General features: G+C 39.2%; 183 protein-coding genes and 2 tRNA genes (2 of these 185 cut by a window edge). 90 read left to right on the plus strand and 95 right to left on the minus strand.

What is annotated here, in order from left to right:
• The 4 genes from ACFE6N_RS03740 to ACFE6N_RS03755 form a co-directional block, all read right to left on the minus strand.
• Window positions 1-55, minus strand: partial view of an ABC transporter permease gene (locus tag ACFE6N_RS03740; RefSeq protein ID WP_378933969.1) — the beginning only. Its footprint begins 1,391 nt before the window's first position; the window shows 55 of its 1,446 coding nt (coding positions 1-55); its start codon is at window positions 53-55; its stop codon lies beyond the left edge, outside the window.
• On the minus strand, window positions 55-2,562 hold the full coding sequence (locus ACFE6N_RS03745; protein WP_378933971.1) for a TonB-dependent siderophore receptor: 2,508 nt from the start codon (window positions 2,560-2,562) through the stop codon (window positions 55-57). Before ACFE6N_RS03745 ends, ACFE6N_RS03740 begins: the two co-directional genes overlap by 1 nt.
• Window positions 2,563-2,575: 13 nt before the next feature.
• Window positions 2,576-3,271, minus strand: coding sequence for an ABC transporter ATP-binding protein (locus tag ACFE6N_RS03750; RefSeq protein WP_378933973.1), 696 nt, complete (start codon window positions 3,269-3,271; stop codon window positions 2,576-2,578).
• Between the two features lie 93 nt (window positions 3,272-3,364).
• The gene (locus tag ACFE6N_RS03755; RefSeq protein ID WP_378933975.1) at window positions 3,365-3,724 is read right to left on the minus strand and encodes a hypothetical protein; all 360 of its coding nucleotides are present in this window, start codon (window positions 3,722-3,724) and stop codon (window positions 3,365-3,367) included.
• Between the two features lie 1,732 nt (window positions 3,725-5,456).
• Here ACFE6N_RS03755 and ACFE6N_RS03760 point away from each other — a divergent pair.
• The 4 genes from ACFE6N_RS03760 (at window position 5,457) to ACFE6N_RS03775 (ending at window position 12,464) form a co-directional block, all read left to right on the plus strand.
• The gene (locus ACFE6N_RS03760; RefSeq protein WP_378933977.1) at window positions 5,457-7,061 is read left to right on the plus strand and encodes a tetratricopeptide repeat protein; all 1,605 of its coding nucleotides are present in this window, start codon (window positions 5,457-5,459) and stop codon (window positions 7,059-7,061) included.
• Between the two features lie 261 nt (window positions 7,062-7,322).
• Complete coding sequence (locus ACFE6N_RS03765; protein WP_378933979.1) at window positions 7,323-10,100, plus strand: TonB-dependent receptor domain-containing protein; 2,778 nt, start codon at window positions 7,323-7,325, stop codon at window positions 10,098-10,100.
• Between the two features lie 22 nt (window positions 10,101-10,122).
• On the plus strand, window positions 10,123-11,382 hold the full coding sequence (locus ACFE6N_RS03770; protein WP_378933981.1) for a right-handed parallel beta-helix repeat-containing protein: 1,260 nt from the start codon (window positions 10,123-10,125) through the stop codon (window positions 11,380-11,382).
• 2 nt (window positions 11,383-11,384) lie between these two features.
• Window positions 11,385-12,464 (plus strand): phytase, encoded by a 1,080-nt coding sequence (locus tag ACFE6N_RS03775; protein WP_378933983.1) that lies wholly within the window; start codon window positions 11,385-11,387, stop codon window positions 12,462-12,464.
• 260 nt (window positions 12,465-12,724) lie between these two features.
• Here the strand turns inward: ACFE6N_RS03775 and ACFE6N_RS03780 are convergent, their stop codons facing one another.
• Window positions 12,725-12,898: a hypothetical protein gene (locus ACFE6N_RS03780; RefSeq protein WP_378933985.1), complete on the minus strand. Its 174-nt coding sequence runs from the start codon at window positions 12,896-12,898 to the stop codon at window positions 12,725-12,727.
• A gap of 279 nt (window positions 12,899-13,177) precedes the next feature.
• Between ACFE6N_RS03780 and ACFE6N_RS03785 the strand changes: the two genes are divergently transcribed.
• Window positions 13,178-13,906 carry a M15 family metallopeptidase gene (locus ACFE6N_RS03785; RefSeq protein ID WP_378933987.1) on the plus strand — a complete coding sequence of 243 codons (729 nt, stop codon included), beginning with the start codon at window positions 13,178-13,180 and terminating at the stop codon, window positions 13,904-13,906.
• A 63-nt stretch (window positions 13,907-13,969) separates the two neighbouring features.
• On the opposite strand, the gene ACFE6N_RS03790 is transcribed toward ACFE6N_RS03785, so the two are convergent.
• Window positions 13,970-14,866, minus strand: coding sequence for a helix-turn-helix domain-containing protein (locus ACFE6N_RS03790; RefSeq protein ID WP_378933989.1), 897 nt, complete (start codon window positions 14,864-14,866; stop codon window positions 13,970-13,972).
• A 541-nt stretch (window positions 14,867-15,407) separates the two neighbouring features.
• Here ACFE6N_RS03790 and spt point away from each other — a divergent pair.
• The 10 genes from spt (at window position 15,408) to ACFE6N_RS03840 (ending at window position 26,659) form a co-directional block, all read left to right on the plus strand.
• Window positions 15,408-16,613 (plus strand): serine palmitoyltransferase, encoded by a 1,206-nt coding sequence (gene spt / locus ACFE6N_RS03795; protein ID WP_378933991.1) that lies wholly within the window; start codon window positions 15,408-15,410, stop codon window positions 16,611-16,613.
• Complete coding sequence (locus tag ACFE6N_RS03800; RefSeq protein WP_378933993.1) at window positions 16,610-17,731, plus strand: hypothetical protein; 1,122 nt, start codon at window positions 16,610-16,612, stop codon at window positions 17,729-17,731. The genes spt and ACFE6N_RS03800 overlap by 4 nt, the downstream gene beginning before the upstream one ends.
• Window positions 17,728-18,717 carry an NAD-dependent epimerase/dehydratase family protein gene (locus ACFE6N_RS03805; RefSeq protein WP_378933995.1) on the plus strand — a complete coding sequence of 330 codons (990 nt, stop codon included), beginning with the start codon at window positions 17,728-17,730 and terminating at the stop codon, window positions 18,715-18,717. The genes ACFE6N_RS03800 and ACFE6N_RS03805 overlap by 4 nt, the downstream gene beginning before the upstream one ends.
• Window positions 18,718-18,735: 18 nt before the next feature.
• Window positions 18,736-20,061 (plus strand): inositol-3-phosphate synthase, encoded by a 1,326-nt coding sequence (locus ACFE6N_RS03810; protein ID WP_378933997.1) that lies wholly within the window; start codon window positions 18,736-18,738, stop codon window positions 20,059-20,061.
• Window positions 20,061-20,516, plus strand: coding sequence for a phosphatidylglycerophosphatase A (locus ACFE6N_RS03815; RefSeq protein WP_244950758.1), 456 nt, complete (start codon window positions 20,061-20,063; stop codon window positions 20,514-20,516). The genes ACFE6N_RS03810 and ACFE6N_RS03815 overlap by 1 nt, the downstream gene beginning before the upstream one ends.
• Before the next feature lie 5 nt (window positions 20,517-20,521).
• Complete coding sequence (locus ACFE6N_RS03820; protein ID WP_378933999.1) at window positions 20,522-20,896, plus strand: GtrA family protein; 375 nt, start codon at window positions 20,522-20,524, stop codon at window positions 20,894-20,896.
• Window positions 20,897-23,440: a DUF5686 family protein gene (locus tag ACFE6N_RS03825; protein ID WP_378934001.1), complete on the plus strand. Its 2,544-nt coding sequence runs from the start codon at window positions 20,897-20,899 to the stop codon at window positions 23,438-23,440.
• 8 nt (window positions 23,441-23,448) lie between these two features.
• Window positions 23,449-24,738, plus strand: coding sequence for a DUF4833 domain-containing protein (locus ACFE6N_RS03830; RefSeq protein WP_378934003.1), 1,290 nt, complete (start codon window positions 23,449-23,451; stop codon window positions 24,736-24,738).
• A gap of 357 nt (window positions 24,739-25,095) precedes the next feature.
• Window positions 25,096-25,716 carry a sterol desaturase family protein gene (locus ACFE6N_RS03835; RefSeq protein WP_090985125.1) on the plus strand — a complete coding sequence of 207 codons (621 nt, stop codon included), beginning with the start codon at window positions 25,096-25,098 and terminating at the stop codon, window positions 25,714-25,716.
• A gap of 1 nt (window position 25,717) precedes the next feature.
• A complete protein-coding gene (locus tag ACFE6N_RS03840; protein WP_378934006.1) occupies window positions 25,718-26,659 on the plus strand; it encodes a phosphatase PAP2 family protein in 942 nt (313 codons plus the stop codon).
• Between the two features lie 19 nt (window positions 26,660-26,678).
• On the opposite strand, the gene ACFE6N_RS03845 is transcribed toward ACFE6N_RS03840, so the two are convergent.
• From ACFE6N_RS03845 to ACFE6N_RS03865, 5 genes are all read right to left on the minus strand, one after another.
• Window positions 26,679-27,368 (minus strand): hypothetical protein, encoded by a 690-nt coding sequence (locus tag ACFE6N_RS03845; protein WP_378934008.1) that lies wholly within the window; start codon window positions 27,366-27,368, stop codon window positions 26,679-26,681.
• 275 nt (window positions 27,369-27,643) lie between these two features.
• Complete coding sequence (locus ACFE6N_RS03850) at window positions 27,644-28,930, minus strand: alkaline phosphatase family protein (RefSeq protein ID WP_378934010.1); 1,287 nt, start codon at window positions 28,928-28,930, stop codon at window positions 27,644-27,646.
• A complete protein-coding gene (locus ACFE6N_RS03855; RefSeq protein ID WP_378934012.1) occupies window positions 28,890-29,816 on the minus strand; it encodes a metallophosphoesterase family protein in 927 nt (308 codons plus the stop codon). Before ACFE6N_RS03855 ends, ACFE6N_RS03850 begins: the two co-directional genes overlap by 41 nt.
• Window positions 29,816-31,606: a RagB/SusD family nutrient uptake outer membrane protein gene (locus ACFE6N_RS03860; protein ID WP_378934014.1), complete on the minus strand. Its 1,791-nt coding sequence runs from the start codon at window positions 31,604-31,606 to the stop codon at window positions 29,816-29,818. The genes ACFE6N_RS03855 and ACFE6N_RS03860 overlap by 1 nt, the downstream gene beginning before the upstream one ends.
• 33 nt (window positions 31,607-31,639) lie before the next feature.
• Window positions 31,640-34,867, minus strand: coding sequence for a SusC/RagA family TonB-linked outer membrane protein (locus ACFE6N_RS03865; RefSeq protein ID WP_378934016.1), 3,228 nt, complete (start codon window positions 34,865-34,867; stop codon window positions 31,640-31,642).
• Window positions 34,868-35,059: 192 nt separating this feature from the next.
• On the opposite strand from ACFE6N_RS03865, the gene ACFE6N_RS03870 reads away from it, so the two are divergent.
• On the plus strand, window positions 35,060-35,683 hold the full coding sequence (locus ACFE6N_RS03870) for a TetR family transcriptional regulator (protein ID WP_378934018.1): 624 nt from the start codon (window positions 35,060-35,062) through the stop codon (window positions 35,681-35,683).
• Here the strand turns inward: ACFE6N_RS03870 and ACFE6N_RS03875 are convergent.
• The 7 genes from ACFE6N_RS03875 to ACFE6N_RS03905 all read right to left on the minus strand — a co-directional run bounded on the left by ACFE6N_RS03875 (window position 35,655) and on the right by ACFE6N_RS03905 (window position 45,972).
• On the minus strand, window positions 35,655-35,912 hold the full coding sequence (locus tag ACFE6N_RS03875; protein WP_378934020.1) for a CBU_0592 family membrane protein: 258 nt from the start codon (window positions 35,910-35,912) through the stop codon (window positions 35,655-35,657). The genes ACFE6N_RS03870 and ACFE6N_RS03875 overlap by 29 nt on opposite strands.
• Window positions 35,913-36,123: 211 nt before the next feature.
• Window positions 36,124-37,206: a hypothetical protein gene (locus tag ACFE6N_RS03880; RefSeq protein ID WP_378934022.1), complete on the minus strand. Its 1,083-nt coding sequence runs from the start codon at window positions 37,204-37,206 to the stop codon at window positions 36,124-36,126.
• Between the two features lie 91 nt (window positions 37,207-37,297).
• Window positions 37,298-38,599, minus strand: coding sequence for a hypothetical protein (locus ACFE6N_RS03885; RefSeq protein WP_378934024.1), 1,302 nt, complete (start codon window positions 38,597-38,599; stop codon window positions 37,298-37,300).
• A 384-nt stretch (window positions 38,600-38,983) separates the two neighbouring features.
• Window positions 38,984-42,229 (minus strand): TonB-dependent receptor domain-containing protein, encoded by a 3,246-nt coding sequence (locus ACFE6N_RS03890; RefSeq protein WP_378934026.1) that lies wholly within the window; start codon window positions 42,227-42,229, stop codon window positions 38,984-38,986.
• Between the two features lie 168 nt (window positions 42,230-42,397).
• Window positions 42,398-43,420 (minus strand): FecR family protein, encoded by a 1,023-nt coding sequence (locus tag ACFE6N_RS03895; protein ID WP_378934028.1) that lies wholly within the window; start codon window positions 43,418-43,420, stop codon window positions 42,398-42,400.
• Between the two features lie 480 nt (window positions 43,421-43,900).
• Window positions 43,901-44,491: an RNA polymerase sigma factor gene (locus ACFE6N_RS03900; RefSeq protein ID WP_378934030.1), complete on the minus strand. Its 591-nt coding sequence runs from the start codon at window positions 44,489-44,491 to the stop codon at window positions 43,901-43,903.
• A 71-nt stretch (window positions 44,492-44,562) separates the two neighbouring features.
• Window positions 44,563-45,972 carry a S41 family peptidase gene (locus ACFE6N_RS03905; RefSeq protein WP_378934032.1) on the minus strand — a complete coding sequence of 470 codons (1,410 nt, stop codon included), beginning with the start codon at window positions 45,970-45,972 and terminating at the stop codon, window positions 44,563-44,565.
• 190 nt (window positions 45,973-46,162) lie between these two features.
• On the opposite strand from ACFE6N_RS03905, the gene ACFE6N_RS03910 reads away from it, so the two are divergent.
• On the plus strand, window positions 46,163-46,399 hold the full coding sequence (locus ACFE6N_RS03910; protein ID WP_378934034.1) for a hypothetical protein: 237 nt from the start codon (window positions 46,163-46,165) through the stop codon (window positions 46,397-46,399).
• 111 nt (window positions 46,400-46,510) lie between these two features.
• On the opposite strand, the gene ACFE6N_RS03915 is transcribed toward ACFE6N_RS03910, so the two are convergent.
• Window positions 46,511-47,233: a class I SAM-dependent methyltransferase gene (locus ACFE6N_RS03915; protein ID WP_378934036.1), complete on the minus strand. Its 723-nt coding sequence runs from the start codon at window positions 47,231-47,233 to the stop codon at window positions 46,511-46,513.
• Window positions 47,234-47,324: 91 nt separating this feature from the next.
• Here ACFE6N_RS03915 and ACFE6N_RS03920 point away from each other — a divergent pair, with 91 nt between their 5' ends.
• Complete coding sequence (locus tag ACFE6N_RS03920; RefSeq protein WP_378934038.1) at window positions 47,325-48,209, plus strand: LysR family transcriptional regulator; 885 nt, start codon at window positions 47,325-47,327, stop codon at window positions 48,207-48,209.
• 230 nt (window positions 48,210-48,439) lie between these two features.
• Here ACFE6N_RS03920 and ACFE6N_RS03925 read toward each other — a convergent pair whose 3' ends face one another.
• From ACFE6N_RS03925 to ACFE6N_RS03960, 8 genes are all read right to left on the minus strand, one after another.
• On the minus strand, window positions 48,440-49,588 hold the full coding sequence (locus tag ACFE6N_RS03925; protein WP_378934040.1) for a redoxin domain-containing protein: 1,149 nt from the start codon (window positions 49,586-49,588) through the stop codon (window positions 48,440-48,442).
• Window positions 49,589-49,612: 24 nt separating this feature from the next.
• The gene (locus tag ACFE6N_RS03930; RefSeq protein ID WP_378934042.1) at window positions 49,613-50,062 is read right to left on the minus strand and encodes a protein-disulfide reductase DsbD domain-containing protein; all 450 of its coding nucleotides are present in this window, start codon (window positions 50,060-50,062) and stop codon (window positions 49,613-49,615) included.
• A gap of 7 nt (window positions 50,063-50,069) precedes the next feature.
• Window positions 50,070-51,317: a TlpA family protein disulfide reductase gene (locus ACFE6N_RS03935; protein WP_378934044.1), complete on the minus strand. Its 1,248-nt coding sequence runs from the start codon at window positions 51,315-51,317 to the stop codon at window positions 50,070-50,072.
• 60 nt (window positions 51,318-51,377) lie between these two features.
• Window positions 51,378-52,838 carry a RagB/SusD family nutrient uptake outer membrane protein gene (locus ACFE6N_RS03940; RefSeq protein ID WP_378934046.1) on the minus strand — a complete coding sequence of 487 codons (1,461 nt, stop codon included), beginning with the start codon at window positions 52,836-52,838 and terminating at the stop codon, window positions 51,378-51,380.
• A 15-nt stretch (window positions 52,839-52,853) separates the two neighbouring features.
• Window positions 52,854-56,378: a SusC/RagA family TonB-linked outer membrane protein gene (locus ACFE6N_RS03945; RefSeq protein ID WP_378934048.1), complete on the minus strand. Its 3,525-nt coding sequence runs from the start codon at window positions 56,376-56,378 to the stop codon at window positions 52,854-52,856.
• Between the two features lie 257 nt (window positions 56,379-56,635).
• Entirely contained in the window at window positions 56,636-57,781 is a 1,146-nt protein-coding gene (locus tag ACFE6N_RS03950; RefSeq protein WP_378934050.1) for a FecR family protein, read from the minus strand.
• A 102-nt stretch (window positions 57,782-57,883) separates the two neighbouring features.
• Complete coding sequence (locus ACFE6N_RS03955; RefSeq protein WP_378934052.1) at window positions 57,884-58,462, minus strand: RNA polymerase sigma factor; 579 nt, start codon at window positions 58,460-58,462, stop codon at window positions 57,884-57,886.
• Window positions 58,463-58,709: 247 nt separating this feature from the next.
• Window positions 58,710-60,257 carry a cryptochrome/photolyase family protein gene (locus ACFE6N_RS03960; RefSeq protein ID WP_378934054.1) on the minus strand — a complete coding sequence of 516 codons (1,548 nt, stop codon included), beginning with the start codon at window positions 60,255-60,257 and terminating at the stop codon, window positions 58,710-58,712.
• Window positions 60,258-61,121: 864 nt separating this feature from the next.
• Between ACFE6N_RS03960 and ACFE6N_RS03965 the strand changes: the two genes are divergently transcribed.
• From ACFE6N_RS03965 to ACFE6N_RS03975, 3 genes are read left to right on the plus strand one after another with little or no spacing between them, the layout of a single operon-like run.
• Window positions 61,122-62,513 carry a TolC family protein gene (locus tag ACFE6N_RS03965; protein ID WP_378934056.1) on the plus strand — a complete coding sequence of 464 codons (1,392 nt, stop codon included), beginning with the start codon at window positions 61,122-61,124 and terminating at the stop codon, window positions 62,511-62,513.
• Window positions 62,514-62,520: 7 nt separating this feature from the next.
• A complete protein-coding gene (locus ACFE6N_RS03970) occupies window positions 62,521-65,742 on the plus strand; it encodes an efflux RND transporter permease subunit (RefSeq protein WP_378934058.1) in 3,222 nt (1,073 codons plus the stop codon).
• 13 nt (window positions 65,743-65,755) lie between these two features.
• On the plus strand, window positions 65,756-66,835 hold the full coding sequence (locus ACFE6N_RS03975) for an efflux RND transporter periplasmic adaptor subunit (protein WP_145860640.1): 1,080 nt from the start codon (window positions 65,756-65,758) through the stop codon (window positions 66,833-66,835).
• 136 nt (window positions 66,836-66,971) lie between these two features.
• On the opposite strand, the gene ACFE6N_RS03980 is transcribed toward ACFE6N_RS03975, so the two are convergent.
• The 3 genes from ACFE6N_RS03980 to ACFE6N_RS03990 form a co-directional block, all read right to left on the minus strand.
• Window positions 66,972-67,355, minus strand: a complete 384-nt coding sequence (locus ACFE6N_RS03980; RefSeq protein ID WP_378934060.1) for a YidH family protein — start codon at window positions 67,353-67,355, stop codon at window positions 66,972-66,974.
• Between the two features lie 226 nt (window positions 67,356-67,581).
• Window positions 67,582-67,653 (minus strand) — tRNA-Arg (locus ACFE6N_RS03985).
• 222 nt (window positions 67,654-67,875) lie between these two features.
• Window positions 67,876-68,616 (minus strand): LytR/AlgR family response regulator transcription factor, encoded by a 741-nt coding sequence (locus ACFE6N_RS03990; RefSeq protein WP_378934062.1) that lies wholly within the window; start codon window positions 68,614-68,616, stop codon window positions 67,876-67,878.
• Between the two features lie 384 nt (window positions 68,617-69,000).
• Here ACFE6N_RS03990 and mgtE point away from each other — a divergent pair, with 384 nt between their 5' ends.
• Together mgtE and ACFE6N_RS04000 are read left to right on the plus strand one after the other, a co-directional pair.
• On the plus strand, window positions 69,001-70,377 hold the full coding sequence (mgtE, locus tag ACFE6N_RS03995) for a magnesium transporter (protein WP_378934063.1): 1,377 nt from the start codon (window positions 69,001-69,003) through the stop codon (window positions 70,375-70,377).
• A gap of 9 nt (window positions 70,378-70,386) precedes the next feature.
• Window positions 70,387-71,001 (plus strand): HAD hydrolase-like protein, encoded by a 615-nt coding sequence (locus ACFE6N_RS04000; protein WP_378934065.1) that lies wholly within the window; start codon window positions 70,387-70,389, stop codon window positions 70,999-71,001.
• Between the two features lie 518 nt (window positions 71,002-71,519).
• Here ACFE6N_RS04000 and ychF read toward each other — a convergent pair.
• Window positions 71,520-72,620, minus strand: coding sequence for a redox-regulated ATPase YchF (gene ychF / locus ACFE6N_RS04005; protein ID WP_378934067.1), 1,101 nt, complete (start codon window positions 72,618-72,620; stop codon window positions 71,520-71,522).
• Window positions 72,621-72,915: 295 nt separating this feature from the next.
• Here ychF and ACFE6N_RS04010 point away from each other — a divergent pair, with 295 nt between their 5' ends.
• Window positions 72,916-73,380, plus strand: a complete 465-nt coding sequence (locus ACFE6N_RS04010) for a hypothetical protein (RefSeq protein WP_378934069.1) — start codon at window positions 72,916-72,918, stop codon at window positions 73,378-73,380.
• Window positions 73,381-73,448: 68 nt separating this feature from the next.
• On the opposite strand, the gene ACFE6N_RS04015 is transcribed toward ACFE6N_RS04010, so the two are convergent.
• Entirely contained in the window at window positions 73,449-73,772 is a 324-nt protein-coding gene (locus tag ACFE6N_RS04015; RefSeq protein WP_090987565.1) for a DUF3276 family protein, read from the minus strand.
• Between the two features lie 79 nt (window positions 73,773-73,851).
• On the minus strand, window positions 73,852-75,642 hold the full coding sequence (locus ACFE6N_RS04020; protein WP_378934476.1) for an ABC transporter ATP-binding protein: 1,791 nt from the start codon (window positions 75,640-75,642) through the stop codon (window positions 73,852-73,854).
• 910 nt (window positions 75,643-76,552) lie between these two features.
• Here ACFE6N_RS04020 and ACFE6N_RS04025 point away from each other — a divergent pair.
• From ACFE6N_RS04025 to ACFE6N_RS04060, 8 genes are all read left to right on the plus strand, one after another.
• On the plus strand, window positions 76,553-77,641 hold the full coding sequence (locus ACFE6N_RS04025; protein ID WP_378934071.1) for a Glu/Leu/Phe/Val dehydrogenase: 1,089 nt from the start codon (window positions 76,553-76,555) through the stop codon (window positions 77,639-77,641).
• A 50-nt stretch (window positions 77,642-77,691) separates the two neighbouring features.
• A complete protein-coding gene (gene nusB / locus ACFE6N_RS04030) occupies window positions 77,692-78,642 on the plus strand; it encodes a transcription antitermination factor NusB (protein WP_378934073.1) in 951 nt (316 codons plus the stop codon).
• Between the two features lie 2 nt (window positions 78,643-78,644).
• Window positions 78,645-79,103: a DUF1573 domain-containing protein gene (locus ACFE6N_RS04035; protein WP_378934075.1), complete on the plus strand. Its 459-nt coding sequence runs from the start codon at window positions 78,645-78,647 to the stop codon at window positions 79,101-79,103.
• A gap of 63 nt (window positions 79,104-79,166) precedes the next feature.
• Window positions 79,167-79,484, plus strand: coding sequence for a preprotein translocase subunit YajC (gene yajC, locus ACFE6N_RS04040; RefSeq protein WP_378934077.1), 318 nt, complete (start codon window positions 79,167-79,169; stop codon window positions 79,482-79,484).
• Window positions 79,485-79,605: 121 nt separating this feature from the next.
• Entirely contained in the window at window positions 79,606-80,553 is a 948-nt protein-coding gene (locus ACFE6N_RS04045) for a YbbR-like domain-containing protein (RefSeq protein WP_244950762.1), read from the plus strand.
• Window positions 80,553-81,170 carry a dephospho-CoA kinase gene (gene coaE, locus ACFE6N_RS04050; RefSeq protein WP_378934079.1) on the plus strand — a complete coding sequence of 206 codons (618 nt, stop codon included), beginning with the start codon at window positions 80,553-80,555 and terminating at the stop codon, window positions 81,168-81,170. Before ACFE6N_RS04045 ends, coaE begins: the two co-directional genes overlap by 1 nt.
• A gap of 44 nt (window positions 81,171-81,214) precedes the next feature.
• A complete protein-coding gene (locus ACFE6N_RS04055; protein WP_378934081.1) occupies window positions 81,215-82,156 on the plus strand; it encodes an exonuclease in 942 nt (313 codons plus the stop codon).
• 92 nt (window positions 82,157-82,248) lie between these two features.
• Window positions 82,249-82,392 (plus strand): DUF5522 domain-containing protein, encoded by a 144-nt coding sequence (locus tag ACFE6N_RS04060; RefSeq protein WP_293741492.1) that lies wholly within the window; start codon window positions 82,249-82,251, stop codon window positions 82,390-82,392.
• Window positions 82,393-82,466: 74 nt separating this feature from the next.
• On the opposite strand, the gene ACFE6N_RS04065 is transcribed toward ACFE6N_RS04060, so the two are convergent.
• From ACFE6N_RS04065 to ACFE6N_RS04080, 4 genes are all read right to left on the minus strand, one after another.
• Window positions 82,467-83,060 (minus strand): Uma2 family endonuclease, encoded by a 594-nt coding sequence (locus ACFE6N_RS04065; protein ID WP_378934083.1) that lies wholly within the window; start codon window positions 83,058-83,060, stop codon window positions 82,467-82,469.
• A 148-nt stretch (window positions 83,061-83,208) separates the two neighbouring features.
• Window positions 83,209-83,925, minus strand: a complete 717-nt coding sequence (locus ACFE6N_RS04070; RefSeq protein ID WP_378934085.1) for a ZIP family metal transporter — start codon at window positions 83,923-83,925, stop codon at window positions 83,209-83,211.
• Window positions 83,926-83,928: 3 nt separating this feature from the next.
• Window positions 83,929-84,492, minus strand: coding sequence for a phosphatase PAP2 family protein (locus tag ACFE6N_RS04075; RefSeq protein ID WP_378934087.1), 564 nt, complete (start codon window positions 84,490-84,492; stop codon window positions 83,929-83,931).
• Window positions 84,489-85,220: a class I SAM-dependent methyltransferase gene (locus ACFE6N_RS04080; RefSeq protein ID WP_378934089.1), complete on the minus strand. Its 732-nt coding sequence runs from the start codon at window positions 85,218-85,220 to the stop codon at window positions 84,489-84,491. Before ACFE6N_RS04080 ends, ACFE6N_RS04075 begins: the two co-directional genes overlap by 4 nt.
• 331 nt (window positions 85,221-85,551) lie before the next feature.
• Here ACFE6N_RS04080 and glmM point away from each other — a divergent pair, with 331 nt between their 5' ends.
• Together glmM and ACFE6N_RS04090 are read left to right on the plus strand one after the other, a co-directional pair.
• Window positions 85,552-86,937 (plus strand): phosphoglucosamine mutase, encoded by a 1,386-nt coding sequence (gene glmM, locus ACFE6N_RS04085; protein WP_378934091.1) that lies wholly within the window; start codon window positions 85,552-85,554, stop codon window positions 86,935-86,937.
• A gap of 130 nt (window positions 86,938-87,067) precedes the next feature.
• Complete coding sequence (locus tag ACFE6N_RS04090) at window positions 87,068-88,216, plus strand: cysteine desulfurase family protein (protein ID WP_378934093.1); 1,149 nt, start codon at window positions 87,068-87,070, stop codon at window positions 88,214-88,216.
• A 112-nt stretch (window positions 88,217-88,328) separates the two neighbouring features.
• Here ACFE6N_RS04090 and ACFE6N_RS04095 read toward each other — a convergent pair whose 3' ends face one another.
• On the minus strand, window positions 88,329-88,889 hold the full coding sequence (locus tag ACFE6N_RS04095; protein ID WP_378934095.1) for a transposase: 561 nt from the start codon (window positions 88,887-88,889) through the stop codon (window positions 88,329-88,331).
• Between the two features lie 973 nt (window positions 88,890-89,862).
• On the opposite strand from ACFE6N_RS04095, the gene ACFE6N_RS04100 reads away from it, so the two are divergent.
• The 4 genes from ACFE6N_RS04100 to ACFE6N_RS04115 all read left to right on the plus strand — a co-directional run bounded on the left by ACFE6N_RS04100 (window position 89,863) and on the right by ACFE6N_RS04115 (window position 93,737).
• Window positions 89,863-90,066 (plus strand): hypothetical protein, encoded by a 204-nt coding sequence (locus tag ACFE6N_RS04100; RefSeq protein ID WP_378934097.1) that lies wholly within the window; start codon window positions 89,863-89,865, stop codon window positions 90,064-90,066.
• Between the two features lie 74 nt (window positions 90,067-90,140).
• Window positions 90,141-91,040, plus strand: a complete 900-nt coding sequence (locus ACFE6N_RS04105; protein WP_378934099.1) for an MBL fold metallo-hydrolase — start codon at window positions 90,141-90,143, stop codon at window positions 91,038-91,040.
• Between the two features lie 290 nt (window positions 91,041-91,330).
• Window positions 91,331-92,665, plus strand: a complete 1,335-nt coding sequence (locus ACFE6N_RS04110; RefSeq protein WP_378934101.1) for a cytochrome ubiquinol oxidase subunit I — start codon at window positions 91,331-91,333, stop codon at window positions 92,663-92,665.
• Window positions 92,666-92,732: 67 nt separating this feature from the next.
• The gene (locus ACFE6N_RS04115; protein ID WP_378934103.1) at window positions 92,733-93,737 is read left to right on the plus strand and encodes a cytochrome d ubiquinol oxidase subunit II; all 1,005 of its coding nucleotides are present in this window, start codon (window positions 92,733-92,735) and stop codon (window positions 93,735-93,737) included.
• A gap of 125 nt (window positions 93,738-93,862) precedes the next feature.
• Here ACFE6N_RS04115 and ACFE6N_RS04120 read toward each other — a convergent pair whose 3' ends face one another.
• From ACFE6N_RS04120 to accD, 3 genes are all read right to left on the minus strand, one after another.
• Window positions 93,863-95,077: a hypothetical protein gene (locus ACFE6N_RS04120; RefSeq protein WP_378934105.1), complete on the minus strand. Its 1,215-nt coding sequence runs from the start codon at window positions 95,075-95,077 to the stop codon at window positions 93,863-93,865.
• Between the two features lie 121 nt (window positions 95,078-95,198).
• On the minus strand, window positions 95,199-96,746 hold the full coding sequence (locus tag ACFE6N_RS04125; protein ID WP_378934107.1) for a M20/M25/M40 family metallo-hydrolase: 1,548 nt from the start codon (window positions 96,744-96,746) through the stop codon (window positions 95,199-95,201).
• Window positions 96,747-97,210: 464 nt separating this feature from the next.
• Complete coding sequence (gene accD / locus ACFE6N_RS04130; protein ID WP_090987525.1) at window positions 97,211-98,056, minus strand: acetyl-CoA carboxylase, carboxyltransferase subunit beta; 846 nt, start codon at window positions 98,054-98,056, stop codon at window positions 97,211-97,213.
• Between the two features lie 358 nt (window positions 98,057-98,414).
• On the opposite strand from accD, the gene fbaA reads away from it, so the two are divergent.
• From fbaA to ACFE6N_RS04150, 4 genes are all read left to right on the plus strand, one after another.
• Window positions 98,415-99,494, plus strand: a complete 1,080-nt coding sequence (fbaA, locus tag ACFE6N_RS04135; protein WP_378934109.1) for a class II fructose-bisphosphate aldolase — start codon at window positions 98,415-98,417, stop codon at window positions 99,492-99,494.
• A 136-nt stretch (window positions 99,495-99,630) separates the two neighbouring features.
• Complete coding sequence (locus tag ACFE6N_RS04140) at window positions 99,631-100,137, plus strand: low affinity iron permease family protein (RefSeq protein ID WP_378934111.1); 507 nt, start codon at window positions 99,631-99,633, stop codon at window positions 100,135-100,137.
• A complete protein-coding gene (locus ACFE6N_RS04145) occupies window positions 100,112-100,534 on the plus strand; it encodes a GNAT family N-acetyltransferase (protein WP_378934113.1) in 423 nt (140 codons plus the stop codon). Before ACFE6N_RS04140 ends, ACFE6N_RS04145 begins: the two co-directional genes overlap by 26 nt.
• Window positions 100,535-100,621: 87 nt before the next feature.
• Window positions 100,622-100,918 carry a GIY-YIG nuclease family protein gene (locus ACFE6N_RS04150; RefSeq protein ID WP_378934114.1) on the plus strand — a complete coding sequence of 99 codons (297 nt, stop codon included), beginning with the start codon at window positions 100,622-100,624 and terminating at the stop codon, window positions 100,916-100,918.
• 164 nt (window positions 100,919-101,082) lie between these two features.
• On the opposite strand, the gene ACFE6N_RS04155 is transcribed toward ACFE6N_RS04150, so the two are convergent.
• From ACFE6N_RS04155 to ACFE6N_RS04175, 5 genes are all read right to left on the minus strand, one after another.
• A complete protein-coding gene (locus ACFE6N_RS04155) occupies window positions 101,083-101,943 on the minus strand; it encodes a hydroxymethylglutaryl-CoA lyase (protein WP_378934116.1) in 861 nt (286 codons plus the stop codon).
• Window positions 101,944-102,026: 83 nt separating this feature from the next.
• A complete protein-coding gene (locus ACFE6N_RS04160) occupies window positions 102,027-103,361 on the minus strand; it encodes an NAD(P)/FAD-dependent oxidoreductase (RefSeq protein WP_378934118.1) in 1,335 nt (444 codons plus the stop codon).
• A 467-nt stretch (window positions 103,362-103,828) separates the two neighbouring features.
• A complete protein-coding gene (secDF, locus tag ACFE6N_RS04165) occupies window positions 103,829-106,810 on the minus strand; it encodes a protein translocase subunit SecDF (RefSeq protein ID WP_378934120.1) in 2,982 nt (993 codons plus the stop codon).
• Window positions 106,811-107,316: 506 nt separating this feature from the next.
• A complete protein-coding gene (locus ACFE6N_RS04170) occupies window positions 107,317-107,820 on the minus strand; it encodes a dihydrofolate reductase (RefSeq protein ID WP_378934122.1) in 504 nt (167 codons plus the stop codon).
• A gap of 166 nt (window positions 107,821-107,986) precedes the next feature.
• Window positions 107,987-108,781, minus strand: coding sequence for a thymidylate synthase (locus ACFE6N_RS04175; RefSeq protein WP_378934124.1), 795 nt, complete (start codon window positions 108,779-108,781; stop codon window positions 107,987-107,989).
• Between the two features lie 221 nt (window positions 108,782-109,002).
• Here ACFE6N_RS04175 and ispE point away from each other — a divergent pair, with 221 nt between their 5' ends.
• The 3 genes from ispE (at window position 109,003) to ACFE6N_RS04190 (ending at window position 111,566) form a co-directional block, all read left to right on the plus strand.
• Window positions 109,003-109,806 carry a 4-(cytidine 5'-diphospho)-2-C-methyl-D-erythritol kinase gene (gene ispE / locus ACFE6N_RS04180; RefSeq protein ID WP_378934478.1) on the plus strand — a complete coding sequence of 268 codons (804 nt, stop codon included), beginning with the start codon at window positions 109,003-109,005 and terminating at the stop codon, window positions 109,804-109,806.
• 79 nt (window positions 109,807-109,885) lie between these two features.
• Window positions 109,886-110,305 (plus strand): OsmC family protein, encoded by a 420-nt coding sequence (locus ACFE6N_RS04185; RefSeq protein ID WP_378934126.1) that lies wholly within the window; start codon window positions 109,886-109,888, stop codon window positions 110,303-110,305.
• A gap of 94 nt (window positions 110,306-110,399) precedes the next feature.
• Window positions 110,400-111,566, plus strand: coding sequence for a trans-sulfuration enzyme family protein (locus tag ACFE6N_RS04190; RefSeq protein WP_378934128.1), 1,167 nt, complete (start codon window positions 110,400-110,402; stop codon window positions 111,564-111,566).
• Between the two features lie 72 nt (window positions 111,567-111,638).
• On the opposite strand, the gene ACFE6N_RS04195 is transcribed toward ACFE6N_RS04190, so the two are convergent.
• On the minus strand, window positions 111,639-112,895 hold the full coding sequence (locus tag ACFE6N_RS04195) for a hypothetical protein (protein WP_378934130.1): 1,257 nt from the start codon (window positions 112,893-112,895) through the stop codon (window positions 111,639-111,641).
• Between the two features lie 313 nt (window positions 112,896-113,208).
• Between ACFE6N_RS04195 and ACFE6N_RS04200 the strand changes: the two genes are divergently transcribed.
• Window positions 113,209-113,931, plus strand: coding sequence for a pirin family protein (locus tag ACFE6N_RS04200; RefSeq protein WP_378934132.1), 723 nt, complete (start codon window positions 113,209-113,211; stop codon window positions 113,929-113,931).
• A gap of 57 nt (window positions 113,932-113,988) precedes the next feature.
• Window positions 113,989-114,285 (plus strand): hypothetical protein, encoded by a 297-nt coding sequence (locus ACFE6N_RS04205; RefSeq protein WP_378934134.1) that lies wholly within the window; start codon window positions 113,989-113,991, stop codon window positions 114,283-114,285.
• Between the two features lie 340 nt (window positions 114,286-114,625).
• On the opposite strand, the gene ACFE6N_RS04210 is transcribed toward ACFE6N_RS04205, so the two are convergent.
• The 5 genes from ACFE6N_RS04210 to tgt all read right to left on the minus strand — a co-directional run bounded on the left by ACFE6N_RS04210 (window position 114,626) and on the right by tgt (window position 123,032).
• Window positions 114,626-114,910: a hypothetical protein gene (locus ACFE6N_RS04210; RefSeq protein WP_378934135.1), complete on the minus strand. Its 285-nt coding sequence runs from the start codon at window positions 114,908-114,910 to the stop codon at window positions 114,626-114,628.
• A gap of 2 nt (window positions 114,911-114,912) precedes the next feature.
• Window positions 114,913-117,717 (minus strand): hypothetical protein, encoded by a 2,805-nt coding sequence (locus tag ACFE6N_RS04215; RefSeq protein ID WP_378934137.1) that lies wholly within the window; start codon window positions 117,715-117,717, stop codon window positions 114,913-114,915.
• Window positions 117,718-119,915: 2,198 nt separating this feature from the next.
• On the minus strand, window positions 119,916-120,794 hold the full coding sequence (locus tag ACFE6N_RS04220; RefSeq protein ID WP_378934139.1) for a DMT family transporter: 879 nt from the start codon (window positions 120,792-120,794) through the stop codon (window positions 119,916-119,918).
• Window positions 120,795-120,796: 2 nt separating this feature from the next.
• Window positions 120,797-121,900 carry an LptF/LptG family permease gene (locus ACFE6N_RS04225; RefSeq protein WP_090987489.1) on the minus strand — a complete coding sequence of 368 codons (1,104 nt, stop codon included), beginning with the start codon at window positions 121,898-121,900 and terminating at the stop codon, window positions 120,797-120,799.
• A gap of 1 nt (window position 121,901) precedes the next feature.
• Window positions 121,902-123,032, minus strand: a complete 1,131-nt coding sequence (gene tgt, locus ACFE6N_RS04230) for a tRNA guanosine(34) transglycosylase Tgt (RefSeq protein ID WP_378934141.1) — start codon at window positions 123,030-123,032, stop codon at window positions 121,902-121,904.
• A 42-nt stretch (window positions 123,033-123,074) separates the two neighbouring features.
• Here tgt and ACFE6N_RS04235 point away from each other — a divergent pair, with 42 nt between their 5' ends.
• Together ACFE6N_RS04235 and rsmG are read left to right on the plus strand one after the other, a co-directional pair.
• Window positions 123,075-124,292 (plus strand): glycosyltransferase, encoded by a 1,218-nt coding sequence (locus ACFE6N_RS04235; protein ID WP_378934143.1) that lies wholly within the window; start codon window positions 123,075-123,077, stop codon window positions 124,290-124,292.
• 25 nt (window positions 124,293-124,317) lie between these two features.
• A complete protein-coding gene (gene rsmG, locus ACFE6N_RS04240; RefSeq protein WP_378934145.1) occupies window positions 124,318-124,953 on the plus strand; it encodes a 16S rRNA (guanine(527)-N(7))-methyltransferase RsmG in 636 nt (211 codons plus the stop codon).
• 32 nt (window positions 124,954-124,985) lie between these two features.
• On the opposite strand, the gene ACFE6N_RS04245 is transcribed toward rsmG, so the two are convergent.
• The 5 genes from ACFE6N_RS04245 to ACFE6N_RS04265 all read right to left on the minus strand — a co-directional run bounded on the left by ACFE6N_RS04245 (window position 124,986) and on the right by ACFE6N_RS04265 (window position 134,452).
• A complete protein-coding gene (locus ACFE6N_RS04245) occupies window positions 124,986-126,242 on the minus strand; it encodes a M56 family metallopeptidase (protein WP_378934147.1) in 1,257 nt (418 codons plus the stop codon).
• Window positions 126,242-126,613: a BlaI/MecI/CopY family transcriptional regulator gene (locus ACFE6N_RS04250; protein WP_145860721.1), complete on the minus strand. Its 372-nt coding sequence runs from the start codon at window positions 126,611-126,613 to the stop codon at window positions 126,242-126,244. The genes ACFE6N_RS04245 and ACFE6N_RS04250 overlap by 1 nt, the downstream gene beginning before the upstream one ends.
• Window positions 126,614-126,793: 180 nt before the next feature.
• Window positions 126,794-127,768, minus strand: a complete 975-nt coding sequence (locus ACFE6N_RS04255) for a M28 family peptidase (protein ID WP_378934149.1) — start codon at window positions 127,766-127,768, stop codon at window positions 126,794-126,796.
• Between the two features lie 381 nt (window positions 127,769-128,149).
• On the minus strand, window positions 128,150-131,689 hold the full coding sequence (gene smc / locus ACFE6N_RS04260) for a chromosome segregation protein SMC (protein WP_378934151.1): 3,540 nt from the start codon (window positions 131,687-131,689) through the stop codon (window positions 128,150-128,152).
• Between the two features lie 459 nt (window positions 131,690-132,148).
• Complete coding sequence (locus ACFE6N_RS04265) at window positions 132,149-134,452, minus strand: ATP-dependent helicase (protein ID WP_378934480.1); 2,304 nt, start codon at window positions 134,450-134,452, stop codon at window positions 132,149-132,151.
• 975 nt (window positions 134,453-135,427) lie between these two features.
• On the opposite strand from ACFE6N_RS04265, the gene ACFE6N_RS04270 reads away from it, so the two are divergent.
• On the plus strand, window positions 135,428-135,751 hold the full coding sequence (locus ACFE6N_RS04270; RefSeq protein WP_378934153.1) for a DUF493 family protein: 324 nt from the start codon (window positions 135,428-135,430) through the stop codon (window positions 135,749-135,751).
• Between the two features lie 97 nt (window positions 135,752-135,848).
• Here ACFE6N_RS04270 and ACFE6N_RS04275 read toward each other — a convergent pair whose 3' ends face one another.
• Window positions 135,849-136,202, minus strand: coding sequence for a winged helix-turn-helix transcriptional regulator (locus ACFE6N_RS04275; RefSeq protein WP_378934155.1), 354 nt, complete (start codon window positions 136,200-136,202; stop codon window positions 135,849-135,851).
• Window positions 136,203-136,282: 80 nt separating this feature from the next.
• On the opposite strand from ACFE6N_RS04275, the gene ACFE6N_RS04280 reads away from it, so the two are divergent.
• Entirely contained in the window at window positions 136,283-137,167 is an 885-nt protein-coding gene (locus tag ACFE6N_RS04280; protein WP_378934157.1) for an NmrA family NAD(P)-binding protein, read from the plus strand.
• Window positions 137,168-137,214: 47 nt separating this feature from the next.
• On the opposite strand, the gene ACFE6N_RS04285 is transcribed toward ACFE6N_RS04280, so the two are convergent.
• From ACFE6N_RS04285 to ACFE6N_RS04295, 3 genes are read right to left on the minus strand one after another with little or no spacing between them, the layout of a single operon-like run.
• The gene (locus tag ACFE6N_RS04285) at window positions 137,215-138,720 is read right to left on the minus strand and encodes a PH domain-containing protein (RefSeq protein WP_378934159.1); all 1,506 of its coding nucleotides are present in this window, start codon (window positions 138,718-138,720) and stop codon (window positions 137,215-137,217) included.
• Window positions 138,713-139,267, minus strand: a complete 555-nt coding sequence (locus ACFE6N_RS04290) for a PH domain-containing protein (RefSeq protein WP_378934161.1) — start codon at window positions 139,265-139,267, stop codon at window positions 138,713-138,715. Before ACFE6N_RS04290 ends, ACFE6N_RS04285 begins: the two co-directional genes overlap by 8 nt.
• 54 nt (window positions 139,268-139,321) lie before the next feature.
• Window positions 139,322-140,302 carry a GDSL-type esterase/lipase family protein gene (locus ACFE6N_RS04295; RefSeq protein ID WP_378934163.1) on the minus strand — a complete coding sequence of 327 codons (981 nt, stop codon included), beginning with the start codon at window positions 140,300-140,302 and terminating at the stop codon, window positions 139,322-139,324.
• Window positions 140,303-140,585: 283 nt separating this feature from the next.
• On the opposite strand from ACFE6N_RS04295, the gene ACFE6N_RS04300 reads away from it, so the two are divergent.
• Entirely contained in the window at window positions 140,586-141,956 is a 1,371-nt protein-coding gene (locus tag ACFE6N_RS04300; protein ID WP_378934165.1) for a dipeptidase, read from the plus strand.
• A 622-nt stretch (window positions 141,957-142,578) separates the two neighbouring features.
• Here ACFE6N_RS04300 and ACFE6N_RS04305 read toward each other — a convergent pair.
• The gene (locus ACFE6N_RS04305) at window positions 142,579-142,779 is read right to left on the minus strand and encodes a hypothetical protein (RefSeq protein ID WP_378934166.1); all 201 of its coding nucleotides are present in this window, start codon (window positions 142,777-142,779) and stop codon (window positions 142,579-142,581) included.
• Between the two features lie 271 nt (window positions 142,780-143,050).
• Between ACFE6N_RS04305 and ACFE6N_RS04310 the strand changes: the two genes are divergently transcribed.
• The gene (locus tag ACFE6N_RS04310; protein WP_378934168.1) at window positions 143,051-144,031 is read left to right on the plus strand and encodes a glycoside hydrolase family 43 protein; all 981 of its coding nucleotides are present in this window, start codon (window positions 143,051-143,053) and stop codon (window positions 144,029-144,031) included.
• A 49-nt stretch (window positions 144,032-144,080) separates the two neighbouring features.
• Here the strand turns inward: ACFE6N_RS04310 and ACFE6N_RS04315 are convergent, their stop codons facing one another.
• From ACFE6N_RS04315 to ACFE6N_RS04325, 3 genes are all read right to left on the minus strand, one after another.
• Window positions 144,081-145,307, minus strand: coding sequence for an MFS transporter (locus ACFE6N_RS04315; RefSeq protein ID WP_378934170.1), 1,227 nt, complete (start codon window positions 145,305-145,307; stop codon window positions 144,081-144,083).
• Between the two features lie 1,619 nt (window positions 145,308-146,926).
• Entirely contained in the window at window positions 146,927-147,184 is a 258-nt protein-coding gene (locus ACFE6N_RS04320; RefSeq protein WP_378934172.1) for a hypothetical protein, read from the minus strand.
• A gap of 1,106 nt (window positions 147,185-148,290) precedes the next feature.
• On the minus strand, window positions 148,291-149,034 hold the full coding sequence (locus ACFE6N_RS04325) for a hypothetical protein (RefSeq protein ID WP_378934174.1): 744 nt from the start codon (window positions 149,032-149,034) through the stop codon (window positions 148,291-148,293).
• Window positions 149,035-149,204: 170 nt separating this feature from the next.
• Between ACFE6N_RS04325 and ACFE6N_RS04330 the strand changes: the two genes are divergently transcribed.
• The 5 genes from ACFE6N_RS04330 (at window position 149,205) to ACFE6N_RS04350 (ending at window position 155,037) form a co-directional block, all read left to right on the plus strand.
• Complete coding sequence (locus ACFE6N_RS04330) at window positions 149,205-149,498, plus strand: DUF3892 domain-containing protein (protein ID WP_378934176.1); 294 nt, start codon at window positions 149,205-149,207, stop codon at window positions 149,496-149,498.
• 1,065 nt (window positions 149,499-150,563) lie between these two features.
• Window positions 150,564-151,571, plus strand: coding sequence for a hypothetical protein (locus tag ACFE6N_RS04335; protein WP_378934178.1), 1,008 nt, complete (start codon window positions 150,564-150,566; stop codon window positions 151,569-151,571).
• Window positions 151,558-152,199, plus strand: a complete 642-nt coding sequence (locus ACFE6N_RS04340; RefSeq protein ID WP_378934180.1) for a hypothetical protein — start codon at window positions 151,558-151,560, stop codon at window positions 152,197-152,199. The genes ACFE6N_RS04335 and ACFE6N_RS04340 overlap by 14 nt, the downstream gene beginning before the upstream one ends.
• 222 nt (window positions 152,200-152,421) lie before the next feature.
• Entirely contained in the window at window positions 152,422-154,062 is a 1,641-nt protein-coding gene (locus tag ACFE6N_RS04345; RefSeq protein WP_378934182.1) for an RNA-directed DNA polymerase, read from the plus strand.
• A 123-nt stretch (window positions 154,063-154,185) separates the two neighbouring features.
• Entirely contained in the window at window positions 154,186-155,037 is an 852-nt protein-coding gene (locus tag ACFE6N_RS04350) for a hypothetical protein (RefSeq protein ID WP_378934184.1), read from the plus strand.
• Window positions 155,038-155,686: 649 nt separating this feature from the next.
• On the opposite strand, the gene ACFE6N_RS04355 is transcribed toward ACFE6N_RS04350, so the two are convergent.
• The gene (locus ACFE6N_RS04355; RefSeq protein ID WP_378934185.1) at window positions 155,687-155,911 is read right to left on the minus strand and encodes a helix-turn-helix domain-containing protein; all 225 of its coding nucleotides are present in this window, start codon (window positions 155,909-155,911) and stop codon (window positions 155,687-155,689) included.
• A 321-nt stretch (window positions 155,912-156,232) separates the two neighbouring features.
• On the opposite strand from ACFE6N_RS04355, the gene ACFE6N_RS04360 reads away from it, so the two are divergent.
• The gene (locus tag ACFE6N_RS04360; protein ID WP_378934187.1) at window positions 156,233-157,537 is read left to right on the plus strand and encodes a hypothetical protein; all 1,305 of its coding nucleotides are present in this window, start codon (window positions 156,233-156,235) and stop codon (window positions 157,535-157,537) included.
• A gap of 1,293 nt (window positions 157,538-158,830) precedes the next feature.
• A complete protein-coding gene (locus tag ACFE6N_RS04365; protein ID WP_378934189.1) occupies window positions 158,831-159,727 on the plus strand; it encodes a glycoside hydrolase family 25 protein in 897 nt (298 codons plus the stop codon).
• Between the two features lie 1,208 nt (window positions 159,728-160,935).
• Here ACFE6N_RS04365 and ACFE6N_RS04370 read toward each other — a convergent pair.
• Together ACFE6N_RS04370 and ACFE6N_RS04375 are read right to left on the minus strand one after the other, a co-directional pair.
• Entirely contained in the window at window positions 160,936-162,033 is a 1,098-nt protein-coding gene (locus tag ACFE6N_RS04370) for a mandelate racemase/muconate lactonizing enzyme family protein (protein WP_378934190.1), read from the minus strand.
• A 25-nt stretch (window positions 162,034-162,058) separates the two neighbouring features.
• Window positions 162,059-162,430, minus strand: coding sequence for a DUF1016 N-terminal domain-containing protein (locus ACFE6N_RS04375; RefSeq protein ID WP_378934192.1), 372 nt, complete (start codon window positions 162,428-162,430; stop codon window positions 162,059-162,061).
• A 127-nt stretch (window positions 162,431-162,557) separates the two neighbouring features.
• Between ACFE6N_RS04375 and ACFE6N_RS04380 the strand changes: the two genes are divergently transcribed.
• Window positions 162,558-164,567 (plus strand): thioredoxin domain-containing protein, encoded by a 2,010-nt coding sequence (locus tag ACFE6N_RS04380; RefSeq protein WP_378934194.1) that lies wholly within the window; start codon window positions 162,558-162,560, stop codon window positions 164,565-164,567.
• A 10-nt stretch (window positions 164,568-164,577) separates the two neighbouring features.
• A complete protein-coding gene (locus ACFE6N_RS04385; protein ID WP_090987807.1) occupies window positions 164,578-165,084 on the plus strand; it encodes a peptidylprolyl isomerase in 507 nt (168 codons plus the stop codon).
• Window positions 165,085-165,166: 82 nt separating this feature from the next.
• Here ACFE6N_RS04385 and ACFE6N_RS04390 read toward each other — a convergent pair whose 3' ends face one another.
• The 6 genes from ACFE6N_RS04390 to ACFE6N_RS04415 form a co-directional block, all read right to left on the minus strand.
• Window positions 165,167-165,796, minus strand: a complete 630-nt coding sequence (locus ACFE6N_RS04390) for a Uma2 family endonuclease (RefSeq protein ID WP_378934196.1) — start codon at window positions 165,794-165,796, stop codon at window positions 165,167-165,169.
• Window positions 165,797-165,802: 6 nt separating this feature from the next.
• Window positions 165,803-166,432 carry a Uma2 family endonuclease gene (locus ACFE6N_RS04395; RefSeq protein ID WP_378934198.1) on the minus strand — a complete coding sequence of 210 codons (630 nt, stop codon included), beginning with the start codon at window positions 166,430-166,432 and terminating at the stop codon, window positions 165,803-165,805.
• 41 nt (window positions 166,433-166,473) lie between these two features.
• Window positions 166,474-167,694, minus strand: a complete 1,221-nt coding sequence (locus tag ACFE6N_RS04400) for a hypothetical protein (RefSeq protein WP_378934200.1) — start codon at window positions 167,692-167,694, stop codon at window positions 166,474-166,476.
• The gene (locus tag ACFE6N_RS04405) at window positions 167,687-168,271 is read right to left on the minus strand and encodes an RNA polymerase sigma factor (protein WP_090504850.1); all 585 of its coding nucleotides are present in this window, start codon (window positions 168,269-168,271) and stop codon (window positions 167,687-167,689) included. The genes ACFE6N_RS04400 and ACFE6N_RS04405 overlap by 8 nt, the downstream gene beginning before the upstream one ends.
• 121 nt (window positions 168,272-168,392) lie before the next feature.
• Window positions 168,393-169,088: a DUF4397 domain-containing protein gene (locus ACFE6N_RS04410; RefSeq protein WP_378934202.1), complete on the minus strand. Its 696-nt coding sequence runs from the start codon at window positions 169,086-169,088 to the stop codon at window positions 168,393-168,395.
• Window positions 169,089-169,251: 163 nt separating this feature from the next.
• A complete protein-coding gene (locus ACFE6N_RS04415; RefSeq protein WP_378934204.1) occupies window positions 169,252-170,874 on the minus strand; it encodes an ABC-F family ATP-binding cassette domain-containing protein in 1,623 nt (540 codons plus the stop codon).
• A 376-nt stretch (window positions 170,875-171,250) separates the two neighbouring features.
• Between ACFE6N_RS04415 and ACFE6N_RS04420 the strand changes: the two genes are divergently transcribed.
• The 5 genes from ACFE6N_RS04420 to ACFE6N_RS04440 all read left to right on the plus strand — a co-directional run bounded on the left by ACFE6N_RS04420 (window position 171,251) and on the right by ACFE6N_RS04440 (window position 174,837).
• Window positions 171,251-171,934: a hypothetical protein gene (locus ACFE6N_RS04420; RefSeq protein ID WP_378934206.1), complete on the plus strand. Its 684-nt coding sequence runs from the start codon at window positions 171,251-171,253 to the stop codon at window positions 171,932-171,934.
• Between the two features lie 546 nt (window positions 171,935-172,480).
• Complete coding sequence (locus tag ACFE6N_RS04425; protein ID WP_378934208.1) at window positions 172,481-173,041, plus strand: hypothetical protein; 561 nt, start codon at window positions 172,481-172,483, stop codon at window positions 173,039-173,041.
• Window positions 173,042-173,282: 241 nt separating this feature from the next.
• Window positions 173,283-173,858 carry a nitroreductase gene (locus ACFE6N_RS04430; protein WP_378934210.1) on the plus strand — a complete coding sequence of 192 codons (576 nt, stop codon included), beginning with the start codon at window positions 173,283-173,285 and terminating at the stop codon, window positions 173,856-173,858.
• A 140-nt stretch (window positions 173,859-173,998) separates the two neighbouring features.
• Entirely contained in the window at window positions 173,999-174,343 is a 345-nt protein-coding gene (locus ACFE6N_RS04435; RefSeq protein ID WP_378934212.1) for a DUF1801 domain-containing protein, read from the plus strand.
• 41 nt (window positions 174,344-174,384) lie between these two features.
• A complete protein-coding gene (locus ACFE6N_RS04440; protein ID WP_378934214.1) occupies window positions 174,385-174,837 on the plus strand; it encodes a 3-oxoacyl-ACP synthase in 453 nt (150 codons plus the stop codon).
• 990 nt (window positions 174,838-175,827) lie between these two features.
• On the opposite strand, the gene ACFE6N_RS04445 is transcribed toward ACFE6N_RS04440, so the two are convergent.
• From ACFE6N_RS04445 to ACFE6N_RS04455, 3 genes are all read right to left on the minus strand, one after another.
• Complete coding sequence (locus tag ACFE6N_RS04445) at window positions 175,828-176,997, minus strand: DUF3298 domain-containing protein (protein ID WP_378934216.1); 1,170 nt, start codon at window positions 176,995-176,997, stop codon at window positions 175,828-175,830.
• A gap of 89 nt (window positions 176,998-177,086) precedes the next feature.
• A complete protein-coding gene (locus ACFE6N_RS04450; protein ID WP_378934218.1) occupies window positions 177,087-177,968 on the minus strand; it encodes a polysaccharide deacetylase family protein in 882 nt (293 codons plus the stop codon).
• A gap of 21 nt (window positions 177,969-177,989) precedes the next feature.
• Window positions 177,990-178,871: a polysaccharide deacetylase family protein gene (locus ACFE6N_RS04455; protein WP_378934220.1), complete on the minus strand. Its 882-nt coding sequence runs from the start codon at window positions 178,869-178,871 to the stop codon at window positions 177,990-177,992.
• Between the two features lie 176 nt (window positions 178,872-179,047).
• On the opposite strand from ACFE6N_RS04455, the gene ACFE6N_RS04460 reads away from it, so the two are divergent.
• Window positions 179,048-181,555 carry a DPP IV N-terminal domain-containing protein gene (locus ACFE6N_RS04460; protein ID WP_378934222.1) on the plus strand — a complete coding sequence of 836 codons (2,508 nt, stop codon included), beginning with the start codon at window positions 179,048-179,050 and terminating at the stop codon, window positions 181,553-181,555.
• Between the two features lie 793 nt (window positions 181,556-182,348).
• Here ACFE6N_RS04460 and ACFE6N_RS04465 read toward each other — a convergent pair.
• Window positions 182,349-183,185: a M57 family metalloprotease gene (locus ACFE6N_RS04465; protein ID WP_378934224.1), complete on the minus strand. Its 837-nt coding sequence runs from the start codon at window positions 183,183-183,185 to the stop codon at window positions 182,349-182,351.
• 122 nt (window positions 183,186-183,307) lie between these two features.
• Here ACFE6N_RS04465 and ACFE6N_RS04470 point away from each other — a divergent pair, with 122 nt between their 5' ends.
• Together ACFE6N_RS04470 and ACFE6N_RS04475 are read left to right on the plus strand one after the other, a co-directional pair.
• Complete coding sequence (locus ACFE6N_RS04470) at window positions 183,308-186,133, plus strand: S8 family serine peptidase (RefSeq protein ID WP_378934226.1); 2,826 nt, start codon at window positions 183,308-183,310, stop codon at window positions 186,131-186,133.
• A gap of 157 nt (window positions 186,134-186,290) precedes the next feature.
• Entirely contained in the window at window positions 186,291-188,066 is a 1,776-nt protein-coding gene (locus ACFE6N_RS04475) for an NPCBM/NEW2 domain-containing protein (protein ID WP_378934228.1), read from the plus strand.
• A 301-nt stretch (window positions 188,067-188,367) separates the two neighbouring features.
• On the opposite strand, the gene ACFE6N_RS04480 is transcribed toward ACFE6N_RS04475, so the two are convergent.
• On the minus strand, window positions 188,368-188,970 hold the full coding sequence (locus tag ACFE6N_RS04480; protein WP_090987768.1) for an outer membrane beta-barrel protein: 603 nt from the start codon (window positions 188,968-188,970) through the stop codon (window positions 188,368-188,370).
• A 314-nt stretch (window positions 188,971-189,284) separates the two neighbouring features.
• Window positions 189,285-189,842 carry an NADPH-dependent FMN reductase gene (locus ACFE6N_RS04485; RefSeq protein WP_378934230.1) on the minus strand — a complete coding sequence of 186 codons (558 nt, stop codon included), beginning with the start codon at window positions 189,840-189,842 and terminating at the stop codon, window positions 189,285-189,287.
• Window positions 189,843-189,946: 104 nt separating this feature from the next.
• Here ACFE6N_RS04485 and ACFE6N_RS04490 point away from each other — a divergent pair, with 104 nt between their 5' ends.
• Entirely contained in the window at window positions 189,947-191,149 is a 1,203-nt protein-coding gene (locus ACFE6N_RS04490; RefSeq protein ID WP_378934232.1) for an MFS transporter, read from the plus strand.
• A 39-nt stretch (window positions 191,150-191,188) separates the two neighbouring features.
• On the opposite strand, the gene ACFE6N_RS04495 is transcribed toward ACFE6N_RS04490, so the two are convergent.
• The 5 genes from ACFE6N_RS04495 to clpB all read right to left on the minus strand — a co-directional run bounded on the left by ACFE6N_RS04495 (window position 191,189) and on the right by clpB (window position 198,395).
• On the minus strand, window positions 191,189-191,875 hold the full coding sequence (locus tag ACFE6N_RS04495; protein ID WP_378934234.1) for an outer membrane beta-barrel protein: 687 nt from the start codon (window positions 191,873-191,875) through the stop codon (window positions 191,189-191,191).
• Between the two features lie 151 nt (window positions 191,876-192,026).
• Window positions 192,027-192,527 (minus strand): hypothetical protein, encoded by a 501-nt coding sequence (locus ACFE6N_RS04500; RefSeq protein ID WP_378934236.1) that lies wholly within the window; start codon window positions 192,525-192,527, stop codon window positions 192,027-192,029.
• An 8-nt stretch (window positions 192,528-192,535) separates the two neighbouring features.
• Complete coding sequence (locus ACFE6N_RS04505) at window positions 192,536-193,189, minus strand: outer membrane beta-barrel protein (protein ID WP_378934238.1); 654 nt, start codon at window positions 193,187-193,189, stop codon at window positions 192,536-192,538.
• 131 nt (window positions 193,190-193,320) lie between these two features.
• A complete protein-coding gene (locus ACFE6N_RS04510; RefSeq protein ID WP_378934240.1) occupies window positions 193,321-195,630 on the minus strand; it encodes a M60 family metallopeptidase in 2,310 nt (769 codons plus the stop codon).
• A 164-nt stretch (window positions 195,631-195,794) separates the two neighbouring features.
• Complete coding sequence (clpB, locus tag ACFE6N_RS04515; protein WP_378934242.1) at window positions 195,795-198,395, minus strand: ATP-dependent chaperone ClpB; 2,601 nt, start codon at window positions 198,393-198,395, stop codon at window positions 195,795-195,797.
• 857 nt (window positions 198,396-199,252) lie between these two features.
• Here clpB and ACFE6N_RS04520 point away from each other — a divergent pair.
• Together ACFE6N_RS04520 and ACFE6N_RS04525 are read left to right on the plus strand one after the other, a co-directional pair.
• Window positions 199,253-201,844 (plus strand): DNA translocase FtsK 4TM domain-containing protein, encoded by a 2,592-nt coding sequence (locus ACFE6N_RS04520; protein ID WP_378934244.1) that lies wholly within the window; start codon window positions 199,253-199,255, stop codon window positions 201,842-201,844.
• A gap of 61 nt (window positions 201,845-201,905) precedes the next feature.
• Window positions 201,906-202,556 (plus strand): outer membrane lipoprotein carrier protein LolA, encoded by a 651-nt coding sequence (locus tag ACFE6N_RS04525; protein ID WP_378934246.1) that lies wholly within the window; start codon window positions 201,906-201,908, stop codon window positions 202,554-202,556.
• Between the two features lie 307 nt (window positions 202,557-202,863).
• Here ACFE6N_RS04525 and ACFE6N_RS04530 read toward each other — a convergent pair whose 3' ends face one another.
• Window positions 202,864-203,142 carry a hypothetical protein gene (locus tag ACFE6N_RS04530; protein WP_378934248.1) on the minus strand — a complete coding sequence of 93 codons (279 nt, stop codon included), beginning with the start codon at window positions 203,140-203,142 and terminating at the stop codon, window positions 202,864-202,866.
• A 255-nt stretch (window positions 203,143-203,397) separates the two neighbouring features.
• On the opposite strand from ACFE6N_RS04530, the gene ACFE6N_RS04535 reads away from it, so the two are divergent.
• The 3 genes from ACFE6N_RS04535 (at window position 203,398) to ACFE6N_RS04545 (ending at window position 205,848) form a co-directional block, all read left to right on the plus strand.
• Entirely contained in the window at window positions 203,398-204,300 is a 903-nt protein-coding gene (locus ACFE6N_RS04535) for a right-handed parallel beta-helix repeat-containing protein (protein WP_378934250.1), read from the plus strand.
• Window positions 204,301-204,761: 461 nt separating this feature from the next.
• A complete protein-coding gene (locus tag ACFE6N_RS04540) occupies window positions 204,762-205,034 on the plus strand; it encodes a hypothetical protein (RefSeq protein ID WP_378934252.1) in 273 nt (90 codons plus the stop codon).
• 49 nt (window positions 205,035-205,083) lie between these two features.
• The gene (locus ACFE6N_RS04545) at window positions 205,084-205,848 is read left to right on the plus strand and encodes an MBL fold metallo-hydrolase (protein WP_378934254.1); all 765 of its coding nucleotides are present in this window, start codon (window positions 205,084-205,086) and stop codon (window positions 205,846-205,848) included.
• Between the two features lie 604 nt (window positions 205,849-206,452).
• Here the strand turns inward: ACFE6N_RS04545 and ACFE6N_RS04550 are convergent.
• Window positions 206,453-207,094 carry a DUF6266 family protein gene (locus ACFE6N_RS04550; protein WP_378934256.1) on the minus strand — a complete coding sequence of 214 codons (642 nt, stop codon included), beginning with the start codon at window positions 207,092-207,094 and terminating at the stop codon, window positions 206,453-206,455.
• A 382-nt stretch (window positions 207,095-207,476) separates the two neighbouring features.
• Here ACFE6N_RS04550 and ACFE6N_RS04555 point away from each other — a divergent pair.
• From ACFE6N_RS04555 to ACFE6N_RS04565, 3 genes are all read left to right on the plus strand, one after another.
• Window positions 207,477-207,560 (plus strand) — tRNA-Leu (locus ACFE6N_RS04555).
• Between the two features lie 37 nt (window positions 207,561-207,597).
• Window positions 207,598-207,864: a GIY-YIG nuclease family protein gene (locus ACFE6N_RS04560; RefSeq protein ID WP_378934258.1), complete on the plus strand. Its 267-nt coding sequence runs from the start codon at window positions 207,598-207,600 to the stop codon at window positions 207,862-207,864.
• A 102-nt stretch (window positions 207,865-207,966) separates the two neighbouring features.
• Window positions 207,967-209,013: a hypothetical protein gene (locus ACFE6N_RS04565; protein ID WP_378934260.1), complete on the plus strand. Its 1,047-nt coding sequence runs from the start codon at window positions 207,967-207,969 to the stop codon at window positions 209,011-209,013.
• 114 nt (window positions 209,014-209,127) lie between these two features.
• Here the strand turns inward: ACFE6N_RS04565 and ACFE6N_RS04570 are convergent, their stop codons facing one another.
• Both ACFE6N_RS04570 and ACFE6N_RS04575 read right to left on the minus strand, forming a co-directional pair.
• A complete protein-coding gene (locus tag ACFE6N_RS04570) occupies window positions 209,128-209,892 on the minus strand; it encodes a hypothetical protein (protein WP_378934262.1) in 765 nt (254 codons plus the stop codon).
• A 150-nt stretch (window positions 209,893-210,042) separates the two neighbouring features.
• Complete coding sequence (locus ACFE6N_RS04575; protein ID WP_378934264.1) at window positions 210,043-211,185, minus strand: hypothetical protein; 1,143 nt, start codon at window positions 211,183-211,185, stop codon at window positions 210,043-210,045.
• A 235-nt stretch (window positions 211,186-211,420) separates the two neighbouring features.
• Here ACFE6N_RS04575 and ACFE6N_RS04580 point away from each other — a divergent pair, with 235 nt between their 5' ends.
• On the plus strand, window positions 211,421-211,648 hold the full coding sequence (locus tag ACFE6N_RS04580; RefSeq protein ID WP_378934265.1) for a hypothetical protein: 228 nt from the start codon (window positions 211,421-211,423) through the stop codon (window positions 211,646-211,648).
• 711 nt (window positions 211,649-212,359) lie between these two features.
• Here ACFE6N_RS04580 and ACFE6N_RS04585 read toward each other — a convergent pair.
• Complete coding sequence (locus tag ACFE6N_RS04585; RefSeq protein WP_378934267.1) at window positions 212,360-213,091, minus strand: hypothetical protein; 732 nt, start codon at window positions 213,089-213,091, stop codon at window positions 212,360-212,362.
• Between the two features lie 716 nt (window positions 213,092-213,807).
• Between ACFE6N_RS04585 and ACFE6N_RS04590 the strand changes: the two genes are divergently transcribed.
• Window positions 213,808-214,275 carry a hypothetical protein gene (locus ACFE6N_RS04590; RefSeq protein ID WP_378934269.1) on the plus strand — a complete coding sequence of 156 codons (468 nt, stop codon included), beginning with the start codon at window positions 213,808-213,810 and terminating at the stop codon, window positions 214,273-214,275.
• A gap of 6 nt (window positions 214,276-214,281) precedes the next feature.
• Window positions 214,282-214,737 (plus strand): hypothetical protein, encoded by a 456-nt coding sequence (locus ACFE6N_RS04595; RefSeq protein WP_378934271.1) that lies wholly within the window; start codon window positions 214,282-214,284, stop codon window positions 214,735-214,737.
• A 264-nt stretch (window positions 214,738-215,001) separates the two neighbouring features.
• Here ACFE6N_RS04595 and ACFE6N_RS04600 read toward each other — a convergent pair whose 3' ends face one another.
• Window positions 215,002-215,637 carry a hypothetical protein gene (locus ACFE6N_RS04600; RefSeq protein ID WP_378934273.1) on the minus strand — a complete coding sequence of 212 codons (636 nt, stop codon included), beginning with the start codon at window positions 215,635-215,637 and terminating at the stop codon, window positions 215,002-215,004.
• 494 nt (window positions 215,638-216,131) lie between these two features.
• Between ACFE6N_RS04600 and ACFE6N_RS04605 the strand changes: the two genes are divergently transcribed.
• The 3 genes from ACFE6N_RS04605 to ACFE6N_RS04615 are packed head-to-tail and all read left to right on the plus strand — an operon-like array spanning window position 216,132 to window position 217,900.
• The gene (locus ACFE6N_RS04605; protein WP_378934275.1) at window positions 216,132-216,968 is read left to right on the plus strand and encodes a PAS domain S-box protein; all 837 of its coding nucleotides are present in this window, start codon (window positions 216,132-216,134) and stop codon (window positions 216,966-216,968) included.
• Between the two features lie 24 nt (window positions 216,969-216,992).
• The gene (locus tag ACFE6N_RS04610; protein WP_145860844.1) at window positions 216,993-217,355 is read left to right on the plus strand and encodes a PleD family two-component system response regulator; all 363 of its coding nucleotides are present in this window, start codon (window positions 216,993-216,995) and stop codon (window positions 217,353-217,355) included.
• Window positions 217,356-217,372: 17 nt separating this feature from the next.
• Complete coding sequence (locus ACFE6N_RS04615; protein ID WP_378934276.1) at window positions 217,373-217,900, plus strand: DUF892 family protein; 528 nt, start codon at window positions 217,373-217,375, stop codon at window positions 217,898-217,900.
• On the opposite strand, the gene ACFE6N_RS04620 is transcribed toward ACFE6N_RS04615, so the two are convergent.
• From ACFE6N_RS04620 to ACFE6N_RS04630, 3 genes are all read right to left on the minus strand, one after another.
• Entirely contained in the window at window positions 217,893-218,486 is a 594-nt protein-coding gene (locus ACFE6N_RS04620) for an HPP family protein (RefSeq protein ID WP_134203298.1), read from the minus strand. The genes ACFE6N_RS04615 and ACFE6N_RS04620 overlap by 8 nt on opposite strands.
• Window positions 218,487-218,682: 196 nt before the next feature.
• Window positions 218,683-219,273 carry a DUF1348 family protein gene (locus tag ACFE6N_RS04625; RefSeq protein ID WP_378934278.1) on the minus strand — a complete coding sequence of 197 codons (591 nt, stop codon included), beginning with the start codon at window positions 219,271-219,273 and terminating at the stop codon, window positions 218,683-218,685.
• 392 nt (window positions 219,274-219,665) lie between these two features.
• Window positions 219,666-220,190, minus strand: a complete 525-nt coding sequence (locus ACFE6N_RS04630; RefSeq protein ID WP_378934280.1) for a TetR/AcrR family transcriptional regulator — start codon at window positions 220,188-220,190, stop codon at window positions 219,666-219,668.
• A 1,304-nt stretch (window positions 220,191-221,494) separates the two neighbouring features.
• Between ACFE6N_RS04630 and ACFE6N_RS04635 the strand changes: the two genes are divergently transcribed.
• Together ACFE6N_RS04635 and ACFE6N_RS04640 are read left to right on the plus strand one after the other, a co-directional pair.
• The gene (locus tag ACFE6N_RS04635; protein ID WP_378934282.1) at window positions 221,495-223,429 is read left to right on the plus strand and encodes a glycoside hydrolase family 97 protein; all 1,935 of its coding nucleotides are present in this window, start codon (window positions 221,495-221,497) and stop codon (window positions 223,427-223,429) included.
• Window positions 223,430-223,592: 163 nt separating this feature from the next.
• Window positions 223,593-225,464 (plus strand): glycoside hydrolase family 97 catalytic domain-containing protein, encoded by a 1,872-nt coding sequence (locus tag ACFE6N_RS04640; protein WP_378934284.1) that lies wholly within the window; start codon window positions 223,593-223,595, stop codon window positions 225,462-225,464.
• Between the two features lie 495 nt (window positions 225,465-225,959).
• On the opposite strand, the gene ACFE6N_RS04645 is transcribed toward ACFE6N_RS04640, so the two are convergent.
• Window positions 225,960-226,694 (minus strand): GntR family transcriptional regulator, encoded by a 735-nt coding sequence (locus ACFE6N_RS04645; protein ID WP_090497403.1) that lies wholly within the window; start codon window positions 226,692-226,694, stop codon window positions 225,960-225,962.
• A gap of 372 nt (window positions 226,695-227,066) precedes the next feature.
• On the opposite strand from ACFE6N_RS04645, the gene ACFE6N_RS04650 reads away from it, so the two are divergent.
• The 3 genes from ACFE6N_RS04650 to ACFE6N_RS04660 form a co-directional block, all read left to right on the plus strand.
• Entirely contained in the window at window positions 227,067-228,887 is a 1,821-nt protein-coding gene (locus ACFE6N_RS04650; protein WP_378934287.1) for a class I mannose-6-phosphate isomerase, read from the plus strand.
• 6 nt (window positions 228,888-228,893) lie between these two features.
• On the plus strand, window positions 228,894-230,309 hold the full coding sequence (locus ACFE6N_RS04655) for a sugar porter family MFS transporter (protein WP_378934289.1): 1,416 nt from the start codon (window positions 228,894-228,896) through the stop codon (window positions 230,307-230,309).
• A 66-nt stretch (window positions 230,310-230,375) separates the two neighbouring features.
• Window positions 230,376-230,686: the beginning of a SusC/RagA family TonB-linked outer membrane protein gene (locus ACFE6N_RS04660; RefSeq protein WP_378934291.1), read on the plus strand. Its footprint extends 2,842 nt past the window's final position; only the first 311 of its 3,153 coding nucleotides appear in the window; the start codon lies at window positions 230,376-230,378; its stop codon lies off the right edge, out of view.

A 230,686-nucleotide genomic window follows, 5' to 3' on the forward strand; every position in this document is an offset into this window, starting at 1 on the left:
TGTTAAATGCGGCTTTAAATGTTTGTTTTGCGATAGTGCTTATTCTACCCGACATTATATTCTATAGGTTACGTTAAACATTACATTTCTTGGCGTGCCCGGGAAAAGACGCAGGTAGTTTTGCGCACCTACCCAATAGGTTTTATTTAAGATGTTATTTACATTTAAGGCCAACTGCACCTTTGAGCCGGCCGGCGAATAATAAGCTGCGGCATCAACAAGGGTATAGGCTGGTAGTGTAAAATCCCTGATGTATAATGGAAGTTTAGTGCCGCTATATTGTAAACCTGTACCAAAACCAAGGCCCTTCAATTTTTGAGTTTCAAAATTATAACGTGTCCACAAACTGGCACTGTGCCTTGGCGTGTTCTGCACCCGTTGACCAATCAAAGCCGGGTTGAAATCATCCATAATAATAGCATCTATGTAACTATAGCCCGCATTAAACTGCCAGTTCCGGCTGATGAAACCTGAAGCTTCAAACTCAAATCCTCGGCTGCGCTGTGCGCCACGTTCAATTAAACGGTTCACATCCAGCGGGTCGTTTGCATTCATCAACAGGTTTTTCTGGTCAATTTCAAAAACCGAAACGTTAACCATTAAACTTTTATTCAACCATTCTGATTTTGCGCCGATTTCTTTTAAGTCGCTGGTTAGGGGTTTAAAGTTTGTGCCTGCAGGTGGCGGTACAATAACCAGTGAAGTGGTATTGCCCTGTGGTTGGTAACCCTGTAAATAAGTTCCATAAAGGTTAATGTTATCGGTTACCGCATAGGTTAGCCCAAGTCTTGGTAAAAGCTTCTGCTGATCGATCTTCTTTTCTGTTGCCAGTTTGTAATTGCTGTAATCCTGGTACCATTCCTGTCTCAGGCCCAGGGTTAAAGTGAGTTTACGGTATCTGATCTGGTCCTGAAAATAAACCGCATTCACTAAATTATAGGCCGGCGGGATTTCAGTTTTGGTAAAAATATAATCGCTTAAATTTTTGATCGTATAACTTGGGTTAGCAAGGTTAAAATGCTCAACATTAGGTACAGGTGCATTCACCCCATTTACCATTTTAAATAAATAGAGGTCTTTTTTTGCCGGGTCATATCTGCTGGCAATGGTACCATCTTTTAGACGGTAACCCTGTGCCGCATTTTCGCCGCCGCCACGTAGTTTCTGGGTATTGATCCGATCGTAGCCGATAACCATTTTATGGTTTAAGTGAAATGTATTGGCATTTATACTGAAATAGGTACTTAAATTATCGGTACTCCACTTTTGCTGGCGCTGAACTGCCCGCATAGCAGCAAGGGTGGGGATCGGTTGATTGTTTTCATCAACACCAAAAGCATTGGTGGTACGATGTTCCAGAAGATCTTCATTCCAGTTTTGCTTCATATAAGCCACATTAAATACAATATCCTGGTTAAAGCGATGAGAGAAATTGGTCATCAGCATCAGATCCTGAGTATTAAAACGATCATTGCTGGCACCCATATTAAAACTGATGGGGGTGCTTTTTAAATCGGTTTGCCCGGCAATGGCGCCAAAAATAGCCTGGCCACGGTCTAATCTCGAATTGCTGTTGTTCAGCACAGCCTCTACATTTAAACTGGTACGATCATTCGGGATGTACGAAAAGGAAGGGGCAATCATATATCCCTTTCTGTACTGGAGGTCTCTGAAACTTTTGCTGTCTTCATATCCAAGATTCAGCCGGTAAAGCAAGGTTTTATCCGCATTTAAGGGGCCTGTAAAATCTAATGCTCCGCGTATCGTACTAAAACTTCCGGCTGAAATGCTGACTTCCTTGCGGTCTTCTGTTAGTGGCTTTTTAGTTACCAGGTTAATACTTCCACCCGGGTCTACACTCGAAAAAGTAGCACTTGCCGGACCTTTTATCACCTCAATACGTTCCAGGTTGTTGGTTAATGGTTGGTTAAAATAAAACTGGCGGGTACGCATGCCGTTAATAATTGCACCTTCTTCGTTTTGGTTGATTCCCCTGATGGAGAATTGGTTGTAATAACTGCTTTGCGATACACTGGTTACGTTTTTGATGGCATCAGCTAGTACAGCAGCCTGCCTGTCGGCAATTAGTTCTTTCGAAACCGAAGAAATAGCCTGTGGAATGTCTTTGTTTAAAGTGGCCGTTTTTGTGGCTGAAAAGGAATAATTACCGTAATATTTCTTGCCATTGGTGCCTACAACTTCAACGGTTTGTAGTTCTTCATTTAAAGTTTGCAATACAATGGCATCAAGATTTAAATTGCCTGTCTGGTTTATAGGATATATGCGGCTAAAACTGCTATAACCAATGGCACTAACCGTAACCGCATAACTAGCTGTTTTAGGTAAAATAAGCGAGAAATTCCCCAACGAATCGCTTATTGTATTCAATTGATCTTTACCATTTTTGAATTTAATGGTGGCTTTGTAAATGTTTTGACGCTCTGTATTGATTACTTTCCCGCTTACTTTGATCTGGGCAATGGCTTGAATGCTTACCAGATTGAGCAGGAGGAGTAGAAAAAATGCAGCGGCACCATAAAGTGCCTTATGTTTTGGGTGCATGAAATGGATTTGATTATATGGTTTGTAAGTATAGTTCCTGCAGGTCGGTTGCGTTAATCTCGCTTGCTTTAAGGGTATGGATTAATTCGCCCTGTTTCATAATGCCAATGTGAGAGCCTACATTTACGGCATTAAAAATATCATGCGTCGCCATTAAAATAGATTTGCCTTCTGCAGCCAATTGTTTAACCAATTGGGTAAATTCGGCTGTGGCTTTTGGATCTAAGCCACTGGTTGGTTCATCCATTAAAATAATTTTCGCGTTTTTAGCCAGGGCGATTGCAATACCGACTTTCTGGCGCATCCCCTTGCTGAAACCGGACAGGTGTTTATGGTGAGCCGATTCTTGCAGACCACATTGATTTAGAAAATTGGTCAAACTCCTGGTCTCATAATTAAAACCTGCAAGTTTTGAAAAGTAATCAAGGTTCTCTATGGCCGAAAGGTTACCGTAAAGCATCACCACTTCAGGAATGTAGGCAAGGTGTTTGCGGCGCTCGTGATCATGCGCATCCAGCGCTTTGCCATCGATTAAAATTTTACCTGCGCTTGGTTCAATAAAACCGAGAAATAAATTAATAGTGGTCGTTTTGCCTGCACCATTTTGGCCCAAAAGGCAAAAAACCTCGCCGGCGTTAACGGTTAAATTAAGTTGGTTCAGAGCCTGATAAGCTCCATAATTTTTAGATAATGAAATAGCTTGAAGCATAAAATATATAGGAAATATAGGCGCATGCCGGATACAGCTGCACATTAAACAAAATAAATTTGTCGGATAAATAAAGTAAACCTGATTTTGAGGTTAGGCCATTAAACTTGGCGGCCCTTTATTGCTAAAAGATAGAATATAAGCAACAGGTTGCTCTATGAGGAAAACGCTGGGTTTAACACCTGGTTTATTTACAGGTAAACGAAATGCCAGCGGTACAGGGCGATCGAAAAATTGCGATCGGTGTTTCAGCACTTCGCAGAGTTTACAGGTTAACTTTGCCGAAACAGTTTGCGCGTTGTATTTTGAATGCGATGTATGGTTTACGGTATGTTTCGCTGCGTGGTGATGCAGACTTTCGATCAGTGTAGCATTAAGAAATACCCCTAATAACAATATCGCCCATATGCGGGGAAAAATTTCGCGGCGGTATTTATATTTCGAATGCTTCAATGCAACAAAGTTACATTTAAAAAATTAAAATCAAACCTTTTAATAGGATTGGTTATAAGACTGATGTTTCAATACTTGTAATTAGTATGCTAAATGGAACTATGGCGGTAGCGTTAAAATAAAAATGGTTCATGCAGACACGACCCATGGCTATGTATATTTTCGACTCAGTATCGTCACCCTGAATTTATTTCAGGGTCTTCATTGTTTATTTCAGGGTCTTTAATTGTGGTGTCTGATGTTACCATCTGACACATACCTGTGGTGTCTGATGTTACCTGTGGTGTCTGATGTTACCATCTGACACGAAAAAAATGTTGCATTGATGTAGTTAGCTTTTTAATATCAAGCTTAATCATTCTGTTTTTTTGGAAAAGCAATACTTGTGGTGCTTCGGTTAGTTTGGCCTCGTCCTATACTTAATCCCGGTAGATTAGATGGTAAATGAAATAAAGTTTAAACCGGGATAACGCTGTCGCTCGCCCCGCCTGCAAACTATCGTGTGGACACATCTTTTAGTTTGTATTTTTAAACGCTTTGCTTGCTTGCTTTAATAGGTTACAGGTTTTACCGAAGAACGCCGTCAATCCCAAGAGCCTGAGCTATCAAAAAAACAGTTGCAGGGAAGAACAAATAGCATTACCAAACCTTAAACGCAGTGGTTTTGTGTTCATAATACTAATTTAATTGTTAAAGAGAATTGAACACAAACCCCGTAGGGCTCAATCAGACCAAAGAAATCATAAACAATAACTGATTAAACGAAGTGCCGCTGTTTTTTTGATGTGAGTGTGGTTGTGTGAAAGGCTCCTAGCTGGATCCGATAGCTATCGGATGACAAAGCGCTTTGGGTACTTTGGCGCTCCAAAATGCGTAGCATTCTTGAGCACAAATGAAAAACAACTGCCTCTGCGAAAAACTACCATGCCCCCGCGGCATAGAGCGGAAAAACAATATTTTTGTTGAAAAATAATTTTTCTTAATCAACGGGATTAATAGTATGAAAGATGCTGACCACGAAGTAGCTACAAGGCAATCGAAAACGATATTTCTACTTGTAAAATAAATTCAGCATGACGATCGCCTTAGAACTAAGTGCTAAAGAACAAATAATGGCTAACAGAGATGTGTACACACGATAGGCCTGCAACGGGCAGGGGTTTAGTTAACAGAGGCCTTTCGATTTATCGAATCCTTGTATTTTTCTGATTTTTTAGGTGGTCTGTGGGGACACAGACCACGGCGATAAGGATACAGACCACGGTGGTGTGCTTCGGTTAGGGTAGTCCCGCCCTTTGCTTAATCCTGGAAATTTATCACTAAATACAATAATTCCTAAACCAGGATAACGTTGCCGGTCGGGTTTAGCTAATTCATGTTCATCTAATACCTGTTTTTTGTTCTGATCACTCAGGTAGCCTGTGGGGACATAGACCACTGCAATAAATAACGGCAATAAAATGAAAATGGTCCATGCGGACACGAACCACTGCTGTGGAAATAGTGAAATCCTCCGTGTCAGTCCGTGTTTCCGTGGCAAAATATAAACAGCTTATGATCGGTGGTGTCTGATGTTACCATCTGACACATAATAAGTTAATGTCACTTAGAACTCATAGCGAAAAAGACTCGGTTAAGCACGTTAATTATATCACCTGAGACTTCACTTAACTTTAAATTAACACCGGTATCTTTTCTTTGCTCCATATTGCCTGATGCAATTGCCTTTAAAATGAACAAACTCATTAGTCTGCTTTTATTTTCTCTTTTTTTCATCCCTGATGTAAACGCCCGGGAAGATCGGTTTGAATCGATTATTGTTCAGGATCAAAAAGATCCGACTACAGCCTTGGCTCAATTAAAGAGGATCTATGCCAAAGCTATTGATGATAATGATGAGTTAAAAGAGGGCAAATGTTTACAGCAGATGGGCAAAATTTGTTATACACAAGGCCACTTTAGTCAATCTTTAGAGTTCTTTTTAAAAGCAGATAAGATATTTGGTAATGCCAATCAACCATTGTTATTGGCAGCCAACCTTAATGATGCCGGCGTGCTTTACTATTATATGAAACAGAAAGATAAGGCCATGAATAGCTATCGTAAAGCTATTGATCTCTATAAAAGATTAAATAATTTAACCGGACAGGTAACAGTATTGGGCAATATTGGGCAGTTGTACGAAAAAAGGCAGCTTTATGATAGTGCGTTTTATTATCAAAAACTGGCTCTAAACATAACCGAAAAGCTTAACAATAAAAGCGAAGCTGCAAAAATACACGAAAACTTCGGGAGCATATATGAAGATCTGGAGCGTTACGATTCCGCTTACGTACATTTTAAACAGTCACTGGATTTATATCAAAAAGATCGGAATAAGCTGGGAAGTATTGAGGTCATTAACAATTTAGGCGATATTTTGCGTAAAACCGGTCGGTATAAGGAAAGTATTGTGCAAACCGAAACGGCTCTAAAACTTGCCGAAAAAATGGGCAATATTTATCAGTTAAGTTCCTGTTGCAGAGATTTGGGTAAAGCTTATGAGTTATTGAACAATATGGACAGCGCCTATCATTATGTAAAACTTGGTTATAAATATACTATCGATCTGTATTCGGTAGATGGAGCCAGGCAGGCGGCATTTTTGCAGGTACTTTACGATATCAATAAAAAATCGGATGAAATTATCAGATTAAAAAACGACCGGAAGGTAAACCGGGTTATTGCTTTTTCTTCTGCCATTGTGGTGATATTATTGGTTGTTTTGGGTTATGTGATTTTCAGTAGGCAACGTTTAAAGTTAAAAGATCAACAGATGCTGGCAAAGCAAAAGGCCATAGAACACGATATGACTAGCCTTGAACTCAAAAATCTTCAGCTCGAAGAACAAAATCTGAAACAATTACTGGAGGTAAAAAGCAGGGAGTTATCTACTCATACTTTAAATCTGATTAAGCATAACCAGTTTCTGGAAAACCTGAGAAGTACCTTGCAGGCGATGGTGAAAGAGGATAAACGCGATCAGAAAAAGCAGATGAGCCAGATCCTAACCGAGATTAACCAGAGCTTTAACCACGAACGCAACTGGAAGGAATTTACGGCCGCTTTTGAGCAGGTACACCATCAATTTCTGGAAAGCCTTAAAAAATATAGTCAGGAGCTTACCTCAGCAGATATGCGCTTAATCGCGTTGTTAAAAATGAATCTTGACTCGGGAGACATTGCCACCTTGCTCGGTATATCTACCGATAGCTTAAGGGTATCCAGATATAGATTGAGGAAAAAGCTAAATCTTGCTCAAGGCGATAATTTATCCGCATTTATCCAGGCCTTATAACCGTTACATCAATGGCTATCTACCGCCTGTTTTTAATGGTTTTTAGGGCTTAACAATTCGTTAATGTAACGGTAATAAAAGCATAACGGCGATTTTTAATGTGTTTAATAGTCTTATTTACAGTTGTTTGTCTATTTTTGTTGCTTTTTGGTATATGCCTGTTGTAACGCTGTTGCCTTTATGTAACCCTTAACATTTTCTGATGTAATCTGGCGTGTACATCTTTGCCCTGTCGATAATAAAAAGACAAAACCAAACGCAATGAATAAACCATTACAAATTCTGTTTTTACTTCTTTTTTGTGCAGGCACAGTTCATGCCACAAAACTAAAGGGCCATGTTTACGATAAGCAAAGTGGCGAGGCCATTGTAGGTGCAACGGTGGTTTTAGAAAATCCAAGGCGCATAACCAATACCGGATTAGACGGTACTTTCGAATTTAAGGATGTTAAAGTTGGTACGGCTAAAATCAGCATAAGCTATGTTACGTACAGAACCATCGAAAAAACATTCGTGATCCGGAAAGAAGATAACGATCACTTAAAGTTTTACATGGAAAGTGATTCGAGAATCCTTGACGATATTACCATTAAATCCAATACGGTTAGTTCTACTGATCAGGGGGCAAGACGCTTAGAAAAAAATGCGCCACAACTGATGAACATCGTATCAGGCAGGGCGATTGAAATTTCACCTGATCTCACGGTGGCGAATGTGATGCAACGTATTTCGGGTGTATCCATAGAACGCAACAGCAACGGCGATGGAGAGTACGCGATATTAAGGGGGATGGATAAACGCTATAATTATACATTAGTCAATGGTGTTAAAATCCCTAGTCCGGATAATAAATACCGTTATGTTCCACTCGACCTTTTTCCTGCTGATTTACTCGATCGTTTGGAGGTGTACAAAACCCTTACCCCAAATTTAGAGGGCGATGCCATTGGCGGTGCGATTAATATGGTGATGAAAAATGCACCGGGTTTGCTGCAGGTAAATGCCAATGTTGCTACTGGTTATAGCCAGTTGTTTTTCGATCGTAAGTTTACCAGCTACAATGCTTCTGATATCAGTTATAAATCGCCTTATGAAATAAACGGCAGGACCTATAATGCTACACAGAACGATTTTACCAAAGGAACGCTTGATTATAAATATAAAAACCCTGCACCTAATCTAATCGGAAGTTTATCTTTAAGTAAACGCTTTTTGGATAATAAATTAGGCGTAGTGTTAGCAGGAAGTTATCAAAATACCTATCGCGGAAGCAATAGTACCTTCTATAATAATTCTGTTGTTGGTACAGATGCTTATGCCACCATTACCAGTAAAAGTTACCGTGAATTTTCCGAGCAGCAACAACGTACAGGTTTGCACGGGAAAGTTGATTATGTTTTTAACAAAAACCACCAGATCAGTTTTTACAATGTATATGTTAACCTGAAAAATCAGCAGGTTAGGGATGCCGTAACTACTACTTACAATAAAGATTATGATCCAGTAGCTGGGAATGCACAGTTGGTTTTTGATACCCGTAGCCGTTTAACTGAGCAGCAGATTTACAATTCTACGTTGCATGGCGACCATCAGTTTTTTAATGATAAATTTAAGGTGCAGTGGTCGGCTGTTTATTCTTCTGCCAAAAACGATGTGCCTGAAAATACCAGTATCAGTTTAAATGGGTTGGAACAGAATTTTCAGCGCAAACGCACCAGTTTGGTGAATACCAACCCGGTTACCCGCAGGTGGGAGCGTAATACCGATGAGGATGTGGCAGGTTATCTGGATCTGACCTACCATGTTTTAGCAGGTAAGCATAAATTGGATGTTATGGCTGGAGGTTTATACCGCGATAAACAAAGAAGCAGCTTCTTTAATAATTACAATATGGCCCAGGCCGCTGATCATGCAAATGATGTTTACGGTGTAAATTTCCAAAATTATACCGATCTGAACCTGGTGGTAAGCAATCCAACCGGTGCTGTAGCCAATTCCCTTACCTACGATGCCACGGAACAAACCACTTCCGGTTATGGAATGTTTAAATATAATTCAGCTAAATTAGAAGTAATTGGTGGTGCAAGAGTAGAGCATACCAATCAGGGTTATCACCTTCTTTTTGCCGCAGGAGAATCTTTTCCAAAAGGAAACCAGGTTTACACCGATGTATTGCCGAGTTTAACCGCAAAATATTTCTTAAATGAAAAAGCACAGTTACATGCTTCTTATTATAAGGCGCTTAACCGCCCGGGTTTTTATGAAATTGTACCTGGAAAAGTGGTAAATGAAGAATTTCAGGAACGTGGTAATCCTAATTTGCAACGTGCTCTGGCTGATAACTTCGATTTAAGGTACGAGCTTTTTCCCGGCGCTTCCGAGCAATTATTGGTTGGTGCTTTCTATAAAAGGATAAAAAATCCAATTGAATATACTTTTCAGGCTGATGCCGTTCGCGGTCAGGATATTTATTATAGCCCGGGGAACTTTGGTACGGCCAATAACTACGGAGCAGAGGTAGATTACATCAAATATTTTAGCAAAATAGGGGTGAAGGCCAATTATACTTATACCCATTCGCGCATTAATACCACTAAAACCACCAGGGTAATCAATAACATTACCGGAGATACAGAGCCTGCAAATGTGAATCAGGAGCGTCCGCTTTATGGTCAGTCGGCACATATTGCTAACCTGTCTATATTGTTTAAAGACACTAAAAAAGGCTGGGATGCTCAGGTTGCAGGTGCCTACACGGGGCCACGGATCAACACGGTTTCACAATTCTTAAACAACGACTTATGGCAGGAAGGATTTATCCAGGTTGATGCCGCTGCAGAGAAGCGTTTTAAAGGCGGAATAAGTGTTTTTGTAAAAGCCAATAACATTTTAAATACCCCGACAAAACTATTTATAAAGGGTACAAATCCCGCAAATAACGATATCAAAGAAGATTTAGTTAAAAACGGAAATACCTTGATCAGGAGCGATTATTACGGCCAGAACTATCTTGTTGGCTTTAGGTATAAGTTTAATTAATAGCATTTTAAGAAACAAAGACATGAAATCAAATCAGATTTTTAAATTATTAATCCTTGTTGTGCTAGCCCTGGCAGGATGTAAAAAAGCCAATATAGATGTGGATACCACTGTTATTGACGGTTCGGCAATAGGGGAGGTTTCCGGGGTTTGGGCAAAAGGCAGTACACAGGTAATTAAAGGCGATATTGTCATCCCGGAAGGGAAAACCCTGACCATTGAAGAAGGGGTAACGGTGCTGATGGACACGGTTGCAAAACCAGAGATTGTGATAAAAGGTAACCTGTATGCACTTGGAACTGCAGAAAATCCAATCAGGTTTACGGTAAATGAATTTTATAAAACTGCATCAAAAAAATTCGGAAAGCTTTGGGGCGGTATTTTGGCCGGGCCAACGTGCGAGGAACTGGTGCTTGATCATGTAATCCTCGAATATGCTGGCTCCACTACTTCGGATGCTTCCACATCCGTAAAAATGGGGCTTTATAAGGCCAAGGCCGGAGAAAATCTGCCCGCACTCTGGTTTGCCAATGCCAATGGCAAATTAGTGGTTCAGAACAGCATTTTCAGGAACCTCCAGGAAGATTGTACCTACATTGAAGGCGGGAAGATTATTTTTGCCAATAATGTGTTTTATACTACTGGTGTGACAGGAGGGGAAGCCATGAATTTTAAATCCGGCTGTTTAGCAGATATCGCTTATAATCTGGTTTATAGCACCAATACCAATGCCTTAAAATTATCCAATACAGGAGATAAAACACCGCAAACCTATATTATTGCGTATAACAATACCATGGTGAATACAGGTTGGAGAAGGCCAACGGCCAAAGGCGGATCAATCTGGCTGGAAAGTACCGTACGTGCCGATCTGTATAATAACCTTTTTGCCAATACCCGTTTTGGCGTAAAAAGAGATCCGAAAAAACCTGAAGATAGCCGTTCTGCTTATGGCAATAACTGGTATTATGGTTTTGATCAGGCCACTGTAAATCAGTTTCAGCCAACAGGCGATATTGTAGGTGGTAAAAACGATGTGATCAGCAATGTGGCCGGTGCAAATGATCCTAAATTTGTGAATTATCCTTTAAACACGGCAGTTACCAATGCCGATTTCAATACCGCATGGGATTTTCACCTGCAGGGTAACTCACCCGCTTTAGGCAAAGGCATCACTAACTTTAACCGTCATCACAAAGCCGGCATTGTAATGAAAAACGGAATTACCTATATCTCGCCTTCACCATCTACATTTGTTGGTGCATACGGAACTAAAATATAAAAATGAAATACAACCATATTTTAAAGTTTGCCGCTTTTGCGGTTTTAAGCCTGGCCACTTCTTGTAAAGGAGGTGCTCAAAATGGAAAAAGTACAGCCGTAAAACCCTTATATGTATCTGATCCTGTCGATTTTGATACCGATGATCCTGCAATATGGGTGAACCCAAGCGATCCTGCACAATCTTTGGTAATCGGTACCGATAAAGATACCAATGGTGGCCTGTATGTTTTCGATCTGAAAGGTAAAATCATTCAATCCAAAACGGTTAAGGGCTTAAAGCGCCCTGATAATGTGGATATTGCCTATGGTTTGCAGCTGGCTGGAAAAAAGACAGATATTGCAGTGACAACTGAGCGTTATACCCATAAACTGCGTATCTTTTCCCTGCCGGATATGAAGGCAATTGACAATGGTGGAATTCCGGTTTTTGTGGGCGAAACAGGAGCAGAGTACCGTGATTTGATGGGGATTTCGATGTATACCGATCCTGCTGGAAAGATTTATGCCATTGTAGGCCGTAAAACCGGCCCTAAAAATGGAGGTTATCTTTGGCAATATGAATTGGCAGATGACGGAAAGGGTAATGTTAAAGCAGATTTAGTGCGGAAATTTGGATTGTATAGCGGGAAAAAAGAAATCGAAGCTATTGCCGTTGATAACGAATTGGGCTTTGTTTATTATTGCGATGAGCAGGTAGGCATACGCAAGTATTATGCAGATCCGGCCAAAGGAAATAAAGAACTGGCATTGTTTGGACAAGGCGATTTTGCCGTGGACAATGAGGGTATCGCCATTTATAAAACACCAGGCAATAAAGGATATATCCTGGTGTCTGATCAGGGTGCCGGGCAGTTAAAAGTATATGACCGGGTAGCCAGGAAAAATACGGTACATCCGCATCCGCTATTAACCACCATAAAATATTCAGCTAATCAAACAGATGGTATTGATGTGGTTTCAGTTCCTTTGAATAAAGATTTTAAACACGGTTTGCTGGTGGCGATGAGCGATGATAAAACCTTTCACTTTTATAGATGGGAAGATATAGCGGGTAAAAAATTGACTATTGCAAATCCATAACATTAACATTTATTTTTTGTAAAGCAATTGCAGAAGCGGTTGGATTGGTGAAGTCCCGGTTCTGACAATTTGAAGGAAACCGGCATTCCGCTTAGATTGGGTGTAAGGGTTAATGAATGGTACTAATATGGTGTTGACATAAGCCCCGACCACTGCAAGCTGATGAGCGGTGTAGTTAAGTTAAGCTTTTTTAACCACAGATGCATACGGATAGACATGGATTTTCATATCTGTGTGCATCCTTTCTGTCTGTGGAAAAATTATTTTTGTGATGGCGAATGGTTTGCCCTGCTGATATAAACCCTGCCCGTTGCAGGCGGGTAATCAATGGGATTAAGTTTAGGTGAAGCAATTACCGCCCTGAACCTGTAGAAGGCCAAATGTTTTTTCGAATAGTAAAGATCTTCGATAGGCTCACACTTAGAAATGATCATTATTAAGGGGGTATTCTTAACCATTCCGTCCTTTCGAGTGGATTGCAGCTGAGTCGGGAAATCTGTCTCAAGATAGATATCTTCATTCCACTGCGTTCCGGTCGACATGAGCTAGTTCCACTTATAATGACAATTGTAGCTAACTAATATTAAGTATTTTTCCTTTTTTATTGATATACGAATATGGCTTGTCGTTTTTAACTTGATTTTTGTGTATATTTAATTGATTATTAAGTTGTTATTAATAAATTATCGTAAAACTTAATTAACAAACTCATCATGGACAAACCAAGCCAAACAAAAATTCAACTATTGCATCCCGATTTAAGGGAACTGGCAATAAGTACCTTTTCTCAGGCGGAAGCTGCGTTAACGGGAAGATCTAAACCGCGGATAACTGCAACCCTCAGAACATTTAAAGAGCAACAGGATTTATATAATCTTGGCCGAACGGTAGTAAACCCTGATGGTAGATCGGCCAGCAAGCCTATGGGTAATATCGTTACCAATGCAAAAGCTGGTCAATCGATACATAATTACGGTTTAGCACTTGATTTTGTGCTGGTTATTGATGGAAAAGATACCTCATGGAATATGGTTAAAGATTATGATAAGGATGGGCGTAGCGATTGGATGGAAGTGGTTAATGTTTTTAAGGCCAATGGCTGGGAATGGGGTGGTGATTGGGTAAGCTTTAAAGATGGCCCACATTTACAGCACGATTATGGTTATACCTGGCAACAATTACAGGCTAAAATGATTGCTGGCGAACAAAGGAACGGTTATGTGATTTTGGACAGGCCGCCGGTGGTGGTTCCAAACCCTTATCGTACAACAACTGCTCTAAATTTTAGAACCGGGCCATCCGTTACCTCAGAAAAGATAAAAAAGATCCCGGTGATTTTAAAGGGCGAACATGTTGCAGAAATATCCCGCGATGGGGAATGGAGTTTGGTAAGTTACGAAGAGATCCAGGGATATGTTAGCAATAAATACCTTTCGAAGTAATCCAATTGATTTAAACCAAAGATATACGCGGATCTACAGGGATTTTATATCTGTGGTTAAATCTTAAACCGCAATATTATTCGATAATTTATATTCAGACGGGGTAATTCCCGTCTGCTTTTTAAAATATTTACCAAAAAAAGAGGAATTGCTGAAACGCAGTTCCATGGCCACTTCCGAAATATTCATTCTATGGCTCGTTAGTAATAATTTCGCCTCCCTGATGACCATTTCATCAATGATTTCTCCCGCTGTTCTATCGGTTACCTGTTTCACTACTTGTGATAAATGCCTGGGTGTAATGCGTAAGCGGTTGGCATAATAAATTACACGCTTTTCCTTTTTGAAATTTTCTGATACCAGCGATAAAAACCGGTTCGTAAGCTCTGTTTTGCTATCATGCACAAAAGGCATTGCGTCTTTCTGTTTGTGCTTTAACAAGAAAATATCATACAATAGTTCTAAAAAGCTGTTGTGAACAATGTTTTTAATCTGAGGCGTGTCTTTAGGTACATTCAGTTTTTTGTGTATGGCAAGCATGTCATAATAAATGAATGTATGCTCTTCTTTTGATAATGAAAATTTATGGATAGGATTGGTCTGGAACATTCTGTAAGCTTCGCCACTGTTAAAAAATACCCCCCTCGTTTTTAAATAACTTTTACTAAAATGAATACTGATAAATGAAACCTCGCTGTTATCTCTTATTTCATAAACAGCATGCGGAAAAATGAGTAGAATATCCCTTTGGTTTAATACATGTTCTGTAAAATTTATCCTGAGGTTCATTTTCCCTTTAGTAATCAGGATCAGCGCATAACTTGATACGCGGAACGGCTCAGAACTGCAATAATTGGGATCTGTGCTATGATGGATTTTAGCCATCAGACCATCATTTAAAGACAGCGCTTCCTCATGGGCTTTTTCAGAAAAAGTTTTGGTGAGTAAATCTTCTTGCATAAAAATTGTTCCGTATTTTTAATCATTTCTTAACAGATCCAATCATCTTTTGCACCACAATTTCATCCACCCTATTTGGATAGTTTTTGCCCCCTTATCTATCGGATTTTTGATCTGGCAAATGTAATGTTCAGAATTAATTTTGCAAGAATATTTTTTTTAAATGACTAATTTCTGATTGATTTTTACGTTTTTGATTAATAGTTTAAATAAATTAAAATGCTTTAAAACAGTTATTTATGTTATTTAAGCGCTTTTTTGTCTACTTTTTAACCTTTTTACTATTTTATAATAAAAGTCAGAATGTCAATTAGTCAATTCATCTAAATGTCACATTTTGCCCATCCAACATTTTGACCAATATATCCCACATTTGAACCTTTTTTTGGCTTCACTTACGCACTAAAATTGTGTGATCAAATCATTTGGTTAATGTTGCCTTAATCTACGCTGTTGATTTTAATTTCTACAAGTAGCATTCAGGTTGCAGATCAATGTTTCAGAACGGGTTTTAAAAAACTGAAGAATATAAGTGTTCAGCATGCGTAAAAAATTACAAGATAGAATTGCCTCTTTTAAGGATGCAGCGGTGATAAAAGAAAAAGGATTATATCCTTATTTCAGGTCCATAGCATCTGGTCAGGACACCGAGGTCGTAATCAACGGGGAAAAAGTACTCATGTTTGGTTCAAATTCCTATTTGGGTTTAACCAACCATCCCAAGATAAAAGAAGCCGCTAAAGCAGCAATAGAAAAATACGGAACCGGCTGTGCAGGATCGCGGTTTCTGAACGGTTCGCTCGATATCCACCTCGAACTGGAAAATCGCCTGGCCGAATATGTAGGCAAAGAAGCTGCAGTACTTTTTAGTACCGGTTTTCAGGTCAACTTAGGGGTAATATCCTGTTTGTTAGATCGTAACGATTATCTGTTGCTGGATGAGTATGATCATGCCTCTATTATTGATGGTAGCCGTTTGGCCTTTTCGCGCACGATTAAATATGCGCATAATGATATGCAGGATCTTCGTCGCAAATTGAGCCGTTTACCTGAAGATACTGCGAAACTGATTGTTTCCGACGGTATTTTCAGCATGGAAGGTGATCTGGTTAATCTTCCTGAAATGGTGGAAATAGCCAACGAATTTGGCGCCAATATTATGATGGATGATGCACACAGCCTCGGTGTAATCGGTTTTAATGGATCTGGAACAGCATCTCATTTCAATCTCACTGAGGATGTAGACCTGATTATGGGCACTTTTAGCAAATCGCTGGCCTCACTGGGCGGATTCATTGCCGGTAATACCGAAACCATCGAATATATTAAACACCGTGCCCGTTCACTCATGTTCAGCGCCAGTATGCCGCCATCAGCTGTGGCCAGCGTGATTGCTGCGTTGGATATCATTGAATCGGAACCTGAACGGATTGATCAGCTTTGGGCCAATACAGAATATGCGAAGAAACTTCTGCTTGATGCCGGTTTCGATATCGGGCACAGCAACAGTCCGATTATACCCATTTATATCCGCGATAACACCAAAACCTTTATGATTACGAATATCCTTCAGCAAAACGGGGTTTTCGTTAATCCGGTAGTTTCGCCGGCTGTTCCGTCAGATTCATCTTTGATCAGGTTTTCTTTGATGGCTACGCACACTTTCGATCAGATTGAATCGGCCATAGCCAAGCTAAGTGCAGCTTTTAAGTCCGTTAATGTAGAATTAGTCGGGAGCCAATCATGAGAGAACTGGTAAAGGTTTCCGGTAAAAAAGCATTGGCTGCGTTTGTAGATTTTCCGCACGATTTGTATGCGGGCGATGTAAATTATGTGCCCGAACTTTTTATTGCCCAGCGCGATCTGCTTAGCCCTGGAAAACATCCGTTTTACGAACATTCTGAAATACAGCTCTTTTTGCTTTATGATGAAGGTAAAATAGTTGGGCGGATTGCCGCCATCAACAACACCAATCACAATAAGGTCTACGAATCGAATGATGGCTTTTTTGGTTTTTTTGATTGTATCAATGATGCCACAGTAGCTAAACAGCTTTTTGAAGCGGCAGAGGATTGGTTAAAGCAAAAGGGATTGACCAAAGTTTTAGGACCGGTAAATTTTTCTACCAATGAAGTATGCGGCTTGCTCATAGAAGGTTTCGACGGCCCTCCGGTAGCCATGATGCCTTATAATGCCCGGTACTATCTACCGCTTTTGGAACAGATTGGGTTTCAGAAAAATGTTGATTTAAGGGCTTACCGGTACACCGCTGGCAATTATAGCGACCGGTCGGTGAAACTGATGGACAGGATTGAGGAACGTTTGAAACGGAATGACATTATCCTCCGCAAAATCAACATGAAGAAATTCAAGGAGGATTGTAATGCGGTAAGGGAGGTATACAACAAAGCTTGGGATAAAAACCTGGGTTTTGTACCGATGACGGATAAAGAGTTTGACTACACAGCAAACGATTTAAAACTCATCCTTGATCCTGAATTTTGCATCCTGGCCGAGCAACATGGCAAGATTATAGGTTTTGCTTTAGCAATACCCGATATCAACCAGATTTTGATCAAAATTAAACGCGGAAGACTGTTCCCAACAGGGTTGATCAAGCTTTTAGCCAACAAAAAGAAAATCGATGGGATCCGTATTTTATTGCTTGGCGTGGTAGATGGTTACCGTAAAATGGGAATCGAAGCCTGTTTATATGGACGGATTATCAGACATTTTGAAGCTAAAAAGATGAAATATGCAGAGGCGAGCTGGACTTTAGACCATAACGAGCTGATCAATAAACCCATTGAAGATATCGGTGGAAAGTTATACCGGAAATACAGAATTTTAGAGAAAACGATATGAAAAAGAGGGTGTTGATTACGGGAGCAACTGGATTTGTGGGTTATCACTTAATCAAATCTGCTTTGGCTAACGGATTGGAGGTATATGCAAATGTACGTCAATCGGCTACTGCAGATCACCTCAAAGATTTTGAGATCAATTATGTAGATCTAGATTTTGAATCAATCTATTTGCTGAAAGAGAATATTGAAGAGAAAAAGTACGATTATATTGTACATGCTGCTGCAGTAACCAAGGCAAAAAAATTAAGCGATTATAATAAAATTAACGCAACCTATACCAGGAATTTGGCGGTAGCTGCTTCAAAATCTACACATCGCATCAAGAAATTTGTATTCATCAGCAGTTTGGCGGCACTGGGACCTTTAAAGCAAAAAAATGAAAGGCTAACGGATAATGGTGCTTCAAATCCGGTAACCAGTTATGGGATCAGCAAAGCATTAGCTGAAACATACCTGGCCCAGATTTCGGATTTACCCTTAATTATAATCAGGCCCACTGCGGTTTATGGTCCCAGGGAGAAAGACATTTTCATACTGATCAAAACCATTAAGGCAGGGTTAGAGCTTTACATCGGTAAACAGGAACAGGAACTCAGTTTTGTTTATGCTACCGATCTGGCCGATATCATCATTAAAGCACTTGCTTCTGATGTGGTGGGCAGGGCTTATAATATATCAGATGGGGCAGTATACAAGCGCTCATCGCTTGCTCATTATGCAAGGAAGGCCTTAGGCAAAAAAACAGTAAGGTTAAATGTACCTGTGCCATTGATTAAAGGTTTGGCCTGGTCAATGGAGCATTTATATGGCATCTTTAATAAAATACCCGCATTAAATGTAGATAAGATAAAAGAACTCACGGCACCTAACTGGGGCTGCGACATTAAAAATATTCAGAATGATTTTGGTTTTGCTCCCCGGTTTGGCCTGGAACAGGGATTAAATGAAACCATCAACTGGTACCGTAAAAACAATTGGTTATAAGATTTTAAATAAAATAGAATGAAAGAACAAGTAAAAGCAGCTGAAGGTAAGCTGGGAATATTAATGCCAGGATTAGGCGCCGTAGCAACAACCATGATCGCCGGAGTTGCTGCAATTAAAAAAGGCATCTCAAAACCGATCGGTTCTTTAACGCAGATGGGTACGATCCGTTTAGGTAAAAGAACAGAAAAAAAGGAGCCAAAAATTAAAGATTTTGTTCCTCTGGCCAATCTGGAAGATTTAGTTTTCGGTGGCTGGGATGTTTACGAAGATAACGTTTACGAAGCTGCTTTAAACGCCCGAGTATTGGATGCCAACCTTTTGCGCGATGTACGCGAAGAATTACAGGCCATTAAACCGATGCGCGCTGCTTTCGACAGAAACTACGTGAAAAACCTGGATGGCAAATATGTAAAAGATATCGATAACCGTTACGAACTGGCTCTAGCCGTAATGGAAGATATCAAAAACTTCAAAGCTGCAAACAACTGCGACCGTATTGTACTGGTTTGGTGCGGCTCTACCGAAATTTATTTCGAACCATCAGAAGTTCACGAATCACTTGCTGCTTTTGAGCAGGGTTTAAGAGATAACGATCCACGTATTGCGCCAAGTATGATTTATGCTTATGCAGCATTAAAATTGGGGATTCCTTTTGCTAACGGTGCACCAAACTTAACGGTAGATATTCCTGCTTTGATCGAACTGGCTAAAGAAACCAATACCCCAATTGCCGGTAAAGATTTTAAAACCGGTCAAACCTTGATGAAAACCATCTTGGCACCTGGGTTAGCAGCACGTTCGTTAGGTGTAAACGGCTGGTTTTCTGATAATATTCTGGGTAACCGCGATGGTTTGGTGTTAGATGATCCGGATAACTTCAAAACCAAAGAAGTATCAAAACTGGGTGTACTGGAAGATATCTTTAAACCGGAGCTCAATCATGATCTGTATGGCGACATGTACCACAAAATCAGGATCAACTACTATCCCCCTCACGGTGATAACAAAGAGAGCTGGGATAACATCGATATTTTCGGTTGGTTGGGTTACAAAATGCAGATCAAAATCAATTTCCTTTGCCGCGATTCGATTTTGGCCGCACCGATAGTATTAGACCTTGCTTTGTTTATCGATCTGGCTAAACGTGCAAACCTTTCGGGCATTCAGGAATGGTTATCATTCTACCTGAAATCGCCACAAACAATTCCCGGTGTCCCTGCAGAAAACGACATTTTTAAACAGTTAATGAAACTTCAGAATACCTTGCGTTACATCATGGGTGAAGAATTGATTACCCATTTAGGTCAGGATTACGAAGAAGAACTGATAGAAACGGTATAGTGTTCATCCATAAATTTCTTTCAACGGCTCTGGGCATTGGCTACATCGGTAAAGGTGCCGGTACTTACGCTGCAATAGCAACGTGTATTTGCTGGCACCTTTCCCAGGGCCCTTATACCAATCCATATTTATGGCCTATACTTTTTACCATGTTCATTGTAATGATTGGGGTAATGAGTGCCGATAGGGTGGAGGAGATTTGGGGTAAAGACCACAACCGGGTAGTAATTGATGAAGTTGCCGGAATGTGCATTACATTACTGCTTATACCTTTAAAATGGCAATATACCCTGATCGGTCTTATTCTTTTTAGGTTTTTTGATATCCTCAAACCATTTGGCATCCGCAAATTAGAAGAGCTGCCAGGTGGTTGGGGGGTAATGGCTGATGATGTATTGGCTGGAATTTATGCGAATATTATACTGCAACTGATCGTTGTTTTAGCAATATTTTAAACCTGATGTTCACTTTCCTCAAAGCACAGGCATCATCGTTATTGGCCTCGGCAACAGATTTCGGTGTGACTATTATGGCCGTAAATCTTTTAGCATGGTGGTACCTGGCAGCCAGTATAACAGGCACGGTAGCAGGTGGTGCCGTTAACTTTTACGTAAACCGTAAATGGGTTTTTGAAAGTGAATCTACAGCCATTAGGTGGCAGATATTAAAATATATTTTGGTATGGGCCGGCAACCTGATCATTGTAACCTCGGGGGTATTTATGCTCACGCATTTTTTTAATCTCAATTACGTACTCGCCAAAGTCTTGAGCTCCGTTTTAACGGGTATCAGCTACAATTATATCATGCAAAAGCAGTTTATTTTTTCAAATTAAATGAAACCGATTTATTCATTTTTATTATTCGTTACGCTCTGTTTTATTTTGCAGGTAAATGCCTTTGGCCAAAGAACTGTTGTATCTGGTACGGTACGCGACGCCGGAACCAAAGAAACGCTGCCCAATGTTTCGGTTTTCTTTAAAGATACCCAGATTGGTACACAGACCGATGTAAACGGGAAATATTTACTTGTTTCTCCAAACCCACAAAATGAGATCAGTTTCAATTATGTTGGTTATCGTAGTGTTCTTAAAAATACTGTTCCATCCGCAACGCAGGAACTGGATATTGCCATGGTACCCGATTCGAGAGTCTTGGATGAAGTGGTTGTGGTGGGCGGTAAAAAGACAAAGTATCGAAATAAAGATAATCCCGCGGTGGAATTGATCCGCCAGGTAATTGCGCATAAAGATGAAAACCGCATTAAAAGTTATAACACCATTTCTTTCAGGCAATATGAAAAAATGCTCTTCTCACTGAGCAATGTATCAGATAAGTTTAAGAATAAAAGGATGTTTAAGAATTATCAGTTTCTGTTTCAGGAGCAGGATTCGACATTAATCGGAGGGAAAAATCTTCTTCCGATTTATATTCAGGAGCAACTGGCCGATCATTACCTGAGTAAAGATCCGGAAAAGAACAAAACGATCGTAATCGGAGAAAAACAGGTCCAGTTCGATAGCCGATACATTGATAATAAAGGAATGAAATCCTATTTCGACAGGATGTATCAGGATATTGATATTTATAAGAATAATATCTCCGTGATCAGTAATGAATTTTTGAGTCCTATTGCAGATGGTGCGCCTAATTTTTATAAGTTTTTCATTACTGATACCATTAAAACACAGAAACCTGAAATAATAGAACTGTCTTTTACCCCGCGTAATACCGGCGATATGTTGTTCGAAGGGAAGATTTACGTGACCAATGATAGGCATTATGCGGTTACAGGAGCCTCTTTCGGGGTAAACAAAAATATCAACCTCAATTTTGTACGTGCACTTAAAATCGATCTGAATTTTGAACAGAACGATAAAGGTAAATACAGTTTGAGCAAAAGCAGTTTACTGGCCGATTTCGGCATTGGTAAAACCAAAGGTATTGGCTTTACAGGCGAGCGTTCGGTTACTTTTAAAAATTACCGGTATGATACGGTGCTGCCGGATACGATTTTTCAAGGGAAAAGCAGCGTAGTACTGGCTGATGCGGCAAAAAAAGACGATACATTTTGGGAGAATAACCGGTTAGATACCATTTCGAAGAACCAGCTGAAAATTTACAGCAATATTGATACGCTGCAAAATCTGCCATCTTTCAAGCGGACCATGAAAATCGTGACCCTTTTATTTGCAGGTTATCAGAATCTTGGCCCCTATGAAATAGGTCCGGTAAACACCTTTTACAGTTTTAACAATGTAGAAGGTTTAAGGCTACGGTTTGGTGGCCGAACCACTCCAGAATTGAGCAAACGTTACTATTTCGAAAACTATCTGGCTTATGGCATTAAAGATGAGAAATGGAAGTTTTTCCTTTCCGGTACCTATTCACTGAACAATAAATCGATCTACGCATTCCCTCAACATTATGTGAGGGCCAGTTTTCAGCGCGATACCAAAATACCCGGACAAGAGTTACAGTTTGTACAGGAAGATAATTTCCTGCTCTCGTTTAAACGTGGCGTAAACGATATGCTGTTGTATAACGATTTTTACCGTTTGGATTATGTAAAGGAGTTCGAAAATCACTTTTCGTATAACCTGGGTTTCAAAAAATGGAGCCAGACACCGGCCGGTGGGTTAAGTTACCTGAATACAAATAACCAGTTGGTAAACCGGTTAACCACCAGTGAAGTTTCTGTTCAGTTAAGGTACGCCCCGAATGAGAAATTTTACCAGGGGAAAATATACCGCGTGCCTATTGCCGATCGTTATCCCGTATTTAATCTCCGTTATACCGCGGGTTTAAAAGGCGTTTTGGGCGGCGAATACAATTATCATAACCTGCTGGGAAGCATTGATAAACGTTTTTATTTATCGCAGCTGGGTTATAGCGATGTAACGGTAGAGGGCAGCTATATTGCCGGAAAAGTGCCTTTTCCTTTGCTGGATATCCACCGTGCCAATCAAACTTATGCTTATCAGCTTAACTCATACAACTTAATGAACTTCCTGGAGTTTGTAAGCGATCATTACGTAAGCATTAATATCGATCATAATTTTAATGGCTTCTTTTTTAATAAAATGCCATTGATCAAGAAATTGAAGTTGAGGGAAGTGGTCTCATTCAAAGCCCTGTATGGTGGCTTGCGGAATGAGAATAATCCGGATTTTCAAACCGGATTATACCAGCTTCCGGTTTACGAAAATGGTGCACAGCGGACTTATGCATTGGGCAATACACCCTATATGGAAGGCAGTATCGGTGTAGCTAACATCTTTAAGTTATTGCGGGTAGATCTGGTAAAACGCTTCAGTTACCTTAATAATCCGGAAGTTTCGGAGTGGGGGATCAGGGCAAGGGTAAAATTTGATTTTTAAAATAAGCTATGGAAAAAAATCTGAGAGACAGCCTGCAACAGGGCATTTATAAAGTTATCAATCCTTTTGTAAAGGGATTGATCAAAATGGGTTTAACACCTAATGCCGTCACTACCATCGGTTTAATTTTAAATATTGGCGTGGCCGTTATTTTTGTGCTTGGTGCAGAAAAATCTAACCGAGGCGACATGTCTTACATTGGTTGGGGAGGTGCACTGGTGCTTTTTGCTGGTCTGTTCGACATGCTCGATGGTCAGGTGGCGCGACTAGGGAATATGAGTTCGAAGTTTGGTGCTTTGTACGATTCGGTACTCGATCGTTATAGCGAAATGATTATGTTTTTGGGTATCTGTTATTACCTGGTGGCACATCATTACTTTTTAAGTTCATTGTTTGCTTTTATTGCATTAATTGGTTCGATGATGGTAAGTTACACGCGTGCAAGGGCCGAAGGATTAGGAGTGGAGTGTAAAGGCGGTTTAATGCAGCGACCAGAGCGGGTAGTGACCATTGGCGTTTTTGCCATCTTCTGCGGTATTGCAGGTCATTTTATCGGTGGCAATTATAAGTTATATGTGCCGGGAATTTCTTTCCATGTATTCGAAACCATGTCAATTTTTACCATGCCCATTACTGTAATGGCGGTATTGACCAATATTACGGCTGTTAAACGTCTTCAAGAGGCCAAAAGAGGCCTGGAAGCACAAGAACTTAAGGAAAGAAAAGGAAATAATAAGGCGGCATTAATTGCAGGTTTAGTTTTTATGGGAAGTTTAACCGGGATGATTTCGTTGCCTGCGAATGCGCAGGGGGCAGATCCATCCCCGATCAGTTTTCCGGTACCAAAAGACATTAGCAATCAATTATTTTACCTGCAGCGCGATCCGAATACCAATACCATCATTTGCCAGTTAAATGTAGATAAACATGGAGAAGTGAATAAAGAGCAACCTGTAAATGTGTTTTGGATGCGTTACGGAGATCAGGGTGAAAAAAAAGAACTGAGTTATATACAGCGGAAATTTGCTTATGGCATTATTAGCAAAAACTTAGGCAATGGCCAGTTTGAATTGCGGTTCACCTCCCATAAAAAGTTGCCGATGTACCTGAATAAATCTGCTGTTGATAAGAAATATCATGTTTTTGCGACAATCAACAATAAGAAAATGCAGCTGGAACGGATATTCCTTCGGATTGAAGGGGGCACATTCTGGTTTCCTAATGTAAAATATGTTGAAATTAAAGGTTATGATGCTTCGGAGCCGTCGAAAGTGTTAGTAGAAAGGATTAAGGTTTAGCGTTAGGCGTTTTGCGGGTGGCGTTCTTATCCAATCCGTCATTATAAGAAGGCTTTTTCAGCCGAAGAAGCAATCTCTCCCGAATCGTCATTTCGAGCGGAACCGATAGCTTTCGGGTGCAGCGTAGTCGAGAACACGAAGGCTCTGCGAAACAAAATCTAACCATATCGATCTCTCCATTTCGCAGCGCTTCAGTCGTGATGACGATTGAATAGGAGTGAATTGTCATTCTGAGTGTAACGAAGAATCTTTAAGAATAAAGTATTGTATATGACAGATTGTTTGGGAAGAAGATCCTGAAACAAGTTCAGGATGACGATTAAATGAGTGGAGCTGAAAGCCAATTAAATAATTACAATGAAAAAGAATTTTGTTTCCAATTCAACCGCATCCATCAGGATGTTTAAAAACGACTTTTTAGAGCGTCTATCAAAAGTTCAGTTTTACGTGCCGTTAATCGTATATGTTCCGGTTATTGCCTTTCTGTTTTGGAAAGCACTCTGGGAAATAAACATGACAGCTTTAAGTTTTACAGGATGGTTTTTGCTCGGCCTGGGCATCTGGACCATCACCGAATACGTGCTCCATCGTTATGTTTTTCATTTTGAACCTGAAGTTGAATGGGGTAAGAAAATCCATTTTATTTTCCATGGGGTACATCATGATTACCCAAATGATGCCAAAAGGCTGGTGATGCCGCCCTCTGCCAGTATTCCAATGGCTTTAGGCTTTTATTTTCTTTTCGACTGGTTATTGCCGGATACCAAAGTTTATCCGTTTTTTTCAGGGTTTATGATCGGTTATCTGTTTTACGATATGGTACATTACGCGCTCCACCATGCAAATTTTAAAAGTGGTTTCTGGAAAAAACTAAAGCAGCATCACATGCTTCACCATTATTCCGACTCGACCAAAGGTTATGGGGTAAGCTGGACTTTTTGGGACCACATTTTCAGGTCTAATTTTGATAAAAAGTAGTATGCAGCAACAATCATTGCTTAAAAACAATTTTTATGATATCCGTAATATTTATCTAACAGTTGCTATATCTGTTGGATATCTATTGTTATCAATACTGCTGGTTGGCTTTAAAACTGATCAGCTGGTGTTGATTTTTATCTTTAATGCCTTGTTCTATATATCAAGGGGAACCAGAAAGTTTATCCTTGGTTTTTCTATATTTATTGTATACTGGATCCTGTTTGATTACATGAAAGCTTTTCCAAACTATCTGTTTAATAACGTGCATATTGAAGATTTATATGATTTGGAAAGGAAAACCTTTGGCGTTAATTACCATGGAGCAATACTAACACCGAACGAATACTGGAAGATAAACAGTACCCCGTTTTTAGACGTATTGACGGGGTTTTTCTACCTGATGTGGGTACCCGTTCCATTAGCATTTGCTACCTATCTTTTTTTTAAGAATAAAGAACAGTTTGTTCGGTTCTCGCTCACCTTTGTTTGGGTAAATTTACTGGGTTTTGTGGTTTACTATGCTTTCCCGGCTGCTCCACCGTGGTATGTGCAGGAACACGGTTTCGGCTTTGTAGCTAAAACAGCGGGTAATACCGCCGGCCTGGCCCGTTTTGACCATTACTTTGGGATTACACTTTTTAATGGAATATACAGCAAAGGTTCTAATGTATTTGCGGCCATGCCATCGTTGCACTCATCATATCCGGTTATTGTGGTTTATTATGGTTTGAAAAATCATTTGGGAAAAATTAATATTTTCTTCCTTACCGTAATGCTGGGCATCTGGTTTTCGGCGATTTATACCAGTCATCATTATACGCTCGATGTGCTGGCTGGATTAACCTGTGCGCTTTTGGGCATCATTTCTTTTAATTTATTAATGCGCTACACCAAATTAAAACAACTTGTAGCCAAAATGGTAGCCGCCATTGGTAAATAGCATATTCATTCAATTCAAATTAAGCAGAAATAGGAAATGAAGATTGAGCCTGGTGTGTTTTTAATTCTATTTCAATGTTTTTTGCATGGGCAAATAGATAAAACTCTACACTTGCAATAAGAATAAGTGCATAGCCAAAGAGTTCGAGCGACTCTTCCGATACATTTTTGACATCACGGACGTACTGTGTTTCCATAACGGCCATCCAGAAAACTTTCCTTCCGTACAGGCGCGCAAAAATATAGGTTGTTACAATACCTGATAATAAAATTCCAAAAGAGAACTGGTGTACAAAATTGTTTAAGTTGGAGAAAAATATAGCTTTCTTTCTGTAAATAAGCAGACTTGCCAGGATAAGGAGACTGAATGCACCGGTTTGCCATGCACCATCATAAACATGTTCGTCCAGAAAAGCATCCTGTTCCCGGATCAACGAAGCCATCATAAAAGCAAATAGCGCGAAGGAAAGTGGGAATAAGGATCTGTATTTAAAAGAGGTGTAGAGAAAAACGGTTGAACTTAAAAGGAGCAAAATGCTTTGAACATATTCTACCGCAGAATCTTCACTGAATTTATTGCTTACTGCTTCCTGTTTTACATTCCATTTAAGAAATTCGGCAAGCAGGTAAATGAGTGCACCATAAATAATAAGCCGTAGAAGGGCAGTTTTTAAACCTGCAGGGGTTGATGTGATGGTATATTTAGCCACTTTAATGAATATGGATTGGTGATCAGCTGAATCAAATTATTGATGATTCCGCTTTTATGAAATTTATGCTACAAATTTCGATCAGGAACCGCTTTCAAAAAAGGTCTAAAGCTCCTAAAAATTGGTTTAAAGGTACGAATATTTAAAATCTAAGGACATATCTTGTTATGTAATCAATTAGGATAGGCGCTAAAAGCAGTTAAAAAAGCCTTATAGCTGATCGCTTAAGATCAGGTATAAGGCTTAAGAATATGAATTTTTCGGAATGAAATTAATTATTTAACACTTATCCACTTGTTAAGCGTATTGTCTGGTGCTTCAACCACTAGTTTATAGTAAGGGGATGGATAGTTATTAAGGTCGGCCAGGTAATGTTGCTGATTAATGTCAACCTCTCCCAGTAAATGATAATCATCTTTTCCGCCGGTTTTAAACGCATTAGTGGTTGCCAGCCAGATTTTTACTTTTCCCTTCTTTTCCAATGCTTTCCAGGTGATGTCTAAGTGGTTTTGTACATAATTTGCCTTGAGTGCGGATATGGATACCGGGCCAATAAATGAAGTGCCATCAATTTCCTGTTCTACACTTTTTGGAAGTTTTATATTCAGATAATCAGCAATGGAAGGCATAATATCTACTATACCAAGATCGAAGTATTGCGCATAAGTATTCAGGTTTTTGTAATTACTTACCATCCAGGTAGAACGCTGACGATCAGATTGTCCGCCATGTCCGCGACCTGTTTTTTCATCACGTCCATGATCGGTTGTAATTACAATCAGCCAATCTTCTTTAAATCGCTGTTGACGGTAATTAATGGCATCCCAAATTTGGCCCATTTGTTTATCCAGCATCTCAACAGCCTTATAAAACTCCGGACTATCACCATAGCGATGGCCCATATCATCCGTATATTCCAGGTATACCCATGATAGATCCGGTGCTTGATCATGAATGGTATTAGCAGCTTGTTTAACCACTTCCTCATCAATAAAATGCATATAGTCAGCTTTTTTATCATGTTTAAATCGGACGGTATCTAACTCAAAACCATCAGCTACAAAATCGGGTTTAAAGTTTCCGGTTTCGGGAAGGCCATCGCCAAGTAGTTTGGTTCGGTCGTCAGTCCAGCTGGAGAAAATAGCTGTTTTTTTATCAGGGTATTGATTTTTGAAAAGCCTGAAAATATGCTGATAATTATAATTTGGTGCCTTGATATCATTATCGGGTACGTTATGCTTGTTTACCCAGGTGCCGGTAAGCAGGCTATTGTAACCCACAGCAGATATGGTTGGTGTTTCATTATAACTTGCTTTATCTCCGCCCACATGCATGCGCGAATAGGAACCTGCAGAGATGATTTTTTTGAAGTTAGGTAATTCCAATCGTTCTATTACATCGGCAGGGATACCATCGGCGATAACATAAACCACTTTTCGTGGCCTGTTTTGAGCAAGTGATGATAGTGATAAAGAAAAAAAGCAGGCAAAAATAAATGTCCTTAATAACATCGTTTTATGATTAGAAAGTGTGTGAGAAATATTCGTTTTCAACTGTTCCATCATCGTACATTTTAAGTATAGCATATCCGGGTGGCGTTTCCTGGTAATAACCGTGGCCTGCTGATTCTGCATCGCCTTTGCCCCACCAAAAGCCACTCATGGCTCCATTGCAGCAGTATTGCACACCATTGTATACCGTTTGATCAGAGAGATGGTTGTGTCCGCTCAGGCAGATTTTTACCTTATCGCGATGTTTGTAAAAGAGATTCTTCAGTTTTTTGCAATCCGAATGTCCGCCGCCAACCAATACCTGGGTGGTGCCCAGGATCGGATAGTGTGACATGATCAGCGTAGGTGTGCCGGCAGGCAGGTTTTCTAATTCCTGCTCAAGCCAGTTATACTGTTCATCATCAAGAGAAATTTTGCTGTTATTGCCGTCAAGTATAATAAAGTGCCAGTTTTTTTTAGAGAAACTGTAATAACGATTAGGAATTTTCAGCCGTTTTACCACATAGTTCTTTCCATACATTTCATCGTCTGTTGCAGGCGCTTTCCACCAGATATCGTGGTTGCCAATACAACTGTATATTTTGTATTTATCGATCACCTTAGTGCATTCATCCCAAATATCCCATTGTTCAGTTACCTGATTGCGTACCACATTATCATAAGAAGCATCATTAATGGAATCTCCTCCGTTTAAGAAGAAATCAACTTTATGTTTGCTGATTATCTGATTTAAACATGCTTTGAATCGTAGCGGGGCATTTTCTCCTGCACGGATATGAACATCAGTAATGTGTGGCACAGTAAGCACCAGCTTCTTACCTTTCGGTTTATCTGTAAGCGTTTCTGAAGCCAGACCGGGCAACGGGCCCAAAAATGCCGTTCCTGCCGATATTCCTATTGCCTTTATTAAAGACCTTCTCGTTATTTCTGCCATCATTACCAGCCAAAAATTTGTTTCAGTTTAGGATTCAGGATGACTTGTTGCTGCGGGATAGGGCGGTAATAGAATTTGGGTTCTTCGAAGTTTCTGGTCACATTTTCTGTTACGATATTACCGCCGTTGTTGCCATTCTTCAAATAAACCGTTGCATCAGTACCGATAAGTCCTGCACGGTAATAATTAAGTTTTACCCCAAGTGAATTCTTTTCTTTCTGGTCTTCGCCAGGGATCGTTGCCGTTCTGTCAATCAGAATAATATCATCAACACCGTCCCCGGTAAGGTCGTATTTGCCCAATCCGGCGAAATACATGCCTTCAGGACTTTTAGTAAGCAGTTTACCTACCTTCCAGCGCATTAAATCATCAAAGCGCATGTTTTCAAAAGCATATTCTACCCTGCGTTCCCTCCTGATTTCGAGTATAACACCTGCGTTAGCGGTGACATTCGGATACTGTAATTGCAATGCCGGATCTGGATTGGCATTAGCCGCTGCCAGGTTGAGATCGGGCAACCCCGCTCTTTTACGAAGAAGATTTATCGATTGATCGAGCTGGGCCTGCGTTAAGGTACCCAATTCAGCAAGCGCTTCAGCATAAGTTAACAGGATTTCTGCATAGCGGTATACCGGAAAATCTACACCGTTTAAGATCGCGTTATCAGTGCTGTTTACATAACCTTTCAATTGATGATAACCTGTAAAATTTTTGTTTAAACGCTGGATATAGGGGGTAGGGTCGGGTACCCTGATCCAGCCCGGGTAAACCATTGTTTGCGACATCCGCGGATCGCGGTTTTTAAATTCTGCCACAAAACCCAGCTGCGTGTAGTTTGCTACATCTGTAAACCTCGTTCCATCTTTCATTAAGTAAGTTTCTAACAGGTTCTTGGCTGGTGCCTGCTCATAATCGCCAAAGACAGTAGAATTCACATTCTGGCTTTTGTTTTTACTCAGGTCAAAGATGTTGACTAAAATGACCTCGCTATTGGCTGTTAAATCCTGACTGGAGAAAAGTGTTGCATAATCCTGTTCCGGTTTTCCGGTGTTGTAAATGTTAAACTTTTTGCTGGCGATGATTTCTCCAGAAATTCTTGCTGCAGTTTCTAAAAATGCATTTGCTGAGCCGCTTAAATTGAGTTCGTTATGGTATTTACGATAAGTGCCCTCATAAAGTGCTGCCCGTGCATATAAAGTGGCCACTGCCCATTTTCCCGGAGTACCTGCCGGAACACTTTCCCTCACATTTTTATAGGCAAAATCCAGATCTGCCATGATACTGTCGGCAATCAACGTCCTTGGATCCCGGGCTTTGTAGAGTGCATCATCACCAGGTTCCAATGTACCTGAATACCAGGGTACGTCAGAGAAACGCTTAACTTTATCTAAATAGAATTCAGCGCGGTAATACCTGGCTAAACCCGCGTAGTGGTTTTTAACGGCAGCAGAAACCTGTGCTTTTCCGCAATTCTCTAGAAAATAGTTAATGTTTCTTAACCTGCTCCAGCTCCAGCCAGTGGTAATGTTTTGGGCGGTCGCGTTGCCTCCCATAATATTTTTTATCTCAACTGCAGCTGTAGTGGATACGTTATCCGTACTCTGATCATTAAGGTAAGTACTGCGGTCTGGCTGCGAAAGTAGGCCATTTACATAGAGCGAAAGATCACTTTCTGTGTTAAAAAAGAGGCCAGGGGAGACGGAGGTTTGAGGGAAACGATCAAGCCCGGCTTTTTTACAGGCTGCGAGCATACCTGCAACTGCAATAAACACGATATATATATACTTTTTCATTTTCTAATGATTTAATTATGATAGATCCAAAAATTAAAAATCGAGGTTTAAACCGAAGGCATATCTCCGTTGATAAGGATATGCCCAGGCACTTGGTCCCTGGTTAACCGCTTCAGGATCAATAAATTTCTTGATAGAAGAGAACTCATACAGGTTTTCTCCGGTCACAAATACGCGAAGACGGTTTACATGAAACTTTTTGGTCCACTGAACTGGTAAGGTATAACCAAACGATACGTTTTTGATCCTCAGGTAAGCACCGTTTAGTAAATATTTAGTCTGGGGAATATCTAAACCCGATCCATAATTGGCATCGGCAAGCCAAGATTGTAATACCGGATATTGAGAATCGGTATTGGCATCAGCAAGGCCCGCGGCGATATATGAAGCGGAGTGTTTGGCTCTTTGTTCCGGCGAATCAGCTGCTCCACGGTAAAAATCAAGGTTCCATGGATAAACGTTGGCATACGGCTGCTGGTAAGGCCCCCAGAAAAGATAGTGATGAGGATAAAAATCTCTCTTTAATACGCCCTGCAAAAATACAGAAACATCAAAACCACCCCAATCCATATTCAGATTGGCACCGATCGTATAACGGTCAGCACTGTTACCGATAATTTTTAAATCTTTCGGATCGTTTGAACTTAAACCCCTTTCAATTTTCTTATTTCCATCTAGGTCAACATATTTTGGCCATCCCTCAACAATGGAAAGTGCACCCCATGGAATAATGGCAGATTCATCTAAAGCAGCAATTTCTGCTTTACTCCGGAAAACCCCGTCATTCTGTAATCCCCAGATCTCTCCGAGTGTCTGCCCCTCGCGGTAATTGGAAAAGAGGTTCTGATCATTTTTAAATCTGGTAATTTTAGCTTTAGAATCGGCAAGGAATATTTTAGTATCAAAGCTGAAAGGTTTTGAACCCAGTTCAAACCTGTCTCGGTAAGTTACTGAAAGTTCCCACCCTTTGGTACGAAGATCTGCTGAATTTTGGCGTGGTACACCCGTACCTAACACCCCTGGAAGTTCCTGTCCTGCAGTAAGCATGCCTTTGGTATCACGGATATAATAATCGAAAGTGAAAGAAAGCTTATCGTTCAACAGACCAATATCGGTACCCATATTTAAGGTCGATATTCTTTCCCATGTATAGGTTCGTGGGTCTACGTTTAACCCAGGGGCACCATTAATCACCTGGTTCTGGCCATTTCCTCCAATTAAATAACCAGAAGTACCAGTTACAAGTGATTGGATATAACCAAAGTTTGCTACGTTATCGTTTGGAAGAGCACCCTGATTTCCAAGTTCTCCATATGAGGTTCGAAGTTTAAAGGTAGATACTACAGGCGATAGTATCTTAAAGAAATCTTCTCCACTTGCTATCCAGGCCAATGAAGCTGAAGGAAAGAATCCCCAGCGCCTATTTACAGGAAACCGCGATGAACCATCGTACCTTCCTGTAGCTTCCAGGATGTACCTGTTTTTGTAGGTGTAATTTAATCTCGAAAATGCACTATTGGTAGCATAAGCGGAATAACTTGCACTAGCAGTAGCCGTTCCACTGGTGAGCGATAGGTACGGTAGAGAAGAAGAAATCAGAATGTCTTTACTCGCGTTTACGGTAGAATAGCTGTAATCTTCGCTATTAAAACCTACCATTGCACTGAAAAAATGGTCGCCAAGCGTCTTTTTATAAGTGCTATAGATATTAAATGCGTTGTTAAACAGGTAACCATTGTTTTCGGTTACTGAACCGGTCCCACCTTCTTCGCGGATATCATTCGGACCATAGCCGATTTTGTATTTTTTACTGTCATTATGTGTTTTCCAAAGCTCGCGTTTAAAAGAAGCGTCAGCGTTTACCTGAAGATCACCTTTTAAAAATAAAGCTGTTGCACTGGTAATATTTTGAAAACCAAACATATTTTGAAGGTTATTTCCTCCATCTACAAGTTTTGCAGCCAGTTTTCCGGCAGCGGTATTCGCCCATGTGCCATCAGGATTCGTAGCTACGTCGGTAGGCATCAGGTAATACAGGTCGGTAATGTTTCCGTTAGGAAGTGCCCGTTTAGTTTGATAAATATTCAGGTTATTATCTATTTTAAGCCACGAAAGTGGAGAAAAACCCACTTTTGACCTCAGTCCATAACGGTCCCAGTAATCTGCGGTCAGTTTATTTAACCCATTATCTCTGGTATAATCTGCAGAGAGGTAATAGGTTAAAGGCTTTTCGTTTACCGCAGCTCCACCAGAAAAAGTAAGGGTATGGCTTTTAGATAAACTTGAGTGATTAAAAAAATATTCATACCAGTCGTTACTGCCCATATAGGCCCACTTGGTAGGGTCGGTTGGATTTAACCGGGTATCGGCTATAGCAGGGTTATCCGATCTTTCTTTCGCCCAGCGGTAATATTCGTCAGAATAATTTACATAATCCCATGGAGTGTTATCTGTAGCAGTTTCTAATACCCTCGAAAAAATATAGGGATCGGTCACCGGCCTGGGTAGTAAGGTTGGCTTTGCCCATGATTGGAAAGTATTGTAACTAATGGTATTATTACCAGCAACACCTTGTTTAGTGGTAATCAGAATCACACCGAATGCAGCACGTGCGCCATAAATGGCTGCCGATGCCGCATCGCGCAATACGGTAAACGAAGTAATATCGCTAGGGGTTAAGCGCAACATATCATCAGTGCTGGTAGCAGGAATACCATCGATAACAATTAATGGCGAGCCACCATTAATGGAAGTATATCCCCTGATATTGATGTTGGGTACACTGCCTGGCGCGCCGCCTGCGTAAGTAATATTGAGTCCGGGACTGATGCCCTGTAAGCCCTGCAATACATTGCTTACAGGTCTCGACTCAAGCTGCTTGCCAGAAATCTGATCAATTGCGCCGGCAACATTGATTTTTTTCTTGGTTCCAAAACCAACAACCATTACCTCATCGAGGTTGGCAAAGTCAGGAGATAAAGAAATATCGATTTTTGCCCGGCCACTAACCAAAATTTCCTGTTGCTTGTAGCCAATGTAGGAAAATATAAGTGTAGCATCAGGTTTTACATTACTTAAGGTATAAACACCATTACTGTTGGTGGCGATATGCAGGTTTGTCCCTTTTACAGTAATGTTTACGGCAGGGAACGTTTCCCCTGTCTTTGCATCAGTAACCACGCCTTTTATTGCGATCCCTTGTGCAAAGCCGCTTGTAGACAGAATCAATAGCATGAATATCCAGAGTAGCCTTTTTTTCATTTTCTTAATATTTAGTTGTTTGATTTGGAATAATAAGCTCTTTTCAGCGGTGCTAAATTGAACATATCATATTAAGGATAGGTTAACGTTCAATTAATATATTAATTGAACGTTCATTCAATATATTTGGTAAAATAAATTTGCAGAATCCAACCGCTTTTGATTAGTTTGCCCCATTAAATTAGCTGCACGATGGGACGTAAAAGCCTAAAAGAGACAAGGAGACAGGAAATTATAAAGGTATTTTACCAGGTGGCCAAAAAAGAGGGCTACGAAAATACCTCTATAGCCAAGATTGCAAAGGTAATGGATATTAACCCGAGCCTTATCATTCATTATTTTGACACCAAGGAAGGACTCACTTACGAATTGATCGACCACATACTTGACCGGTATTTACTGATCTATACCGTAAAGAATAAAGAAAAAGCATCCTTAAGCGATTTGCAAAGTACGATTGAAATGCTGTTTTCTAAAAAATGGAACCTGCTTTTTGATGACGGTTTATTTTATACTTTTTACGCTTTGGCGTTTAGGGAGAAAAAAATCAAGCAAAAGTATAAGCTAATTCTGGATTCGTTGCGCAAAGGACTTGCGTTGCTGATTGAACAGTGCAACGCGCAGTGCATTACAAATGTAAACGACCCAAAGGTTGCAGCCGATTTCATTTTTGTAATGGTTGACGGAGCTTACTTTTATCTTTCGTTGGAAAATGATAAAAAAGCTTATTCGGAGCGATTAGCCTATTATAAGCAGAAAGCTTATGATCTGCTTAGCATACCTCCGACTAAGGCGCTTTCTGATCACGTTTCCTAAGTTGGCGACCCAAAGCAAATAAGCCAATAGACATCCAGAGTACATTGGCAGCAGCATTGGGTAAATCGTGCGTATCTAAGGCGGTTACGGCTAAACACAAGCCGCCCAATATATTTAGGGCCTGAAAGGAGAACGAATCCGATCGGATTAATTTCATACTTAAAAAAAGGTATGCCAGCGTACAGAATACTACTCCAGACCATCCGATAATTGACATCATTAATTTCATTCTGTTGTATGGTTTGCTGGGTAAAGCTATGAAATAATGTGATTACCTTTAGATAATTACAGCAATAATCAGATATATCGGGTGGTAGCGCTGTAGCAAAAAATACGTTAGTATCGGGATGCTGGTTCTTTAATTTCAATAAAGAAAAAGGAGATTACCGTTGCAGTTTGCTTTGGTTTTCTCCTTTTTTTAAAGAATGAACATGTTAATCTTATCTGAAATATTGAGAAAGGTCGGTTACTTTACCGGAAAAGTAGGTACTTCTTGTATTCGCTAAAATATTTTTAGTATCGTTGATAACAAACAACCTCGACTTGCCGGCTTCAAAATTAATTTCCCCATAACGGCCCTGGTTGGGTTTAAAGGGATAAGCGGCTAATACAAAAGGCGCGCTGGTTGTGGTGTAGGGTACGTTATCGGTACCTTTTTCAACAATATCAAAACTATATATATAATTGGCATCTGGTAGTGGTGGAAGTTCTATCTGGCTAAAAGTACCATCTTTAAGCAAAGTAAGCCTAAGTTCGGGCTGTACCTTTGTTCCGGCGGAAGCATACGCTGCAGTAGATTGGGGTTTAAGCCTGGTGTAGAAAACGAGGTCTACATCAACATTTTTAAATTGTGGTGCAAATAAAGTCTCGAACTTTGCACTAACCATCATATTTGCAGGATTTACAGGAGGGTTAAGGCTTACATTATCAACAATTTTGATTCCATCGTAAAAGAAATTTATGCTTTGGCTATTGCTGGTTGCATCGATCGTTTTAGCAAGCAGAATATCGGTTTCGCCTTTTTTGCGTACCGTAATTTCTCTCTTTGTACCTTTATCAATCAGGATAGGGGAGGTGTTATTTATCGAACCGGTGCCGGATAAAAATACATTTCCATCTATTAAAAATTCGAGTTCACCGGCCAGTGCGTAGCCTTTGATGAGTAATGAAATGGAACTGTTGTATATTTTAGTGCCATCATAAAAAATACTGATGTACTGATCGAACGGTGCTGCCGTTATCGTTCTGGAGAGTAATATCTCCGTTGAACCTTTTTTTCTGATTTTCAAATCAGCGTGCTGATCTTTAACGGTAAGCAGGGTTTTTACGTTAATGCCCCCCGCAGGTGGTGCGGCAATTACGCTGTCTTTATACAGGTACTCCAGCTCAACACTACTTGCACCCGTAACATTCAACTGAATAATTTTAACCGGTTCGGGTTGGAGTAGTTCTGCCTTACGACAGGATAAACTTAATGTGGCGATGGCCGAAAGGAAAAAAAAGGCAAATATTTTAAGTTTCATATAAAGGTTAATTATCATTTAAAACAGCGTTATCCTGTTTTATTATAAGAGACTATGCCGAACAGCATAGCCTCTTTCTATTAAGAAAAAATTAAAATACAAGTTTTGACCAACCTGAAGCCCAGCTCGGAAGTGTAACTGAAGCAGGAGAACCCGGAGTGTTATACCATGGTTGCGCAACACCGAAAGTACTGGCGTTGGTTGCATTTACTACCAAAGTATTGCCACCACCATCAGCATAAGCACCAACGGCAGCTGTGATTGAATTGTTGAAACCATGAACAGAAGTAGAAGAAATATCTGAAAGACTTGCATTGGCATCAGTGTCGAAAGCGATACCGGTATTGTAACCAGAAACAATCACACTAATTAAGCTTACTTCAGAACCTCTGCGTTCGCGGATACCGTTACGGTAGCCTAAACCAGAAATACCGTTTTTATTTTCAGTTCCGAAAATGCTTACATTTTGTAAGGTTGGATGTGTTTTAGGGGTTAAGCTAAACGTACCATCTTCCGCAGGTGCATTGTTATCAGATTCGATACCGTTTGAATCGCTGTTGCCGCCACTCGTACTGTGTGTAGAATTTTTATCGGCAATGGCCACACAGTCGCTTAATATACCGGTAAAACCGTTATCGAAATCAAACTGGTCGTCATCAGAAGCCAGCGCAATTAAATTACTTGGACTAACTGTACCACCAAAAAACTCAAATCCGTCATCCAGACCATAAGAAACCTGTACATGATCGATCGTTGTGCCACTGCCCACGCCACCTAAAGTTAAACCGTTAACTTCGATGTTTGGAGCCAACTGGAAACCTGCATACTCAATACGCACATATTGTAAAGTACCTCGGTTATCTTCGTCATTTGTACCTCCGTAATGGAATTTAGGATTGTCAGCTAAACCTTCTATCAGTTTATCACCAACATTGATTCTGGCATTACCTAAAATAATGGCTCCGCCAAAGTCTCCTGGTTTACCAGTTGTACTGGCATCACCATCTAAAAGGTAACGGCTGGTGAATACAATTGGATTTTCTGCTGTACCTACTGCATTGATGTTACCATCTTTGGCAATAACCAATACACCATTTTGTACACCCGGTGTATTTACCGAAGCTTTGATATAAGTCCCTGGTTGGATGGTTAAAGTTGCACCATTTCTAACCGTTACTACACCGCTTAATTCGTAAACGTTTCCTGCGGTCCAGGTAACAGAGCTGGTAATGTCTCCGCTAACAGCCACAACCGGCAAGGATGATTGTGAATAATCTGCTGCTGAAGTGCTGCGGTTACCGAATGCATCAGCACCACCTTCGTTTTTTTTACAAGCTGTAAATGAAACAGCAACAATTGATAAAAGACCGATTAAATTTTTAAAATTTTTCATTGTCATTTTTTGTTTTTCATAGGATCTTATTGTTACGATCCATGTTTTTTAGGTTGATTTTTTTCAAGGTTATTTAGGTTTACAGACAAGTTATTTGTTGGTTTTTAAGGAAATAAAAGCCTGATATACCTAAATATGATGTTTTTTTATATCTTAGCTGTTCATATAGATTTAACTAAGTAAAGCTGTTAGCTACCCTGGGTTTTTAACAGTAGATTTAAAAATAGTTCAGGTTTTTCCTGATTGGCCGTTCCACTGCAAATGATCGGTTTAAACGAAGGGTTCTGATACAACCTTTCGTTTTTTTATGGCTATGCAGGAAATAAATTTCCTCCTTTCCTGTTAAATGGTTTAACCTTATAAAAACTGTTTTTCATGGTCGTTCTAAAAATTGTAGGTAATAGAGGTGCTGTAGGTGCGGCCAAATTTTTGCGAAAACATCACCTGGTCTCCATCATCCAGGTTGTTGGAAAAACCTGGTTTCAATCGCAACTTGTTGCTGTAGTCTGAACCCGGCTGGTAATCGGGGTTAGCTTCGTAACTTGCGGTATTTCTATAAATCAGCGAGACCCTGTTAAGTAAATTCCCGGCATTGACTTTTACTTCGAACCTGTTTTTATAAAACTTATAACTAATCTGTGCATCAATCTGGTCGCGCGGGTTTTCATATTCAATGTTATTCAGTTCCGGACTAACCAAAGTTGTTTTGCGCCCAGATTTATTATAGGCCAGGTTGAAGCCAAAATGCTCGTCCAGATACTGTAAACCGGCATTGATCAGGTAAGGTGCCTGCCCATACATATTTCTTTTGGCTTTGGCACTTACTATAACACTTTCGCCATTGGTACCGGTAGTTTTGTAGGTCCCAACCACATTGGCTGTTTGTAAGGTAAGGTTCCCATAAAGCGTTATTCGTGATAACAGCGTACTGCTTTTGATGAAACCCAGGTTTTTCCTTAACTCCAGTTCCAATCCATAAACTTTGGCTTGATCAGAATTTTTGATATAATAAAAACCGCCTCCGTTTGATATGCTGTAAACCACTTCTACGGGTTGATCGAATTTTTTATAAAAGGCACTAGCCGAGATGATTTCGCCCAAGCCGGGGAACCATTCAAATTTAAGATCGTAATTTTTAATTTGGGTACTGGCTAAACCCTCGTTCCCAAACTGGGCATCAAACATAGGGTCGTATCTAAAGAACTGACTGTTATCCATTAGTTCGGGCCTTACTACAGCATTTGAAAAAGCGGCCCTGATGTTAATCTCTTTTGTAGGGCTATAGGTAAGATTAGCCGAAGGTAACCAACGCCATTTTTTCTCAGATGGAAGTGCGAAACCACTCACACCCCTAACATTGAGGTCGTTGCGGAGTTCGGTATATTTGAAGTACTCTGCTCTTAGGCCCCATACCAAACGTAATTTTTCAGCAAGACGGTTATCAAGCATCATATACGCCGCCTGGGTGGTACTTTTACCTTTATAGCCGTTTAAAAAGTATGGGTTAATAAAATAATTGTAGCCATTATTGCCAATTTTGGCAGGATCAATCATTTGGGCGATAGAGATGAATTTCAGGCTATCGGGTATCGATGCATTACGGACCAGTGATGCGATTTCCCAGTTTAAGGAACCTTCTTTGTGTATACCAAAATACCCCGTTTTTACCGTGTTATTTAGTGAGCCAATTTTGAAAGGCATACTTGCATCGCCACCCCAGGCAAGATGGTGTTCATTATTGCTGTAGTTATGTCTTGAGGTAGGTTTGATATAACCTTCCCTTTGGCCACTTGCCTGATAAAAATATTCATAATCATTACCAAATTGCTGCAAGTTTTGGGTGCTAATACCCAAATCCTTCTCTTTACGGTCTATTGATGTACGCGATAAATTCCATTCCAGCTTTACTTTGCCTGCCTGGTGCTGGCCATTGAGTTTATTCTGTAACAGGTCGGTGTACGTAGGATCGTCAGCCTCAACAATAGCATTTGGTTTTCGGCCATTGGCAAAGAATTCAGATCCATTATCAGCATCATAACCAATGGTTCTAAACAGGTCGTTATTGTAAATGTGTGTATAGGTGTTGCGGAAACTAAATCTGTTTTTCTCAAGCTGTAAACCCACATTTAACATGGCTGCTAAAGTGGTATTGAACATATATTTCGCACCGGTATTTGGCGTATTGATATTCCATTCGCCTCTTGTTTGCTGTTCAATGGTATTGATATTCTGGTTGTTGCGGTAGCTTAATGATGTTGTAAAACCCAGTTTTTTATTATTTGTAGTATCAATGCCTATGGTTCTGCCTATGGTAAACTGATAATTTTGAGATGGTGCCGTTTTGTACCTGTACATCGTGAAATTATCATTGACGAATTTCTGGCTTTGGACAATCAGCTTTTGCTGGTACTGCTCGTCTGTAAGGGTATTGTTGGGTGCCGTTGTACGTTCAGTATGTTCTAAACCGACCGGAAAATTTCTTCTTCCATCATCAAACCCAAAATAATCGTATTTACCTCGCTTATGACTTAAAAAATCTTTTCCTGTGCTTTGGTCATTATACGAAGTACCTGCTGTAAAAGACATAAAGTTCTCGGTAGGGATATCTTTGGTATTGATCTGTATTAACCCACCCCCGAAACTGCTGTTCATATCAGGCGTAACGGTTTTACTCACCACAACGTTATCAACCAGGTTCGAGGGAATTAAATCGAAAGAGAAGTTACGGGTTTGTGCCTCTGTACTGGGTAGGGTAATCCCATCCAGCTGTGCAGTGTTATAACGTTCACCTATGCCGCGTACCAGTACCATTTTATTATCTACCGAATTTACCCCGCTAATGCGTTTCAAACTTTCACCAATGTTTTTATCCGGTGTTCTGGAAATCTGTTCGGCACTAATTCCATTGCTCATTTCAGCAGCATTTTTCTGATGGGTCAGTAAGCCTTCAACGGAAGCTTTTTTATAGCTGGCGGTTATCACCACATCTTGCAAACCTTTTGCATCGGGTTTTAGTGCAATGTTAAGCGGTGTGCTTTTATCTGCCCTGACTTCTACATCACTTATTCGTTGTGTAATGAAAGATATATAACTAATTTCTACTGTATATTTTCCGGGTTCGGCAGTTAATGTGTAACTACCATCGCTGGCCGTTTGTGTAGCTTTGCCCGTTTCGTTAATTTTAACGGATGCACCGGGCAGGGTTTCACCTTTTTCGTCAAAAACCTTTCCTGATATGTTTCCTGGTTTTACCAGATCCGGAAGTTTATAGAGCAATATGGTATTGGCATCAGCAAACCTGTAGGCTACTCTGGTTCCTGAAAGTATTTTTTTTAAGATCAGCTCAATGGCCATGTTTTTTACTTCGAGGCTTACTTTCCCGTTTTTGCTGAAAATCGATTTATTATAATTGATTGATAAACCTGCTTTTTCTTCAAGCAATGAAAGCGCATCAGGAATGCCCATTTCAACTATCTTAATGCTCAGCATGCCTTCTTTTGGCGTTTGTACAAAGCTGTTTGCCACTGCCTCGTTAAATAAAAAAGTAGATAGTATGATGAAGGTTACCAAAGGGCGGTAATCTAAATTGATAATATATTCTTTTATATATTCATAAATTCCTATTTTCATAGGTTCAAGATGTTTTTTAATTTTCACGGGTTAAAAACTTTTGTTTTAGGCGCTGGATTGTTCGAGCAATCCGGCCCCTTGTTGATGTAAAGAGGTTTTATCTGTTTTTTGTAGGTATAAATCTGGTTTGTTGCAGCTTTTGCCGCGCTATAGCATTTTGCTAACTCATCATTGACAGCCCTCCCCCCATACGGTTATTATTTTGTTTGCATTGTCTATTTTATATCTCATTTTTTTGCCGCTCATGATCCGGATTTCTTCCATTATATCGCTGATGCTCTTGTTAGTAAATGTGGCATTGTACCTGCAATCGTTTAATTTATTGGTTTTCATTTCGAAACGGACATTGTAATATCTTTCCAGTGACTGGAACATATTAGCCAGGCTTACATCTTTAAAGGCAAAGCTGTTCTTAATCCATGCATTTATTTCGCTGATACGTTCGTTACGGATATCATAGTGATGTGCTTTCAAATGATATGATAATTTCATTCCGGGAGTAAGTAGCGAAAGATGTCTTAATTTTCCGGTACTGTTCTCCGAAACGCCTACTTTACCGGTACGAACAGCGACGCTGAAAGTTTCATCTTCAGGATAAGCATAAATGTTGAATGAAGTACCCAAAACCCTGGTCTGCATCTCTCCGCTCTGTACGATAAACGGGCTGGTGGTATCATGTTTTACTTCAAAAAAAGCTTCTCCTTCCAGCTGGATATTTCTTAAATTACCTTTTACGAACCGGGATGGCCAGGTTAGCCTGCTTTCGGCACCAAGGTATACAACAGAACTATCAGGTAAAATCAACTTTAGTCTTTCGCCCTTTTGAGTGGTTTTACTTAAAAAGGTGATCGATGTTTGTGTAGCTTGTTGTACATTCAGGTAAAGATACCAGCCAAGCGATGCAGAAATAATGACGATAACTGCCGCAGCATATTTTAATAGTGGCGAGAATAATCTGCTTTTAGGTTGGCGTTTTTCTACTTTGTCCCATATTTCTGCAAGTCCGTTAACAGCGGTTAAAGAGTAATCGGTTTCTGTTGTTTTCGCTGTCCACGCGCTTTCCATTACACCATAAAATTCACTATCGGCGTTCGCTGGGTCAGCAAGGTACTCCATTAAAATTTTTTCTTGCTCTGGAGTGGTTTTACCTGCTAAGTAATATTCAAATAGTATTTTAATATTTTCTTTCACTTTAATATTTGTAAGCTTTAGCGCTGCGCACTAATGTATATATGCACGAGCGTGGTGATATAGCTATCTGAAAATGAAATTTATTTTAAAAAGCGATTAGGGGCAGTTACGGGGCAGTTTTATTTGCTTGTTATCCTGAGAAATAATTTTAGAATTTAACTAAAAGTAAATCTACTCGACGGATTTATGCAGGTATTCATCGCGGCTCTTGCCTGAAAATGATGATAACGCTTAAAGCTTATATGCGCTTATATAGTAGCAAGATATATTAACCATGAGCTGCTTGTATAAACATTATTATAAGAAGGCTTTTTTCTTGTCACCATCGCATTTTTTTTGCTCGTCAACGGTGACCTAACGAGAGGCATCCTCGCTAAAGAAAATTAAGATGGGAGAATGTAAATGAATTTGGTAATGGTCAATTGGCAGAGTATATTCAGAAACCATGCAGGTAGCCATAAGTACTTCCTATGGGCAACCTTAACAAAAGATCACTATAGCCAATGATAATATCGTTTCCGGGGAATAGGTGCTGAAGTATTTCCGCAAAGTCCCAAGTGATTTTTTGAGGTGGTTGTTTACCGTGTTTTTAGAGATGCCCATCAGTTGCGAAATTTCTTCGTGGGTATGGTGGTCGTTACGACTCAATAAATATATTTTTTTAACCTGCGGAGAAAGACTTTCTATCACTTTATTTACAATTTGTTTCGTTTCTTTGGCATTGAGTTCCTCTTCTATGGTATTGAAAGATGGCTCGCATTTAAGGTTTTCGTTGCTATAAGCCTTCTCTCTGGCTTTTTTACGAAGTATAGAAAGAAAATTATTACGGATAAGGGTATAAAGAAATGCCTCAAAATTCTTTTGTGTATCAATTTTTGACCGGTTTTCCCAAAGCCTTACAAAAACATCCTGGGTAAGTTCTTCGGCTTCTTCACTGTTACGGCTAAAATGGTAGGCATAACCATATATTTTTTTTCGATACTGGTGGTAAATTTCATTGAAAGCGGCAGAATCGCCAGCTTTTACTGCATTGAGGAGTTTTGCATTTTTAAAATCTTCCAACTGTTCCATAAGTAGCGTTTATGTAGGCAAGTTAGTAGTTGCGTATAAAGTTAATGTTAACGCAATGAAAACCTTTTCTATCACCTTAACTGATGGCTGATGACTATGCTTTGCTGTGCAGACACCGTCCTCGAATCCATTAATACACGATCAGGCTGAAAGCTGTTAGTCAATACATTATTTATTACAGTAGAAGTTTTGATAGCCTTGCCGGTTATGGCAGCAATTGCTGCTCTCACCATTGGATCTGCAGTATCGCCAGGTTGAAGCAAAGGCAGATTATCCATTTCATTAACCTTGATATCGGGGGTAATGCCTGTGCTGTAACCGCCAATGCCCTGTGCGTTAAAAAGTTTATAAACAATCGGGTGTATTTCCCAATACACCTGTTTAGGGCTTCGGGCATCAAAGATCCTAAATGACGCTTCATCTTTTCCCCTTGTTTTTTCGCCGATCAGTATCACCTGAATAAAAGGTTTAAGATTATTAATCATGACTTCTGAAGCAGATGCGGTGGCTGCTGTTGATAGGATATAAACCCGGCTTAAGCCAAGGTTTTGCTGCAAGATGGCGTTAAAATTTAAAGTGCCATCGAATGTAGCTGCAGTACCGATTGATTCGGTCTTGGTGCCTCCGTTTTTATTGCCTTTGTAGATAATAAAGGGTTTATTGAAAGATACATTTTTAGCAATCATAGCGCATAAGCCGGCTGCTTCTGCTACCTGGCCACCTGCGTTATAACGGAGGTCGAGAATGAGCTCGGCGATGTTTTCTGATTTAAAATTACTGAAGGCAGCAGTAAGCGAACTGGCCAAACCACCATTAAAATCCAGAAAATACAGGTAACCGATTTTTTTTTCATCACTTTCTATCACCTTGCTGATCTCACGCTGATCGAGTATGATACTTTTATTTAGCTGAACAGTACGGGTGTCTGTCCAGATATTGTTTTTCAGTTCAGCTAAACCCAAAGAAAAGTGATCGCTATTTAATATTTCAGTTTGCAAAACCTGCGCATTATCAACCGTTATTGTTTTGCCGTTAATTTTACTGATATAATCTCCACGTTTTAAACCGGCCCTCGAAGCCGGAGAGTCGTTTAGTACCACTTTAATAATTCCGATAGCTTTTGAACTGTTTTGGTCACTCACCACGGTATAATCAAAACCAAAATTTCTATTGCCTGGTATTGCAGTGGCAGGGTCATTAGGGATAGTGATGTATGAAAAACGATCCGACGAGTTGCGGATGGAATTAAAAAAATCTTTTGGTGCCAAACTGAGATTCGGATTGGCAGGCAATTGGTCATTCCAATAATAATATCGTTTAAGGCTATCAAGTATCCAGGTGTTGATATGCTCGTTGCTTCCTATTGGATAATCAGGTTTTTGACTGCTTTTTTTGCAGCCCGACAGGATAGTTAAAAATAGAATAACTATATAAATAAACTGATAAGTTGTTTTATTTAAGTTTGTTATGGACGTGGTCATTGCCTTTCCTGGTTTTAGAACAAACTTAAAATTACTATTGTTAACCCGGCATTAATTTTCAAGTTAGCATAATCTACCAAATATAGGCCTGGAAAGAATGGTTCCCGGTGTTAAATTATCATTACAGACTTATTTAATGTTAACGTAACAATAATTAAACATTCGCGTTTTATTGCATTAACTTTGCGTTGTGAATTTTCCGCTTTATATCTACAACGAATTACTAATCCGTTTATCTGAAATCGACTCCGGAATCGGCGATTACGTATCTTCAAATGCTAATGATGAAAATTGCGTATTGCGTACTACAAATGGTATTATAACGGTTCCAATCAGCCTCCTAAGACGACAGTCTGCAGATCCCAATCTGATTAACCTTGACGAATTAATTGCGTTAAGTAAAAATTTCAGGCCCGGCTATGCCTAATTCGATAGGAGGGTGGACTGATTTAAAATAAAACATGATCTTTTGCTTAAATAAATCATTAAGGTTTAATAAAGAGGTATTAGATCGTTTTTGGAAAATCGCAGGCATCTTTTATTTTATCGCACCAAATGCCGCAAAACAGGCGTTCTTGTGGAGGATTTCGGTCATGCTAAACCCGACTTTTTTTAGCAAAGCCAGCTGATAATTAACCGAACGCGGGGTATCTTCATATTCAATATAATCTAATACTTTTTGTTTGTATGCTTCACCGCCAAGTGTTTTCAGGTATGCTCCGTATTGATCCTGAAAAAGTTTGTCAACTAAAACTGAATCGTGCGTAATGAGATCTGAAATCCAGATACTGCCACCGGGTTTTAAAGCCTGGTAAATCTTAGTGAAAACAAGTTCCCAATCGGCATCGGCACGTAAATGATGAAATGTAGCTGCGGCCAGTACAATATCGAAACGGTTGTCGGGCAAATCCAGGTTTCGCATATCATCCTGTATCAGCGTTATTTTTCCCGTGGTTTGCGCCGATATCCGATCTTTTGCACGTGTTAACATAGGTAGGCTCAAATCGTTTAAGGTACAGTTTAGGTTTGGGATTTTACTGAGCATTTTCAATGTATAATTACCAGCACCACAGCCAATATCCAACAGTTCTGTAGCGGTTGAATTAATGTATTTGGCGGCTTCGGTGCAAAGTTCCATGGTAAGTGGGGCATCAATAGTGGTTTGCTGACCGCTTTCTAAATTAGAGAAACGTTCTACATCGCTGTCGAACCTTGTTTTTATCTCATCGTTTGTTGCTTTATGCGAATAATCTTTATTCATTGCTTTTAGTTTTTTGTAAAGTTACCGCAGTTGATCATATTTGTAAAATACCAATTTTAGCATAAATTAATACCTGATAAGTATTGTAGAAATGGAGCTCAGACATTTGTCATATTTTAAAGCTGTTGCAGAAGAACTGCACTTTACCAAGGCAGCAACGAAACTCTTTATTTCGCAGCCTCCTTTAAGCAGGCAGATTAAAGAATTGGAAGAAGAACTCGGCGTAAAGTTGTTTATCCGGAATAATAAGCGGGTTGTGTTAACAGATGCCGGTAAATATTTTAAGAATGAAGTAGGTAACCTGTTTACCAGGCTTGAAGAAAGTAAAGAAGTGGTGCGTAAAATCCATGAAGGTGTTAGCGGCGAATTTAAGATCGGTTACATCAGTTCAGTTTATCAATCGCAGCTTGCCGAAATTTTAAAGTTGATGCATCAGGAATTTCCCTACTTGAAAACGAGTTTGTTTGAAGTACCTACACTGGCGCAGATTAAAGCGCTGGAACATGGTGACTTAGATGTTGGGATTTTGAGAGCTCCTGTTTTGTCTGAAAAATTGAAAGTAGAATCTTTGTTTTTTGATCCTTTTGTGGTGGTTACCCCTTTAGGAACACATAAAATAGGCAATGAACATGAACTCGCAGATTTTTTAAGGAAGAGTCCGTTTATTTTCTTTAATAAAACATTTGCGCCGCAGTATAACCAGAAACTTGTGGAAATTTGCCAGAGATTGGGCTTTAGTCCGGATATAACCCACGAGGCTAACAATGTACACTCTATACTACAATTGGTAGAGGCGGGTCTGGGTGTATCTATTTTGCCACTGTCGTTAAAAAAACAATACGGACAATTGAACGTATCTTTTATTGAAATCAGCGATATTCCCATTAATACAGAGGTAGTACTGGCTTATAAAGAATCAAATAAATACGAGGCATTGAATTGGTTTATTAAACATTATACACGATTGAAAATATAAAAAGGCTGTATCAGAAGTAAAATCTAACATTTAAACCCGAAATTTATTTTGTTTTTCGTCATTCCCGCGCAGGCGGGAATCTTAAGGCGCTTTGCAATAGCATTAAGATTCCCAATTAATTGGGATTGAAGACCTTTCAAAATATTATTCTGCTAAAAATCTAAAAAATCATTTCTGATACAGCCTCTGTACGCAGCTAGAAAGATGTTAATTGCTAAAAATCCTTAATCTTAATGTGAAGGCTGACCAATCATTTCAATGAGTTTATGCTCAAGTCCTTTTCCAACTAAAGTTTTGCCTACAATTTTTCCATTGGGATCAATCAGGAAATTCTGCGGTATGGCGCTAACGCCGTACAATTTTGCTGCGGTACTATCCCATGCCTTAAGATCAGATAGTTGCAGCCATGGTAAACCATCGTTCTTTATCGCAGCCAGCCATAGATTTTTTGCTTCGGGTTTATCGAGCGATACACCAACTACGGTAAAGTTTTGATCTTTGAATTTGTTATAAATCCTGAGCAGGTTTGGATTTTCTGCCCTGCAAGGGCCACACCATGACGCCCAGAAGTCTAATAAAACGTATTTGCCTTTAAAAGAAGAAAGTTTTACCAATTTTCCTTCTGTATCAGCCAACTCAAAATCAGGTGCCGTTTGTCCAATGGCTGAAGCTTTCATCTGAAACAAGGTTTTAGCAAAGTTTATACCTTTAGTACTTTTCTTAATCCTGTCAGAAAAACCATCAAATAAAGATTTTACTTCAGTGTATTCACCGTCATAAGCTAATTTCGACATCAGGTTGAGCGCAAGATTAGAATCAGGGTGGGTTCTTACGAATTTTGCATAAGCTTCGTTTGTTAGTTTGCTATATCTTTTTTTGAATTCTTCCAGCTTATCTTCAAAATCAGGCGTGTTTTGCTGATTTGATTTTCCTTCCATGAAAGCCTTATCTCCCGGAGACATCTTTGCCAGCGATTCGTCTACAAGATTGTTAAATTCGGTATAATCATTGTTCATAGGTGTACCGGTTACTTCTAATCCGTCAAAAGAACTTCCGCCTTTAATAGCGACCATTATTTTACCAGGTTCTAAAATTACGGTACCGCGCTCCAGGCTTTTATCTCTACCGACACCTTTTGTGTCAAAACTCAGTTCGGCTGAAACTGGCGAAGAAGTCGCTGTGCCGGTGAATTTAAATGCTCCGTTTTTCAATACAACCGAATCGGTAATATCTTTGCCATTTAAAGTATATTCTAGATAGGCCTTTACCGGTGCATTAAATTCACCATATTTTCCTGTGATGGTAAAAGTATTTTTTCCGCCCTGTGCAAAAGCACTCAATTGTAGTATGGATAAGGCGATGATCATTAATCGTTTCATATTTTTATTGTATCGTTCTGGATATTAATTGATGTTAATGGTAAAATCGACTTCATCCGGCGGAAGGCACATCTTGTCGTTACAAACCATAAATTTTACTTTTCCTTTAACAGTTGCTGTTTTGCCTTTTAGCTTTACTTTTTGCTGAAAGATGACTGAATTTTCGAAAAATCCGACTTCCATCATAAAAGTGGGCTCTAAACGCACAATGGCCTGAGGTTCTTTTGTATAACCTGAGACGGTATAGCCATCTGATTTTTCAAATGTAAATTTTGTCGGTTGCGGACCACCTTTTTCTACATACTGTGAGTATAAGTGCCAGCCTTTTTCTAAGGTGGCTTTTACATATACAACCGCTTCATTTTTACCGGTTTTTTTGGCCGCATAACTCCATTTGATGGGGTGGTAGATTTGCCCGAATCCTTTTATTGTGAAAAACGAGCAGAGTAACAGCAGAATGATATTTTTTTTCATATTGATATTAATTATTGTCGGCAGCATGCTTTTTAGTGATTTCTACCATTGCTTTTAATTCATAATATTCCCGATCTGTTGAGCCAGCGTAACCAATTCCTTCCATTCTTATTATTCCTTTAGGATCGATGATAAACTTATGCGGTGTGCCTTTAGCACCAATTGCTTTATAGAATTCCATATCGGGATCTCTCAATACATCTAAAGTCAGTTTGGATTTGTCGACATATTTTTGCTGGGTTTCTTTGTCCTCAGCTATTCCGGCTACAAATAGTTGAAATGGTTCATTTTTATAGTCTGCAACTATTCTTTCGAAAGCAGGAAAGCAGGCTTTACAGGGCGTACACGTGGTGCTCCAAAAATCAACTACCATGATTTTTCCTTTGTAATCAGATACTTTAAATTCCTGACCATTTAATTTGGTAATGGCAATGGTTGGCGCAGGTTTGCCGATTGGATCCCATTTGCTTTCAAGCGCCTTATAATAGTGCTGGTACGCCTCATCCTGCAATGAAGTGACATATTTTATAGCATTATCTTCTCCATTTATTTTAGCATAGATGGTTTTAAGCGTAGATAAAAGTTTGGGATTAGATTCTGCTTCTTTAACGGAAACGGTTAATGTATCAATTGCCTTTTGCGTTTGGCCATTTGCATCTAAAATGAATGCATAACGACTGATGAAATTTGGCTTCGAATCTTTAAAGTAATTCATGTTCCTCATTTTAGCATCTTTAAGTGCTTCGTTGATTTTTGCTAATGCAGAACTTTTATCGCCATTGATACAATCTACCGTAGCTGAAATTTCCAGTAAAAGTTCGTGTGCATGTTCAAAATCATCTTTGCGTAATCCGTTTTCAATATCTTTAATATATTGTTTGGAAATTACATCAACCCATTCCATGTGTTTTTGCTCATCTAACCACTTTTCAAGAATGTTAGTTAGTTCAAATAACGATAAACCATCTTTAACTGACTTGTCATAATATTTGAACTTTTCTAAATTTTCGTCATGAAGCCAGTTAATGGCTATTGCACCTTTAATACGGTCGTAAATTTTTCTGTTTTTCTCTGTTTCAGGTATTTTCTTTATTAAGTCCTTATAAAATTTTTCCTGATCCTGTACTTTGCCAATAAGCGTAAATTCTTCATATTTTTCAGCCAAAGGATTAGGCTGTTGTGCTTTAGCTCCATTGCTGATAATCAGCATCATGCTTAAAGCGGTAAAGCAGTTTATTAATTTGTTGATTTTCATAACTGTTATTTAATTGATGTGTAATATTGGGCAGCCTAAGGGCCGCCCAGGTGGAATAATTTATTGATTATCTGCTAATCCCTGATTTTGATTGACCATAAGTTCCCCGAATTTCATCGCATAGCGTTTTGGGGTCAGCGTATAAGTTTTTAAAATGCTGCCATCTGCATCCAACAGATAGTGGTTAGGATTGATGTGATCCTTATAAATCGGATCAACTGAAAGACGACGCATATCTAACCAACGCAAACCCGAAAGCGCAAATTCCCTGATGCGTTCGTCGAGAATAAATCTAACCATAGCTTGCTGGTTGGAAGCTACGTTTGCCGGCACGCTCGCAGCTGCAGCAGTCATTCTTTTCAACCGCAAGGCCTCAACATCTGCCTTTGCGCCGCTCAGGTCATTTTCCCGAGCCTTTATTTCTGCACGCATTAAATACATTTCGGGTAGCGACGGTCCGATATCCAGAAAGAAATTCGGATAACGACGTACTTTTTTGGGGTAAATCAGGTCGCCAAACATCTCCGTGTCTGAATAAAGCAGTAATCTTTTATCATCATCACCGTAAAGGGTAGCCACCTGAGGCGTGAAAACCGGGCAATCAGCAAAATTGAAATTCCAGACTGTGGTAGAAATATTATAAATGACCTGGCTGTTGTTTGCTGCAAGAGGCAGATTGCTTAACGCACCCAGGAAGTTGAGCGGAAACCAGGAACCGGCTGCATTTTCATCCAAAACAGTATTGTAGTCGTAAAGTGAGAGCGGTATGGTTGATTTAGACAATTCTGTGAATGCGCCATCAATATGCGTTTTAGCGGAAGAAAAATCAAGCATATTCATATATACTCTGGTGAGAAAGAATTCGGCAGCCATTTTAGATAACCTTCTGCGATGCACAACTGGTCCGAGGCCTGGAAAGGCTTCTGTTAAATCTTTTATGATTGCAGTATAACATTCTTTTACCGTTGCCCTGGTAAAGGATGTTTGGGTAACATCGGCTGCGGTAATAAGCGGAATCCCCAAATCAGTTGCAGCCGATGCAGGGTTGTAAGGGAGTGAAAAATCATTTAAAAAGGCCAGATTGCAAATGGCCCTTCCGACTTTCGCTTCAGCCAATAACTGCTTTTTCTGCTGATCTGTTCCTTGCGTAGATGTTGTCACCTCATTGATAATCTTGTTGAAAAGGTATAGTCTTTGGATGTAACCCGTAGCTGCGGTAATTTCCTGAGGGAGTTCGTTTTGCTCGTAAACCCTGTCTTCATACCTAAACAAGCGTTGAACCCTTAAGGGTACTCCATCCAAATAGCTATTTTGCAATGCAATATCGTCTCCAAGATATATGGAAGCGGAAACGGTATTTTGCAAATACAAACCATTCAGGATCTGTTCATAATCATTTGTTGTTTTTGCTATCAGTGATCCTTTAGGCTGTATTTCCAAAAAGTCTTTTTTGCAGGAGCCCGATAAAAGTACTATACAGGCCACCAATGGCGTTAAAAAGTATTTCGTTGTGAGTTTCATAACTGTTAATTCTGTTTAAAGTGTGATATGGGCACCTAGTGTTATTGTTCCCTGTCCGGTGCGCAGATTTCTTGTCGCACCGGTGTTGCCCGCCGTTTGCGTTGCACCAACATTTCCTAAAGACTGGAATTCAGGATCGATCCCCAAATCATTGGCTTTCCACAACATTAAGTTAGAAACCTGTGCCCTGAACGTTATGGCCTGTGCATGTAGTTTTTTGATTATTCCACCTCTAATATCATAAGCTAATGTGATATCCCGGACCTTTGCGAAAGAGGCGTTAAACACATTGCTATTTGAGTAGGTGTAATAGTTGGTGTTTCTATTGCCACTGATTGCGCTTGTGGCAGCATATCTGGGAATGTTGGTCTTATTTTCGTCGCCAGCTATCTTCCAACGCTCGGCAAACTCACTGGTCATATAATTTAAATAAGGTACGCCCGACCAGAATGTATTTACATCGCGAAACATGACGTTTCCACCGTTGTAAATGATGTTAATGCCCAATGTGAGGTTTTTATAGCGGAATTTATTGGAAAAGCCACCGCTGTAAACAGGTTGTGAAGTTCCCATGTACAATACATCCTGAGCCATAGTCGCTGTCGGGTTTGAGGTAACCGTTCCATCGGCAAGTTTAACCTGGGGATCTCCTGAAGTATTTAAGCCTGCATAATTGTAGGCAAATACTGCAAAAGAAGGATAACCATCCAGGAATCTGGTATTGATCATGCCTGGGCCTGTAGTAATCGGTGTAGCGTTCGCAAGCCTCGATATCTTATTTTTATTATAACCCAAATTAAATGAGGTACTCCAGGTGAAATTGCTATTGCTGATGTTTAGCGAACCGAGCGAGACGTCCAAACCCTTGTTTTGCAGATCGCCAAAGTTCCCGATCACTGACGCAAAGCCTGTTAGCGGAGCAGTTGTCAGGTTGCCGATCAAATCATTTGTTTTTCTGAGATAAGCATCTATCGAACCGAAAAATATGCCATTCAGGATTTCAAAATCCATACCCAGATTATAGTTTTTGGTCAGTTCCCAGGTCAGTTTCTTGTTTGCAGGTGCATTAATGATCAGGCCAACGCCGTTTGGATAATTAACATTGGTTTCAGCACGTAAAATATCCCATGATGCCGCGGTACCCGGAGTCGGGGCATTACCCGTAATACCGTAAGTGAGCCTTAAATCCAAACGGCTTAGCCAATTAACCGGTTTGATGAAATCTTCTCTCCCAAGTGCCCACTTCGTACCAACACTCCACACTGGCCTGTTCTGGGCTGAACGGTCAAAGCCGAACAAATTACTTTTATCTATACGGATACTGCTGTTTAGCGTGTACTTCCGGTCAAATGTGTAACCTATATTGGCAAAATAAGAGGATGTACGGCTTATTACACCTTCGCCACCGGTTACATTATTGGCTAATGTCCTTGTCCCTCCTGGTACTGTTCCCGTGATACCCTCACCTAATAACTGATAATTTACAGGTCTTGCTACCTGAAGCTGATCATCCCAGCCCCGGTAAATACTTGTTGTTGAAAGTGGCGAAATGCTTGTCGCTTCCTGTCCTGCCATAACCGTCAATTGATGCTTTTCAAGCCAGCTGTGATCGTATAAAAACTGATTTCTGATGGTCCAGCTTTTCAGCAGTTCATCGGTAGCAGTTAACCTGCCACCAAAAGCGGGCACATTATAGATAGGGGTACTGTTTACAGTAGGTGCCTGGGTAAATGTCATCACCTCATTTCTTACGGCATAACTGTTTTGATCCAGTTCCACGCGATTTTTAAAGGAATTAATGTTATAGCCAAATGTCCCTTCATATCGAAGCCCTTTTATAATCTCCAATGTTACGCCCCCTACAATCCTTGTAGATAATGCATTACCTTTGGTATATCCATTTTCGATCTCCTGTAAAGGGGAGTAATCAAGATTGATCCGGCTTCTTGACTGATAGTCTTTGCGTACATCATCGCTATAATTACCCATATGGTTAACAGTCAACGGATTTCCAGATGGATCGGCAAATAGCTGATAGGGAACCAGATCTAAACCTGGAACGGTTATATTGTTACTCCCGGTAAGCCTGTTCGTGAAGTCGGTAATGAGGTAAACCTGGAGGCGTTCGCTGAATTTAAAGTCCTGGCGCAGATTAATTTTATACTGATCATCTGTTTGGCCGGGTATATTGTTAACTATTCCAATATAATTGGCAGAGCCATAGAAAGAATGGACTTTACTACCTCCAGATACGGAGATGGTATGGTTGGTGGTTGCAGCCTGCCTGTAGAAATATTGTTTAAGTTGGTCGCGATTATCAATTCCAGCCAGGCTATCTAACTTTGTATTCGCCTGGGCCTGGCTTATTAAACCCCGGTTTGCATCATATTGGTATTGCAGATGGGGAGTAACGGGTGCAATTAATTGAACTGAATTAAAGGAATTGCTGCCAACATATTGAGGGAATAGTTCCCTTGCTGCAGCAATAAACTGGCTACTGTTCATCTTCTGGATGTAGTTCAGATCTGGTATGCCCTGAAAATTGTGATAGCCATCATAGTCAATTTTTAATTTTTCATCTGCAGATCCTTTTTTTGTAGTAATTACAATTACACCATTAGCCGCTTTGGCACCCCATATAGACGAAGAAGTTGCATCTTTAAGTACGGTGATATCTGCTACATCCTGCATATTGATGTTTTGAATAGCATTATCGGGTACCTGTACTCCGTCTAAAACTACCAGCGGGCCTCTGTTGGAGTTAATGGATGATAAACCACGAATTAAAAAAGGATTGTTGCCGGCATCAGGAGCATTATTTACGGCTAATCCAGGTACTAAACCATCCAACCGTTGTAATACATTTGTACTGCCTGATCTCTCGTTCATAACAGCCAGGCTGGGCTTTGAAAATGAACCTGCACTCCGTTCTCTTGACAGTGTTTGATACCCTGTTGAAAAGGTCACATTTACTGATTCCAGCTCATTAGATGCAAATTCGAGCTGAATGGTTCCCATATCTGGCGATGCATTGATCTCTTTAATGGCATAGCCTACATAAGAGATCATTAAAACCGCATCACTGGCAATACCGGCCAAACGAAATGAGCCGTCAGCCGCAGTTTGTACGGAAGTATTACTGTTTTTAACCTTAACGGTGGCGCCCATCAATGGTTGTTTTAACATGTTTAGCACAATGCCTTTTACATCCATCAACGCTGTGGGCTTAGCAATTGCTGCAGTCGGTTTGTTGAAGATTAGAATCGCTTTGCTCTCTTTATCAATGCTGTAGGAAAGATTGGTTTGGTCAAGTATTTGTTTAAGGGCAGTTTCCAGGGGGGCGTTAGTGAAACTGACATTTATAATTTTGTTCTTCTCGCCCGCATCTGCCCAAACAGAACTATACCCGGTTTGTGATCGGATTTCCCTGAACACCTTTACTAAGGCAATTTTTTTTTGATTAAGGGTAATATTTTGTGCTAAACTGGATGCGCTTACATGTAAAAGCGAGATCAGTAGGAGGGTAAAAGTTAGCTTCATAAGCCTTAAAATTTTATGCGCGCAGCGTGGAAGCTGCATAAAATCTATCGAAGAAATTTTATACATTTACATTCTTTTAAATCGTGAATTATCTGGTAAGAAATGTTCATTTCCGATCTGATCGGAAAGATTTAAGAGTTTCAAAAGGGGTGTTCCAGCACTCCTTTTTCTCTTTTAAATGGTGGCAATTAGTTACTCTTCATGTGGTTTGGTTTAGTTAAGTTTGGTTTGGTGGTTGATAATTAATTGGTATTGGTTTATGGTGTAAAATGCGCAACCTTGATTGTTCTTCCCTGCACATTAAAGCGGACTTTTTTGGTCATTTCTAAAATCCGCAGCACATTTTTAATATTTCCGTGGCGTGTAATAGTGGCCAGAACCGGGATGCTTTTTAGCGCTTCATCCTGGTATTCAACCTTTACATCATACCACATGGCAATTTTATTCATGGCACTTTCCATCGGTTCATCAAACATAAAATAGCCGTCTTTCCAGGCAATCATGTTCTCAACGTCTACATCGTTAACCACAATTTTCTTTTTACTGAATAAGGCCTGTTGACCAGGTTTTATCTTTTTAAATTGCCCGCCTGATTCCACTTCGATAGCGCCCTCTAGTAAAGTGGCGGCAACATGGCCATTATTAGATGCGCTGTTGATGTTAAAACTCGTTCCAAGGTCCCGAACTATCCCGGCAGCTGTTTTAACTGCGAATGGAGCATCTGGCCTATGTTTCACTTCAAAATACGCTTCACCATAAAGAAGTTCTACATCGCGTTTGTTGTTCGCAAATTTTTCAGGAAATCTGATTGCACTTGAAGTATTGAGCCAGATTTTGGTGCCATCGCTCAAGTTAATCTGGTAAACCCCACCTTTTGGTGTCCGCAGGGTATCATAGGACATTGCAAGTGATGTATTTGCGCCCCTCTGATAAGTCAACGATCCGTTTGAATCCTGTTGAAGTACCAGATCAGTATTGGGGATCTCAATTTTTTGAAGGCCACTGCCAAGTACTACCTTTTTACCATTTGCCATCAGCAGTTCGGCCTTATTGCTACCTGGTTTAATTTCCAGATTAACAGACTGCTCAACAGGATTGGATTTTCTCGAATTCAATAACAGGTAGGTGCCTGCAAAAACGCAGATGAGCACAGATGCTGCTATAGCGACATAACGAAGGGAGAACCTGCTGCGCTTAACTAAAATTGAATTCAGGATTTGTTGCGCATCTTCTTCAGGGAGTTCCTGGTCAGACTCATATTCCAGCCAAATATCGTTTAGCAGTTCGTCTAACTTTTGTCGGTCTAATACATTCAGCAGCGCAAATAACTCTTCCAGCTCTTTTTCATCACACTTGCGATCTACATATTTAGCTAGTAAAGCCTTTATTCTATTTTCCGACATACATAACAATTAATTGAGCGCAATTTTAGTGAGTTTTTAATTGTAAGACGACGAAGTGGTAAGAATGTGCAAAAGAAAAATAAATATTTTTATATTTTTAGCTTACAAGCGGAATAATATTATCAGCAAGAACGAAAATAGGCTTCCTTTTAAAGTATTGAGGGCATTTCTGAAGTGACTTCGGATAGTTGGAATAGAAAGATTAAGTTTTTTTGCGATTTCTCCGTAGTCTTCACCTTCAATATGACGTAATTCATAGACCATACGCTGTTGTCTAGGTAATTTCTTTAGTGCAAGTTCATATTTCAATTGAATTTCTGTCGCTTTCATATCCTCAAAGGGATCGCTGGACGTACGCTCTTCAGAAACCAAGCTAAGGGTTGAAAGGGCTGTTGACTCGCGCGAAGCCCGCTTTAGTTGATCGAGAGCGGCATTTTTAGCCATGCGGTAAACCAGTGCATTGAAATTTTCTACTTTGTGGGCATTATGGCGTGTTTTCCAGATCTTTAAAAAAACGTCTTGGACAATGTCTTTTGCAATTTCGCTTGATCCCGTTATTCCAAAAATAAAACCATAGAGTTTATTTCGATAACTGTTAAAAAGAGTAGCAAAGGCCTGTTCGTCATCTAATAAAAGACGGCCAAGTAATTCCTGCTCCTTTTCAAGTGTTAATTTATACATCTAAATTCGTATAGATCCTGCCTTTAAGCGTCTTAAATTTAAATCCACTTAAAAGCTACAACGACTGTTATATAAAACGTGGTTAATTTATTAAAAATATCTTAATATTTAATAAATAAATAAAAGTTCTCGAAGTATGCGAATGATTAAATAAAAAGTAACTCGCTACCCCTAAAGTGATTAAAGGCATATTGAATTAAGCGGTGAACTATTTTACTGTATATCATGTAAAGTACTTCCAAATATATCAGAGATTATTGAGATTTTTTAAGACAAAGTCTGCTCTTGTCAGCACTTCAGATCTCAAATCAGGATTCATTTTATCCCAGATCCGGTAAACCATAGAAAGCCTGTGGTTTCTGCCAAGTTTAGTCCTGTTTCTGTCATGAAAGTCCCAATACAGGCTGTTAAACGGACAGGAATTTTCTCCGGTTTTTTCATTGCGGTCGTACTTACAAGTATCGCAATAATTGCTCATTTTATGGATGTAATTTGCAGTGGCAGTATAGGGTTTGGAGCCGGTAATGCCGCCATCTGCATATTGGCTCATTCCCCTTGTATTGGTAATTTCTACCCATTGTATTGCATCGATGTAGATACCCAGATACCAAAAATCGACCTCATCCGGATCGATGCCGGCAAGCAGCGCAAAATTTCCTGTGATCATTAAACGCTGGATATGATGTGCGTAGGCATATTCAAGAGACTGATTAATGGAATGCTTTAAACAGTTCATCTCCGTTTTTCCCGTCCAGTACCATTCAGGAAGTTTCCTTTTGTGATCAAAGAAATTCATTTTTTCAAATTCAGGCATTTTCATCCAATAAATACCCCTCATGTATTCACGCCAGCCTAAAATCTGCCTGATGAATCCCTCTATCTGATTCATTGTGATCGATTTCTTATTTTCCTTCCAATATTTAATGGCTGAACTGACCACTTCAACCGGAGAAATAAGTTTGGTATTCATGCTAAATGATAAACGCGAATGATAAAGAGACCATTCATTGGTTTGCATGGCATCCTGAAAGGTACCAAATAGTGGGAGACAGTTTTCACAGAAATAATGTAGCAGTTTTAAAGACTGATCTCTGTTTACAGGCCAAAGGAGATGTTTTGGATTAATATTACCGATAGTTTTTATCTCCGTAGTACTTATTCTTTTATATTGTTGGCTTACATCGTTATCAAATAACAGCGGAGGGTTTGGTTTGTGGTTTTTAGGAAGTTTCTTCCGGTTTTCCTCATCAAAATTCCATTTGCCGCCTACCGGATCATGGTCGTCATCTAACAATATGTGGTGTTTTGCGCGCATTGCCCGGTAGAAACTTTCCATTAACAATTCTTTTTTACCGGAAAAGAAATCCGCCAGCTCGGTTCTGCTGGTATAAAAATGTTCGGTATCAAAAGGGCGGTGATTAATAGGCAGACTTTTACAGAACTTGTTTAGTTCCTGATCTAGCCGATACTCATCGGGCAGCTGATAATGAAATTCTTTTACCCCAAACTTTTCTATTAAATCGTTCAGGTTATCTGAAAAATTTTGTTTGTTCTTCGGGTCATCAAGTCGAAGGTAAATGGTTTCAAATCCTTTATCGTTCAGCAGCTCAGCAAAATTTTCCATTGCTGCAAAAAAAGCACATGCCTTTTGGATGTGGTGCCAGACATAACCGGCTTCCGTTTTTACTTCCATCAATACATGCAGCGTGCCTGGCGCTGGTTTCTTAAACCAGGAATGCTGGATATTGAGCTGGTCGCCCAAAATGAGCCGCAATATCCTGTATTTTTTTTCCATCGTTAAGAATGTCAGCTCAAATTGTTTACGAATAAAAAAACTATATTACCGTTATATTGTTTGCAGGAAAACGAATAAAATAAGCAATCTTTTTATTGATAGATAGCTTAAAAATTGACTTAATACCAGTGATCATATCCGGTGGTTTAATATCTTTTTCTTCGGCATTAATTAAGATATCGTCTTCAAAGAGCAGGGTTGGTTTTGATCATTATACTGGTGAGCTATTGGGTATGTGGTAGTTGCGGCAAAATAATACTGTTATTAATTTTTGTAACAGCTTTGTTGCTATTAATGCTTTTGCTTTTTTTTATTTAATACAGATTTTAGCACCAATATATTAGGTTGTCGATTTTGAAGGATATAAAGATTAAGCAGATACCCAATTGCTCTATCATCGGAGTTGTTTTGCTATATCTGATCATCTCTCTCGGCAACATCTTTTTTTTATCCAACCTGTCTCTTTTAGAGCCAGCTAAGGGCATCAAATCAGCCGCACAACATAGCGGTAGTTTTTCTCCGCCCGGAAAAGATTCGAAGATTACCAGACAGTTTAAGTGTATCGTTGATGAACGGAAAAAAACCGTGCTTCCGGTTCTGGAAGGGCTTATTCTCGGTATTATCTTGTTTCTGGGGCTTTCCCTTTTAGCCTCCGGCCTTCACAGCTATTTTATTGAGATCAGGTACCGGATTGCCGGATCAGTTCCAATTTATCTTTCCAATCAGGTGTTTAGAATCTGAGATTCATTCCCAACTTTCTTTTATGGCTATACTTTACATGCTAAAGTGATAACAGTGGGTTAATTATCGGGCACTCGCGGCCGCACGCCTTAAATCTTTTTTTTCCATTTTTAATTTAAATACATGATCCGTATTAAACAGGTTTTCTGTTTGTTCCTATTTTTATATCTGGGGGTGGAAACCCATGCCCAAATATCACCAAAACCGATCGGGATCGTTGATCTGATTGATCACGTCACTGCTTTTTCTCCTGCCCTTGCTGCTGATTCTGCAGTGGTAGATATTCGTGCCGCACAGTTAAAGGAGACTGCAGCAAATGCACTTCCAAACCTGAAACTCAACTATCAGGCAGATCTGGGCACTAACAATAACGTAACTGGGCCATATATGGCTTTTGGTATTGTACCCTCTAATTCAAGGGGCGTTCGAACGGTAAGCAACACCCAGGCCGCACTCACCAACCTCGGGATTGTTTCCCTCGATTGGGAGATTTACAACTTTGGTGCTTATAAAGCCCAAAATGCGGTAGCTAAATCCGAGCTTGTAGCAGAACACTCCAGATTTGCCCAGCGTCGCTACCAAACCAGGGCTATTGCGATTGATGATTACCTGACGCTGTTAAAACTTCAGGATATGTTATCCATACAGCAGCAGAACATCAAACGTAACGAACAGATTAACCGCTCTATTATCTCTCTTGCCAGAAGTGGTATACGCCCGGGCGTAGATACCAGCATTGCGGGGGCAGAACTTTCCAAATCAAGGCTGAATTATATCGAAATGGACAATACCTATAAAAAGGTTAAGCTTGATATTGCAGCAATCAGCGGCTTGAGTCCGCAAAATATTGTGGCAGATAGCACCATACTCGATCGCTTAAAACTGCTGGAAGTAAACCTTTCCGTAAACCTGACTGATAGTTCGAGCCATCCGTTGCTTGATTTTTACAGAAACAATTACTTCAGTAGTATTGAGAAAGAAAATCTTGTTAAAAAAGCCTATAATCCAAAGGTAAGCCTCCAGGCCGCAGTATGGTCAAGGGGATCAAGTATCGATGCAAATGACAATTTCAACAGACTCTCGACCGGCCTTGATTGGCAGCGGGAAAACTATCTGGTGGGCCTGGGCATTAGCTATAACCTCTTTGATTTACGCAGGCGTCAGCTGAAACTCAGGACCCAGAAGGCGAATAGTAATTTTTATTTAAAGGAGTTAAAGCAGGAGCGGCTAATGTTATCAAATGCCGCTCTTCAGGCAGGTGTCGAAATCAATACTGCACATAAGCGGCTTGAGGAAATCCCCAATCAGTTAAAGGCAGCTTCAGCAGGCTACCGCCAGAAGCTTTCTCTGTATAAGAACGGGCTAACCGATATTATTGAACTCAATACAGCCCTGAACATCCTCTATCGGGCAGAAAGCGATTTTGTTAATGCAAAGTATCTGTATATCCGGGCACTTTTTCAAAGGGCTATTGCCACCAATCAAGTAGATTCACTTTTAAACGCATTAAAATAATAAATATATGTCAATGGTTACCTCGGCCTTGAAAAGGCCGATCACAACAGTAGTCATCACCGCGAGTTTATTGCTCTTCGCAGTCCTCAGCGCGATGAATATCCCAATCGATATTTTTCCCCAGCTTAATTCTCCAACGATATATGTTATCGAATCTTATGGTGGTATGTCGCCACAACAGATGGAGGGTTTTTTCTCTACACGCTTGCAGGACCAGTTCCTCTATGTTAATGGCATTAAAAATATTACTGCAAAGAATATCCAGGGATTAACGATGCTCAAATTAAGTTTTTATGAGCAGACCAATATGGCCGAAGCCTCTGCACAGGTAGCCTTACAGGTAAACCGTGCTATGAAGTTTTTTCCTCCTGGTGCACTACCCCCTCAGGTAGTCCGTTTTGATGCCTCTTCACTACCCGTAGGCCAGCTCGTGCTTTCTGCAAAGTCCAGGAGCCTGAAAGAAATCTACGATATGGCGGCAACACGTATCAGGCCGATGTTTTCTTCTGTAGCAGGGCTTTCCGCACCACCGCCATTCGGTGCCAATTCGCGCTCCATAACCATTAATGTAGATCCGAGCAAGCTCAGGAGTTACAACCTCACCCCAGATGAGGTGGTAGGCGCCTTATCCAAATTCAATGTGATGTCTCCTTCCGGAAACCTGAGGCTAGACAATACCATGATGGTAACTTCTATGAATTCGCTTGTAAAAACGGTGGATGAATTTAACAACATTCCTATTGCTACAAAAAATGGCGTTTCGGTATTGGTGAGAGACGTGGCCAGAGTTGCTGATGCTGCTGACGTTACGGTAGATTATGCACTTATTAACGGAAAACGGTCAGTCTATATACCAGTGGTTAAAACCGCTGATGCGTCAACCTGGTCGGTAGTGAAATCGCTTAAGGCGAAAATTCCTGAAATGCAAAGCCTTTTGCCTGATGATGTTCACATCTCTTATGAATTTGACCAGTCTGTAGCAGTGATCAACTCCGTTAAAAGCCTGATCACGGAAGGTGGTTTGGGCGCAATCCTTACCGGACTTATGGTACTGTTGTTCCTGCGCGACCTGAGAAGCAGCCTTATTGTGGTTATTACTATTCCGGTATCAATTTTAATTGGTGTGCTGTTATTGGGGATGTTCGGGCAGACGATTAATATCATGACATTGAGCGGGCTTGCACTGGCAATCGGTATTCTTGTTGATCAGGCAACAGTAACCATAGAAAATATCCATCAGCACCTGGAAATGGGAAAGCCGAAACGTGAAGCCATTTATGATGCCTGTGAAGAGATCGCTTTTCCGTTACTATTGATATTATTATGCATCCTGGCAGTTTTTGCGCCATCTTTTATGATGAAGGGAATACCAAAAGCAATGTTTCTGCCTTTGTCTCTGTCCATTGGTTTTACCATGATTGTCTCCTTTATAGTAGCCCAAACATTGGTTCCGATTTTATCCAACTGGATGATCAGGGAAGAACGCTACCAACATTATGACCACAGTAAGATCCACGCACATGCAGGGGAAGCGTTAGACGAGAGAGAAGAAGACCAGGTTGAAATACATCTGCAGAACGAAAAGGATGAACCGGAAAAAAATGATTTCTTTGAAAGGGTAAAGGTGCGTTTTATGACGATTATTGAACGCTGGATGCCAATGAAAAAAGGAATTGTAGGCACTTACCTTTTTATCGTTTTTATTTTGGCTGCACTTGGTTTTGTTTTCATTGGTAAAGACATGATGCCAAAGCTCAATAACGGGCAGTTCCAGATTCGCATCAAAGCTCCAGATGGTACGAGGTTAGAGCGCACCGAAGAAAAATTCAAGCAGGTACTCGCCATCATTAACCAAACGGTGGATAACCATGTCGAGGTCAGTTCTGGCTACGTGGGACTTATTCCAAGCAGTTACGGAACCAGTAATCTGTATATTTTTAATACAGGAACCCATGAGGCTGTGCTACAGGTAAACCTGGATGAGGATTATAAGGTAAATATGGATGAACTCAAAGATGCCCTGAGAAGGAACATCGCATATAAGCTTCCGGATCTGAGAATTACCTTTGAACCGATTGACATGACAGAAAAAATCATGAGCCAGGGTGCCGCTACTCCGATTGAGATCAGGGTAGCCGGAAAAGATATGGCCCAAATTGAGTCGTATGCCAATAAAACACTCGCTAAACTGAAAAAAATAGACTATTTGCGGGATATTCAGATCGCCCAGCCATTGCACATTCCCGTGGTATCCATTACGCTAGACAGGCTCAAAGCCGCGCAGTTCGGACTGAACGTTGTTGATATTGCCAGATCGGTTACCGCGAGTACCTCTTCCAGCCGTTTCACGGAGAAAAACCAATGGCTCGATGAAAAAACCGCCTATACCTATCAGGTACAGGTGCAGATTCCCGAATATGTGATGAATACGATGGATGAACTCAAAGAAATTCCGCTGGTAAAAGGGCAAAGCAGCCCGGTATTGGGTGATATTGCAACATTTAATACCAGTTATGTTCCCGGAGAGTATGATCGTTCTGGTCCGAGACGCTTTTTAACTGTCAGTGCGAATATTTACAAAAAGGATCTTGGAACTGCAACGGCTGATGTAGAGAAAGCCCTGAAATCAGTAGGTACACCTCCTAAAGGGCTAACCGCTGAAGTGAAAGGCATGTCAAGTTTGTTAACCGAAACGCTATCATCACTTCAGGGCGGCCTTGCCTTTGCCATTTTGGTTATATTTTTATTGCTGGCAGCCAATTATCAATCTTTCAAGCTTTCGCTCACGGTGCTGTCAACAGTACCGGCTGTAATACTTGGTTCGCTTACTGCCTTATTGCTTACCGGTTCTACGCTTAACCTGCAGAGTTATATGGGGATGATTATGTCTACAGGAGTGTCGGTTGCCAATGCGATACTGATCGTAACCAATGCCGAAAAACTCAGGCTGGATTATAAAGATTCTTCCCGCGCAGCAATTGTTAGTGCTGGAATTCGTTTAAGGCCGATCCTAATGACCAGTTTGGCCATGATAGCAGGCATGATCCCAATGGCATCTGGGTTAGGCGAGTCCGGCGAACAGACCGCTCCGCTGGGTCGAGCGGTTATTGGCGGACTATTTTTTTCTACTCTTGCAGCATTATTTATCCTTCCGCAGGTTTTCGCCTGGGCACAGAAAAATAGCAGTCTGACAGAACCAAATCTAATGCCCGGAAAAACAAAACTTTAATTAAATAAAAAATATGAAAACCAGATTTATTCCCCTCATCATTATAATTGGTTTGCTGGCCGCCTGTAGTGGTAACCAGAAACCAGTAGATATCAGTAAGGCAAAAAATGGCAAAGACGCTAAATACGAAACAGCCAGGGTAGCAGAAGAGGCCCTTTCCAGTTACACCCGCATACCCGGAACATTAAAACCCTTTAATCAGGTAAACATTTTCCCAAAGGCCAATGGCTTTGTGAAGGCCATATTGGTCGACTTGGGATCAAAAGTGACCAAAGGTCAGCTCTTGATGATCTTGGAGGCACCAGAACTTGAATCGCAGTTACAGTCTGCAAATTCCCGTTACCTTCAGGCTCGTGAAACGGCATCCGCAAGCAGTGAAAAATACCGGAGGTTAAAAGAAGCTGCAAAGGAAGCAGGTTCTGTATCCCCCTTGGAGCTCGATAATGCACTTTCAAGGATGAAAGGAGATAAGGCCATTGTGGAGGCCGAACGATCTAATGTAGCTTCTGTACGTACTATGCAAGATTACTTAAAGGTATATGCCCCATTTGACGGCGTAATAGTTGACAGAAATGTGTCACCCGGAGCGTTGGTATCAGCAGGAAAATCTTCCGATCTGCCAATGTTGGTTTTACAAGACCTGACCCACATGCGGCTTGAAGTATCCATCCCTGAAGATTATGTTGATAAAGTAGACTTAAGCCAGATGGTGAAGTTTTATTTTAACGCCTTGCCAGGGGAGGAGCATCGGGCAAAGATCAGCCGTTCTGCAAATTCTTTGGGCAATATGCGTCAGGAAATTGTGGAAATTGATGTAGCCAATAAAGATAACAGGCTGAAGGCTGGAATGTACGCTGAGGTAGAGATTCCGCTAAAATCTGGTGCTACTTCGTTACTGGTGCCCAACTCCGCTATTGTACGGTCTACCGAACGAAAGTATATCGTAGAGGTGAAGAACGGAAAAGCCTTGCTCGTTGACATTAAAGAAGGAATGAAAGGCACAGCCATGACTGAGGTTTTTGGTCCTATCAAAGCCGGTACAGAGATCATTTCGCCTGCCAACGATGAGATTAAAAATGGCGAGACACTTTAACGCACAGCCGGACGGATATAAGCCGTCCGGCAAATTTTTTTATCCTTATATATCATACAAACAGAAGAGTATGGCGCGAGCAATACGTTCAAGATGGTAGCTAGAGTTTTTAATCGCTGGAAAACAAGATAACGTTTTAGGAAATAGCATTTGTCAGATAAATAAGCAGCGCGATACTGGCAGCAAAGATCATTACGGTAATCGCCTTAATGAACATTGTAGAATGATAATAAAGCCCTTTTTCCAGTTGAAACTTTGTTTTCTGATACCTTAAAAACGATAGTATAATGGTGATGGTACCAAGGGCAACCAACAATATCCCAATCTTTCTCGAATCGCCGGTCTGGTGCACAGAAACTTTAGTTCCAAGGGCCAACGAGATCTGCTTGATGAATAAGGAGAATTTAACCACCACAAATCCAAAACCCATAACCGCTATACTGGTCCTGATCCAGGCTAAAAAAGTACGTTCATTGGCCAGGTGGTCTCCCGGGGCACCTGTAGAATGTTTTTCACTCATTGTTCATATTTACTATCACTAACAGTTATTCTCTGTTAATAGTTTCACGGCATGATATTCAGTTGAGTTTGATTTGAAGTGATAGCATAATATGTGTCATTCAATTTAGCGTAGCATGGTCAAAATTGATAGGGCAGAAGGGTTGAGTGGATGTATTTAATCACAAACGAATTACGTGAAATAAAAAACGAGACAAACAGTTTTAAAACTGATTTGTCTCGTGAGGTGCTCCCGACGAGATTCGAACTCATATCGATGGTACCGGAAACCATAATTCTATCCATTGAACTACGGGAGCAAGGCTGCAAATATAGGATTTGAAAACATATTTTTTTTGCATTTTTAATAAAAAAATACAGTTATCCAGATCAACCTTTGCTACAATTGTTTAGCGTCGAGAAAAGATTTTAATTGCTTCGCAGTCCCTTAGGCCAACATCAAGCCATGAATATGCTGAGCCTGAGTTGACAAAGTGGATTGATCATCTCCATAACGAACCATCCGACCTTCAAAACTCGGGCTAATTTCTTCCTGATAATAAAAAACGTTCTTCAATAAACTTGCTGAAAGCTGCTTTATAATGGGCCGCCATCAATACCTCGTACTTTCCGAGGTTTATCTTATTACCTTCAATTTTCTTTACGTAAGCCGAATTGATGATGTAGGATTTGTGTACCCTGAAAAAGCTTGTATTGTATTTAAGTTTTTCTTCCATCTCCTTAATGGTCATGTAAACAGAATAATTTTCAGTAGGAGTGTATAGGTGGATATGATTATTTGAACCCTGGATATAAATAATGTCAGTTTTTTGCACGGTTAAGATTGTGCTTTTATCACTGGACTTTCTAAAATAGAAAACATCTTCACTATCTCCTTCAAAATTGTGGCTTCCGTAGCATTCTTTTAATACATCATTGACCACTTTTGCAAATTCTGAAAGATCAAATGGCTTAAGAAGATAATGCTTTGCCCTGACTTTGAAAGCATCTATCGCATATTGCGGGTAGGAGGTGATAAAAATAATATTGTGCGGTTCGCCCCTTAGATTTTCTGCCAGGTCAATGCCTGAAAGATTTGGCATATCGATATCTGTGAAGATGATGTGGCTTTGCTTCAGCATGGTGATATCGTTTAAAGCTGAAACTGATTTTGTGTAGGTGAATTCTAATCTAAGCCTTGGAAATGCGGAGATAAATTCTTGAAGAATGTCAATAGCTGACTGGTCATCATCGATAATGATGCAGGGGATTGTGTTATTCATGAGAGATATATTAGATATGACAAGATACAAAATATTCCTGATTAGAATCAGATACATTTGAAAGCTTTTTACGCGTTCGTTTTTGTCCCCTAACCAAATGTTCAGGAAAGATCTCAATTGGATAATTCAATTACAGAGATTGTTATTAATCCTGCTACCATTTCTGCATCCCGACCCTCCTCTGTCAAGTTGATGATTTTGATGTTAACAAACGATTAAATCATGGCCTAAACACGCACTTGTATTGACTTTATGCTTCTGTATTTTTAATTTAGGCTGTCTGCTATACTGATTTTAGGGGCTTAGGTTGGCTTTTTAAGAAATAAAATGCACCTTTGCGAACCGTTAAATAGGTTTAAGCATGTAACAAATAAATAGCTGTGTATGGAAGAAATGGTTGTGGAAGAAATTCAGGAACTACTTGAAAAAGAGAACGACAAAGCATTAAAACAATATCTGGATCAACTGAATATATCAGATGTTGAAGAACTGATAGATGAACTCCCACAACATGCAGCTAAATTTATTGAAACCTTATCCCTCAATAGGGCAGTAAATGTATTCAGGATCCTCGATTTTCCTACACAGGAACGGATCATTAAAAAACTTTCAGGCAATAAACTTAATCAGATCATTAAAGATCTGCCACCTGACGACCGTACCGCACTTTTTAGTGAGTTAAAAGGAGATGTGGTTAAAAAAATGATCACCCTTTTGCCGCCGGAAGAACGTAAAGAATCGCTTGCGCTTTTAGGCTATAAAGAGGATAGTATAGGTCGTTTAATGACGCCTGATTACATTGCTGTGAAACCCGAATGGTCTATCACCAGGGTTTTGGCGCATATCAGGCGTTACGGGAAAAACTCAGAAACCATCGATGTGGTATATGTAATCAATAAGGATGGGGTGCTGTTGGATGATATCAGGATACGGGAAGTTTTATTGGCCGATCCCGAAGCCATTATAGGCGAATTGACCGATAAACGTTTCATTGCCTTAAAAGCAAATGACCCTCAGGAAGATGCAATCAACATCTTTAGGATGAATAACCGCGTGGCTTTACCCGTGGTGGATGAGCATAATATCCTCCTGGGTATCGTTACCGTTGATGATATTTTGTGGATTGCCAATGAAGAATATACTGAAGATATGCACAAAATCGGGGGTACCGAGGCTTTGGACGAACCTTACCTGGATATCCCGATTTTTAAACTGGTAAAAAAACGTGCCGGTTGGCTAATTGTACTGTTTTTAGGCGAAATGTTAACCGCAACAGCCATGCAGCATTTCGAAATCGAACTTGAAAAAGCAGTGGTACTGTCTCTTTTTATTCCTTTGATTATGAGTAGTGGCGGTAATAGTGGTTCACAGGCATCTACCCTAATTATCCAGGCCATGGCTCTGGGCGAAGTAACCATTGCCGAGTGGTGGAGAGTAATGCGCCGGGAACTTGTTTCGGGAGCCTTACTCGGCATCATTCTGGGAACTATTGGTTTTGTCCGTATTGTAACCTGGCAAGAGTTACACCTTTATAATTATGGGCCACATTGGTTATTAATTGCTACTACTATATTCTTTACACTTGTTGGCATTGTACTTTGGGGCAGTTTAATTGGTTCGATGATGCCAATTATCCTGAAAAAACTGAGACTTGATCCTGCAACCTCATCAGCACCATTTGTAGCCACTATGGTAGATGTAACCGGAATTGTTATTTATTTTAGTGTAGCCGTATTGATTTTGAAAGGCGTTTTACTTTAAATTTAAATCATGCAAAAGAAAATTACCACACTTTTTACCGATATCGGGGGCGTTTTATTGACAAATGGCTGGGATAGGCAGGCAAGGGGAGAGGCTTCAGTAATTTTTAACCTCGATTCCGTTGATCTCGAAGAACGGCATCACCTTACTTTCGATACCTATGAAGTGGGCAAATTAACGCTTGATGAATACCTGGAACGTATCGTTTTCTTCAAAGAACGCAATTTTACCTACGATGATTTTAAGGAATTCATGTTCAAAAAATCACTTCCTTATCCGGAGATGATCCAGTTGATCTGTAATTTAAAAAAGAAATACAATTTAAAGGTCGCCGTTATCAGCAACGAAGGCCGGGAACTCAACCAGTATCGCATTAATACTTTCAAACTGAATGAGTTTGTCGATTTTTTTGTGTCGTCAAGTTTCGTGCATTTCCGTAAGCCCGATGCCGATATTTTTAAAGTAGCCATTGATATTTCGCAGAGTGATGTAGAAACGAGCTTGTATATTGATGACAGGATGTTATTTGTGCAGGTTGCCGAAGGTTTGGGCTTAAAGGGCATTCATCATACCGATTATGAAGATACCAAAGCGCAATTGGCTGCTCATGGGTTAGAGGTTTAATATAAGTCGTCCTTGACTGAAACACATTGGGATGGAGAGATCTATTTTATTGGTTTTAAGGGGATTGACAATGGTTGGTCAATTATAGAGTATAAATATTTGCTACTCAGGAAAGTTTATGTATCTTTACATCGTGAAAATTACAACAGCAAAATATTGTTTTAAACCGTGTTTTTGTTACTCAAAAAGTAACGGGTCGACTTTATTTATCTGATAAAATATAAAATGAATTTAAAGCCGCTTGTTACAAATGTAATAAGCGGCTTTTTTGTTTCCTATCGTTTGGTATGCACAATGGATGTGTGCTGGTCTGCAAAATCAGTGTAGTCAGTTCGATTCTGACACCAAACTCAAAAAAAATGAATGGGCGTGAATATTATCTCATACTGCAGCTGAAAGGTATCTTTTATGTTTGAAAGCACAGCAGCAGCTCCTTCAATGGCGAGGCTTTATAAATAAAAAAGCCATTCTTGCGAACGGCCCTAAGTTTTTAAAGTCCCCTGTAGGGATTTGGAAGCTTAAACATTAAACCTGAAGTGCATGATGTCACCATCTTCCACTACATAGGTTTTTCCCTCTACACCCAATTTTCCAGCCTCTTTACAGGCATTTTCAGAGCCCAGGGTTACAAAATCATTATACTTGATCACCTCTGCGCGGATAAATCCTTTTTCGAAATCGGTATGGATTACCCCTGCAGCTTGCGGCGCCGTAAAACCTTTGGTAATGGTCCATGCCCTTACCTCCTGTACGCCCGCAGTGAAATAAGTATACAGGTTTAATAATTTATAAGCTGCACGGATCAGTTTATTTACACCAGATTCAGTTAAACCTAAGTCGGCTAAAAACTCCTGGCGCTCTTCGTAACTGTCCAGTTCGGCAATTTCTGACTCAATTTTAGCAGAGATTACCAAAACTTCGGCATTTTCATCAGCAACATTTGCTTTCACCAGGTCAACATATTTGTTTCCGGTAACTACCGATGCTTCATCCACATTACAAACATACATGACCGGTTTTTGAGTGAGTAGGCCTAAATCCAGGATAAACTCGAAATCTTCTGGTACCAATGGTGCCGTACGAACAGATTTACCGCTTTCTAAATGAGATTTAACTACGGTTAAGATTTCATAAGTACGTTTCGCGTCTTTATCGCCACCTGTTTTAGCCATTTTTTCAACTTTTTGAATACGTTTTTCAACGGTATCCAAGTCTTTAAGCTGTAACTCCGTATCAATAATTTCACGGTCGCGGATCGGGTCAACAGAACCATCTACGTGGATGACATTTCCGTCATCAAAGCAACGCAGAACGTGAATAATGGCATTGGTTGCACGGATGTTTCCTAAAAACTGGTTTCCTAAGCCTTCACCTTTCGATGCACCTTTTACTAAACCGGCAATGTCTACAATCTCGATGGTGTTCGGTTGTACTTTGTTTGGCTTAACCAACTCCGCCAGTTTGGTTAACCTGTCATCAGGTACTGTAATTACACCAACATTGGGTTCAATTGTGCAAAAGGGAAAGTTTGCAGCCTGCGCTTTTGCGTTCGATAAACAGTTAAAAAGAGTCGATTTTCCCACATTTGGTAAACCCACTATACCACATTGTAATGCCATTATTTATTAGTCTTTATGTCTAGTTCCGGGCTAATGATTCATAATCTTAAGGTCAATAGCCCTATGCTCGTTTTTTGATCTTTAGTTTGGGCGCTTTGGCCATGATCTATCAAACCATCAACCATTTTACCTTTTCCTGCTTTCCGCTTTCCGCTTTCCGCTTTCCGCTTTCCGCTTTCCGCTTTCCGCTCTAAATTCCGCGCAAAGATAAGCTTTTAAAACCTTTATTTAAACCCTTGCTCTTGTATCAAATCTATATTTTATCTAAGTTTAGCCCAAAATACATAGAGATTAAATGGAAGATTTTGAAAAAGAAGTGCCTCAGGAAGTGAAGTTGGTTGTTACGGAAGAAATGCGCAGCTATTTTTACGATATGAGTAAATGGGCAAGATTTCTATCGGTTGTAGGCTTTATTGTCTCTGCTTTTTTAACCTTGAGCTCATTTGGGATAGGGGCCGCAATATCTGCAAACCCAGCAATGCTTAATCAATTAGGGCCGTTGGCCGGTATTGGTGCAACAGGCATCACCATATTTTACCTGCTATTAGCCTTACTCTTTTTTTACCCAAGTTTATTGCTCTTACGTTTTTCGGCCAAGGGCAAGCAAGGTGTGCTGTTTGGAGATCAGGAAACTTTTAACGATGCCATTTCAAGTGTAAAATCACTGTTTAAATTTTGGGGCATACTCACCATTATCTTTTTGGTAAGCTATTTTCTGTTAATTCTCGCCGTAGCAGTAAGCAGTGCAGGTATAAAATAGAAATATCGAACGATAAAAAAAGCCTCCGGATTATTAAATAAGGAGGCTTTTTATTGAAATTATATTACTTAAAAAGTAAAATCGTCGCTTGTTTTCGTGCTATGTTCTCCGTTTTCAGAATATTCATAACGTTTTTCAACCACATCCTGATGAGTTTTGATATAATCTACAGTTTCATTTAATCCTTCTGCAAATTTTTCGAAATCTTCTTTGTATAAAAAGATTTTATGTTTTACAAACACACCGTCTTCTAATCTTTTCTTGCTCTCGGTAACTGTTAAATAGTAATCACCCGATCTTGTAGCCTTCACGTCGAAGAAATAAGTTCTCTTTCCTGCTCTTACTTTCTTTGAAAAAACTTCTTCTCTTTCCTTGTTGTCGAATTCTCCCATGGTTGGTATTGATGTTGGTTTTTGGTTTCGGTAAATATAAAGCAAATATTTAAAGTTCAAAATACAATTTTAATACAATTTAAATCGTTCGCGTTTCCTCTTCCAAAAGTTGGTTGTTATAAAGCTCCTTATAACTGCCATTTAGGCTAAGTAATTCATTGTGTGTGCCTTGTTCAATGATTTTTCCGTTGTCCAGCACCAGAATCTTATCTGCATTTTTAATGGTCGAAATTCTGTGGGCAATTAAAATACTGGTTTTCCCGGCCATGATTTTACCCAGGTTTTGTAGTATTTCCTCCTCTGTTTTAGTATCAACAGCCGAAAGGCAATCGTCGAATATTAGGATCTTAGGCGATTTAATCAATGCTCTTGCAATAGAAACACGCTGTTTCTGACCGCCAGAAAGGGTTATTCCGCGCTCACCCAGCATGGTCTCGAATTTTTCGTCGAAATCGATAATATTGGTATAAACCGAAGCATTTTTTGCAGCCGCATGCACTTCTTCATCCGTAACCTCGTTTAAGCCGAAGGCTATATTGTTTTTTATGGTATCCGAAAAAAGGAAAACTTCTTGTGGTACAAAGCCAATCTGGTTACGGTAATCTTTCAAATTAAGATCTTTGATATTCTTCCCGTCTACATCAATAGCGCCGTCTTCTACATCGTACATCCGCATCATCAGGTTCGCCAGCGTTGATTTTCCCGACCCCGTTTTTCCGATAATGGCTACAAACTCACCACTGTTAATTTCAAAACTCACATTTTTTAGGGCCTCAATGCCTGTGTCCGGATAGGTAAAGCTTACCTTGTCGAATTTGATGTTACCGCTTAGCTCCATCTCTGCAGTTTCGTTCGATTGAATGTCGGATGGGATGTCTAAAAACTCATTTATCCTTTTTTGCGATGCAGCTGCCCGCTGGATTAAAGAAGTAACCCAGCCCAGCATGGTTACCGGAAAGGTTAACTGATTAATGTAAATGATAAACTCAGCAATATTCCCAGCAGTAATGCTGCCATTCATCACCTGGATGCCGCCTATATATATGGTTAAAATCGTACTTAAGCCTATTAATAGCAGCATGGTAGGGTAAAACAAAGCCGATACTTTAACCAAACTCATGGAGTCTTTTTTATATCCGTTGCTCTGGATTTCAAACAGGTTACGCGTATAATCTTCGCGTACATATGATTTAATAATCCTGATCCCGGAGAAACGTTCTTGTACGAAACTGGATAGATCTGATAAACGCTCCTGTATCTTTCCGCTTTTTTTAAAGACCAGGGTGTTTACATAGTAGATGATGATGACGAGAAAGGGAAGGGGCAAAAGGCAATAGATGGCCAGTTTAGAATTCACATCAAACATCGACCAGATGACGAGCACAGATAAAACAAAAGTATTAATCGCATACATAATCGCCGGGCCAACGTACATTCTTACCCGGTTTACATCCTCTGTTGCCCGGTTCATTAAATCGCCCGTATTGTTTCTGCGGTAAAAACCTAAGCTCAGCTCCTGGTAATGTTGGTAAATATCGTTCTTCATATCGAACTCAATATGCCGCGACATTAATATAATAGTTTGGCGCATAAAGAACAGGAACAGCCCCCGCAATAAATAAAGTGCAATAACCAGTAAACCAAAGAATAACAGGTTACTGCTAAAAATATTATAAATAATGTCCTGACGATCAAAACCAGCAAAAAGGTTAAACAGCTGAATGTTTTCGCTAATTAAGTCAACAGCATAACCGATTACCTGTGCCGGTACTACACCGAAGATATTAGAAATCACCACAAAAATACTTCCGGGTATAATCCACCATTTGTATTTAAGAAAGTATTTGTTTAATCTGCTCAGATGTTTCATGTTCTGCAAACTTAGATAAATTTGGTATTTCATACTACTTATTTGTTCATTGGAAATTGAGCTTTAATAAATTAATGACATTTTGAGTGCAAATGCCGTTCGTTGTCCATCTGTTCGTTTTTTGAAAATATGGTATGTCTTTCATCGCAACTGTAGTCCTGCTATTGGTTTCAAGCCTGTTGAATGATTGGGCTTTACATGATGTCAGTTACAGATTCTTTTGTGCGCAGTTTTCGTGTTGTCTGATGTTTCCATCTGGTACTGCAATATTTCTCTAGTCCCTCATTTTTCGTGTTGTCTGATGTTTCCATCTGACACTGCGATATTTCTCTAGTCCCTCATTTTTCGTGATGTCGGATGTTTCCATCTGGCACTGCAATATTTCTCTAGTCTCTCATTTTTCGTGGTGTCGGATGTTTCCATCTGGCACTGCTACATTTCTCCAGTGCCTCATTTAATTCAGCATGACTTTCAATCCGCTCAAATGGGAAAAATCAATCTGGATTAATGAAATCTATCTACGCGATAGGCCTGCTCAATGATAATGATGCGGATAAATTCATGAATAGCAGAATTACCTGTGGTGTCTGATGTTTCCATCTGACACTGCTACATTTCTCGAGTGGTTCATTTAATTCAGCATGACGTTCAACCCGCTCAAAGGGGCAAAATCAATCTGGATTAATAAAATCTATCTGCGCGATAGGCCTGCCCAGCAATGATAATGATGCGGATAAATTCATGGATAGCAGAATAATAGACTTTTTCATAGGTTACAGATCTTTCGTACGCAAAGTGATGATCGGAGGGAGATTGCGGCCTTAACGAATAAATTTTGTCATAGTTTTCTTAAATACGTGTAATAATCGTTTTTTATTTTAATTTTGCAGCAGGTTATCCGAACGTTCATATGCCAGCAAATTCTCCGTCAGATTCATCAATTTTAGATCAATTAAGTGTTTACGGGCACAAAAAATTGGTTTTCTGTAATGATCCAGATACAGGTTTAAAAGCAATTATTGCTATACATGATACCACATTAGGTCCTGCTTTAGGTGGAACACGTATGTGGAGTTATAGCACGGAGAGCGAAGCATTGGAAGATGCATTGCGGTTATCCCGCGGAATGACCTATAAAGCTGCAATTACTGGTCTAAACCTGGGCGGCGGAAAAGGTGTGATCATTGGCGATTCCAGAAAAGACAAAACCGAAACTTTAATGCGTAGCTATGGCAGGTTTATCAAAAACCTGAATGGCGAATTTATTACCGCAGAAGAAATGGGTACCAATACTCGCGATATGGAATATATCCGTATGGAAACCAATTATGTTACAGGTGTTCCCGAATCGATCGGTGGTGCGGGTAATCCGGCTCCTTTTACTGCGCAAGGTGTTTATTTAGGTATTAAAGCGAGTGTTAAAGAGGTTTTTGGTACCGATATGCTGGCCGGAAGAACCATCGTAGTGCAAGGAATTGGAAATGTTGGTGAACACCTGGTTGCCTTATTAAGAAAAGAAAATGCTGAAGTGTTGATCAGCGATATTAACCAGGAACAACTAACTTATGTTGCCCGGAAGTATAAAGCAAAACCAATCGAGGCAGATAAAATTTTCACCACCGATGCCGATGTTTATGCGCCATGTGCAATGGGTGCTACTGTTAATAACAAAACCATCGAAAAAATGAAATTTGCAATTATTGCAGGTTCTGCCAATAACCAGTTAAAAGATGAGGTTCTGGATAGCGAATTACTCTTAAAAAAAGGGATTTTATTTGCGCCTGATTACCTGATTAACGCAGGTGGATTAATTTCCTGTTATTCGGAGTTAACTGGATTCGGCAAAAAACGTACCGTACAGCTTACTGAGAATATTTATGATGCTACACGCAGTGTAATTAAACTGAGTAAAACCGAAAACATATCAACAAACATTGCCGCAAACCGGATTGCCGAGAAACGGATTGCAGATATTAAAAAAATTAAATCGTCATATTAAATCATAATTATTAAAACAGGTTTTAAATAACCGCACTCGTTCTTACATTCATGTTAAACAGAAGGCACTTAAGAATCAAAGCTTTGCAAAATATTTTTGCTTGGCACATGGCAGACAAAAAAGACATTAAAGGAGATTTAAAAACTTTAATGCAAAGCATCGATAGCGTGTACGAAATGTACATCTGGATGCTATCTTTAATGGTAGAGGTTACAGAATTTACCGCTAACGACGCAGCAGAGCGCGCAAATAAGTTTATCAAAACAGCAGAGGATATCAATCCCAACATGAAATTGCTACACAATAAGTTTAGCGTTTTATTGCAGCAAAATCCTGAATATGTTTCCGCAATTAAAAAATATAAGGTTGATTGGGGATTCGATCCTGAAATCCGTAAAACCGTTTACAATTCTTTAAAGGCGTCAAAAGAATATGCTGAGTATCTGGCCGATCCAAACGAAAGTTTAGAATCATCAAAAGACATTATTAAATACATTTTTCGTAAAATTATCTTGAAAAATCAGGCGATTATCCAGGTTTTTGAAGAGAAATTTATCAATTGGCAGGTAGATCATGAAGTGATGAAGGGGATGGTAGCCAAAACCTTGAAAAACTTTACATCCGAAGATCCTTTCAAAAACAAATTAACCGAAATTAGTGCCGATTGGGTTGAAGACAGCAAATTTGTTCAGGATTTATTTGTGCATACCTTACAGAATGATGCGAAATACCAGGAAATGATTGCTGATCGGACTAAAAACTGGGAATCGGAGCGTATTGCTTTGATGGACACGATTTTAATGAAAATGGCCATTTGCGAGCTGTTAAATTTTCCATCTATTCCGGTTAAAGTAACTATTAATGAGTACTTAGAGTTGTCAAAAGATTACAGTACACCGAAAAGTAATTCATTTATTAACGGTATTTTAGACAAAATTTTAGGCGATCTGAAGAAAAACAATACCATTAAAAAGATCGGCCGTGGATTAATCGAAGATTAAAAATGAAAAAAACATTTATCCTGGCTATTGCTGCGCTTTCATTCGTAGCCTGTCGCAATGCAAATAATCAAACCAGTGAAACTGCTTCGGCTGTTTCGGTTGGCAATGATACTTCAAAAACAGCTAAAGTTGCTCCTGCAGATGCACCTGTTATTGTTTTCGAACGCGATATTTTTGATTTCGGTAAAATCACACAAGGTGAAAAAGTTAAACACGATTTCAAATTTAAAAATACAGGTAAGAGTCCGCTCATTGTTTCCAATGCAACGGCAACCTGTGGCTGCACCATTCCGCAGGTACCTGGCGAACCTATTTTACCAGGTAAAGAAGGTATCATCAGTGTAGTTTTCAATAGCGAAGGCAAAATGGGTATGCAGGATAAGGTGATAACGGTAACATCTAATGCGAACCCGACGGTAAGTACCGTCCATCTGGTAGGAGAGGTGCTGGAAAAAAAATAAATCGTTTGGTGGTTTGGGCATCATCCTTAACGATCAAAATTCATAATAAACAAATAAAAAGAAATGATATCAACAGTAATATTACAAGCAGCAGGCGGAAGTAGCACGTTAACCACAATTGTACCAATGGTACTGATCATGGTAGTTTTCTACTTTTTCATGATCCGTCCGCAGGTTAAAAAAGCTAAAGACCATAAAAAATTGGTTGAAGAATTAAAAAAGGGAGATAAAATTGTAACGACTGCTGGTATTCACGGCCGTATTGCAGATATGAATGAAACTACTTTTTTAATTGAGGTTGAAGGTGGCGTGAAGATCCGTTTCGATAAATCGGCAGTTTCTTTAGATGCAACCAAAGCGGTGATTGCACCTAAAGCATAATAAATTAATAAAATTTAAGTGCAGTCCCGAAAACTTTCGGGACTGTTTTTGTTTTATTACATTTGATTAAATGCATTTTGGAAAATTGTTTTTCCGGATCATAGTCCATATTTAATTTATTATGCCCTTCATTACATTAACGAAGATTGAAAAAAGACGTGTATTTAGCTTGCTGGCCTGCCTGTTGCTGGCCATAGCTGCATGGCTTTTTATGGCATTAAATAATAAGTATGTTTATGTTGCTAAAACCGTATTGGTTTTTAAAAACAGTCCCACCAAAAGAGCATTTTATCCTTTACAGTCTGATACGATCGATTTACAGGTAGAGGGGACGGGCTGGCAGCTGCTTTTTGCCCGTTTAAGAATCAATCCGCCTTCTGTTTCTGTTAGTTTGAGCCAGCTCAATACCAAAGATTTTATCGTTTTTTCCGATCAGCTTTTTAATATCAACAGGCAGTTGGAAAGTACGCAGAAAGTAATTTCAGTTAAGCCCGATACCCTTTATTTCGATTTTACCAAACGCGTAGTAAAAAAAGTTCCTGTAAAATTGATTGATAAATTAGGGTTTGCAAAACAATATGGCAGGTCAAGTGACGTGATCCTCAATCCTAAATATGTAAAGGTTGCAGGCCCCTTGGAAGAACTTTCTAAAATAACATTTTGGCCAACCGATACGCTTAAACAAGATAAAATACAGAACAGTATTACCGCAAGGGTAGCTTTACAGCACAGCATTCATAAAAACGTAAGCATTTACCCATCATCTGTTGAAGTTAAAGTGCCCGTTGATGAGTTTACGGAAAAGACCATTGAAGTGCCTTTAAAAATCATCAATAACCGGAGTTATAACAGCATTAAACTTTATCCTAAAAAAGTTAAGGTTACTTTTTTAGTTGCTTTGAGTAATTACGATCAGGTTGATGAAAGTTTTATTACTGCAACTGTTGATGTTGATGAATGGAAGGATTTAGGGCATCGCCAGTTTACGGTGAAGATAACCGAATTTCCCGACTACTGTAAATTGGTTAGCGTAAAACCTTCAAAAATAGATTTCATTGTAGAAAAATAATGTATAAAGTAGGCATAACAGGAGGCATAGGCAGTGGCAAAACAACGGCCTGCAAGGTTTTTGAGGTACTGGGGATTCCGGTATTTTACGCTGATGCGGTTGCTAAGGAGATCATGTGCAAAGATGTTTTGTTGGTTGCCGGCATCAAATCTGCTTTTGGTGAAGTAAGTTATTTTGCAGATGGAAAACTGAACAATAAATATATTGCCGGCATAGTTTTTAATAATGAAGAAGCGCTGGCAAAATTAAATGCTTTAGTTCATCCGGCCGTTTTTAGGGCATTTGATGCCTGGGAAGAGACCATACCAAAAACTGTTCCTTACACGCTTAAAGAGGCAGCTCTACTTTTTGAAAGTGGTTCTTACAAGATGTGCGATACCACTGTTCTGGTTACTGCACCATATGAAATGAAGCTAAAAAGGGTAATGTGGCGCGACAGTGTTTCGGAAGAACAGGTTAAAGCGCGCATGGACAAACAATTTAATGACGAAGAAAAATCTAAACTAGCCGGACATTTTATTGTAAATGATGAACAACAATCCATCATCGGTCAGGTATTAACCTTGCATCAGCAGTTTCTAAAGGCTGCGGAAGCCCTTAAGCTTGCCAATGTATAACGATCTACTCCAATCATACCATTCTTAAATCCTTTCATTTCAATATGATTTTAGCAGATTTTATTACCATTACCCCAACGGGCTTATATTGTATTTACGGGGATTTTTATCTTGATCCACAGCAACCGGTTAAAGAAGCGGTTGTTTCGCATGCCCATGGCGATCATGCTATCGGTGGGAGCCAGAACGTGTACTGCACTGCTGCTACTGCGACTTTTATGAAACACCGCTACCGTAAATTTGCTGCGGTTGATTTTTTTCCCAAAAATTATCACGAATCTTTTAAAATAAAGGAAGTTACCATCACTTTTTATTCTGCCGGACATATTTTAGGTTCGGCACAGGTATTAATGGAATATAACGGTGTAAAGTATCTGTATACTGGTGATTATAAAATTGAACCTGATGGTTCTTGCGCACCTTTTGAATTTATAGAAGCTGATGTTTTAATTACAGAAAGCACCTTCGCCAATCCGGAAACCAAACATCCTTCTCCCATAGCAGAAATTAAAAAGCTCAACGAAACCCATGCGAATATCATGCTGGGTGCTTATGCCTTAGGTAAAAGCCAGCGGATAATCCAGTTGCTCAACCAGCATTGCCCTACAAAAAACATTATGGTTCATCATAGCATTATGCCTTTTGTTAAAATATATGAAGATTATGGTGTGAAAGTAGGGAATTACAAAATGTACGATAGGAAGGTGATGAAAAATAATCAGGAACATCAGGTTTACATTGTGCCGCCGATGGTGTTCCATAGTTACCATAAGGCCATTAATGTAGTCCGTGCCTTTGCGTCAGGATGGAAGAACCTGCAGCAGCGAAACGGGATATCACTTTATATTTCTGATCATGCCGATTGGGATGCGATTCTGGAAACCATAGAAAAAGTTAAACCCAAGCAGGTTTGGACTTTGCACGGTGATGGTAAACAGCTTAAAGATTATTTTAAAGATAAACTGGAACTTAAAATATTAAATTAGTCAGCGTTCGTCATTCTGAACCTGTTTCAGCATCCTTAGCTATTAAATGAACACTCAATCATCATTATTCATTCAATCATTCAATATTGGCTATGAAAGAAGGCGAAGACTTTTATTTCAATGAAGACGGACTAATGGTTTTCACAGAAGCCTACCATTTAAAACGTGGTTATTGCTGTAAAAATAAATGTAAACACTGCCCCTGGAGTTATGGGAAGAAAAAAGAGAAAAAGTAATCAGTTGACGATTTGCAGTTTTCAATTGACTGGGAAATAGGCCAATTGGTACTGCATCGTTCTGAGTTCAATTGTTAAAAACGGACAAAATAGTAGATGTCGCTTAGTGCCATGTCAAATCCCATTGAAACAATGGTTAATGTATCAGAAATTTCTTTGTATTCTCTTAAAAGCCAATTTCTATTTTCATTAATGTGATACGATTGTACAAAAACAGATTCCGAATCAATCATGATGTATTCTTTTAACGATGGAATATCTTTATACAAGTTGAATTTTTTATTCCTGTCGTAATTTCTGGTTGAAGGAGAAAGAATTTCAATAATTGCAGTTGGTAAAATGGAAGTGTCTTTATCAAAATTACTATGTGTTGAACCATTGCAATAAATGGAAATGTCCGGATAGGTAAACAAAGTGTTCTCTGGAATATTCATTCGCTTATCACTTCCGTAAGGTCTGCAAGGCTTGCCTTTAAGCTTGCTGGCTATTTCTCCAAAAACATTACTGAAAATCTCATTGTGATTCTCTCCGGCACCAGACATGGCAAAAATCTCTCCCTGGTAATACTCATGTTTAACTGTTGATGCTTTTTCCATCTCGAGGTATTCTTCAATAGTATAATGCCTTTTTTGATAGGCTATTGCGGGTTCATTTACAATTTTATCCATGTCTAAATTTACAGATGTTTTCCCGTAAAAATTGAATAAATAAACGATTTAAACGTTTAAAACGGCTACACGACTAACTGTAGAGTGGTCTAACCGGTTAATCGCCAACCAAGAGCTGAAAACTGCCAACTGAAAACTGCCAACTGAATTAGTGTCCGGTAAAGAAACCGATCAGTGCTACGCCAATTCCTAACAAAACAGCAATCATTTTGCGGGTGTTGATTTTATGATCAGCGCTTGATTCAAACAGGATCGTAGTAGAAATGTGTAAGAAAATACCAATTACAATCCCCATAATTTTATTAAAATAAGCATCAATGCCTCCAATAGTGCCGTTGCTTAAACCAACACTTACATAAAAGCCCAGTGGAGCCATAATGGCAAACACAATGAGGTAAAAAATAATACTGCTTTTTTTGAAATGATTCTGCATCAATATGCTTGCCAATGCAAAGGCAGCAGGAATATGGTGTAGCGAAATCCCGAAAATCAATTCGTTGTGCTGTTCTTTGGCCAAGGGCATACCCTCTAAAAAGGCATGTAAACACAAGCTGATCATCACTCCAAATGGAAATACATGCCCATCGTGTTGTTTATGGATATGGCCATGCTCTACACCTTCTGAAAACTGTTCTAAGAAAATTTGTAATAAAAAACCGATAAGAATAAAAATGCCAATCTGTCCTTTGTCTGGTCCGCTGTAGGCATCAGGAATTAAATGTAAAACGGTTATGGCAAATAAATAGGCGCCGCTGAAAGATAAAATCAGCTTGAGCAATTTAGATTTATCACTTTTAACTAAAAAGATAGCCGTTCCGCCTAAAAAGGCACAGAAAAAGAGTACGCAGAGTTTCCAGATTTCCATAGGTTAAAAATCAGGTTGTAATTTTTTAAATATTCTTGAACAGATCACGCCTATTATTATTCCTAATAAAGCGCCGGTAGTTACATCAACGGGGTAATGGACGCCAACATATACCTGTGCAAAGCTGATGATAAATGCCCAGAACAAACCAATGGGTAGAATCGGTTTCCATCTGCTGTAAAAAACGCAGATCAAAAAAACAGCTATAGCAAAATGATTGGTAGCGTGTGCCGAAGGAAAACTCAAACCACTTCCGCAGGGTACACGATGGATGATATCATTAGCCAAACTTAAATCATTGCAAGGCCTCACGCGTGATATCCAGGGTTTTAAAAGCCTGGAGGCGATTAAATCGCCCATGGCGAAAGTAAAAAACACCATGCCTATGATATAATAGCCTTGTTTTTTATACTGCCTGATACAAAAAATAACAATAAACAGGTAAAGCGGCGACCAAAAGAAACGGTTGCGCATAAGGGGCATCAGCCAATCAAAAAAGCCGTTTGAAAGTTCGCGGTGAATTTTCAAAAACAATTCTACATCAAATTGCTGTATGCTTTCGATCATGCTTTTTTACAGATTAAAATTAACCGGTCTGAATTAGTTTTGTCAAAATCAGCTAAGTCGTAATTGCCAAAGGTTTTCTGGATAACCATTCCCGCTTTACCCAGCATGCGTTCAAAATCTTCAAAACTAAATGCCTGTACCCGCTCTTCGAAATGATATACCCTTTGTTGATCTTCGAAATCGATCTTTTTAATGATTTTCCCATCAACAACACTTTTGGTGATTTGAAAAGTGATGCCGTCCAGTGATTTCGTTTCGCAGGAATTTAAATTCCGGATGATCTTCTCTGTATTAAAATAATCCAGCACCAGAATCCCCTCAGCAGTTAAACATTTGCGGAAAGTTTTAAGTGCATTTACGTGTTCTTTTTCTGTATCAAAATAACCAAAACTGGTAAACAGATTTAAAGCGACATCAAAATAATTGATGTAAAACAGCCTCCGCATATCATGCACCAGGAAGTGTAATTTGCTGTTCTCAAATTGCTTTGCGTACTTTATACTCTGTTCAGATAAATCAATACCTGTAACATCAAAGCCTTTTTTATTCAGGTAAATAGAATGCCGGCCTTTTCCGCAGGCAATATCAAGCATTTTGGCATCAGCTTCAGGATTTAAAAAAGCGGTAAGCTTATCAATAAAAAATTCGGCCTCAGCATCATTTCTTTGTTGGTAAAGAATATGATAATATGGCGAATTGAACCAATATTGAAACCACTTGCGCTGCATATAAAAGCTGTTTGTATCTTTAAAAAGATGCAAATATAAGGTTTTACAATCGCTAGTAAAGTTAGAATGTGCTTTTATGCAATAACGTTGCAAAAATATTATGGGTTGATTTTTTATATCAAGTAAATCAACTTCTTATGTAAGCACCTTAAAAGATCCGCTGTAAGGAATTTAGTTACACGCCATTTTATTGTGAAGCGCTACACTGCTCTATTAAATTGACCGCGTAGGTAGACATAAGGACTACATAAATTCAGGTATATAGCCAGGTTTAAATAGTAGCTATCTTGTTTTTTTTCTTATTTTTGGAGCCTCTAATAAATTATAAGAAGTGACTCTAATAAAATCGATTTCAGGAATACGGGGAACCATTGGCGGAAGGGCAGGAGCGGGCTTAACTCCAATTGATATTGTAAAATTTACAGCTGCCTTTGGTTGCTGGGTGGTAAATAAAACCGGCAATAAAAGGATTGTTTTAGGCCGCGATGCGAGAATTTCCGGCGAGATGGTCAACAACCTGGTTATTGGAACCTTGCAAGGCCTTGGTATTGAAGTAATCGATTTAGGCTTGTCAACCACGCCAACTGTTGAGGTGGCCGTTCCTGATGAAAATGCAGGAGGTGGGATTATTTTAACCGCTAGCCATAACCCTAAGCAATGGAATGCCCTGAAATTATTAAATGACAGTGGGGAGTTTATTAGCGATGCTGATGGAAAAGAAGTTTTAGATTTAGCAGAAAGTGCTGATTTTGATTTTGCCGAGGTAGATAAGCTAGGAAAAGTGATCAAAAATGATACTTACCTGCAAAAACACATCGATAAAGTTTTGGCTTTGCCATTGGTTGATGTTGAAGCAATAAAAAAGGCTGATTTTAAAGTGGTAATCGATTGTGTGAATTCTACAGGCGGTATTTTTATCCCGGCGTTATTAAAAGCCCTGGGCGTAAGTAAGGTAGTAGAATTGTACTGCACGCCAGATGGACACTTTCCGCACAATCCTGAACCTTTACCAGAAAATTTAACTGAAATATCGAAAGAAGTACAGAAACGGCATGCTGATTTAGGCATTGTAGTAGATCCTGATGTTGATCGGTTATGTTTTGTGAATGAAGACGGCAGCATGTTTGGCGAAGAGTATACCTTGGTGGCCGTAGCTGATTATGTATTAAAAAATACGCCGGGAAATACCGTTTCAAATCTTTCATCAACCCGTGCCTTACGCGATGTAACCGAAAAAGCAGGATCATCCTATCATGCTTCGGCTGTAGGTGAGGTAAACGTGGTTAACAAAATGAAAGCTACCCAAGCCATTATTGGTGGTGAAGGAAACGGAGGGATTATTTATCCCGAATCGCACTATGGACGGGATGCCTTGGTGGGAATTGCCTTGTTTTTAACACATTTAGCTAAATTTGGTAAATCTATTTCGGTACTCAGGGCCAGCTATCCGCAATACCATATCTCTAAAAATAAGATTACCCTTACACCTGAAATGGATATCGATTATTTATTAAAGCAGGTAGAAGAGAAGTATAAAAATCAACCTTACAGCACAATTGATGGTTTGAAGATCGAATTTGATAAAACTTGGGTACATTTGCGCCGCTCTAATACCGAACCGATCATTAGGATTTATAGTGAGGCAGAAAATGAAACCATTGCCGAAAATTTGGCAAACAAAATTATTTCTGATATTAAAGAAATATTACACCTTTAATCTCTAATACGGATTCTGGGATCAGGCATACCTGTTCAGGATTTAATAAAACGATTAAATCCTGAACATTTAAACAGGGCGGACCTTAACCAGGCAGCTTTGCAACACTAACTTTTTAAATATTCATAAAATGAAAAGGGTCTATTTAGATAATGCGGCCACAACGCCCTTAGATCAGGCGGTAATCGCGGAGATGACAAACGTGATGGAAAACTATTTTGGTAATCCGTCTGCCATTCATGCACTTGGCCGCGAGGTGAGAACATTGGTTGAGAAGGCCCGTAAAACTGTTGCCGGTCTTTTAAATGCGTCTCCATCTGAAATATTTTTCACATCCGGTGGTACAGAGGCAGATAATACCGCTATCCGCTGCGGCATTTCAGCCTATGGTATTAAACATGCCATCACTTCAAAAATAGAACACCACGCCGTTGAGCATACTTTAAATACAATGCTCAAGAATGGCGAAATTGATAAGTTAAGTTTTGTCAATATCGATGAGAAAGGCAATATAGACTACAACCATTTAGAAGAACTGCTTCAAAATAACGAACGCACTTTCGTTTCGTTAATGCATGCCAATAATGAGTTAGGCACGCTAACGGATATGGTGAAGGTTGGCGATATCTGCGAAAAATACAATGCCATTTACCATGCCGATACCGTTCAAACCATGGGGCACTATCCACATAATGTACGCGAACTTAAAGCGCATTTTATCGTTTGCGCTGCGCATAAACTCCACGGACCTAAAGGTGTTGGCTTTTTATATGTAAATAGCAATATTAAAATTCCGCCTATGATTTATGGTGGCGCACAAGAGCGCAATATGCGTGGTGGTACCGAAAATGTATATGGCATTGTAGGCTTAGCGAAAGCCCTGGAAATTGCCTATGCAGAGATGGATGAGCATCGATCTTATATTCAGGGCTTAAAAGATTATCTGAAAACACAACTAATTGCCGAAATTCCGGGGATTGCTTTTAATGGGGAAACGGATGCCGATAAAAGCCTTTATACCGTGCTGAACGTTTCGTTCCCGGAAATGGATATGGCCGATATGTTATTGTTCAATTTGGATATCAACGGGATCTGCGCTTCCGGGGGTAGTGCCTGTTCATCGGGTTCAAATATAGGCTCACATGTGCTAAATGGTATAAAGGCCGATCCAAACCGTCCTTCAGTACGTTTTTCATTCAGTAAATACACCACTAAAGAAGATTTGGATTACGTAGTCGAAAAAGTTAAAATGGTAGTGAAGCAGAATGCTTTAGCTTAAAATACTATTCCCTGGCTGGTGACCCACCAGCCATAATATTTATCACATTGCTAAGGTTGGTGGTTCACCAACCATAAAATATTCGTGTTTAGTGAGCCAATAAGTATGGAGATTAGAATACATCTCTGTAATCGGTTAGTATATTAAAATCATCTACGCCAGTTTTGTAAAACCTGGAAGAAGACCAATAATAATCTTCAGTGTTTTGCGCCAAACACCATCTCGCTTGTAATGGGTTATGATGGATATAATTTAGCTTTTGCTCCAATATATTGAGATCGAACATATTGATTGCAAGGGGATCACGTTGCCATATCCGATATTTACGATCAGATTCTGTTACCTCAAAAAGTCTTAAAAAATCAGGATTGTTGATCATAAGGTCTTTTCTTAGTTCATGGGAAGTATCCTTCAAAAAACTGACATTCGGTTTTTCTTTACCGTTTGGTTTAAAAATTTTTAAAATCAAATGGATATGGTTTGGCATAATTACAAAGCCATACACCTCTATAAAATTATTTATAACAAGTTTTCTTAAAGAATTTAAAACTAATTGCTTGTAATTTAGTGGTTCTAGCAAGTTCAACCAATCCTTAATCGTGCAAGTCCAAAAGTAAGTTTCATTATAGTCAATGAATGATTTTCTTCTATCTTTAAAAATATCGGAATTCATGTGATTATATTTTTATCAAGATAATAATAAATTGTTTGATTCTCATTTGGTGAGTTTCATATTGTGTTTGGTGAGTCACCAAACATTGAAAGCGCGCCCAGCAATCCCAAATAGTATTACCGGCCGTGCCACCTAAACCTGATCGGAACGGACACGTAGCACGGCGTAGTAAAGTGGAGAGCAGGACTGTATTGAGCTAAGTAGTACTGCCATTGCTTTCCAAAAAAATGATTAAGGAAAAACTAAGATTAAATATTTCTGCGCACAAAAAGTAACTTGCAAAACCCGAAAAATAAACTTATATTTAATCAAACGTATGGCAATCCACGCCATTTAACCTGTTGTTGCGGCAAGAAACCTTATCAGATTCCCATGGTATAAGGTTAAGCAAATTTTAAAAAAGCTTTTAATCATTATTAAAATTGTTAACCCTGAAAGCCTGCAAGGTTTTCAATAATTTATGTCAACATGGAAACGAACCACAACACTCAAAATCAGGAAAACGCTAAATTGGAAGAAAAATCAAATGAAGAAAGAAAACACATTTACAGGTTTATCTTCAGTCCGTTTTCATTCGAGTCCTCAAACCATTTCAATAAAATCCATAAAAGGAAGTTTCATTCTTTCGGCTGCATTCATGAGTTAGGGAAGTTACCCGGGGCAATGTTGTAAAACGTAACAGGAGACGTTTTATGAGGTAGTGAAGTTTCACGCCTAACAATCATTTCGAGTGGAGCGCGACGGAGCCGAAAACCATGGTGTGCTTTGCGCAGTTAAGTCTGCATAGACAAGTCTCTCTATTTCACTGCGTTTTAGTCGGGATGACCACTGTTATTAATAGGATTCTATCGAAATCAACTATCTTATTCATGGCCCACCAACTATAATATCGATCAAATCCCATTCTTGCGAGGATTAATAAAAACAATCTCATTTTTTGCTTGTTCCTATAGTACATCAATTTACAATTACTATGGAAACGAATAAAGAACAAGGTAAAGTTGTTGAGAACGATTTACTGGATAAAACAGCAGAAGATATTAAAGAAGATAGAACTTTAGATGAAAATAAGTCATCGAAAGTAGCTACCAATCTGTTTAACAAAGATAAAGACAGAAAGAATAATTCATTCGGCCCCGGACATGAACCGGGTACTACGCCAGGTGCAGGTATATAATTTGCTATTTTGGCATGTAAATCATTAAATTTAAACCACAGCATTTGCTGTGGTTTTTTAGCATCATCCCGAAAATGGAAAGAAGAAACTTTATTAAAAATTCAGCACTTGCTATGGCCTTGCTATCAGTTTATAAAACCGATGTTTTTGCTCAGCAAGAGTTATTGCGCGCTTATGATTTTAAGCCGCTCCGTAATAATGTTGGTATATTTACCGAGCAGGGTGGGACCATTGGCTGGTTAAATTCAAGCAGCGGTTTTGTAGTAGTGGATGCGCAATTCCCGACTACGGCACCGCATGTGATTGATGAATTGAAAAAGTTAGGCGAAAAACCTTTCAAATACCTGATCAATACACACCACCACGGTGATCATACCGCCGGGAATATTTCTTTTAAAGGATTGGCAGAAAAAGTCGTAGCTCACCAAAATTCACTGGTCAACCAAAAAAGAGGAGCAGAGAAAGCCAATAATTTAGATAAACAGCTTTTGCCTGATAGCACTTTTGGTACAAGATGGAGCGCTAAAGTAGGCGACGAAAATATAAAGGCTTATTACTATGGCTCTGGTCACACCAATGGTGATGCCGTTTATCATTTCGAAAATGCGAATATCGTGCATGTAGGCGATTTGGTATTCAACCGTAAATTTCCATACATTGATCGTGAAAATGGTGCCCACATCGGCAACTGGATCACTGCTTTGGATAAGATTCAGAATCAGTTTGATGGTGATACCTTGTTTATCTGGGGACATAGTCTTGATCCGGAAAAAGTAACCGGAAGTAAAGCTGATGTTAAAGCTTTTCAAAATTACCTCCAAAACCTTTTAACCTATGTAGGCGGCGAAATTAAAGCAGGTAAAAGCAAAGAAGATATTTTAAAAACCACTACCATCCCAAATGCACCCGAATGGAAAGGAGAAGGCATTGAAAGAAGTTTAACCGCTGCTTATGATGAATTGAAGGGAGCCTAACCTCATATTCCATAAGAAAATTCGTCCTCGACTGAAGCGCAGTCCCGAATATTCGGGAGAGAGATCTGTCTTGACAAATCTCTCGACTGCGTTGCACTCCGCTCGAAATGACGATATCTGCCTATACTCATCTGTGACAAAAAAAAATATGGTTCCTTTACGACAGTCCTCCAAATCTTTTTTCAATTTATAAACGTTCTATATTTTAAATAATCCTTTCAACATCATTGAATGACCACAGGCTTTAATCATTAACGACTATATTTGTTACCATACAAAATCTACAGCCCATGGATGATTTTATAGCAGCCCGCTCGCAAATGGCCTTGTCACTAGGCTTCCACATTATTTTTTCCTGTATTGGTATGGTGATGCCTTTCTTTATGGCCGTATCGCATTACAAATGGCTTAAAACGAACGATGAGGTGTATAAAAACCTGACTAAAGCCTGGAGTAAAGGGGTAGCCATATTCTTCGCAACTGGCGCGGTATCTGGTACCATGTTGTCATTTGAACTGGGACTGTTGTGGCCAAAATTTATGGATCATGCCGGGCCAATATTCGGAATGCCTTTTTCGCTTGAAGGAACGGCCTTTTTTATTGAGGCTATAGCGCTCGGTTTTTTTCTTTATGGCTGGAATAAGTTAAATAAGTGGTTCCATTGGTTTACAGGAATGGTTGTGGGGGTAAGTGGACTAGCCTCCGGGATCTTGGTAGTTGCCGCCAACGCCTGGATGAATAGTCCGGCAGGATTTGATTTTGTAAACGGACAATACCTAAATATCGATCCTATCCAGGCCATGTTCAATAAAGCCTGGTTTACTCAGGCGCTGCATATGTGTTTAGCCGCATTTACAGCAACTGGTTTTGCTGTGGCAGGCGTACACGCATTAATGATTTTAAGGGACAGAAATACCTATTTTCATTTAAAAGCCTTTAAAATAGCGGCCGTATTTGCCTGTATTGCGGCATTGTTACAACCTTTGAGTGGCGATATTTCTGCCAAAGACGTTGCCAAACGCCAACCGGCAAAACTGGCGGCGATGGAAGCATTGTACAAAACCGAAAAGCCAGCGCCGCTATTGATTGGTGGTATCGTAAATGAAAAAGATAAATCGGTAACAGGCGCAATCAAAATTAAGGGGGCATTGAGTTTTCTGGCACATGGCAATTTTAAAGCTGAAGTTAAAGGGCTGGATCAGATTCCTGAAAACGAGCACCCACCGGTAGCCATTACCCATTATGCTTTTCAGATCATGGTGGGGATTGGTACATTATTGCTCTTTATATCTTTAACCTATTTTTTTATCCTTCTCAAAAAGAAGTCCTTAATAGAAAAAAAATGGCTTTTAAAACTATTTGTTTTGGCCATTCCGCTTGGTTACCTTGCTTTAGAGGCTGGTTGGGTAGTTACAGAGGTAGGGCGTCAACCGTGGATTATTTATGGTATTATGCGTACCAGGGATGCGGTTACACCAATGCCCGGTATTGCGTATTCCTTTTATATTTTCACCGCCATTTACCTGTCGTTAAGCATAATAGTAACGTTTTTGCTTTACCGGCAGATTAAAATGGTACCGGTGTTATATGATAAAGTCGAATCTAATACTCATTTGCATAGCTAAGTATGAACAACACGAAGCAAATCTCATTAATCAGCATAATCAAAATACCGGTGTAATCATATTGAATATGAAAGAAGTAGTAATCACATTTTTATGTATGGCCATTCTGCTTTACTTTTTATTGGGTGGAGCCGATTTCGGTGCAGGAATCATAGAACTCTTTACCTCAACAAAAAATAGGAGCCGAACACGTAAAACCATGTATCATGCCATTGGTCCGGTATGGGAGGCTAACCACATGTGGCTGATTATTGCGATTGTAATCCTCTTTGTTGGTTTTCCGTTTATTTACACCACCATGTCGGTTTACCTGCATATCCCGTTGGCCATTATGCTTATCGGGATTATAGCCCGTGGTACCGCTTTTGTATTTCGCCATTATGATGCTGTAAAAGATGATATGCAATGGTTATACAACCGGATATTTCGGTATTCGAGCTTTGTAACCGCTTTATTTTTGGGCATCATTGCAGGAAGTTTAATTTCAGGACATATTGATGCGCAGGCCACCGATTTTTATACAGCCTATATTTCAGGCTGGTTAAACTGGTTTTCTGTTGCTGTGGGTTTCTTTACGGTTTCACTTTGCGGTTTCCTTGCGGCCATTTATCTCATCGGCGAAACAACAGAAACCCATGATAAACGTCGGTTTATAAAAAAAGCAATGTTTATGAATGTGGCAGCAGTGGTTTTTGGTGCAATGGTATTTGTTGCTGCGCAACGGGATAAAATTCCACTGATTGATTGGGTTTTTAAAAGCCATGTGGGTTTATCAGCCATTATTTTAGCCAGTTTATCGCTTATGCTGTTATGGTACCTGTTAATTAAAGGAAAGACTAAGGTTTTACGCCTTTTAGCTGGATTCCAGGTAACGATGATCCTGTTGGCGATAAGTTATGCCCACTTTCCAAATTTTATCCGTTTAAAAAGCGGAGATTCGATTTCGTTACTCGAAACTGCGGGACCGGACAAAACGATTTATAGTTTGGGTTTAGCTTTATTGTTAGGTAGTGTTTTAATTTTGCCTTTTCTGGGGTATCTGTTCTATAAATTTCAGAAGAAAGAGGAGTAAGTTCGCAACTGAAAGCCATTTGTTTATAATACTTAATTCATTGGACCTTTATCAATTACTGTTTTTGTTATTATAAAGTGCTAAGAATCGCTTTTATAAAATCTTTTTTATAACGTTAACCCCTTTTAAATTTTGTTTACTGCTATCAGCGCTTCATCTTTGCCTTGTATATAATTTTTAATTGAATACTTAATTCTTACATCGGGTCTTAGTGGACCTTTTTTACCTTTCCAGTTTTCCCAATATCTGGTAGAATAAGCAATAATTATCTTCGATTTTGGTAATTTAAAGCCTCTAACTTCTCCATAATGATTGATATTCCCACTGCTTGCCTCACCTATAAATGTGGCGTTGGTGTTTTTTTTCAACTCTACGGCATTCATTACAGCTGATGAAAAAGTTTTCTTGCCAATAAGTACAAAGAATTTTCCTTTTTTGTTGAGGTAGCTTTTCTTGATTTCAGTTATAAATGGCCATAGAATACCCGAATTTCCTCCACTGTTTTCCCGTATGTCAAGCACTAGCTTTTCGGGTTGATATTGATTAATGGTTTTAAATAATTCGTCGTTAAACTGCAAAAAAGGATTGCCAGGATCTTCCTTACATTCATTATAATTGACATATACGGTTTTGAGACTTGGATTAAAGTCGAACCAGTAATGACCTTTTTTCTCTTGAGCGCGCAAAGCAGTACTGCCTTTGTCCAATTGCAGGTCCATAATGTTATTGCTAGTAATCGCAGTAAGCGTTATCTTTTTAGTTATGTTATTTTTATCGATTAAAGTAAATTCTGCTTTCTGGTCGGAATTTAAAATCCCTAAACCCTTCAAAAATGTAGGGTTATTAAGATATCGCAAAAGGTGATCGTTAAAGTAAGATTGATTTTCACTCAATATAACTTCTTTGAATAAGTTAATTATCTTGTTAACAGGTATGTTGTTGATGGCAAATAACTTCGAGTATAACATCGCTTTATTTGTAGTATCAATCCCTTTTACATAGATGCCTTCTTTGAACAGCTCGAACTGAATCGGAAGTATTTTAGTGAATTTTCGTTCTATGAAAGTGTGTTCATCACCAATTGCAACAGTGAGCTTAAACAACTCAGCACTAAATGATTCATAATCTAAAGAACCCGTCTTGATTTCAATCATGTCAATCTTTTTAATAAATGCCAAAGAATCTATTTTGGCAAAAAGATTGGTGTGTTTGCTTGGTAAAGTTTTTTTAATGTACTCCAGGTCTTCGATAAAATCATTTTGCGATAGCGACTGCGAAAAGCACATGTTACCGGTGAAAACGAATAAAAGACAGAGTAGTATTTTACTTATATTTTCCATCCTATTTTTTTGTCTAAAAGACGACCCTTTTTTAAATAATGTTGCACGTCGCATTTTTTTGAAAAAACCAAAAGAGCATCTGTTTCCAAATGCTCCTTTAAATTATATTAAAATTCTTTCTCTACAACCCACCTTTTCTGTTTGATTTTGTTTGTACCGGCCAGGTTGCTGGTTTTCCGGTACGCTCATTTACAGGTAAATCGGTTGCTTTTTCGGTTGAGGTTTTCTCAGGATCTTCACAAGCCATATAAACCATGATGGCGGCCAGAATTACGTTACTTCTGATTTCGTCGAAAACCAGTTTATCATAACTATCGCGGTTGGTGTGCCAGGTATAAGTGCCATAATCCCAACTGGTAGAACTTAAAGAGTAACCCAATGCCCCGGCAGCCACAAACGAAGCAAAGTCAGAACCGCCTGCGCCCGGTGTCCCCGGAAAACTGGTTTTGATCTGGTTTTTAATGGTATCTGGTACGGCTGCCAACCAACGGGTAATGTAATCTTTTGATTTGGCAAAACCCTGTCCGCCGATGTTAACCACACGGCCCGTACCATTATCCTGGTTAAACAGCGCCTGCAGGTTGTTCACGATTTCCGGATGATCTTCTACAAATGCCCTCGAACCATTTAATCCTTGCTCTTCGCTCCCCCAGTGTCCTACCAGAATGGTGCGTTTTGGGTTAGGGTAAAATTTCTTTAAAATACGCATGGCTTCCATCATTAAAATGGTACCCGAACCATTATCTGTTGCACCACTTGCTCCATCCCACGAATCGAAATGCGCCGATAGCATCACATATTCATTTGGTTTTTGCTTGCCCTTTAACTCCGCAATGGTATTAAAGGTTGGTACAGTTCCCAGTTTTTTTGATTCTGATTCAATTTTAAGCATCGGTTTATTGCCGTTTAAAGCCAAACGATATACCAAACCGTAATCTTCGACAGATAAATCTAATGTTGGCACCTTAGTGGTGTTGGCGCCAAAAATCTTGTCTACACCGAAGCCTTGCGACCAGTTATTGATGACAACAGCCACCGCGCCAGCATTTTCTAAAGCTACAGGAAGTGTTCTTGCGGTAAGACCTGTTTTAGCTAAATTGGCCGTCCATGTTTTTGCTGCATTGGCTTTTTCTTTCTTAAATTTTTCAAAAAGATCTTTTGTAGCGAATTCTTCCCAATTTTTTTCTGGTCGCCCAGATATTTGGTTCATTGAAATTAAAACAATTTTACCTTTTACGTTGGGTAACCATTTCTGAAAAGATGCCGAATCTGTAATTTCCGGAAGGATAATGGCTTCTGCATTAATGGTTTTACCATTGGTTGATGGGCTCCAGGCCAATTGTGTGCCTTCTAATGTCCGAACCCTCGGACTTACTAAATCAATGTGTGTAATGCCGCGTTCCCAACCGGCCCATTCGCCCCACTTTTCGTTTTTAGCCGAAATGCCCCAGTCGCTATATTTTTTTATCGCCCAGTCGTTAGCTTGTTTCATCTGTGGCGAACCAACCAATCGTGGCCCAACAACATCCAAAAGTTCGTGCGCCAGTTTCTCCAATTGAGAATTTTCGTTTACTTCTTTAATGATATTATCAATTACTTTCCGGTCTTGTGCAAAAAGACTGGTCGAAGCACAAAGAAACAGTGCAGAAAACAGTAGTTTTTTATTCATAATTAGTTAGAGTTAATGAGTTGAGGCTAATTTATGAAATATGAGGTAGGGTTGTGAGATGTTAATGGAAATGTTGCAAGACACGTTCTATTATCGAGTCATACTGACGCGTAAGGCAAGTAACTGAGTTCATCTAAATAAATAACAGCTTTTCCTTTGTGGCTTAAAGCCTTTGTAGTAAAGGCACTCGCTGGAAAAATTTATCAAAAGAATTACCAGTTCATGTTAAATAAATGTGATTGCCATGAAAAGCCCGGAGTGTACGGGTGCTTAAAGCAAAAAGCAGGACTGATTTAACCTAAGTTATTCAAATCCTGCTTTTTTTATAATGTTTATTTATTCATTGGAGACTTTCACTAATCACCAATAAAGCAATGACTAATGGACCAATGACCAATTAACTAATGACCAATGACCAATGATTAATAAACCAATGACTAATGACCAATGAACTACTGAACCAACTAATTGTTCATCATTTTTACAAATGCGCCCAGTTTAGCTTTCATGGCCCTTCTATCTACAATAAAATCCAGGAAGCCATGTTCCAACACAAATTCTGAAGTCTGGAAACCTTTAGGCAGATCTTTTTTAATGGTTTCTTTAATTACCCGCGGACCTGCAAAACCGATTAATGCGCCTGGTTCTGCAATATTGATATCGCCTAACATGGCATAAGAAGCCGTTACACCGCCAGTAGTTGGATCGGTCAATAAAGAGATATATGGAATTTTTGCCTGACTTAATAAAGCCAGTTTCGCTGACGTTTTAGCCATTTGCATTAATGAAAATGCAGCTTCCATCATCCGTGCACCACCTGATTTTGAGATCATGAGGAACGGAACTTTATGTTTAATGCTATAATCGATCGATCTTGCGATCTTTTCACCTACAACTGAGCCCATTGAACCGCCAATAAAAGCAAAATCCATGCAGGCAATCACGATGTCTTCTCCCTCAATTTTACCAACCGCCGAACGGATCGCATCTTTTAAGCCTGTTTTAGCCTGACTTTCTTTAATTCTATCGGTATAAGGTTTGTTATCGTTAAAATTTAAAGGGTCGCCCGAAGTGAGGTTAGGAAACAACTCTTTAAACTGATTATTATCAAATAAAACCTCGAAATATTCTTTAGAGCCTACTCTCAGATGGTAGCTGCAATAGTGGCAAACATATTTGTTTTCCTGAAGCTCTGCCTGATGTAGCGGTTTTTTGCAATTCGGACATTTATTCCACAACCCATCCGGTGCTTCTTTTTTCTCCTCTGTTGTAGTAATGATACCTTTTTTTTCTCTCTTAAACCAAGCCATATAATTTTTTGAAGAATTGGATTGCAAAGAAACGAAAAATAAAATTAAGATAAAGAATTACCAATGATCAAATCGCAATGATCAATAATTAATGATCAATATTCAAATCACAATGATTAAACTCGTAAATCGGAACATTAATTGTTGGCATTTGATCATTGTACACCGGATTTTGGTTGTTTGTTAAAATTCCTTGTAAATTGATTATTTCTAAAGGTGTGTCTTTTTTACACTAAGGATAATGTGTTTTTTACACTAAACAGGCTTTGTTTTGCTTTTAGGCAGATAATTCTGTTGTTACAAAAGCTGGTAATGTTAATTTTTTTTATAACTTCGGACTTAATAAAATTAACAAGAAATGAGTTTAAAAGGCTACAAAGGCGTAATTTACGGAGATGCCGTTCAGGAATTATTTGAGCAGGCTAAAAAACATCAGTTTGCTTTACCAGCAGTAAATGTTACCGGTACCAATACGGTAAATGCGGTAATGGAAACTGCAAAGGCAGTAAATTCGCCTGTTATGATTCAACTATCTAATGGTGGTGCCCAGTTTTATGCTGGTAAATCGTTGGATAATGAGAAATTACAAGCATGCATTCTAGGTGCTGTATCAGCAGCTAAACATGTACATTTATTGGCAGAACATTATGGTGTTGCTGTGGTTTTACACACCGACCACGCAGCTAAAAAATTGTTGCCATGGATTGATGGATTATTGGATCACGGCGAAAAATTCTTCGCTGAAACCGGCAAGCCTTTGTTTTCATCTCATATGTTAGATTTATCGGAAGAGTCTATCGAAGAAAACATGGAAATTTCTGCTAAATACTTAGCACGTATGGCTAAAATGAACATGACTATCGAAATCGAGCTTGGTGTAACGGGTGGTGAAGAAGATGGTGTGGATAACAGCGATGTAGATAGCTCGAAATTATATACACAACCTAGTGAAGTCGCTTATGCTTACGAAGAGTTAAGCAAAGTTTCTCCTCGTTTTACGGTTGCTGCAGCTTTTGGTAACGTACATGGTGTTTATAAACCGGGTAACGTAAAATTGCAACCGGTAATTTTGAAAAACTCTCAGGATTTTATCAAAGAAAAATTCAGCTTAACAGCCGAGAAACCAATCAATTTCGTATTCCACGGTGGTTCCGGTTCATCTCAGGAAGAGATCAGGGAAGCCATTTCTTATGGTGCAATTAAAATGAATATTGATACGGATATGCAATGGGCATTCTGGGAAGGTATTTTAGAATATTACAAAAAGAATGAAGGTTATCTTCAAGGCCAGATCGGTAATCCTGACGGCGATGATAAGCCAAACAAAAAATATTACGATCCACGTGTATGGTTACGTAAAGGAGAAGAAGCTTTTGTTAAGCGTTTAACTGCCGCTTTTGAAGACTTAAACTGTATTAACGTTAACGATAAGCTCTAAGAGCTTAAAACGTTAAAAGATTGTAACGTTGCAACTTTTCAATCTTTCAATATTACAACATTAGCGAAAGCGCCATAGGTTTAAAACTTATGGCGCTTTTGTTTGTTTTATGGTATCTTTAAGCAAACAAATGGTGATGACAAAATCTAAAAGCAATAATAAAAGCAACAATTTTTTTGAAAAATTTGCTAACGCGGCAACCAAGTTTACCGGGAGTTCTGCAGCATTTATCAGTGCAACAGCAATTGTTGTAATTTGGGCGGTGAGTGGCCCGATATTCAATTACTCTGAAACATGGCAACTGGTAATTAATACCGGAACAACAATTATTACCTTTTTAATGGTATTTCTAATCCAGAAAGCGCAGAATAAAGACGGGAAAGCGATCCAGCTAAAATTGAACGAGTTAATTGCCGCGCAACAAGGTGCGAGTAACCGCATGGTAGATATTGAAGATCTGAGCGAAAAAGAATTGGATCAATTGCATAAATTTTACGTTGCGATTGCTACACTTGCCAAAAAAGAGGCCGATATTCATTGCTCGCATTCAATAGATGTTGCGAAGCAACTGAATGAAATAAAAGTAAAATCAAATCAACACTTTAAAAAACACGATAATGAGTCTGCACGTTCAAAAAGTTAACCATCCCGAAGATTTAGATAAAGTATTTGCGATCCGTAAAATTGTTTTTGTAGATGAACAGAATTGTCCGCCAGAGCTGGAATGGGAGCATGAGGACGAATCAATACATTTTCTGGCCACCAATAACGGACAGCCTTGTGGTGCATGTAGGTGGCGTAAAACGGACAAAGGTTATAAATTAGAGCGTTTTGCTGTTTTAAAGGAGTTTAGAGGGCAAGGGGTAGGCCGGGCACTGATCGCTGAGGCTTTATCTGATTTGCCGGAAGATGCGCATTATATTTACCTAAACTCACAATTAGATGCCATGAGTTTGTACGCCAAATTTGGTTTTGTTGCGGAAGGGGATCAGTTTGAGGAAGCTGGCATACAGCATTTTAAAATGGTGAAGCAAGTTTGAAAATTGTATCGTCATTGCGAGGAACGAAGCAATCTTAATGCGATCGCTAGACCACTCATTAGGTCTTAATTACTAAACAGAACTAATATGGAAAGAGGAGGCTGCATATATATCATGGCAAATTCCTTTAATACCGTATTTTACACGGGCGTAACTTCTGATTTACAGGGTAGGGTATGGCAACATAAAAATAACGAGTTTCCAAATAGCTTTACTTCAAGATATAAATGTTACAAATTGGTTTATTATGCATTTTTTTTCGGAATTGAAGAGGCTATTAATGAGGAAAAAAGAATAAAAGGGGGAAACCGACAACAGAAAATAGATTTAATTGTATCCAAAAATCCAAATTGGATTGATTTATATGATGGATTGGATGCGTAGTTTCCGTCATTTCGAGGATGCTTTTTCTGCCAACGAAGTCTGCTGGCAACAGGCTGGCAATCTTAAAGTGATAGCCGTATCAATTTATCTACCCAACCAAAGTAGTAGGATTGCTTCGTGCCTTATAATGACGAATTTTTGTTATGGGGTGGATCAAAAATTACCTATCCAAATATTTTAACAGAGAAAGCAATTGCCTCCTTCCATTTATCCATATTGAGACTTAGGATTTCTTCTTTCGAGTTCAGATAGCTAATTACATCTTCCGTAGCAATATTGCCCGTAAGGTCATCGGCAGCCATAGGGCAGCCGCCAAATCCTTTCAATGCAGCATCTATGCGGGTTACGCCTGAACGATAAGCAGCCTCAATTTTCTCGAAACGATCGGCGGGAGTGGAGTGTAAATGAATGCCGATCTCGGTATTTTTGAATTTTGAAATTAGTTTTGGTAATATGTTTTCTATCTTTTCAGGCGTGGAAACGCCTACCGTATCAGCAAGCGATAGAATTTCCGCTCCTTTGCTCACTAATACATCAGCCCATTGTTCTACAATCCCGTAATTCCATTCATCTCCATAAGGATTCCCAAAACCCATAGATAGATAAATGACCGCCTTCTTATTTTTTTTTGCACAAAGTGAAAGCATTTCTTCAACCGTATTTAAAGACTGCATTATGCAGGAATTGGTATTGCGCTGTTGAAAGGTTTCAGAGATCGAAAACGGAAATCCGAGGTAATCAACTGCTTCATGCTTTATTGCATCTTCTACACCCCTTAAATTCGCTACAATAGCCAACAGTTTAGTATTTGTATTGCTTAAATCCAGCTTTGCTAAAACTTCAGCGGTGTCGGCCATCTGCGGAATGGCTTTGGGAGAAACAAAACTTCCAAAATCAAGCGTGTCAAAACCGACCTGAAGCAGTAGGTTTAAATATTCAACTTTAAGCTCGGTCGGAATGAAATTGTGCAATCCCTGCATGGCATCGCGCGGACATTCAATCAATTTGAAATTGTTTTGGCTCATAGTCTCGGTTTAACCGCAAATTGCGCAAAGTTTTCCGTTAAGAAAAGAAGAAACAATCTTTAACCCAAAAATCCTCTTAAATACTAAAATACCTTGACTTCATCTTTTACAGAGGGTATTTCGGCTCTGTAATCCACACTTCTGTCCTTTGCAAAGGTTCTGATAATCAAACGTGTGCCCCGATCATAACTAAAATAACTCCAAACCCAATTGACAAAAACAATAATCTTATTTCTGAAGCCTACCAAAGTCATTAAGTGGACAAACATCCAGGTAAACCAGGCGAATACCCCTTGAAAACGGATTTTGCCGATATCAACAACTGCTTTGTTTCTGCCCACTGTAGCCATTGAACCTTTATCGAAATATTTAAATTTCTCTAAAGGTTTATTTTCTTTGATGTTGATCAGGTTTTTGGCCAGATGATGTCCCTGTTGGATGGCTGCCGGCGCAACTCCCGGGTGACCATTAGGTGTTTCTTCATCAATAATAGCGGCTACGTCGCCAATGGCGTATACGTTTTGATAACCTACCACTAAATTTTGAGTGTCGGTTTTCAACCGGCCTCCACGAACAACTTCTGCCTGGTCTAAACCGGCCAATAGTTCTCCTTTTACACCTGCACTCCAGATTACCGTAGAACTTAAAATAGGCGCTTTATCCTGTAAGCTGAGTTTTAGCCCGTCATAACCTAATACCCGGGTTTCGTTCATAATCTGTACACCCATATCGGTAAGGAAATCTTTGGCTTTTTTCTGTGCCTGTGGCGACATTACGCCTAATAATTCCGGCGAATTTTCAATCAGGTATATATTAACCTTGCTTAAATCCATTTCCGGATAATCATTTGGAATAACATGTTTTTTAAGCTCTGCAATGGCGCCGGATGTTTCAACGCCCGTTGGGCCACCACCAACCACCACAAAGTTTAACAGTGCATTTTTCTTATCCGGATCTTTTTCGATCAGCGATTTTTCGAAATTCTGTAAAATCAAACTTCTCAAATCCAGTGCTTCCGGTATAGATTTCATGGGCATTGAATTGGCCTCGATTTCTTTATTGCCAAAAAAATTACTGGTAGAACCTGTAGCGATAACCAGATAATCATATTTAATTCTGCCAATATCAGTTTGTAAACAGTTTTCTGCTGCATTCACTTCCGTAACTTTGGTTACGCGAAAAATCAGGTTCTTTTGACCCTTAAAAATCTTTCTTAAAGGGAACGCGATCGAATCGGCTTCTAAACCTCCTGTAGCTACCTGATAGAGTAGGGGTTGGAACGTGTGATAATTATGCTTATCAAGCATCACTACCTGAAAAGGTTTGTTCTTTAAACGTTTTGCTAATTCAATACCACCAAATCCACCGCCAACTATAACTACTCTCGGGTACTCGCTTTTAGGAAGTTGTAAATCCATTTTTATCTCCTTTTATCTAATGCTAACGTAACAAAAAAATAGCTAAAAGGTTTATTAAATGAGGTTTTTTGGAAGTATCAATCAGTCTCTTGCCACATATATAACGTTTCCATGACGAAGGGGGATTTGCAGGTGTTTAGCACCACCTTAAATGATTTAAACCTGATAGCAATGGAAATCCTTTTTAATTTGCAACAGCCCTGAATCTGCTGTCATGCTGAGGGACGAAGCATCTGTAACCGATGAAACACGTGCTTCGTACTCCGGTATAACAGTGCGTATTAAAAGATTGGAATGCATAGCAGGACTATCGGAACCGAAGAATTACAGGACTTGCTTTTCGAAAGAAATAAAAAGCTTTGAGACTTTTATCTTTTAAACCTTATGGGTTTTAAAAACCTATAAGGTTTGGCACAAAAAAAGCGCCCCGATTTCCCGAGGCGCTTGTATATTTTAATATTTTGATCTTATTTCTTCTCTGCAGAACTACCTAAATCGATTACGATAGGAGTAGAAATACATAGTGATGAGTACGTACCAATGATACGACCAATTAACAAGGCGAATATAAATCCGCGGATGCTATCGCCACCGAAAATGAAGATTACCAATAATACAAAGAATACGGTTAATGAAGTTAAAATGGTACGGCTTAAGGTACTGTTCAACGCGAAGTTGATTAAGTTGTTACGCGCTTCGCCATGTAAATCTTCTTTGCCAGACTCTTTTAATTTCTCGCGGATACGGTCGAATACAACAACGGTTTCTGTCATGGTGTAACCCATTACCGTTAAAATTGCGGCGATAAAATCCTGACCAATTTCCAATGAGAACGGCATCACACCATCTAAAATAGTATAGAAAGACAATACCATTAAAACGTCGTGGAATAATGCGATTACCGCACCCAAACCATATTGCCATTTTTTGAATCGCACGACAATGTAGATAAACATGAACAAACACGAAATCAATACTGCGTAGAAAGCACCGTTTACAATATCACTTGCAATGATAGGCGTTACTTTTTGTGAACTTACAATTTCATATTTTGAACCTGCTAGTCCTTTATTTAAAGCATCTTCTACAACTTTATCCGTTTTAATGTCCTGATCTTCGATGTGGAAAGTAGTAGTGATTTTTACCTGACTATCTTCACCTGCAGTTTTCACCTCTGGCGTTTCGTTACCGAAAACCGGGTTTAACTTTGTTTTTAAATCTTCAGTATTAACAGCTTTATCAAAGTGAACTAAATAAGTTCTACCTCCTTTAAAATCCACACCTAAGTTTAAACCACCATTTTTGAAGTACATACCGATACCTGCAACAATGATGATGGTAGAGATAATGTAATAGATTTTACGACGGCCAACAAAGTTGAAGGCTAAGTTTTTAAATGCATTACGGGTAAGGCTGTTATCGAAACTTACATCGATTTTGCGGTTTAACAACGATTCGAAAACTACTCTCGAAATGGCTACAGCTGCAAATAATGAAGATAGGATACCAATACATAATGTAGTGGCAAAACCCTGAACCGGACCGCTACCGAAAACGTAAAGAATAGCACCTAAAATAAACAAGGTTACGTTTGAGTCGATAATGGAAGGCATCGCATGTTTGAAACCTTCTTGAATTGCTGAAGCAGTATTCTTGCCATGGGCAAGCTCTTCACGTACACGTTCAAAAATAAGGATGTTCGCATCTACCGATAAACCAATGGTTAATACGATACCGGCAATACCAGGTAAGGTTAATACTGCACCAAGTGATACCAGGATACCAATGATGAAGAATAAGTTGATTAACAAGGCAAAGTTAGCCACCCAGCCTGCACGGTGATAGTATAACGCCATGAAGATCAGGATAACGATAAAGGCAATTACAAATGAGATTAATCCATCATGAATAGCCTGTGCACCTAATGTTGGACCAACGATGTAACTACCAGCAATACGTGCAGGAGCAGGTAATTTACCAGCTTTTAAGATGTTTGATAAATCTTTGGTATCGGCCTGTGTAAAGTTACCGGTGATTGATGAAACGCCACCGGCAATCTCATTTTGTACGGTAGGGGCAGAATAAACCTGATTATCCAATACAATGGCGATTGATTTTTTGTTATTTGGATCAGCTGCAGCTTCAGCAGTAATTTTTTTCCATTTTGCAGCACCTTCGCTGGTCATGTACATGGTTACTTCCGGTTTGCCTTTTTGGTCAAAGTCAGCACGCGAATCGCTGATTGCCTCACCACCTAAGTCTGGTTTACCATCTGCACTAACCATTTTAATGGCATATAATTCAAAAACTTTCGAGCCTTCCCGAGGTTTAACGCTCCACATGAATTTCATCGTTGATGGAATAGATGCAGCAACTTCAGGAAGTTTTAGGTAAGCATTAACCTTTGCAGTATCTTTTTGTAAAGACATACCTACAACTGCGCCCGGCATTAACTGTTGTTGTCCGTTTTCGCCTTGATAAATAGGAAGGTTAAGAACAGCATACAATGGGTTGGATTTTATCAATTCGGCTCTAACTGCAGTCGAATCTTTTTTGCCCAGGCCGGCAAGTTTGCCGCCTTTAGCTGAAGAATCTTTAGCAGCGGCTTTTTCTAAGCCCGCCAATTTACCGCCAGCGGCAGGAGCAGCGGTGGTATCTTTAGCTGCCGGAGCATCGGTTTTTAATGTTGCCGCTAAAATTTTATTAATGTTTTCTAACAATGGTGCAACTTCCTGAACCTGGTATACCTGCCAGAATTGTAATTCGGCAGAACCCTGTAAAAGTTTAGCAATACGTTCTTTATCTTGTACACCTGGCATTTCGATTAAGATCCGGTTACTGCCTTCTTGTTTTTGCATGTTCGGACTAACTACCCCGAAACCATCAATACGTGAACGTAAAACAGTAAATGAACGATCGATAGCACTGGTTGCTTCTTTTTCCAAGAACGATTCAACTTCATTATTGCTTGCATTAGGTTTTAACTGAGATGCGTTATCCTGATTAGAAAAATAATCTGCAAGTTTTACTCCAGGGCTTAATTTTTCGAATTCATCAACAAAAATTTTGATGTAATCTTTACCACCGGCATTTAATTTGATCTGCGCGTTTTGAATTGCTTTGTTGAAATTTGCATCAGTAGGGTTGCCTGCCAATGATTTAACCAACTCTGCTAACGATATCTCCATCGTTACGTTCATTCCGCCTTTCAAGTCCAGACCCAAATTAATCTCTTTCGCTTTTACCTCTTGATAAGTAAACCCAACAACTGGATAAACTTTTTCGGTACTCATCGAATCTAAGTAAGCCTTTTCTTTGGCTAAGTCACCTTTCGCATAGTTTTTCGCGTCTTTTTCTACCTTGGATGCCACCAAAGTAAAAGAAAGTGCATACGCACAAACGATAGCCAATACTATCGCTATAAACTTAATAAAACCTTTTCCTTGCATTGTTTGTTTAAAATAATTTGTCTTTCGCTGTTTTTTAACAAGTCGGCAAATCTAATTAAATTTTTAAATTATAGAACCCCTTAATTGATAATTTATTAAGATTAATTTTTGCGGGGCAATATTCCTTTAAGATTCATTACGCAGAATTCATTTCGGAGGACTAAGTTTAAAATGAGATAGATTTGGAAAGCAATTACAGCAGCTTTAGGCTTTATTCTAACCTGGTCATGTTTTAATCTTTTTCTTCTGTCATGCTGAGGCACGAAGCATCTTTCATAGATGGGTTCTTAGAAAAAGACAAAGTAATAGATTTCTTATTAAAAAGCAATACCTGTGTTTCTTAGGCTCCGAAAGTCCCGCTGTACATTTTATTTCGCTGCGCTTCATGCTCACTGCCATCGGGTTTAGGTGGCAGGGGTAGTGGTTCTATTCGCAAAGGATAACTGGTAAAGAAGATGCTCTGCGTTCTTTGCGAAAATCTCTGTGTTCTTTGCGGTTAACTTGAACTAAATTCTTTCTAAAACCTCAAAAGTATAATCATACTTGTTTTTTTCGTCGGCTTTATGGGCTTCGCTGCTGATCACCTTCCATTCTTTCCGATCAATTTCCGGGAAAAAAGTATCAGCCTCAAAACGATGATGAATGGTGGTTAAATAAAGTGTTTGCGTTTTAGGTAATGCCTGTCTGTAAATCTCTGCCCCTCCAACAATGAATACTGATTTTTCTTCTGTCTTGCTGATTGCTAACGCTTCGTCTAAGCTATTTACCACTTCAACACCTTCAATTTTTAATTCAGTATCTCTGGTAATCACAATGTTCCTGCGGTTTGGTAGCGGCTTGCCTACAGAATCAAACGTCTTGCGACCCATGATCACGGTGTGTCCAGATGTTGTTTGTTTAAAAAACCTTAAATCAGCCGGCATGTGCCACAAAAGCTGGTTATTTTTACCTATTGCGTAATTTTCGCCTATTGCTACGGCGATGGAGAGGTTTTTCGGTTTATTGGTCATAAATTGTAGACTAAAGTGTTATGACTGATTATGTCATGTTTTAAAAAGATTGCTTCGTCGTTCCTCCTCGCAATGACGACAATGAGAGCGTCATTGCGAACTGAAGCAAGGGATGTGAAGAGGGGGTGAAGCAATCTATTTAGTTGATCAATATTTTTTAATAAGTTTACACCGCAACAATACCTTTAATATGAGGATGCGCCTCGTAATTCTCCAATGTGAAATCTTCAAACTTAAAATCAAAAATGCTTTTTACTTCGGGATTGATTTTCATTGTTGGAAGTGGTTTAGGCTCGCGGCTTAACTGAAGCTTGGCCTGTTCAATATGGTTGTTGTACAAATGCGCATCGCCCAGGGTATGGATAAAATCTCCGGCTTCAAGACCGCAAACCTGAGCCACCATCATGGTGAGTAGCGCATAAGAAGCAATGTTAAACGGTACACCCAAAAAAATGTCGGCACTTCGCTGATATAACTGGCAGCTTAACTTTCCATCAGCCACATAGAATTGAAAAAAAGCGTGACAAGGAGGCAAAGCCATATGTTCTATTTCAGCTACATTCCAGGCAGAAACAATAATCCTGCGAGAATCGGGATTGTTTTTTATGGTGTTAATGATATTGGTAATCTGATCGATGTGCTGTCCGTCTGGCGTGGGCCAGCTTCTCCATTGCGAACCATAAACCGGTCCCAGGTTACCGTTTTCGTCAGCCCATTCATCCCAGATGCGCACACAATTGTCTTTCAGGTATTTAATATTGGTGTCGCCACTTAAAAACCAGATCAGTTCGTGGATAATAGATTTTAAGTGCAGTTTTTTTGTCGTCACCATAGGAAAGCCTTCCTGAAGGTTAAAACGCATCTGATAGCCAAAAACGCTTATGGTTCCGGTGCCCGTACGGTCGTGCTTTTGCGCGCCATGATCAAGCACATGCTGCATTAAATCTAAATATTGTTTCATACACCCCAAACCCCTTTTGGGGCTTTAAATTCTAAATAAATAATTAATTACAAATATCTAAAATTTATCAGGTGTTGGGAATCATTTTTATGCACACTTATAAATTACTAACATGGGTTACTTAATATGGGTAGTCCCAGCGTGAAGCCGGGACCTACTACATAAAATTTGTATGTTTGCAATTAGGATTCAAGACTTACGACTCACGACTCTGGACTAATATGCTATCTTTCCCAAACGCAAAAATCAACCTAGGTTTAAATATCACCGAAAAACGTGTCGATGGTTACCATAACCTCGAAACGGTATTTTATCCGATTAATATTAAGGACGCGGTTGAGATTACCGATGCAGCAGTAACTTCCTGCAAAATTCATGGTATTGATATCCCCGGCGATCCGAATGATAACCTGTGTTTCAAAGCTTATCAGTTAGTGAAAAAGGATTATGATATTCCTGCTCAGCAAATTAATTTGTTAAAAAACATTCCGGTTGGCGCAGGTTTAGGTGGCGGATCAGCAGATTGTGCTTTTCTGATCAAACTTTTAAATGATAAATTCAGTTTGGGGCTGTCTGTTGATAAAATGGAGGGCTATGCTCGTCAATTAGGCGCTGACTGCGCATTTTTTATTGAAAACAAACCTGTTTATGCCTTTGGTAAGGGGGATGAATTTGAAAAGTGCGAAGTAGATTTGTCAGCCTGGTTTAAAGTTTTGGTTAAGCCGCCTGTACAGGTCAGCACGGCCGATGCCTACGCCCATGTAAAACCGCAAAAACCTTTGCAATCGTTAAAAGAAATGATACATTTGCATCCAACAACATGGAAAAATAAGGTTATCAACGATTTCGAGCCATCGGTATTCGCAAAGTATCCCCAAATTCGTCAAATAAAAACCAGTTTATACGATGCAGGCGCAACATTCGCTTTAATGAGTGGCAGCGGTTCGTCGGTTTTTGCAATGTTTGACCATCCGGTTAAATTGCCTGAACTGGAAGAAAACAATATAGTTTATTATAATATTTAAATAGAGCTTAAAGGTTAAAGCAGAAAGACTAAAGCAAATGCGTCTTGATTCTTGATACTAAATACTCGATACTAACAAAATGAATATAAATCTAGTCCGCAAGAGCGGGAAATTTAATTTTGAAGCAGAAAACGAGAGCGGTTTTACGGTAGAGCTGGATGCAAAAGCGGCTATTGGTGGCGAGGGAAAAGGTTTCAGGCCGATGGAAATGTTACTGATCGGATTAGGGGGCTGTAGTGGCATTGATATGGTAAATGTGCTTACCAAGCAGAAGGAGCCGCTTGATGATATTAAAATCGCTATAAATGCCACAAGAAAAGAGGAAGAAATGCCGCCGATTTTTGATGTAATTGATATTCGCTTCGATTTATTCGGTGATTTAAGCACCCAGAAAGTAGAGCGTGCATTAGCCATGACTTTCGATAAATACTGCTCCGTATCGAATATTTTAGGCCGTTCAGCCACAATTAATTTTACTTATACCATTAATAAGGGGTAAAAAAGGTTTATGGTGTAGGGTTTAGGGTGAAAATCTCCTGTCTAACATCTCAAATCTCAAATCTCAAATCTCATATCTCACATCTCACAATAAAATGAAATCCGAAAATTTTGAAACCATAGCTATACGCACACAAACCGAACGCAGTTTACATAAGGAGCATTCATCGCCGATTTATCTAACTTCGAGTTATAAGTTCGATGATGCAGAAGAAATGCGTGCATTGTTTGCCAATGAAAAGGAGGGTAATGTTTATAGCCGTTATTCAAATCCAAATACTTCAGAGTTTATCGAAAAAATGTGTCTTTTGGAGGGAGCAGAAGATGGATTTGCTACAGCGACTGGTATGGCGGCAATTTTTACCACGTTTGGTGCATTTTTGAAAAATGGCGACCATCTGGTATCAAGCCGTTCTGTTTTTGGTTCTACACACCAGTTGTTAACCAATGTTTTTTCGAATTGGGGCGTAACTTTTAATTATGCCGATCTGGATAAACCACAGGATTGGGAGGCTTTGATTAAGCCTAATACCAAAATGATTTTTGTTGAAACCCCATCCAATCCTGGTATTGATATTATTGATCTGGAGTTCCTGGGGAACCTGGCTAAAAAACATCACTTGTTGCTGGTTGTGGATAATTGCTTCGCCACGCCATATCTGCAGCAGCCAATTAAGTTGGGTGCTCACATTTCCATTCATTCGGCTACCAAATACATCGATGGACAAGGCCGTGTATTGGGAGGGATTATTTTAGGTGCTAAAGAACTGATTGCCGATGTGATTGGTTTTGCCCGTCACAGCGGACCGGCATTGTCACCTTTCAATGCTTGGGTATTGTCTAAAAGTTTAGAAACCCTGGCCATCCGTATGGACCGCCATTGCGAAAATGCTTTGAAAGTTGCTGAATATTTAGAAAAGCACCCGAAAATTAAGCTGGTTAAATATCCTTTTTTACCATCGCACCCTCAATATGAAATTGCTAAAAAGCAAATGAAACAAGGCGGGGGCATTGTAACCATCGTTGTTGAAGGCGGTATCGATGCCGCACGTAAATTTATGGATGGTTTGCAGCTGTTTTCGATCTCGGCAAATCTGGCTGATACCCGTTCCATTGCGACGCATCCTGCAACAAGTACGCACAGCAAGCTCACTGAAGAGCAACGTAATGAAGTGGGGATTGAGCAAGGATCTATCCGCTTATCTATTGGATTGGAGCATATTAACGATATTTTGGCTGATATTGAACAGGCGTTGACTTAGTTTAATCTCAAAGATAAATGATGAAAAAGGGAGGTTTATTTACATCTCCTTTTTTTGTTTTGAGTCACTAGCTTATTCATATTTGGAGAAATCAACTGCAAATATGCAACGGTTAACCTGACTTCCATTATTGGCACCAGCGTTGGGTTCGAATTCTGTTAAACTCCATAAATATCCATATTGCGTTTCAAGATATAAGGATTCGGCTCCGTAAGGCCACCGGTATCTTACCGTATTGGTGTCGCCATCGGTATATCTGGCCAGGCGGGCGGTAGATCCGTATGATTCGCTGGGTGATCCTGTGCAGGAGAGCCATGTTCTGTTGCCTTTTCTGAAAACGCCCTGTATGCCATGTGCATGATCGGAAGCAAACAAACTGTTTTTAGGGATCACGGTTTGTATACCCGAATTTTGCAATTCTCCGGAGCTGTCAATTGGAAATCCAAATATTTTAGGTACAATTGAGGCATCGGCACTGCCAGCATAATACTGGCCCGTCCATAGTTGGTTATTTTCGTAATTTACCTGAACAGTAGAAAACGGACTTGCGTCATTGATTTTATAGTAACCTATCTGTGGGAGAATATACCTGTAATTAAAAGCATAAAGATTGCCACCGGCATCTTTGCCGCATTTATTTTCGGTGCCGGTTCCAGAGCTTACCTCAATGATTTTATCTAAATCGAATACCCTTAGGCCTAAACTCGTGCTGCTTAAATAAATTTTTCCATTAAAATAAGCGATTCCACCTGCATGTACATTTAATGGCGCATACGAACCGTATTGTGTATAATCTAATGTCCCGGTTGGTAGGGTAGGCTGTACCAGTAAAATGTGTCTGTAAGTTAAGTAAGTACCGGAACTTGGACTAATGTCGATAATGCTTATCCTTGATCCTTTGCGCTCAGCTGCATCTTTGGCATACCAGCTCACTAGCAAATAACGTACCCCATTTCTGGAAAAACCTGCAATACCCTGTGGGCGCCAGATCGAAGTGTTTTCATCATCTTCATTCCATCTAATCCCCCTTACCCGGTTTTCTTCCGGCACATTAAAGCCATATACTTCAGTATAGGCATTACCACCAATGGCCTGGCGGTTTTTGTCAATTTGTGTAGGGTTTAAAAATGAAAAACCGGAGCTGATGTACGCCGATGTATTGGAATAAGTATTTACGCTTGCGGAAGCACTAACTGCGGCCGTACCGACCGTCAGCATGTTTTTGTCTTGATTTGTCGTAATGGTCTGATCTGCTGTCAAGGTATTCTTTTCACAGGAAAATGTAAATAGGCAGGACACCAATAGCATCCCGATCATGTTTTTTTGCATGAGTTTATAAGGTTGATTGTTCTGGTTAAATTAGTGCAAGTTTAAGGGGTACAGATAAACTTAAAACTGAAACCATGTTAAGGATAGATTATCTTTAATGATTTGAATTTATATGCCTTTCAATTGATGTGGAAAGAATTTCAAATGCTATGATGTGCTTAACTGAGGCAGTATTCCTGTAAAGCTGAATGCTTAGTTAAATCAATGCCAGAGGTTCTACGCTCTCCGCTCCACGACAAACTTTCTTACCCTACATCAATGCCTGCTAAATATCACTGCTGTAAATTTGTATCATAAATAAGAAAGGAAATTTATGTCACAGTTTATTTTGCACAAAGCAAACACCCGGGGTCATGCCAATCATGGCTGGTTAAATGCGCATCACTCATTCAGTTTTGCTAATTACTACAATCCGGAAAGAATGCATTTCGGGGTTTTAAGGGTTTTAAATGATGACTTGATTGATGGTGGTATGGGTTTTGGTACCCATCCGCACGATAACATGGAAATTATTACCATTCCGTTAGCCGGCGCAATTGCACACAAAGATAGTATGGGTAATTCGGCCGTTATTAAAAATGGAGAAATCCAGGTGATGAGTGCCGGAACAGGTGTAAGCCATAGTGAGTTTAATGCCAATGCAGATGAGCAGTTAAATTTGCTGCAGATCTGGTTATTTCCGAACAAGAAAAATGTTACGCCACGTTACGATCAGCAAACATTGGATGTGGAAGCCAGACACAATAACTTCCAGCAGATTTTATCGCCAAACGCAGATGATGCCGGTGTATGGATCCATCAGGATGCCTGGTTCTCATTAGGTAAATTCAATGCCGGATTTGAAACTGAATACAAAATCAAAAAAGCTGGCAACGGTGTTTATGCTTTTGTGATCAATGGCGAAGTAACCATAAACGGACAAGTGTTGAGCAAAAGAGATGGTCTGGGTGTTTGGGATACCGATAAAATCAGTTTTCAAGCCAATACTGCAGATGCAGAGGTATTGTTAATGGATGTGCCGATGGAATTGAATTAAAATAATTTAACCAAACCCCGCAGATTTAAAACCCGCGGGGTTTATTTATGTAAAAATATGCAAACTACCATACTTTATATCGGCAGGGATACTGAAATTACGACTGTGATGAACCGATTGTTAAATGCCAGACCGGAGTGGAAAGGAATCTGCGTGTGTTCAGATGATGAAGCTATCGAGATTTGCCAAACAAATGAAATAGATTTGGTTCTTTTGGGGAACGGTATTGATGCAGCATGTGAAAAAGCCTTAAGAGCAAGACTGACCGGAATAAAACCTGAGTTGAAAATTATCCAGCATTATGGCGGTGGAAGCGGACTTCTTTATGGAGAAATTATGACGGCACTAAATTAAGTAAAGAAATATTTTTTGCACTTTGCTATTACTCCCTCAAATAGCAGCAGTTGCCAATCTACCTAAACGGGATTGCAGCGATATCCTTTTAAAATTAGCACCTGCTTCCGTTTCACTGTGATGCTGAGGTACGAAGCATCTGCAAGCGATGAAATAGATGCTTCGTACCTCAGCATCACAATTGCATTTTAAAAGATTTAGCGAAAAGCCCGACTGTCAATCAATAGCGCTGCAGGACTTGCTTTTCAAAACACTTTAAGCTAATCTCATTAAAGCTAGTTGTACGCAGGAAAAATAACTCTTGATGGTCTGTGAGACACAGACCATGGAATTTTTGGACTTAGCTGATGTAATCTCTATCCTCGTCGCTTAAGGTATTTTTATTTTCTATCGTAGGTTGATTTCTCTCAATCTCATCATCATAGCTGCTAACTGTTTTTTTCGGTCTGCCTACCACAAAGCCAATAATGAAACCGACGATGATACAAACACCGATAACGATCAGTTTGGAAACCTGAACATCGTTTGCTACGATAAAGTTAAATGGCACCTCATCACTGTTCAAAAATAAGAAGGCGGTTAATAGGGCCGTTAATATGATGATCGAAATTGTTTTTGCGCTCATGTTTAAAAACTATAGTTAAATGAAAACTCTAATATCGGATTTTGATTGTAAATCTGATTAACAAAAACCAATCTTGCTCCTAAATCTACAACAGGTTGGTAGCGTAAAATGTTTACACTGGTATTTAATTCTACCCCATATGTTTTCGGATCGTTAAAGGTTGTGCCGCTACCGATATTTTCATAATGGCAGAATAGCCCGGCCCTGAAATTTCTCACGTAAGCCAACGGACCTAACTCCCAGTCTGGAAAGGCGAAGGGAAAGCGGTAATTGAAAAGCAGGCTGTTTTGTAGTTTACTTTTAGCTAAAATATTGTTGTACCCATAAACAGTTGCAATCTCCGTTGCGTACTGATTTACCCCGGTTGCTTTTTGATAATTGAAGCTCGCCAGAAAGGAATGGTTTTTTGCAAAACCCGGAAAGTAAAGGAAGCTTTCGAGCGCTAAAATTTCTCCTTTTAAATTTTGATCAAAAGGCTGGTGATTGTAAGTTGCCCTGAACACCTGCCCCCATCTGGGTGCAATGTCTCTCTCGGTCGTGCGTACGCTGTGGTTAAAAGTAAAATTATACTCCATTGGAAATTTAAGCTCGCGTGTAAAACCGGCAGGCATGTTTTCAGGCATGTACCTTTGCGTAAAACTGGTTGCCGTATTGAGTGTGAAAGCATAGTTGTTGTTACGCGCGTTAAATGATAATGGAAGGGATGCATTTAGTTTGATATAGTTCTCTCTCCAATCGCCTTGCTGTATTGTGTTTTTAGCGCGGTAGAACGTGCGTTTAGGTCTGTTCCGATATAGGATGCTCAATACAGGGTAAAGTGCCTTATAGCTGATATCTGCAGTGTATTCAAAACGCTTTAAATCTCTGTGGTATTTTGCGCCGGTGTAGAAGCCCATCGTGTTGAGTAGATTGTTTGATTGAAGTTCTAAACCAAAAACATATTCGTTGTCAATTACCGGAACAATACTGTGGATGTTGAAAAGATTTGACGCTGTATGGTAACGCTTCGATGGGTAGATGCTATCCGGAATGTTTTGGAAAACATTACCAACATTTTCCTGCTTTTCCGCTGCTGCCGAAAAATCCACAAAGTTATTTTCGCCTAACGGTTTCTCTGTAACAGGAATTTCGGCAATTTCGTAACCATTGATTTTGTAATCATTAAATATGATTTTTCCGTCACCGCTTTCCGTAGCGTTGAAGGCTCCGTATTTCGATGCGCTAAGTGCTGTGATTTTTTTTGAAACGGGATCTATTTGGTAAATATTATCGATGCCGTTAAAGTGTGCATTGAAGACAATTTTATCTTGAATAAAAACCGGTCGGCTGAGTTGTTGTCGGCTGTTGGAAATGAGTATGGATTTTTTCTCCCCATCAACGAGCCATAAACTTTTTCCTTTCTCGCTTACGCTGATATAAGCTACCTTATTTCCTGACCGGTCAAAAGAAGGTGTTTGCAGGATTTCATTTTCAGGGTTTGCATAAGTCTTTAAAATCTCTCCTGAGCTGGCATCGATCTCTACTAAATTAAATTGATTATTAAGTTCAACTTTAGCTGTAATAATTTTCTTTCCGTCCTCAGATAGGCTGGGAGAGAAGAGCCTGCTTTTGCTGCTTAATTTACTGAATTTTTTGGTCTTTAAATTATACGAACAGATTACACTGTAACTCCGCTGTTTGTACCTGGGGTCATAGCGGATTTCATCCCAAACCAGAAGATCATTTTTTAAGCTAAACCAAGGTTGTTCCTGATAACCGATTCCGAATAGTTTTTGCTCTGATTTATCCTCATTAATGATGACGAAATATCGCGCATCAGTTTTACTTTCTTTAAGTGCTAAAACCTGGTTTTTATTTAATCTTACCGGTAAGAAATAATGCGTTGCTATTTTTGTTTTTTTATTTAAGCTTTCATAGTTTTCTGTGAAAGATTTTTCTTCCTGTTTTTTCCATGTTTCTGCCAGCTTGTTCTGGGTAGATAAAAAATATTGCCGCGTATTTTCTCCGGTATATTTTTTTAAGCTTTTCGAAAATGGATACGGTCTCCATGGTCTTTTCCTGATGTCGCCAAGTAAGCTGTCTGAAATGAACTGACCATATTTTTCCTTCATGTCAGATACCATCAAATAGCCTGTTTGATAATAACCTGGCGTTACTTCTTTGTTCGAGCCGAAATAGGCTTTGCTGTAGGTAAATTTTTTTCCTTCCAGAAGTGAAGCCCGGTAAGGCATGATCCAGTTTGGCTGTCGGCCCCTACCCGAATTCGTCAAAGCAGTTTCGTTCACTACTGCATCGCCTTCGAAAAACCAAATGGGTATACCCGCGCCAAAGTATGCGAAGTAAACCAGTTCAGGAAAAGGGTGTGCCTGTGTCCCTGTCAATTTGTCAAACTGTGCAATGTGCCTGAGTTCATGCACGGCAAGGTTGTTCAGCCAATCCTGGCTGTCAAAAAACTGTGGAGGCGTAGCATAGAACTCCGACTTCTTTGGCCCTAGTTGCACAAAGCCATTAGCTACCGTTCCCCGGTTCTGTAAAAGTAGTGGGATAGAGGTTTGTTTCTGGTTCAGGCCCACCCCGATTTTGCTATAGATAAAGGGTAGGGTATTAGCCATTCTTTGGGCTTCGTTCTCCAGTTCTTTGGGATAAACGATTTTAAAGCCGCCGGATGAAATGTAGTTCCATTTTACACTAAGTGGGTTTTGCACAGTGCTGAAAATCTGTCCAGAAACAGATAATGAAACAAAACTTAAAGTGATTGTACTTAAATAACTGATAATTAGTTTTTTGTTTAATTTTTTTAAGCTCATCTAAAATCTTTGCTAAAATATTTAGTTTTTTGAAATTTATAGTTGTTTGAAAAAGTGAATTTTTAATTCATATAAATTTATTTAAATATCTGATTTACAAATATTATTGTAATATAATTGAATTGATAAAATGTTCGTTTATGAATAAAAATTCGCGCAAATATACTACTGGTTGTTGCTTAAATGGCTATTTTTATTTTAATCAATTTTATCCAATTAATTTACACTTATTAATCGATTTTCCTGAAAATTTTTTCTGCCATTTTTAAATTATGTATGACTGGCAGAAGATGATCGCAGTTCTCGGTGCTAAGCTAAGCGCTATCGAATTTATAGTGTCAATGGATGATTGCGAAAGATTAACAAACGTCCGGGAAATTAAAGGAAAGCCCGACAGCGAAATTGATTTGTTTGAATACCAAAAACTAACCGGGATCAATCGATGATTGAAACGTTTGTTGTGTTAGTTTTTAGAATTTTGGGAAATGAAAAAAAACAGATTATGGCGGGCGAAGATTTTTGTAATGACATAATGTCTGTTTTTTCGCTAGGATATCAGCTTAGTTTTAAAGTATTTTGAATCTCGATTTTGGCTGAATTAACCGGATTTACATCAGTTTAAAAAATTAAAATTGAAGTTCACGTATTCCTAAAACAGTAATTTTTGAGTACCAAATTCAGCTTTTGGAGCTTAAATTTTAGTTATAAATTAGGCTCAAATTTTAATGATCTGTATATTTTTTGCTGACTTCAAGCCTGAAAAACCGTAACATTTTGCCTGGATAATGCGGTTTCCTTGCGATATTCGTGAATAAAGGCGTTTTCCGGATATTTTATCGAAATTTGATTTTTTGAATTAAAAAGTGGTTTTATTGTAGTTTAAACGCATTTTTTTTGATCAATATGTATTTTCAGATCGTAATAGTGGGATCTGATAATTTTTCATCTTTAGGCGTAAAAAGTGGTCCAGCAATTTAGTTTTACCGCTCAATTTTTAGTGTTTTGATAATGATTAATTCCAAAAAAACTGCGCTGTTTTGTGGCTGCATAGTAACTGTTTGTACTGCAAATTGTAAGCTATGCTGAGGCCAGGTATAGCATCTTTAAGATGGTTCTATCTTATTTCAGGACGATACGTTCGCATTACTTATATGAATTTTAGGATAAAATCTCTGGATTTAATATTGTTTTATATGTGCTTTTTTAAGATGTAAGTAGCATTTTTTATTTGGGATCCAAACGAGTTTTTTGTAAGGTTTTTTCGCTAATAAATCCTTAGTTTTTTCAGTATTTCTATATTAGGTTTTTGGTAGTTTTTATTGTTGATTTGAAGCTGTTTTGTCAGTGATTTTTTTATTTAAAAATTTAATCTTTTGACTTTTATATTTTCCTGATTTCGTACCCGTTTTTAGCGTATGTTGATTGATTATTTGTAATCTATTTATGCTCAAAATTTGTGTTTTACTGGCGTTATATGTAGTCTCTTTTTTAAAGATTTATTTAGATGGCCATCAAAAGAATTTCGTTCATAAAATATTCATTTTTGATAAGTTGAAATTATATTTTAAAGCTTGGTTTATAGTTCTGTTTTAAGGTCGGTCCAGATGGTGTTTTTTACGTGTTTTGCTCATCTGATATTGCTGAATCCTTCATAAGTTTTATCGGTCAAAAACGTATAATTTAAGGATATAAAAATTTAGCTTTGTTATGCTATAATTACAACTTCAGGCGGTTAATTAATATTGCCTTGATCTGAATGGAAGTTAGGGTCGAAGCAGGTATTTTTGGTAAACGTATTCTTTATTGAGGTGGTGTGAAGTGGTTGCGGAATAGAGGTGTTTTAGATCCCTCTACTGTCGGGAAATTGCATTTTTTAACGTAGTTTCCTTTTTTAATTACGCCTGTTTATATGGAACTGCTATCGCTTAGGTAAAGTGTTTTGATAGGCTTTAACGATTAGTTTTTGACAAGTTTGGGTACTTCTAAATTGGTATTGTGGTAATCTTTTTTGAGCCGTTTACGGCTTATGTTCTGCGCTATCTTTTAAAGATTTTTGATCATGCTTTTGTTGGGAATCAGATCTGAATAAAAAAATCGACCCATCAAAATATAGGGATTCAATGGATCGTTCAGCTTAAATTATCTTAATAAAAAACGGTTGGCTTTTTGACAAATATATCCTATTACTGGGCTTTGTTTTAGAGCTGGTTCTTTCTCTTTTTATAAATGGGATAAAGAAAAATTGAGGCCAATATAATGGTTGCGCCGATATAAAATCCACCTGTCATTTGCTCTTTGCTTTGAAAAAAAACAAAGGCCAATACGATGCCGTACACAGGTTCAAGATTGGTAATTAAAGCAACTCTAAAAGCGGATAAAGTTCTCATTACGGCAACACCTGCAACGTATGCAACAGATGTGCAAAGCGTGCCCAGCAGTGCAAGGTAGAACCAGTTTTGAGCGCTAAGATTGAATCCTGTATTCAGCAGCGAACCATCATATAAACGATATAGGGTGATCCAGAAAAATGCCCCAACAAGTTCATAAAAACTGATGATGGAAGGTTCGCTTTTTTGTACCAGCGTGGAATTTATGGTTGAGAAAAGACTGGATGCAACTGCAGCTAACAAACCAAAAATTATTCCTAATGTATACTGACCTTCGAATTTAAAGATCATATATATTCCCAGAATGATGAGTAAACCGATTAAAATATCGCCAGGTTGTATGGGTTGTTTTTTGATCAGCGGTTCTAAAATTGCCGTAAATAAAGTAAAAGAAGACAGGCAAACCAGGGTTACCGAAACCGTAGAAACTTTAATGGCGTGGAAGAAAAATATCCAATGGATAGCTACAGCTCCGCCTGTTAAAAAGAATTGGATGAACTGTTTTTTGCTGATCTTAATGTTCTTTTTGGTAATTAAAAACCATGCTAAGAGTGTGGCTGCGGCAATCATTACACGGTACCAAACCATGGGCACTGCATCGATAGAAATCAACTTGCCGAGCACGCCAGTAAAGCCCCAAACAAATACGGTAAGATGGAGGATGAGTAAATTCTTTTTGGTAATGTCCATCGTTATTTTGGTGCTTTTCTTAGCAGGTAAAAACCTAGTAAGCCAAAGAATAATGTAGGCATGATAACGGCTGCGAAAGGAGGTAATCCGCCTTTGGTCGAAAACATTTGTGTAAACTGGTTAAATACGATGTAAGCAAAGCTAATGAAGATTCCGATACCTAAAGATACACCAACCCCACCGCGAACTTTACGCGAGGAGAGGGCAACACCGATCAGCGTTAACACATAAGCAGAAAGCGGGTGCAGGTAACGTTTGTATTTTTCAAACTGAAGGTCGTTCATTACGCCTGTGCCACGGATTTTTTCTTTCCTGATCTTCTCTGAAAGTTCTTTCGTCGTTAAGTTTTGCACCACGTTATCATAGGCAGAAAAATCATCAGGACGCATATCCAGAATGGTATCTTTAAGTTTGCCGTTACCATAAATCATGGTTTCTTTCAGGCCATCAATCTTACGGATAGAGTAGTTGCTCAACTGCCATTTACGCTTAAGCGAATCCCATTTTATATTTTCTGCAACGATTTTTTTGGTCAGTACATCTCCGCTAAAATTATCCAAAGAAAACCGATATCCTGAATTCGTTTTGTTGTCGAAATTATCAATATAAATATAGGTTTTGTCGTCCAGTTTCATATGGATTTTGGACTTTGTGGAAGGATCATTACGCTTTACATACGTATTCTCGAAGCTATTTTTTAAGGTATTGGTATAGGGAAGAAGGTATAAGTTGGAAAGTAGATTGGCCGAAAAAATAATGGAGGCCGATACCAGGTAAGGAAATAAAAACCGGTTAAAACTCACACCACCACTTAAAATCGGCACAATCTCGGTCTGATCGGCCATTTTAGCCGTAAAGAAAATTACGGCAATGAAATTAATCAGTGGCGAAAGCATATTCACATAAAAAGGAATGGAGCCAGCGTAATATTTGGAAAGGATTCCCCAAAAACTTAGACCGCTTTTCATAAAATCATCCATTTTTTCCGACAGGTCAAAAACAACAATAATGATCACGAAAATGGCAAGGGTATAAATAAATGTACCCAGGTATTTCCCGATAATATACTGATCGATGATTTTTATTCTCCCTTTTAACAGATTCATTTTATAGCTTATTGCCTAACACTTTAACCATTTTGTTTTTCCACTCATAAAATTCGCCTGCAATGATTTTTTCCCTGGCCTGTTTTACCAGCCAGAGATAGAAATGCAGGTTATGTAAGGTAGCAATTTGAGCGCCAAGCATTTCATTGCTATGGACCAGGTGCCTTAAATAAGCTTTTGTGGTTACCTGATCGGCATGCAGATCGCTTTCTGCATCCAAAGGAGAAAAATCATTTTCCCATTTTTTATTCCTGATGTTGATAATACCATTCCTGGTAAATAACATGCCGTTTCTTGCATTTCTGGTCGGCATTACACAATCGAACATATCGATACCCAATGCGATATTTTCTAATATATTGATGGGTGTACCAACGCCCATTAAATAACGTGGTTTTTCAGCCGGTAATATATCGCATACCACTTCCGTCATGGCGTACATCTCTTCGGCAGGTTCACCTACCGATAAGCCCCCTATTGCATTGCCCTCACGATTCATACCGGCAATAAATTCTGCCGATTTAATTCTTAAATCTTTATATACAGAGCCCTGAACAATAGGGAATAACGTTTGGTCAAAACCATATTTAGGCTGCGTATTATCAAAATGGGTACAGCAGCGCTCTAACCAGCGGTGGGTCATTTTGATCGATTTGGCCGCATAGGTGTAGTCGCAGGGATACGGGGTACATTCATCAAAGGCCATAATGATATCTGCACCAATGGTACGCTGGATATCCATTGCATATTCAGGAGTAAAAAGGTGCTTTGATCCATCAATGTGAGAACGGAAAGTAACGCCTTCTTCCTTAATTTTACGTACCTGACTTAATGAATATACCTGATAACCACCACTATCAGTTAAAATCGGGCGGTCCCAACCAATAAATTGATGCAGTCCACCTGCCTTTTCAAGAATGTCAAGTCCTGGTCTTAAATAAAGGTGGTAAGTATTTCCGAGAATGATTTTTGCGTCAATATCATTTTTAAGCTCACGCTGGTGTACGGCTTTCACCGTTCCGGCAGTACCCACAGGCATAAAAATAGGTGTTTGTATTTCGCCGTGAGCAGTGGTGACCGTTCCGGCCCTGGCTTTAGATAGTGGGTCGTTAGCCTGTAAACTAAATTTCATAATATATTTTCCTCGTCAAAAATCTGCCAAAAATAGCAAAAATTGAGGGCATATTTTTGTTTAATTTTTTATCCACATAAAAGTGATTTACAGATTAAAAATGAGAAATTTGCGCCTATTTATTTTACCATCGTGATATTAACCCCGCTTGAAATTATTCTGCTCTCCATATTGGTTTTTTGCCTTTTGGTTCAGCTTTATTATGTACTATTTGTTCATTTGAAGCTGGCCAGGGTAAGCATTGAAGAAGTGCCGTTTTCGGCGCGTAAACCGATCAGTGTTATTGTTTGTGCCCGAAATGAAATTGTTAATCTGGAAAAATATCTTCCTTCGTTATTCAGCCAAAATTATCCTGAATTTGAGGTGGTAGTGGTCAATGATCGTTCCTGGGATGGAACCGAGGACTTTTTAGAAGCTTTAGAAAAACAGCATCGTAACATTAAGGTAGTAAAAATTTTAGATAACGATAAATTTATTGCCGGCAAAAAGTTCGCCGTTACCATGGGCATAAAAGCGGCTAAATATGATTGGCTGGTATTTACAGATGCCGATTGTATGCCGGCATCTGACCACTGGCTGATGGATATGCAGCAGCCCGCTGATGAGCAAACGGAAATTATATTGGGGTATTCGCCTTATATGAAAAAGCGCAGCCTGTTAAATGCTTTGATCCGGTTCGAAACCTTTTTTACTGCGGTTAACTACCTTTCTTTTGCCCTGAAAGGCATGCCTTATATGGGGGTTGGAAGAAATATGGCTTATAAAAAATCACTGTTTTTTAAAAATAAGGGATTCGCAGCGCATATGCATATTCCATCCGGGGATGATGATTTGTTTGTAAATGCACACGCCAACAGCTATAATACCGAGATTCGCATACATCCGGATAGCCACGTGTGGAGTGAGCCAAATAAAAGCTGGGCAGGTTATTTGAGACAGAAAAAACGCCATTTTGGTGCTGGTAAGTTTTATAAACCGAAACATAAATTTATTTTGAGCCTCCAGATTATTTCCCAGTTTCTGTTTTATGCCTTTTTTGCTGCTTGTATGTTTTTGAGTCGCGAAGCGCAATATGTAGCACTCGGCATCCTCGGATTAAGCATTGTGATCCGGTGTTTTGTCTATCCTAAATTACTTAAACGGTTAAACTATGGCGATTTACGTTGGTGGTTCCCGATTTTAGATATACTTTTGTTTCTGTTTTTAACCTTAAACGGATTTTTATCCATGTTTGGGAAGAAAAATGCAAAATGGAAATAGTTCATAATCCTTTAGTTATTGCAATATGCCTGATGTAAAGCCAGATATCATTTTAAAATATTTTCCCGATCTAACTGAAAAACAGCTTGGGCAGTTTTCCCGGTTGTTTGAGTTATATAGCTTCTGGAATGCGCAGATCAATGTAATTTCAAGAAAAGATATTGAAGAATTGTACGAGCGCCATGTGCTTCATTCATTGGGAATAGCTAAAATCTGTACCTTTAAAGCAGGAGAGTCTGTGCTGGATGTAGGAACTGGAGGCGGCTTTCCGGGTATCCCTTTAGCCATTTTATTCCCTGAAACGCAGTTTTACCTGGTTGATTCTATCGGGAAAAAAATCAAAGTGGTAAAAGAGGTGGCTTTGGCACTAGGTTTGGAAAATTTGCGTGCCGATCATTTGAGGGCCGAGCAGGTTAAAGAAAAGTTCAATTTTATAGTATCAAGGGCAGTGACCCGTTTAGGCGAATTTTACCCATGGATACAGGGAAAGTTTAAAAAAGATGCAGTAAATGCCATTCCGAATGGAATTCTATATCTGAAAGGTGGAGATTTGGCAGAAGAGATCAGGGAATCGAAACTGAAAGCAGAATTATATCCGCTTTCAGCTTATTTTAAGGAAGATTTCTTTGAAACCAAATATGTGGTTTACGTACCGCAGTAATTATTTTATTAGCCTTCTTAACTGGCTTTTGCTCAATTGGCTTGAGTGGAGCTAATGTTGATTTTCAGTACTTCACCTTTTGTTGCTTTTGGTTCTACAGGCGGAGGTGGAGGTACAGGCTTGGTATCCGGAGTGATCATTATTGACGAAGGTAGTTTTTTGCTGTCCTTTTTAACAGTAGGTGAAGCAAACCGAACTTTATTTACTTTTGATTCATTATTATTTTTTGCTTTTAAAGGAACTGGTTCTACTGGCGGCGGCGGTGGTAATCTTTTGTCATACTTGATGATAACGGGTTCATTTATCCTTATTTCTTTCATCTTTTTGACTTTGGCTGGGCTTGGTTCTTTTGGAGGTGGAGGAGGCAGTCTCTTTTTATCTGATTTTTTCTTCGTCGTATCCTGTAAAACAATGGTTAAGCTTTCCTTTTTCTGTCCAAATTGGATGGTAGCATAATCTTTTGTAAATGCCATTGTAGATAGGCATAGCATAAATCCGGTTAAGGGAAGGATAAATAACAATTTGAGCCTGGCCCATTTTGCTGATTTTTTTTGATTTAACATAGTTATTCTATTTTTTAGTAATGAGGAATTAAAAAGATGGTTACTAAGGGTAATTTTGTCATTCCCATACGAATTTTGGATCAGAAACAACGCATACTCATATTTTGCAATGTCTTTTCTGGTAGTAGCCTCATCAGCAAGGTATTCATGCACAAGCCTGATATCGTTCTTCATGAAGTAAATAACCGGATTGAACCAGCTGGAAATCTGTATCAGTTCGAATAATAGGATATCAAGACTATGTTTTTGTTTAATATGCACCATTTCGTGTTTTAGCACAGTAGCTTTTTGGTTCATCTCCGGATCCATAAAAATTAGATTGAAGAATGAAAATGCCGCTTTTGAATGTTTGATGTCAATAACAGTGATGTTATCTTCTTTACGCTTATGTGCATTTTGCATTAATTTTGCAAGGTGTCTTAGCCCCCACAAAAATTTTAGTATTAAAATTGATGAAATTGCCAGATATAATACTAAAAGGACGTTTTTCAGCGTAAAATAGGATGTAGGTTCGTCAATCCGGATAGATCCAGTATAGTGAAAAACCATTTCCTTCTTTAAGAACCCCAGCTGAACAAACGGAAGTGTAAAAGCCAGCATCGAACTGAAAATCAGGTAAGATCTGTTTAAAACATAAAAGGTTTCCCTGTGGAGAAATAATCTATAAAATCCATAAAACAGGATAAGGTATAGATTTGCTTCGAGTAAATAATATAGCCAGCTCATCACTTGTCTTTTTTAAGTTTCTCTGCCAATTGAATAATTTCGTTGAGCTCTTCGTTACTCATACTTTTTTCCTTCACCAGAAAGGAAACCAGGCTTTCATAAGAATTTTCGAAGTAATTGTTCATTACCTTGTCGAATGCAAAACGTTTGTAATCAGTTTCTTTGATGATAGGGTAGTAGATATGTGTATTACCTATCGCCTTATGGTCAACAAAGCCTTTACTTTCCAGCACCCTGATTACGGTCGAAACCGTGTTGTAAGCGGGTTTGGGTTCATTCATTTTTTCAATGACCTCTTTTACCAGGGCTTCGCCCATTTCCCAAAGGATAAGCATTACCTGTTCTTCTGCTTTTGTGAGTTCTTTTATCATGTCAACTATTTTTGTAGTTTGGTTAATTGAAGTTACCACTATAAAAATAGTTTGCAAACTATTTTTATAGTTTATTTTATAAACACTTGATAAACAGATAAATAATTTTAAACTGGATTTTGTGAAGCATAAAAAAACCTGCCGAATAGGGCAGGTTTAAAGTAAACTTTAAGGATGTTGTTAAAATCTTTCTGACTTTCGCGGGTTATCCATCATGATCATTTTATTTTTTAACAACTGCTGTAAACCGGTTTGTTTGTCGATGTTCTTTACAACATCCAATACGGCACTTGCTGCATGGCTGAAAAATTGCTTGGTGATTGTAGAATATTCGTCACTGGCTTTATGGTAATCTTTATGGTCTTCTACACCGAAGTATAAGAATGGAATATTCTTAGCATTAAAAGCACCCTGATCGCTTTGATTGGTCCAGTCATCATGGCCAAGTTTAGGATCGTCGTGGCCTAAACTTACTTTTATATCAGTCCGTGTGGTATCAATGTATTGCTTTAAATCCGGATACCTGAAAGTTCCGCATACATAAAGTTCACCTTTATCACTATGGCTGATCATATCCATATTTAAATCAATGGCAATCGTATTAATAGGTACTGGTGGATTGCCTACAAATGCCTTAGCACCTTGTAAACCCATTTCTTCAGCATCAAAAGCAGCAAAAATAATGGTGTTATTGGGCTTGTTCTTTGAAAAATAAGCTGCAATTTTCAATAAACCTGCCGTTCCCGATGCATTATCATCAGCACCATTAAAAACTTCATTTTTTATCACGCCTAAATGATCGTAATGCGCAGAAACAACAATTACATTGGTTCCTTTGCCTGGAATGTAGCCAATAACGTTGGTGCCGTTTATTTTCGCACCATTTCTATCATTAAAGGTGAATTCCTGGGCATAATTTACATGTTGCGGATAAGATTTTAAACCTAATTTTTTAAATCTTTCTATAATATAAGCCCTGGCCATTTCTGCACCCTTAGTGCCCGTTTTACGCCCCTGATAAGCATCAGAAGAAAGTATTTCAACATCTTTGAGCAATTGGTTGTCTAATTTGCCAGAAGCAGTATTGTTTTGATTTTTTACGGATGAACAGCAGCTGAACATCATGGCTAAGGGAATAATGTATAAGATTTTCATAGTTGTTCTGTAACAATTTAGGATCGTCATCTCGTGGGAACTTGCTTAATAGAGAGATTTATTGGTATAGATTTCTCGACTACGTTGCACTTCGCTCGAAATGACGATTATAATTAAATTTCTTAAAGATATTAATTATTAGGATATATAGAGGCGTCACCCTGAATTCATTTCAGGGTCTGTCTAGTAAGAAAGATGCTGACCACGTAGTAGCTACAAGACGATTGAAAATACGATTTCTACTTGTAAAATAAATTCAGCCTGACGATCGGAATAAAAAGTGGGATTAGAAAATTAATCACATCTTTCATTTTCGAATTGAAAAAAATGTAAATAAAAGATTGCTTCGTCGTACCTCCTCGCAATGACGGAAAAGTTGAACTAGGCCGCTACCTCTCTTAAATCTACCGCAACCACCCTGGAAACACCTTGTTCTACCATGGTTACGCCATAAATAATATCAGTGCTGGCAATGGTGCGTTTGTTGTGCGATACGATGATAAACTGCGACTGATCGGAGAATTTACGAATGATATTATTGAATTTATCAATGTTGGTGTCATCCAGGGGTGCATCAACCTCATCAAAAATACAGAAAGGCGCAGGTTTTAAGAGGTAAAGTGAAAATAACAGCGCGGTAGCCGTTAACGTTTTCTCGCCACCGGATAGCTGATTGATCGACAATGGCCTTTTCCCTTTGGGGCGGGCAACAATATCAATGTCAGCTTCTAAAGGATTATTGATATCGGATAAAATCAGGTCGCAGCTGTCTTCTTCATTAAATAAGGAGCGGAAAACCACGATAAAATGTTCACGGGCCTGTGTAAAAGCCTGCATAAACTTATCTTTTGCAGTATCGTCTATCTCTTTAATGGTTTGTAAAAGATCGGTTTTGGCCGCGTTAAGGTCTCTTTTCTGGTTCTGGATGAAAGTATAACGCTCTTCCATTTCCTTAAAGGCCTCCATAGCCATCGAGTTGATGGCGCCAAATTCGTCCAGCTGGCGTTTCATTTTTTCTACTTTCTGGCGGATTTCAAATTCACTTTCCAGCGCTTCAACAGCAGTATCTGTTTCTAAAAGATCGTTGATATCAATGTTGAATTCTACCGCTAAGCGCTCTTTTAAAGCATTAAGGTCGATTTTTAAAGCATTCTTTTTATCCTTGATCTCGGTTAAAAGGAAATCGGTTTCTTCGCGGTTTTTGCGGATGTTGGTTAAATCGGTTTCTACCTGGTTAATACTGCCCTTAATTTCGAAATACTCTTTTTCTGCCTCTGCAAGCCCTTTTTCCATCTCCTCCCGTTGCTGATACATCTCTAAAAGGGTATCATCGCTCAGATCGGTGTGCTGCAAAGTTGCTGTTATTTGAACCAGGGTTTCCTGTAATTCTTTATCGTTTTGGGCGATGCGCTTATTTAAAGCTTCTTCCTGTACAAAGCGGTAATCTAAATCTTTTTCTAAGCCCGATAACTTATTTTGTTGTTGGTGAAAACGGATATTGTCCTGGTTGTACTTACCCGCGCTTTCATTTACCTGATCGGCAATTTCCTGATAATTGAGTTGCTGCTCCTGTAAATTAACATGTGCTTCCTGCTGATCCTTTTGCAATTGAACCAGAGCCGGTAACTTCTCCGATAAAGCTTTCTCTATCGATACGATTTTTTGTGCGATATCTGTTTTCCTGTTTTCACTGGTGGTAATAAACTCCTGGTACTGATCACGACGCGTTTGTACAGAAATATGCTCATTATTTAAGCGGTTCATCTCTTGCTGCAAAGCATTGATCTGATTGATTTTTGAAGCTTCTTTTAAGTTGAAAATCTGATCGGTTTCTGCTTTAATGGCCTCGTTGTACTTATTGATCAGCGATTCTGAAGCTTTAATTTCTTTTGCCAGATTCTCTAAATTCTTGGCGCGGCCAATCCTTTTACCTTCGAACAAACCTACTGAACCACCCGCCAGAGTAAATTTGGTTTGTGCATATTTACCATTTTTGGCTAATACGGTTAAACTGTCAGTCGGCGTGTTTTTAAATCGGTTTTCTTGTTCGTTTTCAGCGATGTAAACATTTTGCAAAAGCAAATTGCAGAGGTTCTGGTATTTTTTATCAACCTCTACTACCGATAAAGCGGATATCAGCCCTTCATAGCTGCCGACAACCGGATTTTTATCCGGAACATTTTCTAGAATAAAAAAGTTAGCCCTTCCACGGCTGGCATCGGTTAAGAGGTTAATCGCCTGAACGGCATCTGTATACAGGTCAACCACATAGTGGTTCATTACCGGCTCCAGATAATTCTCTATAGCTATGCGATAATCTTCGTTACAGAATAAAATATCAGAAAGAAGCAAGGCACTTTTGGCAAAAGCATTGCTTTTCTTTAAAAAACGGATCGATTCAGGAAAACCTTCCAGGCTGTCAACCAACGATTTAGTAAGATTATATTCGTTTTGCCTGGCATCTTTTTTACGGTTTTCAGCCATTAGTTTTTCCTTGTTCGAACTCAGGTTAGCTTCTGTGGTAGCCAATTGTATTTTTAACAGCTCTTCTGCTTCGGTAAGGTTTTTAATATTGGCCTGTTTTTCACGCACCTGGATATCAAGCTCAGCCAGTGCATGATCAAAAGCCTTTAATTCCAGCGTTTTCGTTTCGGTATCATCTACATTGCGGTTGCTTTCCTGTACCAGGGCATCTTTCTGGATGTTCAGGATATCAATTTCTTTTTGCGATTGATAAACGGTATTCTGCAGTTCGTTAACCGATTTGATCAGGTTATCAATCCGGTTTTTTTCAATCTGCTGCTGCTCGCGCAAAGTATCCAGTGTTGATTTTAGCTGTTTTAAGTCAGATTCGAGACGGTTAAATACTTCCGTTTCTGTTACCACTTCTTCATTTAAACGTTTGATGTTGTATTTGATGTGGTTAACCTGGTTTTTATCTTTTTCCAGTTCGCCCGATAAACGCGTTTCTTTTTCCTGCAGAAAACGCATCTGCTCGTTTTTTACCTTTTTCTCACTTTCGTAAGCGCGGATTTTGGAAACAAGCTCGTTAGTGGCTTTTTGCTGTACGGAAAGGTTTTTCTCCTGGCTGATGCTGTCGAGTTTCAGTTTTTGCAGTTCGGCTTCACCGGTATCTATTTTGGTGCTTAGCTCGGTACGGTTTAGCATTTGCTGCTGCTCCTGGGTCTCTAGTGCAGTTAAATCAGTACGGAAAAAAGCAATGCGATGCGTGGCCAGTTGTACACTTAACTCACGGTACTGTTCTTTGAGTTTATAATAACGCTCAGCCTTGCGTGCCTGGTTTTCTAAAGTCTTAAGATTTTTTTCGATTTCGAAAAGCAGATCTTCTACCCGTTCCAAATCGGCTTCTGTATCTTTTAATTTACTGAAAGTCTGTCTTTTACGAAGTTTGTATTTAGAGATGCCGGATGCTTCCTCAAACAGCGACCTGCGGCTATGCTCTTTGTTGGTGATAATTTCATCTACCATTTTCAGCTCGATAATCGAGTAACTATCAGAGCCGATCCCGGTATCCAGAAAAAGGTCGGTAATATCTTTTAACCTGCACTGTACATCGTTTAAGCGGTATTCGCTATCGCCATTGCGGTACAGTTTGCGTGTTACAGTGACCTGAGAATAAGCAGTAGGAAGAATATTTTTGGTGTTGTCAAAGCTTAATGAGACCTCGGCAAGCTGTGCCTGTTTACGGTTTTTCGTGCCGTTGAAAATGATGTTTTCCATCTTTTCAGACCGTAAAGCTTTGGTACTCTGTTCGCCTAGCACCCAGCGCATGGCATCAATTACATTCGATTTTCCACAACCATTAGGTCCTACAATAGCCGTAACCCCTTCATTAAAGTTGATGGTCACTTTATCGCCAAAGCTTTTAAAGCCTTTAATTTCTAACCTGGTAAGTTGCATGGTTTGTAATCGGGAGAACCGGACCCAATATTAAGGATAAATTTGGGTTTTTTCAAGTTTTTAACCAGGGTGTTTTTAACCGCAAAGCACGCAGAGAGAAAAGCGCAGAGGCCTCCGAGTTGGACATAATTTTATTAGCACTCGTCATGCTGAACTTGATTAAGCATCTATTTGTTTTACCTTTAAAATATCCTGAAACAAGTACCATTGACATACTCCTCAAAAAAATCGTCATCTCGACTGTAGCGAAGCGAAATGGAGAGATCTTTGAGCCGAGTTATTAAAATCTAGTTTAAAGATTTCTCCACTGCGGTCGAAATGACGATACTTTTAGGCCATTTAAACTTCTCTGTACATCCATCACTCATATTGATTTTTAAACCATAAATTATCTCTCAGGATGAAGAATCTTGTTGTTTCAGGATCTCTGATTTTCGGCGGCTAAATCTAATTCCTTACTTATTTCACAATCATCAGTTTGGCAAACTTAAGAAGCAATTGTTTATTCCCCAAACCCTGGAAAAATACCGTTGCTTTTACATCTGGAAGTGTTCCTTCTAAACTGATGATTTTTCCAAAGCCAAATTTTTCATGTTCCACTTCCATACCACCCTGAAATTCATGTGGCTGTGATGGCGTAAAACCAGGTGTTGGCACATGCGCTTTGGCTAGCAGTGAAGTTGTTTTCGGACGCGCAGGTGGGGCAGAAGTAGTTGCACCGGCCGCCGGTTTGGGTTTACTTATGAAATCGCGTGGCTGCGATGTCCACGATTTACGCTCGTTGTCAAAACTGCCATCAAAACTGGTTGATTTGGCTGGTTTAACATCCAGTTCTAAAAATTTCGGGTTAATCTCGTTAATAAAACGGCTGGGTTCGCAATTGGTTAAAGTACCCCAACGATAGCGTGAAGTGGCATAAGTGATGGTCAGTTTTACTTCTGCACGGGTAATGGCCACATAAAACAAACGACGCTCTTCTTCCAAATCGGTGCGGTTGGTTAACGACATCTGTGACGGGAACAGGTTTTCCTCCAATCCCACAATAAACACGTTTTTAAACTCCAAACCTTTGGCCGAGTGGATCGTCATTAAAGAAACCGTATCCTTATTTTTATCGCCGTCCTTATCATCATTGGTTAAAAGCGCAACATCCTGCATAAAAATATCAAGGCCTTTTTCCTCAATATCTTCACGTTCCGCAAATTCTTTAATACCGTTTAATAATTCCTGGATATTTTCATATCTCGCACGTCCTTCAACACTGTCATCAGTATAAAGTTCTTTTAAAATACCGGCATGCTGGGCAATAAACAACGCCGAATCGTAGGCATCAAGTTTTTTAGCCTCTGCCTGGAAACTTTGCACCATCATGGCGAAATCATTGAGCTGATTAGCCAAACGCCCATCAACATACTGGTGTGCATTCGAAATCACATCCCACATGGTGAGGTTATGCTGATCGGCCGCAACAATGATTTTATCGATTGAGGTATCGCCAATACCACGTTTTGGATAGTTGATTACCCGTTTAATGGCCTCTTCATCTTTAGGATTAAAAGTTAAACGGAAATAAGCAATTAAATCTTTAATCTCTTTACGTTGATAGAAAGAGGTACCCCCGTAAATTTTATATGGGATATTCAGTTTACGCAAACCTTCCTCCATCGCCCTGCTTTGCGCATTGGTACGGTAAAGAATGGCGAAATCGTGATAAGTATAACCTTTTAAGCTGCGCTCCTGGATAATGGATTCGGCAACCAGTTTTCCTTCTTCATTATCAGTAAACGCACGGGCAACTTTAATCCTGTCGCCAGGATCATTTTCGGAAAATACATTTTTTTCCAATTGATTTTTGTTGTTGGCAATAATACTGCTTGCTGCATCAACAATATTCTGGGTAGAACGGTAATTCTGTTCCAGTTTGTAAACCTTTAAATCTGGATAATCGCGCTCAAAATTCAGGATGTTCTGGATATTGGCACCACGGAAAGCATAGATACTTTGTGCATCATCACCCACCACACAAATGTTCTGATAAGCAGCAGCCAGTTTTTTCACAATCGTATACTGTGAAAAGTTGGTATCCTGGTACTCATCTACCATCAGGTACCTGAATTTTTGCTGGTATTTATTTAAAACATCCGGATGTTCTTTTAACAGGATATTGGTTTTAAACAATAAATCGTCAAAATCCATTGCGCCAGCCCTGAAACAGCGTTTGGCATAGGTTTCATAAATCTGGCCCAACAGCGGACGTTTATTCTGGATATCTTCAGCCTGGATCTGATCATTAGCCTGGTATTCTCCCCAGGAAATGAGGTTGTTCTTTGCCGAAGAAATACGGCCGTAAACAAAATTTGGCGCATATAATTTATCATCCAGCTGCATTTCCTTCAAAATTGCACGGATTACACTTTTGCTATCATCGGTATCGTAAATGGTAAAATTGTTCGGATAACCGATTTTTTCAGCCTCTACACGTAAGATTTTTGCAAAAACAGAGTGAAAAGTTCCCATCCAAATGTTTTTTGCCTCTGCTCCAACCACTTTACTGATCCGCTCGCGCATATCCTTACTCGCTTTGTTGGTAAAGGTTAAAACCAGGATGTTAAACGGATCGGTACCGGTTTGGATCAGGTGGGCTACACGAAAAGTAATTACCCTGGTTTTGCCCGAACCTGCACCTGCAACAATCATTACCGGTCCTTTTGTGTTCTCTACTGCTGCTCTTTGTTGTGGGTTTAATCCTGCTAAATAATCCAAATCGGCTCCTGTTTTTTTGAGGTTCAAAAATAACAATTCTCAGGGCTTTTGCCAAAGGTGTTGGTAATTAGTTAAAAATCTAATCGGTCGTCATGCTGAACTTGGTTTATTCGCTGTTCTTATTTTTTTTAGGGCTACTTCGTGGTCAGCATCCATTCTGTACATCCTCCTTTTGAGTCTGATTATAAAATCAGTGTTAATCGCAAATTAGCATTGGCAGGTCAAATCCATCATTTTGTTTTCAGAAAAGCAGTGACAGTATTTAATTGACATTGTTAGTCCTTTGCTTTGCTCATACGCCCGCAGGCCTTATGCGCCAGGCCGGTATCCGCTCCGCCAAGGTTTATGTAATGGAGTTTGTGCTGCTATTGAGGGTTTAAAACCCAAAGTGATATCTATCTTGATCTTTTAAAACTTGTTTGGTGTTCAAAGCATTCGTCTTGCTGAACTTGTTTTACAAGTAGAAATAGTATTTTTAATGGTCTTGTAGCTACTTCGTGGTCAGCATCTTTTGCTGTCTAGCTTATTATGGGAACTTCTATGTCTTGTATGGTTAGAGCAGTATACAATGGATGTAAGCACAAAAGGTGTTTGAGTTAATTGATTAAGTAAAGCAATAGCAGCATTTCATTGGCATGGTTAGTCCTTTGCTTTGCTCATACGCCTGCAGGCCTTATGCGGAAGGCTGGTATCCGCTGCGCCAAGGTTTATGTAACGGAGTTTGTGCTGCTATTAAAGGTCAAAACCCAAAGTGATATCTATCTTGATCTTTTAAAACTTGTTTGGTGTTCAAAGCATTCGTCTTGCTGAACTTCTTTCAGTATCTTTTGCTGTCTAGGTTATTATGGGAACTTCTATGTCTTATATGTTAAGGCTTTCGATTAGCTATGCCCGCCAAAAATCTTCGGGTTAAAGCCGTTTGCTGTCAGATTTACATGCTTATTTTTTAGGTATAGAATTTGAGACAGTGCAATAATGGAAGAGAAAAAAACAAATAAGGATATTGAATTTACCGATATCCCTGAGGGGACCAGCCAGGATATTTATGTGAACTTAAAAGAGAAACTGGAAAGTGTCGAAAAATTTCCAGGTGTTTACAATTTTAAATTCATCATTACCGGCGGTTTAGATAAAATACAGGATTTACGTAACATCTTACCTAATGATGAGTTTATTGAGCAACCTTCAAAAACAGGGAAATATGTTTCCATCACGGTAAAAAAACCAGTACAAAATGCTGATGAGGTAATTGCTGTTTATAAGCAGGCAGGCAACATCAAAGGAATTATGATATTATAGTTTATTACTTCTAGATAATTTTAGCCAAATTATTGTCATCCTGTAATATACTTGGCCAGCGATTCGGTTTAACTTAAAAACCTTATTTTAATTTAAGTTAAACCGATCCGTTTTTAATGGCCCAATCTACCATCGAATCTAATACCTGAAACAGATCCGCTCCGGATTTTGTAAGGCGGTACGTCACCACGGGTGGAATAACGGCCTGCGCATCCCGATGAACAAGGTCATCATTTTGCAATTGCTTTAAGTGTTGTATCAGCATTTTTTCTGTAATCTGTGGTATAGCACGTTTTAACTCGCTGTAACGTTTTGGCCCACTCATTAAATGAAAAATAATAATCGGTTTCCAATAACCCCCAATTTTTTCCATTACAAAAGTAACAGGGCAGGTGGTTAGCGCTACACCTTTATTAAAATTACGGGTCGAATTTTCTTTAATGGCTGTCATAGTTACATACTTTGGGGTAAGTACTTGTATAAAAGTAAGTGCAAATATAACTTTGTATTCAATAATTAAAAGCAGAAATCATGAAAATAACATTAACAGGATCAACAGGTAATATTACAAAGCCATTAGCTGAAATATTGTTGGCTAAGGGCCACGAAGTAAAAGTAATTAGCAGCAATGCAGATCGGGCTGAAGAAATTAAGGCATTGGGCGCAAATCCTTTAATTGGTAGTGTGAGCGATACCGAATTTTTAACAAATGCTTTCGCAGGGGCTGATGCCATTTACACCATGGTCCCGCCAAATTTTGCAGCACCAAAATTTCGGGAATATATAAAAGGTATCGGCGAAAACTATGCTGTTTCCATAAAAAATTCAGGAGTTAAAAAAGTAGTAAATTTAAGTAGCGTAGGGGCAGATCTGCCAGACGGAACCGGCCCGATTGCAGGTTTGCATGACGTAGAAAATATTTTTGCCGGATTAAGTGGGGTAGATGTAAAACATTTACGTGCAGGTTATTTCTATATTAACTTTTTAGCCAACGTTGATATGGTTAAACATGCAGATATATTGGGTTCTAATTTTGGCGCTGATGCCAGACTTGTTTTGGTACACCCTGTTGATATTGCGGCGACAGCGGCCGAATTATTGGAAAGCAATTTTACGGGTAAAACCATCCAATATGTAGCTAGTGATGATGAAAGTACGCCGGAAGATGTTGCAAAAGCGTTAGGTACTGCGGTGGGTAAACCAACATTACCATGGATTGAATTTAGTGATGAAGATGCCTTTAACGGAATGGTAGGTGCAGGAATGCCTGAAGAAATAGCCAAAAACTATGTAGAAATGGGCGATGCGATCAGAAGTAATAAACTTTTTGTAGATTATTATAAAAACAGACCTGTTTTAGGTAACATTAAACTTAAAGATTTTGCCACAGACTTCGCCGCGGCATACCATAGCTAATTAAATCCTTACAGTTGTTCGGTTTAGCAGCCGGACAACTTGTGTAACTACATCCAATTCTCATTTCTGCTTTCTACCTGGTACAGCCAGTAATTTACAAGTTGCTTAATTTCGGTATAATTGCCGTATTTAAAATGAACCTGACCAGCAGCGGTATGTAACGTGAGGTGGCCAACATCCACCGCTTTATGCCAGGGATATTGAAAAGTAGTAATGGACTGAATTTTATTTGGCACTACAATTTCATTCGAAATGTCCCAGATTCCGCTGGTTTTGATAATAAAATCCTGATTTACCGAAATTCGGTGCCGGCGGTAGCTAACGTAGATCATGAATATGCCTATAAGCAGATAGGCGATCGCAAATCCCATATAAGGTTTCACTGCCGGGGTATTAAAAGCAATGATCAAAAAGATTGACACGGGTAAAATCAGTTTAAAGAAAACAGGCAGGTTTAAAAAACGCCAGTCTGGAACAAAGGTTTTTTCCTTTAGTGGTACTTTACCCAATATCATTTTCAGCAATTCGTCGCGTTCGCCAGCATTACAACCTGGAATTTCTAACGTGTTTCCCTGCATTTCGTGTCCTTTTTTACTGTGGCCAAAATGAGCCTGCTTTAAACTCATATTTAGCAAGTTCAGTTTTTTCTGAAAGTAATTCTGGCTGTAGGTTGTAATCTGAACCTTATTTGGACTAACCAATGTATTTTTCTTGGCAATCAGTCCCGAAGAGAGCAGGAGCGTGCTGGTATGTTCACTAATTTCCAGTTCAAAATACTTGTAAAAGGTTCTCACCAGGTTAACAATTAACAGTATAATTAAAAGGCATGCTATTAAAATAAAAACCGTAACAATGGTTAACATGCTGGTTACCGTGCTCTGGATTTCATCTTTATCAATTTTAAAAGCGTCAAGTAACTGCCTGCCTTCATATATAACAGTATAAAAAAAAGCAATAAGTAAAGCTAAGCTTTGTCCGTAGTTGGAGGTTAACCCAACTTTAAACAATGTCCACGAGCTTAATTTTAAAAAAGGTGCCGCTGCTACTTTGTCGTTTTCCAGTTCAACTTCCTGTAGCGTTCCGCTCGTACTTTCTCCTTTTAACAGGTGTTCTTTAAGGATATAGGCCGACGTTTCATCGATGGCTTTTATGCTCACTTCCTCTCCATGGGCACCGGCGGTATCGATTTTTAATCCATAAACACCAATAATTTTCTGTAAAATATTCTGGTTGATGTTAACCTGCTGTATTTTATCCAGCTGAATAATAACCTGATCGCGATTGAATATGCCTTTATTGACTATAAATTCCTGCTTTTCTCTATCCAAAAAGAAGGTGAACTTTAAATACCATAAATAAGCAAAAATAAAGCTGAATACCATTATGGCCGAAATACCCAGCATGAGGTAGATGAAGGAATTGCCCGACATCTTGACGAAAACAATGACTAACAAGAAAAAAGTTGCCTTGCCAATTTTGAGCATGGTATGCGCACCCATGATAATAATACCAAGGGCCGATTCGCGCTGCGGTTTACTGAAGTCATTATTCATTGGTATTCAATGCTGTTGTTGGGGTTTCAAGCTGCTCTAATTTGTTCAATAGCAAGTCTCTGATGCGTTTGGCCTCGTCAATTGCAATACCTGAAATGTGGATATGGCCGGTTTGTCCACCTGCGGTAAATAACTGTAGCGATCCCAGCTTGTACATTCTTGAAAATAGACCTTCATTTAATTCAATATGTTGAATCCGGTTTAGCGGAACAATTGTGGTCGATTCGGCAATAATCCCACTTTTATAAATTACATCGTGGGTTCGGATCGCATATCCCCGTTTTTTAAAACTCAGCCTAAAAAGCAAAAAGAAGCTAACCAAAAGCACCAGATAAAGGGGAATCATCCATTTAGCATTTGGCTTTAACTCATCAACAAAAAACAGCAGCATACTCAGTAGAATGCCCAGCAAACCAAAAAAGATCGTCAGATTGATACAAATGATTTTCCAATAATCCCGATGTGGCCGGTTCAGCTGAATGTGCTCATATTTTGGAAGAAGGTGGAGATTTATAACTTCGTTGGTGAAAGTGGTATCCGTGTGCATAGTTAAAGGTATAAAACATATTCGCTGGATATAGACTCCTATTCAAATCTTTTGTTACCTCGCCACAATAAACTTTTTGGTGGTGTTGTATTGGCCGGAATCAGAAGAAATCTTAAAGAAATAAATGCCTGGAACAAAGGTAGAGGTATTGATGTCTAAAGTATGTTTCCCTACATTAAGATATTCATTTACGACTGTTTTAACCAATCTTCCCATTAAATCGTAAATCTGGACATTAATTTTATCCGCTTCAGGCAATACAAGATCAATAAATGTTTGCATGGATGCAGGATTCGGGTAATTCTGCGTAACGGTAAATTTCAGGAATTTATCAAAAATTGCCTTGTTGATCGCGTCGAAAATGACATAACTGATCAATCTGTAACCGCGTGCATTTGGATGAAATGGATCCTGATAAAGCGAAAAATCCCTTCTCATGGCTGCATTTACGTCAGCCAGGTATATTTTATATTCTGCCGCTAATTTTCTGTAAGCCGCATTAATATTCCTGATGTTGATATTTACCGCAATATTACCTTTAATGGTTCTGTCATCCACAAACTGTAGCGTGCACAAAATAGGAACCAGCTTCTGTTTAAGGCTCACGGTGATTAACGAGCGCATATTGGCAACGGTTTCGGCTACGCTTCCTTTACCCATAGTCATGGCAATAGCATCGTTAATCCCTATATCAATTACGATAAAACCCGTTCTGTTGGCTATGGCGTTGTCTATTCTGAGTAATCCCTGAAAAGTAGTCTGACCACCGATACCATGATTGGTAATATCGACTATTTTGTTGGTATAACAATTGATAAAATTGTTCTGGAGCATGGTCTGGAAACCAAGCCCTTTTACACCCTCTACGGTGCTGGCGCCAAAAGTGACGATATTGATACTGTCTTTTGAATAGTATTGCGCGGCTTCCGGGCAACTAACCCGATTTGGAGGAGGTGTTGATCCTTGTGCGAATAAAGAAATACGGGTGAAAAGAAGCAGCAGCAATGATAGAAATACTTTCGCGCTAAACTTCATCGTTAAAAATTCTTTCGTGCCGGATTTAAGGATATTTTTAATTGCGCAATTTACTAAAAAGTAAATATAAATAATATCTGTGCTCTTATTTTTTACAAACATAAAACGATTTGTATCTGTTAAAAGACGTTTCCAGCCATTGGCCTGATGGCCTGTTTTCACGCTGAATAATTAATCGTAGCATATCTCATCTTCCATACACGTCTACGTTACGGATGATAATTTAATCGTTTACTGTGCCTTTTATCTGGTAAAGCCTATATTTGCCCAAACTAATTTTGTTATGCAAGAGATTAAAAAATACGTAGAAACGCACAAGCAGCGTTTTTTAGATGAATTGTTTGAGTTATTGCGTTTTCCATCGGTTAGTGCCGATCCTAAATACAAAGACGATGTTTTAAAAACGGCCGATTATGTAGCACAAAAATTAAAGGATGCAGGAGCTGACCACGTAGAAATCTGCCCAACAGCAGGATACCCTATCGTATATGGCGAAAAAATTATCGATGCTGCTTTACCAACTGTTTTAATATACGGCCACTATGATGTTCAGCCTGCTGATCCGTTAGAACTTTGGCATACCCCACCTTTTGAACCAACCGTGCGCGATGGCAAAATTTACGCCCGTGGTGCCTGCGATGATAAAGGGCAGTTTTACATGCATGTAAAAGCGTTCGAACTGATGATGCAAACCAACACGCTGGCTTGTAACGTTAAGTTCATGATTGAAGGCGAAGAGGAAGTAGGGTCTGCCAACCTGGGTATTTTTGTAAATGAAAACAAGGAACGTTTAAAAGCAGATGTGGTTTTAATTTCAGATACTTCAATGATCAGCATGGAGCATCCGTCAATCGAAACCGGTTTGCGTGGTCTGGCTTATATGGAAGTTGAAGTAGTGGGTCCGAACCGCGATCTACACTCCGGTGTTTATGGTGGTGCAGTCGCCAATCCGGCAACCATCCTGTGTAAAATGATTGCTTCTTTACATGATGAAAATAACCATATTACTATCCCTGCTTTTTACGATAAGGTGGTAGAATTATCTGATGAAGAGAAAAAAGCTTTAAATGCTGCACCGTATGACGAGGCAGAATACAAAAAAGATCTTGATATTGAAGAAGTTTGGGGCGAAAATGGTTATTCTACCTTAGAGCGTACCGGTACACGTCCAACCTTAGAAGTAAACGGGATTTGGAGCGGTTACATTGGCGAAGGTGCTAAAACCGTATTGCCAAGTAAAGCCAATGCCAAAATTTCGATGCGTTTGGTACCCAACCAAAGCTCAGAAGAAATTGCAGAGATTTTTACCAAACATTTCGAAAGCATTGCCCCTAAAAATGTAAAGGTAAAAGTTACGCCTCATCATGGTGGCGAGCCTGTGGTAACCCCAACGGATAGCATTGCTTACAAAGCTGCTGAAAAAGCGATTGAAGATAGTTTCGGTAAAACCGCTATCCCGACCCGTGGTGGAGGCAGTATTCCTATTGTGGCCTTGTTTGAGGATGTATTGGGTATTAAATCGGTACTTTTTGGTTTCGGTTTAGATAGCGATGCGCTACATTCTCCTAATGAGAAATACGATATTTACAATTATTATAAAGGAATAGAGACTTTGCCACTGTTCCACAAATATTTCGCTGAGTTGAGCAAATAAAGCAATAGATCGTCATTTCGAGCGGAGTGCAACGCAGTCGAGAAATCTATTTTTAACAGATTTCTCTCCAGAAAGTTCGGGTTTGCGCTTCGATTGAGATGACGATTTTTTTGGAAACGAACGGTCTGTGTTCCATAGGTGCTTTCATCCCGCCATTCGCTTATAGTCCTCATTTCGTTGTACTTCATTCCGGGCTATCCGCTGCTGTCGGGTTTATTTAACAGCGGACTGTTCTTTTGAAGCAAAGAATGTTCCTTGCTTTCGCTATAAAACCTTTAGTAGTATTACCGGTCTTGCTACCTAAACCCGATCTGAGTAGATGCTCCCAGTTCTTCATCGGAGCAGGAACGGGAGCGGGGCTGGCGGAACCGACTTGCACTGCCATTGCTTTCAAAAACCATTCTTAAAGCTTAAACTTAGTGTTCTCCGCGCCTTTTTTTCGCATTCTCTGCAGTTAAATTTGCTCAATTTCATACCTATGGGCAGGCTCAGTGCACTTTGTGTCTTCTCTGTTTCCTCTGTGGTTAAAACAATATCCTCCCAACTTTGCATTCTTTGCGTTTTTTCTTCGCCTACTTTGCGGTTAAATCGCCTTTATGGCCAGTCTCTGTTTCCTCTGTGTTTAAAACAATATCCTCCCAACTTTGTATTCTTTGCGTTTTTTCTTGGCGCCCTTTGCGGTTAAATCCCCTTTATGCCCAATCTCAGTTTTCTCTGCGTCTTTTTCTCTGTTTCCTCTGTGGTTAATAATGTGCTCCCAACTTTGCATTCTTTGCGTTTCTTCTTGGCGCCCTTTGCGGTTAAATTCGCCTTTTATGGCCATTCTCAGTTTTCTCTGTGTCTTTTCTCTGTTCCTCTGTAGTTAAAATAATATCCTCCCAACTTTGCATTCTTTGCGTTTTTTCTTGGCGCCCTTTGCGGTTAAATTCGCCTTTTATGGCCAGTCTCAGTTTTCTCTGTGTCTTTTCTCTTTTCCTCTGTAGTTAAAACAACATCCTCCCAACTTTACATTCTTTGCGTTTCTTCTCCGCGCCCTTTGCGGTTAAACCCATCAACAAATTTTTAAACCACAGTTTTTTTTCTAAATTGTACCCATGAAATATTTATTCTCATCTCTTTTACTTTTATCGGCGCTTACTTCTTTTGCGCAGAATACTAAAACGATTAAGCAATCTGGAAACCCAATATTTTCCGGATGGTATGCAGACCCTGAGGCTGCTGTTTTCAATAATAAATACTGGGTTTACCCAACCTATTCTGCAAAGTATAAGGAACAGGTTTTTTTAGATGCTTTTTCATCTGATGACCTGGTAAAATGGAAAAAACACCCGCATGTTTTAGATACCGCTGCAGTTAAATGGGCCAATAAAGCCATGTGGGCACCGGCCATTGTGCAAAAAGATAAAAAATACTATCTGTTTTTCGGTGCTAACGATATCCAGAGCGATAATGAGGTGGGCGGAATCGGTGTTGCAGTGGCCGATAAACCAGAAGGACCGTTTAAAGATCATTTAGGGAAACCTTTGGTAGATAAGTTTCATAACGGCGCACAACCGATTGATCAGTTTGTGTTTAAAGATAAAGACGGGCAGTATTATTTAATTTATGGCGGATGGAAACACTGCAATATTGCCAAACTGAATAAAGATTTTACCGGCTTTTTGCCTTTTGATGATGGTAAAATCTTTAAAGAAATTACGCCTGATAATTATGTAGAAGGCCCGTATATGTTCATCAGGAATGATAAATACTATTTTATGTGGAGCGAAGGCGGCTGGACCGGCCCAGATTATTCTGTAGCCTACGCCGTAAGCGATTCGCCATTTGGTCCGTTTAAAAGGGTAGGTAAAATTTTACAGCAGGATGCAAGCATTGCAAGAGGGGCAGGACACCATTCTTTAATCATTAACGAGAAAAAAAATAAATATTACATTGTTTACCACCGCAGGCCATTAACCGAAACGGATGGCAACCATCGTGAAACCTGTATCGATGAAATGAAATTTGATGCCGATGGTATGATTTTACCGGTAAAAATTACCAAAGAAGGCGTTAAGGCGCAGAAATATAAGTAATTCTCCATTATCATTTTTAGTTTACAGTTGGCAATTCGCCAATTGTAAACTAATCCGCTTCTAATACCGCTTGTTGCTGGCGTTTATCCATTATGCTAAAACCATAGGCACAAAGCAATAAAATGCAGGCCAGGCCAAACCAAAGCCAGTTATAACCCAGGTGTTTGGCAATATAAAAACCTGCAAGCGGACCTACTACCTGTGCGCAAGACCAGCTTAACGTATAACCTGCTGCATATAAACCACGGTTGTGTTCGTTGCTTCTGCTAATCACAACGGTATTGATAAACGGGAGTACAAACATCTCGCCAACCGTAAAGGTAACAATGGTTAACACGGCCGATACCACATGGAAAATAATCGGTGCACTTAACAACAGGTAAGATACCGCAAAGAAAATGGAGCCAATAACAATGAAAAACATGGGCGATCTTTTCTTTTCAATCTTATTGATCATAATCATTTCGAACAGCGCAATGATGGCCCCGTTTAAGCCGATAATAATCCCAATGGCAAATTCATCAATATGCCATTCCTCTTTAAAAAATACCGGCACCGCCCTGAACATTAAAAAGGCACAGGTAATAAAAAGGGTGGTTAAAAGAATAAACTTTACGTAAAAGGTATCTTCCCAGGGTTTCAAAATTACCATGGTGCTGCGGGTTTCTTTTGCTTTTTTAATAAAATCATGCACTTTAGGCAGTAAAAACAAAATCGAAAGTCCAACAAGGATACTTACCGAACCCTCTACAATAAACAAAAGTTTGTAATTAATGGAGGCAATAATCCCCGCCATACTAATCCCGGCCGACCAGCCGATATTAACCGCCAAACGGTTAAGTGAGTAGGAGCGAGTAATGGTATTTTCTTTAGCATAGTGGGCCACAGCAGTAAAATTGGCCGGACGGAAAGCTTCAGAAAAGAAACTGATTACCACGGCCAGCACACACAGGGTAGAAAAATGGCTGATGGTTGAGAATAAGATAAACAGCAATCCGCCAATAATGGACGAGAGAATTTGTACCGGCCTGAACCCGATCATGTCGGTTAGTTTACCGCCCGTTGCCGAACCTAAAATAGCGCCTACGCCAAATAAGGTGATAATTAAACCAGCATCCATTTCAGATCGGTGCAGGCTTTGGGTAACGTATAAACCCATAAAAGGAACCGCCATGCTTCCGCAACGGTTAAACATCATTACAATGCTCAGCAGCCAGGTTTCTTTGCTTAATCCGCTGAATGATGTTTTGTAAGTGTTAAAAATAGGTTTGAACATGGTGTATTTAGATGCCGTAAAAGTACCAAAAGTTGAGGGTTAGTTGATCATCTTAATTCAATAACATCCATGGGATAATCGTTTTGAAACTATGAGGGGAACTCCCCTCCTGATTTAGGAGGGGCGGGGGTGGTTAGGGAATGATATTTTTTGGGTTTGCCTCATTATTCTTTCATCCTGAGGTCCGAAAGATTTTTTAATTGCCGTTATTGCGAAAATCCGTCATTTCGACCGTAGTGGAGAAATCTTTTAAGTTAGTTTATTAGCTGCAGTTCTCCCTTGCTCGGGCTTGCCTCGGCTCACCGCCGCCGAGGGGCTCTTACTTTTTCCTTGATGAAAAATTAACAAACCTGAGCGCAGCGAAGGCATGCCTGCCGTTAAAAATAACTAACACAAAGGCATAACTGAAAGGCTTGCATCGTTTTTTATAAGTTGATGTTGTTTTTATCGGTATAAAAGATTGCTGCGCAATTCCTTGTAAAAAGCTACGGAAATCTTTATTGCGGCAGCATCGAGGCTCTTAGCCCTTGCCTTATTACACCGCGCCTGCTTTGATCCTGCATTGGGCTGTGGGGTATGAGGGGGGCTGCAAAGATTTCCGTGCTTTTTCCGGCGAAAATCTGCTAGGCCGGGTAGCAGGGCGCAGACAGCATAGTGTATAGAATAGTTTCTAATATGGTCTTTGTTCCATCAATAAATCCGTCATTTCGACCGTAGCGGAGAAATCTTTTAAGTTAGGTTAATAGTGTACATTCTTTGCCCTTTGCTCAGCCTTGCCTTGGTTAGCCACCGAAGGGCTTTTACTTTTTTCTTGATGAAAAAGTAACAAACCTGATCGCAGCGAAAGCATGCCTGCCGTTAAAAACAACAAACACAAAGGCATAACTGAAAGGCTTGCATCGTTTTTTATAAGATCATGTTGTTTTTATTGGTATAAAAGATTGCTACGCAATTCCTTGTAAAAAGCTACTGAAATCTTTATTGCGGCAGCATCGAGGCTCTTAGCCCTTGCCTTATTCCACCGCGCCCGCTTTGATCCTGCCTTGGGCTGTGGGGTTATGAGGGGGAACTGCAAAGCTTTCGGTGCTTTTTAAGGCGGAAATCTGCCAGGCCGGATAGCAGGGTGCAGATCGCATGGACCGGATGGACTTCCCGTTTTCTGTCATCCTGAGCGTAGTCGAAGGATCTCCTTCCATCATCTCCCAGGCCAGATAGTAGGGCGCAGACAGCATAGTGTATAGAATAGTTTCTAATATGGTCTTTGTTCCATCAATAAATCCGTCATTTCGACCGTAGTGGAGAAATCTTTTAAATTGGTTTATTTGCTACAATTTTTCCATCACGCTGGCTTGCCTCGGTAGCCACCGAAGGGCTCTTTCTTTTCTCTTGATAGAAAAGAAACAAACCTGAGCGCAGCGAAAGCATGCCTGCCATTAAAAACAACAAACACAAAGGCATAACTGAAAGGCTTGCATCGTTTTTTTATGAGATCATGTTGTTTTTATCGGTATAAAAGATTGCTGCGCAATTCCCTGTAAAAAGCTACGGAAATCTCATTTGCGGAAGCATCGATGCTCCTATCCTTTGCTTATCCCACTACCGATGTAAAATCGGTACGGCTACACCGCCGCTTTGATCCTGCCTTGGGCTGTGGGGGTATAAGGGGTGCTGCAAAGATTTCCGTGCTTTTTCCGGCGGAAATCTGCTAGGCCGGGTAGCAGGGTGGAAATAGCAAGGTGCAGCGGATTTGTCGTATTATTTTTAATTGCGATCAATTCATGCTTCATGTATTTCCTTCGGTTTTTTGTCATCCTGAGCGTAGGCGAAGGATCTCCTACGATCATCTCCCAGGCCAGATAGCAGGCTGCAGATAACATGGTTTAGAGGGAATTCTTCTTTAGCTTTCATCCTGAGGTACGAAGGATCTTTTGATTGCCGTTATCGCAAAAAAAACCGTCATTTCGACCGTAGCGGAGAAATCTTTTAAGTTAGTTTGATAGTGTAGATTCTTTGCCCTCGCTCGGACTTGCCTTGGTTAGCCACCGAAGGGCTCTTTCTTTTGGCTTGGCCCAAAAGAAACAAAAACCCAAGGCTTGCATCCTTCCTTGTAAAAAGCTACGGAAATCTTGATAGCGGCAGTATCGAGGCTCTTAGCCTGGCTTGTTCCCAACGCTCCCGCTTTGATCCTGCCTTGGGCTGTGGGGTATGAATGGGGAGTGCAAAGATTTCCGTGCTTTTTCCGGCGGAAATCTGCGAGGCCGGATAGCAGGGTGCAGATAGCATGGTACCTGTGATAGTTGTTCAACCAATAAATCCGTCATTCCCGCACATGCGGGAATCTTAATGCGTAACTCAGAGTTGCAGTCGATAGTTCAGAGGTTGCAGTCGATAGTTCAGAGGTTGCAGTCGATAGTTCAGAGGTTGCAATCGATAGTTCCAACGTTGCAATCGATAGTTCCAACTTTGCGGTCGATAGTTCCAACGTTGCAGTCGTTAGTTCCAACGTTGCGGTCGATAGTTTCAACGTTGCAGTCGACAGTTCAAACGTTGCAGTCGATAGTTCAAACGTTGCAGTCGATAGTTCCAACGTTGCGGTCGATAGTTTCAACTTTGCAATCGATAGTTCCAACTTTGCGGTCGTTAGTTCCAATGTTGCGGTCGATAGTTCCAACGTTGCAATCGATAGTTCCAACGTTGCGGTCGACAGTTCAAACGTTTCAATCGATAGTTCCATCGTTGCGGTCGATAGTTCAAACGTTGCAATCGACAGTTTAAAGGTTGCAGTCGATAGTTCAAACGTTGCAATCGATAGTTCAGAGGTTGCAGCAGGTAGTTTAGCGATATTAGGAGATAGTTGAGGAGATGCAATGCGCGATTTTACCGCTAAGCATTGCCAGAAAGAGAAACAGCAACTTGTTTGGTGCTTGTTAAATGGAAATAGGGAAATAAATTAGGGATGATTTTTTAGGGTATTATTGGGTTGTTAGCTTAGCGTTCGGAACGGAATACCCGAAATCTGTTTGTATTGGGGGCTGGTTGAGCCAAAAACAGATCTCGCATAGTTTTTCACATCCTGCGCCAGGGCAACAATACCGGTTTCTGCATCGTACAGCGTGTTATTGCGGTTAATGCGCAGGGTGCTCAACTGCGAGGTGTTGGCTACCACATCGCGGTTTTTCTGCAATAAATCGTTATATAAAGTGGTGAGGCTGGCCAGCTGCAAATCTACCTCGTTAGGGGCGTACTGCGGTATGGTGGCTAAGAGTTTAATCTGTTTATCCAACGTATCGAGCAGGTTATCGTAACTCTGTTGCGAGGCCGAAACCTGGTTAACCACCGTGCCGCTGGTGGCCAGGTTATTCTTTTCTTCGGCGGTGAGTTTGGCCGTTGCTCTTCGCCCCTGTATTTTGCGGTGGTGGCTTACGGCATTATCTAATACCTGTTGGGCTACATTGTTGGCCTTAACGGCGCTCAGCACACGGGTACTCAATTGTTTTAAAGGCTTAAAAGCCAGATCGCGTAGCGCTATGGCATTGCTGTTTTTAGCCGCAGCATCGTGCAACTGCTCGTTAATGGTCTTGGCTGCGGTGGCCTTTTCGGTTAAAGCACTCAATTGGATGTTGGCATTGCTGGGGTTGTACACGGCGCCATAACCGGTTACATAACTCAAAAGGGTTTCGAAATTGGCTACATTTTTGGCGTGGCCGGTTTCATTCGTTTTAGACATAATTTGTAGTTTAAAAAAGTAAATAAAATAGATTAATTGGCATTAAGTTAATATTATTTTCTTTACAACTAAAAGGAGTGGATAGATTTTTTTAATAGGAATGGGGAAAACCGTAAAGAGGGGTGTTATGAATTGAAGAGATTTGAGATGTATAATTAAAAAATAAAACTATGGCGATTAAAATTACATGCATTAACAAAGACAACGGGAATCATGAAAACCCAAATTTGGCTATTACCCATCTGGGATGGATAAATGATGCCGACAACTCAAAGGATAAAAGTACAAGACTCCAAATCTATAACTGGATAAAAGATGATGGCGGTTATGCCTATGTTGAGAAAAATGGAAACAAAGTAAAGGTAATTACTGCTGAAACGGCTTCAGGAACAAAATATTTAAAAACCGAAGCTGATGGCACAACTGTTAATAATTTGCTTTCTTTATCTGAATGCTCAGTTTAAAGATGCCTATTGATAGAGTACTGTTATTGAATTTTTGTATTTATTACATTAGCAAAAAAAATAGAAAAATAGGTTGTTCATATCCTTATAACACCCCTTTTTCTTAACACTAAATTATTGCCTTTCCTTATTTTGCAAACTTGAGACTGTTAATCTATGTAAATACGCCCAATGGCACTATAAGCTACTTTCTATTTCATAGTTCCTTGATCTAACTTTTCTGACGCGATTAACTTGAACCAACAAGCAAATGGCGATTACATGGTTCATAAGGACGATTGCCGCAATTATCCTAAACAAAATTGCGATGAGCTAGGAACATTTAGTTCTTGTGAGCTGGCAGCAGAAGTGAATAATCGATTTAAGCAGCAGATGGGGTAATAATTAATCAGATTTTACAAATATGAGAAAAGGTGGATTATCAAAAAAAGTCATAACATTCACTATCCTGGCTACGAAAATTGATAATACGATATTTATTGAACATAGAATGAGAACCGCAACTCCAAGCCGACGAATTTGATAGTGGCTTAAATAGCCCTATCAAAACTCGTTTAAAATCAAATAAAGCACATAACACCGCTAGTGGTATCTTATATTGGATTCTGCACCAGCAGTTGCGGAAGCTAAAAAAGTATGGTATAACAATAGACCAATGGTTATATCCATTGTGCAAAGCCATGTTATACCACTTAATCGGGCTGTAATTATAAAAACACACTAGCTGAGGGGGGTACTTGGTTATCTGAAAATAAATTGAAATGTAGATTATGATCCCAACTCTATTGAGTGTTTATAAAAGTATAAATACTCAATATTCGGTATCGATTAACTAATAAATAAAGCCTAAATTGTAACTCTAATAAAATTTATTATACTCCATGCTCATTCTTTTATTAAATCCTGATTTAAGGCTTTAATTAAAAGGGATGCCAATGTAAAGGATAAGAGATTGAATTGGTATTAATGGCAGCATATTAATTAGATAGATTTTCTAATATGCTTCTGGTTTAAAAATAAATAACTAAAAGAACGGCATTTATTGCTGAATTAAAGACGAAATTAATGGCTCACGAACCAAAATTAGAGGTATATAAGATATATCTTAATCCAACTAGAACTACAAATGATAATTCATTTCAGGGTTTTCTGGAAAAGAAATTCCCAGATGTAAACTTCGATAAAAAAAAAGCATATCAATTATTGTTTCAAGAGCTGTTATCCGCAATTGATTTAGATTACGTTTTAAATGAAACTAATAAGAAAGGACTGAGGATTGATGATGTGGATATAACAGATCCAGCTAGGCCAACTAAGTCGATTAAAATAAAAAGCTCTAAACACATTATACATGGTACGATAAAAGGGGGAAGATACGGACAAAATAGATCGATTGGCTACACTAGAAATCCAGGAAAGAAAAAAACTAAAATATCGACAACGGATATTGTTCTTGACACTTTTTACTTTTTGCTATATACGCCATTTGGAAGTAATAAAGGTGTTCTAATAATACAAAGCTACACAGATGATCAGATTAATGATGTGTTCATAGATTGGTTGAGAACTACTTTTAGAACTGAAGGTTTTTTCAAACCAAGCTTTAACCATTATTGCCCATCTAAAATACAACAAGAGTTTAAAAAAACAAGTGCAATCAAGGAGCTTAAATTTACAAATGATATCCTAATTTCTGATATTGATACCGACGAGTCTATTAGGACAGAATCTTTCACAATAAGTGTAACTATAAGATCTAATGAAGATGGTGAGAAAATTTCAAACCTTAGTAGTTTCACAAATATGGCAAAAAAACTAATTTTTGGTAACAAAAGAAATCCTTTAACTCTTGAGGAATTCAAAAGGCAAGTTGGAACACTATACAATGGCTCACACCAAAGCTCATTTGAACTTGGAGGGGAAATAGATATTAAACCGACAATATTTCTGAAAGATAAAGTTGAGCTACAAGCTGATGGCTCGCCTAAGTGGAGTAGCCTTGAAACGTTTTGTTTAGAATTACTGGAAGAGATTAAAACAGAAGTTTATCCTGAAAGCAATGAAATATCTTAATATTAAGCATTATATTTTAGTCCTTTATAATGAAGGAACAAAGTGGGAGTTTGAAAAAATTTTAAATTCGGGAACCCCCTTGCCAAAGAAAACCATCAATGAATATTCATGGAAAAAAAGAGCAGCTTTCTTATTACCGACCGCAGTCCTCACTTGGTTACTGAAATATGGCATAGATGATAGATTTATAGGATATGCAATTGCTGCTTTCTCAATATTCATAGGCTTGTTTGCCAGTTTGATAATCACAGTATATGATCGATTTTTAGTAATGCCTAAATTAACAGGGAATGAAACTGACCAGATTAAGTTAGAACATCTAAAAGTTAGCAACTTTATTCGCCAGTTTACTTTTGTAACAGGTAAAAATTTGCTTATAGCAACTGTAATAATTTTAGTGATGTCCATGTTGTTTGTTTTTCCGAGTAATATGAAGACAAATATTTTTGAATATAGGTTTGTCCAAACTATATCTAAGGCATCATTTGAAGAATATAAGTGTTTTTTTAAGTTAGGGTTAATCTTTATTTTAAGAATCCTTGTCATTTATTTGATCATAGACTTTTTTGTCCTGCTATTATACTCTCTTGGAGCATTGTTTTCCTTTCTAAAAAGAGAATACAGATAGCTTAGCATAATATTTAATACGTTTCATAATCAATGGAAAGGTAGTTGTCAAAAAGCAGAAGACGGTTGCATCTAAGGGAAGCAGGCTAGTTAAGGAAATGTTAAGAGCAGAGCTGATACTTTGATGTTCGCGATTTGTAATCATATCTAAATTCTGCCGTGCTTTAGATTTAGACGTGGAGATTCAAAATGATAGAATAGTAAAGTAAAAACTTAAACAAGAATGAAACTTAAAGATTTGTTAAATAAAGGTTACTTTTCGGAAGAACTACCTCCACCTTTCATCTCGAGTAATTTGGGAAATCAATTCGATAAGGTAAATAAAATTATTAGTAAATTAACGAAAGCAGAGAAGGGACAAATCTCTAATTCTGATTATGTGCGTTATTCAATCCCCAAAGTTGGCTTGCATAGAAGACACAATGGCATACCAAATCCATATCATCAATTTATTCTTTCCAAAGTGATATGTGTAAACTGGAAAAATATAGAACTTAAATATAAAACATCTAAAATATCTGCGAGTATACCGGAAATAGATAGTTATGGTAATAGAGCAATTATTCAATTTGCGAAGTTTAATGAATTCAAAGAAAAATGCCTTAAAGATTCCTTTGACACATTTTTTGAGTTAAAATCTGATATTTCAAAGTATTACCCATCTATATATACACACTCAATTCCGTGGTCGATCCATACAAAGGCTTTTTCAAAATTGAATAAGGGTAATTCTCATTATGGGAATTTATTAGATGAATCAATCAGAAATTCCCAAAATGCTCAAACGAATGGAATTGTTATTGGTACTGATACATCTCGAATCATAGCCGAGCTTATAGGATGCTATATCGACGAAGAATTTTTAAAGATGCTTAATAAAGATAAAATCAAAATCAAAGGCTATAGATTTGTAGATGATTGTCATTTCTTTTTTTATTCCAAATCAGATGCTGAAAAAGCTTTAAAGCATTTGCAACGAATCTTAGGTGATCTTAATTTAAACATTAATGAAGAGAAAACACAAATCAGTCAAGCGCCATTTCAATTTGAAAATGTTTGGCAACTACAATTGACAAACTTATATATTCGCGATTACCCAAAGGTTCAAAGAAATGATTTGAAGAACTTTTATAATCTACTTATTGATCTTTCTAGAAGATATCCCAAGGACTCGGTGATCAAATATGGTATTAAGATATTTAAAAAAATAAAAATTAAAGAGGTAAATTGGGATATTTTTGAATCTTTAACTTATTCGTTAGCCTTAGCTGAAGGTGCTATATTACCTGATATTTTGCAAATTCTTCTGCAAAATAAATCAAAAGTAGACATGCTAAAACTCGAGGCAACATTAAATTCACTTTTAAATCAACATATTTATAAAGGCCATAACTTTGAAGTTGTGTGGAGCTTGTGGATAGCGCGTAGTTTCAGAATTAAGATAGGAAATCAAATAGCCCAGCAAATTATCGATTCTACAGATATTGTTTCAATGCTTGTCGTTTTAGATTTGAAAAACGAAAAATTAATTACTGGTAAAATAAAAACATCCACATTAAATTCGGATTTCAACTCGACTGGATTGCTTAGTAACAAATGGTTACTGATATATGAGGCTACTCTAAAAAAATGGGTAAAATCAAATTGCTTAGAAACAATTAAATTTTTTGATGAGATTTCTAAGTTGAATATTAGTTTTTATGATTCGTCAAAGCAAATAATTTTTGGCGATTCAAATATTGAAAATTCGAAATTCAAAAACCAGAAAGAACAAACAAAAGACAAGAATGATTATCGAAGAAAAAAATATACGCCCATCAAGCAAAAATTATTATTATATGCCAAAACAGATTATGGTGATTGATGAGTTCCACTCTTAAACAATCAATCCTTATTACATCGTCACCTATCACTTTTACTTAGGCGTTTCCCATGGTTGCATATACGTCTCTAATATATTCAAATACGATATTAAAAATAAGTTAAAATGATCAATATATACAATAGCCTCACCAAGTCAGGTAAAGAGCTTTTATCCAAAGAATTGGGACTCAGTCTAGGGGAACTTGAAATGCTCAATTTCGATATTAGACTCGTTCAGGATAATGAAGGTTATTCTGTTTATAAGTTTATTCTTTTAGGCGATAATCCAATTGAGGTTACAGAGAGGATCTTGGACTTGGATGGTGATAGTGTTGAACTTCCAGACTATATATTTGAAATAGATGATGAAGATTGGTATGATTATGAATATGTTTCAGGTAAAGATCCTGAAGAAAACTTAGACGTATTTTTGGAGGAACTTGAAAATCTGGAAAAGTTAAATAAACTGAATATTAAAGACCGCAAAATGACTATTATATTGAAAAGGCAAATATTCATTGGCATCATCGGAAGTATGGAAACTTACCTATCCGACACTTTTATTGGACTAGTTTCTAGCAACATAACTTATCTGGAACGTTTCGTTTCTTCCCATCCAGAATTTGCTAAGCGTAAATTTGAGCTAAAGGAGGTTTTTGCTGTTTTTCTCGATATAGAAAAAACTGCTAGGAATATAATGCTTGAAGTAATATATCATGATCTTGCAAAGGTTAGAGAGATGTATAGAAAAACTTTTGAAATTGAATTTCCGTCTATTAGGGATGCATATAAATGTGTAATGGTAAGACATGATTTGGTGCATAGAAATGGAAAAACAAAGAACAGACAGCCTATCGCTTTAACCGAAAAGAGCATATCACAGACGCTTCAAATGATAAGATGTTTTATTGAAGATTTAGCGGGGATTATATCGAAACTGAACGACCGCGATATTGATCATGATTTACCTTTTTGATTTGAGTGACTTTGTTTATTTGCCAAAAGTCAACAAGAATTTTAATTCATTAGTTTAGGATTTAGTCATCTCGGGCTTTTACTTTTATGTTATTTTTTGAATATTCTATTCGCAATTTCAGAACTAAGTTTTTGTAGCCTGTCATCAGTGCGGTGAAGAAGCATATTTTCTCTTGACAGATTTTTAGTACCGACATATTCTTGAATACTATCTACCAGTCTAGAGTATGCCTCATAGTAAGTGTTGTAAGATTTACCATACAATTCAAAATTAGATGTTAGAAAGGACGTATAATATTGGTTGGCTTTGAAAATTAGATTATGGCAATTACCCCTGATATCCTCAGGAGGGAGAAATTCCAAAATTGTATAAATATTTACAACATTCCTCAATAGTTTGTCAAAATCGTTTTCACTACGTTTAGATGGATCATTCAGTAAGGACTGTATTTCTATATTAAGATCGTTTATAGCAGTCATTATTTCTTTGAAAAAATTAAATTGCTCTTTATATAGATGCTCCCTTAAGCTATTTCTACGGTTTTTAATTGAGATAAAATAATTGAACAATCCAATAAGCATTGTCGACGAGATTCCTATAATATAAAATAGATCTTTTGCCTCAATCATCCTATTAATACATAAAATTACTAAAAATCTAATAATTCTTTTGCGGGTATTCCTAATCCTTTTGCTATTTCCAAAAGCGTTGTAAACGTGAAGTCTTTATTCCCATTCTCTATATTACTTAGATTTCCTTTTGTTAAGTCACAATTCGCCACTACCTGATCTTGGCTTAAATTTAGTTTTTCTCTTATTGTCCTTAAGTTCTGTCCAAACGTTTTTAAACGTTTTCTATCCCTTTCTTCATTCATTCAATAAATACACTAAAATAAAATACATTTTTTGTTATAAGATCTTGTAACAACAGAAATAAATTTCTATATTTATGGTATTGTAATTAGGTATTAATAAAAGTCTTGTGGTTGCATCTCTGACCCCGCTAACGCAAGACAGCAGATTAATGCCCATATCTATGTGTAGATGTATATATTTGTGCATCGAAATAGATGTGGGGCTGCTGTAAATCCATGTTAGCGTAAGGGGTCAGAGCTTTATTGTAACCATGGTAAGCAGTCTCACATTTATTATTTAGGGACTTTGCTGCCCAACAAGACTCGTAAAACCATACGAGTATGAAAGCTAAATCCATTACCATTGCAGGGAAACCGCTTTCGCGGTTTTACCAACTGCCTTTAGAAGAGGGGAGCAGGGTGTTAAGGTTAGCGGTGCTGGATCAGATCGCTAGCAGATGGCATAGCACATTTAGCGTAGGTAAAAAGCCCGAGCCCTTGGCCATGCAATCGCTTTCTTTTGATCAGGGTTTGTTAACGGTTCATGTTAAATTGGGAGGGGAAGAGGCAAGGGTTTACGTTGGCGTAGAATACGATTGCCTGCTGGTGAGCTGTAGTGTGGATACGGATGAAAGCTACCTTGGGCATTATGCTTACCTTACTTTGCGGGCCATGATGCGGAGTGGTTACTGCGATTTTCAGGAATATTACTGGCCGGCATGTTTCGCTTTAGGCAACAAGCGGTCGAGATATGTAGATGTGGTTAAAAAACCTGGCGGTTTTACCATTACCTTGAAGAAAAAGTTTAGCGGTTTGTTTAGGCCTGGCGATGATTTCCCAGATGTTACGGAAAGAACGGTAGTACCGCGTGAAAGGCTGTTGGATAAACATGCGATGGCACGTTTGGCACCGGTTAACATTGGCTATTGTTTCGCCAATACCGATCTGCTTAATTTCCACAGCAATCATTATCCTTTTTTAATTCCTTATGTTTTTTCGGCCACGGCTTACCTGAAAACGGTAAAATCTTTTAAACGTTTCGTGTTGAATCCGCACGATGTGGATGGTGTAAGCCTCTCGCCACAACAACAGGAGCTGAACAGCATTTGCTTCGCCATGAAAGAGATAGCTGCCATCCGCTTTAACGCAAACGGCCACCTGCCAGAAAAGGCAGCTGAAACCCATAAACTTAACGAAGCTAACCAGCTCGCCCTTTTAAAGTTATGGAACAAGGCTCTACCGCTATTGATGCAACAGCGTTTTACACACTACTTTTATACCTATGGCCTGCGTAATGTTACCGGCAAACCTGTAATGCGGGATATGAAAATGGTTGAATTTGCTATGGAGGTACCTGTTTTAAGTTTCGTGCTTAAAGATGAGGGCGATTATTATGAACTGGAATTGAAGCTTAAGGTAAAAGGGAAATTGCTGCATCTGAATATGGATCAGCCCGGGCTGTTTTTGGTTTGTGATCGGGATAAACCGTATTTATGGTATTTGCTTGAGGCTGAAATGGATTATAAACTGGTTTTGTTTTTTAGTAAAGTAAATTTTAAGGTGCAGGTGCCGAAAGGGTATTATAGAGAGTTTTTTGAGGGGTTTGTAGAGGGAATTGAGCGGTGGTATGAAGTGAAGAGGGGGTAATATTATCTTCGCTCTATGCCGCGGGGCATCAAACTTTTGAGGCATCAAAAGTATGCAAAAATGCTTCGTCAATCCAGCAATGGGCCTTTTGCGCAAGCCGATGCGCATCAAAAAAACAGCGGCACTTTGTTTTGTGCAAGTTAGTGCTAACTTAAAGTTATTGCAAAATGTGCACAAAACTCACTGCGTTTGAGGTTTGGTAGTGCTGGTTGTGCTGATCTGCAACTGTTTTTTTGATGTAGCTGGCCCTTGGGATTGACGGCGTGCTTCGGTAAAGGTTGTGGGGGTGGTGAAAGGGAGTTGGCGAAGTGCCTAGAAAACTACGTTGTTTAAGGTTTTGAGATTTTTCTGCTGCAGCTGTTATTCCACCGCTCTCGTTTTGATCCTGCCTTGGGCTGTGGGGTTATGAGAGGGTGTGCAAAGCTTTCCGTGCTTTTTCCGGCGAAAATTTGCGAGGCCGGTAGCAGGGTGCAGATAGCATGGAGTAGATGGGACTTCCCGTTTTCTGTCATCCTGAGGGTTAATTAATTGTTTAAAATCAATATGAGTGACGTATAATTGTCTTCTCTTATCCTACGGCGCAGTCTTGCCTCGGCTCGCCGCCGCCGAAGGGCTCTTTCTTTTTGGTGTCAAAAAGAAACAAAAAACACCGGCTGAAAATTTTTCTTTCGAAGCTAGTAGGTTGGCTTGGGCAGTGCAGCCCGAAAAATTTGTTAGGCCGGATTTGGGTAGAACGGGGATACCGTGCTATGGCCTAGCTGGATGGAAATGCAAAAGCGGTTAAAGTGTTGATTAGTAATGATTTTCAAAATAACGTCAATGGTAGCGTAGTCGAAGGATCTCCTTCCATCATATCCTAGGCCGGATAGCGTGGTGCAGATAGAACAGTGCGGAAAAACATTTATAGATTGATTACTTTGAAACTATGAGGGGAACTCCCCTCCTAATTTAGGAGGGGCGGGAGTGGTTATGAGGATAATTCTCTTTCAGTCCTTTCCCTTTCAGGGGAAAGGTGCCGATAGGCGGATAGGGGTTTAAGGCGCTCGCTATAATACGGTCGTCATTGCGAGGCACGAAGCAATCTTAATGCGTTTGCGATTTTCTTGCCCTTCGCTCGGGCTTGCCTCATTATTTTCTGTCATCTTTGAGGTACGAAGGATCTTTTGACTGAAAGATTTGCTTCGCAGAGCCTACGGGTTCTTCAGTGCGTTCGGAATGACAATTAATGGTTTTCCCGCAAACCCGCTTTTTTATTTCCATACATTTTCCTCAACTTAGCAGCATTAAATACCTATGCCGCCAGAGAAAAGAACACCAATAAACAAAAAACCGGTTACCAGAAAACCTGCCGTTAGGAAACCTGCAAGCCGAAAAACCACAGCGGGCAGAAAAAAGAAAGGTGGCATTTCGGTTCAGCTGAAGTTGGTTATTGCAGGTTTATTGTTGGTTTTACTCTCGCCATTTTATTACGGCTATGTATTAAGAAGTTTTGTGGCCACCTGGCGCTGGGTTAAAGATTGGGGGCAAGACCCGAATTACCGAACTTATGAAAGTTTTAACATCAAGATCCCCAAGAAATATACCGTTCACGGCATTGATGTTTCTTACTACCAGGGTAAAATAAACTGGCAAAAAGTAAAGGAAATGAAAGAGGACGAGGTGAGTATCCGTTTTGCCTTTATCAAAGCCACAGAAGGACTGATGTTGGTTGATCCGTATTTTCAGCGCAACTGGCGTGAAGCGCCAAAAGCAGGTATTATTTGCGGGGCCTATCATTTTTTCAGACCAAAAAAGGACGGCAAAACACAAGCCAAATTTTTCTTACAAGTGGTTAATATCGAGAAAGGGGATTTACCACCTGTTGTGGATATTGAATCTTTAGATGGCGTTTCACCATTGAAAATGAGGGCTGAGCTGTCTAATTTTCTCAACTATGTTGAAGTGAAAACCAAAGTAAGACCCATTATTTACACCGGGCTTAAATTTTACGAAGATTATTTAGTTGATCATTTTGAGGATTATCCCTTATGGATTGCCCATTATTACCAACCGAAATTAAGAATGGATAAGAGTCGCTGGAAATTCTGGCAGCATTCTGATAAAGCGAAAATTAATGGTATTGGCCATGTGGTTGATTTTAATGCTTTTAATGGTGATAGTTTGGCGTTGGATAGGTTGTTGGTTCATTAGTCATTGGTTCAATGATCATTAGTTCATTGGTCATTGATTCATTCGTTTTGTTACTTCTTTTATTTGTTATTAGTGCATTGGTTAGTGCAAATAGCTTGATTTTTTTCGCTCTATGCCGCGGGGCATGGTACTTTGTCGCGCCAAAGTACCCAAAGCGCTTCGTCAATCCAGCAATGGGCCTTTTGCTCATAGCCATAGCACATCAAAAAAACAGCGGCACTTTGTTTTGTTCGTTAGGGGTTAGTGAAAGGTTTTGCAAATATGAAGCACAAAACTCACTGCTTTGAGGTTTGGTAGTGCTAGTTGTTCTGGTATGCACCTGTTTTTTTGATTGGGCCGGCCCTTGGGATTGACGGGCGTACTTCGGTAAGGGCCGTGGGTTTTGAAAGGGAGTTGGCAAAGCGCGAAGAGCAGTACTGCTAATAATGTAGACTGGAAAAGAATCGAGTTGTGCTAAGTGTTTTCCGCTCTATGCCACGGGGCATGGTAGTTTTTCGCAATAGTAGTTTTTTTTCAGTTGTGCTCAAGAATGCTGCGCATTTTGTCGCGCCAAAGTACCCAAAGCGCTTCGTCAATCTAGCAATGCGCCTTTTGCACAATCCCGCGCACATCGAAAAAACAGCGGCACTTTGTTTAATCAGGTGTATTGGTTAGTTTCTTTAGTCTGATTGAGCCCTTCGGGGTTTCTGTCGGGTTGTGGTTGATGAACGGTAGTGGGGCCTTCTGACAGAAAACTCACTGCCTTTCAGGTTTGTCAGTGCTCAATTTACCTGAGTTGCAACTATTTTTTCGATCTTTCTGGCTCTTGGGATTGCCGGGCGTACTTCTGTAAGGGCTGTGGGTTTTGAAAGGGAGTTAGCAAAGCGCCTGAGAATTATTGTGAATGCTTTTAGCTGTACTCAATAATACTTCACATTCTCTCGCTCCAGAGTCTCTAAAGCACTTCGTCAATCCAGGCAAGTCCCGATTTTTCATCTGGATTGCGATTGACGGGCGTAATTGGTAAAACCTAAGTATTATTAAAGCAATCTAGCGTAATGCCTAATAACCCATGCAGGATATATGTGCAACACGCTGGGAGCTTTCGGATAATCAATCTGGTTGAACGTTTCAATATTGCCTTTAATCAATAATGAATTGGTGTTAATTTCCGAGATTATTGTTTAAACCTGTTAATCGACTCCAAACTCCAAACACCCAACTCCAAACTACACCCGCCAGCTTTCACATTTCTCTAAGAAAAACTCATCTGCCTCGGCGCCGATACCAATTTCTTCGGGAACATCAAGAAAATAACCATTATAAGTAAGACCACCAACAACCGGATCTACCAAATGGCCCAATAGTGCAGTGTCCAGGTCAAAAAACTCCACATTCGGACTGGCGTAGGCAAAATGCAGGTTGGCACTCAATGCAATCCGGCTTTCGAGCATGCTGCCAATCATACACTTAACGCCATGTTTTAAGGCTTCTTCATGTATTTTCTGAGCTTCTGAAATGCCGCCTGATTTTGAAAATTTAATGTTTAAGTAAGTGGTTGATTGGCTATTGATCAGTTTTCGGGCATCGTGATGGTTATAACAGCTTTCATCGGCCATTAATTTAATTGGCGAATTTACATTCAGTTCGGGTAGTTGATCATCATACCAGGTACGCATAGGTTGTTCGCAGAATTCGATATGGTATTTTTCCAGTTCGCCCAAAGCAAATAAGGCATCATCAAAACTCCAGCCCTGATTGGCATCGAGGCGTAAAATCAAATCTTCGCCCACAGCCTCGCGGATCTGCTTTACCCTTTCAATATCATCATGCACTTTTTTGCCGAGCTTGATTTTTAGAATCCGGCAACCCTGGTTTTTATATTTCAACGCAGTTGCGGCCATTCCCTCTGGTGTATCAATGCCAATGGTCATGTCGGTTTCTATAGTGCGTTTAGTTCCTCCAAGAAATTTATACAGCGGTAGTTTCGCATTTTTGGCTGCTATATCAAATAATGCCATATCGAAAGCACTTTTTATAGTGGCGTTATGATCTGCATAACCCAATAAATCGTTCATCCGCTCTGGGATATCCAGGGGATCTTTGCCTTTTATAATAGCGGCGAAATCTTTGGCCATCGCAATGCAGGTTTCCTGCGTTTCACCTACAATCATCGGGAAAGCAGAACATTCGCCAATGCCATGGATGCCCGTATCAGTAAAAATGCGGATCAGAACATTCTGTGCAAAATGCATGGTTCCGGTGGCGATAACAAAAGGCTCCATGGGGATGCTAAAGCGGTATATTTCGGTATGGGTGATTTTCATGGGTTTAAGGCTGAAGGTATAAGGTTTAGGGTTTAGGGTGGAAGGTTGAGTGTATAGGGTTTGCGAAACTGGATAAAAGCCGATAATGTGTCCAACTCAATTCGTGACGCAGTGCGTCACGAATCGGAAATGGCTTGTAAAAACTTCTTATATTTCGAAGATTGCTTTCGTCAAAACCTTTCCCAAACTCCAATGTTAATTGGTTTGAAAGATTTTTTAATGTTGCTTTCCCATAATCTGCACGTAATTTTCCCTGCTGCTCATCTTCAACAATAAGCTTTCCGATTTGCCAATAAGATTCGAGTAATGCCGAATTTGCTGCACGGAATACTTTTAAGCGAGATTGATTAATGATCTCTTTTATGGCATTAAATAAATCATTTTTGCTCAATTCCATTCCTCCAGATAGATTTCCAACTAAAGTATAAAAACAAAAACTAAATAGGAACACGTTTGTAGATTATTAATAGATTTACGCCTCGAAATAAAATCCATTTTCCTTCTTACATTTTACATAACCTGTCATGTCAGATACCAATAATTTAATCAACGCTTCCTCTCCTTATTTGCTGCAACATGCCCATAACCCGGTTGATTGGTATGAGTGGGGTACGGAGGCATTGGAAAAAGCCAAAGCAGAAAACAAACTGATTTTGGTGAGTATTGGTTATTCGGCCTGCCATTGGTGCCATGTAATGGAGCGCGAAAGTTTCGAAAACCGTGAGGTAGCCGAAGTGATGAACCAGCATTTTGTGTGCATTAAAGTGGACAGGGAAGAACGCCCGGATATTGATCAGATTTACATGTACGCCATCCAACTGATGACCGGTAGCGGCGGCTGGCCTTTAAACTGCATCTGTTTGCCCGATCAGCGCCCCATTTATGGTGGAACTTATTTTAGAAAAAACGATTGGATAAATATTCTGGAAAATGTGGCTGCACTATGGGCTAACGAACCTGATAAGGCTATCCAATATGCGGAGCGGCTAACTTCGGGCATTAAAGACAGCGAAAGGATCATTGCTGCGGTAACTACAGAAGAATATACCCAGGCGCATTTAACTGAAATTATCGATCCCTGGAAGCGACATTTTGATATAGGTTATGGTGGTTATAACCGCGCACCCAAATTTCCTTTGCCCAATAACTGGGTGTTTTTATTGCGTTATGGCTTTTTAAAAGATGATGAATCTGTTTTTACAGCGGTTTGCCATACGCTTGAAGAAATGAGCAGGGGAGGAATTTATGATCAGATTGGGGGGGGCTTTGCCCGCTATTCGGTTGATGATAGATGGCATGTGCCACATTTCGAAAAGATGCTTTATGATAATGCACAGCTGATCAGTTTATATGCCGAAGCTTACCAATGCACCAAATTCGATTCTTTTAAACAGACTGTTGTAGAAACCATTAATTGGGTGTTTGACGAAATGACTTCTACCGATGGCTTGTTTTATTCAGCATTGGATGCAGATAGCGAAGGAGTAGAAGGCAAGTTCTATGTTTGGGATAAAGCAGAATTTGACCAGGTATTGGGAGCAGATGCTCAATTGATCGGTGCTTATTATAATGTTACGGAAGAGGGTAATTGGGAAGAGGAACAAACCAACATTTTACGCAAAACCGTTAGCGATGACGATCTGCTTGCAAAATTTGATATAGATGCAGCAAAACTTAATGATAAAGTGAACTCGGCGAAATCAAAATTAATGGCTGTGCGTAGCAAAAGAGTTAGGCCAGGTTTGGACGATAAATGTTTAACCGCCTGGAATGGCATGATGATTAAAGCCTTGACTGATGCAGCAGCAGTATTGAATCATCAGGCTTATTATGAAAAGGCCTCAACGGCGGCCAGTTTTATTTTAGAGCATTTAAAATCAGAGAATGGCGGCTTATACCGTAACTATAAAAACGGAAAGGCTTCTATTACGGGTTTCCTGGATGATTATGCGTTTTTTATCGAAGCGCTAATTGCCCTTTACGAAGCTGATTTTGATGAAAAATGGTTGGAAGAGGCAAAATTGCTGATGGATTATGTGATGGCTAATTTTACAGATCCGGAGTCGCCGATGTTTTGCTATACCTCTGCAGAAAGTGAAGATTTAATTGCCCGTAAACATGAGGTAATGGATAATGTGATTCCGGCTTCGAACTCTGCCATGGCACAGAATTTAAAGAAATTAGGGCTCCTTTTTGATCTGGAAGCATATACCGAAAAAGCTTCAGCAATGCTTGCTGCGGTTCAGCCGAAGATTAAAACCTATGGCTCTGCTTACTCGAACTGGGCCATTCAATTGCTGAACGAAATTTATGGCATAAACGAAATTGCCATTACCGGATTGGAAACCGAAGCGGTTAAATTGGAATTGAGCGGGCATTATATTCCGAACAAAATTACATTGGGTGGAACAAAAAGTAACTTGCCACTGTTAAAAGGTAAGCAAAGCAATGAAACAAAAGTTTATATTTGCCGAAATAAAGTATGCCAGTTGCCGGTTAACACTGTTGAGGAAGCATTATTGTATGTACAATAAATAAATTTAAATGAATATTTCACCAAACTCTGTAGTAGCGTTAACTTACGAATTGCATACTACTAACGAAGAAGGACAACAAGTTTTTGTAGAAAAAGCTGACGAACAAAATCCTTTAGTATTTTTATATGGCGTTGGCATGATGTTGCCTAAATTTGAAGAGCATTTAACTGGTTTAAAAACTGGTGATGAATATTCATTTGAACTATCTGCAGCAGATGGTTATGGTGATATTGATCCGGGTGCTTTTGCTGATTTACCAAAAACGATGTTTACCGAAGCTGGTGGCGAATTGCCAAACGTTGGTGATGTTATCCCTTTACAAGATAACAATGGTAACCAATTTAGAGCAGGCGTTACTGCTGTACACGACGAAACCATTTCAGTAGATTTAAACCACCCGATGGCCGGTAAAAATTTAATGTTTAGCGGTGTGATTTTAAATGTACGTGAAGCTACTCAGGATGAATTAGCACATGGCCATGCACACGGTGCTGATGGTCATTCAGGTCACTAGTTAATATAAAAGATTTCAAGGAAGTCAAGTTTTAAATAGCCGCTTTGCTATTTAAACTTGACTTCTTTTATGAATACCCTTTTTAATCTTGGAAAATTTCTTCCAAAACGAGTTTAAGGCCGGGTATAATGGATGTCGTCACCTCTTCGCCTTCCGTAAGAATTTTGGTAGGTTGAAATTTACCGTTTTCATCCAAAATATACCTGAAAAATGTTTTGTGCGTAGGGCTTACAATCCAATATTCTTTTACACCAGCCTCTTCATAAACCTCGTATTTATTGATCAGTTCCTTTTTATTATTCCCAGGTGATAAAATCTCGACCACAATATCGGGAGCGCCAATACAGCCACGCTTATCGAGTTTAGTCTGATCGCAAACTACCACTAAATCGGGTTGCACTACGGTGAAAACTTCTTTATCATCTTGCGATTTCTTAGCCAAACGTACATCAAATGGTGCAGTATAAACCCGGCAAGGTTTACCTTTGAGCGCATTATAAATTGGTCCAAAAATATTGCCTGAAATACCCTGGTGAATTCGGGAAGGGGCAGGACTCATTTTAAACAACTGTCCTTTAATAATTTCTAAGCGCTCATCAAATTCGAAACGCATATAATCTGCATAACTGTATAAAGCAGAAAAATCGACCTCATTAAGTGTTCTATAAATAGGTTGCTCCTCCTCAGTTGGATAGGGTTTAATATTTTTCATACATTACTAATCTTTAAATACCTCATCCAGTACCATCTTAAAGCCAGGAATAATTTTGGTGGTCACCTCTTCGCCCTCCGTGAGCATTTTGGTAGGCTGAAATTTACCGTTTTCATCAAGTATATATCTGAAAAATGTTTTGTGTGTAGGGCTTATAATCCAATACTCTTTTACGCCAGCCTCTTCGTAAACCTCGTATTTATTGATCAGTTCTTTTTTATTATTGCCAGGTGATAAAATCTCTACCACGATATCCGGAGAGCCAATGCATCCGCGGTTATCTAATTTAGCCGGATCGCAAACCACCACGATATCTGGTTGTACCACGGTAAAAACTTCTTTATCATCCTGCGTTTTTTTGGCTAAACGAACATCAAAAGGTGCCGAATAAACTTCGCATTGATGACCATTTAACGCATTGTAGATCGGTACGTAAATTCTTCCGGATATTTTTTGATGTATCCTGGAAGGGGCAGGGCTCATCCTGAAAATGTAACCTTTGATAATTTCTAAACGCTCTTCAAATTCGAAGCGCATATAATCTGCATAGCTATAAATAGCAGAGAAATCTATCTCGTTAAGGGTTTTAACCGGAGGTAGTTCATCTTCGGTGGGGTAGGATTTGATGTTTTTCATATATAAGGCGTTTAACCAAATATACTAAATATCTTAGTTTTTTAAAAATCGATTTTTAACCGCAATCCACCATTCGTCAGGTTAAGGTTTTCTTTTGAGAAAGTTTTCATGGGCAACCTCAAAAAGGGCTCAATAGCAATATTATTCTTTTTAGAGATTTTCTGCTTATAACCTAAAGAGAAATTATAAAATCCGATGTATTTATCAGGATCGATATTCGCTTCGGGTTGCGGCTCAACCTTTTTTTCTTGTATAATCATGGTTTTAGAATCTGCGTAACCATTTACTGCGGGAGCAGAGAAATTTTGAACCTGATTGACTATATAACTATTTTGCTGCGAGTTATTTAACACGGCAAGGGCAGAAACCCCAACATTGGTATAAAGTTTATCGCTGATGTTGTATTTTAGTTCTAAAGGCACATTAATTCCACGCACTTTGGCATCAACCGAAGCTAAATTTTTACCCGATAAGGTTTGTGGCGCAGTGGCATTTAATGATTCTGTGGTGCTGATCGAAGCATAAGATACTCCAGAACTTATTGATAATTTATTGGCGATGGCATACGATAAAGAAAACCCATAATTCATGGTTACTTTATTGTCGTTACCCATAGCCGGGGCAACATATACATCTGGTTGCCATTTGGAGTTACCACCCGATTTATCGGCAGGTTTTTGTTGGTTTACATAACTGTCATGAGCCAGTAGTTTTTCAAAATCTGTTGGCGTACCGATGGGTTGTGTTTTCTTTTCCGTTAAGATTTCAAATGGTTTTGATTTTAAACCTGAAAGATTTATCGCAGATAGTTTATTCTCCAAAAGGTTATGATTAACTGGATCTAACGCTTCAGATGCATTTAAAAGTGAATAATTGTTTCGCTGTTCTGTTGCAGGTTTTGCAATTGATGAAGTTTGAATGGGGCGACCAGTTATTAAATTGGTTGAGGGATTAGTATTGTTATTTAAATGCGCCAAATCATTTTTAGAATGAAGATGAGTGTCGGTATGCCCGCCATCAGCAGCATCGCTTTTAACTTTAGGCTTAGTGATGACAACCATTTGCTTTTGAGCCGTGTTGTTTAATGTAAAAAACACTCCTGCAACAATAAAAATCAGGGCAGCAGCAGCCCATAAAGGCCAGAAAGCGATGCCTCTTTTCTTTTTTTCTTTCTCCGAAAAGCGCTCCCATGCACCATTAGAATAAGCTTCCTCATGGTTTTGGAGTTGCGCGGTGATCTGCTCAATTAATTCCTTATCCATTTTTTTCGTATGAGTTGACCATGGTATTTAGGTAAAGGGTACGTAACTTATTTTTAGAACGGGTGAGATAAACACGACTGGAACTTTCAGGAATGTTTAACATCTTCGAAATCTCATCATGAGCGAAGCCTTCAATTTCATATAAGTTAAATACCAGTCTCTGCGTATCTGGTAAGTGATTTAGTAAATTTAAAATATCGTTAACGTGTAATTCAGAGGCAACAGATACCTGCGTAACCGGATGTTCACTTTCTGCTAAATCATCAACATAAAACTGGACTTTGGTACTCCGGATCTTATCTATCGCTGTCCGCGAAGCAATCTGCGCAATCCATCCTTTAAACGATCGTTGTAATTCTTCCGGATTTTTTGGCGCCTTGAAGCCACCAACGTGTTTGAAAATCTTGATAAAGCTGTCATTTACAAGCTCTTCACTATCCGAAGGGTTTTTGGTATACCTTAAAATTATGCCCATTAAATAGCCGTAAAATGATTTATACATCATTTCTTTACAGCTATTGTCGTTTTTTACACAGCCTTTTAAAATTTCCTCAAAACTGAGTATTTTTTTGATCACCGTTGTAAGGGACTATTTATAAAAGGTTTATCATGGTTAACTGATGGCAAATTTAAGAAAATAACACCACCCAATTTTTGAGTGGTGTTCATTTTCGTTTTCACAGGTAGAGTGAATATTTTTATTTGTTTGTCATCACTGATAAGCCAACACCCGTGCTATCAGTTTTGCTCGATAAGCCTTTAACCCATATGGTATAAATTTTACCTTTTTCGATTTTAACCGCCGGCAAGCTAACTTTAACCGCTCCACCTTGTTTCAATTGAAAAGTATAACTGTCATTAGGTGCAATGTTGCTAAAAGTGGTAAACTCTTTAAAAGCTTTTGCCGTAAACAATGGTGCATCTGTACCGGCAATGGCCAAATCAAATGGCGCAGACCCAGGGCTTAAGTTTACAAAACGAACTTTGGCCTTATCGGTTTCTGGTGCTTTCAAATCATCCTCAAGGATTAAAAGTTTGGTTGATTTTAAAGTATCCACTACGAAAACCGAATAAAATGATCCCGATTTTAAGGTTGCATTCGCGGTAGTTAAATATTTTAAGGTATCCTTTTTGGCAACACCCACTAACCTGATACCTGGATAAGCCGCATAGTAGCCAAGATCTTTTGTATAAGTAAAGCTGTTTATTTTTTGGTTATCCAAAATAAAATCAAGCGCACCCGTTCCCGGCGATGCATGCACAAAGCCAATACCGGCAGCTTCTATCGGATCGTTGTTAAAATCCTTCTTGCAGGCTGTTATCGTTAAAGTAATCGCAAGGAGAGAGAGTATAATTTTTGTAGCAGTGCTAAAATTTTTCAAATCCGTTTTCATTTTAATGTTTAAATCAATTTCTGAACAAAATTGGTTAATGGCCATTAACGCTTTTTCTTGTAAAACGATTAAGGGAATGAAAACGCTACAACTGTATAAAGTTTTTTAAAAAAAAAGCCACATGGTTTTCATGTGGCTCTAAAAAAATATTTTAAGCTTAAAATTAAGCGTACATCTCTTCTCTTAATTTCGCAACATCCGCATTTTTAATGTATTCATCATATGTCATTAACTTATCAATAGTACCTTTTGGTGTAATTTCGATGATCCTGTTGGCAACAGTTTCTGTCAACTGGTGATCTCGTGAAGTAAACAAAATCGTGCCCTTAAAATCTTTCATACCATTGTTTAAGGCCTCAATCGATTCTAAATCCAGGTGGTTGGTCGGCTCATCAAACATCAGTAAGTTGGCCTGTTGTAACATCATTCTCGAAAACATACAGCGCATTTTCTCACCTCCTGATAATACTTTAACGTTTTTCAATACTTCCTCGCCCGAGAATAACATACGGCCTAAAAAGCTGCGAACAAATTGCTCATCAGCATCGGTACCAGAATACTCACGCAACCAGTCTACCAGGTTTTCGTCTTTACCAGCAAAATATTCAGTATTATCATTAGGGATATCTGCAGTGCTAATGGTAACGCCCCATTTAAATTCACCTTTATGATCGGTATCTCTACCCGTCAAAACATCGTAAAATGCGGCGGTAGCTAAACTGTTTTGAGATAAAATTGCAATTTTATCGCCTTTGTTTACCATAAAGGTAACTTTATCGAACAATATACCGTCATTTCCGCTTTTACCCAGGTTTTCTACCTGTAAAATCTGGTCGCCAGCCTCGCGACCCGTATTGTTGAATATAATGGCCGGATATTTTCTGCTCGAGGCCTTGATTTCGGTAATATCAATCTTATCTAAAGCTTTCTTACGGGAAGTAGCCTGTTTAGATTTAGAAGCGTTGGCACTGAACCTGCGGATAAATTCCTGAAGTTCCTTCACCTTATCTTCCATTTTCTTGTTCTGGTCGCTGCGCTGTTTTAGGGCCAGCTGACTTGATTCGTACCAGAAAGTATAGTTACCGGTATAGATACTCATCTTAGCAAAGTCGATATCCACAATGTGCGTACAAACGGCGTCTAAAAAGTGCCTGTCGTGCGATACCACCAATACAATATTCTGGTAATCTGCCAGGAAGTTTTCCAACCAGGCAATGGTTTCGATGTCCAAATCGTTGGTCGGCTCATCCAGTAACAAAATATCCGGGTTACCAAACAGGGCCTGTGCCAATAACACCCTTACTTTTTGCGTGTTATCCAGTTCCTTTAACAATTTATAGTGATTATCTTCGGTAATACCCAAATTGCTTAACATGGTTGCTGCGTTGCTTTCCATGTTCCAGCCATCCATTTCTGCAAAAAGATTTTCAAGCTCTCCGGCGCGTTCGCCATCCTTTTCAGAGAAATCTTCTTTCATATAAATGGCATCTTTCTCTTTCATGATGGCATAAAGTTCTTTATGACCGATCATTACGGTTTCCAATACCGAAAACTCATCAAATTCGTAGTGATTTTGTTTTAAAACCGCCATTCTTTCGCCTGGGGTAAAAGCTACGCTACCAGAGGTTTGACTCACTTCTCCTGATAAAATTTTAAGGAAAGTAGATTTACCTGCGCCGTTAGCCCCAATTACGCCATAGCAGTTGCCCTGGGTAAATTTGAGGTTAACATCTTCAAATAATGTGCGTTTGCCGTACCGTAATGATAAATTAGAAACTGAAATCATGCTATAATTGAAATAAGCCGCAAAGATACGCAAAAAGGTTGAGGGTAGGAAGGCATTTGCCTGTTGTAAAGTTTGAATGTTGTAAAGTTGAATGTTGTAATGTTGAAAAGTTAAAGGTTTGAATGTTGTAATGTTAGAAAGTTGAAATATTTCGGAAACGAAGGGCTTGGTTCATTGTGGCAGATGAAGCCCCGTTATCCGCTTTACTGCGTTGCACTCCGTGTTCGCTGCTACCGGGTTTATTTTACAAAGGGGTAGAAGCTTTTGGCCAATGGCTTAAATCGCAAAGCCTCCAATTGAGAAGATTATAAATGTTTATTCGGTCTTTCTTGCGCTAATTTTAGTATTTTAGCAATACACACAAAATGAAGTCAATATGAATAAGTTAACCCTATTAGGCATAATGATGTCTAGCATGTCCGTCATGGCTTATGGCCAAAATTCCCGGTATAAATATAAAGTAGACTTTTATGGAGATACAACACTTGTTGATGAGCGGGATCATACCATAGGTAAGCAGAAGAAAGACTTTTTCGGCAATACCATTATAGTGGATAAAGATGGTAAAACCATTGCAAAGGAAAAAAAGGATTTCTTTGGCAATACGGTATTGGAAAATGAAGGTGGGAAAACCGTGGCTAAACAAAAGAAAGATTTTTCGGGCAATACCATTTTGGAAACTGAAAGCGGTGAGAGATTGGAGCCAAAACCATTAAATGGTTTAGTGCCGGGTGATGGGAAAACAGAAGTTAAGATCAGGGAAAAAAATGATATTTTTGGTAATACCATTATTGAAGATGAACATGGTGAGAAGATAAATGTATATAAAACTGATATCTCAGGGAACATGATAATAGAAGACGGTAATGGTAAAACCATAGGAAAGCAGAAAAAGAATTTATTTGGAGAAACCATTGTTGAGGACGAGCATGGAAATGTGTTGGCAAAATACAAAGCAGATGTATTCGGCAATACGGTTATAGAAGATGTTAATGGTAAAAAAGCAGGTGTTTTTAAAACCGATATTTTCGGGAATAAAACTTTTGTTCCGGAACATTAAATTATTATTTTTAATAAGCTGTTTTAAAATGGGGAATATGTCATTCTTGCGCATGCGGGAACTACGAGGTGTTCAGCGAAGCTAATCTTAATGAACGCAGCATTTATATATTAAATAAGGTCTTCTGATAAATTATTGTAATCCTAAGGGATAATTTATTTTATAAAAATCAATATAAATGGACAGATGTTAAAGAAATTGAATGGTATCGAAGTATCATCATTTTCACGGCAGTCTCCGCCTGTACGGGCAGACCTGATCATAAAGGCTGGAAGAAATCTTTTAAACCAGATTTTAATAATTCGGTTGAAAAGATCTCTCCATTTCGCTTCGCTACAGTCGAGATGACGATTTTTTTTAGGGGAGTCTGTCAATGGTAGCTTGTTGAAGGATCTGCTTTGAATCTCTTTAAGGCGTTTCGATACTTCGTCCAGCTCAGCACAGGCTAAGCTCAAAGTGACAAATTTGATTAAAATACAATTTATGATACAGTATCATGCCGACTTATATGAATGTACTTCATCCTAAAATATTTATTTTAGCCTCATGCTAAATCAAACCTTACTCGAAACCATAAAAACCACCCTTCAAAAAAGTAAAGTAGAAAAATTAGCGGCCATCGCTTCAACTGATGGCTTTTCGGTAAAAGACCTCATCGATCTCAGTTTTTATCATGATCAGCAGATCGGGTTTCGGGCGGCCTGGATTTTGGAGAATGTATTTGTTAACCATCAACAAAAGTTTTTACCTCATGCGCTCTATTTCCTGGAGCAATTTCCGAAACAGAACAATTTATCGGCATTAAGGCATTATGTTAAAATTTTGGCCCTTATGACGAAAAGAAATGCTTCAATAGAAATGAAAAATATTATTGCCGATTATGATACGGACCATTTGGTAGAGCTTGTTTTTGCCTGGTTGATTGATGAGAAAATCCCTGTGGCCATAAAATCACATTGCCTTAATATTTTGGCTAATTTAAATGTTAAACACAACTGGATTAAGGAAGAACTTTTACAAACTATGGATTTTCTCGTGGATAAAGAAAGTATAGGGTTCTTTGCGAAGGTGAAACAGATCAGGAAACAGTTGGCGGTTAGCAGTTGACGGTTTTCAGTTGGCAGTTTTCAGTTGGCAGTTTTCAGTTGGCAGTTTTCAGTTGGTAGTTATCAATTTACTGTTACAAATTACCAATAACCAATGACCAATGAACAAATGAACCAATGACTAATCAACCATTACTAATTTCAGTTGATTCAAAGTTAAATCTTCAATATTTTAGCCCTAAACCCTACACCTTCAGCCCTCAGCCTTATAAAATCTTTCAGCTTTTAACTATTTTTACCGAATGAGTACAACATACGATATCATCTCAAAAATTATAAAAGAACGTCGCAGTATTTTTCCTGCAAGCTATATCAAAAAAGAAATTCCGGTTGAGATTATTAACCAGATTTTAGAAGCGGCCAATTATGCACCCACACACAAGTTAACCCAGCCCTGGCGTTTTGTGGTGATCAGGAAGGCAGGCTTGGCGAGGCTAGGTGAGGAGCTTGGTAACCTATATAAAAAGGTGGTTTCTCCACAACAGTTTTTACAGAAAAAATACGATAGTTTTGCCGAGAAAACAGGACAGGCTGACTGTATTATTGCCATTAATATGAAACTAAGCGGTAAAATACCCGAGTGGGAAGAGCTGGCCGCGGTTTCCTGTGCGGTTCAGAACATGGCTTTAACCGCAGAGAGTTTGAAGGTTGGCGCTTACTGGAGTTCGCCGCCTTTGATTGATTATTTAGGCAATTTTTTAGATCTGGGTGAAAACGAGAAATGCATCGGCTTATTTTACATGGGGTATCATAACGAAAAACCCTGGACACCAAACCGGACGCCCATGGAAGAAAAAGTGAGGTGGATAGAGGAGTAGTCCTTGAGTACTAAGTCCAAAGTCTTCGTCCTCTCGACTGGAGCTTAGCGGAACGGAGAGATCTTTGAAGCAAATATTGAGACGAAATTTAAAAGATTTCTCCACTTCGATCTTTCTAATTATTCTATTTATATAATATTATGCTAAATCCCCTGGATAACTATTTCGAACAAAAAGATAAGCCCGTAAAATGTTGCCTACAATATTTAAGGTTACTTTTAATGGATTATAGCGATATTACTGAGCACTGGAAATACGGAATGCCTTTTTATTACCACAAAGGAAAAATGTTCTGTTATCTTTGGATCCATAAAAAACTCCATCAGCCTTACATTGGTTTGGTTGACGGGCATCAAATTGAACACGAAGATCTGTTGCAGGAGAAAAGGGCCAGAATGAAAATTTTATTGATCAATCACCTCGAAGATATTCCCAAAAATAAAATTGAATCCATTTTAAACCTGGCTTTTGACCTTCGCAAATAGGTATATTATCCTTCACCCATCTTCCATTATCCATAATATTTATGTCTGCTTTAAAATCTAAACTTTATCAGCTTTGTCTGACATTTATCCAAAACAGGATCGAAAATATTGAATATTCGCTGCAACAGGCCAGGCAGGCATCGAATGATGACACCAAAAGCAGTGCTGGCGACAAATACGAAACTACGCGTGAAATGATGCAGCAGGAGATGGATCGCAACAATAAATTATTGTATGAAGCCGGTCAGCAGAAAATTGCTTTACAACAGATTGAAAATGTCGCATCAGATCGGTTGGTTAAAAACGGTAGTTTGGTAATCACCTCGGCAGGTAATTTCTATATCAGCATTAGCGCAGGGGAGTTGAATACGGACGGACAAAAATTTTTTGCTGTTTCTCAGGTATCGCCCATTGGCAGGTTTCTGATCGGAAAAGCTGTAAATGAAAGCTTTAAGTTTAATGGGACAGAATATATCGTAGAGGAGATACTTTGACGGTTTTCAGTTGACAGTTCGCAGTTGGCCATTTCCAGTGTTCAGTTGACAGTTTGAATTCACAGTTAACCAGTTTAAACAATTAACCGATTAATCAATAAATTCCCGCAGATTAAAAATGATCAACGCGGTTGACAGTTCGCAGTTGACAGTTTCCAGTGTTCAGTTGACAGTTTCCAATTCACAGTTAATCAGTTTAAACAATTAACCGATTAATCAATAAATTCCCGCAGATTAAAATGATTAACGCGGTTGAAAGTTCGCAGTTGGCGGTTTCCAGTGTTCAGTTGACAGTTTTCAATTCACAGTTAACCAGTTTAAACAATTAACCGATTAATCAATAAATTCCCGCAGATTAAAAATGATTAACGCGGTTGAAAGTTCGCAGTTGGCCATTTCCAGTGTTCAGTTGACAGTTTTCAATCCACAGTTAATCAGTTTAAACAATTAACCGATTAATCAATAAATTCCCGCAGATTAAAAATGATTAACGCGGTTGACAGTTCGCAGTTGACAGTTTCCAGTGTTCAGTTGACAGTTTTCAATTCACAGTTAATCAGTTTAAACAATTAACCGATTAATCAATAAATTCCCGCAGATTAAAAATGATTAACGCGGTTGAAAGTTCGCAGTTGGCGGTTTCCAGTGTTCAGTTGACAGTTTTCAATTCACAGTTAATCAGTTTAAACAATTAACCGATTAATCAATAAATTCCCGCAGATTAAAAATGATCAACGCGGTTGAAAGTTCGCAGTTGGCGGTTTCCAGTGTTCAGTTGACAGTTTTCAATTCACAGTTAACCAGTTTAAACAATTAACCGATTAATCAATAAATTCCCGCAGATTTAAAATGATCAACGCGGTTGACAGTTCGCAGTTGGCCATTTCCAGTGTTCAGTTGACAGTTTGAATTCACAGTTAACCAGTTTAAACAATTAACCGATTAATCAATAAATTCCCGCAGATTAAAAATGATTAACGCGGTTGACAGTTACTTTATGCCCATTCGCTTTGCAAAGGCTGGCACCAGATAAGTCCTTACGTCCGAATAAGGAATAAATATTACAATTTGTCCTTGTGCATAACTGGCAACCTCATATGGATTGTACATAAAGGCAATGCCATTGGCATTAAAATAGAAGTTATTATTGGGTTTAATAAAATCATCAAAAAGAACGGTGCTTAATGCATCTTTTGCTTTGATATTATATTCCTTACGGAGATTGCGTTCTAAAATGCCTGACAAAACATTTGAATCTATCTTAATGATATCAGTTAGTGCCAATTGTTTTTTGTTCGGCACATCTAAACAGATCATGCTGCTGTTGTAATTTCCGTGTGCACCGCCAGTGTAAGTATCGGTAAGGAAATCAACCACAACATAACCATTATCATTGTAATTAACCGTTTGCTGACTATTGTCTGTATAATTCATCCAGGCCTCAAATTCACTTCCCCGGCCATCTTTTTGCTGTTCGGCAACCTCGGTTTTATAATCGCTGAAATAGGTAGCTGCCAGATTTTTGAAACCGGTTAAGCGATCGGCCTGTTCCAGACCGAAGATTTTTTTAAGTTCTGAATCAAGCCATTTGCTATTTTCATCATTGCTCTTGCTTTCAAGATATTGAAAACTGATTTCGGCAGTAGGAGATTTTGTCCGGTCAGCAAATGCTTTAACAGAGTCTCTGTAAATTCCGATGCTGAATGGATAACTGCCTTCCGGATATTTTTCTGTTAAAGCTACCGGGTATTTTTTTGTTTTATCACCACTTTCCCATATACCATCAAAACCCTTTCCATTCCATTTTAATTTTAAAAGTGGCGATTTTGAGTCCTGATTAAAGTACGATTCGTAAAAATTATACTCTGCCAGCACAATGCTATCTTTGCCGATTACCGTATCAGTTGAGAGATTAAGCCATGATCCATCATAATAATAGCTGCCACTCACTTCATCATGATCATCAACTCTTTGCAGATGCATAACTACCTTTTTACCTGCAATAGTGCCTTCTAACCTTTTGTAAAAACTCTTAGGGAGCTCTTTTTTAGTCGAATTTATACCATTAGTGGTTGCATTATTGTTGTTCCCGTTTTTAGGGTTATTACAAGCCAGTGTTATCGCTAATCCAAAAAGAAGAAAAACAAAAGAATACTTCATAGTGCAATGATTAAAGGTTTTAATGCTGAGTTATCATCTGGAATATAATTCTTCCATCTTTTAACCCCGCAACGCTTAATTTTTAATCATTAACCGCTTTGCTTAGATTTTGTTTTATTAAAACTTTTGTTGATGCTATAGTAAAGGTTTTTTGCCGTGTATCTTCCCGGATCAATTATCCTCCTGATGGTGTAAAGCGGATAATTTTCATCTCTAGCTGTAGACAGGATAAAGGCTGCCTTAAATCCATGTTCCTTTAACTTGTGCAGGGTAGATAATTTGTAAACACCATAAGGAAATGCAAAATATGCTACTTTTTTGCCTGTAATTTCTTCCAGTTTTTTTGTGGGTTCATCAATCTGGGTTTTCCAATCCCCATCAGTAAATTGTGCGAAATTTTTATGGTCGTAGGTATGGCTGGCAATGGTATTTCCCTCGTCAGACAGTTGTTTGATCTGCTCTTTGGTCATGTAATTGATCCGTCCTTTTCTGCCGATCGATACCGTCATGATAAAATAAACACCTTTAAAGCCATACTTTTTCAGTGTAGCATTGCCAACTGTAAATTGATCTTCATCCGTATCATCAAACGTGATCATGATGGGTTTTTCAGGTAACCTGGCACCATAAACCAGGTAATTATACAATTGATCAGGCAGAATAGAATGGTAGCCACTATCGGCCAGCATTTTCATGTGTTCCCTGAATTTATCGGGAGCAATGATATCATCATGTGCCCTTTTACTGTCGCTGGCGATATTGTTTCTGATCTGGTGATAACACAGAACGGGCACCTCTCTGCGTGCCATGATGGTTTTGTTATCGGCGGGTCTGTTGTTTGTCGAATCTGTTTTAATTTCTTCTGTAGCGGCTTTTGTAGTAGTTTTTCCTTTTGAAGCACCAGATGATTGGCACGAGGCTAAAAACAATGTAGAAACCGCGCCGTAGAGCAGAAAACTTTTCATCTTCATTTAATAACTTTTTATACCTGATTAAAAGCTGTTTTTAATGCTGTTGCTTAAGGTTTTTGGCGACCAGTAGCCACTGGCAATAATCCGGCGGATGGTAAACAACGGATCCTTTTCATCACGTTTGGTTGATAACTGGAAGGCCATTCTGAAACCGCGTTTTTTTAACTCGGGAATGCCTTCTGCATTCCATAAACCAAACGGATAAGCAAATTCGGTCATTTTCTTGCCTGTAATCTCCTCCAGTTTTTTGGTTGGTTTGTCTAGTTGTTCTTCCCAATCCTTGCCCGCGTATTTTTTGAAGTTTTTATGGTCGTAAGTGTGGCTGCCGATCACATTTCCTTCGTCAGACAGTTGTTTAATCTGCTCTTTCGTCATGTAATCTACAAACTTGCCTTTTCTGCCGATTGAAACGGTCATGATGAAATAAACTGCTTTATAACCCAGTTTTTCTAACGTTGGGCGCACAACGGTAAATTGGTCCATGTCAGTATCATCAAAGGTTAACATAATGGGTTTGCTCGGTAATGGAGCACCGGTATTGAGGTAAGCATAAAGCTGATCGGGTAAAATGGTATGGTAACCGCTATCGGCCAGCATTTTCATCTGGTCTTTAAAATTCTGGATTTCTACAATATAATCTTTGCCTACCTTGCCATCAGTTGGTTTCCAGTTTCTTACCTGGTGGTAACATAAAATCGGGACTTGTTTTCTGGCCAGGATGGTTTTAGCATCAGCCACTTTTATTTTTGAAACGTCAATGGCAGCAGCTTTGGAATTTTCGCTGGTTTGTGTTGTTTTACCAGTCGAATCTTTTCCTGTAGAACTGTCTGTTTGTGATTTAGATTGGCAGCTGGCCAATAAGATTGCACCGGCTGTTATTAAGGTTAAAAAGCTGTATTTCATTGTTAGTGTATATGGGTACAAAACTATAAAATCCCTCAATTATTTATCTATCAAAATAGATTGTGTTAATAATTAATTTGAGTGGTAAGAAATTATACTAACTATCGCATTTATTACATATCAAAGCCTGCTTAATATCCTTTAATTAAATAATTTAGCAACTCAAACAAATTTAAATGAAGAAACTCTACAAATTTCTGCTGGGCGCGCAGTTTTTATCCTTAACTGTTGCTGCACAAAATAAAACATTTACCCTAACCGAAAATATTCAGCCACAGCCTAAGGCAAATTATCAGTTGGCTTCGCGGTTTTCGCCAAATAAGCTGAAAAAGATGGTGTATTCCACAGCTGTAGATCCGCATTGGTTAAAATTGAGTAACCGTTTCTGGTATACTTTCGAAAGTCCGAAAGGAAAATTCTGGTATTTGGTAGATCCTGCAGCCAAAAGCAAAAAATTAATGTTTGATAATGCAAAACTTGCTGCAGATATTACGCTGATTGTTCGCGATCCGTTTGATGCCGAACACTTACCCCTGGAAAACTTAAAATTTGCCGCCGACGAAAAAAGTATTTCTTTCGAAATCAAGAGCACGGTTGAAGAAGTAAAAAAAGATAGAAAGGATAAAAAAGCCGCAGATTCTATGCAGAAGAAAATATTTTCTTTCAAATATGAACTGGCCAGTGCAAAATTAACCGAGGTGCCAAATTTCAGTAAACCCAAGCCTAAACCATCATGGGGCTCGGTAGCACCCGATTCTTCAGCCATTATCTTTTCCCGCAATTACAATCTGTATTGGATGGATAAAGACAACTACAAAAAAGCAGTTAATAATGAAGAGGATAGTACCATTGTGGAGCATCAGCTTACCAAAGATGGGGTAAAATTTTACTCTTATGGAAGTGACGGCGATGGCGAGAACAATGTGGAGAACGAAAAAAACAATAAGAAACGCCGCGGCGCTTATGTGCTCTGGTCGCCAAATTCTAAATATTTTGTATTAGACCGCACCGATTCGCGTAAGGTAAAAGACCTTTGGGTAATCAACAGCGTTACACCTGGCCGCCCCACTTTAGAAACTTATAAATACCAGATGCCCGGAGAGTCCGAAGCTCCTCAGGATGAAATTTTATTGTTCGATTTTGCCGCAAAATCTTATAAAAAACTAAATGTATCTGCATTTAAAGATCAAAGTGTATCCGTTTGGAGCAAACCAGCTTTAAATAAAGACCGTGATAACGAATTTCGTCCATCTATCTGGTTAGGTAACAATAACAGGTTCTATTTTTCGCGTACCAGCCGCGATTTAAAACGTATCGATATCGGTACTGTTGATATTGCCACAGGCAAGGTTACCCCATTAATTGATGAACGTTTTAATACCTACGTTGAAGTGAACCGCCCGGGTTTGGTTAATGATGGTAAAGAGCTGATTCATTGGAGTGAACGTGATGGTTGGGCACATTTTTACCTTTTTGATGAAAATGGTAAGCTGAAAAATCAGATTACCAAAGGTGCTTTCCACTGTGAAAGTATTGTTAATATCGATGAGAAAAAACGCATACTGTATTTTACGGCCAATGGTAGGGAAGGCAAAGAAGATCCTTATTACTTACATTTATACAGCATCAATTTCGATGGTTCGAATATGAAATTATTAAATGCCGGTGACTTTGATCACCTGGCGAATATGAATGATAACAACACTTTTTTTGTAGATAACTATTCGAGGGTAAATACAGCACCAAAAGCGACACTTTATGATGGAACGGGCAAAAAAGTAATGGATCTGGAAACAACTGATCTTTCATTGCTCATGGCAGCGGGTTACAAATTTCCTGAACCTTTTAAAGTAAAAGCGGATGACGGGATAACTGATCTGTATGGCGTTATGTATAAACCTTTCGATTTTGATCCCAATAAAAAGTATCCAATCATTGAATATGTTTACCCGGGGCCACAAACCGAAGCGGTAAATAAAGCTTTCAGCAAAAGTATGGACCGCACTGAACGTTTGGCTCAATTTGGTTACATCGTAATTACGGTAGGCAACCGCGGCGGAAATCCATCACGCTCTAAATGGTACCATACTTATGGTTATGGAAACCTGCGCGATTATGGTTTAGCAGATAAAAAAACAGCTGTTGAGCAACTGGCTGCCAAATATTCGTTTATCGACGAATCGAAGGTGGGCATTACCGGTCACTCCGGTGGTGGTTTTATGTCTACCGCGGCCATGCTGGTGTATCCCGATTTCTTTAAGGCGGCGGTTTCAAATGCCGGAAATCATGATAACAGTATTTACAACCGCTGGTGGAGCGAAAAACACCATGGTGTTAAGGAAACCATCTCTTTAAAAGGCGATACATCATTTAAATACAGCATTGATAAAAATCCTGATCTGGCAAAAAACCTGAAAGGACATTTGTTATTGATGCACGGCGACGTAGATAACAATGTGCACCCGGCAAACTCTATCCGGGTAGCCAATGCATTAATGAAAGCAGGTAAACGGTTCGATTTCCTGATTATTCCGGGGCAGCGCCATGGTTTTGGAGATATGACAGAATATGCTTTCTGGAAACTGGCCGATCATTTCAATAAATATTTAATTGGTGATTTTTCTGAACCGAGCGATGTTGATCTGGTAGAAATGGACAGAGATATTGAGCAGAATGGAAAGTAATTAACCACAGATGAAAAGGATAAACACAGATCAGGATTGTTAGCTGTGTTAAGATCCTTTGTTGGACTTAATAATAGCCGTGGTTCGTGTCCTCACGAACCACTCATCCATTAAATGATTGTCTTAAGAAATCAGCATCTTTTGCAATGATTCGTATCTTCACGGACCATTTTTTTTAAACATCGTTGTTTTTCGGAAAGCAGGCTTGGGTGGTTCTTCGGCTATTCCAGTCCTGCTATTGCCCATAGTCCTGATAGGAATCTTTTTATATACAATTTTTATTTAAAATCGGGAGCTATCTGGCGCTATCAGGTTTACTTCATTTGGGCTTGTGTTTCAAATGAGACTTTTCAACCGAAGTTTTTCTCATTCTTTTGCCAAGGTTCGTGTCCTTACGAACCTTATTATTTTTATAATTGGTTAATATCCAAAATAGGCTACTATGAAGCCTTACCCCGCCTTGGTTCGTGTCTTCACGAACCGTTATTACCGCTGCACAGCCAGGCGGCTTTTCTACTTCAAAAATGAAATGCTGCCCTTGCCACTTAGCCCCGGTTGAAGCGATACCCTGCAGCAACGAGGCACGAGGCAGCGAAGCGTATAAGCGTAAAACGGGAAGAAATTAACTGTTTTGCATTGGCTGCGCGCTCCAAACCCAACATTACCAAAACCTGACTTTTGGAGCGTCTGGTCCGTAAACTTTCGATCATCTTTAATTTTAAATAAAAAAGCCTCCCGATTGATCAAATCGGAAGGCTTTTTTAGGTTTTAAGATAATCCTGGGTTTTTGATCTTATTTGTAAAGGTAATTTAAGGCAATTACATCATTTGCGTTGAAAGTACGGTTGCCGCCGTTTGAACAGGCCAGCATGAATGATGCTGCATCCGGATTAGCAGGTGTTCCCGGTATTCTTACTGCGCCCACGTTTGATGCCCCCTCATTACCGGCACCACTCGAACCACAGCTAAAAGCACGGTTCATGTAATCGGTATGACGGAAACCAATGCAATGGCCAACCTCATGCTGAATTACAGAAGCCAGGTACAATAAATTAGGATTTGAACCATAGGCCGCTGAATTGGTGTTCATTCTGATCTGATTAAATGGCTGGCCTGATGAAGTCGGGAAACCGGCAGAGCCTAAGGTAATAAAACCACCGCTCGGACCTTCGTTAAAACCTACAACATTAATGTTTCCGGTTATACCTGCACTGGCTCTCTGGAAAGTGATGCGTAAACCCAGCGAGTTGTATCTCGAAATCATGGTGTTCACCGCATCGCTATATACCTGAGGCAGGTTGGTTACCGATACCGTAATTACACGTGGCAACGATTTTACAATGTTTGTGGTTCTGTACTGTTCTGTTTCGGCGATATTTAAATTTGCCCCGGTAGAAGGCTCAGCTAAATTGTCGTCGGTTAAAAGAATATCTCCCTCTACCAGATAGCCTTCATCTGTTTTACGGATATTGTCAGTACTGAAACCGAGCGATTTGATCTGTGATAATTTGCTTGCAGAAATTTCGCTCTTATTTTCTACGGCATTTTCTGTATTGTTACTCTTACAAGAGTATAGGTTTGTGAGTAGAATGCAGGCGGCTGCAATCGATAAAAAGTTGCTTGTTTTCATCTTAGTTAGAATAAAATTAGTTTAGGTTGAATAAGTTAGTTAATAATATTTGCGGATTACCTTATAAATCCTAATTTAGGGAAGATATATCATGTAACCAAAATTTTATAATAAAATATTTTTTGAAAGTCATTACTGTATTTTTAGTTTTATGTTTTTGTCTGTCTGTTTTTAGTTTAAACGCACAGATACAACCTGGTGGAATAGATAAAAAAAATGAAAAATATATTTTAAAAACGGGTAGTGTTACAAAATTAAGTGATGATCAGTCTATTTTGGTAAGATTTAAACAGGTGTTAACAGCTGAAGAAATTCAGCGGTTAAAACCCCAAAAAATCCTCTCTGGCGATCATTTTATCGTCGAAAAATCGAGTATTTCTAACTTTTCCAACAGTATCGTTGATCAGGAACAAGCTAACGGGCTCTGGAAAGTTAGTGACAGATTGATGAAAGTGTTCAATAAAAGCAGTAAAAAGAATGATTCTATTCTGGTTCGGTTAGCCTTTAAAAATGTAAATCCGCTACCAGTGGCGCTGGCAGGTGTAAAAATAAAATCAATCGATAACATCAATCACATCTGTACAGCCTACCTCTCGCCAAAAGACTTAATGTTTTTGCTGGAGCTTGGTGATCTCTTATATGCAGATGTTTTGCCTGTAGCTAAGGAGGAGGTTGTAATCAACGGTCTCGACCTTAGCCTTAACCAGATCTCTAACGCCCGAAACCTTTATCCAGGTATTGATGGTGTTGGTATAAATGTGTCCTTTAAAGAAGGAATGTATGATGCTTCTGATCTTGACTTAATGGGGAAAACCGTTGTGGGAGCCACTATTGGTAAAACGCCAACTACCCATGCTACCATTATGGCTACCCTGGCTTTGGGGAATGGTAATTCCTTTATCCGTGGACTGGGGGCAGCACCAAAGGCCAGGCTGGCCTATTCTGATTTCACGAATTTAATGCCCGATCTGGCTACCGATTTAAAAAAACTTCGGGTTAATGTTCAAAATCATTCTTATGGAACCGATATCGATAACGATTATGGAATGGAGGCTGCGGCATACGATAAACAGATTTTTGAAACCGACACCTTGATCCATGTTTTCTCGGCTGGAAATAAAGGTACTGCCACACCATCTGCGGGGTTTTATCAGGGTATAGCAGCCCGTGCCAACTTAACCGGCAATTTCAAGCAGGCCAAAAATTTATTGGTGATAGGAGGGATTAACAGAGAAAATATGGCTGAAAACCTGAGCAGCAAGGGGCCTGCTTACGATGGGCGTGTAAAACCTGAATTGGTTGCCCTGGGCGAAGACGGAACATCGGGGGCTGCAGCCATTACCAGTGGATCTGTTGCTTTGGTAGAACAGTTTTATCAGCAGAAATATAAAAAAGCGGCATCTGCTTCCCTCATCAGGGCAACCTTAATCAACTCCGCTGATGATTTAGGTACTGCACAGGTCGATTTTGTGTATGGGTACGGAAAATTAAATGTGAGCCAGTCGTTAAAAACATTGGACGAAAACAGGGCATCACTATATGAGGTAGCCAAAAACCAGGATTTACTGATCCCCTTAACTATTCCCGCTAATGTGGAGGAAGTAAAGCTGACCATCGCCTGGAATGATCCTCCTGCTATTGTAAATGCCGCACAAAGCCTGGTTAATGGATTGGATTTAAGCCTGGAAACACCCGCAGGCAATTTGATGCTGCCCTGGGTATTAAGCAGCTTTCCTCATTTAGATTCCCTTTCAAAACCAGCGGTGCGTAAGGCCGATCTTCTCAATAACGTTCAACAGGTTACGCTCAATCAACCATCAGCTGGTACTTATACTATTCATGTTAAAGGTGATCGGATTAAACAGGGCAATAATCAACTTTTCGCATTGGCTTATCGTTACACATTCAAGAATGATTTTTCCTTTGTTAGTCCTGTGAAAAACGAATATTTTTTTGCTAATGAAGATAACTATATCCGATGGGAAAATACATATACGAGTAAAACAGGAAACCTGTCAGTTAGCTATGACGGAGGTAATACCTGGAAATCTATTGCCGCGGGTGTTGATTTAAGTAAAGGATTTTACCACTGGATTCCATCAAACCTGTTTGTTAAAGCCATGGTAAAAATGGAAGTGGAAGGTAAGGAAATATTGAGTCAACCCTTTGTTATTTCAAGTCCGAGGGTATTAAAAGTTGGCTATGTTTGCAAAGATGGTCTGGTACTCAGCTGGAATGCACAGCCCGGAGCAAAGGACTATACATTGTATAATATCACAGATAATATCCTTTCGCCGGTTTTAACGCTTGCTGATACCATAGTTAAGCTTGACGCCGGCAAAATGAATAGTAATTACTTTGCCGTGGCTGCAAATGGTGCGGGTTTTACAGGTTTAAAAAGTTACACCATCGATTATACCCAGCAGGGCATTGCCTGTTACGTGAGAAATTTGTTTGCTTCGTTAACCGATGATAAACGGGTAAAAATTGAACTGAGTGTAGGTACCACTTTGGATATAAAGAACATCATCTGGGAAAAACAGACCGGACCAAATACTTTTAGTGTTTTACAGCAAACCAGGCCCGTTTCAAACCAGCTGGATTATACAGTTTTTGATGATAAGCCAAAAACCGGAATCCAGTTTTACCGCGTTACGTTCGAAACGGCCAGCGGTCAGGTACAGAGCGATCTCGTATCGGTAGTGTACCTGAAAGAGAATGAATTTTCATTCTTTCCTAATCCGGTATCTGATTATTTAACGATTCTGAGCGGATCATTTGAAGATTACAGCCTGTCTATCTTTAACATGTTAGGTCAGAAAGTTTTTGAAGAAAAAGCCACCAGTTCGAATAAATTTGCACTTAATGCTTTGTCAACAGGGGTGTATGTGGGTGTGATCAATAAAAATGGGCAACAACTGAAAAAATTTAAGCTGATTAAGAAGTAATTAATATAAAACTCGTTTTCTGTCAAACCGTAATAATCCGCATGTAACAAATTAAGAAGTGCCGCGCTAAGCCGCTAGCCAATAGGGGTAAAATCTTAGTCTACATGGGTGCTGATATTTTTTACTACATTAGCGATAAACCAAATCAATTTTCTTAATGACTCTCCAAATCAAATCAGTAATAATTGTAGTCCTTTCCTGCTTCCTTGCCATCAATGGTTATTCTCAGTTACCTCAAACCGCTCAAAGTATAATATCGGCTTCAAAAGATATAATTAAAACTTATAACAAGGACACACCGAAAGCTAATCATGTAGTTAAGGTGGTATATTTTTATGGAAAAGGCCAAAAGCTATCCGCTAGTTGGGAAGAACGCTTAAACCGCGTATTGAGCGCTGTGAGTGATTTTTACAGAGACGAGTTCCAGCGGTATGGAATAAAATCTGATGGCGTCAACTTTGAGAAATCAGGGAATAAATATATGCTCACTGCAGTTGAAGGAGATTTCGATTCAAAAAGCTATAATGTCAATTCCGCTAATCAGCTGCAGGCGGAAATATCGAACAAAGCAGGTGACAAAATTGATTTTTACAAAGATCATGTGCTGATCATAACCGGGTTATATTATAGGAAAGATAGTACAACCTATGTTTTTGACTCACCCTATATGGGGATTGGTTCATCAGTTAACGGAGTATGCTTTGCCGCCGATTGCCCACTGCTGGATCCATCTTTACTTACTGAAAAGGTAAACCGGATTAAGTACGCTGAACCCGGCAGGGCCGACAGGGAGTGCAGTGTAGCAGAGTTTAACAGCTGGTATATAGGGGGGATTGCTCACGAAATGGGGCACATGTTTGGCCTGCATCACGATTTTGGTCATTCATCCGAATTGAAGCCTTCATCAATATCCTTAATGGGAGAGTATGGAAGCCGCCATTTTAAGGGAAGCGTTTGGGGCGATACCCAGACTTCTTATATTTCAGCCGCCGGAATATTGCAGCTGCTCAGTCACCCCGTATTTACCGGATATGCTAAATACAATAAGACTGGTACACAACTGTCATTAAATAACATTTCTTGTAGCTATACCGACAATGGCATCCTATTGAAAGCCGGTATTGCCGGTAATTTAACTCCTTATGCCCTTTCAGTGCTGATTAGTCCTTTGAATGAAACAGAATATTTCAATGAAAGTACTATTTACCCTGTTAACAGTACTGGATCGATCGCTGTACCATTAAAAAGATGGAAAGAAGGGAACTATCGGATGTATTTGATCTTTATGCTTCCTAATGGGATGGTGTATCCTTTTTACAAACTTTTTATGGTGGGGCGTAACTATGCAGAGGTGGTGGAAATTCCAACAGGAAAGGCATTAGATGTCAAAGAACTTTATAGCCGGTTATCCGTAATGCAGAAGACCGGGGAAATAAAGAAAAAGCTTAGCATACTTGAAAGTGTGATTAATCCCATTCCGCCTGTCGATCCTGCAACGTATAAAGGAGATAGTCTTTACCTTTCAGACGCGAAGTGGGAGCTTGCCAGCGTGGGTTGGGAAAAACCTGCACGTAATTATTTTACTACCGAGTCGGAATACGTTTTTTTTCTTGCTAACCAGGGTCAGATTTATGAAAAGGGATTATTTGCCCATTCGCCGTCTGTTTATTCGTTCCTTTTAAATAAAAAATGGACAAGGTTTTCCGCTATTGTAGGTTTGAGAGATTATGCCCACCAGCAAGGCTCGGCAAGATTTACCATTATCGGCGATGGTAAAGAGCTTTACCGATCGCCGGCGTTAAGAGTTGGAGAGCAGAACCGGATAGATATCAGCATTGAGAATATAAATAAAATCGAGCTGCGCGCCGAAGGAACAGAAGGGCATAACCACAATTCATGGGCCATCTGGCTTAATCCACTGCTTAAGCGGTAAGCGGTTATTGCTGATTCACCAAACAAATCGGGGATCATCATCATCTTTGAACCCGATCAAAAGTAGATAATTGCTAGTGCTTTCATTTAATTCGGACCTGTTTTTGCCTGGAATACTTGTCAGAATGCAACCATTCCCGAACGGATGGACGGACGGGTACCAAATTATTTTCTGCCGGATCAGCAAAAAATCAGGTTCATTTTACCGAATGGTACAACAAACAAAAAGCGTCACGATGTTCAATCGTGACGCTCTCTGAAAAAAAAGTCATTTATTAATTGCCTCCCGGGGGGAGAATTAATTAAAAGTAGAACTGAACACCCAATCTTGGTGCAAAAGTATCAGCGTTTAAGCCAAATGTATTGGTTTTAGCTTTAGCACCGGTTCCTTCAGCTTTAACAGTATAATTGTCGTAGCTTAAACCTCTAACTGAAAGTTCAATACCGATTTTTTTGGTTGGGAAGAAAGCAAAACCTGGAGCAAGTTCTACGCCGATATTGGTGGTAGTACCTAATTTAACCGCGTTATCACCATTGGCATCAGTTGCTTTTAACTCACCAAAAGCCAAAGGCACTGATAATTGTCCGAAGAATTTAAACTGGTCTGATAAACCAACATAATAACGTCCGAAAGGGGCAACTTTAAAAGCGCCAGTCTGTGTTCTGTTGCTTACTTTTTTATCGTATTCATAACCAACACCTGTACCGATTGCAAAGTTGTTGCCCACAAAATAGCCAACACTAGGTACTATGCTGAAGTTGAAATCTGCTTTCGGAGCGCCATCAACTTTTGTAGAATTTACACCTACATTACCACCTAACATAAAATTTCCTTTTTCAGTTTGTGCCTGTGCACCATAAACTAAACCAGCTACTGCTACTAAAGATAATAATAATTTTTTCATCTTTTTTATGATTTATTTGTTATAAAAATATAGTCAATTTTACTATTTTAATTTCTGACTATATTTGCCTAAAAGTCAACACTTATGCCAAAAAGCTTTGTCAAAGTCATCAAAAAATCAGTTTTTGAGTAACTTGTTAGCTTACAAACAGATGTAAATTCAGTGTTAATTCAATATTATTTTCGTGTGACGAAAAATCAATCGATTGATTAATTTTTTAGGTATGACAAATTGACAATCTGACTTTTTTTGTAGAAATGTCAGATATTGAGGTGGCAGAAATGGCAGGTTTTGAAGTAACTTGTAAGGTTTAGTTAAACCTTACAAGCCGAAATGAGGTTATCTATTTTCTTTTGGATAATGGAGATGGTTTTTTCATCATTTAAATTCCCATCCGCATCAAATTTATTTTGAGCCTGGGCAATCAAGACTTCTGGCTGCAAAACCGGATTCATATTTAAAAAAGTAAAAACAGGTAAAAATGCAGCTTGCATCCTAACTGTGCCCCACATGCCCTGCGTTGCACCCATCAGGGCAACCGGTTTGTGCATCAATGGAGAGTCCTTTCCACGGCTGGCCCAGTCAATTGCATTTTTTAATCCCCCGGGAATGGAATAATTATATTCAGGAGAAACAATAATAAAAGCATCTGCGGTAGCCAGGGCATCCCTGAATTTTACCACACTTGCTGGTCTTTCTTCAACCTCCGGCAGATCATGGTCTGCATTGTAAACCGGAACATCATCATATGCAACAATTTCGAATTCGATACCTTCAGGAATTAAACTACCTGCAAGGTTAAGCAACATAGCATTATAAGAGCCTTTACGTAAGCTTCCGCACAACCCAATAATTTTTTTGTTTTTTTCCATAGCTATAAAACGAAAACTTTATTAAAATGTTTGTTTTTTGCAAGGGCAACCGCTAAGCTATAAAAAAAATATTATCCCTAATTTTGGCAGATAAGCTACCCGTTATGACTGAAAATACATCTACTACCGCCATCATCGAAAAAACCGTTTTCCCGATACTTGTTGCCTTAAGTTTTTCGCATCTGTTAAATGATACCATACAATCGTTAATTCCTGCAATTTATCCCATCATTAAAAACAGCTATCGCTTAAGTTTTTCGCAGATTGGGCTCATTACCTTAACCTTTCAATTAGCCGCATCACTGTTACAGCCTTTTGTGGGTTTATACACCGATAAAAAACCTCAGCCATATTCATTGGCGATAGGTATGGGGTTTACCCTGCTTGGTTTGATTTCGCTTTCGCTATCCGGCCATTTTTACACCATATTAATTTCCGTTTCTTTTATCGGCATCGGTTCATCGGTATTTCATCCCGAAGCCTCAAGGATGGCACATGCTGCATCTGGAGGGAAGAGGGGACTGGCACAATCGGTTTTTCAGTTGGGCGGTAATGCAGGCAGTGCTTTGGGTCCGCTATTGGCCGCCTGGATTATTGTGCCTTATGGGCAGATCAGCGTCATCTGGTTTTCGGTTATTGCGCTTTTAGCCATTGTTATTTTAACCTATGTTGGCAATTGGTACAGGGGCTTTATGCTTTCGAGAAGTAAAAAGATCAATATTCAAACCGTTGTGAATCAATTTTCAAGAGGGAAGGTGATCTTCTCAGTGTGTATTTTACTGTTATTGATCTTTTCGAAATATTTTTATATGGCGAGTTTAACGAATTATTTTACCTTTTACCTGATCGATAAATTTAAGGTTTCCGTGCAAACCTCACAGCTTTATTTGTTTGTTTTCCTATTCTCGGTAGCTGCCGGAACGTTACTGGGCGGACCAATAGGAGATAAGATAGGACGAAAATATGTCATTTGGGTATCGATATTGGGTACCGCTCCATTTGCTTTATTGCTTCCACATGCCAGTTTGTTTTGGATTGGGGTCCTTATTGTTCCTATCGGGACGATTCTGGCCTCTGCTTTCTCTGCCATACTGGTTTATGCACAGGAATTGATTCCCGGAAAGGTAGGTTTGGTTGCAGGTTTGTTTTTTGGCTTTGCCTTTGGTATGGGGGGCATCGGATCGGCATTACTGGGTAAACTGGCAGATTCAACCAGTATCGGATATGTATTTAACGTTTGTGCGTTTCTGCCTTTAATCGGTTTATTAACTGGTTTCTTACCGAATATAGAAACAAAGAAAAAATAAAAAATAGTGCCGTCTTTATCAGAGACGGCACTATCTGATTTAAAAATGTAAGTTAACCCCAATACCTGGGGTGAAAGAACTAAAGCCAAATATAAATGTTTCATTACTCAAGGCTTGAGAATTTAAATTTACACCATCATCTTTCATGTTTTGTTTACTGTAAGCAAGTAAAGGAAAAGAAAGCTCAACAGCCCATTTTTTAGTCGGGAAGAATGCAAAGCCAGGATCGATAGAGGCCTGATAATTGGTGTTTTTATAATGGGTGGTTTCAGTAACATAATTTCCTGATAACATTAGGTTATACGTGCTTTTTCCAAAAGCCATTCCAACATTTGCCTGGCCGAAGAATTTAAATTTATCAACAATATCTACGTAATACCTTAAATATGGAACAACATTAAAGGAGTGACTTTTACTAACTGAATTAATAAATTGTGGACTGCCACTTCCCAGAAAATATGTTGATTGGGATTCCGACTTATTTCCGCCATATCCAATCTGCAGGCCCAGAGCCAGGTTTTTTCCAAAAAAATGGCCGATGCGCGGTGCAATATTATACGATTTTGAATTACCGGTAGAAAAAGTATTGGTAGAATTTAATGGCTCCTGTTTGTTATGACTAAATCCAATAGAACCACCGATTAAATTGTCTCCTTTTTCTGTTTGGGCATTAGCACCAATAGTGATAGCGCATATTGCTACCAGCGTTAATAATTGTTTTTTCATTTGTGTTTTTTTTATGTATCCAATGATAACCAAAAAGCCGAAATAAAACTATGATGTTAGTTATTTTGTATGTAATTAACTCATTGTCAGTTTTAAAAAAAAAATAATCCAGGTTAAATTTCAGTTCGAAGTTTTTTCATTGTGAGCTAGATTATTGGCAATTCAGTTTTTCGATAAAATAATAAGTGTCCAGGGCATCTTCCGATTCTCGGTCCTCTGTTTCATTGATGATTGATTTTATCTTACCTTCACTTTTTTGAGATCCCATGTTATTGTACTCAAATTTAATATTACCGATCGATTTGATTTTTCCATCTTCCGATTTAAAAACGGAATTGTAATATTCAATTTTAATATCACCAATGGATTTTATTTTCCCGTTTTCAGACGGGAATACGCTGTTGTAATATTCTACTCTTTTATCGCCGATTGTTTTTACTTTTCCATCTTCAGATTTAAAAACCGAATTATAGTATTCAATGCTGGTGCCATTTATAGATTTGATTTTCCCATCTTCAGAAGGAAATACACTGCTGTAATATTCTATTTTGCCTCGAAAGCGTTGTGCATTTGCCTGAATGGAAAGACTTAAAAGAAATAATAAGCTTATGCCTGCCCGGCTGAAGCTTTTGGTGAATATATTTTTCATCATAAGGAATGTTAAAAGTGATAATTAAAAGTAAATGTTGGTGTGAAATTTTGCAGGGCGAGCTTCAAATTGTTCGTTTTATCGTAATTGTAAAGCGATTCTTCAGCATAGTAATTTTGATGAAAGAAAGAGACAACAGGTACTGAAAAATCCAAAGCGGCATGTTTAGATATGAAATAGCTAAAACCAGGACTGATACTGGCGCCCCATCCTTTTATTTTGGCATCGGTACGGATCAGGTAACCTTCGTCATCAATGCGGTTAAAGGTATTTACCTGTAAGAGCAGGTTGGCCTGCATAAAAAACTTAAAACGATCTTTAACATCAATGTATTTGCGTACAAGGGGAGAAAAACCAAAGCTGAATTCTTTTACGCCGCGCTGTTCTTCGTAATATCCGTATTCACTATTCCATGCAATGTAACTTTCGCCCCTGAGCTTCGACAGATTTAAGGGGACTTCCAGGCCGATGGCAAAATTATTGGCTAAAAAATAACCTCCCCGTGGCGTTAAAGTAAAGGTGTTTAAGCTGGGTGATGAAGGGTTTTGTCTGGATGTTCCAAAACTCAGGCTTCCGCCAATAAAGCCGGAACCTTTTTCCGTTTGGGCATAGCTGCGCCAACTAACGGCGCATAGCAGCGCCATAATGATTAATTTAGGTTTCATTTTATTTTGTGTTTTTGTGTGTAATCAATAATAATCATTATCGAAACAAAAAGCAAGAAAAATGAACTGCTATGTTAGTTAATTTTTAAACGAAAAACCCCACAGAAATAAGTGCTGTGGGATTTGATATTTTATTGACTGTCAGTATGGTGCGGCAGGTAAGTGGCGAACTCCTCAGGAATCCAGGTTTTATACGCTTTAGCCTCTTTTTTTGCCCTATCGCTTACTGGTATTTTCCATATCTCAAAAAACGACGATAAATCTGAATTCGTAGCTTTACTGATGGATGTAAACCAAAGATCTATCCGTTCTTCATTGCTCAATTCGTTTTCGTAATATTTTCTCGGATCCATATCGCGGTATATTTTATTGGCTCTGAGGATAGACTCCCATCCAAAATGTTCAATAAGCTGGATATACATGCACAAAGCGGTGAAGGGTTCCTTTCCCCATTTTTCAAAGGTAGGCTGGTTTTGAAGATAACTATTGATTTTCTGCTTTACTTCATCTTTACTTTCCATTCCCTCGTGATTGTAGAGGCCCTTTTTTAGTACTTTATCATATATATACATAGTATAAAGGTTGGTGGTTACTTCACCAACTTCATCCATATCAAGCCCCCAAAATTGATGGCGATGGCCGAGCTCATGGAAATGGCCCCAGCTTCCTTTTTCTTTCAGCATTTTTTCATTAAGCATCAATTCGCAACTTTCATCATTGGGGGCCACAATTTTATCCCAGACGGTGAACATATAGCCATAGGCAACCTGATTATCAATGACTATCCTTTCAGGATGTGTTCTGGTACGGCTAATGATGGCTAAATCGGCATCTGCGTCCATTACTTGGTTCCATAACTTTAGTAAGGAGTCAGGATTTTCCAAATTTTTAATCCGATAGGTGGGTACGGTGAGTATAATTTTATCCGTCGCTAGTTCTGTCCATGGTGCAGGATTATTTTTAATGCTTGCCCATTCGGTCAGGTTATTTTTCTCTAATTTATAGTAGGGGGTTTTCACCACGCCATTTGCCATAATACTTATTGATTTGAGTGAGGAACTGTCAGGAATTCTGATATACAATAGTCCACCATATGGTGAAAAAATGGTTGTGGTATCTTTTTCCAGTTCAAATGATCTGGTTAAGTCAAAACCCGATCTTTCCAGCTGATCCAGATGTCTTAAATCATCATTATGAATGCCGATCTGCGCCTTTAAATATTGGCTTTTATATTTTGGGTCGATCACGATGCTCACTTTTTCGCCGGCCGGAACATAAACACCTGTACTGTGTAACCTGAAATAATTTGGATAAGGTTCAGCTAAGCCTTGCGAACCTACCTGTACGGCTATATCAATCAATTCCGTGCTACGCCTGGCGTTTTTGGGTACCTCTCCAGGAAACGACTTACTTTCCGGATATACAAAATCGGTCGAGTTTTCTTTATTGTGAGATTTTTCATAAATATATTTTGAAAATTGATAGCCCGCTTTTTTAGCGGCAGTGGAAATATCCAGTGGTTTGTTTAGTGTTGGTACCGGAAGTGAATCGCTAATGGAAAGTGTCGATTTTATTTTCCTGATCAACATACTGGTATCTGCATTATTCGAAAAAGCCAGCTCTAGTGTAGGCTCTATTCCATAAGCATACTCGGTGGGGCTGGTCTGTTTAGGAGAAGGTTTTGCCAGCTCACTCAAAATATTCTTCAATAGAAGATAAAAAGGTTCTTTTGTTAGCATCAAACTATCTTTGGGATGCTCAGCGGTAAACATGGTATAGGCATTAAATATTCCCGCCTTACTTAATAAAGCATTTATTTTTATCAGATCATTTAAATATGATTTATTGGGATCTCTGTGCTTAAAAATATATGGGTAGGGGGAGCCATAAACCAAATTTCCACCATCAGCTATGTATTTTTCAATGACTTTAAGCGCTGCTGTATCCTTCACGTCATTGGTTAAAAAGTAAATGTCGGTATTGGGCTGTAATTTACTGCTATCTACTATATAAACTTGAGCATTGTTGGCTTTCAATACATTGATCAATGACGCATCGGCAGTTTTAGTGACGGCTACTTTAAGTTTTTTGGGATGATTTCTAACCGATTGGATAATGTTTTTTAACAAATGTTGAACATTTTGATCGCTCAATAATTTGCTTTCAAAATACTCGGATGAGCCTATGGCAAAAATCTGTCCTTTACCCAGGCTACTTGTTATGATTACTGTAGCCGAAACTTCTACTTGTGGGGCAAGGTTGTGTGTGGCTATGATCTGAGGTTGTTCATTAGTGCTAAAGAACGCAGAAACAAATTTTCCCGTATCAGGCATAGGTAAGGTATTAATGCCTTTTAAAAGTGCTGATTTTTGAAATTTTTGAGCGAAACTTTGAATGGCAAGACAGGCCAAAATAAGAAGAAGCGTGGTTTTGAGGTTCATTTTCAGGTGGTTATATCTGCAATTTTAAGTATCTAAAACCACTGCTACAACACACTTTATGTTAAAAAACGCTAAATAAATCAGGCTTTAGGTACAACAGGCAATATGGGTAACAAAAAAAAATCCCGTCCAGATGAACTCGGGACGGGACTGATTTTTGTATTTTAATCCACTTTCTGGTTCAGGAATACAAATTTATGATCGAACATGTCTAACTTAATTTTGCTGTCTTTGTCAACTTTTCCTGCCAGGATCTCTTTCGATAGCTCGTTCAGGATTCTTTTCTGGATGACCCTTTTCAACGGCCTTGCGCCAAACTGCGGATCATAACCCAGTTGTGCCAACCAATCTAAAGCTTCATCACTGGCATCCATCTCTATACCCATTTCGGCCAAAGTTTGCTGTACCTGTTTAAACTGTAAGCTTACAATATTTCTGATTTCGCTGCGGTTTAATGGGGTAAACATAATCAGCTCATCAATCCTGTTCAAAAACTCCGGACGAATGGTCTGCTTCAATACCTCAAATAGTTCGTTTTTGGTTTTCGCAATAATCTCTTCGCGGTTTTCGTCGCTCAAATCTTTAAAGTTATCCTGAATTAAATGCGCACCAATGTTAGAGGTCATGATGATGATGGTGTTTTTGAAATTCACCGTTCTGCCTTTGTTATCGGTTAAACGGCCGTCATCCAATACCTGCAGCAAGATGTTAAATACATCCGGATGTGCCTTTTCGATCTCATCAAGCAATACTACCGAATAAGGTTTACGCCTAACCGCTTCCGTTAACTGTCCGCCTTCATCATAACCCACATAGCCCGGAGGCGCTCCAATTAAGCGTGATACGGCATGTCGTTCCTGGTACTCACTCATATCAATACGGGTAAGTGCATTTTCATCATTGAATAAAAACTCAGCCAGGGCTTTGGCAAGCTCCGTTTTACCTACACCCGTAGTACCTAAGAAAATAAAGGAACCAATGGGTTTACGTTTATCCTGCAAGCCGGCACGTGAACGGCGGATGGCATCAGAAATGGCTTCAATAGCTTCGTCCTGGCCTGCTACACGTTGGTGCAGCTCTTCTTCTAAATGTAACAGCTTTTCGCGTTCGCTGGCAATCAGTTTGGTAACCGGAATACCGGTCCAACGGCCAACCACACCCGCAATATCGTCAGCGGTAACCTCTTCTTTCAGCATGCGGCTATCGGTTTGCTGGCTTTCTAAATCGGCTTTAAGTTTTTCAACCTTGTCCTGGGCTTCCTTTATCTTACCGTAACGGATTTCGGCAACCTTGCCATAATCTCCGGCACGTTCTGCCTGTTCGGCCTCTAATTTATAATGCTCAATCTGCTCCAATTCATTATTCACTGCATCTACCAGGTCTTTTTCGCCTTGCCATTTCGCCTTAAATTCATCACGCTCTGCAGACAGGTTAGCAATTTCTGCTGAAAGATCTGCAACTTTTCTATCGTCTTTTTCCCGTTTAATCGCTTCGCGTTCAATTTCCAATCGCATAATCTCACGGTCCAGCGCATCTACATGTTCAGGTACACTGTCCATTTCCATGCGTAGTTTAGAAGCAGCTTCGTCCATTAAATCGATGGCTTTATCCGGTAAGAAACGATCAGAAATATAGCGCTGGCTCATTTCTACGGCTGCAATAATCGCTTCATCTTTAATCCTTACCTTATGGTGGGTTTCGTAACGTTCTTTTAACCCACGGAGGATCGAAATGGCATCCTGGGTATCTGGTTCCTCAACCATTACCTTTTGGAAACGTCGTTCCAAAGCTTTGTCTTTTTCCAGGTATTTCTGATATTCATCTAAAGTCGTTGCACCAATAGCGCGGAGTTCTCCACGGGCAAGTGCTGGTTTTAAGATGTTTGCCGCATCCATTGCACCTTCACCGCCACCGGCACCCACCAAAGTATGGATCTCGTCGATAAAGAGGATAATATCACCATCACTTTGGGTAACCTCCTTCACTACTGCCTTTAAACGTTCCTCAAACTCGCCTTTATATTTTGCGCCGGCAATTAATGCACCCATATCAAGCGAATAAACCACTTTACTTTTCAGGTTTTCTGGCACGTCGCCTTTAATAATCCTAAAGGCAATGCCCTCTGCAATGGCGGTTTTACCTACACCAGGTTCGCCGATCAATATCGGGTTGTTTTTGGTCCTGCGCGATAAAATCTGAATAACACGGCGGATTTCCTCATCGCGACCGATTACCGGATCCAGTTTTCCGCTTTCTGCATATTCATTTAAATTACGTGCATATTTACTTAAGGCCTGATAAGTGGCTTCCGCATTTTGATCGGTTACCCGGTTATCGCCACGTAACGCTACAATGGCTTTTTTAAGGTCTTTCTCGTTTACACCTTGTTCCTTTAACAACTTAGCGGTGCTATCGTTAACAGATAAGACACCTAGTAACAGATGTTCTACAGATACAAATTCATCCTTAAACTCTTTTAAAAATGTTTGCGCCTTTTGTAAAACGCTATTGGCATTGGATGACAGATATACATTGCTTCCGCTCACTTTCGGGAACCTGGCAATCTCTGCATCCAGATTTTGATTTAATACATTTAGGTTAACGTTTAATTTCTTTAAAACATAAGAAACCACGTTTTCATCAACAGTAAGCAGACCTTTAAGCAGGTGCGCCGTTTCAATAGCCTGTTGCTGGTTGCCCTGGGCTATTTCAGAAGCCTGTTGAACTGCTTCCTGGGCTTTTATGGTAAAATTGTTGAAGTTCATATTCCTTTTAAATCAAAACAAATGCCATGTTAATTTTGATTTTTAAATCGGAAATTTTGTCGTGAAGTTGTTGTTTTAAGTGAATAAATGACTGATTTTTAATAGGTTATGCTGAAAATTTGTCTTGTTTTAGCTTACTGTCATCCTGAACGTAGTGAAGCATTTTGAGTTTATATTGAGAATCTGTAACTGTTAACAGATTTGGACGTTCCCCAATCCCGTGAAATACGGGAAAGGGTCGGGCTTTACAGGGCTTCGCTTCGCTCCGGTACCGATGAAAGATCGGCACTGAACCCTTACAATCCCTAACGCGGACCTAACTTAATCGTAACCCCGGAGAACTACAGGTTTAGGTTAAATAAACCTGATAGAACGGAAAGCCCGGAGCGAAGAATTGAGCGAGGACTTGGAGAGATAGCAGGACTACAGGAAGCGAAGTACACAGAACCCTGCTTTTTAAATCATATTGAACAAGTAAGTGGACAAGGTCCTTCGACAGGCTCAGGATAGCAAAAAAAATCCCGTTTTACCTCTCCAGGCAAAACGGGATAAAACCTAAAACAAAATCCGTTTCATTTGACAAAACGTTACAACTTGTGTGTTGTTAAAATAATAGACAGGAATTTCTGTTTAAGGTTTAATACCTGTTGAATATCTTTTATTTAATTTAAGGCATATGATTAAATAAATGATAGCAAGATATTCTTCAGGTTTAGTAAATTGTTTTAAAAGAGGGCTGCGGCGAAATTGTTTCGAAATGATGGTTACAGCATGTAATTATTTTTTTTGCGAGGCTTTCGTTAATGCTGCGCAGTTTTATCTAAGTTTGTTCAATAATAAATTATTAAGGATAGAAAATGTCGGTAAGGGGTAACCAGTTTAAGGCCAATACATTCAGAGATAAAGGTGCAGAAAATGCACCAGGCAGGTCATCATTGGGCAGGCAGCCAAAGCGAAAAATGGATTTTTTGCCAAGCTTTGACCTGGCAGATGGCCGTGCAGTTAAAATTATAGGGCTGTTTTTCGTCATATTATCATTATATTTTTTAATTGCTTTTACTTCCTATCTGTTTACCTGGCAGGATGACCAGAGTTATGTAATTGATGCAAATGGGGGATGGAGCAATCTTTTTAAAACATCCGAAGAACTGAAAGAGGCGGGTGTTTCCATTCCGGTGGTTCAAAACTGGCTGGGTAAATTCGGTGCGCTGTTATCACACCAGTTTATTTACGAATGGTTCGGGATTGCATCTTTCCTGTTCGTTCTGGCCTTTTTTATTATCGGCTACCGTTTATTATTCAAGGTTAAAATTCTTTCTATTTCTAAAACATTAGGGTATAGCTTTTTCTTTTTGCTTTTTATTTCATTAACCTTAGGTTTTGCACATGGTTTCTGGTCAGAATCGCCACATTATCTGGAAGGTGAATTTGGCTACTGGAGCAATAAATTATTAAGTGCCCAGATTGGCGCTGCCGGTGTTGCCGGATTAATCGCTTTTGCCGGATTAACCATTTTAATCATTGCCTATAATATCGATTTTAAGTTTCCGGAGCGTAAAGCAAAGGAAGTTTATCTGGATAATGAAACGCCTGATTATGTGAACGACATTAGGGAGCAGGTGGTAAAAAACAAAACCTATGAAGAACCTGCTGCACCTATTGAATTTCCGGTACGCGATAAGCCGGTAAGTAACGAACGTAAACAGCAGAACGTTGTATTACAGCCAAGCCGTTTTGAAGAAAAAGAGGAAGAGGAAACGGTAGCACCGGTGGTGCTCTCTCCATTGGCGACAAATTTGCCATTGGCTACTGCTGCGGCCGCTTCATTGCCTTTAACGGTAGAGCCAGCGGTTGAAGTAGAAAAGGAACCTGCCTTCACGATCGAAAAAACTGAAGAAGAAAAAAAATCAGAAGACCTGGTTGAACAGTTTGGCAATTATGACGAAAAACTGGATTTATCGGGTTATAAGTATCCAACAGTTGATCTGTTGGAAAATTATGGCACCAATAAAATTTCGGTAAATGCGGAAGAACTGGAGGCCAATAAAAATAAAATTGTTGAAACGCTTAATCATTATAATATCGAAATTGATAAGATTAAAGCGACCATTGGTCCAACCGTTACCCTGTACGAAATTATACCGGCGCCGGGCGTAAGGATTTCGAAAATCAAAAACCTGGAAGATGATATTGCGCTTTCTTTAGCGGCTTTGGGGATCCGTATTATTGCGCCGATGCCAGGTAAAGGTACCATTGGTATCGAGGTACCAAACCAGCATCCGGAAATGGTGCCGATGCGCAGCATTTTAAATACCGAAAAATGGGCACAAAACACTATGGATTTGCCTATTGCCTTAGGTAAAACCATTAGTAATGAGGTTTTTATTGCCGATCTGGCTAAAATGCCGCACTTATTGGTGGCCGGGGCAACCGGTCAGGGTAAATCGGTGGGTATTAACTCTATCCTGGTTTCGCTATTGTTTAAAAAACACCCTGCACAACTTAAATTTGTACTGGTTGACCCGAAAAAAGTGGAGTTAACCCTGTTCAACAGGATTGAAAGACACTTTTTGGCTAAATTGCCCGGAGAGGCTGATGCCATCATCACCGATACGAAAAAAGTTGTGAACACCCTAAACTCGCTTTGTATCGAGATGGATCAGCGTTATGATTTGCTGAAAGATGCGCAAGTGAGGAATTTGAAAGAGTATAACGATAAATTTGTTAAACGCAAGCTTAACCCGAATCTTGGTCACCGCTTTTTACCTTTCATCGTGTTGGTGGTAGATGAGTTTGCCGATTTAATGATGACCGCCGGTAAAGAGGTTGAAGCGCCAATTGCCCGTTTGGCCCAGCTGGCCCGCGCCATTGGTATCCACTTGGTATTGGCTACCCAAAGGCCGTCAGTAAATATTATTACGGGTACCATTAAAGCCAACTTCCCGGCCAGGTTAGCCTTCAGGGTATTATCGAAAATCGATTCGCGAACCATTTTAGATAGTGGTGGTGCCGATCAGTTAATTGGGCGTGGTGATATGCTTTTATCTACAGGCAGCGACTTAATCAGGCTACAGTGTGCTTTCGTTGATACACCTGAGGTAGACCGTATATCTGAATATATCGGGAACCAGCGCGGTTACGCAGATGCTTACCAGCTGCCAGAATATATAGATGAGGCAGGAGAGGGTAGCAAAGCCGATTTTGATCCTAACGAGCGGGATAAATTCTTTGAAGATGCAGCACGGTTGATTGTGATGCACCAGCAGGGTTCAACCTCATTGATTCAGCGCAAACTGAAGTTAGGCTACAACCGTGCAGGCCGTATTATCGACCAGTTGGAGGCTGCGGGAATTGTGGGGCCATTTGAAGGAAGTAAAGCACGTGAAGTTTTATATCCTGACGAATATTCTTTGGAACAGTTCTTGAATAGTATGGATGACAAAGATTAGATTAAACCAATAGCGAAAAATCTACTCTAACGTTTCAAAGGAAAAATTTAAAAAAGAAAAGATGAAGAAATTAATTTCGGCATTAATGGTTGTAGTTGCTTTCACAACCTCAACTTATGCGCAGACTGATGCGAAAGCTAAAGCCATTTTAGCAGAAGTGAGTAAAAAATACAAATCGTATAATGTAGTGAAAACAGATTTTACCTTCACGCTGGATAATCCGAAAGCGAAGGTTAAAGAAACCCAACAGGGTACTTTGTACGTTAAAGCCAATTCTAACAAGTATAAAGTAGCCATGACTAACCAGGAATTGTTTAGCGATGGTAAAAGCCAGTGGACTTATTTGAAAAAAGACAAAGAAGTGCAGGTGAGCAACGTAGATAACAGTGGCGATGCGATCAATCCGGCCAAGATTTTCACTGTTTACGAAAAAGGATTTAAGTACGTTTATACAGGAGAAGAAAAAGCAGGTGCCAAAACTTATCAGATGATTGATTTAACACCGGTTGATGCTAAAAAATCCATTTTTAAAGTGCGTTTAAGTATCGATAAAGCGGCTAAACAAATTGCTAATGTGGTATTGTTTGATAAAAACGGAAACAAATATACTTACAGTGTGAAAACTTTTTCGCCTAACGTAAATGTACCGGAAACTACCTTTGCTTTTGATGCCAAAAAATATCCTGGTGTTGAAGTGGTAGATTTAAGGTAACAGATAGCGCATTATTTTAGCGCTATTTATAAAAAAAGCGATTGATCAGGCATATTCTGGTTAATCGCTTTTTCTTTTATGTTCCTTTTGTTTACTTGAGGTCGGTTAATATTTGAAATTATCGTGAGTGTTTAAAGCCGCTTTACCTTACGCTACCGTCATGCTGAATTTATTTTATTAGCAGACCCTGAAACAAGTTGCCATTGACTTTATTTTGCAATTATTTATTAATGAGCGACTTGTAGAATCTATGCGTTTCCGCGTAGCTAGGCCTTAGCACCATATCTCCGTTCTGCTTAAATCCGGCCTAACAAATTTTTCGGGCTCCACTGACCAAGCCATCCCACTTGCTTCGAAAGAAAACGGCGAAGCCCTCATGAATGCCGCTGAAAATTGTAACAACTAATGAATAAATTTTCAGCCGGTGTTTTATTAATGGTTTTTCATGGTTTTCATTTGTATTAATGAGCTCGGCAATGCCTCGGTTTTGTTTCTTTTTGACATCAAAAAGAAAGAGCCCTTCGGCGGCGGCGAGCCGAGGCAAGACCGCGCGTAGGATAAGAGAATACAATTGTACGTTACTCATATTGATTTTAAACAATTTAATTATCCCTCAGGGTGACGACTGTTCAATGCAAAGTACCAATGAAACCAAATTGAAGCACATTATTAATCGAACTCAGGTAAATAAAATTCTGGAAAACGAGCATATATGTTTCTGTAGCTTTATTCCGTTTTTAATTACGGGAACGATTGCATAGATATATATGATTTATCATACATAATTGTATTTTAGTTGTTAATTTCATGTTTAGTATTAACCAAATATAATTCTACAAACATGAAAAAAAAATCAGGTATTCTCGTACTCGGGATGGCTATTGCATTGTTCGGATGCAAGAAAGACAACACAACAGCGGCTGATATTGCAGATGGTCCGTCTACCGTTCAGCCAAACAAAATGGAACTTGCTACAGGGGCAGTAAGTGCTACTGTCAGCACAGAAGCTGCTTTAAAAACGGCTATAGCAAACGCGCAGCCGGGTGATGTAATCACTGTGAGTGGTACCATTTATCTCACCAGCACGCTTCAGTTACTTAAAAGTGGTACTTCCAGCGCTAAAATTAATTTTACAGGTGGTATATTGGATTGTTCGGGTATTTCTGGTGCCAACTGGGGGGTAAAGGTAAACGGAAGCTACTGGAACATTACGAATATGACCATCAGAAATGCGCCAGACTGCGGTATTGTGTTCCAGACCGGTGGCTACAATTACGTAAATAAGGTAACTACGCATGGAAATAAAGATTCCGGGTTACAGATCTATAACGGTGGTCACCACAACAGCATCAATAATTCCACTTCGTACGACAATTATGATGTAGCCAACGGTGGTGAAAATGCAGATGGTTATGCCTGTAAATTATCTGCCGGTGCAGGTAATCAGTTTAATTCCTGTAATGCCTACCACAATTCTGATGACGGATGGGATTTATACGGACAACCTTATACTGTGGTGATTAATAATTGTACGGCCACTAATAATGGTTACGGTGCAAACGGCGATGGAAATGGCTTTAAGCTGGGTAGTGCAGGACAAAATGTTGCGCATACTGTGACCTATTGCACCGCCAGCAATAACAAGGGAAGCGGTTATGACGGTAATGGAAACATGGGGCATATCACCACCACAGGCAGCGGTGGCTCCGGTAATGTAAAGGGGCTTTTTAACCGAATTTACTAAAATTATTCTCTCCGTAAAAGGTTCAGTTGGCAACAGCTGGACCTTTTACTATTTTAGTCGAATCTATGAGGTGTCATCTGTTTGTGCACTAATAGAAAAATGTCGTCTTATTAGCAGAAAATAGGCAGTATTGTACTATTCCGATATATCATTAAAAATTTCAGGCAGTTCTTAAGCCTGTTTAAAATCAAATAAAATCACTTTTATGCCAGTGTAAGGGTAGTTGGAGACCATTTCAGCGCATTAATAATAGAAATTCATTAAGCTATCATTTACAGCCTCCAAAAAATCGTCATTGCGAGGAGGCACGACGAAGCAATCTATCATTCGCTGTGATTCTTGCTATAAGATTGCTTCGTCGGCTGAAAAAGCCTTCTCGCAATGACGATAAAAGAACAAAAACTGTATTTTTTACCATTGTATTTATGAATGCTGCATAGATTTATCTAAGTTTGTTTCCAATGTCATTGCCACTAACAAACCATACTTTAGAAAAATTGGAAGCCCTGCTTTTAGCAATGGAGTATAAGGTGCGTTACGAGAAAGGAAACTTTAAAACCGGTTCGTGCCTGCTTGAGCATAATAAAGTTATTGTGGTTAATAAATTCTCCAATCTGGAAGGAAAAATTGCTGCACTGGTTAACCTGGTAAAACAAACCAATGCCGATGAAAACCTGTTAGATGAAAAACAACGACAGTTTTATCAATCGTTACAACAAACCGAATTATTTTAATGAAGGTACAACGCAAGTATTACTTATTTAGAAAGGAAAGTTTAAGCAGATGAAAGTTACTTTTTTAGGTACCGGTACATCACAAGGCGTTCCTGTAATTGCTTGTACTTGTGAGGTCTGTAGATCTACAGATAAAAGAGACAACCGTTTAAGGACTTCTATTTTAGTGGAAACGGCTGATAAAACCATTGTGGTAGATAGCGGTCCTGATTTTCGTTACCAGCTTTTGCGTGCCAAGGTAAAAGATCTCGATGCGGTTTTATTTACCCACGAACATAAAGACCATATTGCCGGTCTGGATGATATCCGTCCCTTTAATTACTTATTGCACAAAGTTATTGATGTGTATGCTACCGAAAGGGTGCAAACATCATTAAAAAGAGAATTTTACTACATTTTTGCGGAAACCAAATACCATGGTTTGCCGCAGATTAACCTGCATACGGTAACCAATGGTGAAGATTTTAAAATCGGCGATAGCACCATTACACCTTTCGAGGTGATGCACCATTTATTGCCCATTACAGGTTACCGGATCGGCGATTTTACCTACATTACCGATGCCAAAACCATCTCAGAACAGAGTTTTGAAAAAATAAAGGGATCAAAAATATTGGTATTAAATGCATTGCAGAAAGAACCGCATATTTCTCATTTTACCTTAGGCGAAGCGATTGCCTTTGCCGAAAGGGTAGGTGCCGAAACTACTTATTTAACGCATATCAGCCATAATTTAGGCTTACATAAAGACGTAGAAAAAGATTTGCCATCTAACATCAGGCTAGCCTATGATGGACTTAGTTTTGAGTGTTAATTAGATTGAGCCTGTTTAAAATTAAGTAAAATTATTTCGTATGTCAGTCTGAACGTAGTCGAAGACAATTTTTTATAGTTAAGAGAAGCACTTCGACTTCGATACCATTGGTGTTATTTTATAGTTACTTATTAATAAGTGGATTGCATCATGCATTTCCGTATAGCTTGGCCATAGCACCGTATCACCGTTCTACTTAAAACCGGCCTAATAAATTTTTCGGTCTGCACTATTCTAGCCATAACACTGGCTTTAAAAGGAAACGGCGAAGCCCTCATGAATGCCGATGAAAACCATATCGAAAAATGAATAACTTTTCAGCCGGCATTTTATTAATGGTTGTTGTCTATTGTTTTATTTGTATTAATGAGCTCAGCAATGCCTCGGTTTTGTTACTTTTTGATGCCAAAAAGTAAGAGCCCTTCGGCGGCGGCGGACCTGTACCGATTTTTCATCGGTAGCCGAGGCAAGACTGTGCTGTATGGCATAAGAAATCAGTTACGTCATTTATATTGGTTTTTATAAAATAAATTATTTCTCAGTGTGACAAACTAGTAGAAGTAGTGTAACTTAATAAAAGTTGAACAGCTCTAAATTATTACCATTATTGAAAAACAAAACTGCCACAATAGGTACTCATTGATATTTCCATTCTGTCATCTGAAATAAATGCCATCCAGGTATGAAAAGTTTTTCCTTTATAAAATGACGGAATTTCCAGGCTATCCTTTTCTTTAAATCGCCTGGCGCCGCCTGTTTCGTAGATGGCCGTTTTATTGTCCACGTCATAAGCCATCAGCATGGTCTGGTCATATTTTCTGGCGTGATTGCCATTTGAATTATCCTTCCAGCTGAAATGTACACCTGCATCGTCGTGTTCCAGTTGAACATCCTCCGCACCGGTGAGCTTTCCAAAGCTTAAACGCACAGCGGTATAGTCAATTTCGCCGGCTGCATTTTGTGCATTTAACATGTTATAAGATTTTGCGACGTTATGGGCGGTCATCATGCGTTTTTTCGACTCCAGGTTAAAGCCAATCCTGATAAAAGCAACAATCGGACTTAAAAAGGTCTGCATGATGGTAAAACGCGACCTGCAAGCTTTTTGATCGGCACTGCCTGTTTTGTTTTTGATCGATTTTCTGCGCTTGCTCCTGATGATCCATTTCCCATTCAGGTAATAGCCCGTTACGGATCCTACCGTTCCGGTAAATCCGCCGTTAATTCCATTTTCTATTTTTCCCATGATGGCATTAGTTGATGTGATACAATATCGCAAATTGCTGATTAATAACCAAATATGATGTGGTTTCATTTAATTTACGTCGGCTTTTATTGTGGTACAATTGTCATAAGTCCGACGAAACCCCGACTTAAGTACGGAGAAAGTCCATCGTAATGGTTAGGCTGTTATATCGGTCTCTATGCCTGAAATAAGTTTACAACGTCGGATACTGAAAAGGTTTACCATGTTAAGATTTGCTTTTCGGAATTTCAGTTCAAAAAATATTTACTGAATGTTGCAGCACACTAGGGTTAATTTATATATTTGCAAACTTCTACCCAGGTGGGCGGTCCCAATAGCTATCGGGATGGTAAACGCCTTAGGGAATGATTGAATAGTAAATACCCAGGTGGCGGAATCGGTAGACGCACCAGCTTGAGGGGCTGGCGCCTGTATGGGTGTGGGAGTTCGAATCTCCTCTTGGGTACAAAGAGTTTGGTTTCTACCAAACTCTTTCCTGTTATATGGCATCAGTTTATATCCTATTTTCTAAAAAATTGAACCGTTATTATATCAGTAGTTGCCTGGATTTATCCAAACGACTAGAGGAGCATTTACAAGGTGTTTATACAGATAGTTTTACCCGTAAAGCTACCGACTGGGAACTTTTTTTTCATATTAATGATTTGGTGTACCAGCAAGCCAGACAGATTGAACTGCATATTAAAAAAATGAAAAGTAGAACTTACATAGAAAACTCCGGCGAGCAGGAACAGGCGATTTCAACATAGTTAGAAACCTCAGATTTTGTAATCATCCGGAATTTGGCTAGGTTTAGCGGAAATGACGCTGAATAGGGATCACGTCAATTAAACAACCCATTCTTTATAGTAATGCCAGAATCAATAAAAAGCTTGAAAGATCTGCAGCTGTGCGAGGAAGAAATGCCGTCATCAAACGGAGTAACTTCTTTCTCATATGTTCATAAGCCGGAAGTACAGCCATTCATACTTTATTTAATTCTAAAAGCCCAGTTTGACGAACCCAATGATTTTTCTTTCGATGAAGATAAAACACAATGGCAATATTTATTTAGGTACAAGGATTTCTATATCGAGATCGGGGACTGGAAGCTTTTGTCTACTTCTATCCGGGTTTATCATGATCAGGATGACAGAGTGTCGGCAGAGAGCATTGCAAGACAGATTGAAAAGTTGATCCTAACTGCCGTTGACCGGCATAAGAAGGCCGTTAGTTCTAGGATCAAAAATTGCGACCATAAACTGCTTGAAAACTCTTTTGTTACCTATTACCAAACTGCCGAGAACCTGCTCGAGGTATCAAAAGGTATCGACGACCTCATTCTGGCCCGACTTGGCTCGCAGCACAACATCTTTGACTTATGGCATAAAAGGGACGATCTGCACAGATCGGCATTTTTGATGTACCTTTCGGCTTTCGAGGGATTTCTTAATATTACATACGAACTCTACCTAAAGAATGAACTCAGGACGGATAGGCTCAAGGAAAAATTATCCAGGGAACTCATCGATATAAAATTACAGCTGCTGCCGGTATACTGTGACGGCTTTACTATTTCCATAATCGACCAAAATGACGAACGTTACAAAAACTACCTGAAACTGGTAAACCTTCGAAACGACTTTGTCCATGCCAAGCTGAACAAATCACTCGAGAGATATATTGTGGACGAGGATGGCTATACCTTTATCATAGAGAATGAACATAGGGGAGAGTTGCCAAACAACATCAGCCATCTTACGCACGAACATGTGCTTTTAGCTAAAAAATATATTGATGATATGGTCGATATGGTAATAGAATCCCTAAACGTCAAGACCAAGCGTGAATTTATGAAAGTCCTTTTCGAAGAGGAAATCGAAGTTGAGGACATAGGCGGAGTCCTAATTCCGATATAGCTCGTGAGGGATATCCTTTTTATTCGACCTGCCTGAAGAAAAGAACTTTACAATTTTTAGCTACGATAAACCTCATTGATTTAAATCGCTGTAGCATAAAGAATTTGGTAAAATCTATTTTCCTTTTTTGCGGAAAGCTTCATAGCTTTCTTGCGTTGAATAGATAAAATCCTCATGCATGTCCCTTGTATTCTTTCCGGAAATACTATCGACAACAATCTTCTGGCGATAAGGATGGACGATCACCCCTGGAAAATTGTTCATGACGAATGCCAGTTCTTCCATACCTGTTGAAGGAAAAGCTTCCTCTTTGGAGAGAACGATGTAGAAATAAAATGAGTTGACCGCAACGCACCGAACGATACAATGCTCGAGCGTTCTACCCATATCTATTGCGCCGCATCGGACAGAATGAGGGTTGAGCTTAACGCCTTGCTCGTTGGAAGGGATAACAAGATCGAGTTTGATCACGATATCTTCCCGTTGAACACCGCCGTCTAGTATGACCTTGCGGTACTTAGCAAAAGGATTATCTTCTTTGATGATTGTCCGTGAGGAATTGTAGGTGATCTTGAGCAGGCACCTCATCAGCAGGTCGTAGTCATATTCAAACTCAAAATCACTTGCGCTTTCGTGGAATTGTTGAAAATATTTATCGAACAGCAGGCAGAAATGGGCATCAAGGTCTGAAAGTTTAAAATTGTTGCAGTCGGCGCAGACATCGGCGATCACCAGTTCTCCGCCAATATATTTGTTGATGCTTCTTGTATATCTGGCGGTCAGGTCCGGCATTCTTTCGATGATGCATTTAGGCCAGATATGTTCTCTGGTCATCGAGCCTTCTTTGTCGCAATAAGCGCACACTCTTGTTTTTGGCATATTTTATTTGTAGTAGAATAAAGTGTTTTAAAAGGGGATTAGATTTTTGGATTATAGTTTTGTCTACCTGTGCCAGTGGCAGGCTTCCCTGAATGTACGGATCGCACAGGATTTGCCTTCAATCCCGCGGCTATGACAGGGCATGCCGCATTAGTGTGCTACTCCGCGAACATACTGCTCGTAAAGGCCAAGTCTTTTTTTGACCTCCTCTTCCGTGAAAATTTGTTCCAGTTGCTTATCCCATCCATCTTTAGATTTCACAATCAGTATCCCATCGGTATCCAGGAACTTATAAAGACCATCACCATCGTTCAGGATCCTTTCTGAGCGGTAATTTTCCATAAATTCCCGGTTGTTGGTATTGATCGCGCTAATGACCGCTTCGTCCAGACCGATAAAAAATTTTGTTCTTCCTACTGACTGTGTGAGCATTTCAAACCTTTCCTTGTCCAGTTGCCGGTTTTCCAAAAATAATTCTACGTTGCGCCTGATTAGCCTATAGTCGAAACACTCTCCCAGGTAGATGCGGCCGTTAAACTCATATCTGGCAAAAAACTTACCTTCAGCGATGCTCCTTCTGGGAGAAGCTTTACGCACCATTCTTGAAACATACCGGTTGTAATATTTTGAGTCCAGTATAAAACCCAGGAAAACTGCATAGTAGTTCAGTTGGTTCCGAAAATAATCGGCATCTACCAATTGGCCTTCTACCGGAGGATCATCGACAACAACGCATTCTACCGTTCTGGAATGTCGGTGGCCTTCGATAGCAGCAATGGTTCCGAATTTCAGGAATGCCTCAGATTTTTTCTTCTTGGCAATGATATCGTTAACCATCTTGGTAAAATAAGGTTGGGTTGTTCCCTTTGCTTCCAGTTCGTAGAGCTTTCCAGCGGACACGACATTGTAATCCATGTACTTACCCTCTACCGGAACGCCTGTCTTAGCAAATTTATTGAGTTCGATATTTAGTAACATCGTACTGTACTTTAGTCCTACAGCGACACCGGCAAGTTCGGATACAAATTGCTGGTTCCTGTCGTCTGTCGACAGATTGATGATCTTATCCGCAGTCAGTTCGATAAGATCATCATAATAGAATTCCATAGATGGAACAAAACTCTGCAGGTAGTCAAAGTCGGACTCCTTGATATGCTTTTTGACTTCCCGGACGTATACCGCGAACTTGAAAAACTCTGGTTTATCCAGTTCTATTGCTGTTACTTTACCCTCAAACTCTTTTCTTTTAGCACTCTTGTGCAGTTTTACGGGTACTATGGTTTTAATTGACATGAGGCATCGTTAATTAATCGTTAAGGATACTCAAATTTTGAATAAATATCAAATCTGTGGCACGGTTGGTAACTGAACTTCTGGTAGTTACGAAATTTGGTGTTCATAGAATCGCTCGGCTTCAATGGTTTTATTTATCAGATCGGCGGTCCGCTGATTTTAGAAGATGTCCATTGATTTATGCCAATATATAAATCGCTGTTACATACGGGATTTGACGAAATTTATTTATAAAATGAAAGAATTACTTACAATTGATGACTTTATTTATAAAACGCTTAACGATTTGTTATTTAATGCGGTTCCTGAGTTTAAAACGGTATTTGAGTTAAATAACTCCAATTACAATTTTTCTGGTGGAGTATATTTATTGATGAATGAGTATGCTTCATTTCTGGCAAATGAAATTGAACCTGCAGGTGTAGCTGTAAGCAAAGCCTTTGCTTTTATTAATCAACTTTGAGAAAGTAATAATTTGGAAGTTTTGAACATACTAAAAGTCGGAATTCTTGAAATTATCTACACAGAGAAAAATATTGATAGAGAAATGGTTGCTGGTTGTTTAAGCGAAAAATTGCGAAAGTATTTCTATGAATTTTCGCATTATTACAATTGACAAGAGGTAGCGAGGAAACGGATAATTAAAAGCCTACCCATCTGTACGTAGGCTTGAGCCTTAGTTTGAGCGTAAAGAGACTATGTATATAGGAGAAACCATGTTAATTTTAGAAAATCAACACTATACTATTATCCGCAGAGTCGCTATGCTTAACTCTACGGACAGATAGGGTTCGAAAATTCAAATCAAAAATGAAATTGAGGCTAAAAATATAATTATCGGGAAATAAAATCAGGTGATATTCATCTTTAGAAATTAGTAATATTTAGATTACGACAGACATGCGGATTTTAGGAGCTATCAGATCTCCTCTTGGGTACAGCCGGAGTTCAGGTTTTTTAATCTTGACTCCGGTTTTTTATTTTCTATTGATTTGTGCTCTATCACAAAAGATTATTAAAAATAATTAATTATTAAGTTTTTGGAAAGCACAAATCTGCCGCAACAGTTACGCTAACACTAAGACTTGGGCCATCAAAGGTTTTAATTTTAGAGTACAGATTTGGATACAAAAATTACACTTAGTCGTTTATGTTGTAATTTGCATGAATATATTTAGAATGGTTTCGCTTTTCGCACCTCAACATCATATTGAAATGTTTCACCCTGTCTAATTACTGTGATACGACCCGAAAATGTGCCATGCCTTGTTACTATATTTACAAAACATCCAACGGTTTTTAAGGACTCTGGCATGTAAAAATTGTAAAATGATATACTGCTTTTTGGCGCCAAATTGAAAGGTGAAACAGTAATCCATTGTTTTCTCATGTCATCCCAAGAAGGCATCTTTTCTGTTTCTGCCATTTTTGCGACAATCTTAGTCTGATCAGGATCTGGAAAAGTAAGTCGTATATCATAAATTGGGTAGTCATTTTGATTTGAAATGATTAAAGAAATCAACTTATCTGGATGGAAATTTGCCGACAAACTTGGTTGCCCATCACCTAAAATTTGTTTCGCATTTTCTTTAGTTGCGGACGACAATTTGCTATATAAATCTGTATTTTCCCTTCTAAGTTCATCTATAGTTTGTGCTTGCTTTTCGAGAGTATTTTTCAACTCTTTAACATTTTCTTCTGTATTTGTACTCGTAAAAAGAATTTTATCAGACTTTTCAGAAGAGTTTAAGTCTTGCAATTGCTTACCAAACAATCCGAAGATAGTCCCTATGATAATAATAGCTCCAGAAATTACATTGAAGTAAACTGGTTTAATAGACTTTAAGGCAAAGCTCATTCCTATTATCAACAATATTGCGCCCAGTAAAATTAATAATATTGCCATCTTATTTATCATTAAATAAATGTATGAAATTAAAGTAAACAGAGAATTAGAAAGTTTTATTTCGTCCAACTTTGAAGGTCATACTTTTTCAGACTGTTATATATTTATCTGCTATCTGAATAATAAATTGCTTTATTATAGAAAAGAAACCCAATCAATATATTACTAAGTGGTTTTTGCCTTTGCTGCGTTTACAAACTCAACACTATACCATAATCCGTAGAGTCGCTGTGCTTAACTCTATGAATAGATAGGGTTACCTAAAAAGCTTGGTAAACTTTACTGCTATTTTAAAAATTAAATAACTTATTAAAGATGAATATTTATGTTTTTCGTCCTAATTAATATTCGACCTTGGATGAGATGTTAGAAAAAACTTATCATAAAAAGATTTTTTAAGTTCTTTTATTGTAACTTTTATATTACATAAATAAATGTTAATAAACATAGAATTTCAATTAGAGGTAATTTCACACGAATTCTAATAATGAATGCCATGGCAATCGTGATCGTGTCTCTAATCGCATAAAAAGTAACACCTTACTCATTTAAATCATTGGCAATAAGATCATCAATATCAATATCACCAACATTACAATCATCAAAAATAATAGCCCCTATACTACTACCATATCTTTCATTAGTAGTAAAATGTGGTAAAAATGGTATAAATTTGGTAACTAAGTTACCGAAAACAACCCCAATTTAATCTTAATATGAACTGTTCTTTAGAGAAAAAAAACATAAACGAAACCGCTGGTAGAGTTAGGGAAGTTTCTTATAATGAAAAAATAGGACTTACTAGTGAGCAAATAATTGATAGTCTTTTAGATAAGATTTTAGATTTCAAAAAAAGCTTGAGAGATAAAATTAAGCAAATAAAAGAACTTTCGGCTAATCTAGAAGAAATGACTTGGTACGACATAAATGTTTTTGACGAAGAAACCAAGAAGAAAGTCAATGACGTTATTATTGGTACAAAAGATTGGGTTGATACATTAAATAAACACCATGCACTTTGCATTTCGACCCTTGATCCAAAAGTGCAAGTTAAAGAATTGACTTTATTTAAAGATTCTATAGATGACTTAGAAGAGATAGCCATCGACTTAGAGGAACTTGTTTTTAATCATTCCCATGATGAAGAATTTATAAGAATAACTAACGAACTTAGAAACTTGTAAAGTTGCATGAAGGTATTTTGTTTAATAGAATTTAAAACTGAATTCGAAAAACTTTTAAAAAGCAATTCTTACAAAGATCTTGAAAAACAAATTATCGACTTCTTTTTTGGCAAAACTTCTGCTGAATTTTTCGGAACGGGAAGAAGACTGAATGGTACCAATGACATTCCATTCATAAAAATGCGTTTGGAAGGCCGTTCTGGTTATCGATTTTATTATCTTCTGATTATTAAAAATGATGAACTATATTTGATGTTCTTGCATCCAAAAACGGGACCTAATAGAGCAGAAAATATTACAAAAGACTTTAAGAAGACGATTTATAATTCAGTTCTGACTGCAATTAAAAATAATGATTGTTTCGAAGTATATGTAGATAAGAACAAATTACTATTCAAAAAAGCCACTTCTAAAATATTAATTTCAGAAGATGTTAAGAATTCTAAAAAACATAATACCTAAGCCACTAAACCAAGTGGTTTTTTGATTTAGGGCTTTTTGCTATATGAGCCAAATAGCTTATAGTAATTATTGTTGATGCTGTAGCTTGGTTATGTTATTACGGACTAACTACGTTCCTTTTCGATAATAAAAGTTACCGGTTGCATTTTATTTGGATCGGTGCTCATGATTGAAACCTTTGATTATAAGCTTTATAATATCAAATTTATTGAACATTTCAAGCCCTTACCATCCTGCAAGGGCTTAAATTTAGTTTCCTCCTCCTCACTCAAAACTCCCTTTCCCAACAACAAAACTGTAAATAACCCAATACTCTATTCCATTCTTTTCAAAATGCCCGATAGGAACATCACCTTTTTCAAAGTAGGCTGATTTGCTTTCGAAAGGAACACCGCAAAGAATAATATTAGGCTCTGTTTGATGATAAACCACATCATTTCTAATGCCTGCAATCGCCATCAATGCCGATAAACTTTTGCTTGATCCTTTTTGGTTATACTTGGGGTGCTGCGGATGTTGATCGGCCCAAACCCATTCACCGCATACCATAGGTTTATAATATTTACCCAGTGGAATATCGAACCTGCGTGGCAAAAAACAAGAGGCTAACGTGCCGTTAGGTGTAATGGTTCCGGTTTCGATAAAGAAATGGCTGATCTGGATCCAATGCCGGGTGAGCTGATATACATATTCCCGAACGGCATTTTGCCCGTCTTCTAAAAATTCTGCCCAACCGCTGTAGCGTGGCAAAGTCATCATGATTTCTGAAACAGTGCCATCAATATGATGTAAGGTGGCCTTTACCGCGCAAATGGCAGGTAATACATTCATGTGGCTGGTTACAGCTGCAACCTGAACAGGGAGCTGTGGGTTTTGTTTTTTACTTTTGGCAGTTTGCATAACCTAAAAATTAAAAAGTATCCTGGCCGCTGCAAACTGCCAAATAACTCTTTTCAGAGATATAGGAAATGTGGGGCTACCACTCGACCAGGAATATTGTTAAAAATTAATTGTTGTTTTGGATCTCTGATGTTTAGTGAAAAAATATATTATTTAACAGTTTGCATCAGCAATTTAGAAATAAAATTTCAAATCGCAAATAATAATTGAAAAATTACCCGAAGAATTTTGGCTGATCGTTTTTCAGTCTGAATGGGGTATGAATTACCCACATTGCGACAAATCTAAGTAGAAATGTAGCATAATTACCACGGTTAACCGTTAATGTTGCCATGATTTGGGTTAAAATCTGGTGATAAAACTGCCATATTAAATCAAAAACTGACAAAATTTTATATCTCATGGAATTATGAAACAATAGCTATAACTATGTGTTGCAAATGCATAGGGTATGAACGGGGGACATGCCTGTTTATCATGCAGAAACATGTAAAATGAAAGATAAATACGTTAATAACCAGGCTGACCTCGAATATTATTTTGAACAATACCCAAACCTGCTGTGCATTGTGGGTGGAGACGGATTGCTGAAGAAAATTAATCCTGCCGTTCAAAATTTATTGGGTTACTCGGATGAAGAGCTGTTTAATTCACCTATAGATGATTTTATCCATCCCGATGATCGGGAAGTTGCTTCTCATGTGAGAACTGCACAGGTCAATAGCGAGCATTTTGCCGAGTATGATAACCGCCTGCTGACCAAGGATGGTAAAATTGTATGGCTTTCGTGGTCCTCTGTTTTTATTGAGCGCGACCAGGTTTTTTTCTCCATTGCCAAAGATATCACCAGCAAAAAAAAGGAAGAAGAACAAAGTCATATTGTCTCCATCCTAAACCGTTTGGGAGAGGAGCAAAGGGCCAGGTTTTCGCAGGAAATTGCCTTTATCAATCCGGAAATCCACCCTGAAGTGCCTGATTTCAGGTGGTTGGGACTCAATGAGACCTTAGCGGTTGCCGACCAGAAGTGGATGGAAAAATTTGAAACGCTTGTCCGCAAACATGCAGGTACGGCTAACCTGAATTTAAGGTTTTTAAGCGCGGAAATGGCCATGAGCGAACGTCAGGTTTACCGCTATATCGATAGGATTGTTTCAATGACACCGAAAAAACTAATTACCATGGTACAAATGCACATGGTGTGGGAGATGATCTCGAAAGGAAAAGAACACAGCCCGGCTGCTTTAGGTAGAATGGCAGGTTTTTCCTCAACCAGCCGGTTTAAAAAAATGTTCTATAAAATTTATGGAATTGATGTTACAGCGCTGCTGTAAATTACAATATTTTAATCTGGGTATATGTATAAAAAAGTATTGGTTATTGATGATGATGAAGAACTTTTATGGCTTTTCGAAACAATTCTTAACCAGGAGCAAATTCAGACCGTTACTTATCATTCTGGTATTCCGTTAGCAGACATTATTGCTACAGCACCTGATCTGGTGTTATTGGATGTGAACATTATCGGATATAAAAAAAGCGGGGTTGATATCTGTACAGAAATTAAAGCCAATAAACACCTCCTCCATACACCGGTTTTGTTGGTATCGGGAGAATCGGATTTAAATGCACTGGCGCGGCGCTGCGGTGCAGATGATTTTATTGCAAAACCTTTTAATATCGATTATCTGATGGATAAAGTAAAGAAACTGCTAACTTAGGGCAATTTTAAAATACTATGTCCGAACAAACCAATCCACCAAATGCCTGGGAAAGGATCAACCTTGGTTCTGAAAGGTTAAAGCTTTTTTTCATCAAGCATCTCGACCGTATTTATACCGCTAAAATACACTTAACCCATAAATTACCCCTGCTGGCCGAAGAGGCCCGTTTTAAAGATCTTCGCAACGCCATTTCCGATACTGTTGGAAATGTGGAGAAGCAGCTTGCCCGCTTGCAGCTGATTTATACCCTGTTAGACAGTGATCCATCAAAAGGCAGTATTCATGGCCTCTCCGGATTAATTGATGATGCCTTCGAAGCCATTAACGAACAGAAAGGAGAAGCAGAACTTCAGGACCTTTCGATTATATTCTACCTCCAGAACATAGAAAGTGTAGAAATGGCTTCTTTTCAGATTTTACAGATGGCTGCAGTCAGGCTCCATAATCCCCATATCAACAAATTACTGAAAGAAAACTATGAAGAAGCAAAGTCTGACCGGACCTTCCTGTTATTAATTTCTTCGAAATATATTGTTAGCTAGTTTGTTTTTTCGCTTTTTTTCTCAATAATCGTCTAAATCTGGTGCGTGTGGGGTAAGTTCTGTTCTTAGTCATATTATTAAAGAGCAAAGCTATCAATAGCAAGATGATACATCCTGATAATACAGGAGAAAGCACGTACCAATAACCTAAACCGGCAATTTTACCGGGAGAGCTTACCGCTATCAAAGCAGTTGCACCACCGGGAGGATGCAGGGTTTTGGTGCATTGCATTACTATAATGGAAAGAGATACTGCCAACGGTGCAGCTAACCAGATAATATCAGGAATAAGCTGGTTGATAGTTACCCCTACCAGGGCTGACAGCACATGCCCGCCAATTAAATTTCTTGGTTGCGCAAGCGGACTTTGGATTGCTCCATAAATTAATACACTTGAGGCTCCGAAAGAGCCTATCAGGAATATGTTCTCTTCCTTTAACAAATAATGCGACTGAAGAAATGCAATTAGCCAGATTCCAACAAAGGCACCAAGAAACGACCAGAAATGTTCTTTATAATCAATTAGGGTTTCTTTGTAGATAATATACTTTGATACCCTGAATGTTCTTCTCATCAATTTCTTCATTAGATTCTGTTTGATATATAAAATTAGTCGAATGATTTTATAATTATGATTTTAATTTATGTGGGTAAAAACATTGTATCAATTTTTCTATAGCAAATGGACCTGAGAAATTTTAAATTCTCAAGTCCATTAGATATGTTCAGATCAATTAGAAAATGTTGGCTACAATTTCTTTTATTTTGAAATTCGAGTTTCACTAGTTAAACTTTCGCTCCTCTTCCTTAATGGGTAAATCATTAATGCTGGCATAGCGCTTTTTCATTAACCCGTTTTCATCAAATTCCCAATTTTCATTGCCATACGCTCTAAACCATTTTCCATCCTGATCCATGTACTCGTATTCGAACCGAACAGCAATGCGGTTATCGGTATGCGCCCAGTACTCTTTTTTGAGTTTATAGTTCAGCTCCTTTTTCCATTTATCAGCAAGAAATTTGATGATGTCAGCTCTGCCATTCACAAACTTATCCCTATTTCTCCATTCGCTGTCCATTGTATATGCCATGGAAATTTTTTCAGGGTTTTGACTATTCCAGGCGTCTTCCGCAAGCTGCACCTTTTGCAAGGCAGTTTCCAATGTAAAAGGTGGGAGCGGATACTTTTTTTCTACTTGCGGAGGCTGTTGGGCTTTTTCGGTAACTGCAATAGCAGAAGTGTTACCGGGAGCATTTTGTAATCCTGCTTTAGCCTGATCATTGGTAAGGGGGTTAGTTGAACCATTTTGTGCGGTTGCTACCGTTTCTGCCAATCTTCCAGCTGCTTGTGGAGTTTGTGTAAGATTTCTCATAACGCTGAGTTTTTTAAAATTTAAAAATGAAGTTTGGTCAACAAAATGGACAATAAAGTTAGCTGATCATTTTTCGTCAATAACATCCTTTCCCGCTGTTGAAAATCAGATCGGTTGCGTGATTTATGATTAATGTTGACATAAACTAATTATTTAACATCACAAATGTATCACATAAAATATATATAGACAAACCTGTCTGTATGTTTTTTGAATATTATTTTTTTTACATCTTTAAGGTGTTGGTAATCAATACGATATTTTTTATTGTGATAATTGCTTCGACGAATTTTTGCTTAGGGTTTTTGGGCAATGTTTATTGGCGATGAAAAGGAATTCTTTTCATCCTATGGACTACAGAAAGATTATTAAATTATTCTTTTTCTAATTTATCAGATTAACTTTTTAATAATCATTTTTGATCTTTCTATCAATTGGTTGGATTTAAACATTTTACTTTCCATTATTGAACTTTCAAAAAGCATGTAAATTTGGTCGGATGTACTTTCATCGTTTATAAGAGATGAAAAAAAATTTCGAAGATCTGTTTTGTGATCCTGAATTACTTTTAAGATTTTAATATTGTCGTCAGGAATCTCTGCCAGGACATTTAGAAAGCTGCAACCTCGAAAATGTTCCTTTGCGTTCATATAGATCAAAAAGTTGAACGATGAGATCACTTTTGATTTTACATCTTTTTCTGCTTTTATAAAATGATCAAGTTCAGCAAACCAATATTTATGCCTTGCCTCCAGGAATGCAACACACAAGTCTTCCTTAGATTTAAAATGCTGATAAAAACTTGCTTTGGCTACATTGGCTTCAGCAATAATCTGATTAATTCCAGTTGAATTATAACCTTGGTTAGCAAAAAGGTTGAGCGCTGTTTCTAAAATTCTTTCTTTTGGTGAAGGCATACTGAGTATTTAACAACCAAAGATAAGAGATATCATTTGTAAATAGACAAACTGGTCTGTGTTTTACTTGTTTTCGGAATCAACTGTCATACGCTAAAATGATTTCTTGCCAAATAGAAATGGGCATTAATGATTTACCAGATAAATGTGAAAGATACATAGGACAAAACCAAGTTGCGCTTAGAAACTCAACACCATACCATAATGCTTAGAGTCGCTATGCTTAACCATGTACAGATATGGTTTGATTAAGGCACAAGTCAGGCCATTGCTTAAACCTGGATGCACTTAGACTCGCGCCAGTGAGGGGTAACTTATATTCTTTTTTTAATCTCCGAAGATATGCTATCGAAGTGGCCTTACTGACATATCACACAACGTATGTTTTTAGTTCCACATAGCTTTTCCTTTTAGCAGTGCCTTAAAGCAAGGCCAAAGATTACCTCGCAAAGCCAGTTACTGCTACAGCCATCAATACTGCTGAGATATTGATTTAGGTTTCGCTCATGGTCCCTTTGTCCTTTGAAAACATTAACGTTTAAACCTGGTTAATTTTGATCTAAATAGATTTTGTTCAATAAGTATTTTGGTGAAATTGTTTTGTTTATGATTGTATAAATCGTTTTATTATCTAAATTGCATTTGTATATACATATTTAATAAAAGAAGGATATAGTTTGCTTAATAAAAGGTATTCATGTTGTTTACCCAATTGACATTTCGCTCGAATTCTGGAATGGCATTAGGATAATAAGAGCCTTATGATGGGAGACTATCAGGTTGTGTTCTTTGAGGATCTCGGGCTGAAATGCCTGGGTTGCTTGATAAAACCCACAAGAATACTTTGCATTAACTACAATGCCGGCACAATTGCTCCCACTTGAGTTGATAGATTTAAGGAAATGTACGTTCTACAACGCCAAAAAGTAAAATGAAATTGGTTTCAGATTATCCAGATATAGGAAAAAATAGTTGAATATTAGAAGTTAAGGCTTATTTCTTCTATGAACTTATGTAGCGAAAACATATGTAAGTCAGTATGGTGTAGATTTTTGGTTGGAAAAATTAATGATTTGTATTCAACATATACTTATAATGAAAACCTGGAATTAAATATCCCCTGGATATTGCTCACGAAAAGCTGGTTTTATCTCCTTTATCGGTTGGTATAAAATTGATCATGTTATTATAAGTAATAACTAAATACTAGAGAAAAGTTAAAAATTAAATGGTGAAAGCGCCTCATGGGCAGCAAAATAAATAAAGGTATGATTAAGCGCGTAATTTTGATTGGAATTATAATTTTGAACACTGTATCCGCATTTGCGAATAAACTATTCTCTCCAGATGGTTTGGTTAAGGTAGAGATACGGGTATCGGACAGGGTTGAATATGATATTTATAAAAATAATTCTTTAATTCTAAGAAACTGCAGTCTGGGACTAGATATTGAAGGCGGGGCTTCCAAAAGAAAGGATCTGCTTAAAAATGTAAAATTATCGAAAATCGATAGAATGATAAGCCCTGTAGTAGCACTTAAATTTGCTCAAATTGAAGATAAATGCAATGTGCTAACGATCAATCTGAAAGTCGGCTATTCGGTTGAGTTCAGGGCTTATAATGATGGAGTAGCCTATCGAATCATCACAAATATGAAAGGCGACTCAAATGGAAAAATTAAGGTTAAAAATGAACATTTAATGCTACCCTTAAATGAAGACTTTGAACTTCACCTACAGCCTGCTAAAGATTTTACTTCCAATTACGAAACAAATTATATTCATTCTGCGATGAAAACATGGAATAAAACGGTACAGATGTCGACCCTTCCAGCTCTTATCGATACCAAAAATGGTGTTAAGGTGCTGTTTTCGGAAACAGCTGTTTTTGATTATCCATGCATGTTTTTAAAGGGGGATATTGATAACGGGATTGTATCTGCTTTTTCAGGTGTAGCCCTTGAGGAAAAAAAACAGGGCGACAGATTTATGCGCATCACCAAGGCTGCTGACTATATTGCTGAAACAGATGCAAAACGATCTTTCCCGTGGCGCTATTTTGTTATCGCCTCCGAAGACAAAGACCTTCTTGAAACTACCTTGCCTGTTAAACTTGCCCCACGGTCTGTCATAACAGATACGGATTGGATAAAGCCAGGCCAGGTGAGTTGGGAATGGTGGAATGCAGCATCTCCATACGGACCAGATGTAAACTTCAAATCTGGTTTTAATCTTGAAACTTATAAATATTATATAGATTTCGCTTCAAAAAAAGGAATTCCCTATATCATCATGGATGAAGGATGGGCAGAAAGCGTTGATGACCCCTATACCCCAAATAAAAAGGTCGATCTCCATGAACTTATAAAATATGGAAAGCAAAAAAAAGTTGATATTATTCTGTGGTTAACCTGGCTTAGTGTGGAACAGAATATGGGATTATTTGAAACGTTCTCGCAGTGGGGTATAAAGGGGGTAAAAATTGATTTTATGGATAGAAACGATCAGTGGATGGTTAATTATTATGAGCGTGTAGCGAAGCAGGCAGCCAGATATAATATGCTTGTAGATTTTCACGGTTCATTCACGCCAAGGGGGTTAGAACAGAAATATCCAAATGTCATATCCTATGAAGGGGTTAGAGGGCTGGAACAAATGGAAGGTTGTCAACCTGACAATACGATCTACCTTCCCTTCATCAGAAATGTTGTTGGGCCTATGGATTTTACGCCCGGGGCAATGATTAACATGCAGCCTGAAGTATATGGAGGCAAAAGGCCAAATTCAGCCGCCGTTGGTACACGTGCCTATCAGCTGGCACTTTTTGTGCTTTTTGAAAGCGGCGTCCAAATGTTGTGCGATAATCCTTCTTTATATTACAAAGAACAGGAATGTACTGATTTTATTGCAAACGTGCCGGTAACCTGGGATGAAACCAGGGCATTAAAGGCTGAATTAGGACAAGTGGCGCTCGTTGCCAAGCGCAAAGGCAGTAGATGGTACATAGGTGGAATAACGAATGGAACGGCCAGGGATTTTAAAATAAAGATGGATTTTCTGGATAAACACAAATCATACCGCATCACTTATTTCGAAGATGGCATTAACGCCGATCGGCAGGCAATGGATTACAGGAGGGTAGTGTCGCAAATTGATACTAATGCTGAACTGATGGTCAAAATGAGCCGAAATGGTGGATTCGCTGCTGTTCTTACAGAAATGCCAGGTGACGGACTTTAAATTTAAAGTCAATATGAGTTCCAGAATACTAATTCTTGAGTATTCAAGTCAGAAATAAATAGGATAAATTTTATGTTCGGTAGTTGATGCGTTGAGGATACCCGATATAATACCGGCAATCGCTGGCTTCTATATTTAATTCAAAAAATCAAAGATTTGTTATATGAAAATCAAAATACTTGTTTTTTTCTTCCTATTTTACGCTGCTTTATTTCATGCCCGAGCCAAAGGCAGATTAGCTGCAAGTCGTGCGGACACCAGTATATTTCCTTTAATTGTTACTTCGCCAGATAACAGGTTACATTTTGAATTGAAACAAGATCAAACTGGGGAAATAAGATATTCTTTTATTGCCAAATCGAAGTTAATTATTTCAGATTCAAAAGTTGGATTCGTTGGCGTGGGCAAGGTCGTACTAGTCAGTTCATCACACCATTCTAAAAATTCTACCTGGAAACCGGTATGGGGAAAAAGGGCAATCGTTCCAGATGTTTACAATGAATCTATCGTAGATTTAAGCGCATATAAAATCATTATCAGGGCATACAATGATGGAATCGCATTCAGATACGAATTTCCTAAACATAAAGCAATTGAGGAACTGACCGAATTTAACTTTAATGGCAATTATACGGCGTGGTATTACAATGGCGAAAATGCTAACATTGGCCCGGAAAAACTAATGGACTGCAATGATAAGCGGTTTCCGGTAATGACAGTTAAGGTTGATGATAATAATTATGTGGCGATTCATGAAGCCAACTTATCCTGGGGGGAGCCTCTTGTTCTGCAATCCAAGAAGGGGCAAACATTATTTACCATAGCGTCAAAACCAAACGATGCATGGAAGGTAATCATGTACGGTACAATGCCGGGAGCATTAGTTGATTCGCATATTCTGGAACTGCTAAATCCGCCGCCAGCAAGAAACCTGGACTTTTCGTGGGTCAAGCCTGGAGTTTCGGTTTGGGACTGGCGGATTGCCGGAGCGCAGGTTGATGGCTTTAGATATGAGATGTCAATTGTTTCATGGAAAAAAATGGTGGATTTTGCATCAAAAAACAACATTAGCTATTTAACCTTGGATGCTGACTGGTATGGCCCTGAATTCGGCAAGGACTCAGACCCGCTTAAAGGAGGGAAAGTTGCTGAGGTACACGAGATCATAGGTTATGGAAAAACAAAAGGTGTCGGTATCTGGCTCTATCTTAACGATGTTGGCGGCCGAAAATTCCCTATCGACTTAACATTGAAGCAGTATAGTGACTGGGGTGCAGCCGGCATAAAATATGGTTTTATGTCCGGGAGTCCGGCAGAAAAAAATGAACGTACGCGAATGATCACCGAATTGTGTGCAAAAAACCGGTTATTGTGCAACTTTCACGATGGTCCAGTGCACCCTTATGGTCAATTGCGTACCTTTCCCAATGCTTTAACGCGCGAATACTGTCAGGCACAGCTGGATGCCGGTACCGCGTTACAGCCTAAAACATTTGTTACCTCGGTATTTGTGAATATGCTGGCCGGGCCTCTTGATATGAACAATGGACTCGCTGATCTTTTGCAATCCGGAAGGACGCACGGGGCTAGTTATGCGACCAATACCACATTGGCTGGAGAGGCTGCAAGAACATTGATAACCTTCTCAGGGGTAACTGTAATACCTGATATCCCAGAAAATTATCAAAAGCATCCGGAAATTCTTCAGTTCATATCCTCGCAAAAAATGCCATGGCTGGATAGCAAGACAATTCAGGGTGAAATAGGGAAATTTATAGTGATGGCAAGACAGGCTAGTGATAAAACCTGGCTAATCGGAGCGGCTACTAACGAACAGTCCCGAGAACTGGACATTCCACTTAACTTTTTAAAAAAGGGTAATTTCAAAGCAATTGTTATCCAAGATGGCGGTGCTTCAGGTTATCATACTGGTAATGAAAGCTATAAAGTGATGGAAAAGACTGTATGTTCGACGGACATCATACATGTTACGCTGGCACCTGGAGGTGGCGCATGCATACTCCTAAAACAATAATGTTACCAGGTCACTACAGGATATTTTTTTTGTTCAAATAGATAATATAAAAAAAGAACTTGTTGACACCATATTCATCGCGAATTACCTAATGCTAACCTTCCGGGGCCAGGACAGGGAGCTGGGGGGAAGATTTTTCGGATGCTTTATCAAAACTAAAGGATCATCGATTTTAGATATTCTTAATCAGAAAACCCACAAGCCCTAAACGAAGTCTAAGTGGGTAAAAATTTTAATCGCCCATCAAAATGCTCCAGTAGCTATCACCATTTATAGGGGAGATGAGATAACTATCAAACAGGTCAATGACATGATGCGGGGTATTTGGTGTAAAAAGAAATGCTATTGGTCTGCCGCTATTGGACGGTCCGGCCGGAGCTTAGCGGATTTATTAATATATGTTGAAACGACAATTAAATTAAGTTCGAAACAGATAGGATCTATTTTTATTTGCATGATATTTATCCTGAAAATGTTCCTTGCATAATCGATCGTTTAGTCTCTTCTGCTTTCCACCGTATAGATAAAGCTATCGGCCTTATAAAAGCCGAGGTTGTATTCAATTGGTTTCTCGTCAATATCATAAACAAAACGTTTCCGGAATAAGATAGGGGAACCTATATCTGTCTCCAGTTTGGCGGCAATGAATTCATCCGCAAGTAAGGCACTGATTTCCTCTTTGGATATCATCGCAACAACCGCATGTTCCTTTTCGAGCATTTCATAAAGGGGCGCTTTGTAATCCTCCTCGCCCGTTAAGCCTACATTTGGATGAAAGTAAGATTCGAAATATACGAAAGGCCCCTCCGGGCGGCCCCTTAAGCGAACCAGTTTCAGCACTTTCTTATCTTCCTTAATCTGAAAAAAACTAGCGAGCCGTTTTTCCGGATAAACCCAGCTTACATGCAATTCAAAATTTCGAATCGGAATTCCCCTGGCGCTCATTTCCTGAGAGAAACTCATCCAGTTTTTGGACTTGGAACTCAGGGATTTTGACTCGGCAACCCTGGTGCCCACGCCTTTTTTCCGGCTCAGCAAGCCGTCGTATACCAGTTTATTGATCGATTGGCGTAAAGTAGTACGTGATATGCCTAATTCTTTTGATAAGTCTACTTCATTGGGAAGCAGTTTGCCGCCGGCATATTCAGGACTTTCAATTAATTTTCGTAACAATGCTTCTGCCTGTACATGTAATGGCACCTGACTTTTATGGTCTATTGTTAGTTTCATACTCAATACAATGATATAAAAAAATCGCTTAATTACATCATGTACATACATGTCATTGTTTTCCGCGACTTAAGCCTCAGTTTAGTCTCATCCGGCAGTCAGGTGCAAAAAATAATCGAATAAAAATTTGGAAGTAACTTATTTAATAATAAATTTGTATGTACATACTAAAGAATGTACTGTCTAACCGGATAATTTACTTAATTTTTAAAATTTTAATCATGTTGAGCCAAATACCCTTTCTAAATACCTTTTATATCGGTTTTAGTGATGATGGTGCAACTATGATCACGATTAAAGCATTGTTAACGGAATAAAAAGATTCTCATTTCGTATACCTGAAATTCGTGGATGCCAGAACTTTGTATGAACATGGATCAAATTCAAAATATAACATACCAGCACCCTTATCCCAATATGTCAATAGAAGAACCGATGCGAAAGACCGAGCAGGAAATTATGCCGGCATTTATTAAAGAAATCAGCAAACCGCAGGGCTACGATATCTACCCCTACTTTGCGCTGGGAGAAAAACAGATTTTTAATGGTTATGCTGCCCTTGCCGATTACATCACGCAGCAAAAAACCGTCATTGTGGATGGTTATGTGGGGGTATATTGGAATTTATTCATCCGCTCGCTTAAGAAAGCGCTTGAATCCAGGAAGTTACGGGTGCACATTATAGATACAGCTTCTTTTTTTAAAGATGAAGAACTGATTGATGAAATGATGCTGGACTTTTTGGGCGAGAAGGACGGGGTGTGGGGAAAAAAGACCACACTGAGCCTGGGTGATTTTTTTGATCTTGAAGCTTTAAAGGCTTCAGCAGTGAATGAAGATTGTGATGTAAACATTATGATCGGCTGCGGAGCTTCCCTAAGCGAATGGGATGCCTCACTGATTTATGTGGATTTACCCAAAAATGAGCTGCAGCACCGCATGAGTGCGGGCGCCATCTGCAATTTGGGCAAGTCTGGTCCGCAGGAACCAACTGAAATGTACAAACGTTTTTATTTTGTAGACTGGGTGGTACTTAATGCACATAAAGAGCAAGTGGCAAAAAATATTGATGTCTTTGTTGATGCGCAGTGGGATGAAGACATCAATTGGGGTTATGGCGATGCGGTTCGGGCAGGGCTTAAGCAAATGTCCACTTCAGTTTTCCGTGCAAGGCCGTGGTTTGCCCCGGGCGCCTGGGGTGGGCAGTGGATGAAAAAGCATATGCCCCAACTTGATCAAAATGAGGTTAATTATGCGTGGTCTTTTGAGCTTATTGTTCCGGAAAACGGCCTGGTGTTTGAAAGTGACGGCCTGCTTTTAGAAGTTTCTTTCGATTTGTTGATGTTCGAACAGGGAGAAAATGTACTCGGTAAACATTATCAGTGCTTTGGATATGAATTTCCGATACGCTTTGATTTTCTGGATACCTTTGACGGCGGTAACCTTTCTATCCAATGCCATCCAAGTCTTGAATATATTAAAGAACAGTTTGGAGAAAATATCACTCAGGATGAAACCTACTATATTCTGGATTGCAATGATGAGGCGAGCGTGTACCTGGGCTTTCAGGAAGACATCGATCCGGCTGCTTTTAGAACAGTACTGGAGGACAGTAACCGAAATGGGGTAGAAGTAGATATTGAGCAATACGTACAGTGTCACCAAGCAGAAAAGCACGATCTGTTTCTGATTCCAAATGGAACCATTCACAGTGCAGGTGCACATAACCTGGTGCTTGAAATTAGTGCAACACCCTATATTTTTACTTTTAAGATGTATGATTGGTTGAGGCTGGACCTCAATGGCAAGCCACGGCCAATTAATATCGAACATGCTTTTAAAAATCTCGATTTTTCACGAAAAGGAAGTAAGGTAAAACAAGAGCTCATTTCCAAACCGACTGTCCTTTTTGAAAAGGAAGGGTTTACCTGTTATCACCTGCCTACCCACGCCGAACATTTTTATGATGTACATCGCCTGGACTTTGATCTACACGTTGATGTTGAAACGGACAATGTTTGTCATGTTTTGATGCTTGTTGAAGGAGAATCGGTTACGGTAAGCACTGCCGACGGCTCGACCATGCATTTTCAGTATGCTGAAACTTTTGTAATCCCGGCAGCGGCCGGAAGCTACAAAATTGTAAACAACGCTAACCAGCAGGCCAAAGTAATCAAGGCTTTCTTAAAATAAATAATCATGATGCAAGATACACAGATCGATATTAAAAAAAGCCGTTCCTATTTGTACTTAGTTTGCCTGGTGGCGGCTTTGGGTGGCTTTTTATTCGGCTTTGATACAGCGGTAATTTCCGGAACAATAAGTTTGGTTACAAAAGATTATAGCCTTAATGCAGTAAGCGAGGGCTGGTTTGTAAGTTGCGCGCTTTTAGGTTGCATCATCGGGGTAATCATTTCAGGTAAACTCAGCGATAAATTCGGACGGAAAATCGTCCTCATCCTCTCCGCCTTTCTTTTCCTGACCTCTGCGCTGGGCTGCATGTACGCAGGCTCTTTTTCTTCTCTAATTGTATTCAGGCTGATTGGGGGCATCGGAATCGGCGTGGCCTCGATGGTATCACCACTTTATATTTCAGAATTTGCCCCATCTAAACTTAGAGGAACGATGGTTTCCTTATATCAGCTTGCTCTAACCATTGGTATTGTGGTGGCTTATTTCACCAATGCATATTTGGCAAGCCATACAGGAGATGCTTATGCGAATGCAGATGTACAAAGAATCTTATCCGGTGAAGTGTGGCGTGCTATGCTCGGTTTGGGCGCATTACCAGCCCTAATTTTCTTATTGTCATTATTTGTTGTTCCCGAATCGCCAAGATGGTTGTTAACTACCGGTCGTAACCAACAAGCAGCGCAAATACTCATCAAAATTGAAGGTGAAGCTGAGGCAAGGAAAGAATTAGAAGCTTTTTCAAATCGGAAAATTTCAGAAGAAGAAGGTTCATTTAAAACACTTTTCAAGCCAGCGTACCGTAGGGCGCTGTGGATCGGGCTTTTGCTTCCTTTTCTATCTCAGGTTTGCGGCATTAATGCCGTTATTTACTACGGTCCGAGAATATTGGAACAAGCTGGCTTTACGCTGAACAATGCGCTTGGTGGGCAGGTAACCATTGGCTTGGTAAATGTTGTATTCACTTTTGTAGCAATTTTTACGGTTGATAAATGGGGAAGAAAACCTTTGCTTTATATCGGGGTTGGAGGGGCGGTAATCTCACTCATCATTATCGGTATGCTTTTCCAGTTCGGCGTAATCTCTGGTCCGTGGATCCTCATTTTTATCCTCGCTTTCATTGCCTGTTTTGCTTTTTCTTTCGGGCCGGTATGCTGGGTAGTTATCGGAGAGATTTTTCCTAACGGCATTAGGGGTAAAGCCATGTCTCTGGCTACACTAACCCTCTGGATCGGTAATTTCTTTGTCGGTCAGCTTACCCCGGTGATGCTTCAGGGCATCGGAACTTCGTGGACCTTCTGGATTTTTGCCATCTGTTGTTCTCCGGCATTACTGCTCACCTGGAAACTGATCCCGGAAACCAAAGGACGCTCTCTTGAAGAAATTGAAGAACACTGGCAACGAAGCCAAAGTATCCCCAAATAAATAACACCAAAAGGACCTAACCATATATCAAAAATGCCTGTAGGCATGCTAACCAATCAAAATGTTATGAGACTCAAAATTTACCAATCAAAAAAACTTAAGTGGTGCTGCTGCAGGCAGCTGGCCTTGCTGTTGGTAGTACTGGTGCTTTTTATGCCAGGTTACCTCGCTGCAAGCCCCTCTGCTTTAACCCCATTGGGGCATGGATCTAAAAATATCACCATAGGTGGAAAAGTAGTGGACGAGAAAGGCAGCGGCCTTCCGGGAGTAAACGTGCAGCTTAAAGGCACATCGGTAGGCACTGTTACAGATGCCAACGGCAACTACAGCATCTCAGTTCCTGATCATCTGGCGTCAGGAAGCCTCTCTTTTTCCTA

The organism is Pedobacter sp. BG31, assembly GCF_042464845.1.
GTDB lineage: Bacteria > Bacteroidota > Bacteroidia > Sphingobacteriales > Sphingobacteriaceae > Pedobacter > Pedobacter suwonensis.

Bases quoted from the DNA above. Each gene is read 5' to 3' on its own strand.
- ACFE6N_RS03745 (WP_378933971.1), bottom strand. From the start codon at position 2,562: ATGCACCCAAAACATAAGGCACTTTATGGTGCCGCTGCATTTTTTCTA.
- ACFE6N_RS03750 (WP_378933973.1), bottom strand. From the start codon at position 3,271: ATGCTTCAAGCTATTTCATTATCTAAAAATTATGGAGCTTATCAGGCT.
- ACFE6N_RS03760 (WP_378933977.1), top strand. From the start codon at position 5,457: ATGAACAAACTCATTAGTCTGCTTTTATTTTCTCTTTTTTTCATCCCT.
- ACFE6N_RS03765 (WP_378933979.1), top strand. From the start codon at position 7,323: ATGAATAAACCATTACAAATTCTGTTTTTACTTCTTTTTTGTGCAGGC.
- ACFE6N_RS03770 (WP_378933981.1), top strand. From the start codon at position 10,123: ATGAAATCAAATCAGATTTTTAAATTATTAATCCTTGTTGTGCTAGCC.
- ACFE6N_RS03775 (WP_378933983.1), top strand. From the start codon at position 11,385: ATGAAATACAACCATATTTTAAAGTTTGCCGCTTTTGCGGTTTTAAGC.
- ACFE6N_RS03780 (WP_378933985.1), bottom strand. From the start codon at position 12,898: ATGATCATTTCTAAGTGTGAGCCTATCGAAGATCTTTACTATTCGAAA.
- ACFE6N_RS03785 (WP_378933987.1), top strand. From the start codon at position 13,178: ATGGACAAACCAAGCCAAACAAAAATTCAACTATTGCATCCCGATTTA.
- ACFE6N_RS03790 (WP_378933989.1), bottom strand. From the start codon at position 14,866: ATGCAAGAAGATTTACTCACCAAAACTTTTTCTGAAAAAGCCCATGAG.
- spt (WP_378933991.1), top strand. From the start codon at position 15,408: ATGCGTAAAAAATTACAAGATAGAATTGCCTCTTTTAAGGATGCAGCG.
- ACFE6N_RS03800 (WP_378933993.1), top strand. From the start codon at position 16,610: ATGAGAGAACTGGTAAAGGTTTCCGGTAAAAAAGCATTGGCTGCGTTT.
- ACFE6N_RS03805 (WP_378933995.1), top strand. From the start codon at position 17,728: ATGAAAAAGAGGGTGTTGATTACGGGAGCAACTGGATTTGTGGGTTAT.
- ACFE6N_RS03810 (WP_378933997.1), top strand. From the start codon at position 18,736: ATGAAAGAACAAGTAAAAGCAGCTGAAGGTAAGCTGGGAATATTAATG.
- ACFE6N_RS03820 (WP_378933999.1), top strand. From the start codon at position 20,522: ATGTTCACTTTCCTCAAAGCACAGGCATCATCGTTATTGGCCTCGGCA.
- ACFE6N_RS03825 (WP_378934001.1), top strand. From the start codon at position 20,897: ATGAAACCGATTTATTCATTTTTATTATTCGTTACGCTCTGTTTTATT.
- ACFE6N_RS03830 (WP_378934003.1), top strand. From the start codon at position 23,449: ATGGAAAAAAATCTGAGAGACAGCCTGCAACAGGGCATTTATAAAGTT.
- ACFE6N_RS03835 (WP_090985125.1), top strand. From the start codon at position 25,096: ATGAAAAAGAATTTTGTTTCCAATTCAACCGCATCCATCAGGATGTTT.
- ACFE6N_RS03840 (WP_378934006.1), top strand. From the start codon at position 25,718: ATGCAGCAACAATCATTGCTTAAAAACAATTTTTATGATATCCGTAAT.
- ACFE6N_RS03850 (WP_378934010.1), bottom strand. From the start codon at position 28,930: ATGGAACAGTTGAAAACGAATATTTCTCACACACTTTCTAATCATAAA.
- ACFE6N_RS03855 (WP_378934012.1), bottom strand. From the start codon at position 29,816: ATGATGGCAGAAATAACGAGAAGGTCTTTAATAAAGGCAATAGGAATA.
- ACFE6N_RS03860 (WP_378934014.1), bottom strand. From the start codon at position 31,606: ATGAAAAAGTATATATATATCGTGTTTATTGCAGTTGCAGGTATGCTC.
- ACFE6N_RS03865 (WP_378934016.1), bottom strand. From the start codon at position 34,867: ATGAAAAAAAGGCTACTCTGGATATTCATGCTATTGATTCTGTCTACA.
- ACFE6N_RS03870 (WP_378934018.1), top strand. From the start codon at position 35,060: ATGGGACGTAAAAGCCTAAAAGAGACAAGGAGACAGGAAATTATAAAG.
- ACFE6N_RS03875 (WP_378934020.1), bottom strand. From the start codon at position 35,912: ATGAAATTAATGATGTCAATTATCGGATGGTCTGGAGTAGTATTCTGT.
- ACFE6N_RS03880 (WP_378934022.1), bottom strand. From the start codon at position 37,206: ATGAAACTTAAAATATTTGCCTTTTTTTTCCTTTCGGCCATCGCCACA.
- ACFE6N_RS03885 (WP_378934024.1), bottom strand. From the start codon at position 38,599: ATGAAAAATTTTAAAAATTTAATCGGTCTTTTATCAATTGTTGCTGTT.
- ACFE6N_RS03890 (WP_378934026.1), bottom strand. From the start codon at position 42,229: ATGAAAATAGGAATTTATGAATATATAAAAGAATATATTATCAATTTA.
- ACFE6N_RS03900 (WP_378934030.1), bottom strand. From the start codon at position 44,491: ATGGAACAGTTGGAAGATTTTAAAAATGCAAAACTCCTCAATGCAGTA.
- ACFE6N_RS03905 (WP_378934032.1), bottom strand. From the start codon at position 45,972: ATGACCACGTCCATAACAAACTTAAATAAAACAACTTATCAGTTTATT.
- ACFE6N_RS03915 (WP_378934036.1), bottom strand. From the start codon at position 47,233: ATGAATAAAGATTATTCGCATAAAGCAACAAACGATGAGATAAAAACA.
- ACFE6N_RS03920 (WP_378934038.1), top strand. From the start codon at position 47,325: ATGGAGCTCAGACATTTGTCATATTTTAAAGCTGTTGCAGAAGAACTG.
- ACFE6N_RS03925 (WP_378934040.1), bottom strand. From the start codon at position 49,588: ATGAAACGATTAATGATCATCGCCTTATCCATACTACAATTGAGTGCT.
- ACFE6N_RS03930 (WP_378934042.1), bottom strand. From the start codon at position 50,062: ATGAAAAAAAATATCATTCTGCTGTTACTCTGCTCGTTTTTCACAATA.
- ACFE6N_RS03935 (WP_378934044.1), bottom strand. From the start codon at position 51,317: ATGAAAATCAACAAATTAATAAACTGCTTTACCGCTTTAAGCATGATG.
- ACFE6N_RS03940 (WP_378934046.1), bottom strand. From the start codon at position 52,838: ATGAAACTCACAACGAAATACTTTTTAACGCCATTGGTGGCCTGTATA.
- ACFE6N_RS03945 (WP_378934048.1), bottom strand. From the start codon at position 56,378: ATGAAGCTAACTTTTACCCTCCTACTGATCTCGCTTTTACATGTAAGC.
- ACFE6N_RS03950 (WP_378934050.1), bottom strand. From the start codon at position 57,781: ATGTCGGAAAATAGAATAAAGGCTTTACTAGCTAAATATGTAGATCGC.
- ACFE6N_RS03955 (WP_378934052.1), bottom strand. From the start codon at position 58,462: ATGTATAAATTAACACTTGAAAAGGAGCAGGAATTACTTGGCCGTCTT.
- ACFE6N_RS03960 (WP_378934054.1), bottom strand. From the start codon at position 60,257: ATGGAAAAAAAATACAGGATATTGCGGCTCATTTTGGGCGACCAGCTC.
- ACFE6N_RS03965 (WP_378934056.1), top strand. From the start codon at position 61,122: ATGATCCGTATTAAACAGGTTTTCTGTTTGTTCCTATTTTTATATCTG.
- ACFE6N_RS03970 (WP_378934058.1), top strand. From the start codon at position 62,521: ATGTCAATGGTTACCTCGGCCTTGAAAAGGCCGATCACAACAGTAGTC.
- ACFE6N_RS03975 (WP_145860640.1), top strand. From the start codon at position 65,756: ATGAAAACCAGATTTATTCCCCTCATCATTATAATTGGTTTGCTGGCC.
- ACFE6N_RS03980 (WP_378934060.1), bottom strand. From the start codon at position 67,355: ATGAGTGAAAAACATTCTACAGGTGCCCCGGGAGACCACCTGGCCAAT.
- ACFE6N_RS03990 (WP_378934062.1), bottom strand. From the start codon at position 68,616: ATGAATAACACAATCCCCTGCATCATTATCGATGATGACCAGTCAGCT.
- mgtE (WP_378934063.1), top strand. From the start codon at position 69,001: ATGGAAGAAATGGTTGTGGAAGAAATTCAGGAACTACTTGAAAAAGAG.
- ACFE6N_RS04000 (WP_378934065.1), top strand. From the start codon at position 70,387: ATGCAAAAGAAAATTACCACACTTTTTACCGATATCGGGGGCGTTTTA.
- ychF (WP_378934067.1), bottom strand. From the start codon at position 72,620: ATGGCATTACAATGTGGTATAGTGGGTTTACCAAATGTGGGAAAATCG.
- ACFE6N_RS04010 (WP_378934069.1), top strand. From the start codon at position 72,916: ATGGAAGATTTTGAAAAAGAAGTGCCTCAGGAAGTGAAGTTGGTTGTT.
- ACFE6N_RS04015 (WP_090987565.1), bottom strand. From the start codon at position 73,772: ATGGGAGAATTCGACAACAAGGAAAGAGAAGAAGTTTTTTCAAAGAAA.
- ACFE6N_RS04020 (WP_378934476.1), bottom strand. From the start codon at position 75,642: ATGAAACATCTGAGCAGATTAAACAAATACTTTCTTAAATACAAATGG.
- ACFE6N_RS04025 (WP_378934071.1), top strand. From the start codon at position 76,553: ATGCCAGCAAATTCTCCGTCAGATTCATCAATTTTAGATCAATTAAGT.
- nusB (WP_378934073.1), top strand. From the start codon at position 77,692: ATGTTAAACAGAAGGCACTTAAGAATCAAAGCTTTGCAAAATATTTTT.
- ACFE6N_RS04035 (WP_378934075.1), top strand. From the start codon at position 78,645: ATGAAAAAAACATTTATCCTGGCTATTGCTGCGCTTTCATTCGTAGCC.
- yajC (WP_378934077.1), top strand. From the start codon at position 79,167: ATGATATCAACAGTAATATTACAAGCAGCAGGCGGAAGTAGCACGTTA.
- ACFE6N_RS04045 (WP_244950762.1), top strand. From the start codon at position 79,606: ATGCCCTTCATTACATTAACGAAGATTGAAAAAAGACGTGTATTTAGC.
- coaE (WP_378934079.1), top strand. From the start codon at position 80,553: ATGTATAAAGTAGGCATAACAGGAGGCATAGGCAGTGGCAAAACAACG.
- ACFE6N_RS04055 (WP_378934081.1), top strand. From the start codon at position 81,215: ATGATTTTAGCAGATTTTATTACCATTACCCCAACGGGCTTATATTGT.
- ACFE6N_RS04060 (WP_293741492.1), top strand. From the start codon at position 82,249: ATGAAAGAAGGCGAAGACTTTTATTTCAATGAAGACGGACTAATGGTT.
- ACFE6N_RS04065 (WP_378934083.1), bottom strand. From the start codon at position 83,060: ATGGATAAAATTGTAAATGAACCCGCAATAGCCTATCAAAAAAGGCAT.
- ACFE6N_RS04070 (WP_378934085.1), bottom strand. From the start codon at position 83,925: ATGGAAATCTGGAAACTCTGCGTACTCTTTTTCTGTGCCTTTTTAGGC.
- ACFE6N_RS04075 (WP_378934087.1), bottom strand. From the start codon at position 84,492: ATGATCGAAAGCATACAGCAATTTGATGTAGAATTGTTTTTGAAAATT.
- ACFE6N_RS04080 (WP_378934089.1), bottom strand. From the start codon at position 85,220: ATGCAGCGCAAGTGGTTTCAATATTGGTTCAATTCGCCATATTATCAT.
- ACFE6N_RS04090 (WP_378934093.1), top strand. From the start codon at position 87,068: ATGAAAAGGGTCTATTTAGATAATGCGGCCACAACGCCCTTAGATCAG.
- ACFE6N_RS04095 (WP_378934095.1), bottom strand. From the start codon at position 88,889: ATGAATTCCGATATTTTTAAAGATAGAAGAAAATCATTCATTGACTAT.
- ACFE6N_RS04100 (WP_378934097.1), top strand. From the start codon at position 89,863: ATGGAAACGAATAAAGAACAAGGTAAAGTTGTTGAGAACGATTTACTG.
- ACFE6N_RS04105 (WP_378934099.1), top strand. From the start codon at position 90,141: ATGGAAAGAAGAAACTTTATTAAAAATTCAGCACTTGCTATGGCCTTG.
- ACFE6N_RS04110 (WP_378934101.1), top strand. From the start codon at position 91,331: ATGGATGATTTTATAGCAGCCCGCTCGCAAATGGCCTTGTCACTAGGC.
- ACFE6N_RS04115 (WP_378934103.1), top strand. From the start codon at position 92,733: ATGAAAGAAGTAGTAATCACATTTTTATGTATGGCCATTCTGCTTTAC.
- ACFE6N_RS04120 (WP_378934105.1), bottom strand. From the start codon at position 95,077: ATGGAAAATATAAGTAAAATACTACTCTGTCTTTTATTCGTTTTCACC.
- ACFE6N_RS04125 (WP_378934107.1), bottom strand. From the start codon at position 96,746: ATGAATAAAAAACTACTGTTTTCTGCACTGTTTCTTTGTGCTTCGACC.
- accD (WP_090987525.1), bottom strand. From the start codon at position 98,056: ATGGCTTGGTTTAAGAGAGAAAAAAAAGGTATCATTACTACAACAGAG.
- fbaA (WP_378934109.1), top strand. From the start codon at position 98,415: ATGAGTTTAAAAGGCTACAAAGGCGTAATTTACGGAGATGCCGTTCAG.
- ACFE6N_RS04140 (WP_378934111.1), top strand. From the start codon at position 99,631: ATGACAAAATCTAAAAGCAATAATAAAAGCAACAATTTTTTTGAAAAA.
- ACFE6N_RS04145 (WP_378934113.1), top strand. From the start codon at position 100,112: ATGAGTCTGCACGTTCAAAAAGTTAACCATCCCGAAGATTTAGATAAA.
- ACFE6N_RS04150 (WP_378934114.1), top strand. From the start codon at position 100,622: ATGGAAAGAGGAGGCTGCATATATATCATGGCAAATTCCTTTAATACC.
- ACFE6N_RS04155 (WP_378934116.1), bottom strand. From the start codon at position 101,943: ATGAGCCAAAACAATTTCAAATTGATTGAATGTCCGCGCGATGCCATG.
- ACFE6N_RS04160 (WP_378934118.1), bottom strand. From the start codon at position 103,361: ATGGATTTACAACTTCCTAAAAGCGAGTACCCGAGAGTAGTTATAGTT.
- secDF (WP_378934120.1), bottom strand. From the start codon at position 106,810: ATGCAAGGAAAAGGTTTTATTAAGTTTATAGCGATAGTATTGGCTATC.
- ACFE6N_RS04170 (WP_378934122.1), bottom strand. From the start codon at position 107,820: ATGACCAATAAACCGAAAAACCTCTCCATCGCCGTAGCAATAGGCGAA.
- ACFE6N_RS04175 (WP_378934124.1), bottom strand. From the start codon at position 108,781: ATGAAACAATATTTAGATTTAATGCAGCATGTGCTTGATCATGGCGCG.
- ispE (WP_378934478.1), top strand. From the start codon at position 109,003: ATGCTATCTTTCCCAAACGCAAAAATCAACCTAGGTTTAAATATCACC.
- ACFE6N_RS04185 (WP_378934126.1), top strand. From the start codon at position 109,886: ATGAATATAAATCTAGTCCGCAAGAGCGGGAAATTTAATTTTGAAGCA.
- ACFE6N_RS04190 (WP_378934128.1), top strand. From the start codon at position 110,400: ATGAAATCCGAAAATTTTGAAACCATAGCTATACGCACACAAACCGAA.
- ACFE6N_RS04195 (WP_378934130.1), bottom strand. From the start codon at position 112,895: ATGCAAAAAAACATGATCGGGATGCTATTGGTGTCCTGCCTATTTACA.
- ACFE6N_RS04200 (WP_378934132.1), top strand. From the start codon at position 113,209: ATGTCACAGTTTATTTTGCACAAAGCAAACACCCGGGGTCATGCCAAT.
- ACFE6N_RS04205 (WP_378934134.1), top strand. From the start codon at position 113,989: ATGCAAACTACCATACTTTATATCGGCAGGGATACTGAAATTACGACT.
- ACFE6N_RS04210 (WP_378934135.1), bottom strand. From the start codon at position 114,910: ATGAGCGCAAAAACAATTTCGATCATCATATTAACGGCCCTATTAACC.
- ACFE6N_RS04215 (WP_378934137.1), bottom strand. From the start codon at position 117,717: ATGAGCTTAAAAAAATTAAACAAAAAACTAATTATCAGTTATTTAAGT.
- ACFE6N_RS04220 (WP_378934139.1), bottom strand. From the start codon at position 120,794: ATGGACATTACCAAAAAGAATTTACTCATCCTCCATCTTACCGTATTT.
- ACFE6N_RS04225 (WP_090987489.1), bottom strand. From the start codon at position 121,900: ATGAATCTGTTAAAAGGGAGAATAAAAATCATCGATCAGTATATTATC.
- tgt (WP_378934141.1), bottom strand. From the start codon at position 123,032: ATGAAATTTAGTTTACAGGCTAACGACCCACTATCTAAAGCCAGGGCC.
- rsmG (WP_378934145.1), top strand. From the start codon at position 124,318: ATGCCTGATGTAAAGCCAGATATCATTTTAAAATATTTTCCCGATCTA.
- ACFE6N_RS04245 (WP_378934147.1), bottom strand. From the start codon at position 126,242: ATGAGCTGGCTATATTATTTACTCGAAGCAAATCTATACCTTATCCTG.
- ACFE6N_RS04250 (WP_145860721.1), bottom strand. From the start codon at position 126,613: ATGATAAAAGAACTCACAAAAGCAGAAGAACAGGTAATGCTTATCCTT.
- ACFE6N_RS04255 (WP_378934149.1), bottom strand. From the start codon at position 127,768: ATGAAAATCTTATACATTATTCCCTTAGCCATGATGTTCAGCTGCTGT.
- smc (WP_378934151.1), bottom strand. From the start codon at position 131,689: ATGCAACTTACCAGGTTAGAAATTAAAGGCTTTAAAAGCTTTGGCGAT.
- ACFE6N_RS04270 (WP_378934153.1), top strand. From the start codon at position 135,428: ATGGAAGAGAAAAAAACAAATAAGGATATTGAATTTACCGATATCCCT.
- ACFE6N_RS04275 (WP_378934155.1), bottom strand. From the start codon at position 136,202: ATGACAGCCATTAAAGAAAATTCGACCCGTAATTTTAATAAAGGTGTA.
- ACFE6N_RS04280 (WP_378934157.1), top strand. From the start codon at position 136,283: ATGAAAATAACATTAACAGGATCAACAGGTAATATTACAAAGCCATTA.
- ACFE6N_RS04285 (WP_378934159.1), bottom strand. From the start codon at position 138,720: ATGAATAATGACTTCAGTAAACCGCAGCGCGAATCGGCCCTTGGTATT.
- ACFE6N_RS04290 (WP_378934161.1), bottom strand. From the start codon at position 139,267: ATGCACACGGATACCACTTTCACCAACGAAGTTATAAATCTCCACCTT.
- ACFE6N_RS04295 (WP_378934163.1), bottom strand. From the start codon at position 140,302: ATGAAGTTTAGCGCGAAAGTATTTCTATCATTGCTGCTGCTTCTTTTC.
- ACFE6N_RS04300 (WP_378934165.1), top strand. From the start codon at position 140,586: ATGCAAGAGATTAAAAAATACGTAGAAACGCACAAGCAGCGTTTTTTA.
- ACFE6N_RS04305 (WP_378934166.1), bottom strand. From the start codon at position 142,779: ATGGCCATAAAAGGCGAATTTAACCGCAAAGGGCGCCAAGAAGAAACG.
- ACFE6N_RS04310 (WP_378934168.1), top strand. From the start codon at position 143,051: ATGAAATATTTATTCTCATCTCTTTTACTTTTATCGGCGCTTACTTCT.
- ACFE6N_RS04315 (WP_378934170.1), bottom strand. From the start codon at position 145,307: ATGTTCAAACCTATTTTTAACACTTACAAAACATCATTCAGCGGATTA.
- ACFE6N_RS04320 (WP_378934172.1), bottom strand. From the start codon at position 147,184: ATGTTATCTGCAGCCTGCTATCTGGCCTGGGAGATGATCGTAGGAGAT.
- ACFE6N_RS04325 (WP_378934174.1), bottom strand. From the start codon at position 149,034: ATGTCTAAAACGAATGAAACCGGCCACGCCAAAAATGTAGCCAATTTC.
- ACFE6N_RS04330 (WP_378934176.1), top strand. From the start codon at position 149,205: ATGGCGATTAAAATTACATGCATTAACAAAGACAACGGGAATCATGAA.
- ACFE6N_RS04335 (WP_378934178.1), top strand. From the start codon at position 150,564: ATGGCTCACGAACCAAAATTAGAGGTATATAAGATATATCTTAATCCA.
- ACFE6N_RS04340 (WP_378934180.1), top strand. From the start codon at position 151,558: ATGAAATATCTTAATATTAAGCATTATATTTTAGTCCTTTATAATGAA.
- ACFE6N_RS04345 (WP_378934182.1), top strand. From the start codon at position 152,422: ATGAAACTTAAAGATTTGTTAAATAAAGGTTACTTTTCGGAAGAACTA.
- ACFE6N_RS04350 (WP_378934184.1), top strand. From the start codon at position 154,186: ATGATCAATATATACAATAGCCTCACCAAGTCAGGTAAAGAGCTTTTA.
- ACFE6N_RS04355 (WP_378934185.1), bottom strand. From the start codon at position 155,911: ATGAATGAAGAAAGGGATAGAAAACGTTTAAAAACGTTTGGACAGAAC.
- ACFE6N_RS04360 (WP_378934187.1), top strand. From the start codon at position 156,233: ATGAAAGCTAAATCCATTACCATTGCAGGGAAACCGCTTTCGCGGTTT.
- ACFE6N_RS04365 (WP_378934189.1), top strand. From the start codon at position 158,831: ATGCCGCCAGAGAAAAGAACACCAATAAACAAAAAACCGGTTACCAGA.
- ACFE6N_RS04370 (WP_378934190.1), bottom strand. From the start codon at position 162,033: ATGAAAATCACCCATACCGAAATATACCGCTTTAGCATCCCCATGGAG.
- ACFE6N_RS04375 (WP_378934192.1), bottom strand. From the start codon at position 162,430: ATGGAATTGAGCAAAAATGATTTATTTAATGCCATAAAAGAGATCATT.
- ACFE6N_RS04380 (WP_378934194.1), top strand. From the start codon at position 162,558: ATGTCAGATACCAATAATTTAATCAACGCTTCCTCTCCTTATTTGCTG.
- ACFE6N_RS04385 (WP_090987807.1), top strand. From the start codon at position 164,578: ATGAATATTTCACCAAACTCTGTAGTAGCGTTAACTTACGAATTGCAT.
- ACFE6N_RS04390 (WP_378934196.1), bottom strand. From the start codon at position 165,796: ATGAAAAATATTAAACCCTATCCAACTGAGGAGGAGCAACCTATTTAT.
- ACFE6N_RS04395 (WP_378934198.1), bottom strand. From the start codon at position 166,432: ATGAAAAACATCAAATCCTACCCCACCGAAGATGAACTACCTCCGGTT.
- ACFE6N_RS04400 (WP_378934200.1), bottom strand. From the start codon at position 167,694: ATGGATAAGGAATTAATTGAGCAGATCACCGCGCAACTCCAAAACCAT.
- ACFE6N_RS04410 (WP_378934202.1), bottom strand. From the start codon at position 169,088: ATGAAAACGGATTTGAAAAATTTTAGCACTGCTACAAAAATTATACTC.
- ACFE6N_RS04415 (WP_378934204.1), bottom strand. From the start codon at position 170,874: ATGATTTCAGTTTCTAATTTATCATTACGGTACGGCAAACGCACATTA.
- ACFE6N_RS04420 (WP_378934206.1), top strand. From the start codon at position 171,251: ATGAATAAGTTAACCCTATTAGGCATAATGATGTCTAGCATGTCCGTC.
- ACFE6N_RS04425 (WP_378934208.1), top strand. From the start codon at position 172,481: ATGCTAAATCAAACCTTACTCGAAACCATAAAAACCACCCTTCAAAAA.
- ACFE6N_RS04430 (WP_378934210.1), top strand. From the start codon at position 173,283: ATGAGTACAACATACGATATCATCTCAAAAATTATAAAAGAACGTCGC.
- ACFE6N_RS04435 (WP_378934212.1), top strand. From the start codon at position 173,999: ATGCTAAATCCCCTGGATAACTATTTCGAACAAAAAGATAAGCCCGTA.
- ACFE6N_RS04440 (WP_378934214.1), top strand. From the start codon at position 174,385: ATGTCTGCTTTAAAATCTAAACTTTATCAGCTTTGTCTGACATTTATC.
- ACFE6N_RS04445 (WP_378934216.1), bottom strand. From the start codon at position 176,997: ATGAAGTATTCTTTTGTTTTTCTTCTTTTTGGATTAGCGATAACACTG.
- ACFE6N_RS04450 (WP_378934218.1), bottom strand. From the start codon at position 177,968: ATGAAGATGAAAAGTTTTCTGCTCTACGGCGCGGTTTCTACATTGTTT.
- ACFE6N_RS04455 (WP_378934220.1), bottom strand. From the start codon at position 178,871: ATGAAATACAGCTTTTTAACCTTAATAACAGCCGGTGCAATCTTATTG.
- ACFE6N_RS04460 (WP_378934222.1), top strand. From the start codon at position 179,048: ATGAAGAAACTCTACAAATTTCTGCTGGGCGCGCAGTTTTTATCCTTA.
- ACFE6N_RS04465 (WP_378934224.1), bottom strand. From the start codon at position 183,185: ATGAAAACAAGCAACTTTTTATCGATTGCAGCCGCCTGCATTCTACTC.
- ACFE6N_RS04475 (WP_378934228.1), top strand. From the start codon at position 186,291: ATGACTCTCCAAATCAAATCAGTAATAATTGTAGTCCTTTCCTGCTTC.
- ACFE6N_RS04480 (WP_090987768.1), bottom strand. From the start codon at position 188,970: ATGAAAAAATTATTATTATCTTTAGTAGCAGTAGCTGGTTTAGTTTAT.
- ACFE6N_RS04485 (WP_378934230.1), bottom strand. From the start codon at position 189,842: ATGGAAAAAAACAAAAAAATTATTGGGTTGTGCGGAAGCTTACGTAAA.
- ACFE6N_RS04490 (WP_378934232.1), top strand. From the start codon at position 189,947: ATGACTGAAAATACATCTACTACCGCCATCATCGAAAAAACCGTTTTC.
- ACFE6N_RS04495 (WP_378934234.1), bottom strand. From the start codon at position 191,875: ATGAAAAAACAATTATTAACGCTGGTAGCAATATGCGCTATCACTATT.
- ACFE6N_RS04500 (WP_378934236.1), bottom strand. From the start codon at position 192,527: ATGATGAAAAATATATTCACCAAAAGCTTCAGCCGGGCAGGCATAAGC.
- ACFE6N_RS04505 (WP_378934238.1), bottom strand. From the start codon at position 193,189: ATGAAACCTAAATTAATCATTATGGCGCTGCTATGCGCCGTTAGTTGG.
- ACFE6N_RS04510 (WP_378934240.1), bottom strand. From the start codon at position 195,630: ATGAACCTCAAAACCACGCTTCTTCTTATTTTGGCCTGTCTTGCCATT.
- clpB (WP_378934242.1), bottom strand. From the start codon at position 198,395: ATGAACTTCAACAATTTTACCATAAAAGCCCAGGAAGCAGTTCAACAG.
- ACFE6N_RS04520 (WP_378934244.1), top strand. From the start codon at position 199,253: ATGTCGGTAAGGGGTAACCAGTTTAAGGCCAATACATTCAGAGATAAA.
- ACFE6N_RS04525 (WP_378934246.1), top strand. From the start codon at position 201,906: ATGAAGAAATTAATTTCGGCATTAATGGTTGTAGTTGCTTTCACAACC.
- ACFE6N_RS04530 (WP_378934248.1), bottom strand. From the start codon at position 203,142: ATGAGTAACGTACAATTGTATTCTCTTATCCTACGCGCGGTCTTGCCT.
- ACFE6N_RS04535 (WP_378934250.1), top strand. From the start codon at position 203,398: ATGAAAAAAAAATCAGGTATTCTCGTACTCGGGATGGCTATTGCATTG.
- ACFE6N_RS04540 (WP_378934252.1), top strand. From the start codon at position 204,762: ATGTCATTGCCACTAACAAACCATACTTTAGAAAAATTGGAAGCCCTG.
- ACFE6N_RS04545 (WP_378934254.1), top strand. From the start codon at position 205,084: ATGAAAGTTACTTTTTTAGGTACCGGTACATCACAAGGCGTTCCTGTA.
- ACFE6N_RS04550 (WP_378934256.1), bottom strand. From the start codon at position 207,094: ATGGGAAAAATAGAAAATGGAATTAACGGCGGATTTACCGGAACGGTA.
- ACFE6N_RS04560 (WP_378934258.1), top strand. From the start codon at position 207,598: ATGGCATCAGTTTATATCCTATTTTCTAAAAAATTGAACCGTTATTAT.
- ACFE6N_RS04565 (WP_378934260.1), top strand. From the start codon at position 207,967: ATGCCAGAATCAATAAAAAGCTTGAAAGATCTGCAGCTGTGCGAGGAA.
- ACFE6N_RS04570 (WP_378934262.1), bottom strand. From the start codon at position 209,892: ATGCCAAAAACAAGAGTGTGCGCTTATTGCGACAAAGAAGGCTCGATG.
- ACFE6N_RS04575 (WP_378934264.1), bottom strand. From the start codon at position 211,185: ATGTCAATTAAAACCATAGTACCCGTAAAACTGCACAAGAGTGCTAAA.
- ACFE6N_RS04580 (WP_378934265.1), top strand. From the start codon at position 211,421: ATGAAAGAATTACTTACAATTGATGACTTTATTTATAAAACGCTTAAC.
- ACFE6N_RS04585 (WP_378934267.1), bottom strand. From the start codon at position 213,091: ATGGCAATATTATTAATTTTACTGGGCGCAATATTGTTGATAATAGGA.
- ACFE6N_RS04590 (WP_378934269.1), top strand. From the start codon at position 213,808: ATGAACTGTTCTTTAGAGAAAAAAAACATAAACGAAACCGCTGGTAGA.
- ACFE6N_RS04595 (WP_378934271.1), top strand. From the start codon at position 214,282: ATGAAGGTATTTTGTTTAATAGAATTTAAAACTGAATTCGAAAAACTT.
- ACFE6N_RS04600 (WP_378934273.1), bottom strand. From the start codon at position 215,637: ATGCAAACTGCCAAAAGTAAAAAACAAAACCCACAGCTCCCTGTTCAG.
- ACFE6N_RS04605 (WP_378934275.1), top strand. From the start codon at position 216,132: ATGAAAGATAAATACGTTAATAACCAGGCTGACCTCGAATATTATTTT.
- ACFE6N_RS04610 (WP_145860844.1), top strand. From the start codon at position 216,993: ATGTATAAAAAAGTATTGGTTATTGATGATGATGAAGAACTTTTATGG.
- ACFE6N_RS04615 (WP_378934276.1), top strand. From the start codon at position 217,373: ATGTCCGAACAAACCAATCCACCAAATGCCTGGGAAAGGATCAACCTT.
- ACFE6N_RS04620 (WP_134203298.1), bottom strand. From the start codon at position 218,486: ATGAAGAAATTGATGAGAAGAACATTCAGGGTATCAAAGTATATTATC.
- ACFE6N_RS04625 (WP_378934278.1), bottom strand. From the start codon at position 219,273: ATGAGAAATCTTACACAAACTCCACAAGCAGCTGGAAGATTGGCAGAA.
- ACFE6N_RS04630 (WP_378934280.1), bottom strand. From the start codon at position 220,190: ATGCCTTCACCAAAAGAAAGAATTTTAGAAACAGCGCTCAACCTTTTT.
- ACFE6N_RS04640 (WP_378934284.1), top strand. From the start codon at position 223,593: ATGAAAATCAAAATACTTGTTTTTTTCTTCCTATTTTACGCTGCTTTA.
- ACFE6N_RS04645 (WP_090497403.1), bottom strand. From the start codon at position 226,694: ATGAAACTAACAATAGACCATAAAAGTCAGGTGCCATTACATGTACAG.
- ACFE6N_RS04650 (WP_378934287.1), top strand. From the start codon at position 227,067: ATGGATCAAATTCAAAATATAACATACCAGCACCCTTATCCCAATATG.
- ACFE6N_RS04655 (WP_378934289.1), top strand. From the start codon at position 228,894: ATGATGCAAGATACACAGATCGATATTAAAAAAAGCCGTTCCTATTTG.